This is a genomic window from Streptomyces sp. NPDC058284, from assembly GCF_042881135.1.
In the GTDB taxonomy this organism is placed as follows: Bacteria; Actinomycetota; Actinomycetes; order Streptomycetales; family Streptomycetaceae; genus Streptomyces.
This window is the reverse complement of record NZ_JBHVYE010000003.1, coordinates 169,713-383,176: the sequence shown is the minus strand read 5'-3', so window position 1 is coordinate 383,176 and position 213,464 is coordinate 169,713. Positions and strand designations below refer to the sequence as shown.

Below are 213,464 nucleotides of genomic sequence, written 5' to 3'. Positions count from 1 at the left end.
GAAATCCGCAAACAGAACCCCGCCTTCGGCCTCGGCTCCTACACCGAACTCCCCTCCTCCAACCCCGCCGTCATCGCCTTCCTCCGCGAATACAAGGACGACCTCGTCCTCTGCGTCCACAACTTCTCCCGCTTCGCCCAACCCACCGAACTCGACCTCCAGACCTTCGAGGGGCGCCACCCCGTGGAGCTGATCGGCGGAGTGCGCTTTCCGGCCATCGGTGAGCTGCCCTACCTCCTGACGCTGGCGGGCCACGGGTTCTACTGGTTCCGGCTGCGCAAGGAACCGGCGTAGGCTCCGGCAGCGCGACGCCCTCGCGGGGCGGTTTCCACCGCCCCGCCCTGGGCACTCCTACGCACGACCGGCACCCCCTCCACGCACCACCGGCACTACCGCACCCTGCCTTGTCCGCGACGCGGAAAGGACGCGACGCCATGTCGGAAGCCGCCACCCGTCCCAGTGCGCACGCCACCGCGCTGCTCGCCTCGCTCGACCCGCTGCTGTGCGAATGGCTGCCCCGGCAACGGTGGTTCGCCGGGAAGGGCCGCCCGATCAGCGCCCTGGAAGCGGTGACGGCGACCGAACTCCTGCCGCGCAGCTCGCCGTCGGGCCTGCTCCACCTGCTCCTGCGGGTCCGCCAGCCGGTCGTGTCCGCGCAGGGTGCCGCACTCGACGGACCCGGCGCCGAACGCGCCCCCGACTGCTACCAGTTGCTGCTCGGCGTGCGCCGCGTCCTGCCGCCGCACCTGGCCCCCGCCCTGATCGGCCATGTCACCGAGGGCCCGCTCGCCGGCCAAACGGTGTACGAGGCGCTGCACGATCCGCACCTCGCCGAGCTGCTCCTTGAGCGGCTGCGGATGCCGGGGCGGCACGGCGTGCTCCGCTTCGAGCGCGACATGGGCGTCGAGATCCCCCTGGGACTCCGTCCCCGGCTGCTCGGCGTCGAGCAGTCCAACTCCTCGCTCGTCTATGGAGATACGTTCATCCTCAAGCTGTTCCGCCGCGTCGTGCCCGGTCTCAACCCCGATCTGGAGCTCCCGCTGCAGCTGGCCCGCGCGGGCTGCGCACGGGTGCCCGCGCCCGCCGCCTGGTTCCTCGCCGACCTCGGCGACGGCACGAGCGGTGCGGGCGAGGCCGCCGGCCTCGGGGTGCTCCAGCCGTATCTGGCCGGGGCCGAGGACGGCTGGGAACTGGCGCTGCGGATGCGCGCCAAGGGTGAGTCCTTCACCGGCGAGGCGCGGGCCCTCGGCCGCGCCACGGCCGAGGTGCACGCGTCGCTCGCGTCCGCGCTGGTGACCGTCACCCTGGGCCGGGCGCAGGTCGAGGCGGCCGCCGACGCCATGGCGGACCGCCTCACCGCGGCGGCGCGGGCCGTCCCCGCCCTGCGGCCGTACGCCCCCGGGCTGCTCACCGCCTTCGAGGCGCTGGCCGACCTGGGCGGCGAGGGCCAGTCGTGGACGGCCCAGCGCATCCACGGCGACCTGCACCTCGGGCAGTGCCTGCGCGCCCCGGACGGCGAGTGGTCGCTCATAGACTTCGAGGGCGAACCCGCGCGTCCGCTCTCCGAGCGCCGCCTGCCGCAGCCGCCGGCCCGCGACGTCGCGGGCATGCTGCGCTCCTTCGACTACGCGGCGTCCCACGGCACCCGGGAGCCCGGCTGGGCCGAGGAGTGCCGGGCCGCGTACTGCTCGGGGTACGCGGAGGTCTCGGGCCGCGACCCCCGTATGGATCCCGTACTGCTGCGCGCCCACGAGACCGACAAAGCGGTCTACGAAGTCCTCTACGAGGCCCGCCACCGCCCCGACTGGCTGCCGGTCCCGCTGGCCGCGGTGCGCCGCCTCGCGGAGGACGGCTCCGCCGACGAAGCCCACTGACCACCCCTCCTGAGGAGGCCTCCCCAGTGACCCCGCGCCCCCGCAAACCGTCCGACGAAACCGCCGCCCCGACCGGGAAGAGCCGGAAGGCGGCGAAGCCCGCGAAGAGCACGCGGAGCACCAAGAGCGCGAAGGCCGCCAAGAGCGCGAAACCGGCGGCGCCGCAGACACCGGCGGAGAACTCCGGGGCGGCGGCCGGGGCGGAGACCGGCACCGGCGCCGCCGCCAGGGCCGTGACCGCGCCCGGCGCCACGCCGCCGCCCGTCACCGAGTCCCCCGTCGGCGCCGAGGACCGCGCCCGGCTCCTGAGCGGCACGCACCACGACCCGCACGGCGTCCTCGGCGCCCACCCCGTCCCCGGCGGCGTGGCCTTCCGGGCGCTGCGGCCCTACGCGAAGGCGGTCACCGTCGTCGCCGACGAGCTGCGCGCCGAGCTGCGCGACGACGGCGACGGGTTCTTCTCCGCGGTCGTGGCGCTGCGGGCCGCGCCCGACGACTACCGGCTGCACGTGACGTACGAGGAGACGGAGCTGGAGATCCACGACACGTACTCCTTCCTCCCCTCGCTCGGCGAGTTCGACCTGCACCTGATCGGTGAGGGGCGTCACGAGCAGCTGTGGGAGGCGCTCGGGGCCAGGCCGATGATCCACCAGGGGGCGACCGGCACCCGGTTCACGGTGTGGGCGCCCAACGCCCGGGGCGTGCGGGTGATCGGCGGCTTCAACTTCTGGGACGGCACCGGCTTCCCGATGCGCTCGCTCGGCGGCAGCGGGGTCTGGGAGCTGTTCGTGCCGTCCGTCGGCGAGGGCGAGCTGTACAAGTTCGAGATCACCCGGCCCGACGGCTCCACGACCCTGCGCGCCGACCCGCTCGCGCGCCGCACCGAGATACCGCCCGCCAACTCCTCGGTCGTGCACGAGTCGCACCACGAGTGGCACGACCAGGAGTGGCTCGCGCGCCGCGCGGAGCGGCCGGCCCATGAGGCGCCCTTCTCGGTGTACGAGGTGCATCTCGCTTCCTGGCGACCGGGCCTGACGTACCGTCAGCTCGCCGAGCAGCTCCCCGCGTACGTCGCCGACCTGGGCTTCACCCACGTCGAGCTGATGCCCGTCGCCGAGCACCCCTTCGGCGGCTCCTGGGGCTACCAGGTCACCGGCTTCTATGCGCCGACCGCCCGCCTCGGCACCCCCGACGACTTCAAGTTCCTCGTCGACGCCCTGCACCGGGAGGGCATCGGCGTCCTGATGGACTGGGTGCCCGCGCACTTCCCGCGCGACGACTGGGCGCTCGCCGAGTTCGACGGGCGGCCCCTGTACGAGCACGAGGACCCGGCCCGCTCCGCGCACCCGGACTGGGGAACCCTCGAATTCGACTACGGCCGCAAGGAGGTCCGCAACTTCCTCGTCGCCAACGCGACGTACTGGTGCGAGGAGTTCCACATCGACGGCCTGCGCGTCGACGCCGTCGCCTCGATGCTCTACCTCGACTACTCCCGCGAGCACGGCCAGTGGACCCCGAACGCGCACGGCGGCCGCGAGAACCTCGACGCCGTCGCCTTCCTCCAGGAGATGAACGCCACCGTCTACCGCCGCGTGCCCGGCGTCGTCACCATCGCCGAGGAGTCCACGGCCTGGGACGGCGTGACCCGGGCGACGCACCACCAGGGCCCCGGCGGCCCCAACAGTCCAGCACGCGGCGGCCTCGGCTTCGGCCTGAAGTGGAACATGGGCTGGATGCACGACTCCCTCGACTACGTCGCGAAGGAGCCGGTGCACCGCAAGCACCACCACAACGAGATGACGTTCTCGATGGTGTACGCGTACAGCGAGAACTACGTCCTGCCCATCTCGCACGACGAGGTCGTCCACGGCAAGCGCTCGCTGGTGTCGAAGATGCCGGGCGACTGGTGGCAGCAGCGCGCCAACCACCGCGCCTATCTGGCCTACATGTGGGCCCACCCCGGCAAGCAACTTCTCTTCATGGGGCAGGAGTTCGCGCAGGGCGCCGAGTGGTCGGAGGGGCACGGCCCGGACTGGTGGCTGCTCGACCCGGCGTACGGCGCGGAGGCCGACCACCGGGGCGTGCGCGACCTCGTCCGCGAGCTGAACACCGTCTACCGGCGTGAGGGCGCCCTGTGGCAGCGCGACACCGACCCCGGGGGCTTCGCCTGGGTCGAGGGCGACGCCGCCGAGGACAACGTCTTCGCCTTCCTGCGCTACCCGGCCGAGGACGCCGACGCCGCCCCGCTGCTCGCCGTCTCGCACTTCTCGCCGGTCGTCCGGCACGGCTACCGCCTGGGCGTGCCGGACGAGTTCGCCGCCTGGCAGGAGGTCCTGAACACGGACGAGGCCCGCTACGGCGGCGGCGACGTCACCAACCCCGATCCCCTCAAACCGGAGCCGGTGGCGTCCCACGGCCGTCCCGCTTCCCTGCGCCTGACCCTGCCGCCGCTGGCTACGGTGTGGCTGCGACCTGTTTGAGAGCGACCGGCAGCTCCTCGGCGTACAGCACGCCGAGGCGCTGCGTGGCCCGGGTCAGCGCCACGTACAGGTCGCTCGTGCCGTACCGGGCGGGCTCGACGACCAGGACCGTGTCGAACTCCAGGCCCTTCGCCTGACGCGGGTCGATCAGGACGACCGGCCGCGTCAGGTCCGGGGTCCGCCCGGCCGTCACTCCGGGCAGCTGTGCGGCGAGCTCCGCGTGGAGCTCGCGCGGGGCGATCACCGCGAGGCGGCCCTCGTCGCGGGCCTCGGCGGCCACCGCGCCGGCCACGGCGGCGGCAAGGTCGTCCGTGCGGCGCGCCCAGGGGCGTACACCCGTGGACCGCACCGAGCTCGGCGGCCGGAAGTCCGGGTTCTCCAGGCGTGGCACCTCGGCGGCGACGTCCATGATCTCCACGGGCGTGCGGTAGTTGACGCCGAGCCGGGTGTACTCCCAGCGGTCCTGGACGTACGGCGCGAGGATGCCCTCCCACGTGCCGCAGCCGCCCGCTTCGGCGGTCTGCGCGGGGTCGCCGACGAGCGTCATGGACCGGGTGGGACAGCGCCGCATCAGCAGCCGCCACGCCATCGCGGAGAGCTCCTGCGCCTCGTCGACGATGATGTGCCCGAACGCCCAGGTGCGGTCGGCCGCCGCGCGCTCGGCGGCGCTGCGGTGGTCGCTCTCCTCCTGGCGCTCGGCCATCCGCTCCGCGTCGATGATGTTGTGCGCGAGCAGGACCTCGGCGTCGTCCTCGTCCTTGTCCTCGAACTCGTACGTCCGCGACGCGCGCGAGACGTCGAGCACGCCCTGCGCGTACGCGATCTCCCTGGCCCGCTCGGCCTCGGCCGCCGCCCGCTCGGCGCTGTCGTCGTGACCGAGCAGCTCGGCCGCCTCGTCGAGCAGCGGCACGTCGGCGGCGGTCCAGGGCGCGTCGTACGGACGGCGGACGGCGTCCGCGTCCCGCTCGGACAGGCCCGTCGGCTCCGCGAGGAAGTCGGCGACGAAGCGCTGGGGCGTGAGCGTGGGCCACAGCTCCTCGATGGCGGCGTGCACGTCGGGGCTGGCCGCGATGGCCTTGCCGAGCTGGGCGATGTCGTCGGGGCCGAGGAAGTTCGGGCCGCCGTACGGGTCGTGGCCGATGCGCTCGGCGAGCTGCTCGGTCAGCGCGTCGATGATCCGGAACGCGAAGTGCGGGCGGCCGAGGTTGTGCGGCACGTCGGCGGCGCGGGCCGCCTCCCGCGCCTCGTAGGCGATCGTCCAGTCCAGGATCAGATCGCCGTCGTCGTGCTCGATGATCCGCGGCTCGCCGGGCTCGGGGATCTGCTGGCGGTCGCGTACGGCGGCGGCGAGCACGTCCGCCATCTCCGCGCGGCCCTTCACCTCGGCCGCCTCGGGGCTGTCGACGGCGGTCGCGGTCACGCCGGGGAACAGCTCGCCGACCGTGGAGAGCAGTACGCCGGTCTCGCCGAGGGCGGGCAGCACCTCGCCGATGTAGCCGAGGAAGGCCGGGTTCGGACCGACGATCAGGACGGCGCGCTTGGCGAGCAGCTCGCGGTGGGCGTAGAGGAGGAACGCGGCGCGGTGCAGCGCCACGACCGTCTTGCCCGTCCCCGGGCCGCCCTCGACGACGAGGACGCCGCGATGCGGGGCGCGGATGATGCGGTCCTGCTCGGCCTGGATGGTCTGCACGATGTCGTGCATGCGGCCGGTGCGGGCCGAGTCGAGCGCGGCGAGCAGGACCTCGTCGGCGTCGGCGCCCTCGTGGCCGGTGCGGGTCGTGTCGCCGAGGTCCAGGATCTCGTCGTGCAGGGCGGTGACCTCGCGGGCCTTCGTGGTGATGTGCCGGCGCCTGCGCAGGCCCATCGGCGTATGACCCGTCGCGAGATAGAAGGGGCGCGCGACATCGGCACGCCAGTCGATCACGAGCGGGGTGCGTTCGGTGTCGGACGCGCGGATACCGATGCGTCCGATGTGGTGGTCACGGCCGTCACGGAATTCGAGTCTGCCGAAGCAGAGTCCGTTCTCTCCCCCGTCGAGCGCGGCGAGCAGCCCCGACTGCTCGGCCACCAGTACATCGCGCTCAAGGCGCGCCTGGAGACCCGTGTCCACCTGCGACAACGACGTCTGCACGGCGGTCTCGGCCTCCTCGCGCAGCGCGTCCAGGCGTGCGTACAGCCCGGAGACGAATTGCTGCTCTTCCCGCAATTCCTCGGTTGACAATTCAGCCCCTCGCCAGTTACAGTGCTCTTATTGAACTTCCCGCTGGAGCCACCCGGAACACAAATGGGCAGAGCTTCGCGAAAGAATCCAATATACCAAGGCAAATGCCCCGGACGTCAATTCGTCCGGGGCATTTCTCGTGGCGCGGGCCGCAGCGGGTCCTGCGGCGGCCCGCCCCGCTCAGAGCACGTCGGCCAGCTCGGCCAGGAGCTTCCGCTTGGCCCGCGCGCCCACCATCTGCTTCACCGGCTCCCCGCCCCGGAACACGATCATCGTCGGCGCCGAGAGCACCTTGTACGCGATCGCCGTCTCCGGACTGCGGTCCACGTCCAGCTGCACGATCTTCAGCCGCTCCGACTCCTCGCGCGCCAGCTCGCTCAGCACCGGCGCCAGCTGCCGGCACGGCCCGCACCAGTCCGCCGTGAACTCCACCAGCACGGGCCGGTCCGCCTCACCCAGCACCTCCCCCGCGAAGTCCGCGTCCGTCACCTCGGCCACTCCCGCTGCCTTCATGTGCCCACTCCCCTCATCCCGTGACGTCATCGCGTGACGTCATCCCGTCAGTTCGCACCGCGGCTCGGGGCCGCTCACGAACGCCGCCTCGGCGCGCGCGAGCTGTGCCCCGACCTGCTCGCGCACAGCACCCAACTCGGCTATCAGCGCGTCGAGTTCACCGAGCTTGCGGCGGTACACGGCGAGCGACGCGGGGCAGGAGTCGCCCTCAGGACGGCCGGAGCGCAGACACTCCAGGAACGGCCTGGTCTCCTCCAGGTCGAACCCGAAGTCCTGGAGGACCCTGATCTGCTCCAGGAGCCGCACGTCGTTCTCGTCGTACGTGCGGTAGCCGTTGCCGGTCCGCCGCGCGGGGAGCAGCCCGCGCGACTCGTAGTAGCGCAGCGTCCGCGTGGTCGTCCCCGCGCGCGCCGCGAGCTCGCCGATTCGCATACCCAGACGGTAATCCTTGACGTGGGCGTCAAGGCCAGCGAGTGCGGCCGGGGGCCCGGCCGGGCCGCGTGCGGGAGCGATCGGGTGAACTGCGCGGCGGTGAGGCCTGCCGCGCGAAACGCTCGGGAAGGGCCTCAGTGCCATGACGTCCAGCTCCAGGAGCTTCCTTCCATGCGCGTACGACTTCTCGCCACCGCCGTGCTCTCCACTGTCGCCGCCGGAGTGATCTCGGCGGCCCCCGCCGTCGCCGCCCCGGCGGACGAGGACCCGAGCGTGGGTTCCGTGGCTCCGGCCTTCGTGAACGACGGTCACCTCCACCGCCCCAAGTACGTCATCACGCCCGTGGGCAGCGAGGACCTCCAGGGCCGGCTGCCCACCTGCTACCGCGACTTCTACGCCACCCCGAGCGCGAAGATCTGCAGCTGAGCGAGGCGCCACCGCCGGGCCACGGCTCGGGCCGCCCCGGCGCCCCGCTCAGCCGAAGTCCGGCTCCCCGTAGGCCTGCTTGAACTCGTGGAAGTTCTCCACCCCGGCCATCAGCACCACGCCGTCCCACAGCCGCCCGGCGGCCTCGCCCCTCGGCGCCGGGGAGACGACGGGGCCGAAGAGCGCGCCGGTGCCCTCCACGGAGAGCACCGGTGTGCCGACGTCGTCGCCCACCAGCGCGATGCCCGCCTCGTGCGATGCGCGCACCGCGGCGTCGTACTCCGTGGTCATCGCCACCGCTTCGAGCTCCGCGGGCAGCCCCGCGTCGGCGAGCGCGGCCCCCGTGCCCGCCCAGTCCCGTCGCCGGTGGATCCGCTCCCCGAGCGCGTCGAAGTACCGGCCGAGCGCCGCGTTCCCGTACCGCTCGCGGACCGCCGCGCAGATGCGCACGGGCGCTTTCATGTACTCCCCGCACAGCCCCTCCGGGTCCTCCGGATCGAGGGCGAGGCCTTCGTTGAGTACGGCGAGGCTCATGACCCGCCACCGCACGTCGATGCCCCGCACCTTCTCCACCTCCCGCAGCCAGCGCGAGGTGATCCAGGTGTACGGGCAGACGGGGTCGAACCAGAAGTCGACGCCCACGGCGCGCCGGTCGGGATCGGTGTCGGTGGTCACTCAACCACCGTACGCCGCTGCGGAGTTCAGGCGGGTGTCCGCGCACTCAGGGCCGCGCGGAGCCAGTTGTCGGCGGCGCCGGGTGTCGGCTCCGGTGGGTGCGGCGGTGGGGTCAGGACCTCGGCGGTGAGCTGCCAGTAGCGGTCGATGCGGGGTTCGGCGGCGAGCATGCGGTGCAGGTCGCGGCGGAAGTCCGGGGTGTCGCGGCGGTTCAGTGCGGCGGCGTGGACGGCGACGAAGCAGTCGAGGGCCTCGCCGGGTCGCGGGGCCCGGCCGGATCGCAGCTCCGGCGCCACCAGCTCGTACGCCTCGGGGAGGCCCTCGTAGAGCACGGCGGGGCGGTACCCCTTTCCCGGCGCGTGCGCTTCCGGCCGGCCGTAGTCGGTGCCGGCGCGGGGGCCCGAGACGAAGCAGGGGTCCGTGACGAACTCCTGCAACCGTGCGAAGGCGAGCACCTGGGCCGGGACGGGGGCGTCCGGCGGGACCGGCACCGCCTGGTCGACGACGGCCGCGACAAGCCGGGCCGGAAGGCGCGCCGGCAGCCAGCACCGCCAGAACCGGGCGAGCGCGGCCGTGCCGGGAGGCGTGGACACCGCGCCGATCAGGCGCAGCCGCTCGGCGCGCTCCTCGGCGGAGCAACCGATGAGGAGTTGCAGGGCCGCCTCGCGCCAGCGCAGGGCGGTCAGCCGCGAACCGACCTCCTTCAGCTGTCCCTCGACGATGTCCTCCAGCTGGTCCTCCTCGTCGAGGACGCGGCTCACGTCGGGGACCGGCAGGTCGAGGGTGCGCAGGGAGCGGATGAGGCGGAGCCTGCCGAGCGCCTCGGGGCCGTAGCGCCGGTGGCCGCCGCCGCTGCGGGCGGCTTCGGGCAGCAGGCCCCGGTCGGAGTAGAAGCGCACGGTTTTGACGGAGACGCCCGCACGCTCGGCGAGCTGTCCGATGCTCCACAGGCCGAGCTGCCCGGTGCCCCACGGGCCGTCGGGCGGCGTGCTTTCGGGCCGCAATCCGTCGGGCGACACGGCTTGAACCTCCCTCAGGGGGAGTTCCTACGGTACCGGCGGACGCGGGCGGCCCCTCGGCCGGACCCCGCGGATCGCAGCGTACGAGGAGGACTCATGACGACGTTCGTGCTGGTGTCGGGCGGGTACACGGGCGGCTGGCTCTGGCGGGACGTGGCCGCGGGGCTGCGGTCGGGCGGGGCCGAAGTGCACGCGGTGACGCTCACGGGGCTCGGCGACCGCCGCCACCTGGCGGGTCCCGGGGTCGATCTCGACACCCACATCGAGGACCTCACCCAGCTGATCGACCACATCGACGCGCCCGAGGTGGTGCTCGTCGGCTACTGCTACGGCAGCTACCCGTCCGTGGGCGCCGCCGACCTGCGCCCGGACCGGATCTCCCGGCTCGTGTACCTGGACTCGCCCATGCCCCAGGACGGCTACTCCATGATCGACCAGGTGCGCGAGCAGATGCCGGACGGACCGGCCCGCGAGCGGACCCTGCGCCGGCAGGAGCGGGCCGAGGACGGCTGGCGGATCCCGGCGCCCACCCCGGCGGAGTGGCGGGCCCACGGGAACCTCGCGGGCGTTCCCGAGGAGGCGCTCGACCGGCTTGCGCGCCTCGCCTCGCCGGCCCCGGCAGGACCGTACGCCCAGCAGCTGCGGATCTCGCGGGCGGTCGCCGCACTGCCGACCACCGGCATCTTCTGCACCACCGGCGGGACGATGGACATCGCCGGGCTCGAAGCCCTGGTGGCGTCGGGCCTGCCGCTGGTCCAGCAGCTGGCCGACCCGCGCGCCACCTTCTTCGAACTGGCGACGGGGCACTGGCCGATGCTCTCCACGCCCGGCGAACTGACCGACGTACTGCTGCGGGCGGCGGCGGGCGAGGGACACCGGCTGAACACCGGAGTCACGGCTTAGACCCCCACGTCCCCGGCGGACCGCGCGGCGGCCTTGTCGTAGGTGAGGAAGACGGTGCCGCTGTCGAGGAGGACGGCGTCCGTGCGCTCGTACAGGACCGGGTCGAAGGCGGTCTTGTGCGAGAACAGGGGCGTGCCCGAACCGAGCGTGAGCGGGCCCAGCTTGACCACGAGCCGGTCGATCTCGCCGCGCAGCGCCCCGGCCAGCTCCCCGCCGCCGCACAGCCAGATGTCCTTGCCGTCCTCGCGCTTCAGCTCCCGCACCTTCTCGACGGGGTCGGTGGCGACCAGTTCGATGCCGGGGTCGGGGCTCTCGGCGAGGGTGCGGCTGAAGAGGAGGTGCCGCAGGTGGGGGTAGCAGTTGGTGAATCCGGCGGCGAAGCCGTTCAGATAGGTGCGGCGCCCTTCGAGGACCGTGTCGAAGTGGGTCCCCTCCGCGGTGATGCCGAGGGCGTCCCTGGCCGGGGCGGGGAGGGTCTCGGGGTACGTCTCGGCGAGGTGCTGGACGTAGTCCTGCGCGACGGGCCAGAAGCCGTCGGGGCCCGTGGGGTCGGAGCCGTCGGCCGCCGCGATGAATCCGTCGAGGCTGACGGCGATGAAGTAGACGAGCTTTCGCATAGGGGCTCCTGGCTTCTTGGAAGCGGTGGCAGTGGTCGCACTCATTGATCGCTTGTCGATGCACTCCGGTTGAAGTGGTCTGAACGTAGTACTTCACTTGGAGTGGTGTCAATGGCTTCGAGCACAACGCAGCCGGGCCGCCCCGGAAAGGGGGCGGCCCGGCTGACGGGTGATCACACGCAGGATGCGGCTCAGCTCCGCAGCTGCGACTCCCGGCCCGTCGAGCGATCGTCCGAGGAGCCCGCGCCATCGGCCGACGCGGACCCTTCCGCCTGCTCGTCCCGGCCCTTGCGCGGCAGCAGTACCGCCACGAGCACCGTGCCGACCCCGAGGATCCCCGCGCCGATCAGGCTCGTGTGCGCCACGGCGTCCGAGAACGCGGAACCGACCGCGTCCGCCATCTTGCCCGCGCCCTGGGCGAGTTGGTCGGCCTGGCCCTTGAGCTGCGCCGCCTGCTGCTGCGAGCTCGCGTGGGCCGCCTTCTCGGCCACCGCCTGCGCCTTCTCGCCGATGCCCTGCGCCACCGCGTAACCGGCGCCGACCGAGTCCTGCGCCGTGTCGAGCGTGCCGGCCGGCAGCTTCGTGCCGGAGGCCTCGGCCGCGTCCGCCAGCTTCGAGGAGTACGAACTGGCGAGCACCGAGCCCAGGATGGCGATGCCGAGCGAGCCGCCCAGCTCCAGGGACGTGTCGTTGACCGCGCCGCCGACGCCCAGTTCGGACTCGGGGAACGCGCCCATGATGGCGTCGGTGCAGGGCGAGAGCGCGAGGCCGATCGCCAGGCCGAGGACGATCAGCGGCGCCACGAAGTCCCCGTACGAGGACCCGGCGTCCACCTGCGTGAGCAGCGCGAGCGCCACCGTGCCCGCGACCATGCCCGCCGACACCGTGATCTTCATGCCGACACGCGGGGTCAGGTAGCCGGTCAGCGCCGAGCCGACGAAGACCGCGCCCGCGAGCGGCAGCATGCGCACGCCCGTCTCCAGCGGGTTGTAGCCGAGCACGAACTGCAGGTGCTGCGTCAGGTAGTAGAACGCGCCGAAGACCGCGAGGAAGAAGAGCGCCACCGCCAGGTTCGAGCCCGCGAAGCGGCGGTCGAGGAAGCGGCGGACGTTCAGGATCGGGTGCGGGTGACGCAGCTCCCAGGCGACGAAGGCCAGCAGGCCGACGCCCGCGACGACCGCCGCCGAGATGGCCTTGGCGTCCCAGCCGAAGTGCGGGCCCTGGATGATCATGTAGATCAGCGAGCCGGTCCAGACGACGGAGAGCAGCCCGCCGACGTAGTCGATGCGGTTGCTGTGCCCCGCCTTGGACGGCGGGATGAGCACGAGGGCGCCGACGAGCGCGACGACGACGACCGGCACGTTGATCAGGAAGGTCGAGGCCCAGCCGTGGTTCTGCAGGAGTGCGCCCGCGACCAGCGGTCCGGCCGCGATGGCGAGGCCCGCGGTGGCGGTCCACAGCACGATGGCCTTGGCCCGCTCCGCCCGCGGGAACGTCGCGGCGAGCAGCGACAGCGTGGCCGGCATGATCATCGCCGCGCCGAGGCCCATCACCGCGCGGGCCGCGATGACCGCGCCGGAGCTGTCGACGAGCGAGCCCGCGACCGAGCCCGCGCCGAACACGACGAGGCCGAGGACGAGCGCGCCACGCCGGCTGTACTTGTCGCCGATCGCGCCGAGCAGCAGCATCAGCGCGGCGTACGGGACGGTGTAGCCGTCGATGACCCACTGCAGGTCGGAGCTGGAGAGCCCGAGGTCCTTGGTCATGTCGGGGGCGGCGACGGTCAGCGCCGTGTTGGCCATGACGATGATCAGCAGACTCAGGCACAGCACGCCGAGCGCCCACCAGCGGCGCGCGTACGGCTGCTTCATCTCGTCGACCGGTTGTTTCATGAGGAGAGCCACCGAAGCCTCACCCTTCCCTGCTCCCTGTACGTTTCTGCTTGCCCGGTGACCTTGCACAGCACTGTGCAATTACACACGACTGTGCAACGTACGCCATTGCACACCAATGTGCAAAACGGGGCAGAGAACGCTCCTCGGCGAACCCCCCGGACCCCTCCCGTCAGCGCGTGCACAATGGAGCCCATGAGCCGAGCCGACGCCAACCGCCGCCGCATCCTGGAGGTGGCACTCGCCGAGCTGCTGCGCGATCCGGACGCCTCCATGGACCAGATCGCGCGCGCCGCGGGCGTCGTCCGCAGGACGGTCTACGGGCACTTCCCGAGCCGGGATGCGCTGATCGGCGCGCTCATCGACGGCGCGGTCGAGGCGGTCGCCGCGGCCCACGCGTCCGGGCGTGCGCGGTCGGACGACCCGGCCGAGTCGCTCGCCCACTCGATGGTCGCCGTCTGGGAGATCGCCGACGGCTACCGACTGCTCGTCGCGCTCGCCCAGCGCAGCGTCGCGATGGAGGGCATCAGGCAGCGCCTCGCCCCCGTCCGCGCGGAGTGCGTGAACGTACTGCGGCACGGCCTCGCCCAGGGTTCGTTCTTCTCCCCGCTGCCGCCCGCCGCCCTCGCGTACGTCCACGAACAGCAGCTCTTCGGCCTGATGGAGGCCGTCAACGACGGACTGCTGGACCCGAAGGACGCCGGCCTGGCCGCCGCGTCGACGGCGCTCCTGTCGGCGGGGGTTCCGGCGGAACGAGCACGGGAGATCATTGCGGCTTTGCCGTAGGGGTGGGCCGGGCCGGGTCACTCGTCGGTCGGAGCGGAAGCGGGCGTGAACCGGGGGCTCCGACTGTCCGGATCGTAGCGAGGGGGGGCGGGGTGCCAATGGCGCCCCGCCCCCCCCTCGCGAGTGCGGATACGGATACGGATACGGAGATGGCTACGGTACGGCTACACCTTCACCGGCTCCTGGCCCTCGTCACGCCGCTCCGGCACGGCGTCCGCGTCACTCGCATCCGCGCCGCCCGCCCCCGAGGGCCCCGCGACCTCGTGACCGTCGTCCACCAACGTACGCTCGTCGAACGGCAGTTGACCGGCAAGGACCGCCGTGACGCGCTCCTTGTCGACCTCCTTGGTCCAGGTGCCGATCAGCAGCGTGGCGACCGCGTTGCCCGCGAAGTTGGTGAGGGCGCGCGCCTCGCTCATGAAGCGGTCGACGCCGATGATCAGGCCGACCCCGTCGACCAGCGCGGGCTTGTGCGACTGCAGGCCGCTCGCGAGGACCGCGATGCCCGAACCGGAGACGCCCGCGGCGCCCTTCGACGCGATCATCATGAAGAGCAGCAGCGAGATCTGCTCGCCGACGCCGAGCGGCTGGTGCATGGCGTCGGCGATGAAGAGCGAGGACATCGTCAGGTAGATCATCGTGCCGTCGAGGTTGAAGGAGTAGCCCGTCGGGACCGTGATGCCGACGACCGGGCGGCTGACTCCCAGGTGCTCCATCTTCGCGATGAGCCGCGGCAGCGCGGACTCGGAGGACGAGGTGGAGAGGATGAGCAGGAACTCGCGGCCCAGGTACTTGAGCAGCTTGAAGAGGTTGACCCCGGTCACGACCCGGACCAGCGTGCCGAGCACCACCACGATGAACAGCGCGCAGGTGACGTAGAACCCGATCATGATCGTGGCGAGCGCCTTGAGCGCGTCGACGCCGGTCTCGCCGATGACGGCCGCCATCGCGCCGAACGCGCCGACCGGGGCCGCCCACATGATCATGCCGAGGATCCGGAAGACCAGCTTCTGGATGTGCCCGATGCCGCGCAGGACCGGTTCGCCGGAGCTGCCCATGGCCTGCAGCGCGAAGCCCACGAGCAGCGCGACGAGCAGCGTCTGGAGGACCTCGCCCTGGGTGAAGGCGGAGACGAAGGTCTTGGGAATGATGCCGATCACGAAGTCGACGAGGCCCTTGTCCGCCTGGTCGGCCGCCTCGTGGCCCGCGCCCTTCTCGGACTCGGTGATGTCCATGCCCGAGCCCGGGTGCAGGATGTTGCCGACGACGAGGCCGATGGCGAGCGCGACGACGGACATCGCCATGAAGTAGCCGAGCGCGAGCCCGCCGACCTTGCCGACCTTGGCGGCCTTGCGCACCGAGCCGACGCCGAGCACGATCGTGCAGAAGATGATCGGCGAGATCATCATCTTGATCAGATCGACGAAGCCGGAGCCGACCGGCTTCAGGTCCTTGGCGAAGTCCGGCCAGATGAAGCCGACGGCGATGCCGAGCAGCACGGCGCCGATCACGGCGAGGTAGAGGTAGTGCGTGCGGTCCCGCTTGGCTGCGGGCTGCGCTTGTGGGTCGGCCGTGGTGGTCACGGGGCCCTCCTTGAACGACGACGTCGGCGTTGTGGTGCGTGCCTGCGGTGCGTGCGGCTCACGTCCTGGGCGATCCCGGTGACTATCTCTCGCGCTGTGAGGGCGGTCACCCTTGCGTTCATTTAGTTCGCGCTTACACGATCACCGGCGATCGCCGGTGATCTCTGGTGATCGCTAGTGATCTCTGGCGGTCGTTGGTGATCACTGGCGGTCGTTGGTGATCACTGGCGATGGCCCCGCTCGGGCACTCGACCATGTGTACGAAGAGGCAGACTGTCAGCATGTCCCGCACCCGCCCCGCGCGCCGCCCCCGCAGGCTGCCCCGCAGCCTGGCCGGCCAGCTCTTCGCGATGCAGATCGTGCTGGTCACGGTGGTCGTCGCCGGATGCGCCCTCTTCACGTACCTGAGCGACAAGCACCAGGCGGAGGAGGCCGCGCGCCGCCAGGCGACCGCGGCGGCGCGCGCGGTCGCCGACTCCCCCTCTGTACGGGAGGCCGTCCTCGGCAGCGACCCGACGAAGGAGCTCCAGCCGTACGCGTCCCGGGTGCAGCGGGACACCGGCGTCGACTTCGTCACCATCATGGATCCGGACGGCATCCGCTGGACGCATCCGCACGAGCGGCGCATCGGCGAACGCTTCCTCGGCCACCGGGCGGCCGCGCTGCGCGGCGAGACCTTCACGGAGACGTACACGGGCACGCTGGGCCCTTCGGTGCGGGTGGTCACCCCGGTCCTGGCGGGGCCGGAGGAAGGGCGGGGCCGCGTCGTCGGTCTGGTCAGCGCCGGCATCACCATCGAGGAGATCACCGCGAAGGCCCGCGGCCGGCTCGTCGCGCTGCTCGGCGTCGCGGCGGCGGCGCTCGTCCTGGGCGGCATCGGGACGTACGTCATCAACGCGCGCCTGCGCCGCAGCACCCACGGCATGAACGCCGCCGAGCTGAGCCGCATGCACGACTACCACGAGGCGACGCTGCACGCGGTACGCGAGGGGCTGCTGATGCTGGACGGACAGCGGCGGGTCGCCCTCATCAACGACGGCGGCCGAGAACTGCTCGGCGTCCCCGACGGCCCCGTCATCGGCCGCAACGTCGCCGAACTCGGCCTTCCCGCCCCGCTGACCGGCGCGCTGCTCGCCACGGAGCCGCGGGTCGACGAACTGCATCTGACCGCCGACCGCGTGGTGGTGCTCAACACGTCCCCCGTGACGGGCGGCGAGCGCCGCGGCACGGTGGTCACCCTGCGCGACCACACCGAACTCCAGGCGCTGGCAGGCGAACTGGACTCCGAACGCGGCTTCACGCGGGCCCTGCGCTCGCAGGCCCACGAGGCGGCGAACCGCCTGCACACGGTGGTATCCCTCATCGAACTCGGCCGCGCGGACGAGGCCGTCGACTTCGCCACCGCCGAACTGGAGCTGGCCCAGGCGCTCACCGACCAGGTGGTGGCCGCCGTCAACGAACCCGTCCTCGCGGCGCTGCTGCTCGGCAAGGCGGCGCAGGCCAACGAGCACGGCGTCGAGCTGGTCGTCTCGGCCGACAGCAGCATCGACGACGGCATGCTCCCGGAGGCGCTCTCCGCCCGCGACCTGGTGACGGTCCTCGGCAACCTCATCGACAACGCGGTCGACGCGGCGCAGGGCTCACCGGTGGCCCGCGTCACCGTGACGGCCCGGGCCGACGAGGCGGGCCTCCTCCTCCGCGTCTCGGACACGGGTCCGGGCGTCGACCCCGGCCGCCGCCACTCCGTCTTCGAACGCGGCTGGTCGACGAAGTCCCCGACGGGCCGCGGCCTCGGCCTCGCCCTGGTCCGCCAGACAGTCACCCGCAACACCGGCACCCTGACGGTCCGGGAGTCCCCGCAGGGCGGCGCGGAATTCGAGGTGACGCTGCCGACGAGGACTTGCACGGTTGCGCGGGTCGCCGACGAGGACGAGGCCGGCCCACCCCCCGTGCCGGGTACCGACACACGCGCCCCTGGCCGAAGGCCGCACACCGGCCCGCCGAAGGACGAGAGACCCGACCAGGGAGACGCCCAGTGATCCGCGTACTCGTAGTCGAAGACGACCCCGTCGCGGCCGACGCCCACGTCCTCTACGTGAACCGCGTCCCCGGCTTCGAGGCCGTCCCCCGCCCCGCCCACTCCGCCGCCGAGGCCCGCCGCGTCCTCGACCGCACCCCGGTCGACCTGATCCTCCTGGACCTGCACCTCCCCGACGGCCACGGCCTCCAGCTGGCCCGCTCCCTGCGCGCCGCCGGACACCCCACGGACGTGATCGCTGTGACGTCGGCCCGCGACCTGGCCGTGGTCCGCGAGGGCGTCTCCCTCGGCGTCGTCCAGTACGTCCTGAAGCCCTTCACCTTCGCCACCCTCCGCGACCGCCTCACCCGCTACGCGGAGTTCCGTTCCGCCGCCGCGGAGGGCGAGGCCTCCGGTCAGGACGAGGTCGACCGCGCGCTCGCCACCCTGCGCGCGCCCGGCCCCGCCGACCTGCCGAAGGGCCTCAGCGGCCCCACCCTGGAACGCGTCGTGCGCACCCTGCGCGCCGCCCCCGAAGGACTCACCGCCACCACGGCGGCCCAGTCGGCGGGCCTGTCCCGCATCACCGCCCGCCGCTACCTGGAACACCTGGTCGACACCGCCCGCGCCGCCCGCAGCCCCCAGTACGGCCACGTCGGCCGCCCCGAACTGGTCTACCGCTGGCTCGCCGCGAGCGAATGAGCCCGCCTCCCCGCCCTGGACGCCTCACCGACGTACGCCACACCGCCACACCTCCACACCCGATAATAACGTTGTCACGTTGATGACAAGCATCAATTCAGAGCCCCCGCAGGGGCATTGACCTTGCTCCGAACACGCCCGTACGTTCACCGGGCAACCCGCGTTGCGCCCCGCTGCACCCCGTCGCACCCCACGTGGCGACCCCGCCGCGTCGGCCAGTAGGAGGTCGTGCCCGTGCGCCCCACCACCACCCCCCTGCTCCTCGCCGCCTCCGCCCTGCTCGCCGCCGGCACCCTCACCGCGTGCGGCGGCGGCTCCGGCGACGACCCCGACACCGTGAAGGTCTCCTTCAAGCAGTCCACGGACAACCAGATCAAGGTCATGGACACCTATCTGGGCGAGATCAAGAAGCAGTTCGAGAAGGAGAACCCCGGCAAGAAGGTCAAGCTGGTGCCGATCAAGGCGCCGGACTCCGAGTACTACACCAAGCTGCAGCAGATGATGCGCTCCCCGAAGACCGCGCCCGACCTGGTCTACGAGGACACGTTCCTCATCAACTCGGACATCACCAGCGGCTACCTGAAACCCCTCGATCCCTACCTGAACAAGTGGAAGGACTGGGACCAGTTCATCGGCACGGCGAAGACGGCGGCGAAGGCGGCCGACGGCAAGACGTACGGCGTACCGGACGGTACGGACACCCGCGGCCTCTGGTTCGACAAAGCCGTCTTCAAGAAGGCGGGCCTGCCCGCCGACTGGCAGCCGAAGACCTGGGACGAGGTCCTCGACGCGGCCCGCACGGTCAAGAAGAAGGTTCCGGACGTCACCCCGCTCAACGTCTACACCGGCAAGCCGGCCGGTGAGGCGGCGGCGATGCAGGGCTTCGAGATGCTCGCGTACGGCACGGGCGAGGATCCGCTCTACGACCCGAAGTCGAAGAAGTGGATCACGGGCAGCAAGGGCTTCAAGGACTCCCTGAAGTTCGTGGAGACCGTCTACAAGGAGAAGCTCGGCCCCGACGTCTCGGACGCCCTCGACCCCAACTTCGCCACCCGCGTACGCGGTGAACTTCTTCCCGAGGGCAAGTTGGCGATCAACCTCGACGGCTCGTGGCTCCCGCAGGACTGGGGCAAGGGCGCGGGTCACGAGTGGCCCCAGTGGTCGAAGAGGCTGGGCCTCGCCGCCATGCCGACGCAGACCGGCCGGGCACCCGGCAAGGTGAGCATGTCCGGCGGCTGGACCTGGTCGATCCCGGCCAAGGCGGACAACCCCGACCTGGCCTTCAAGTTCATCGAGACGATGCAGACGACGGCCAACGCCAAGAAGTGGTACATCGCCAACTCGGGTATCGCGGTCCGCAAGGACGTGGCGGCCGACCCCTCGTACGTACAGGCGCAGCCCGGCATCAAGTTCTTCACGGACCTGGTCTCCACCACGCACTACCGGCCCGCCTACCCCGCGTACCCCAAGGTCTCCACGGCGATCCAGGAGGCGATGGAGACGGTGACGACGGGTGACGGCTCGGTAGAGGAAGCGGCGAGGAACTACGACGAGGAGGTCGACTCGGCGACGGACGGCGAGGTGGTCGGCAGGTAGCGGCGCGCGGGCCGTTGCCTGCGGCATTGTCTGTGCCACTGCGTGCGCCATTGTCTGTGCCGCTGCCTATCACGGTCACAGTCACAGCCGCAGTCACGGCCGCAGTCACACCCACAGTCGCAATCGCAGCCGCAGTCGCAGTCACCGCACCGTCGTCGCGACGAGAGAGATGAGTGCCCTACGTGACTTCCGCATCCTCCGCGGGCCCCGGCGGCGTCGCCAAGACGTCGCCGGGCCGCCCGGCCCCCGCACCACCCGGCCCCCGGACCCGCGCCCGGCGCGGCCTGCTCCGGGCGCTGCCCGTCTCCCCCGCCGTCATCCTGCTCGCCCTCTTCCTCGCGGGCCCGATCGGCTACTGCGCGTACATCGCCTTCACCGACCTCCAGCTCACCGGCCAGGCCGAGTCGAGCTTCGTGGGTTTCGACAACTTCCGTGAGGCGTTCGGCGACGAGCGCTTCATCAACGCGGTCTGGCTCACCCTTGTCTTCACGGTCCTCTCCTCCCTCATCGGCCAGAACACCCTGGGCCTGGCGCTCGCCACCCTCATGCAGCGCGCCTCCAAGCCGGTCCGCACGCTCACGGGCGCGATCGTCGTCACGGCATGGGTCCTGCCGGAGGTCGTCGCCGGGTTCCTCCTCTACGCCTTCTTCCGCCGCGAGGGCACCCTGAACGCGGTGCTCGACTTCCTCCATCTGCCGTCCCAGAACTGGATGTTCACCCTGCCGATCCTGGCGGTGTCGTTCGCCAACGTCTGGCGCGGCACGGCCTTCTCGATGCTGGTCTACTCGGCCGCCCTGAACGAGATCCCCAAGGAGATCACCGAGGCCGCGCAGGTCGACGGCGCGAGCGGCTGGCGCCGCATGTGGCACATCACGCTGCCGATGATCCGCCGTTCGATCGGCACGAACCTCATGCTCAACACCCTGCAGACGCTCTCCGTCTTCGGGCTGATCTGGGTGATGACGCGCGGCGGCCCGGGCAACCGCAGCCAGACCCTCCCCCTGTTCATGTACGAACAGGCCTTCCAGAAAAGCATGATCGGCTACGGGACGGCGGTGGCCCTGCTCCTCCTCCTGGTCGGCTCGCTCTTCTCCCTCGTCTACACGCGCCTGCTGCGTACGGAGGTCTGAAAGTGAAGCCGAAGCGGACCGGACTCTCCCGCCGCACGACCCACCGCCTGGCGGCCGACGCGGGACTCCTGATCGTGGCAACGGCGTTCGTGCTCCCCCTCGCCTGGGTGGTCCTCTCCTCCTTCGACCCGAAGGCGGACCTGCGCGTGCGGCTCCCCGACGGCCTCACCCTGGACAACTACGACCAGGTCCTGACCCCCGAGATCACCTTCACCCCGCTCCTCAACAGCCTGCTGCTCTGCGGCGGCGGCACGCTGCTCACGGTGGTCTGCGCGGCGCTGGCGGCCTACCCGCTCTCCCGCTACAAGTCGCGCCTGAACCGCCCCTTCATGCTGACGATCCTCTTCGCGACGAGCCTGCCGATCACGGCGATCATGGTGCCGGTGTACGCGCTCTTCGTACAGGTCGACCTGATCGACACGATGCAGGGCACGATCTTCTTCTTCGCCGCGTCCCAACTCCCCTTCGCCATCTGGCTGATGAAGAACTTCATGGACGGCGTCCCGAAGGAGCTGGAGGAGGCGGCGTGGACGGACGGCGCGTCGTCATTCCAGTCCCTCATCCGCATCGTCCTCCCCCTGATGGGCCCCGGGGTGGCGGTGGTGACGGTCTTCTCCTTCGTCATGATGTGGGGCAACTTCTTCGTCCCCTTCATGCTCCTGCTCACCCCGGAACAGATGCCGGCGTCGGTCAGCATCAACGACTTCTTCGGCAACAAGGGGACGGTGGTGTACGGCCAGCTGGCCGCGTTCTCGATCCTCTACTCGACGCCGGTGATCCTGTTGTACGTCCTGGTCTCCCGGAAGCTGGGCGGGGGCTTCGCGCTGGGCGGAGCGGTGAAGGGGTGAGGCCGTCACTGATGACCGGTGACAGCCCTCTGCGTAATGGCCGTGATCAGGGGACAGTCACCTCGTCGAGTTCCGCCCATACGGCCTTGCCGATCCCGTGCCGTCGTGGGCAGCATCCCCACCGCGCGGCCAGCGCGACGACGAGCGCGAGGCCGCGCCCCCGCTCGTCCTCCGGACCGGCCGACCTGGGAGCGGGCCGACCCGACCCGGCGTCGGCCACCTCCATCCGCACCCGCCCTTCGTAGCGGGCGAGCCGCAGACCGATATGCCGGTCGGCCGGGACGAAGGCGTGCTGAATGGAGTTGGTGACCAGCTCCGACAGCAACAGCTCGGCTGCGTCCGTCACTTCACCGTCGACCTTCCATGCGGCGAACTGCTCGCGCAGGAGGGCGCGGGCACGGTGCGCACTGCGTGGCGTGCGGGGGAGTTGCCAGGTGACTTCGTCGGACACAGACATGGGAGTTCCCTTCGCATTGCCTGAACAGCGGGCAGTGAGCGCGGAGTCGCTCTCCGTAGAGTGCAGTGCACGTAGTGAAAGGTGCAAGCGAAACACCACAACTTCAGCGCACCGTGTACATCGTGACTAACCTGGAGCCGACAACCCGCAAACCAGGGGGCCTGTATGGCTGTTGAGCAGCATCCGAACGTGCGTCGCCGCGTCCTCGGCGCCAATTTGCGTCGGCTCCGGGAACGGAAAGGTCTGCTCCTGGAGGACGCGGCGGAGACCTTGAGTTGCCACGCGGCAAAGGTCAGCCGTATCGAGTCGGGACGCAGCGGCATCCGTCAGCTCGACCTTCGGGTACTCCTCGACCTGTACGGACTCGAGGACCCCGTCGAGCGCGAGGGCTGGCTCTCTCTCGCCCGCGAGGGCAAGCGCCAGCGCTGGTGGCGCTCCCTGGAGGACAAACTCCCGCGCGATTTCCTGGACTTGATCGGCCTGGAGGAAGAGGTCTCGCACTGCCGCGGTTTCCAGCCCAGCATCATCCCTGGGCTCTTCCAGACCGAGTCGTACGCCACAGCTGTGATCCAGGGCGGTTCGGCCGGGCCCCTGTCCGAGGACCAGCGGACCAAAGTCCGCGTCCGACTTGAGCGCCAGAAGGCACTGGCCCGATCCGACCCTCCGGCATTGGACGTCTGGATGGTGCTCGGCGAGGCCGCATTGCGCCAACAGGTCGGCGGGGGCGCGGTACTGCGTGAGCAGCTGGTTCACCTGGCCGAACTGGCACAGCTTCCGAACGTAACCGTGCAGGTACTACCCTTCACCGCAGGGGCGTGCAAGGGCGGGATGCTCCCCTTTCTGCTCTACAGCTTCCCGGCTCCGGCCGAGCTCGAAGTGGTCCTCCTGGAGAATTTCACGAGTCACGCCTACCTGGAGTCGGCCGAGGACACACGGCACTACACCAGCGCCTTCGACCACATCCGGGCGGCCGCACTGAGCGCGCTGGAATCGGAGTCCCTCATCACGAAGGTCGCCAGAGAACTGGCCCGCAGCTAAGGAAGAGAGCCGATGCCGTCGCGTTCGCCCGAGTGGTTCAAGAGCAGCTACAGCCAGCAGAACGGCGAATGCCTGGAGGCCCTCCACACCCCCCGCGGACTCACCCTCCGCGACTCCACCCGCCCCGAAGGCACCCGCATCTCCTTCGCCACGGAGGCCTGGACCACGTTCCTGGCCTCCGTCACCTCCATACGCACCGAGTCCCCGGCGCCGTAACGGCCCGAAACGTGGCGATGAGTCCGGGGCCTGGAAATCGGGGCGGGCACAGAACTGTGACATGAGTTCGCAGGCATACGTCCCGCACACCCCATTCGTCACCCGCCAACCACCTGGTATCGGCCACCGGCTCGGGCTAGCGTGCTGATCTCGCGCCCTCTCCCCACCCGCCAGGAGCCGACAGTGAACCGCCCCTTTCGCCTCGCGACAGCCGCGCTCATCGCGTCCGCAGCCCTGCTTCTGACGTCCTGCGGCAGCGACGACGACACGTCCAAGGACGACGACAAGATCGCCGGGGCGGAGCAGGGTGGCGAGAAGTCGCCGTCGCCGAGTGGGCCCGCGAAGTCCGCGGCCGACCGGCCGAAGATCGAGCTGCCGTCGGACCTGACGTACGAGTTCGAGTGGTCGAAAACGGGCGACAAGAGCAAGGACGCGGTACTGGCCGACACCGAGCAGTACCTGAAGGCGGTCGACCTGGCGATCGCCGAGCAGAAGCCCCTGCACAAGGCCTACCGGTTCTACTCCGAGGGTGAAGCGGCGGCCGGCAGCCAGAAGTTCGTCCAGGAGTACGTCGACTACAAGGACCGGATCACCGGCACCAAGCGCTACTTCCACGCTCGGGTGGACGTCACGGGCGACAAGACCGCAGGGATCGTCTACTGCGAGGACCAGAGCAAGGCGCACAACAAGAGTCTGAAGACGGGGAAGACCGCGAAGGCGTCGGCGCCGTCGAAGGACGACTTCGTGCTCTACAGCAGCCGACTGCACAGGAACGACAAGGGCGTCTGGATCACCGAGACGACCACATCAGACCGGGGGAACGCCACATGCCAGCCATGAGAAGGAAACCGTTCATAGCCGCCGGGGTCCTGGCGATGGCCGCGACCCTGCTCCTCTCCGCGCCCGTGTCCGCGCGGACCGGCCACGGGGGGACCACCAACGGCGACGCCCAGGGCCCGACCGAGGACGGCGGCGACGGCTCGCTGACGGCCACCGCGGGCGGCATCAGCTACGACGAATCCAAGAACGGCTCGGGCCCCAGGACCGGCGCCATCGCCCCGACGGGCGACTACAGCCCGCCGCCCTGCTGGTACGGGCCCGCCTACACCCCCGCGCAGTTCAAGAAGGAGCGCGAGGCGGTCTGGGCGGTGGACTCCACGGGCGCCCAGTGGGACCTGGAGCAGCGCAAGCGCTACGTCGATGGCGAGCCGTACAAGAACTTCAACCTCGACAAGGCCGGCAAGGGCTACTGGTGGACGTCGTTCCCCAACAAGTCGTACCCGCCGGGCTGGGACAAGTGCAACAAGGAGACCTTCTGGGTCGACGAGAACGAGCCGCCGCCGGCCGGTATCCCCACCATCGACGCGGAGCTCCTGGCGAAGCTGGCGTACGCCAGGATCCGCGTCCCCGGCACGAAGGTGTCCCTGGCCCCCAAGGGCGAGACGAAGGTCAACCTGCCGACGTGGGCGTGGCTGGACGGCGCGGAGTTCAAGCCGGTCTCGGTCACGGCCAGGGTCAAGGTCCTGAACATCAAGGCGACGACGACCGCCGAACCGGTCTCCCTGAAGATCGACCCAGGCACCCCGGACGCCGAGACGTACCCCGGATCCGGTGTCTGCGAGATCGTCGACGGCAAGATCGGAGCGCCCTATGCCAAGGGCAAGGCCAAGGAGACCCCACCCTGCGGAGTGAAGTACTTGCGCTCCTCGGGCAACGGCTCGTTCCCCTTGAAGGCGACGGTCACCTGGAAGATCCACTGGACAGGAACCGGCGTGAACGGTGAACGACGCCTCCCCGACGGGGAGTTCGGCGCGGACCAGGACGTGGTGGTCCAGGAAATCCAGTCGATCAACCGCTAGGTCACCGTCGCGGTCGGACTCGTCGGCTTCCGAGGCCCGCTCGCTCTTCGGGGCAGTACGGGCCTGCGTTGAAGGAGGCACCAGAGGCGTATGCGATCCCCTTCACCCACGAAACATCATTCGATAGCTTCGCTCATGCGTACGTCTACTGGCGGTGCAGGTGGGGTGGAGGAAGTCGCATGGGGGGCCATCGGCCGTCGGACTGGCACGTACTGGATCTGGAGAAGGATCCGACGCCGGGTGATCCGCACCGGGTGCGTTCGCTGGCGAAGAACCTGCACGATTTCTCCGATGATGTCGGGCGGGTGTTGCGGGACATCAAGGGGATGGCGGGCGACGAGGCCATCCTGAAGTGGGTGGGCAAGACCGCGGACGCGTTCACGGAGAAGTTCGAGGACGCACCGAGCAAGCTGAAGAAGCTCCAGAAGAGCTACTCGATGGCGGGTGACGCGCTGGCCGCGTACTGGCCGGAGCTGGAGCGCGCCCAGTCCCTGGCCGACAAGGCTTTGGCGAAGGGCCGTGAGGCGCAGGCCGACCTCACCTCGGCCAAGTCCCGGCTCTCCTCGGCCGACTCCTGGGTGGAGAAGGCGGGCAAGGAAGCCGACAAGTACAAGGACGAGGGCGGCCCCAAGGGCAAGGACGTGCCCAAGCCGGACGAGGAGAAGGTGCGCGCCGCCACCCGCAACGCGACCTCCGCGGAGAAGGCGCAGAAGTCCGCGAAGTCGGATGTCTCCGCCGCGCAGAGCGCACTGGACGCGGCGAAGAAGATGGCCGAGGACGCCCGCAAGATGCGTGCGGAGGCCGCGGGGACGGCGAAGAAGAAGATCGACGAGGCGTCCGACGCGGGGATCCGGAACCGGCACTGGTGGGAGGAGATCGGCGACTGGGTCTCCGACAACTGGGACACCATCGTCGCCGTCTGCAAGGTCGTCGTCGCCGTCGTCGGCGTCATCGCGATGATCATCGGCGGGCCAATCCTGGCTGCCATCGTCATCGTCGCCGGCGCCATCGTACTGGCCGATACCCTCAGTAAGTACGCAAAAGGCCAAGCAGGCCTGATGGATGTCGCTTTCGCGGCACTGGACTGCGTACCGGGCATGAAGGGCCTTACCACCGCCGCGAAACTCGGCAAGGGGTTGAAGGGACTCAAGGGCGGGCTCAAGGGATTCAAGTCGGCCCGCACCGCGCTCAAGGACGGGGCGAAGGGTGCCTACAACCGGGTCAAGAGCGTCGTGCGGTCCAAGGGCAGCGATCCGGTGGACATGGCCACTGGAGAGATGTTCCTGCCACAGACCGACATCACTCTGCCGGGCGATCTGCCGCTGCACTTCACGCGACGGCTGGCCTCGCAATATCGTTCAGGATGGTGGTTCGGCCCCACGTGGGCATCCACTATCGACCAGCGTCTTGAAATCGACGAACAAGGCATCCTCTTCGTCACCGAGGACGGCCTGCTTCTCCCTTACCCCTTCCCTGAAGCGCCGAGCGAACCCGTCCTGCCGGATTCCGGCCCCCGCTGGCCACTGACATGCCTCGTCGATGGTGGCTACGAGATCGGCGATCCCGCGACCGGACACATCCGCCACTTCGGTGCCCCCGTTGGCGGGCTGGCCCTGCTGCAACGCATCGCAGACCGCAACGGCAACACCATCGAGGTCGAATACGCTCCCGACGGCGCTCCTCACGCCATTCGTCACTCCGGCGGTTATCGCCTCGTCCTCACCGTGAACGAGGAACGCGTGACGGCCTTGAGCCTCGCAGGCGGGGCCGAGGACGGCTCGGACGTCCCCATCAAGTCGTTCCGGTACACGGACGGCAACCTGACCGAGGTGATCAACTCCTCCGGCCAGCCGCTTCGGTTCACCTATGACGAGCACCTGCGAGTCACGTCGTGGACGGACACGAACGCCCGCCGTTACGACTACACATACGACCGGCATCACCGGTGCGTCGCTGAAGGAGGGGAAGCCGGTCACATCACCATCGCCCTGGAATACGACGGTACGGACCCTGCCTGGCCCGACTGCCGCGTCACCACACTGACCACTGCCGAAGGCGCGGTGTCACGCTTCGTCATCAATGACAGAAGCCAAGTCGTGGCGGAGATCGACGCGTTGGGCGGCATCACTCGCACCGCATACGACGCGCACCATCACATCGTCGCAATAACGGACCAGGCGGGGCACACGACGCACTTCGCCCATGACGGGAACGGCCATCCCACGGAGATCCGGCGGCCTGACGGCGCCGTCCTCCGCTTCGTCTATAACGCCGAAGGCGCACCTGTAATTCTCAGCGGGCCGGACGGCGGCAGTTGGCACCGGGAGTACGACAACCGCGGCAACTGCATCTCCATGACCAACCCCGCGGGAGCCACCACTCGATTCACTTACGACGCCGCCGGCCATGTCACCAGGGTGACGGACGCTCTGGGGAATGCCCGGTCGGTGCGCTGCAACGCGGCGGGACTCCCCGTTTCCATGACTGATCCGCTCGGTGCAGTCACCTCCTGGGAACGTGACACTTTCGGCCGTATCGTCGCTTACACCGATCCTCTGGGGAACACCACACGCCTGGCCTGGACGGTCGAGGGCCGACTCCTCTCGCGCATCACGCCCGACGGAGCCACCGAAAGGTGGACGTACGACGGTGAGGGCAACTGCACAAGCCACACGACACCCACGGGCGCCGTGACCCGCTTCGAGTACACCCACTTCGACCTCCAGTCCGCTCGAATCGGCCCGGACGGTGTGCGGTACGAATTCAGCCACGACCCGGGGCTGCGGCTTGTCCAGGTCACCAATCCCCAAGGGCTGGCCTGGACCTACCGACATGACGCGGCAGGCCGCCTCGTCTCCGAGACGGACTTCGACGGCCGCAATGTGACGTACGCCCACGATGCCGTGGGCCGCCTCGCCTCGCGGACCGACGCCCTTGGACACACCACGCGTTACGAGCATGACGCGGTCGGCAACCTCACCCGCAAGACGACGGGCAGTGGCGTCACGCATTTCACGTACGACCTCAACCAGCGGCTGACCGGTGCTACCGGGCCGGATGCCACGCTCTCCCTGCACCGTGACAGCACCGGATCGCTCACACGTGAGACTGTCAACGGCCGCCATATGCTGTATCAGCACGATGTTCTGGGGCGCCTCGTCCGACGCACCACTCCCTCCGGAGCAGTGACCAGGTGGACCTATGACGCTGCGGGCAACCGGACAGAGCTCAACGCGTCGGGTCGGACGCTCCGATTCGAGCACGACTGGTCCGGGCGGGAAGCTGTCCGGCGCTTCGGCGACGACGTCACGCTGACGCATGTCTTCGACGAGGTAGGCCGCCTGAGCGCCCAGTCGCTGGAGGCAGCCGGCCGCCGCGTGCAACATCGCGCCTTCTCCTATGGCGAGGCCGGCAATCTCCTTGGTGTCGATGACCAACTGCGCGGTAGCCGCAGGTTCGACCTCGATACGGCAGGCCGGGTCACCGCCGTGTGCGCCGACAACTGGAACGAGCAATACGCCTATGACGAGGTGGGCAATCAAACCTTGGCTTCCTGGCCTGACGGCCACCCCGGCGACGACGCCGACGGGACCCGCGTCTACTCGGGCACTCACATCGTTCGTGCAGGCCGTACGCGCTATGAGCACGACGCTCTGGGCCGAACAGTGCTGCGCCAGAAAGCACGGATGTCACGCAAGCCGGACACCTGGCGCTACATATGGGATCCGGAAGACCGACTGTCCTCTGTCACGACACCGGACGGAACGGTCTGGCGCTATCGGTACGACCCCCTCGGCCGCCGCATCGCGAAAGAGCGCCTGGCTGCCGATGGTCAAACCGTCGATGAGGAGGTCCTTTTCACCTGGGACGGTGTGACGCTCTGCGAGCAGACGACACGAGCACGGTCGCTTTCTCATGATGTGACGCTCACCTGGGACCACGACGGATTCCACCCGATCACGCAAACTGAACGCATCACTGCCACGAAACAACCGCAGGACGAGATCGACTCGCGCTTCTTCTGCATCGTCACCGATCTCGTCGGCACCCCTACCGAGCTGGTCGACGAGCACGGCGACATGGCATGGCGCACGCGCGCCACCCTGTGGGGCTCCACCGCTTGGAATTCCGACGCAACTGCCTATACCCCGATCCGCTTCCCGGGGCAGTACTTCGATCCAGAAACCGGGCTGCACTACAATTACTTCCGGCATTACGATCCCGAGACGGGCCGCTACCTCACGCAGGACCCTCTCGGGCTCGCCCCGGCGCCCAACCCGGCCACCTATGTCCACAACCCGCATACCGGGATCGATCCGCTGGGCCTCTCGCCGTACTACAGCGAGATCGCAGCCAACGGTCAAAGAGGCCCTGCCTACGCGGAAGTGACGCCGCAGACCCTGGACGACGCAGCCAACAACCTCATCGGCAGCGAGCCCGGACGTGGGCGCCGGTACGCGCCACCGGGGTTCGTCGCCAATTCCAACCACTCGCGCGGACACCTGATTGGCAAGCAGTTCGGCGGTGACGGCAGAGACATGAGGAACATCGTCACCCAGGACAAGGTGCAGAACAACGACGTCATCAGCAAGGCCGAAGGACAAATCGCCGACCATGTGAGAGCAAGCGGGAACAAAGTCATCATGAGCGTGACACCGGAGTACGCCAACGGAGGAGACATTCCGAGTCACGTCCTCATCGAAGCCGTGGACGATTTCGGCTGGTCCTTCAGGGACAGAATTCCCAATATGTAGTTCCGCATAGTTTCCACAGAACCATCGGCCAAGGAGGGCCATGACCGACAACAACCCCGCCGACCTCATCCTGCTCGCCGACGAGGAGGGCAACAGCGTGCGCGTCACGGTTCTGGGGAGATATCCGGGGCAGTCGGACATGCTCACAGCGGAGATCTCCGTCGAAACGCCCTTTGTCCGCGGCCGTCTCGACCTCGCCCTTTGGTCCGCGAGGCTCAGTCAGTGGAGCCAAGTCCTGGACCGGCTCGAAGCCGGGGAGGATGCCGGGTGGATGACGGCGGAGAGCGGGCCCACGCTCTCTCTGCAGCTGGCAGGCGAGCACGACTGCCCCGAGGTGCTGATCAAGGACACCACGATCTCCATGGTGACCGTCCGCGTGCCCGTCGACCTACCGGACGAATGGGTCTCCCACCACCGGACACGCCTCCGCCAGGTACTCGGCTCGTGGCCACTGGAGTAATCGGCGCCCCGTACCTTCCCACCAATCCGCAACCTCGTAGAAACACACCGTAGTCACCACCCCCACCGGCGCCTACGGTGTGCCCGTGCAATCGAGCCAAGCCAGTCAGCCGCCGCACCGGCCCACGCCGCCTTTCAACTTCCCCGCCGCCCGGCGCCTGCGGGAGGCGCTGGGGATGGCCCACGGGCACGTCGCCTACGGGCTGCGGGCCAGTTACGGACTCACGTACGTCACCGCCGACACCGTCGCCGCCTGGGAGCGCGGGCTCGCCTCGCCCAGTTCCGCCGAGCTCGCCGCGCTGGCGGCGACCCTGTGGTGCTCGCCGGGGGAGCTCATGGGCGCCGCTCGGACCCTGCGCGAGCACCGGGTCGCGCGCGGGCTCGCGCCGGAGGATGTCGCGCGGGAAGCCGGCGTCGAGATCCAGGCGTATCTGCGCATGGAGGAGACCGGCACCTGGCGCGGCAACGAACGACAGTCCGCCGCCCTCGCCCGGGTCCTCGAGCTGGCCCCGCCCGACTTCGTCACCGTCACCGGGCGCGCCGACGCCCTCGCCGAGCTGCTGCGCAGCGCCGTCACCACCCGGTGGCAGGGGTACGTGCGGCCCGTCAGCAAGCTGCTGCCCCTGGAGAAGCGGCAGGTCGAGGACGTGCTGCGGCAGATGCACGACGACTACCAGTCACGGATGACGCGCACGCTGAGCTGGGGCGGCGGGGCCGGTTCCGACGCGTCCGGGGAGGCCGGGCGGGACTTCCTCGAACGGATCCTCGAACATTTCTGGTCGGTCGTCCGCCCCGGCCACTAGAGGACCGATAGCACTAGACGACCAAGTCCACTGGACGACCAAGTCCGCTGGACGACTGATTCCATAAGAAGGCCGAGTCCGCCAGACGTCCGAGTCCGCTAGAAGACCGACTCCGCCTCGTCCATCCGGTCCTTCGGGACCGTCTTCAGCGCCGTCACCGCCTCCGCGAGCGGCACCATCATGATGTCCGTGCCGCGCAGCGCCGTCATCCTGCCGTACTCGCCGCGGTGCACCGCCTCCACCGCGTGCCAGCCGAAGCGGGTCGCGAGCACGCGGTCGTACGCGGTGGGGGTGCCGCCGCGCTGGACGTGACCGAGGATGACCGGCTTGGCCTCCTTGCCGAGGCGGGCCTCCAACTCGTACGCGAGGGCCGTGCCGATGCCCTGGAAGCGCTCGTGGCCGAACTGGTCGATCGCGCCCTTGCCGTAGTTCATCGTGCCGTCCTGCGGGTGCGCGCCCTCGGCGACGCAGATCACCGCGAACTTCTTGCCGCGCGAGAAGCGCTCCTCGACGAGGGCGGCCAGGTCGGCGGGGTCGAAGGGGCGTTCCGGCAGGCAGATGCCGTGCGCGCCGCCCGCCATGCCCGACTCCAGGGCGATCCACCCGGCGTGGCGGCCCATGACCTCGACCACCATCACGCGCTGGTGCGACTCGGCGGTGGTCTTGAGGCGGTCCATCGCCTCCGTGGCAACGCCGACGGCCGTGTCGAAGCCGAAGGTGCGGTCCGTGGAGGAGATGTCGTTGTCGATGGTCTTGGGGACGCCGACCACCGGTACGCCCGCGTCCGACAGCATGCGGGCCGCCGTCAGCGTGCCCTCGCCGCCGATCGGGATGAGCGCGTCGAAGCCGCTGCGCTCGATCAGCTCCTTGGCGTTGTCGCAGGCCGCGCGGAAGCGGGCGCGTTCGAGGCGGGAGGAGCCGAGGATCGTTCCGCCGCGGGCCAGGATGCCGCTGACGGCGTTGAGGTCGAGCGCGCGGTAGCGCCCGTCGAGCAGGCCCGCGTAGCCGTCCTCGAAGCCGATGACCTCGTCGCCGTAGTGCGTCACGGCACGGTGCACGACCGACCGGATCACTGCGTTGAGGCCGGGGCAGTCGCCGCCCGCGGTGAGAATTCCGATACGCATCGCGCTGTGTCTCCTGCTCGCTGCTGGTACTTGTGAGCCGGTCCGATTGTTCCACGGCCACCAGGGGGCTGCCGCTCACGGATGTGCGACGGATGTCTGTGCGATGCGGGGGCAGGGACTGGGCAGGGACCTTGACGGGACCTTCGTACCGGCCTCGCGGGGCCTTTCGTCCGGGGGCGGCTTAGCCAGCCGCAGAGGTATTGTCAAGAGGACACAGCCGCGATATCGGGTACTTTGTCCAGCTCGCCCGGCGCCCACGCCGGGGCTGCGGACGGACAGCGCCGACAGCCAGCAATGCGAAGAAGGCCAGGAATGCAAAGAAGGGGAGACCACGCGTGACGCGCAGCGTGTACGTGACCGGGATCGACCGGGGCGACGGTCGCCAGGTCGTCGAACTGGGAGTCATGGAGCTCCTCACCCGCCAGGTCGACCGGGTCGGCGTCTTCAGGCCGCTCGTCCACGACGGCCCGGACCGCCTCTTCGACCTGCTGCGGGCCCGCTACCGCCTCTCGCAGGACGCCTCGACCGTGTACGGCATGGACTACCACGAGGCGTCGGCGCTCCAGGCCGAGCAGGGCACCGACGAACTGGTCTCGCGGCTCGTCGACCGGTTCCACCGAGTCGCGAGGGACTATGAAGTCGTTCTCGTGCTCGGCACGGACTTCGCCGCCACCCAGCTGCCCGACGAGCTCTCGCTCAACGCCCGCCTCGCCAACGAGTTCGGCGCCTCCGTGCTCCCCGTGGTCGGCGGCAAGAACCAGACCGCCGAGTCGGTGCGCGCCGAGACGCGCAACGCGTACCGCGCGTACGAGTCGCTCGGCTGCGACGTCCTCGCGATGATCACCAACCGGGTCGCCCCGGCCGACCGCGACGAGATCCACGAGCGGCTGAAGGCCGGCCTGCCCGTGCCGTGCCACGTGCTGCCGGACGAGGCCGCGCTCTCCGCGCCCACCGTCGCGCAGATCACGCACGCCCTCGGCGGCCGGGTGCTGCTCGGCGACGACTCGGGGCTCGCGCGCGACGCCCTGGACTTCGTCTTCGGCGGCGCCATGCTGCCGAACTTCCTGAACGCCCTGACGCCGGGCTGTCTCGTGGTCACCCCCGGCGACCGCGCCGACCTCGTGGTGGGCTCGCTCGCCGCACACAGCGCCGGTACGCCGCCCATAGCGGGCGTCCTGCTGACCCTGAACGAGCAGCCGGGCCCGGAGATCCTCACCCTCGCCGACCGCCTCGCGCCCGGCACGCCGGTGATCGCGGTCTCCGGCGGGTCCTTCCCCACGGCGGCCGAGCTCTTCGCCCTCGAAGGGAAGCTGAACGCGGCCACGCCCCGCAAGGCGGAGACCGCCCTCGGCCTCTTCGAGCGGTACGTCGACACCGCGGACCTCAGCAGGCGCGTCTCGGCGCCGAGCAGCGACCGTGTCACGCCGATGATGTTCGAGCACAAGCTCCTGGAGCGGGCCCGCGCCGACCGGCGCCGCGTCGTGCTGCCCGAGGGCACCGAGGAGCGGGTGCTGCGCGCCGCCGACGTACTCCTGCGCCGCGACGTCTGCGACCTGACACTGCTCGGCCCGGTCGAGCAGATCCGCAAGAAGGCCGCCGACCTCAGCGTCGACCTCGCCGACTCCGAGCTCATCGACCCGCAGACCTCCGAACTGCGGGATCGTTTCGCCGCCAAGTACGCGGAGCTGCGCGCCCACAAGGGCGTCACCGTCGAGCTCGCGTACGACGTGGTGGCCGACGTGAACTACTTCGGCACGCTGATGGTCCAGGAGGGACTCGCCGACGGCATGGTGTCGGGCTCCGTGCACTCGACGGCCGCGACCATCCGGCCCGCCTTCGAGATCATCAAGACGAAGCCGGACGCCTCGATCGTCAGCTCCGTCTTCTTCATGTGCCTCGCCGACAAGGTGCTCGTGTACGGCGACTGCGCGGTCAACCCCGACCCGAACGCCGAGCAGCTCGCGGACATCGCCGTCCAGGCGGCCGCCACCGCCCGGCAGTTCGGGGTCGAGCCGCGGATCGCGATGCTCTCGTACTCGACGGGCACGTCCGGTTCGGGCGCCGACGTCGACAAGGTGCGCGAGGCGACCGAGCTGGTACGGGAACACCGCGACGACCTCAAGATCGAGGGGCCGATCCAGTACGACGCCGCCGTGGAGCCCTCCGTCGCGGCCACCAAGCTGCCCGGTTCCGAGGTCGCGGGCCAGGCCAGCGTGCTGATCTTCCCGGACCTGAACACCGGCAACAACACCTACAAGGCCGTGCAGCGCTCGGCCGGCGCGATCGCCGTCGGGCCGGTCCTGCAGGGCCTGCGCAAGCCGGTCAACGATCTGTCCCGGGGCGCGCTCGTCCAGGACATCGTCAACACCGTCGCCATCACGGCCATCCAGGCCCAGGCCCAGACGCCCACCCCGTAACCCCCACAGAAAGCGCCTCATCCAGTGACCGCCACGCGCGTACTCGTCCTCAACTCCGGCTCGTCGTCGGTGAAGTACCAGCTGCTCGACATGCGCGACAGCTCACGCCTCGCCGTCGGCCTGGTCGAGCGGATCGGCGAGGAGACCTCACGGCTCAAGCACACCCCGCTGGCCGGCGGCGGCGCCGAGAGCCGTGAGCGCGAGGAGCCGATCGCCGACCACGAGGCGGCGCTGAAGGCCGTCGCCCGCGAGCTGTCCGCCGACGGGCTCGGCCTCGACTCCCCCGAGCTGGCCGCGATCGGCCACCGGGTGGTGCACGGCGGCCTGAAGTTCACCGCGCCGACGGTCATCACGGACGAGGTGCTCGCGGAGATCGAGCGCCTGGTGCCGGTGGCCCCGCTGCACAACCCGGCCAACATCACCGGCATCCGCACCGCCCAGGCGATGCGCCCGGACCTGCCGCAGGTCGCCGTCTTCGACACCGCCTTCCACACGACGATGCCGGAGTCCGCGGCGCGCTACGCGATCGACGTGAAGACCGCCGACGAGCACCGCGTGCGGCGCTACGGCTTCCACGGCACGTCCCACGCGTACGTCTCGCGGCGCACGGCGAAGCTGCTCGGCAAGGCCCCCGAGGACGTCAACGTCATCGTGCTGCACCTGGGCAACGGCGCCTCGGCGAGCGCGGTGCGGGGCGGGAAGTGCGTCGACACCTCGATGGGGCTCACGCCACTGGAGGGGCTCGTGATGGGTACCCGTTCCGGTGATATGGACCCGGCGGTCATCTTCCATCTGGCCCGGGTCGGTGGAATGTCGATCGACGACATCGATGAGCTGCTCAACAAGAAGAGCGGTCTGATCGGCCTCTGCGGCGACAACGACATGCGGGAAATACGGCGCCGGATCGACGAGGGCGATGAGGAGGCGGCGCTCGCCTTCGACATTTACATCCATCGCCTGAAGAAGTACATCGGCGCCTATTACGCGGTACTAGGCCGGGTCGACGCCGTCGTTTTCACGGCGGGCGTCGGCGAGAACGCGGCGCCGGTGCGCGAGGCGGCGGTGGCGGGCCTCGAGGAGCTGGGCCTCGCGGTCGACGGGGCGCTCAATTCCGTACGTTCCGACGAAGCCCGGCTCATTTCGCCGGAGTACGCGCGCGTCGCCGTCGCCGTGGTACCGACCGACGAAGAATTGGAGATCGCCGCTCAGACGTATGCGTTGGTCGATGACCGCGACGCCGGAGATGAAGAACGCAACGCCTGAGCGGACTTCCGCCCATTTGTAGATTCCGCCAGACGGAATATTCCGTAGCGAAACAAACCGATAGGATCGCCCCATGCGCCGTTCCAAAATCGTCTGTACGCTGGGCCCCGCCGTCGACTCCGAAGAGCAGCTCGTCTCGCTGATCGAGGCCGGCATGAACGTGGCCCGATTCAACTTCAGCCACGGCACGCACGCCGAGCACCAGGGGCGGTACGACCGCGTCCGTGCGGCTGCCGCGAAGACCGGCCGTGCCATCGGCGTCCTCGCCGACCTGCAGGGTCCGAAGATCCGTCTGGAGACCTTCGCCGAGGGCCCCGTCGAGCTGGTGCGCGGTGACGAGTTCACCATCACCACCGAGGACGTCCCCGGCGACAAGTCGATCTGCGGCACGACCTACAAGGGCCTGCCGGGCGACGTCTCCAAGGGTGACCAGGTCCTGATCAACGACGGCAACGTCGAACTGCGCGTCGTCGAGGTGGACGGGCCGCGCGTCAAGACGATCGTCGTCGAGGGCGGTGTCATCTCCGACCACAAGGGCATCAACCTGCCCGGCGCGGCCGTGAACGTGCCCGCGCTCTCCGAGAAGGACGTCGACGACCTGCGCTTCGCCCTGAAGATGGGCTGCGACATGGTCGCCCTCTCCTTCGTGCGCGACGCGAGCGACGTCAAGGACGTCCACAAGGTGATGGACGAGGAGGGCCGCCGGGTCCCCGTCATCGCCAAGGTGGAGAAGCCGCAGGCCGTCGCCAACATGGAGGGCGTCGTCGCGGCGTTCGACGCCGTGATGGTGGCCCGTGGCGACCTGGCCGTCGAGTACCCGCTCGAGAAGGTCCCGATGGTGCAGAAGCGCCTCGTGGAGATGTGCCGCCGCAACGCCAAGCCGGTGATCGTCGCGACCCAGATGATGGAGTCGATGATCACCAACTCGCGCCCCACGCGCGCCGAGGCGTCCGACGTCGCCAACGCGATCCTGGACGGTGCGGACGCGGTCATGCTGTCGGCCGAGTCCAGCGTCGGCGCGTACCCGATCGAGACCGTCAAGACGATGTCGAAGATCGTCACCGCGGCCGAGGAGGAGCTGCTCTCCAAGGGCCTGCAGCCGCTCGTGCCCGGCAAGAAGCCGCGTACGCAGGGCGGTTCGGTGGCCCGTGCCGCCGCCGAGATCGCGGACTTCCTCGGCGGCAAGGCGCTGGTCGCCTTCACCCAGTCCGGCGACACGGCCCGCAGGCTCTCCCGCTACCGCGCGGCCCAGCCGATCCTCGCCTTCACCACGGACGAGGCGACCCGCAACCAGCTCACGCTGAGCTGGGGCGTGGACACCTACGTCGTGCCGCACGTCGACAACACCGACGCGATGGTCGAGCTCGTCGACGCCGAGCTGATCAAGCTGAACCGCTTCAACGACGGCGACACGGTCGTCATCACGGCGGGCTCGCCCCCCGGCGTCCCCGGCACCACCAACATGGTGCGGGTACACCACCTGGGCAACGGCTGCCGCGACTGACGGTCGCGGCCGGGTTCCGTTCCCGTCCGGCGTACGCACTGAGGGCGCCCCCTTCCTGAAGGGGGCGCCCTCGGCGTCTGTCGTGCGCGCGTGCGTGCGAGCGCGCGTGCGTGCGGCTCAGTCCGTGATCGACTGATGCAGTCCGGGGATGGTGAGGTTCCCGCCGAACTGGCCCGCCTGCTGCACCTTCACATCCGTGAAGTAGATCAGCGGGATGTTCAGCGGCGGCGGGTGCTCGGGGTCGAAGGTGATCGGGATCAGACCGAACAGCTTGCCCGAGATCGACTCCGTGTACATCGTCGTCTCCCCGCCCCGGATCGTGGACGTGGAGCCCTTGGCCGCCTCGACGTGGTACTTCTTGCCGGCCGGGCCCTCGACGATCTGGTGCAGGTCACCGATGTCGGTGTTCTGCACGACGTACTTCAGGGCCTGCTTGCTCCGGCCGTTCGGCATCGTCAGGTTCACGACGCCCTGGTAGTCGGCGCCCTTGAGCGTGAGCGAGCTGGCTTCCAGGTTCCACGGCTGGTTCGGGATCGGCGCGGGCGGCTGCTCGGCCTTTCCGTCGACCTTCTTCTCGACGACGCACGGGAACGGCTTCTTGCCGTTCACGTCCGGTGCCGGCGGGTCATCGGCCTCGTCACCGGTCTTGCCTTCGGCCTTGTCCTTCGCCGCGTCCCCGGCCGCCTTGTCGGCCGCCTTACCGGTCTTGTCCTTGAGCTTGTCGACGGTGTCTTCGACCGGCTCGGTGAGCTTGTCCTTCGCGTCCTTGACCGGGTCCTCGGCGTCCTCGGACGAGCCGGAGGACTTGGAGGACCCGCTCTCCTTCGAGGTGGAGGGGTCCGGCTGCGGGCTACCGGACGTCTTCGCGCCCTCGCCCCCGGACTTGTCCTCGTCCTCGGCCCCGGACTTGTCCCCGGCGTCGGCCTCGTCCTCGGCCTTGTCCTTGTCCTTGTCGGGCGTGAAGACATCCTTGAGGGCATCGCCGACACCCAGCGGGTCCCAGGGGTTCCTGGTCTCGGTGGGCTCGGCGGACGTCCCGGACTTCTCGGACTCCTTGCCGTCCCTCTCGCCGGTGGACGGGGCGGTGGTACCGGCCTTGTCGTCCGGGTCCGCCTTCGCGCCCGAGGAGGGCGGGGCAGAGGGAGTCCGCTCCTTGGCGTCGCCCTTCTCGGTCCCGCCCTTGGGCCCGTCCCCGGCGGCCTCCTTGGTCTCGTCCTTGTCGGACGATCCCTTGGCCTTCTCCGCGTCCTTGGCGTCCTTGGCGGCCTTCTCGGCCGCCTTTTCCTTCGCCTTGTCCGCGGCGTCCTTCTCCGCGTCGTGCTCGGCGTCCTTGTCCGGCGCCGTGACACACGGGCCGTCCTGGAAGGGGTTGTCGGGGACACCCGGCTTGGCCTGCGCGAGCGTCGGGGTCAGCCCCATGCCCATGAGCACGGCGGTGGGCATGGCGGCGATGGCGATCGCCTTGCCCGCGGGCACCTGCAACCGGGTGAGCAGCGGCTTCCTGGGTGCCGCGTGGCGCGGCCCGGTTCTCGCACGGGGCTCCCCCGCGAAGCCCTCGTGGTGCACCTCGTCAGCCGGCACGGTGCCTCCCGTTCGTCCCGTTCGTCGGGCTCGTTCCTGACAGATCGTCCTGTACGCCGCTCACCCCACCCGCGCCGGCCGCGGCGGTGGGCCCGGGGACCCCGTCGGAGCCGCCGGGGTCCTTGGCCGTACGTCCCTCGGCAGGCTCACCGGCGGGCTTCGCGGCGGCCCAGGAGACGCCGAGGGCACCGCCGATCAGGGCGAGCAGGAAGCCGATGACGAAGCCGCCGAAGTTGGAGACCACCAGGGAGACCAGGGCGAGCAGAATCGCCGCGACACCCGCGAAGACCCGGGAGTGCGGCTGGAACCACATGGTCAGGCCGAGCACGACCAACAGCACGCCGATGATCAGTGAGCCGGCACCGGCGGTGGTCGCCATCCGGATCGTCATCGTGCCGAGCGTGAGGTTCGCGTACGGGAAGTACATGATCGGGATGCCGCCGAGAAGTGTCAGCAGACCACCCCAGAACGGGCGCTGACCGCGCCACCCTCGGAACGATCGGCGCATCCGGCCGAGCCTGTCGCCCAGTCCCACTTGCGCTTCGGCGCTCATGTCGTACAGCTCCTCGGGAATGGCGTTGGTTCTGTGTGTCGTGCGGTGTCGGGCACGGGGACGGCTCCGTATGTGCCGTCGCGCCCCCGCGCCCGGCCGTTCTCATCGCACGGAGTGCGCGCCGGGCCGCCCGATGCGACCCGCTAGGGCATCAACTGCCCTAGTAGCACTCGTGCTTGCCCTTCTTGACCGACATACCGAGGCCAGAGAGCTTGAAGGTGCCGGCGGTGGTCGCCCACGCACGCTGCTTCACATCGGTGAACTTCACCGATTCCGCCTGCTGCGCGAACGAGTCCGGGGCGTACTTGTCGCCCTTCGCCGGGCCGGGGCCCTTGGTGGTCTGGTCGACCGAGACACCGATGTCGACCTTGTGGAAGGTCGCATTGGCCTTCAGGTCGTCGGCGTCGATGTAGAGCTTCTTGGCCTTGACCTTGGGGCCACCCCCGCCACCGGCCTTGAGGGTCATCGACACATCGCCGAAGACTGGGACCGGCACGACCACGGACTGGCAGAGGTTGGTGATCGTGGCCTCTTCGAGACCGACGACGGCGACCGGGTGGTGACCCGACTTACCGCTGTCCAGGGCTCCGTACTGGACGAATCCCGTACCGTTGAGCTCCTTGGCAGTCACCTTGAACTGCTGCCCTGACACACTGAACGATGCCGCGAGCGCGCCCTGGGACAGGGCGACGCCTATCGCGGCAGTAGCCGCGACGCTCGGCACCATGACCACGGCGAACCGCTTCCATCTGGTTCCGCCACGAGCCACGGATTCCATGACTTTCCTCCTTCTCGGACGTACATCTCCGGCCCTGACTGCTCCCGTTCGGGCGGCTCAGCCGGGCAGGGATGGGAGAAGTGCTACGTCCTCGGGAAGGAGAGCGCCCGCATCGGAGGCGCGCAACCGCACCACTCAGCACCGGCGATCACCCCCGAGCGACAACCACTGGTCGCGCCTGACGCATCACGCACAACCTCGCGGACAGGCCCTGCCGGGACCGGCAGAGACCCCCCTGTCCAGACCGGCGACGGCGTCACCGGCCTACTCGGTGGGGACCCAGAAAGCCCGCTCCCGATTGGCTGTCGGGTTGGCGGGTCATCGGACCGAGCGTCGCCGATCGTGGTGCATTCTCGGCCCCCGCACAAGGGGGTTCGTTACTGGCTAGTAACGGCCGGATAACCGAAGCGCGACCGCGCGGTATCGGTCGGCCACAGACGGTGGCCGGGCGGGTCGGAGCAGAACGGGGCAGGGTCGGGCGAATGCGCCCAGAAGGAAGCGGTTCCCTTACTCCCAGTAACAGCGGCCGCTTTTACCAAGTTTTGGCAAAGTGCGGCCGCTGTTGCGTCCTGGGGACAGACTTTTCACTCCGGCATCACAGGCCCCTGCGTTTAGGGACTGGTCAGCCGAAGGGCCGGTAAACGCCCGGCGTACGCCGGGCGGAAGGCCGGCGTACGGTCAGGAGAACGTCAGAAGAGCACCCGTGCGAGCGCCGTGCGCGCCGCCGTCACCCGCGGGTCGTCCGCGCCCACCACCTCGAAGAGTTCCAGCAGCCGCACGCGCGCGGCGTCCCGGTCGTCACCCGCCGAGCGCTGCACCGTGTCGATGAGCCGCCCGAAGGCGTCCTCGACATGACCGCCCACCAGATCCAGGTCGGCGGCGGCGATCTGCGCCCGCACGTCCGCGGGCCGGTCGGCGGCGTCCTTGCGGACCGCCTGCGCGTCAAGTCCCTGCACGCGCTGGAGCAGTTCGGCCTGGGCGAGGCCGAGCTTCGCCTCCGTATTGGCCGGATCGTCACTGAGTACGTTCTTGTACGCCTGTACGGCACCGGCCAGATCGCCCGCGTCAAGGGCCCGTACGGCCGCTTCGAGCAGGGCGTCGTAAGGGCCGGGCGGCGCCTCGGCCGGGGCGGACACCTGCTGCCCCTCCCCCGCGTCGGCGTCGACCGCGAGGCCGGTCAGGCCGAAGCGCTCCTCGCCGACCTGGATGAGCTGGTCCAGGGTCTGGCGGATCTGCGCCTCGGGGGCGGCGCCCTGGAAGAGGGGCAGGGCCTGTCCGGCCACCACCGCGAAGACAGCCGGGATCCCCTGGACCCCGAACTGCTGCATCAGCATCTGGTTCGCTTCGACATCGATCTTGGCGAGGAGGAAACGGCCGTTGTACTCCTGCGCGAGCCGCTCCAGGACGGGGCTCAGCTGCTTGCACGGCTCGCACCACTCGGCCCAGAAGTCGATGACGACCGGGACCTCGGTGGAGCGCTGCAGGACCTCGCGCTCGAAGCCGGCCTCGTCGACATCGATGACGAGGGAGGCCGGGGAGATCGCGGCGCCCGCCGCGCCCCCGCCCTGCCTGGCCGCTTCGGCGCGCGCCTGCTCCGCCTTCGCCTTGGCCTCCTGGGCCGCCTTCACCGCGGCGAGGTCGACGACTCCGCTCATGGACATGTTCCGTGGCTGCATGAGTACATCCTCCCCCAACCCGTGCGGGAACCGCGCCCGTCCGTGACCCCCCGCCGGATTGCGGGGTCACAGGGGGGCACGGTCCAAGGTCCCGAGGAGGACCGTCGGTTGGCGCGGGGTCCCCACCCCGGGCCGTGGTCGTGCTGCGTGGTTGTCTCTCGTGGCTCTCGCTCATGGGCGTCGGGTGGTGCCGTCCACCGCGCTCATCAGCTTTCGCTACGGGTCGTAGCGTAACTGTCCCGTCCGGGACGCGGTACGCCCCCTCCGGTGATCTCGCTCACTCCGCACCCCGGCCCGCTCCGTACTGGCCGGTATGGTCGCGGGCATGCAGAGCCGCACCACTCCTCCGAACCGCACCGGAGGCCGCCCCCGCAGCGCGACCGCCGACGCCGCGATCCTGGAGGCGACCCGGCAGGTCCTCGTCGAGCTCGGCTGGTCCAAGCTGACGCTCGGCGCCGTCGCGACGCGCGCAGGCGTCGCCAAGACGACCCTCTACCGGCGCTGGGCGGGCAAGAGCGAGCTGGTCGTGGACGCGGTGGCCGAGCTCTTCGACGAACTGGAACTGCCTGACCGGGGCAGCCTCGCGGCCGACATCGAGGGCGTCGTCCTGCAGTTCGCCGTGCTGCTCGGGCGCCCCGAGACGAAGACGGCGCTGATGGCGGTGGTGGCGGAGTCGACGACGGACGAGCCGCTGCGGGACCGCATCCGGGCGTCCATCGTCGACCGCCAGAAGCGGCTCGTCCTCGCGGGGCGCAAGCGGGCGCAGGAGCGGGGCGAACTCCCGCCGGAGCCCGACGCGGTCGCGGCGGGCCGCACCGCCGACCTCATCTTCGACGTGATCGCCGGGGCGGTGGTCCACCGCGCGCTGGTCAGCGCGGAGCCGGTCGACGAGGAGTGGGCCCAGCGGTTCACCTTGCTGCTGCTGGGAGGCTTGGCGGCGGCAGCCGCACAGTCCCCACGGCCCGCGGCTGAAACTCAGACCTGATACCGCTCGGGCGCGAACAGACGCAGGTTCTCGGCGACCCAGGCCGACGTGTGCTTGAGCCCCTCCGCGAGGGAGACCTCAGGAATCCACCCCGCCCACTCCCGCGCCCGGGAGTTGTCCGAAAGGAGCCGCTCCACCTCGCTCCCCGAAGGGCGGAGCCGCGCCGGGTCGACGACCACGGACGCCTCCCGCCCCGACGCCGCGATCAGCGCCTCCGCGAGGTCACCGATGGAGATCTCCCGGCCCACACCGAGGTTGACCGCGTGGCCGAGCGCCCGGTCGGCGACCGCCAGCGCCATGAAGCCGCGCGCCGTGTCCGTCACGTACGTGAAGTCCCGCGTGGGCGTCAGCGACCCCAGCTTGATCTCCCGCGCGCCCGCGTGCAGTTGGGCGAGGATCGTGGGGATGACGGCGCGGGCCGACTGGCGCGGACCGTACGTGTTGAAGGGCCGCACCACCGTCACCGGCAGCTCGAAGGCGTGCCAGTGGGAGAGCGCCATCATGTCGGCGCCGATCTTCGAGGCGGAGTAGGGCGACTGCGGCTGAAGCGGGTGGGACTCGCTGATCGGCGCCGTCAGCGCGGTCCCGTACACCTCGCTCGTGGAGGTGTGGACGAGCCGCCGCACGGAGTGCCTTCGGCAGGCCTCCGCGACGTTCTCCGTGCCGACGACGTTCGTCTGGACGTACGCGCCGGGAGAGTCGTACGAGTACGGGATGCCGATCAGCGCGGCCAGGTGGAAGACCGTGTCGCAGCCGTCGACCGCGTCCATCACGCGCCCGGCGTCCCGTACGTCCCCCGCGATCATCTCGACCCGCGGGTCGCCGATGAGGTGCGCGAGGTGCCCCTTCTCCGCGTACGGCTTGTAGTGGACGAAGGCGCGGACCTTCGCGCCCGCGTCGAGCAGCAGGTCGACGAGTGTCGAGCCGATGAAGCCCTCGGCGCCGGTGACCAGGACCGTGCGGTCCTGCCAGGAGAAGCCGGTGAGGTCGGGGGAAGACGTGGTCATGCGTACTCCAGGTGAGGGGTGACGTGGGCGAGTCGGAGGACCCGCTCGGCGAGCAGGTCGGCGGCGCGGGCGTGCGGCCCGGGGTCCGCGGCGCCGCTCATCGCGGCGAGCCGCACCGGGTCGGCGAGCAGCGGCCCGAGCAGGCCGGCGAGGCGGTCGGCCGTGGTCTCGGCGTCGGGCAGCAGCAGGCCCGCGCCGGCGTCGGAGAGGACGCGGGCGTTGTGGGTCTGGTGGTCGCCGGGGGCGTGCGGGTAGGGCACGAGGACGGCGGGGACGCCGGTGGCGGCCAGTTCGGCGACCGTCGCGGATCCCGCGCGGCAGACGACGAGGTCGGCGGCGGCGTAGGAGAGGTCCATGCGGTCGAGGTAGGGGACGGCGCGGGCGACGGCGTCGCCGCCCTCGGAGACGAGCCGGGCGCGGGTCTCGTCCAGGGCCGCGGGCCCCGTCTTGATGAGGAGGTGTACGTCCGCGCGGTGCCGCCAGCGCGCCGCGAGGCCGACCGCCGCCCCGGTCAGCCTGGCCGCCCCCAGGCTGCCGCCGTTGAAGAGGACGAGCCGGGCCCCGGCAGGTACGCCGAGGTGGCGCCGTGCCTCGCCGCGCAGCGCGGCCCGGTCGAGCGCGGCGAGCGGCGCGGCGATCGGCATCCCGGTGGTGTGCGCGCGCTCGCCGCCCGGCAGGTGGGCGCGGCTGCGGTCGAAGGCGACCGCGATGTTCGGGGTGAGCCGGGCGGCGAACCGGTTGGCGCGGCCCGGCACCGCGTTGGACTCGTGGATGAGGCTCGGCAGGCCCGCCATGCGGGCGCCGACGATGACGGGGGCGCTCGGGTAGCCGCCCATGCCGACGGCGACCTGCGCGCCCTGCTCCCGCAGGATGGTCCTGCACTGGGCGCCGGACTTCACCAGCGCCGCGGGGAGCAGGTAGCGGCGGGCGCCGAGCGACGGATCGAAGGGGATCATGTCGACGGTGTGCAGGCGGTACCCGGCGTCCGGTATCAGCCGGGTCTCCAGGCCCCGTTCGGTGCCGACGAAGGAGATGACCGCGCCCGGCACGGCCCGGCGCAGCGCGTCGGCGAGGGCGAGACCGGGATAGATGTGTCCACCGGTGCCGCCCGCGCCGATCACGACGGAGAGACCGGCACGGCCCGGGGCGGCGGCGCGGCCGGAGTGAGTGGTTCGCATGGCAATGGAGCTTCACGCGGGGGTCTAAGAGGGTTTTAAGAGCCGCGTTTGGCACCTTGGGTCCATGAGCTTCACGAGCGCGACCAGCAAAGGCGGCCCGCCGGGCGCGGGCGACGCCGCGCGGCACCGGATCCTCGTCGTCGACGACGACCCGGAGGTGCGGGCCGCCGTCGAGGACGCCCTGACGGTCGAGGGCCACCAGGTGCGGGGCGCGGCCGACGGCCACCGGGCGCTGACGGCGGTCGCCCGCTGGCAGCCGGACCTGGTGGTCCTCGACGTCCTGATGCCGGTCATGGACGGCCTCGCGGTCTGCCGTCAGCTGCGCGCGGCGGGCGACCGCACGCCGGTCCTCGTCCTGACCGCCCTGGACTCGGTGAGCGAGCGCGTCGACGGTCTTGACGCGGGCGCCGACGACTACCTGGTCAAGCCGTTCGCCCTGGACGAGCTGGTGGCCCGGGTGCGGGCCCTGCTGCGGCGGGCGACGCCGGAGCGGGCCGCGGACGACGGCGACGAGCTCGCGTACGGTGATCTCGTCCTCGATCCCGCGACGCGCACCGGCCGCCGCGGCGGGCGCCGGGTGGAGTTCAGCCGCACGGAGGCCGTCCTGCTCGAACTGCTCCTGCGCAACGCGGGCCAGGTCCTGCCGCGCGAGCTGATCCAGCAGGCGGTGTGGGGCCGGGACTTCGGCCCCGACTCCAACTCCCTCGCCGTGTACGTGGGTTACCTGCGCCGTAAGCTGGAGTCGGGCGGCGAGCCGCGCCTGGTCCACACGGTGCACGGCGTCGGCTACCGGCTCGGCTCCCCGTGAGCGCGCGGCGCAGGCTCGGCGCGCGCTGGCGGCGCCGCAGGCCGCTGCGCACCCGCCTCGCGGTGATGGCCGCGGCGGCCGTCGCGGTGGTGGCGATCGGGGTGTGCGCCGCCGCGTTCTTCGTGATCCGCTTCAAGCTGTACCAGCAGCTGGACCAGAACCTCGCCCAGTCGGCGACGCTCATCGCCCAGCAGCACCGCACCGGTGGCCCGGGTGTCGTGACGGGCGAGTGCCGCTTCCTGGGCGCGCCCGCCTGCTCGCAGGTGGTGCCCGCGGACCCGGCGGACGACCCGGCGAAGCCGTACCTGCTGCCGGTGACGGGGCCGACGCGTGCGGTCGCGGGCGGCCGGCAGGCCCCGTACTACGCGAACTTCACGCTCCCCGGCGGCAAGCCGGGGCGGATGTACACGACCACCTTCGGCAAGGGTGAGGCTGTGCAGGTCGCCCTGCGCGCGGACATCGCGGAGCGCGGCGTGCGTCAGGCCGCGTCGCTCCTCGCGGCGGTCGGCGGCGCGGGCGTGCTGCTCTCCGCGGTCGGCGGCTACTGGGTCTCGCGCACGGGTCTTGCGCCGATCACCCGCCTCACCGCCACGGCCGAGCGCATCGCGGCGACCCGGGACGCCCGCCACCGCATCGAGCTGCCGCCAGGACCGCCGGGGCGCGAGGCCCACGAGGACGAAGTCACCCGGCTCGCCGCGACGTTCAACACGATGCTCGCCGAGCTTGAGGAGTCCGTCGCGGCCCGGCGCCGCCTGGTCGCCGACGCCTCCCACGAGCTGCGCACCCCGCTCACCGCGCTGCGCACCAACGCCGAACTGCTCGCCAAGGCCGAGCTGTTGACCGACGCCCAGCGCGACCGCGCGTCCGGTGCGCTCGGCCGCCAGCTGCGCGAAGTCACGGGCCTAGTCAACGACTTGATCGAACTGGCCAGGGAGGCGGAGCCGCAGCCGCTGCTCGAAGAGGTACGGCTCGCCCCGTTGACCGCCCACGCGGTGGACGCGGCGCGCGGCCACTGGCCCGCGGTCCCCTTCACGCTGCGGGTGGCACCGGAAGCGGCCGGTCTCAGCGTGCCGGGCGTGGCGGCGCGGCTCTCGCGGCTGCTCACCAACCTCCTGGACAACGCGGCGAAGTTCAGCCCGCCGGGCGCCCCGGTCGAGGTCGTGCTGACGGCCGACGCGCTGACCGTGCGCGATCACGGTCCGGGCATCACGGAGGAGGATCTGCCGTACGTCTTCGACCGCTTTTACCGCGCCGAGAAGGCCCGCGCGCTGCCCGGCTCGGGGCTCGGTCTCGCGATGGCCCGCCAGATCGCGCACGCGCATGGCGCGGAGCTGACGGCGGAACGGGCGCCGGGCGGGGGCGCGCTGTTCCGCCTCGTCCTGCCTGCCGCGTAGGCCTGTCGGGCTACTTCTTCGCCCAGGCGCAGCTGCCCAGCTCCGCCTTGCCCTTGGCGACGAGCCGGTCGGCCTCGCGGGCCATCAGGACCCGGGTTTTGCCGCCCTTGCAGACGACCGTGCGGTCCCCGTGGCCGGCCAGGTCGACGAGGATCTGGTCCCAGTGCCGGTACTGCACGTCGTGTCCGGAGTCGGCGTACGTACGCACCCGCTCCTCGCCCGGCAGCGCCTCCTGCCACGTCTTCAGCGTGGCGGGCGGCACGGTGGTGTCCTTCTTGCCGCCATAGAGGTAGACGGGGGCGTCCAGCTCGGAGAGGTCGGGTCCCGGGCGGCCGCAGTACAGCCTCTGCTCGTGGACCTGGGGCGCCGGGTCGGCCTGCTGCCCGCGCTGGTTGTAGGTGCGCGCGCCCTCTTCGTACGCGGTGTCGGCGAAGCCGGGGATCGACTTGACGGGGCTGTCGTCGGGGAAGGCCCACCACTTGCGCGGGTCCTTGATCTGGTCCTCGACCGCGGCGGTGAGCGCGTCGTCGGAGAGGGAGCAGTAGGCGGGCTTCGTGCCGTACGGGGGGAGGGCGGCGGCGAGGTGGAGCTGGGAGACGCGCTCGGGGGCGCGGGCGGCGAGCTCGGCGGCGTAGGGGCCGCCGCCGGATATCGCGACCACGGACACGTCGTCGACGCCGAGCTTGTCGAGGACCTGGAGGGCGTCCTCGGCGAAGTCGGCCTTGCCCAGCCTCTCGTCGAACTCGGTGTCGCCGAAGCCGTTGCGCTCGACGGAGATGAGGCGCAGGCCCAGGTCCTCGCGGGTGGTGCGGAAGAAGTCCGTCATGTGCGAGGCGCGGGCGCTGGTGCCGGTGCCGCCGATGAACAGGACGGGCTTGCCGTCCTTGTCGCCGGTGTCCGAGTAGTGCGCGGTCCGCCCGTCCCTGAGCTTGGCCGCGTGCACCTCGGGGCCGAGCGAGTCGAAGGCGTCCTGCACCTTCGGCTCGGGCGGCGGGCTCGCACTCACCTCACCGGAACCGCCCACGAGCAGCGCGCCGAGGATGGTGGCGGTGGCGGCTCCGATGGCGATGGCGGCGGTGCGGGCGTGGCCGGTCGAGGTCACGGGTTCTCCTGGGGCGGGGGGCGGGGGCCGGCGTGGCGCCTGCCCTGGCCCCTGGGCCTTAAACCTGTGACTTTGGGCGGGGGTGGCGGGGCGGGGGTACGTGTGCTGCCTGCGGGTGGGCGGGGGTTGCTCGCGCAGTTCCCCGCGCCCCTGGAACTCGGGCCGGCCCGTCCCATCTCACCTGCGGGTCGGTGGGGGCTCGCCGCGCAGTTCCCCGCGCCCCTGAAGCAGCCCCCGCACCCTCGCAGACATGAGCCCCCACAGCCCCACGAGCACCCGCAGGCAACCACGCAGGGCCACCCCGAAGGGGCGCGGGGAACTGCGCGAACAACCCCCACCGACCCGCAGAAACCGACGCACGGGCAGCCCCCCTCAAGGGGCGCGGGGAACTGCGCGAGCAACCCCCACCGGCCCGCAGAAACCGACGCACGGACAGACCCCCCAAGGGGCGCGGGGAACTGCGCGAACAACCCCCACCGGCCCGCAGAAACCGACACACGGGCAGGCCCCCCAAGGGGCGCGGGGAACTGCGCGAACAGCCCCCACCGGCCCGCAGGGAGGGAACGGGCTAGAAGCCCGGGGGCTCCACGTAGACCCCCCACTCCTCCCGGAGGACCCCGCAAATCTCCCCGAGCGTCGCCTCCACCCGCACCGCCTCCAGCATGGGAACGATCATGTTGGAGCCGTCGCGCGCGGCCGCCAGCATGGCGTCGAGAGAGGCCCGGACCCGCGCATCGTCACGCCGCCCCTTGCGCCCCGCGAGGTCCCGGACCTGCTCCCGCTCCACCTCATGGCTGACCCGCAGGATCTCCAGGTCACCGGTGACCGAGCCTTCGAGGCAGTTGACGCCGACGACCCGCTTGTCGCCCTTCTCCACGGACCGCTGGTACTGGAAGGCCGACTCGGCGATCTCGCCGGTGAACCAGCCGTCCTCGATGCCCCGCAGGATGCCCGAGGTGATCGGACCGATCGGGTGCTGCCCGTCGGGGCAGGCCCGCCGCCCCCGCTCCCTGATCTGGTCGAAGATCTTCTCCGCGTCGGCCTCGATGCGGTCGGTGAGCTGCTCGATGTACCAGGAGCCGCCGAGCGGGTCGGCGACGTTCGCGACCCCCGTCTCCTCCATCAGCACCTGCTGCGTACGGAGCGCGATCTCCGCGGCCTGCTCGCTGGGCAGCGCGAGGGTCTCGTCCAGCGCGTTGGTGTGCAGGGAGTTCGTGCCGCCGAGCACCGCGGCCAGCGCCTCGACCGCCGTACGTACGACGTTGTTGTACGGCTGCTGCGCCGTCAGCGAGACACCGGCCGTCTGCGTGTGGAAGCGCAGCCACTGCGCCTTGTCGGTCTTCGCCCCGTACTCCTCGCGCAGCCAGCGGGCCCAGATGCGGCGCGCCGCGCGGAACTTGGCGATCTCCTCGAAGAAGTCGACGTGCGCGTCGAAGAAGAAGGAGAGGCCGGGCGCGAAGACGTCCACGTCAAGGCCGCGCGAGAGGCCGAGCTCCACGTACCCGAAGCCGTCCGCGAGCGTGTACGCGAGCTCCTGCGCGGCCGTCGCCCCGGCCTCGCGGATGTGATAGCCGGAGACGGAGAGCGGCTTGTACGCGGGGATGTCGCGCGCGCAGTGCTCCATCAGGTCGCCGATGAGGCGCAGGTGCGGCTCGGGCTGGAAGAGCCACTCCTTCTGCGCGATGTACTCCTTGAAGATGTCGGTCTGGAGCGTGCCGTTGAGGACGGCCGGGTCGACGCCCTGGCGCTCGGCGGCGACCAGGTACATGCAGAAGACGGGCACCGCGGGCCCGCTGATCGTCATGGAGGTCGTCACGTCGCCGAGCGGGATGTCCTTGAAGAGGACCTCCATGTCGGCGGCGGAGTCGATGGCGACACCGCAGTGCCCGACCTCGCCGAGCGAGCGGGGGTCGTCGGAGTCGCGGCCCATGAGGGTCGGCATGTCGAAGGCGACGGAGAGGCCGCCGCCGCCGTTGGCCAGGATCATCTTGTAGCGCTCGTTCGTCTGCTCGGCGTTGCCGAAGCCCGCGAACTGGCGGATGGTCCAGGTCCGGCCGCGGTACCCGGTCGGGTGGAGCCCGCGCGTGAAGGGGTACTCACCGGGCCAGCCGATCCGCTCGAACCCCTCGTAGGTGTCCCCGGGCCGCGGTCCGTACACGGGGTCGACCTCGTCCCCGGAGAGCGTGGTGAAGTCCGCGTCGCGCTTGCGGGCCTTGTCGTAACGGGCCTGCCAGCGTCGGCGGCCTTCCTCGATCGCTTCAGCGTCCATACCGTCGAATTTACTTGGACGTCCTAGTAAATGTCGATGGCCAACCGCCACGGGCTTGCCCGTGGCGGTGTGGGTCGGAAGGGCCCTACGCCTTCGCGGTGACCGGGGAGCCGCTCTCGATCAGCGGCTCGACCTCGCGGACGACCTTGCGCTCGACGAAGAACGCGGCGGTCGGGATAGTGCCGGAGATCAGCACCCACAGCAGCTTGCCGAACGGCCACTTCGCCTTGGAGCCCAGGTCGAAGGCGAAGATCAGGTAGATGATGTAGAGCACGCCGTGGATCTGGGAGACGACGAGCGTCAGATCCTGCCCCTTGTCGAAGCCGTACTTGAACACCATGCAGGTGCACAGGACGAGCAACATGACTGCGGTGACGTAGGCCATCACCCGGTATCGGGTCAGCACGCTCTTCTTCATGCAATCGAGAGTAACGGCCCTTTTGGCGCGATCTTCAGCGCCCCCGCCCCGACCGGAACGGCCGACTCCTACCTCTCCTCGAAATCCTCCGCCGCCACCCGCAACGGCCGCAGCATCGCGAAGATCTCCCCGCACTCCTCCGCGTCGTACACCCCGAGCCCGAAGTCCATCGCCATCAGCTCGCGGGTGGCCGCCTCGACGACCTCGCGGCCCTTGTCCGTGATGGAGGCGAGCGTGCCGCGGCCGTCGTTGGGGTTCGGGCGCTTGTCGACCAGGCCGGATTTGACCAGGCGGTCCACCGTGTTCGTGACCGACGTCGGGTGGACCATCAGCCGCTCGCCGATCTTCGACATCGGCAACTCGCCGGCCTGCGAGAAGGTGAGCAGGACGAGCGCCTCGTACCGCGCGAAGGTCAGTCCGTACGGCTTGACGACCGCGTCGACCTCGGCGAGGAGGATCTGGTGCGCGCGCATGATCGAGGTGATCGCGCCCATCGCCGGGACCGACCCCCAGCGCTGCTTCCAGAGCTCGTCGGCGCGGGCGATGGGATCGAAGGGGAGGCTGAGCGGCTTCGGCACGGCATCGACCTTACCCGTCGGTCACATGCTGGTCAGCCCCGTCTCGCGATTCGGTCGTACGTTCCAGGCCGCCGCCCTCCGCACGTTCCCGCTGCCGCGCCCCGGCGTCCCGCGTGCGCCGCACCTCAAGCACCAGGAGCAGGCAGCAGGCGGTGCCGAGCAGCCCCGCCCCCGCGACGACCGTGCTGACCGCCCAGAACTCCGCGGCAAGGCCCGCGAGCGCCATGCCGAGGCCCTGGACCGTCATCAGCCCCGCCGTGAGCACCGTCATCGCGCGGCCCCGCAGCTCCTCGGGCACGGCGTCGACGAACCAGCGGTCGAGGCCCAGCGTGTACGCCGATCCGGCCCCGGCGAGCGCGAGGGCGGCCAGCGCGGGGACGAGGCCGGGCGTGAACGCGTACACCACGAGCGGGACGAGCACGAGCGAGGCGAGCGGCAGCACGATGCGGGCGCGCGCGGACGCGGAGAGGACCGAGCCCGCGTACAGCTCGCCCGCGACCGTGCCCACCGGCGGGGCGCACATGAGCAGGCCGACGCCCCCGACCCCGATCCCGATCTCGTCCGCGTACGGGGCGGCGAGCACCTCGGGGGCGACCAGGAACATCGGCGGCACCCAGAAGAGCAGCAGCAGGGCCCGCACGCGCCGGTCGCCGAGGACCCGGCGGGCACCGCTCAACGAGTACCGCACGAGCGCCCCGCCCCCGCCATTGCCCTCGCCCTCGCCCTCGCCCTCGCGCGCGGGCCGCCGCCGCGTCCCGCACCGCAGCACCAGCGCCGAGAGCGCGAACGTGCAGACGGTGATGGCGAGGGCGGCGCGCGGCGTCACGAAGGTGAGGAGTACGCCGCCGAGTCCGAACCCGGCCAGGACGGAGCTCTGCGAGACGATGCGCAGCAGGGAGCGGCCGAGGACGAAGAGGTCGCCGTCGCCGAGAATGTCGGTGAGGGTCGCCATCCGGGTGCCGTTGAAGACCGGCGAGACGAGGGCGATGGCGCAGCGCAGCGCCAGCAGTGCGGCGACGGGTGTCGTGGGCAGCGCCATGAGTGCGGCGCACCCGGCGCACGCCATGTCGCACAGGACGAGCACCCGCCGGGGCGGGAAGCGGTCGGCGATGCCGGACAGGAGGGTCCCGCCGATGAGGTAGGGCAGCATGCCGAGCGCGAAGGTGAGCGCGCTGAGCAGCGGTGATCCGGTGAGTCCGTAGACCAGCACGGTCAGGGCGATCTCGCTGACGACGACGCCGAGCAGCGAGAAGGCGTGCGCGACGAAGACGGCACGGAACTCGCGCACGGCGAAGACGCGGGCGTAGCCGGGCGATGCGCCGGCGGGTGTGGACCGGGTTCGGGGCATGTCGGCAGCCTCACGCGGGCGGGCGCCCTGCCCTAGAGTTTCGGGCCAGGGCGAATCTTCGGGCCTCGGCGGGAGGCGTTGGCGTGCCGTTCCATCTGCACTTCGGCCGGGACGATCTGCTGCGCTGCCGGTTCGCGGTGTCGCCGCTGTGGGAGACGCAGGAGGCCGTACGGACGCTCAAGCGGCCCGACCGGCAGACGTACCACCCGCGGTGGCTGCGCCGGATCCGGGCGGCGGGCCGCGGGCTCGACCTCTCCGCGCTGTGGCTCCTGATGCCGCAGCGCGGGCATTTCCCCGACTTCCTCGGGCCGCCGCCGATCGGTCCCGCCGCCCGTTTCGAGGAGGAGATCGCGGGGGTCCGCGCGGCCGATCCGGTGGCCGCCGCGGACGACCTGGCGCGGGCGCTCGCCTGTACACCGGGCGCGGCCGAGACGCCGAAGGGGCGGGCGCTGCTCGCCGACCCGGTGGGCGCCGTGCGGGAGCTGGCGGACGCCATGGAGGCCGCCTGGCACACCCTCGTCGAGCCGGAGTGGCCGCGGCTGCGCACGCTCCTTGAGGCGGATGTCGCCTACCACTCGCGGCGGCTCGCGGAGGTGGGGCTCGGCGGGCTGCTTCCGGAGCTCGACCGGCGCCTGTCGTGGGACGAGGGGACGCTCACCGTGGAGTGGCGGGGCGAGCACGCGCGGGCGCTTTCGGGGCAGGGCCTCGTGCTGATCCCGAGCGTGTTCTCGTGGCCGGACGTGGTCAGCGGTTTCGAGCCGCCGTGGCAGCCGGCGCTGGCCTATCCGGTGCGGGGCATCGCGGCGCTGTGGGCCGAGCCGGACGACCGTACGCCCGAGCCGCTCGTACGGCTCCTGGGCCGGGGCCGGGCCGCGGTGCTCGCCGCGCTCGTCACACCGGACACCACGTCGGGCCTCGCACACCGGCTCGGGCTCGCGCCGTCGTCGGTGTCGGCGCATCTGTCGGCGTTGCGGGGCGCCGGGCTGCTGGTGTCGCGGCGGTACGGGCACCGGGTGTTCTACGAGTGCACGCCGCTCGGCATCGCGCTCTGCACCGGGGGCGGTGTGGCACAAGAGCTTGATTAGTCCTTTATGTAACGATTGCCGGGCTGACTGTCCGTCACGTCACATCGCCCAAAGGGGGCTGGATGCACCGGCTGCTCCGCACGTTCACGGCACTCGCGGCCCTCGCCGCCCTCGGGCTCCCGGCCGGCTGCTCATCGGACTCCGCCGGATCCGGCGCGGACGAGGCCGCCGAACGTGCCGCCGCCACCGGCTCGGCCCCGCGGTCCGCGGGCGCCTTCTGGGTCGACCCCGACAGCGCCGCCGCACGCCAGGTCGAGCAGTGGGAGCGGCAGGGGCGCGCCAAGGACGCCGCGGCGCTCCGGCGCATCTCCGAGCGGCCCGTGGCGCTCTGGCCCGCCGGTGACGATCCCCGGCCCGACATCGAGGAGGCGACGAAGGGCGCGGCGAAGGAGGGCCGCACCGCCGTGCTCGTCGCGTACAACATCCCGCACCGCGACTGCGGCCAGCACTCCGCGGGCGGCGCGGGCGGCGCGGACCAGTACCGGAGCTGGGTGGACACCTTCGCCGACTCGATCGGCCGGGCACCCGCCCTGGTCGTCCTGGAGCCCGACGCGATCCCGCACATCGCCGACGGCTGCACCCCCGCCGAGTACCACGCGGAGCGCTACCAGCTGCTCTCCGAGGCGATCCAGCGGCTCAAGCGGCAGCCGAGGGTGAAGGTCTACCTGGACGCGGGCAACCCCGGCTGGATCAGCGACGCCCACAAGCTCACCGAGCCGCTCCGGAAGGCGGGCGTCGCCCAGGCCGACGGCTTCTCGCTGAACGTCTCCAACTTCCAGGGCGACGAGAAGACCAAGGCGTACGGCCGCACGCTGTCGGCCACCGTCGACGGCAAGCACTTCGTCATGGACACCAGCCGCAACGGCAGGGGGCCGCTGGCCGGCGACCGCCAGGACGCCTGGTGCAACCCGCCAGGCCGGGGCCTCGGCACCCCGCCGACCGACCGCACGGGCGATCCGCTGCTCGACGCCGTCCTGTGGATCAAGCGTCCCGGCGACTCGGACGGCCCGTGCCGGGGCGGCCCGGCCGCCGGGCAGTGGTGGCCGGACTACGCGCTGGGCCTCGCGCGCAACGCCAAGCGGGCCTGAGAGCCGGTGGACTTCGGTACGGGGCGGGCCGGTCAGCCCTCCGTGCCGACATGGATCCACTTCGCCTCGGACGACGTGCCGTCCTTGTCCGTCACGAAGAGCATGTACCAGCCGGGCGGCACCAGCGCCGTGTCGCCCTGCGGCACGGCCACCGTCACCGAGCCCTTGCCCCTGGTGAGTCCCAGCGCGATCGAACGCTGCTCGACGTCCGTCGTGTGCGTCACCGCGCTCGGACGCATCAGCCGGGCCGACGCGATGGTCCCGGGGTGCTCGGTCCTGAACGTCGCGCGGCCGTCCGCCGCCAACTGCTCGGGGCCCTCACCGAGCACCGGGCGGCTCGCGCCGCCCTTGTGCAGCGCGGGCGGCGTGAAGATCTCCATGCGCTGCTCGAAGTGGCCGAGCTTGGTGTTCTGCTGGTTGTCGTAGAGCGGGTCGGAGCCGAAGGTGGCGACCCGGCCGTCGGGCAGCAGCAGCGCCTCGGAGTGGTAGTTGCGGCCCACCTTGGGAGACGCGGCCTCGCGGAACTCGTTCGTCTTCGGGTCGTAGAACTGCGCCTTGAGGACGTTGCTCGCGCTGCGGCCGCGGTAGTCCCGTGAGCCGTTGGACGTGAAGACCGAGTCGTCCGGCATGAGCACGCTGTTGAGGTACCGCGTGCCCTGCGGGAGTTCGGGTCCGGTTTTGAAGGACGGGTTCTCGTCCTTGAGGTCGATCACGGCCGTGCGGCTCGTCGCCTTCTTCGACTCGCCCACTCCCCCGCCGCCCAGGACCATCACCTTCTGGTCCTGCGCGGGCGGAAGGAGCACGGACGCCGAGGTCTCGGTCTGGTCGAGGTCCTCAAGGCCCGGGACCTTCGCGAACGTGTTCGTCCTCAGGTCCCACAGGCCAGGCTCCCGGCCCTTCTCGGCCGGCCCGTAGCCCGCGTTCGACGCCGGGTAGAAGAGCTTGCCGCCCTTGGTGAGGAAGAGCGCGGGGTACGTCGGGAAGTACCGCTTGGGCCCGTCCGACCACTTCTTCGTCCTCGGGTCGTAGATCTCGTTGTCGCCCGGGTCGATGACGCCCACGTCGTCGAGGCCGGAGACCGCGAGCACCTTGCCGTCCGCGAGACCGACCAGGGTCGGGTACCAGCGGGCCTTCTTCATCGGGTCGACGGGCAGGTACTTCTCGGCCTTCGGGTCGAACTCGTACGCCGCCTTGATCCCCTGGAAGTCCTGCTTCTCCATGTCGATCTTCTCGGCGATGCCGTAGGTGTTGTCGGCCTCGTCGCCGGTGAGACCCTCGATCTCGTACTGCGCCGACTTCTCGGCGACCGACTGCTCGCCGCTCTCGACCGCCTCCACGAAGACGCGCGTCTCGCTCGCCTTGATCTTCGTCTTCCAGGGCTGCATCACACCGGACTTGGAGTACGTGATCTCGAAGTTCCGCTTGGCCTTGGGCACTTCGACGTCGAACTTGCTGACGTACTCGACACCGGACGGCGAACGGAACTTGGTGCCCTTCTTCAGGACCACCGGTCTGTCCGGGTTCTCGTTCTTCACCCGCATCCCGCCGCCCGCCCGCTCCACCTCGCCGTCGAGCCGCTCGTAGCGCGCGGTGCCGCCGGCCACCAGCAGGCGCCCGTCGGGGAGCTGGGCGTGCCCGGAGCAGAAGAAGTCCTCGGGCGTGTCGATCTTCTTGAAGGTGTCCTTCTTCGGGTCCCACAGGATCGTGTCAAACGACCCCGCGTCGAATTTCTTCTGCTCGTTCCCCGAGCCGGCGACGATCAGCACCTTGCCCGTGTGCAGCAGCGCGGCGTGGATGGCGTTGGTGCGGAACTCCTCGGGGATGTCGACCTGCTTCCAGGAGCCGTACTTCGCCTTGTAGCCGGGCCGGGAGATCTTGTACTCGTAGTACTGCTCCTCGGCGAAGGAGAGCGCGGCGGGGGCGTTCAGTCCCACCAGGAGTGCGCCCGCGCCGACTCCGAACAGCGTCTTCCTGGTGCGCTTCGAGGGGCGGTAGGCCATAAGTCAGTTCCCTCCTGTCGTCGTGCCGGAGGCGAACGCGGGCTCAGGATCGCCCTCCACATGTACGTCCGCGTCTTCGCCGAGCAGGGCGGCGGGCCGCTCCTGCCGGGCCTCCCTGCGCTCCTTGACCAGCGAGAAGGCCCAGATCGAGACCGGCGCGAGCGAGATGACCGTCGCGAGGACCGCCCAGGTGCGCATCGCCACGTGGGTGTGGCCGAGCACGAAGGAGGCGACGAGCGAACTGATCAGCACCACCGCCCAGAAGAGGTGGATACGGAAGGTGAGCAGCCGGTCCGGGCTGGCGTCGCCGCCCTTGGGGGTGACCACGAAGCGGCTGGGGCGGCGCAGCAGCGCGGCGCCGAGCGACTTGGCGTAGATGGGCGCGGAGAGCGCCGACATCGCCATGCCCGCGAGTCCGCCGGAGCCCTCCGGCTCGTGCGGGGAGACGTTGTGCCGCCGGTTCCAGAGGTAGAGGCCGACCTGGAGGGCCGCCGCGTCGCTGTACAGCATCAGCCAGACCGATGCGGCGACCTGGGTGCCGCTGGCCCCGAACCACAGGAACAGCACACAGCTGAGCACGCCGAGCAGCCAGTTGACGGCCGTCATGGGGTAGTACACGAGCATCAGCGAGTACGAGAAGAGGCGTCCGGGCGGCATGGTGAACGGCGCCTTCCAGTACTGCTTGAACAGCGTCTCGTACGTGCCGCGCGACCAGCGCATCTGCTGGGTGAAGAAGTCCGTCCAGGAGGCCGGGCCCTCGCCGACGGCCAGCACATCGGGGGTGTAGACCGAGCGCCAGTGCCGCCGCGTCGCGGGGTTGCGGTGGCGGTGCAGCTCGAAGCCCGTCGCCATGTCCTCGGTGACCGAGTCGTGCAGGCCGCCCACCTGGGTGAGCGCGCTGATCCGTACGACGTTGTTCGTGCCGACGAACATGGGGGCGCGGTAGCGGTTGCCCGCGCGCTGGATGAGCGCGTGGAAGAGGAACTGCTGGGACTCGGCGGCCTTGGTGACGGGCGTCGTGTAGTTCCCGTAGACCTGGGGTCCGACGACGAACGCGACGTCCGGGTCGCGGAAGTAGCCCATCATCCGCTCCAGGAAGTCGGGGAGCGGGACGTGGTCGGTGTCGACCGAGGCGAAGAAGTCGTACTCGGCGTGGTGGAGCGCCAGCCAGGCGTTGTAGTTGCCGTGCTTGGTGCGGGCCTTGTGCGGCCCCTTCTCGCGGTTCCACTCCGCCACCCCGTAGCGCGTGAAGTGCCGCACGCCGAGCTCCTCGCAGAGGGCCTTGGCCTCGGGGGTGTTCCCCTCATCCAGGAGCCATACGTCGAGGGGGCCGGGGTGGTGGACCCGGACGGCGCCCTCCAGGGTCGCCCTGACCATGGACAGGGGCTCCTTGCCCGGCACGTACGTGGTGAGGAAGGCGACGCGGGTGCCGGGCTCGGGGACCACGGGTATCGGGTCCCTCGCGACCATCGTGGCGTGGGCGATGGATACGACGTTGACCAGCATGAAGAGCTCGATCAGGCCGATCGCCACGAGCATCGTGACGTCCAGGCCAATCAGCCAGCGGTCGCCGCCCTCGCGTTCGGTCCAGTGGGTGGGCCAGACGAGGTAGACCAGCAGGATGCCGGTGAGCACGGGCGCCAGGGTCATCAGGAGCACGGCGCGTATGCGGTGCGGTTCGCTGGACAGGAGCGAGCGGTACCGGACCCGGTACGGTCCAGGCCCCCCGCCCCCTCCGTCGTCGCCGTACGGCTCCGTGAGCGGTCCGGCGAGCGTGCTGTGGGTCTCGTAGTCGTAGCCCTCCGGCTGCCGCACAGCGCCCTCCAGGTTCTGGGTGATCCGGTAACGAATCGAACAGGCCGATGCGACGAAGGCGACTGATACGGCCGTACCCTCACAAAAGTGGAGTTTCCCCGGCGTGTCGAACGGGGTTCGCCCGTGCGAGGGGTTTTAGGTTGGGGGGTTTTGGCGGGGTTGCGGCGGAAGGCGTGCCGCTACGCCCGCTGTGCGTCGCGGGGCAAACGGGTGGGCGAGCGGGACTCGCCCCGGCGCCCCGCGACGCGGACGGGCCTCAGAGCCGGGGATATGACACAGGCTCTCAGCCCCGCGCCCTGCGCAACCCGTGCCGGACCGCCCGCTGCGCCAGCGGCCCCAGTTCCTCGACCGCCGTCACCAGGACGGACAACTGCTCCAGGGAGTCGAGGGCCCGCTCCGTACCCGCCGGGTCGACTCCCTCGTACAGCTCCATGCCCACGAAGGACGCCCCCACCGCCCGCGCGAGTCCCACCGCGTCGACGAACTCGCCGAGCGGCGACGCGGCCAGGACCCGGATCAGGACCTTCTCGATCTCCTCGATCCAGAGCGCGAGGCCCGCCGCCGTCGCCGCCGCGAGCCTCGGCTGCGTCTGCGCGCCGGCGAGGAGCTGGCCGAGGACCGCGACATGCCCCGCCTCGCGCTCCTCCACGTGCATCTCGCGGCCGAAGGCGAGCAGTTCGGAGAGGGAGCCGACCTCCGCGAGCCGCTCCCGGTAGCGGGAGACCCGCTGCTCCGTACCGTGCCTGCAGGCCGCCGCGAGCAGGTCGTCGACGGAGCCGAAGTGGTAGAAGACCAGCGCCTGGTTGACCCCCGCGGCCGTCGCGATGTTCCGCGCCGACGCCTTGGCGATGCCCTGCTCCGTGAGCGTCCGCAGCGCGCCGTCGAGGAGCTTGGTGCGGGTCTCCCGGCTCTTGTCCTGATCCTTGGCGGCGCTCACGCGCGGGCCTCCTCGCGTACCGGACGGAGCCCTGGGCGCACCCCGCACGTACGGACGTCGGTGTACGTCGCCGTGAAGGACCCCTCGTACCCGAAGAGCGGCCCGAAGCGGCGATTGGTGACCCGCACCCGGATGCGGAAGCGCCCCGTCGCGTCGTCGTAGGACTCGCGCACCTCCGCGTCGCCGCCGATCAGTGCGGGCACCCGGCAGTCGACCGGCCCCTCCCGGAAACGGTGCGCCCCGGAGCGGATGAGCAGCGAGCCGTCGGGCTCGGCGCGGAAGTGGAGGTCGCTGGCGAGGTGCTGGTGCGTGCCGAGGTAGTCGAGCACGCGGTCGCCCCGGGGGCCGAGGACCATCTGGGCGTCGAAGCGGCGAGGGCCGCCAGGCAGGTCGAAGGTGCGCACGAAGGTCACCGTCTCACGGCCGTACGTGTCGGCGTACGGCACGTTCTCGATGACGAAGGGGACGTCGCGGCCCTGGCGCGGGACGAGGATGTTGCGGGTGCCGCCGAGGGCGAGGAAGGGGCGCACGAAGCGCCCGCCGTGCCAGATGCGGTCCATCACGCCCCGCCCCGTGCAGGCCTCGCCGCTGGCGAGGCCGACGGAGAAGCGGCGCCGGAGCTGCGGGTGCAGCCGCTCGAAGTCGGCGCCCATCGCGGTGCGGAAGATCGACGCGTGCTGCTTCACGAGGGCTGCTCCTCGGTCGGGGTGAGGGTGGCCGGCGTGAGGGTGGCCGGGGCGAGGGTCGTGAGGATGCGTGGGGTACGGGCGCGTGCCGGTGGGGTGCGCAGGCAGCGGCGGGCCGCCGGGGTGGTGGGCAGGGGCGGCAGGAACAGCATCAGGGCGGACACGGCGATGGCGGTCAGGGGGGCTAGGAGGATCGCGGCCACGACGCAGAGGACGCGGGCGGCGGTGTCGGCGAGCGCGTTGCGCAGGGCGCGTTCGGGGGTGATGCCGCGCTCCAGCCAGAGCCGCAGGCGGTCGAAGGACCAGGCGGTCGCCCAGCCCATCAGGGGGCGGAAGAGCATCCGGTCGACGATTGTGCCGAAGCGGCCCCAACGCGGCCGCTAGTCGTAGCCGGTGAGGAAGCGGATGCCGTCGCCGTCCGGCGCAGGTACGTAGCGCCAGTAGCCGCTGCCCTCCTCCAGGAGGGAGAGCGGGTGCGGGGAGGAGAAGCGCAGGGCGGAGGTCCTGGTGCCGTCGGGGCGCCGCCGCTCGCCCGCGGAGACGCCGGTGCCCGCGACGGTCAGGAAGGGCAGCACGCGCGTGGCGTACCGGAAGTGCTGGGACTCCCCGTCCCGGCTCGGCAGGTAGTCGATCTCGGTGAACCGCAGGTCCCAGCGTTGGTGATGGCCGGGCTCCTGGGTGTGCGCCCAGAGGGCGTCGAGATCGGCCCGTATCCGTGCCTCGATGTACAGACTCACGGCGAACCCCCACGTCAGTGATGTCTTGAGCGTATTGAGCGACTGCTCAAAGTGGACGGTACAGGGATTTGAGCGGTCGCTCAAGGTGAGGGAGCGCGCGGGTGAGCGCAGAGGTGAGCGCACAGAAAAGCCCCCGCCCGAAGGGCGGGGGCTTTCCGGGGACGTCTCGGGGACGTCTCGGGGACTTCTCGCGGACTTCTCGGGAGCCGAGACGGCCGCTTACGCGGAGAGGTGGCGCTCCACCGTGTCGACCTTGGAGGTGAGGCCGTCCGCCACTCCGGGGCGGATGTCCGCCTTCATGACGACGGAGACGCGCGGCGCCCGCGCCTCGACCGCGGCGACGGCGCGCTTGACGACGTCCATGACCTCGTCCCACTCGCCCTCGATGGACGTGAACATGGCGTCGGTCCGGTTGGGAAGGCCCGACTCACGGACGACGCGCACCGCGTCGGCGACGTACTCGCCGACATCCTCACCGACGCCCAGCGGGGTCACGGAGAAGGCGATGATCATGCGTTCACGATCCCTTCCTGGCGGGCGCGCGAGGCGATCACCGCGGCCTCGGCCGCACGCTTCAGCTTGCGCTCCGCCATGAACCCGCCGCCGGGGATGATCGAGAACGCGAAGTACAGGGCACCCGTCTTCGCGTCCCACTTCGTACGGTTCCAGGCGTCGAGCCAGAAGATCACGTACAGGATGAACAGCACGCCGTGGATCGGCCCGAGCACCGGGGCGACGTTGAAGCCCTCGGCGACCGTGTACTTGATGATCGTGCAGACCAACAGCACGATCCAGGAGATGCCCTCGGGCACGGAGACCAGGCGGAGGCGGCGGAGGGCGGAGGCGGTCTTGATGTCCACGGGTCACCTTCGGTGGGTGGGGCGGCGGGAGGGGCGGGCTCGGTCGCGCCGATCTTGTGAACGGACGCACAAGCGACCCCCATTGTGACATCGGGGTCTTCTCGGGGTTCGCTCAGGGCCCTTCACCCTGTTCTGGACGGGTACGCCACGGCTACCGTCGATTCGTGGCTACATTCCGGCTCCAGGGCAGCAGGGTGCTCGCCGTCGACATGACCGGCGACGCCGTGAAGGCGAAGAACGGCTCGATGGTCGCCTATGACGGCCAGATGGCCTTCAAGAAGATGACCGGCGGCGGCGAGGGGATACGCGGGATGGTGACCCGCCGCGTCACCGGCGAGCAGATGACGGTGATGGAGGTGAAGGGGCACGGCACCTGCTGGTTCGCCGACCGCGCGACGGAGATCAACCTGGTGCGGCTGCAGGGCGAGAAGCTCCATGTCGAGGCGAGCAATCTGCTCTGCACCGACGCCGGTCTGCGCACCGGCACCACCTTCACCGGCCTGCGCGGCGCGACCCAGGGGAACGGGCTGTTCACGACGACCGTCGAGGGCACCGGGCAGGCGGCGATCGTCTCCGACGGGCCCGCGGTGGTGCTGCGCGTCTCCCAGCAGTATCCGTTGACGGTGGACCCGGGGGCGTACATCGCGCACCAGGGGGACGTCCGCCAGAGCTTCCAGTCGGGCGCCACCCTGCGCACCTTCATGGGCGAGGGCGGCGGCGAGGCCTTCCAGATCCGCTTCGAGGGCGACGGCCTCGTCTACGTCCAGCCCAGTGAGCGCACCACGATCGCGGGGGACGTCTGAGATGCCGTTCCGAGAGATCAACTCGAAGATGATCGAGGCCACGCTGCAGCCCGGCGCCAAGATCTTCAGCCAGCGCGGCGCCATGCTCGCCTACAAGGGCGACGTCTCCTTCACCCCGAACATCCAGGGCGGCCAGGGCGGACTCGCCTCCATGATCGGCCGCCGCGTCGCCGGTGAGGCCACTCCCCTGATGACGGTCGAGGGCAGCGGCACGGTCCTCTTCGGGCACGGCGGCCACCACATCCAGGTGATCGGCCTCTCCGGAGACACGCTGTACGTCGAGGCCGACCGGCTGCTCGCCTTCGACGGCACGCTCCAGCAGGGCACGATGTTCATGGGCTCGCAGGGCGGCGTCATGGGCATGGTGCGCGGCCAGGTCAGCGGCCAGGGCCTGTTCACGACCACCCTGAAGGGCCACGGCGCGGTCGCCGTCATGGCGCACGGCGGCGTCATCGAGGTGCCGATCACCCCGCAGCGCCCGGTGCACGTCGACCCGCAGGCGTATGTCGCGCACCACGGCGACGTGCGCAACAAGCTCTCCACGGCGCTCGGCTGGCGCGACATGGTGGGCCGCGGCTCCGGAGAGGCCTTCCAGCTGGAGCTTTCGGGGAGCGGCGCGGTGTACGTCCAGGCTTCGGAGGACAAGCTGTGAACCCCAACGTCTCGACCCCCGCGGGAGCCCCCGCCGTCTTCGACCCCATGACGCTGCCGAGCGACGACAACGTCAATCCGTACACCTTCTGCGTGGAGCTCAAGGGAAGCCAGTGGTTCCTGCAGAAGGGGAAGATGATCGCCTACTACGGGCGGATGGAGTTCAACGGCATCGGGCACGGTCGGCTCGACCGCCTGGTCCGGACCAGTTTCCATTCGCCGCTGCACGCAAGCGACTGGGTGGTGGCGGACGGCCAGGGCAAGATGCTCCTCGCCGACCGGGCCTTCGACGTGAATTCGTATGACTTGGAAGAGGGCAACCTGACCATTCGCTCCGGCAACCTCCTCGCTTTTCAGCCAACTCTCGCGTTGAAGCAGTCGATCGTTCCGGGCTTTCTGACGCTCATCGGCACGGGCAAGTTCGTCGCCGCCTCGAACGGCCCGGTGGTCTTCATGGAGCCCCCCGTCCGCGTCGATCCACAGGCGCTCGTGGGGTGGGCCGACTGCCCTTCACCATGTCACCACTACGACCACGGATACCTCACGGGCGTGATCGGAGGCGTGCGAGCACTGACCGGCATCGGCGGCACCTCCGGGGAGGAGCACCAGTTCGAGTTCGTGGGCGCCGGCACGGTGCTGCTCCAGTCCTCGGAGGCGCTGATGCCCGAGCGGGCCGCGGGAGAGGTGCCGAACCAGGCGGGCGTGCCGGGCGGACGGGCCGCTCCGGGGCAACCGGTCCCCCAGTCCGGCACACCGCGCCTTCCCGGACAACTGGGGGACCTCCAGCGTCGCTTCGGGCTGTGAGCGGTAGTCTGCGGAGTGTGACGGCGAACGCCTGTGCCCCTCCGAGAGGCAGGGGTTGCGAGGTGTGTCACAACCCACCATTCGTTCACCTTTCAACTTCTTAGGTAGAATCGATTCCATGGAGACCGAGACGGCCCCGCAGTGGCTGACCGACGAGGAACAGTGCGCCTGGCGCACCCACGTGGAGGTCAACCGGATGCTGACATATCAGCTCGAAAAGGACCTTCAGCCGTTCAACCTGACCATGAACGACTACGACATTCTCGTGTATCTCTCCGAATCGGAAGAGCTGCGGATGCGTATGAGCGATCTTGCCGCCGCCACCCTGCAGTCCAAGAGTCGCCTCTCCCACCAGATCACCCGCATGGAGAACGCGGGCCTGGTGCGTCGCGAGAACTGCGAGTCCGATCGGCGCGGCCTCTACACCGTACTCACCGAGGAGGGCATGGAGACCATGCAGAAGGTGGCTCCGCACCACGTCGCCTCCGTGCGGCGGCACTTCGTCGACCTCATCTCCGCCGAGGCCCTCGACGATCTGCGCAGCGCCCTGGCCCCGATCGCGGAGCATCTGCGCTCCCAGCGCGGCAAGCCCTGACCCACTCCACCGCGGCCGGCCGCGACGCCCCTCACTTCGCCGACGACTGAGGGCCGGGCAGCCGGAGTTCGAAGAGCGCACCACCGGACGGTGCCTCCCGCACCGTGAGCGTGCCGCCGTGGCGCACCGCGACATCCCGCGCGATGGCGAGGCCGAGACCGGCCCCGCCCTCGTCGCGGGTCCGGGCGTCGTCGAGACGTACGAAGCGTTCGAAGATCCGCTCGCGTTCGCCCTCCGGCACGCCGCTTCCGTCGTCGGACACCTCGAGGACCGCCCAGGCACCCTCGCGCCGGGTGGTGACCGTGACGCGGGAGCGGGCGTGCCGCTGGGCGTTGTTCAGGAGATTGCCGAGCACCCGGGCCAGCTGGCCGCGGGAGCCCGCCACGTCGACGCTCTTCAGATCCATGTGCACGTCGAAGCGGTCCCGGATGCGCTGTGGGAGCTCTTCGCGGACGAGGGCCGCAAGGTCGACGGGGGCGCTGCCCGGCTTCTCCCCCGCGTCGAGCCTGGCCAGCAGGAGCAGGTCCGCGGCGAGCTCCTGGAGCCGCACGGTGTCCTCGACGGCGCCGTCCACGTCCAGCAGCTCCGGGTGGGCCGCGCCCACTTCGAGCTGGGTGCGCAGCGAGGCGATGGGGCTGCGCAGCTCGTGCGAGGCGTCCGCCACGAAGCGGCGCTGGCGCTCCACCGAGGTCTGCAGGGCGGTGAGCGTCTCGTTCGTGGTGCGGGCGAGCCAGGCGATCTCGTCGTGCGTGTCCGGCTCGGGCACCCGGCGCGCCAGATCCTCCGAGGCGGTGATCGCGGACATCTCGGCGGTGATCGCGCCCACCGGGCGCAGCGCGCGCCGCGTCACAAGCCAGGTGACACCGGCGACGACCGCGAGGAGCAGCGGGAAGCCGATCAGCATGGTCGTCAGCGCCGTGGAGACCGCGCTCTCGCGGCTGGCCAGGGAGCCGCCCGCGTAGACCGTCAGGTCGCCCTTGGTCTCCGTGCTCACCTCGACGGCGGCGAAGCGGAAGTCGGAGCTCTCGCCGTCGACGGTGGCGGTGCCGTCGGTGAACCTGGTCTCATCCTCGATGTCGCCGGGCTCGGGGTCCTCGTCATCGGCCTCACCCGTCCCGTCCCTCTCGTCCGTCTTCCCCTTGGCACCCGTCTCCCCCTTGTCACCTGTCTCCCCCTTCTCACCGCCCTCAGCAGCCCCGCCGGGAGCCGCGCGGCCGGGCTCGACCGCGTTCACGCCGGTACCGCTGATCTTCTCCAAGTCGTCGCTCGCGGCGACGAGCCTGTTGTCCTCGTCGACGACCTGGACGGGCTCCTCCTCGTCGTCCGGCAGGTCGAGGTCGGCGTAAGGACGGCCCGAGGCGAGCTGGGAGGCGACCTTGCGGGCGGCGGAGTCGGCCCGGGACTCGGCCTGGTCGGTGAGGTTGGCCCGCAGCGAGAGCAGCACGGCGGCGCCCGCGGCGACCAGGGCGAGGGCGACGACCAGGCTCGCGCCGAGCGTGGCCCTGGCCCGCACCGATCCGAAGAGCCTCCTCATCGCGGGGCCTCGAGGCGGTATCCGGCGCCGCGCACGGTCTTGATGAGGGCCGCGCCGAGCTTGCGCCGCAGCGTGCTCACGTACACCTCGACGATGTTGGGGTCGCCCTCGTACGCGAAGTCCCAGACGTGCTCCAGGATGTCGCCCTTGGAGACGACCTCACCGGCGCGCAGGACCAGCTGCTCCAGAACCGCGAACTCCTTTGCCGTGAGCACGACTTCGCTCTCCCCGGCCCCCTCGCCCTCGCCGCGGAAGACGCGGCGCGCGGCCGTGTCGATCTTCAGGTCGCCGATGATGTGGACCGGGGAGGGGCCCGCGTTGCCGCGGCGGCGCAGCAGCGCCTTCACGCGGGCGACCAGGACGACGTACGAGAAGGGCTTGGTGAGGTAGTCGTCCGCGCCGGTGTCGAGGCCCTCGGCCTCGTCGTACTCGCCGTCCTTGGCCGTGAGCATCAGGATCGGCACGTCGTGGCCCGCCGCGCGCAGCGTGGAGCAGACGCAGTAGCCGTTCATGCCGGGCAGCATGATGTCGAGGATCACCAGGTCGTACGTGCCCTCGCTCGCCCGGTGCAGTCCGTCGACACCGTCGTGGACGACGTCGACGGCGTAGCCCTCGGCGGTCAGGCCCTTGGCGAGCGACAGGGCCAGCCTTTTCTCGTCCTCGACGATCAGCAAACGCATGCGCTCAGGGTGGCAGAGCGAACCTGAAGAGTTCTTCAGGCGGCTTCAGCGTGCGTTCAGGATCGCTCCGCCAGATTGGTCCTCGTCGAAAGCGAACGGCGGCGGCCCCGGGCCGCCGCCCGCACCGCCCACTTCCTCGGGAGGACCCTCATGAAGCGCAACATCGTCATCGCCACCGTCGCCGCCGCGGCCCTGATCGGCGGCGGCACCGCCACGGCCTTCGCGCTCGGCGGTGACGACGACGGCGCCGCGAGCAAGTCGAGCGTCCAGCTGAAGGACCACGACCGCCAGGGCGGCGACGGGGACGACGACCGCGCCGAGGCGAAGGCCGCCGAGGTGACCGCCGCCGACGCCATCAAGGCGGCCCTCGCGGACACCAAGGGCACCGCTGTCTCCGCCGAGCTCGACGACGAGGACGGCGGCCTGGTCTGGGATGTCGACATTCTGAACGGCAGGACGTGGCACAGCGTCGAGGTCGACCCGGGCACCGGCAAGGTCCTGGGCTCCTGGACGGAGAACGACGACGGTGACGACGCCGCCGACGCGGCCCGGCTGAACTCCGCCCTGAAGGGCGCCTCCGTCAGCGCCGTGGACGCCGCGAAGGCCGGCGCCGACAAGGGCACGGTGACCTCCGTGGACCTGGACGACGACGGCACGGCGACCGCCTGGAACGTGGAGACGACCGGCGCGAAGGGCGCCGAGTCCGAGTACAACGTCCACCTGAGGACGGGCAAGGTCACCGCGGACCACTCGGACGACCAGGACGACCAGGACGACAACGACGACGGCTCCGACGACTGATACGGAACACCCTCGCAGCACCACGGCCCGGACCTCAGGTCCGGGCCGTTCCCGTATGCCCTAGCCCTCTGTGAGCCCCTCGACCAGTTCGTCCGCGGCCGTGTACGGGTCCAGCTCGCCCGCCACGATTCGCTCCGCGAGCGCGGACAGCCGCAGGTCGCCGTGGAGCGAGCCGATGCGCTCGCGCAGGGCCGTGACGGCGATCGTCTCGACCTCGTGGGAGGCGCGGGCGACCCGGCGCTCGCCGAGGACCCCCCGCTCCTCCATCCACGCCCGGTGCTTCTCCAGCGCCTCGACGACCTCGTCGACGCCCTCGCCGCGCGCCGCGACCGTCTTGACGATGGGCGGGCGCCAGTCGCCGGGCCCGCGGGACTCGCCGAGGCCCAGCATGTGGTTCAGCTCGCGGGCGGTCGCGTCGGCGCCGTCGCGGTCCGCCTTGTTGACGACGTACACGTCACCGATCTCCAGGATTCCGGCCTTCGCCGCCTGGATGCCGTCGCCCATGCCGGGGGCGAGGAGCACGACCGAGGTGTCCGCCTGCGAGGCGATCTCCACCTCGGACTGGCCGACGCCGACGGTCTCGACGAGGATCACGTCGCAGCCCGCGGCGTCGAGGACACGGATGGCCTGCGGCGCGGCCCAGGCGAGCCCGCCGAGGTGGCCGCGGGTGGCCATGGAGCGGATGTAGACGCCGGGGTCGGACGCATGGTCCGACATCCGCACCCGGTCGCCGAGGAGCGCGCCGCCGGAGAAGGGCGAGGAGGGGTCGACGGCGAGCACGCCGACCCGCTTGCCGGTCTTGCGGTAGGCGCTCACGAGCGCGGACGTCGATGTCGATTTGCCGACACCTGGCGATCCGGTGAGGCCGACGACGTACGCGTGGCCGGCCAGCGGCGCCAGCGCGGCCATCACTTCCCGCAGTTGCGGTGACGCCCCCTCGACCAGTGAGATCAGCCGGGCCACGGCCCGCGGCCTGCCCTCGCGAGCTTGCGCCACCAGGGAGGGGACGTCCTGCATCACAGCTCCGTTCACTTGCCTACCGACGTACGGGAGAGGACCGACGTACGGGTCAGGCCTTGGCCACCTTGACGATCAGGGCGTCGCCCTGACCACCGCCACCGCACAGCGCGGCCGCGCCCACGCCGCCGCCGCGCCGCCGCAGTTCCAGGGCGAGGTGGAGCACGACACGCGCGCCGGACATCCCGATCGGGTGACCCAGGGCAATGGCCCCGCCGTTGACGTTCACCTTTTCCGAGGACACCCCGAGGTCCTTCATTGACTGCACCGCGACGGCGGCGAAGGCCTCGTTGATCTCGATCAGATCGAGGTCCGCGACCTGCAGGCCCTCCTTCTTCAGGGCGTGCATGATCGCGTTCGAGGGCTGCGACTGGAGCGAGTTGTCCGGGCCCGCCACATTGCCGTGGGCCCCGATCTCCGCGATCCAGGCCAGGCCGAGCTCCTGGGCCTTGGCCTTGGACATGACCACGACCGCGGCCGCGCCGTCGGAGATCTGCGAGGACGTGCCCGCGGTGATCGTGCCGTCCTTGGTGAAGGCGGGGCGCAGCTTGCCGAGCGAGTCCGCGGTGGTCTCGGGGCGGATGCCCTCGTCCTGGGAGAAGAGGACCGGGTCGCCCTTGCGCTGCGGGATCTCGATCGGGGTGATCTCGGCCTCGAACAGGGCGTTCTTCTGTGCGGCGGCGGCGCGCTGGTGGGAGAGGGCGGCCACCTCGTCCTGCTCGGCGCGGCCGATGCCGAGACGGGTGTTGTGCTTCTCCGTGGACTCGCCCATCGCGACGCCGTCGAAGGAGTCGGTCAGGCCGTCGTACGCCATGGAGTCGAGCATCTCGATCGCGCCGTACTTGTGGCCCTCGCGCGACTTGGGGAGCAGGTGCGGGGCGTTGGTCATCGACTCCTGGCCGCCGGCCACCACGATGTCGAACTCGCCCGCGCGGATCAGCTGGTCGGCGAGGGCGATGGCGTCGAGGCCCGAGAGACAGACCTTGTTCACGGTGAGTGCGGGAACGTTCATGGGGATGCCCGCCTTGACGGCGGCCTGGCGCGCCGGGATCTGCCCTGCCCCGGCCTGGAGCACCTGGCCCATGATCACGTACTGGACCTGGTCGCCTCCGATGCCCGCGCGCTCCAGCGCGGCCTTGATCGCGAAGCCCCCCAGGTCCGCACCCGAGAAGGACTTCAGCGAGCCGAGGAGGCGGCCCATGGGCGTCCGTGCGCCCGAGACGATCACTGAGGTGGTGCCGGTCGTTCCTGCCATCTGCGACGACCCCTTGGGAGGAGAGGAGTTAACGAGGGTTTATCTGAATGTACTGAGCAGTACCCCCGGCGTCATCGGGCGGCGGGTGTGATCGCGCGCACGTTGCGTAATCACTGCATGAAGCGCTGCACTTGAACCATGCTGACGCGAATCGATCACATCGGGATCGCCTGTTTCGACCTCGACAAGACCGTCGAGTTCTACCGCGCGACGTACGGATTCGAGGTGTCCCACACCGAGGTCAACGACGAGCAGGGCGTGCGCGAGGCCATGCTCAAAATCAACGGGACCGACGACGGCGGCGCCTCCTACCTCCAGCTCCTCGAACCGACCCGCGACGACTCCGCGGTCGGCAAGTGGCTGGCCAAGAACGGTGAGGGCGTCCACCACATCGCCTTCGGCACGGCGGACGTGGACGGCGACGCCGCGGCCATCCGGGGCAAGGGCGTACGCGTGCTCTACGACGAGCCCCGGACCGGCTCCATGGGCTCGCGCATCACCTTCCTGCACCCGAAGGACTGCCACGGCGTTCTCACCGAACTTGTCACTTCGGCACCTTCCGAGTCACTGGAGCACTGACCTCCGTATATCTGGGCCGGTAGGGTGAGGGGCGGCCGTCCGAAGTTGCGGGCGGCCACGTGCCGGGGTCCGGGTTTCGGGGGACGAGCGTCGGGGCAGCAGCTCATGCTCCGCTGTTGATCTGACACCATTCCCCCGGGGGCCACGTTCGGCGGATGGACGGGGCCTGTTGGAGAGACTTGCGACCAGGGGACGGATGGGACCGCGCAGTGCGGGGCTACGAACGCCAAGAGAACTCGCGGGCTGAGACCGACAGTCTGTCGCGGTTCGAGGCCGAGATGGACCGGCTGAAGACCGAGCGGGAGAAGGCCGTCCAGCACGCCGAGGACCTCGGCTACCAGGTCGAGGTGTTGCGCGCCAAGCTGCACGAGGCGCGCCGCAACCTCGCGTCCCGGCCTGCCTACGACAGCGCGGACATCGGGTACCAGGCCGAGCAGTTGCTCCGCAACGCCCAGATCCAGGCGGAACAGCTGCGCGCCGACGCCGAGCGCGAGCTGCGCGACAGCCGCGCCCAGACCCAGCGCATCCTCCAGGAGCACGCCGAGCAGCAGGCGCGCCTGCAGTCCGAGCTGCACGCCGAGGCCGTCTCGCGCCGCCAGCAGCTCGACCAGGAGCTGGCCGAGCGGCGCAGGACCGTCGAGTCGCACGTCAACGAGAACGTGGCCTGGGCCGAGCAGCTCAGGGCCCGTACCGAACAGCAGGCCCGCCGTCTTCTGGACGAGTCGCGCGCCGAGGCCGACCAGTCCCTGGCCGCCGCCCGCGCCGAGGCCGCCCGCGTCGCCGAGGAGGCCCGCCGGCGCCTTGCCGACGCCGCGGAGGCCGCCCGCACCGAGGCAGAGGCGATCCTGCGGCGCGCCCGCACGGACGCCGAGCGCCTGCTGAACGCCGCGTCCACGCAGGCCCAGGAGGCCACCGACCACGCCGAGCAGCTGCGCTCGACCACGGCGGCCGAGTCCGAGCAGGCGCGCCGGCAGGCCGCCGAGGCGAGCAGGACCGCCGAGCAGCGCATGAGCGAGGCCGAGGCGGCGCTGCGCGAGGCGCGCGCCGAGGCGGAGAAGGTGCTCGCCGAGGCCAAGGACTCCGCGGCCAAGCAGCTCTCGGCCGCGGAGGCGGCCAACGAACAGCGCACGCGGACGGCCAAGGAGCAGGTCGCCCGGCTGGTCGGCGAGGCCACCAAGGAGGCCGAGTCCACCAGGTCCGAGGCCGAGCAGCTGGTCGCCGACGCCCGCGCCGAGGCCGAGAAGCTGATCGCGGACGCCGCCGAGAAGGCCCGTACGATCACCGCCGAGGAGACCGCGGGCCAGCTCGCGAAGGCCGCGCGGACCGCCGAGGAAGTCCTCGACAAGGCGTCCAAGGACGCCGCGGAGACCACGAAGGCCGCCACCGAGCAGGCCGAGCGGATCCGTTCCGAGGCGGAGGCCGAGGCGGACCGGCTGCGCGCGGAGGCGCACGACATCGCCGAGGAGCTCAAGGGCGCGGCGAAGGACGACACCAAGGAGTACCGCGCCAAGACCGTCGAGCTGCAGGAGGAGGCGCGCAGGCTGCGCGGCGAGGCCGAGCAGCTGCGGGCCGATGCGGTCGCCGAGGGCGAGCGCATCCGGGGCGAGGCGCGGCGCGAGGCGGTCCAGCAGATCGAGGAGGCGGCCAAGTCCGCCGAGGAGCTGCTCGCCAAGGCGAAGGCCGACGCGGACGAGCTGCGGACGGCGGCGACCAGCGAGAGCGAGCGGGTCCGCGCCGAGGCCGTCGAGCGTGCCACGACGCTGCGTACGCAGGCCGAGGAGACCCTGGAGCGCACCCGCGCGGAGGCCGAGCGGCACCGCGAGGAGGCCGCCGAGCAGGCCGAGACCACGAAGGCCGAGGCCGAGGAGGCCGCGCGGGCGCTGCGCGAGGAGACCGAGCAGGCCATAGCGGCCCGCCGGGAGGAGGCCGCCGCCGAGCTGACGCGGCTGCACACGGAGGCCGAGGAACGCCTCGCCACCGCCGAGCAGGCACTGACCGACGCCCGCGCCGAGGCCGAACGCATGCGCAAGGAGGCCGCGGACGAGACGGACCGGTTGCGTACGGAGTCCGCCGAGCGGATCCGCACGCTGCAGGCGCAGGCCGAGAGCGAGGCGGAGCGGCTGCGCGACGAGGCCGCCGCCGACGCGTCCCAGGCCCGCGCGGAGGGCGAGAACATCGCCGTACGCCTGCGTTCGGACGCCGCCGCGGAGGCCGAGCGGCTCAAGACCGAGGCGCAGGAGTCCGCCGACCGCGTCCGCGCGGAGGCCGCCGCCGCCGCCGAGCGGGTCGCCGCGGAGGCCGCCGAGGCGCTGGCCGCCGCCCAGGAGGAGGCCGCGCGCCGGCGCCGCGAGGCCGAGGAGACCCTGACCTCCGCGCGCGCGGAGGCCGACCAGGAGCGCGAGCGCGCCCGCGAGCAGAGCGAGGAACTCCTCGCGTCCGCCCGCAAGCGCGTCGAGGAGGCGCAGGCAGAGGCGGTCCGCCTCGTCGAGGAGGCCGACAGCCGCGCGAGCGAGCTGGTATCGGCCGCCGAGCAGCACGCCCAGTCCGTACGCGACTCCGTGGCCGGCCTGCACGAGGCGGCGCAGGAAGAGGTCACGGGCCTGCGCTCGGCCGCCGAGCACGCCGCGGAGCGCACGCGGACGGAGGCGCAGGAGGAGGCCGACCGCGTCCGCACGGACGCCTACGCCGAGCGGGAGCGCGCCACCGAGGACGCCAACCGCACCCGGCGGGAGGCGGCGGAGGCCGCCGAGGCCGCGAAGTCCCTTGCGGAGCGCACGGTTTCGGAGGCCATCGCGGAGGCCGAACGGATGCGCTCGGACGCCTCGGAGCACGCCCAGCGGGTGCGTACGGAGGCGTCGGACACCATCGCGCAGGCCGAGCAGGACGCGTCCCGTACGCGTGCCGACGCCCGCGAGGACGCCAACCGCATCCGCAACGACGCGGCGGCCCAGGCCGACACGCTGATCGGCGAGGCCCGCAGCGAGGCCGAGAAGCTGCAGAACGACACGGTCGCGGAGGCCGAGCGGGTCCGCACGGAGGCCGCCGAGCAGGCCGAGCGGCTGCGCGCCGAGTCGACCGCGGCGGCCGAGCGGCTCACCGCGGAGACCACCGCCGAGGCCGAGCGGCTGCGCGCGGAGTCCGTGGCGAAGGCCGAGAAGCTCATCTCGGACGCCTCGGGCGACGCGGAGCGGCTCCGTGCCGAGGCCGCAGAGACCGTCAACTCCGCGCAGCAGCACGCCGAGCGGATCCGCACCGAGTCCGAGCGCGTCAAGGCGGACGCGGCCCAGGAGGCCGAGCGGCTCACGTCCGAGGCGCGCGATGAGGCCGAGCGGACCCTCGACGAGGCGCGGCAGGCCGCCAACAAGCGCCGTCAGGAAGCCGCCGAGCAGGTCGACAAGCTCATCACGGAGGCCGCGGCGGAGGCCGAGAAGCTGACCGCCGACGCCCAGGAGAAGGCGCTCAAGGCGACCACGGACGCCGAGGCGCAGGCCGACACGATGGTGGGCGCGGCCCGCAAGGAGGCCGAGCGCCTGATCGCCGAGGCGAGGGTCCAGGGCAACTCCCTGGTGGAGAAGTCCCGTACGGACGCGGACGAGCTGCTGGTCGGCGCCCGCCGCGACGCGACCGCCATAAGGGAGCGCTCCGAGGAGCAGCGCGACCGCGTCACCGCCGAGATCGAGGAGCTGCACGAGCGCGCCCGGCGCGAGTCCGCCGAGGCGATGAAGTCGGCGGGCGAGCGGTGCGACGCGCTGGTCAAGGCCGCCGAGGAGCAGCTCGCCGAGGCCGAGGCGAAGGCCAAGAAGCTGGTCTCGGACGCCGATTCGGAGGCAGGCAAGGTCCGGATCGCCGCCGTGAAGAAGGCCGAGGCGCTCCTGAAGGAGACCGGCACGAAGACGGCCGCGCTGAAGAGCGAGGCCGAGCGGATCAAGGCCGATGCGGAGGCGGAGGCCACGCGGATGGTCGAGGAGGGGAAGCGGGAGCTGGAGGTCCTGGTCCGGCGCCGCGCGGACATCAATGCGGAGATCTCCCGTGTCCAGGACGTGCTGGAGGCGTTGGAGTCTTTCGAGGCCCCGTCGAGCGGGGCGAAGACCGGGTCCGGCGGCGGCTCCGGCGCGGGCGGCGTCAAGGCCGGTGCGGCGGCGGGATCGACTCGTTCGAGTGGCAAGCAGTCGGAGGGGTAGTCAAAAGAGCATCTCTCGTGCTCTGAAAGGACCTTTGGCTCTGTTGCTGGCAAGTGCTCTGGCGGTTAGCCACTCAAAAGGGGTGTCATTCTCCAGATCAAACGGGCATCCGCTCGATGACACGCCGCTCGGACCCCTAGGATTCCCTCTATCACCTCACCGGTCTCATTCGACAGGAACCCCATGAGCGACACTTCCCCCTACGGCTTCGAGCTTGTGCGGCGTGGGTACGACCGCGCTCAGGTGGACGAACGTATCTCCAAGCTCGTCTCCGACCGTGACAGTGCTCTTGCCCGTATCACTGCTCTGGAAAAGCGCATCGAGGAGCTCCACCTCGAGACGCAGAACGCCCAGGCCCAGGTCGCCGACGCCGAGCCGTCGTACGCCGGTCTCGGTGCCCGCGTCGAGAAGATCCTCCGCCTCGCCGAGGAGGAGGCGAAGGACCTGCGCGAGGAGGCCCGGCGCGCGGCCGAGCAGCACCGTGAGCTCGCCGAGTCCGCGGCCCAGCAGGTGCGCAACGACGCCGAGTCGTTCGCCACCGAGCGCAAGGCCAAGGCCGAGGACGAGGGCGTCCGGATCGTCGAGAAGGCCAAGGGCGAGGCGAACGCCCTGCGTGCCGAGGCCCAGAAGGACGCGCAGTCCAAGCGCGAGGAGGCGGACGCCCTCTTCGAGGAGACCCGCGCCAAGGCCGCCCAGGCCGCCGCGGACTTCGAGACGAACCTCGCCAAGCGCCGCGAGCAGTCCGAGCGCGACCTGGCATCGCGTCAGGCCAAGGCGGAGAAGCGCCTCGCGGAGATCGAGCACCGCGCGGAGCAGCTGCGTCTCGAGGCGGAGAAGCTGCGGACCGACGCCGAGCGTCGCGCCCGTCAGACCGTCGAGACCGCTCAGCGCCAGGCCGAGGACATCGTGGCCGACGCGAACGCCAAGGCGGACCGGATCCGTTCGGAGTCCGAGCGTGAGCTCGCCGCCCTGACGAACCGGCGCGACTCCATCAACGCGCAGCTCACCAACGTGCGGGAGATGCTGGCGACGCTCACGGGCGCGGCGGTGGCCGCGGCGGGCACGCCCGCCGACGACGAGCCGGCCTCCCGGGGGGTTCCCGCGCAGCAGACCCGCTGAGGAGATCTTGGCGGACCCGGCGCCAGAGCCCCCTGCTCTCCAGTGGCAGGGGGCTTCGTCCCGTTTTAGCGTTGCCGCATGATCGAGCTCGAGGGGCTGACCAAGCGGTACGGCGAGAAGGTGGCCGTCAACAACCTCACCTTCACCGTGCGCCCCGGCATGGTCACCGGCTTCCTCGGTCCGAACGGCGCGGGGAAGTCCACGACCATGCGCATGCTGCTCGGGCTCGACAACCCCTCGGCCGGCGACGTCCGCATCGACGGCAGGCACTACTCCCGGCTGAAGGACCCGCTCAAGTACATCGGCGCCCTGCTGGACGCCAAGGCGATGCACGGCGGCCGCAGCGCCTTCAACCACCTGCTCTGCCTCGCGCAGAGCAACGGCATCCCGCGCGGGCGCGTCACCGAGGTCCTCGACACGGTCGGCCTGAGCGCCGTCGCCAAGAAGAAGGCCAAGGGCTTCTCGCTCGGCATGGGCCAGCGCCTGGGCATCGCGGGCGCCCTGCTCGGCGACCCCGAGATCCTGATGTTCGACGAGCCGGTCAACGGCCTCGACCCCGAGGGCATCCACTGGATCCGCAACCTGATGAAGTCCCTTGCCGCGCAGGGCCGTACGGTCTTCGTCTCCTCGCACCTGATGAGCGAGATGGCACTCACCACCGACCACCTCGTGGTCATCGGCCAGGGCCGCCTCCTCGCCGATCTGTCGATGTCCGACTTCATCCGGCAGAACTCCCGGTCGTACGTCAGACTGCGCTCCCCGCAGCGCGAACGCCTCCTCGACGTGCTGCACGAGGCGGGCGTCACCGCCGTCGAGGCGGGTGACGGCGCCCTCGAAGTGGACGGGGCCGCCGCCGAGCGGCTCGGCGAGCTGGCCGCGAGCCATCAGCTCGTCCTCCACGAACTGAGCCCCCAGCAGGCCTCGTTGGAGGAAGCCTTCATGCAGCTCACCGCGGAGTCCGTGGAGTACCACGCGCACGCCGACCACGAACGCGCAGGCCCCCCGGCGTCCGCCGTCCCGCCGGCGGACACCACCCAGCCGACGAGCACCGGCTGGGGCGAGGGCTGGCAGCGGCGGAAGGGACGTTGAGCGATGGCCGCGACGCAGGTACTGAGATCGGAGTGGACCAAGATCCGCTCGGTCTCGTCGACCGTCTGGACGCTCGGCCTCGCGCTCGTCGTCACGGTCGCGCTCGGCATGGTGATCAGCATCCTGTCCAAGAACGACTACGACAGCCTGGACGCCAAGGACAGGCTGACGTTCGACCCGACCTACATCAGCTTCGCCGGGATGTCCCTCGGCCAGCTCGCGATGATCGTCTTCGGCGTCCTCGTCGTCTCCAACGAGTACAGCACCGGCATGATCCGCACGTCGCTCGCGGCGGTCCCGCAGCGCGCCACGTTCCTGTTCGGCAAGATCGCCGTCGCGACCCTGCTGGCGTTCGTCGTGGGCCTGGCCACCAGCTTCCTCACCTTCTTCGTGGGGCAGGCGATGCTCGGCCAGTACCGGGCCCAGATCGGTGACCCCGGCGTGCTGCGCGCGGTGATCGGCGGCGCGCTCTACATGGCGCTCATCGCGATGTTCTCCATGGGCGTCGCGGCGATGCTGCGCAGCCCGATGCTCTCCCTCGGCATCCTGATGCCGTTCTTCTTCCTGATCTCCAGCATCCTCGGCAACGTATCGGCGACGAAGAAGATCGGCCGCTTCCTGCCCGACCAGGCCGGCAGCAGGATCATGCAGGTCAAGTCGCCGTTCGACGACGACACCCCGTACGGGCCGTGGGGCGGCCTCGGGATCATGGTGGTGTGGGTGGTGGCGGCGCTGCTCGGTGGGTACGTACTCCTGAAGAAGCGGGACGCGTAGCGGTAGCGGTACTCCAGGGGGGCGTGTGACGACGCAGGACCGCGGACTCGCGGCGCTCGGCCTCGACGGCGTGCCCGCCCTGCAACCCCTCACCTACCCGGGCCTGCCCGTCACCGCCCCCTCCCTGCTGACCGGCGCCGAGCTGCTGCCGCTCCGGGCGCTCCCCGGCGGGCTCGGCGGGCTCGGCGGGCTCGGCGGATGGACCGTCGACGGGACCGGCCGCCGCCTCGACGACGTCGTCGCCGCGCTCGGCCAGACACCCGTGGCCGGGCGCGTACCCGTGATGGCCGTCGGCTCGAACGCCTCCCCCGGACAGCTCTCCCACAAGCTCGCCCGGCTCGGCGTCCCCGGCGCCGTGCCGATGGTCCCCGTGAAGCTGCGCGGCATCGGCGTCGGCTGCTCCGCCCACATCGGCCGCGCCGGGTACGTGGCGGCCGCCCCCTACGGCTCCCCCGAGGCACGCGCCACGCTCGTCGTCTCCTGGCTCGACGCGGCCCAGCTCTCCGCGGTCGACGCCACGGAACTCCCCAACTACCGGCGGGTGCTCCTGCCCGGGGACTCGTACGGGATGACGCTGCCGTCCGGCGAGCGGCTCGACGGGGCGTACGTCTACGTCAGCGCGCGCGGCCTCCTCGCCGACCCGGTCACGGGTCTTCCGCGGCCCGGCGGCGGCGACCAGGCGGCGCTGCTCGACGCCCTGCTCGACGCGTCGCCGCCGCTGCGCGAGCTGCTCGGGCCCGACGCCGCGACGTGGGTGCGGCGGGCTGCCGCCGACCCGGAGCTGCGCGCGCGGGGCACCCTCCTCTTCGCCGAGGAGGGCTGGGTGCTGCCGTGGACGGAGCTTCCGCCACCACCGCATCGGTGAGGCCGCCCCGGTGAGCCCGCCGTTTTACCCGCTCTTGGCTGGAACCGTCAGCATCCCGTTATCCTCCTAACCCTTACGGGGGCGTGTGCCCCGACGTCCTGAACCATTCGATGGGTGCGGAGAATGATCGAGGCAGTCGGCCTGACGAAGCGCTACGGCGCCAAGACAGCCGTGTACAACCTTTCCTTCCAGGTGCGGCCGGGAACCGTCACCGGCTTCCTCGGGCCCAACGGCTCGGGCAAGTCGACGACGATGCGCATGATCCTCGGGCTCGACGCGCCCACCACCGGGCAGGTGACGATCGGCGGCTATCCGTACCGCAAGCTCCCGAACGCCCCGCGCCAGGTCGGCGCGCTGCTCGACGCCAAGGCGGTGCACGGCGGCCGGCACGCCCGCAACCACCTGCTCTGCCTCGCGCAGCTCTCCGGCATCCCGGCCCGCCGGGTCGACGAGGTGCTCGGCGTCGTGGGCCTCCAGGACGTGGCGAAGAAGCGCTCCAAGGGCTTCTCGCTCGGCATGGGCCAGCGCCTCGGCATCGCGGCGGCGCTCCTCGGCGACCCGCAGGTGCTGCTCTTCGACGAGCCGGTCAACGGCCTCGACCCCGAGGGCATCCTCTGGGTGCGCAACCTGATGAAGTCGCTCGCCGCCGAGGGACGCACCGTCTTCGTGTCGTCCCACCTGATGAGCGAGATGGCACTCACCGCCGAGCACCTGATCGTGATCGGCCGCGGCCAGCTGCTCGCCGACATGAGCGTCAAGGACTTCATCTCGCACAACTCCGCGGACTTCGCGCGGGTGCGCACGCCGGAGACGGAGCCCCAGCAGCGCGAGAAGCTGACGGCCGCGCTGACCGAGGCGGGCGGCCAGGTGCTGCCCGAGCAGGACGGCGCGCTGCGCGTCACGGGCCTGCCGCTCCCCCGCATCAGCGACCTCGCGCACGGCGCGGACGTCCGCCTGTGGGAGCTCTCGCCGCACCAGGCCTCCCTCGAAGAGGCGTACATGCGGATGACGCAGGGCGCCGTCGACTACCGCTCGACGGTCGACCAGCGCGCGGGCTTCGAGCAGCAGGCGCCGCCCGGCGCGCTGCCGCAGGGCCCGGGTCAGCCGCCGGTGCCCGGCCAGGGCCAGCCCGGCTGGTACGCCCCGCCGCCGCCCCAGCAGGGCGGGCAGCAGCCCTTCGCGATGCCGCAGCCGCAGGGCGCGCCCGGCACCCCGAACCCGTACGCCACGGCCCCGCAGCAGGCCCCGGCGCCCCAGCAGGCCCCGGCAGCCCCCGCCCCCGCAGCCCCCGCCCCCGACATGACCAAGCGCGACAGCGAGGACCAGCGATGACCACGCCTCCGACTCCGCAGCAGCAGCCGCAGCCGCAGGCGCAGCCCCAGCAGGCGTACGCACAGGCGGGCGCCCCGATGCAGGGCGACCCGGCGCAGGGCGCCCCGATGCAGGGTGTCCCCGCGGCGCCCGCGCCCGCCGCCCCCGCGCCGCCCTCCGCCTGGCAGCAGGCGATGGCCAACGCGTACACCTCGCCGATCCCGGTCACCAAGACCCACCTCGGCAACGCCCTCGCCTCCGAGTGGACGAAGATCAAGTCGGTCCGCTCCACGATGTGGACCCTGGGTATCTTCCTGCTCCTGGTCATCGGCATCGGCCTGCTCGCCGTGGCCAACACGGGCCCGGCGGACTACGCGGACATGCCGTTCACCGTGCCGGCCTTCTTCGGCCTGATGCTCGGCCAGATCTGCCTGATCACGCTCGGCGTGCTCGTCACCTCGTCCGAGTACGGCACGGGCATGATCCGTACGACGTTCACCGCGTCCCCGCAGCGCCACCGCGTCCTCACCGCGAAGATCCTGATCTTCTTCGTGGTCGCCTTCGTCGTCTCGGCCGGCTCCATCCTGCTGGTGGGCCTGGCCGCGTCGGCCGCCAACAGCGGCCCGGAGGCGGGCGACGTGCCGTGGCTGGGCTCGGTCTTCAAGGGCGGTCTGTACGTCTCGCTGCTCGGCGTCCTCGCGCTCTGCGTCGGCTCCATTCTGCGGCACTCCGCGGGCGCCATCACGGCGATGCTCGGCGTGGTGCTGCTGCCCGCGATCCTGGGCGGGTTCCTGATGATCTGGAAGAGCACCCAGCCGCTCGGCGAGAAGATGAACGACTACAACGCCATCACCGCGCTCGCCAAGATCTTCGGCGCGGACGACACGGGCGCGAGCGGCGGCTCACAGCTGGCGCTGCTCGTGGTGGTCACGCTCGTTGCCGTCGCCGGCGCGTTCGCCCTCCTGGAGAAGCGCGACGTCTGACCGGTACGAGCAGCCGCAGGGAACTCAGTACCTCGGCGCGTTACGGGACCGCTGCACCCGCGTGGTGCGGCGGTCCTTCGCGTTCCAGCACGCCTTGTGCCAGTGCCTGCGCTCGTCCACGCCCGAGTGCTCGGGCCAGGCCACCACGTGCGCGAGGGCCGAGGGGATCTCCTGGTCGCAACCGGGGCAGCGGTACCGCTTGCCCGCCGCGCTCGCGCCCGCGACATGGCGCACGTTCCACTCCTCGCCCTGCCAGCTCTCGGTGTTCTGGAAGCCGCCGTAGCGGCCCGACGGCACCGCGCCCGCGGACGCCCTCGGCTCTCCGGCGCCCTTGGGGCGGTTGCGACGCGGGGACACGAAACACCTCACGGGCTGTACGGCGGTCAGGAGGGTGACCAGCCTACGCGCCACGCCGTGGGGTACCCGTCCCCCGCCGACGACCACCGGCCCCCTCCGTCGCGCCCGCGTCGCACGGAAAATCCAACAATCTTCCTTCCAGGCCGTGCCTTTGGCACGTGTCACGCGTTGTTGCCGTAGGGGGAGTGCCTGCGTCGGCGCCAAGGAGGCAGGAGTTCGATGCGTGTAGGTAGTTTTGTTCTGGCCGCCCAGTTCCCCGGTCAGGGGCAGGGGGAGGCGCTGCACCGAGCGGTGCGGTCCGCCGAGGTGGCCGAGGAGGCGGGGCTCGACTCCGTCTGGCTCGCCGAGCACCACTTCGTGCCGTACGGCACGTGCCCGTCGGCGGTGACCCTCGCGGCGCTGCTCCTCGGGCGGACGCGGCGGATCCACGTCGGCACAGCCGTGAGCGTACTCCCGACCGCGCACCCCGTGGCGCTCGGCGAACAGGCCGCGCTGCTGCACGTGACGTCCGGCGGCCGGTTCTCGCTCGGTGTCGGACGCGGCGGCCCGTGGGTGGACCTGGAGGTCTTCGGGGCCGGTCTCGAGGCGTACGAGAAGGGGTTTCCCGACTCCCTCGACCTGCTCCTCAGGTGGCTGAACGAGCCGCGGGTGGAGGGCTACGGCGAGCGGTTCGCCTTCCGCGAGGTGGCCGTCGTACCGCGCCCCCAGGAAGCGCTCAACGGAGTGGGCGACAGCGGCCCCGAGGTGGTCGTCGCCTGCACCTCGCCGTCCAGTGTGCGGCTCGCCGCGCAGCGCTGCCTGCCGATGCTGCTCGGCATGCACGTGGGCGACGACGAGAAGGCCGAAATGGTGGCCTTGTGGAGCCGCCACGCCCGTGCGGCGGGGCACAGCCCCGAGAAGGTCGGTGCGGCCTCCCACGTCTCCGCCGGTGTCGCCCAGATCGCGGACCGTCGCTTGGAGGCGGCCGAGACCTTACAGAAGGCGATGCCGGGCTGGCTGCGGCAGGGCCTGGACGCACATGTGACCGTGGACGGCCGGCACCGCGCCATGCGAGATCCACTGGCCTACACCGAACTGCTCTGCGGGCTGCACCCGGTGGGCACCCCGCAGCTGTGCGCGGACCGGCTCGCGGCCACCTCGGAGCGCACCGGCATCACGCGCTTCGCGCTGCTCGTGGAGGGCTCGGGCGATCTCGCGGCCACCGAGGAGAACGTACGGAGGCTGGGCACCGAGGTACTGCCCCAGCTCGGCTGAGATCCGCCGTCGGCTGCGGAGCTGCCGCTCCGGACTGAACACCTCCCGCGTACGGAGCGGCAGCAACATGCCTCAGCAGTCCCGGAGTTCGGGTGACTGATTGAGCAGCTGGCCCCGTATCGAGGTGAAACGGGCGAGCCGGTCGTCCACCGACGGATCCAGCGGGAAGACCGCTACGCGGTGGCAGTTCTGGAATGCCAGACGCACCCCGAAATGCCGCTGCAGGGCACCGCGAATCGCGTCACTCGCGAGGGCGCGCAGCAGCTGGCCACGCGCCTGCTCGTCCGGCGGCGGCGTCTGGTTGTCGGCGAACTCACCGCCGTCGATCTTGAGCTGTGCCACCAGGGAGCTGATCATCTCCCATGCGTAAGGCAGGGAGGTCCGGACGCAGTCGACGAATTCCGCTTCGTCGACCTCGCCTCGCTCGGCCTGTTCCAACAGCGCCGGTGAGACGTCGAGCGACATGGGTTCTCCTCTCACACCCCCGGGGAGCGGGGGTTTCGGACAGGGATGGAGCCCGCCTATGCAGCGTGCACGGATGACGACCTCTTGCTTCTACGGTAGGCACCGGGCGGTGGCGGCACCAGGAGATTGGGCGCATAACCGGCCAGGATCGAACACGTCCATCGCCGGACAAGTCGTCCGGGCTCCCGGGCGGTGCCCGTGGGACGGCGGGCGAATCGCGTGCACCGCCCCGAGTCGAGTAGCGTTGCGCCCCATGCGTCTCGTCATTGCCCGATGCTCCGTGGACTACGCGGGCCGGCTCACCGCCCATCTCCCCTCGGCCCCCCGCCTGATCCTCGTGAAGGCGGACGGCAGCGTCTCCATCCACGCGGACGACAGGGCCTACAAACCGCTCAACTGGATGTCTCCGCCCTGCACCTTGAAGGAAGGGACAGGTGATGACGCCGGTGTGTGGACCGTCGTGAACAAGGGGGGCGAGAAGCTCATCATCACGATGGAGGAGATCCTGCACGACTCCTCGCACGAACTGGGCGTGGACCCCGGCCTCATCAAGGACGGCGTGGAAGCGCATCTCCAGGAGCTGCTCGCCGACCGGATCGAGACGCTCGGCGAGGGATACTCACTCATTCGTCGCGAGTACATGACGGCGATCGGCCCGGTGGACATCCTCTGCCGCGACGCCGACGGGCAGACCGTGGCCGTCGAGATCAAGCGGCGCGGCGAGATCGACGGTGTCGAGCAACTCACCCGCTACCTGGAGCTGTTGAACCGCGACCCGCACCTGGCGCCGGTGAAGGGCATCTTCGCCGCCCAGGAGATCAAGCCGCAGGCCCGCGTGCTGGCCACGGACCGCGGCATCGGCTGCGCCGTCCTTGACTACAACGCGCTGCGCGGCATCGAGGACGACAAGCTGCGGCTGTTCTGACACCGCGTACGCCTGTAGGGGCGTGCGGGAGGGCCGGGTCCTTGGGGACCCGGCCCTCCTCTTTGCGTAGCGGGGCCGCTCAGGACGCCGACGCGCCGCCACCCGACCCGCTCGGGGAGTCCGCCGGGGAGCTCATCGGGCTGTTCGCCGCGCCGGAGTTGTCGGGCGAGGTGGGCGGGTCCTCGGTCACGGGCGGGGTGACCGGCGGGTCCGTGGGCGGGGTGGTCGGCGGGTCCGTCGGCGGCTTGGTGGGCGGGTGCGTCGGGGGCTTGGTCGGCTTCGTCGGGCTGCCCGTGGGCTTGGTGGGCTTGCCGGTCGGCTCGGTCGGCCTGCCCGTGGGCTTCGTCGGCCTGCCCGACGGCGAGGCGCCGGCGCTCGGCCTGCCGGACGGCGTGCCGCCGACGCTCGGCCTCGGGTCGTCGGCGGTGCCGACGACGCCGTCAAGGCCGGGGCCGCCGGGGCGGCTCGTGGAGTCCTTTTGCGGCTTGTCGGCGGTCGGGCCGTCGTCACTGTGGTCCTCCGTCGCGGACTGCTCCGTCTTGACCTTGTCGCCGTCGGGCGAGTCGTCGCCGGACGTGGCGCCGAGCGTGACGACGGTGCCGAGGACGGCGGCGAGCAGGGCGCCCGCGCCCGCCGCGATGAGGTTGCGCCGGGTGCCGCTGATGATGGAGCGGCGGCTCGGCGCGGGTCCCGCACCGGCGACGGTGGGCGCCACCCTGCTGGTGACCAGCGTGTCCGGCTCGGCGGGCGGTGCGGGCAGCGCGAAGGCGGCGGGGACGCCGCCCGGGGGCGAGGCGGATTCCTCGTGGCGGGCGTCGGGCAGCTCCTCGCCCACGGTGGCCCCGGCGAGGACCGGGGTGCCGCCGGAGCGGTCGTCGACCAGCGCGAGGGCCCGGCGGCCGGAGATCATGCCGCGCTTGTCGGCCAGCACGCCGCGCAGCCCGACGGAGGCCTCCAGCTCGGCGCGGGCCCGGTCGAGCTGCCCGCCGCAGAGCGCGAGGATGCCCAGCTCGTGGTGGAAGTACGCCTCTTCGGCGACCTCGCCCGCGTTGCGCGCCGCTTCCTGGCCGGAGCGCAGGGCGCGCTCCCAGGCGGCCCAGTCGAGCCCGCCGGCGAAGGCGGGCGCGGCGGTGCGGGCGAGCAGGACGGCCGCGCCGCTCTCCGTGGCGACCAGGGCGGTGAGCGCGGCCTGCACGGCGTCGGCCTCGGCGACGACGCGCTCGGGGGTGACGGAGGGGTGTCCGGCCCACCAGGCGTAGTGCTGGGCGGCGGACAGGGCGTGCCCGGCCGCGTCGTCGGCGTACCCGACGCTCTCCAGTTGCGTACGCACCCCGGCGGCGAGGCGGTAGTGCGCGCCGACCGGGGTGACCAGGGCGCAGCCGACGAGTTCGGCGAGGGCCGCGTCGGCGTGGGTGTCGCCCACCAGGGCGGGCAGGTGGGCCTGGTGGGGCAGCTCGCCGCCGAGGGCGACGGCGAACGTCAGGGTGGCGCGGGCGGACGGGCTGAGGCGCGCGGCGAGCAGGGCCGCGGGCGCGGCGCCGTCGGCGAGCGAGGGCAGCGGTACGTCCGGTACGTCGTCGGGGTCGAAGGGCGCGTCGGCGGGGGTGTCGCCCGGGGTGTCGGCGACGTAGCCGTGCTCCTCGAAGGCGTGCGGGTCGGCGCGGAGTTGGTCGCGCTGCCGGAGCAGGGCGCCGGCCTGCACGAAGCGCAGCGGCAGCCCCTCGGACTCGAACCACAGGTCGCCCGCCCAGTCGGCCTCCTCGTCGTCGAGGACCCGGCCGACGGCGCGTTCCAGGAGTTCGAGGCCGCCGCCCCTGCTGAGTCCGCCGAGGAAGACCTCTTCGAGCTGGGAGTCGGCGGAGGGGGCCGCGACGTCGGGTGTCGCGGCGACGAGGAAGGCGCACTCGGGGGTCGCGTCGAGCAGTTCGTCGAGTGCGGCGCCGCCGAACTCCAGGTCGTCGAGGACGACGACCGCGCCGATGTCGTGGACGAGGTCGAGCAGCAGGGCGCGCTCGGGCCGGTGGAGCGCGCCCTTGTAGACGGCGGCGGCGAGGTCGTGGAGCAGTTCCCCGGGCGTCCTGCGGTAGCCGCAGAGGCGGACGACGCCGTCGGGCGCGAGGTCCGCGCAGTCCTCGGCGACGGCGTCGAGGAGCGCCGTGCGTCCCGATCCGGCGGGTCCGGTGAGCCGGACGGAGCGGCCGCGCGCGAGGAGGCGTACGAGGCGTTCGCGCTCCTCCTGGCGCTCCAGGAGCGGCAGCCGCGGCAGTGCGGGGCCGGGCGGCACGGGTGGCATGGCGGCCCGGCGCAGTTCGGCGCGTTCGGCCGCGGTCCGTTTGGCGGGCCGCTCGGGGCGCTCCCCCGGCGGGCAGGGTTCGATCTCGCTGCCGTCGACGGGGTTGACGGTGAGCAGGAAGTCGCCGGAGACGAGCTGGACGGTGCGTGCCGGTGTGGGTGCCGGCTGGCCGAAGTCGGGTGTCGCGGGCTGGCGCGGCGGCTGCCCGGGGCGTGCCTGTTCGTCGTCGTCCATGCCGTCGTGGCCGTACTCTTCGGGTCGCCGGTTCATCGGGTCCATGGTCCTAGCCCCCCAGATGCGTGGTGTGCAGAGCCCCCTCCGGCCTTCGTGCACACTGCGCTGTCGCTTCTGGTCCGGTGCCCCCGTGCGGGTTCGTATATCGGTGGGCGACCGAACCCTAGACCTTCGCTCAGTATCTCCGGGAGGGCGGGGTAGCGCCCCGTCCGAGACGTCACAGGTTCGTGAGGATTGTGCGTTCTCCGTGCGCTCTCAGTCGTTCCGCACGGTGATGTTCAGACTCTGGGGAGTGATTCGACTCCGATGCCGCCCTCGATGGCGAGGATGCGGTGCAGCCGGGTCGCCACGAGGAGGCGCTGCATCTGGGGCGGCACGTGGCGCAGGACGAGTCTGCGTCCGCAGCGTCCCGCGCGGCGGTGCGCGCCCATGATGACGCCGAGTCCCGTGGCGTCCCACGAGTCGAGTTCTGACAGGTCGAGCACCAGGTCGCCGGCGCCGTCGTCGACGGCCGAGTGCAGGACCGTGCGGGCGTCCGCCGCGCTGCGTACGTCGAGGCGTCCCCCGACGACCAGCTGGGCCTGGTCGCCCCTGATGTGCATATGCGCTCCCCGAGAGTGCTGTGTCTGCTGTGACGCCCGATACGTAGGGCGTCTGCGTATGTCACTGCAACTGACTGCCGCTTGGGCGAGGAAGTTGCCGTCTGTAAGCGAACCGATACCGAATTCACTCCGAGGGGTGACCCGCCGGGCGCCGAAGCGTCCGACGGGGCGTCAGACGGCGTACGTCAGTGCTGGTTCAGTGCTTGTAGAACCCCTGCCCGCTCTTGCGCCCGATGTCACCGGCGTCAACCATCCGGCGCATCAGCTCCGGCGGCGCGAACTTCTCGTCCTGGGACTCGGTGTAGATGTTCTCCGTGGCGTGCAGCAGGATGTCGACGCCGGTCAGGTCGGCGGTGGCGAGCGGTCCCATGGCGTGGCCGAAGCCGAGCTTGCAGGCGATGTCGATGTCCTCGGCGGTGGCGACGCCCGACTCGTGGAGCTTCGCCGCCTCGACGACGAGCGCGGAGATCAGACGGGTCGTCACGAAGCCGGCGACGTCGCGGTTGACGACGATGCAGGTCTTGCCGACGGACTCGGCGAACTCACGCGTGCGGGCGAGGGTTTCGTCGCTGGTCTTGTAGCCGCGCACCAGCTCGCAGAGCTGCATCATCGGGACCGGCGAGAAGAAGTGGGCGCCGACGACGCGCTCCGGGCGCTCCGTGACGGCCGCGATCTTGGTGATCGGAATGGCGGAGGTGTTGGAGGCGAGTACGGCGTCGTCGCGCACGAGCTTGTCGAGTGCGCGGAAGATCTCGTGCTTGATCTCCAGCTTCTCGAAGACGGCCTCGACGACGATGTCCGCGTCGGCGACGGCGTCCAGGTCGGTGGTGGTCGTGATGCGCGCGAGCGCTGCCTCGGCGTCGTCGGCGGCGAGCTTGCCCTTGCTCACGAACTTGTCGTACGACGCCTTGATGCCGTCGGTGCCCCGGGTCAGTGCCTCGTCGGTGACGTCGCGCAGGACGACGTCCCAGCCCGCCTGGGCGGAGACCTGAGCGATACCGGACCCCATGAGTCCGGCTCCGATGACGGCGAGCTTCCGTGCCACTGTTCCGACTCCCCTACCGCTTGTCACGCTTGGCGTGCACGCTGTTCACGTATGCCTCTCCGGCGCACGTTAGCGTTCGTGAGGCCGCCTGTGACCCTGAAGAGATGCGCGTCACGTCTCAAATGACGGACATCACACTGATACGTGCCGTCCGGCGGCCCGAGCGTGTCGTCCGGCGGTGCGCCGCGTGTCATCCGGCGGCGCGCCGCGCGTAGTTGAGGACCTTTCCGCTCAGCAGCTCCGCCATCTCGTCGAGCAGTCCCAGCGCTTCACGGGAGACCTCGGCGGGCTCGCGGCGCCTGGACATCTCCTCGCCGATCCAGGCCATGAGCGTGCTGTGCACCCAGGAGAGCTGACCCGCGACGAGGCCGGGCAGCGGGTCGCCCCCGGCCGCCCCGGCCTCCTCGGCGAGGGTCGTCGTGAGCCGGTCGAGGGCTTCCTGCTGGATCGCCCAGAGCCGGGAGCGCAGCGCGTGCGCCTCGGTGATGACCTTCATGAAGTCGGCCCAGCCGGGGAAGAGCCCGATGGTCGGCGAGACGGCCTCCACGTCGGCGTACAGCTCGCGCAGGACGGCTTCGGCGGCGGACTCCCCCGTGCGGCGCCCGCGCACGTAGCGGGGGAGGCGGTCGATCACGTCGCCGCCCCGGTCGAGGAAGAGGTCCTCCTTCGCCGGGAAGTAGTTGTAGACGGTGTTGACGGAGACGTCGGCGGCGTCGGCGATCTCCGCGATGGTCACGGCGTTGAAGCCGTGCTTCAGGAAGAGCCCGGTCGCGATGTCCGAGATCCGCTGCTTCGTCTGCCGCTTCTTGCGCTCTCTGAGCCCTTCAGCCATGCCTTCATCGTAGACATCCTTGGCCCCCCTCAAACTTTGGGCCTCATGAAATTTTGGTGGCGTTGCAAAAATTCATGGACTCTGTTTTTGTTGTCGCCATGGCAATCATCAGCACCACCGGGCTCGCCCGGACCTTCCAGACCAAGGACGGCCCCGTGGAGGCCGTGCGCGGCATCGACCTGCGCGTCGAGCCCGGCGAGATCCTCGGCTTCCTCGGGCCGAACGGCGCGGGCAAGACCACCACGCTGCGCATGCTGACTACGCTGCTCCCGCCCACCGGCGGCGCCGCCACCGTCGCGGGCTGCGACCTGGCCGGGGACCCCGCAGGCGTCCGGAACAAGATCGGGTACGTCGCCCAGTCCGGCGGCGTCGACCTGAGCATCCGTGTCCGCGAGGAACTGATCACCCAGGGCAGGCTCTACCGCCTGACGAAGCGACAGGCGGCCGACCGGGCCGAGGAACTGGCGCGCGACCTCGGTCTGACCGAGCTGATGGAGCGCCCCTGCGCCGCACTCTCCGGCGGCCAGCGCAGACGGCTCGACATCGCCATGGGGCTCACCCACCGGCCCGAGGTGCTCTTCCTCGACGAGCCGACCACCGGCCTCGACCCGGGCAGCCGGGCCGACCTGTGGCGGCTCGTGCGGCGGCTGCGCGACGAGTACGGCACGACGGTCTTCCTCACCACCCACTACCTCGACGAGGCCGACGCGCTCTCCGACCGCCTGATCGTCGTGGACCGGGGCGTCGTGGTCGCCGAGGGCACCCCGAGCGCGCTCAAGCTCCGGTACGGCGGCTCCATCGATGCCACGCTCCAGGACACCTTCCTCGCCATCACCGGGCGCGCCGTCGCACCCAGGGACACCGCCCCCGTCGCCGTCTGACCCTCCACGATCAGGACCCCGCCATGCACGCACTGCTCTCCGACACCGCGCTGATCTTCGGCCGGTACGCCCGGCAGACCCTCCGCTCCAAGTTCCAGATCCTCTTCGGCGTCCTCACGCCCCTGCTCTACCTGCTCTTCTTCGGACCGCTGCTCACCGATCTGCCGCTCGGCTCGCGCGGCGACTCCTGGCAGGTGCTCGTACCGGGCCTGCTGCTCCAACTCGGCCTGTTCGGCGCCACGTTCAGCGGCTTCGCGCTCATCATCGAGAAGCAGTCCGGCGTGGTGGAGCGGCTGCGCGTGACACCCGTCAGCCGTCTCGCGCTGCTCCTCGGCCGGATCCTGCGCGACGCCGCGCTCTTCGTCTTCCAGGCGGTGCTGCTCGTGCTCGCCGCGCTCGTGATGGGGCTCAGGGCGCCGCTCACCGGCGTCCTCATCGGCTTCGCGTTCGTGGCGCTGCTCACCGCGGGGCTCGCCTCCCTCTCGTACGCGCTGGCCATGAAGGTCGGCAAGCCGCACGAGTTCGGCCCGGCGGTGAACGCGGTGAGCATGCCCTCGATGCTGCTCTCGGGGCTGATGCTGCCGATGGCGCTCGCGCCCGCCTGGCTGGACGTGCTCTCCCACTTCATGCCGTTCCGCTACCTGGTCGACGCGGTACGGGCTGCGTACGTCGGCGAGTACGCGACCACGACCATGCTGTACGGCGTCCTGATGGCGCTCGGCTTCGTGTTGCTGTCCGTGACGGTGGGCACACGTGTCTACAAGAAGGCCGGAGCGTAACTACGCTGGCCCCATGGTGAATCTGACGCGCATCTACACCAGGACCGGCGACCAGGGGACGACGGCCCTCGGGGACATGAGCCGCACCGCCAAGACCGATCTGCGGATCTCGGCGTACGCCGACGCCAACGAGGCCAACGCGGCCATCGGCACGGCGATCGCGCTCGGGCAGCTCGACGCGGAGGTCGTCAAGGTCCTGGTCCGGGTCCAGAACGACCTCTTCGACGTGGGCGCCGACCTCTCCACGCCCGTCGTCGAGGACCCCAAGTACCCGCCGCTGCGCGTCGAGCAGTCCTACATCGACAAGCTGGAGGCGGACTGCGACCGCTTCCTCGACGAGCTGGAGAAGCTGCGCAGCTTCATCCTGCCGGGCGGCACGCCGGGGGCCGCGCTGCTGCACCAGGCGTGCACGGTCGTGCGGCGGGCCGAGCGCGCGACGTGGGCGGCGTTCGAGGTCCACGGAGAGGTCATGAACCCGCTGACGGCCACCTACCTCAACCGCCTCTCCGACCTGCTCTTCATCCTGGCCCGCACGGCGAACAAGGCGGTCGGGGACGTGCTGTGGGTGCCGGGCGGGGAGCGGTAGCCGTACGGCGCTCACCGCTTGCTCAGGTAGCCCGGACGCTCCTCGTCGTCCCGCACCGCCGGCGCCTTCTTCGGGAAGACGGTGTACGACACCGCGATGATCAGGTTGATGCCGATCACCCAGAGCATCCGCTGCTGCCAGCCGCGCAGTGAGCTCGTCCCGCCGTCCGGGCCCACGTACCAGACCGCGCCCTGCAGCAGCGCCATGGCGATCAGCGCGGCGAGCACCCAGCGGGCGGCGATCTTCCACTCGTGGACCGCGCGGGCGGTGCCGTACTTCGGGGTGCTCGGCGCCGGGCCGCCCGCGAACCGGTGGGCGACGCGGACGTCCACCCACTTGACCGTGTAGTGGCCGAGGGCGACGGAGTAGCCGATGTAGACGGCGGCCAGGCCGTGCTTCCAGTCCGGCTCGGCGCCGTTCTTCAGGTCGACCGCGGTGACGGCGAAGAGCACGACTTCGAGCAGCGGTTCGCACAGCAGCACGGCGACGCTCGCCCTCGGCATCTTCGCCCAGTAGCGAAGGGCGATCCCCGCGGCGAGCAGCACCCAGAAGCCGACCTCGCAGATGATGATCAATGTGACGATCACGGCTCGTTCCTCCAGGTCGCTCCGCCGGTCATGTCTCAAGGCTCCCGCCCGGACGGCCGCCGTTCGTCGTCGCCAGTGACGAAGTGGGACTGCATCCTTCGATGTAGCGGGCGGTTCCTCCCTCCGGAGCAGGCACGGGCCCGGCGCGCCGTGTTGGATGGACACATGGCCCCGACCCTCCCCCGCCCGCAACGCGTCGACGTACAGATCGCCGTGGGCAGCCTGCTGTGCGGGCTCGTGCTGTGGGCACTGGGAGTGAACGCCCAGAACGACCGGCCGCTGAGCGGCCATTGGGCGCTGGTACCCCTCCTCCTCCTGGCCGGACTCGAACTGCTGCGGAGCAGCAGACCCCAGTTCGCCCTGGTCATCGCCACCCTCGCGCTGGTGGCCGACCAGTTCACGATGGGCAACCTCGCGTCGGTCCTGATGTTCACGGACATCATGTACGCGGCCGTTGTCTACGGGACGCCGGCCGCCGCCCGGCGCATCCCGATCACCACGGGCCTCATCACGGTGGCCCTGACCGTCGTCTTCCTCGCCTGGTGGCGGGACCCGCAGGCCGTCCTCCTCGGCGTGGCGGCCGGCGTCGTGGCCTTCACCCCGGCCGCCACCGGCGCGCTGGTGCGCAACCACCGCGAGGCGACCGCCGCGGCGAAGCTGCGGGCCGAACAGACCGCGCTGCTCGCCGAGATGGACCGCACCCAGGCCGTCTCCGCCGAGCGCGCCCGGATGGCCCGCGAACTGCACGACATGATCGCCAACCACCTCTCGGCGATCGCCATCCACTCCACGGCCGCCCTCTCCCTGGACGAGCCGGCGACGAGCAGGCAGGCCCTGGCCGTCATCCGCGAGAACAGCGTCGAGGGCCTCGCCGAGATGCGCCGCCTCATCGGCATCCTGCGCGACCAGAGCGGCGACCTGGAACCCGCCGCCGCGCCCACCCTGGACGGCCTGGCCGCCCTGCTCGCGAACGCCCGCAGGGACGGCCTCGACGTGACGCTCGACGACGCCCGCACCGCGGAAGGCCCGAAGCTGCCCACGCCGGTGGAGCTCGCGGCGTACCGCATCGTGCAGGAGTCCCTGACGAACGCCCTCAAACACGCATCGCCGGGCCGCGTCACCGTCTCCCTCGCCCAGCGGCCCCACGCCCTGACAGTGCGGGTGACCAGCCCGTACGGTGATCCGGCCGGGCCCCGTGCGCCCGGCTCGGGAGCCGGTCTCGTCGGCATGCGCGAGCGCACCGAACTGCTCGGCGGCACCTTCGCGTCGGGTCCCGAGGCGAGCCCCGACGGCAAGGTCTGGATCGTCTTCGCGACCCTGCCCGTAGACCCCGCAGACGAAGGAGCCAAGGAATGATCCGGGTGCTAGTCGCCGAGGACCAGTCAGCCGTGCGCTCGGGACTCGTCCTGATCCTGCGCAGCGCGTCCGGCATCGAGGTCGTCGGTGAGGCGGCGGACGGCGAGGAGGCCGTCGCGCTCGCCCGTGAACTGCGCCCCGACCTGGTCCTGATGGACGTGCAGATGCCGCGCCTCGACGGGGTCTCCGCGACGCGTCAGGTCGTCGCCGAGGGGCTCGCGGACGTCCTGGTCCTGACCACCTTCGACCTCGACGAGTACGTGTTCGGGGCGCTGCGCGCGGGCGCGTCCGGGTTCCTCCTGAAGAACACCGAGGCGAAGGACCTCATCGAGGCCGTCCGCACGGTCGCGCGCGGCGAGGGCCTGATCGCGCCTGCCGTCACCCGCCGTCTGATCGCCGAGTTCGCCGCCCCTTCGAGGGCCGTACGCGGCGAGAACGCTCCGGATCCCGCGATCCTCGACGGCCTCACCCGGCGCGAGCGCGAGGTGCTCTCCTGCATCGGCGAAGGCCTGTCGAACGCGGAGATCGCCACCCGGCTCACCATGGCGGAGGCGACGGTGAAGACGCACGTCAGCCGGATGCTGGGCAAGCTGGAGCTGCGCAGCCGGGTACAAGCCGCCGTCCTCGCGCAGGAGTTGGGCGTCTGATCCGGACAGCGGGCACAAGCGGTCCTTCGCGGCCCGGCTAATGGTTCAGACCTCTTGACCGCTGGTCCAGACCTTTCTATTCTCACCGCACTGCGGTGAGCACTCCCCCACGTGTCCACGTGCTCACGGGCGGCGCAGGGTCCCAACCCCGTAGACCCCCGGAAACGAGGAGCACCTCGTGCGCTTCACAGACAGCGACACACGCCCGAGACTCAGAGGCAGACACAAAGCCGTGGCGGGTTTCACCACTCTGCTGCTGCCCCTTGCCACCCTGGTCGCCCTCGGCGGCTCAGCCGAGGCGGCCCCCGACGCCGCCCCCGAGGCCACCGCCACGTACGCCAAGACCCAGGACTGGGGCAGCGGCTTCGAGGGCAAGTGGACGATCCGGAACACCGGCACCACCAGCATCAGCTCGTGGAACGTCGCCTGGGACTTCCCCTCCGACACCAAGGTGACCTCGGCCTGGGACGCCACCGTCACCAACTCCGGCAACCGCTGGACCGCCAAGAACCTCGGCTGGAACGGGACGCTCGCCCCCGGCGCCTCGGTCTCCTTCGGCTTCAACGGCAGCGGTTCCGGCGCCCCCGCCAAGTGCGAGCTGAACGGCGCGAGCTGCGACGGCGGCAGCGTCCCCGGCGACAACCCGCCGAGCGCCCCCGGCGCGCCGACCGCCTCCGGCATCACCGACACCTCGGTCAAGCTCGACTGGAAGGCCGCCACCGACGACAAGGGCGTCAAGAACTACGACGTCCTGCGCGACGGCGCCAAGGTCGCCACGGTCACCGGCACCTCGTACGGCGACACCGGCCTGACCGCCGGCACCGACTACTCGTACACCGTCCAGGCCCGCGACACCGCCGACCAGACGGGACCCGCGAGCGCGGCCGTCAAGGTCCACACCACGGGCGGCGGCGGTGACCCGGGCCCCGGCCCCGGCGACAAGGTCAAGCTCGGCTACTTCACCGAGTGGGGCGTCTACGGCCGGAACTACCACGCGAAGAACATCGCGTCCTCCGGCTCGGCCGCCAAGATCACCCACATCAACTACAGCTTCGGCAACGTCCAGGGCGGCAAGTGCACCATGGGCGACTCCTACGCGGCGATCGACAAGGCCTACACCGCCGACCAGAGCGTCGACGGTGTCGCCGACACCTGGGACCAGCCCCTGCGCGGCAACTTCAACCAGCTGCGCAAGCTCAAGGCCAAGTACCCCAACGTCAAGATCCTCTGGTCCTTCGGCGGCTGGACCTGGTCCGGCGGCTTCACCGACGCCATGAAGAACCCGGCGGCCTTCGCCAAGTCCTGCCACGACCTGGTCGAGGACCCGCGCTGGGCCGACATCTTCGACGGCATCGACCTGGACTGGGAGTACCCCAACGCCTGCGGCCTCTCCTGCGACACCAGCGGCCCGGCCGTCTTCAAGAACATGATGCAGGCGTTCCGCAACGAGTTCGGCGCCAACAACCTCGTCACGGCCGCCATCTCCGCCGACGGCTCCGAGGGCGGCAAGCTGGACGCCGCCGACTACGGCGGTGCCTCGCAGTACGCCGACTGGTACAACGTCATGACGTACGACTTCTTCGGCGCCTGGGACGCCAAGGGCCCGACGGCTCCGCACTCCCCGCTCACGGCCTACCCGGGCATCCCGAAGGACGGCTTCAACTCCGCGGCGGCCATCGCCAAGCTGAAGGCCAAGGGCGTCCCCTCGGCCAAGCTCCTGCTCGGCATCGGCTTCTACGGCCGCGGGTGGACCGGCGTCACGCAGAAGGAGCCGGGCGGCACGGCGACGGGGGCCGCGCCCGGCACGTACGAGGCGGGCATCGAGGACTACAAGGTCCTCAAGAACTCCTGTCCCTCGAACGGGACGATCGCCGGCACTGCCTATGCCCACTGCGGCACGAACTGGTGGTCCTACGACACGCCCGCGACCGTCCGCGCGAAGATGACGTGGGCCAAGCAGCAGGGGCTCGGCGGGGCGTTCTTCTGGGAGTTCAGCGGTGACACGGCCAACGGGGAGTTGGTGACTGCAATCAACGACGGCCTGAAGTAGTACGCGCCGTCCCCCAGAACGAAGCCGGGAAGACAAGATCGCCCCTTGTCTTCCCGGCTTCTCATGTTTCGCGGCTCCGGGTCATTCGTGGCTGGTCGCGCCCACGCGGCGGAGCCGCAAATGTCAGAGCCCCGCGCCCCTGGGGAGATACTGCGGCTAGGCCACATTCACCCTCTGGCCCGGCGGCGCCGCCTCCAGCCATGCCAGGAAACCCGTCAAGGCGTCCTCGCTCATCGCCAGCTCCAGGCGGGAGCCGCGGTGGAGGCAGCCGAGGACGATCGCGTCGGAGAGCAGGGCCAGCTCCTCCTCGCCGTCCGGTGCCCGGCGGTCGACGACCTCGATGGCGGAGCGTTCGAGGACCCGGCGCGGCCGGGGGGCGTAGGAGAAGACGCGGTACCACTCGACCCGGTCGCCGTTGTAGCGGGCCACCCCGTACCCCCAGCCCTTGCCGGAGGTGTCGCCCTTGTCCGGGGCGTTCCAGCGCAGGCTGCAGTCGAAGGTGCCGCCGGAACGCTGGATCAGCCGGCGCCGCAGTCCGAAGACGAAGAGCCCCAACAACACCAGCACGATCAAAGCAAGTCCGCACACGAGCAGAGTGAGGATCATCGGCACCGACCTCCTCGCCTCTACTGTCGGTCGAAGGACCGACAACGGACCAACACATTGCACCCGCATCGCCTCAGCCGCGACCCGGTCCGGAGTCTTCCCGGACCTGGCCGCGGCTGAGTCACGTCAACGCCGACGCGCCGGTTTCAGCGCGACGACACCGCCCGCAGTCGGACGTCGGCACGGCGCTCGGCGGAGGCATCGGCCTCCGACTGCGCGCGCTCCAGCGCCCGCTCCGCACGCTGGACGTCGATCTCGTCGGACAGCTCCGCGATCTCGGCCAGCAGCGACAGCTTGTCGTCCGCGAAGGAGATGAATCCTCCGTGGACCGCGGCGACGATCGTGCCGCCGTCACTCGTACGAATGGTCACCGGGCCCGATTCCAGCACACCGAGCAGCGGCTGGTGACCGGGCATGACGCCGATGTCGCCGGACGTGGTACGCGCGACGACCAGGGTGGCCTCACCGGACCAGACACTGCGGTCCGCTGCGACCAGCTCGACATGCAGCTCAGCAGCCAAGGGTGGCTCCTCGGGTCACCACCCGGCGACTCCGCCGGGTGTTGGGTCAAATTCTAGTGGGCGTACGGGGAGGGGCGGGACACGGCCCCCGCGGGGGTGGGCCCGCCCCTCACCGTCAAGAGCTACGAAGCTCAGGAGACGCCGAGCTCCTTGGCGTTCTTCTTGAGGTCCTCAAGACCACCGCACATGAAGAAGGCCTGCTCGGGGAAGTGGTCGTACTCGCCGTCGCAGATCGCGTTGAACGCCGCGATCGACTCCTCGAGGGACACGTCCGAGCCGTCCACGCCGGTGAACTGCTTGGCGGCGTGCGTGTTCTGCGACAGGAAGCGCTCCACGCGACGGGCCCGGGCGACGACGAGCTTGTCCTCTTCGCTGAGCTCGTCGATACCGAGGATCGCGATGATGTCCTGGAGGTCCTTGTACTTCTGGAGGATCCCCTTGACACGCATGGCGCAGTCGTAGTGGTCCTGCGCGATGTAGCGCGGGTCCAGGATGCGGGACGTGGAGTCCAGCGGGTCCACGGCCGGGTAGATGCCCTTCTCGGAGATCGGACGGGAGAGCACCGTCGTCGCGTCGAGGTGGGCGAACGTGGTGGCCGGGGCCGGGTCGGTCAGGTCGTCCGCGGGGACGTAGATCGCCTGCATCGAGGTGATCGAGTGACCGCGGGTCGACGTGATGCGCTCCTGGAGGAGACCCATCTCGTCGGCCAGGTTCGGCTGGTAGCCCACCGCGGAGGGCATGCGGCCGAGCAGGGTCGAGACCTCGGAACCGGCCTGCGTGAAGCGGAAGATGTTGTCGATGAAGAACAGCACGTCCTGCTTCTGCACATCGCGGAAGTACTCCGCCATGGTCAGACCGGCCAGGGCGACGCGCAGACGCGTGCCCGGCGGCTCGTCCATCTGGCCGAAGACCAGCGCGGTCTTGTCCAGAACGCCGGCTTCCTCCATCTCGACCATGAGGTCGTTGCCCTCACGGGTGCGCTCGCCGACACCGGCGAAGACGGAGACACCGTCGTGCAGCTTGGCCACACGGACGATCATTTCCTGGATCAGAACGGTCTTGCCGACACCGGCACCACCGAACAGACCGATCTTTCCACCCTTGACGTACGGGGTGAGAAGGTCGACGACCTTCAGGCCGGTCTCGAACATCTCGGTCTTGGACTCGAGCTGGTCGAAGGCCGGGGCCTTGCGGTGGATCGTCCAGCGCTCGGCGTCCGCGACCGTGGACGGGTCGTCGTTCAGGACCTCGCCGAGGGTGTTGAACACCCGGCCCTTGGTCACGTCGCCGACCGGCACCGAGATGCCCTTGCCGGTGTTGGTGACGGGCGCCTGGCGGACCAGGCCGTCGGTGGGCTGCATCGAGATCGCGCGGACCACGCCGTCACCCAGGTGCTGGGCGACCTCGAGGGTCAGCGTCTTGCGGGCGCCCTCGGTCGACGGGTCGTCGACCTCGACGTGCAGGGCGTTGTAGATCTCCGGCATCGCGTCGACGGGGAACTCCACGTCGACGACCGGGCCGATCACCCGGGCGACGCGGCCCGTGGCAACGGCCGTCTCAACAGTGGTCGTCATTACTTGTCACTCCCCGCGGTCGCGTCGGCCAGCGCTGCTGTGCCGCCGACGATCTCGCTGATTTCCTGGGTGATTTCGGCCTGGCGGGCCGCGTTGGCAAGCCGGGAGAGGCTGTTGATCAGATCCCCGGCGTTGTCGGTGGCCGACTTCATCGCGCGGCGCGTGGCGGCGTGCTTGGAGGCAGCCGACTGGAGCATCGCGTTGTAGATACGGCTCTCGACGTAGCGCGGCAGCAGGGCGTCGAGGACGTCCTCCGCCGACGGCTCGAAGTCGTACAGCGGAAGGATCTCGTCCTTGGTGGACTTCGACTCCTCCGCGACCTCTTCGAGGCTGAGCGGCAGCAGGCGGCCGTCGATGGCCGTCTGCGTCATCATCGAGACGAACTCGGTGTAGACGATGTGGAGTTCATCCACGCCGCCGTCCGCCGTCTCCTTCTCGATCGCCTCGATCAGCGGCACCGCGACCTTCTTGGCATCCGCGTACGTGGGCTCGTCGGTGAAGCCCGACCACGACTCCACGACCTTGCGCTCGCGGAAGTTGTAGTGGGCCAGACCACGGCGGCCGACGATGTACGTGTCGACCTCCTTGCCCTCGGCCTCCAGGCGCGCGGTCAGCTGCTCCGCGGCCTTGATGGCGTTCGAGTTGAAGGCACCGGCCAGTCCGCGGTCGCTCGTGAGGAGCAGCACCGCGGAACGGGTCGCCGTCTCCGCCTCGGTCGTCAGCGGGTGCTTCGTGTTCGAGCCAGTGCCGACCGCCGTGACCGCGCGGGTGAGCTCGGTCGCGTACGGCGTGGAGGCCGCCACCTTGCGCTGCGCCTTGACGACGCGCGAGGCGGCGATCATCTCCATCGCCTTGGTGATCTTCTTGGTCGCGGTGACGGATCGGATGCGACGCTTGTAGACCCGGAGCTGGGCTCCCATGAGTCAGGTCCCTTCCTTACGTCACTTGGCAGCGGCCGGAGCGTCCTCGCCGAGAAGCTTCCCGTCCGAGGTCTCGAACTGCTTCTTGAACTGCGCGATGGCGTCGCCGACGGCCTGCAGGGTGTCGTCCGACATCTTGCCGCCCTCCTTGATGGAGGTCATGAGGCCCTGCTCGTTGCGGTGCAGGTACTCGAGGAGCTCGCGCTCGAAGCGACGGATGTCGCCCACCGGCACCTCGTCCATGCGACCGGTGGTACCGGCCCACACGGAGACGACCTGGTCCTCGGTGGCCATCGGCTCGTACTGCGGCTGCTTGAGCAGCTCGACCATGCGCTGGCCGCGCTCGAGCTGGGCCTTGGACGCGGCGTCCAGGTCGGAACCGAAGGCGGCGAACGCCTCGAGCTCACGGAACTGGGCGAGGTCCACGCGGAGACGACCGGAGACCTGCTTCATCGCCTTGTGCTGCGCGGAACCACCGACTCGGGAGACGGAGATACCGACGTTCAGCGCGGGGCGCTGACCGGCGTTGAAGAGGTCCGACTCCAGGAAGCACTGGCCGTCGGTGATGGAGATGACGTTGGTCGGGATGAACGCCGACACGTCGTTCGCCTTGGTCTCGACGATCGGCAGACCCGTCATCGAACCCTTGCCCAGCTCGTCCGAGAGCTTCGCGCAGCGCTCGAGGAGACGCGAGTGCAGGTAGAAGACGTCACCCGGGTAGGCCTCGCGCCCCGGCGGGCGGCGGAGCAGCAGGGACACGGCGCGGTAGGCGTCGGCCTGCTTCGAGAGGTCGTCGAAGATGATGAGGACGTGCTTGCCCTCGTACATCCACTGCTGGCCGATGGCCGAGCCGGTGTACGGCGCCAGGTACTTGAAGCCGGCCGGGTCGGACGCCGGGGCGGCGACGATGGTCGTGTACTCCAGCGCACCGGCCTCTTCGAGCGCACCACGCACGGAGGCGATGGTGGAACCCTTCTGGCCGATGGCGACGTAGATGCAGCGCACCTGCTTGTTCACGTCGCCCGAGCGCCAGTTGTCGCGCTGGTTGATGATCGTGTCGACGGCCAGGGCGGTCTTGCCGGTCTGGCGGTCACCAATGATCAGCTGACGCTGGCCACGGCCGATCGGGGTCATCGCGTCGACGGCCTTGTAGCCGGTCTCCATCGGCTCGTGCACCGACTTGCGCTGCATGACCGTGGGGGCCTGCAGCTCGAGGGCGCGACGTCCGCTGGTCTCGATCTCGCCGAGGCCGTCGATCGGGGTGCCGAGCGGGTCGACGACGCGGCCGAGGTAGCCCTCGCCCACGGCGACGGAGAGCACCTCACCGGTGCGCTGCACCGGCTGGCCCTCCTCGATACCGCTGAACTCGCCGAGGACGACGGCGCCGATCTCGCGCTCTTCCAGGTTCAGCGCGAGGCCGAGGGTGCCGTCCTCGAACTTCAGCAGCTCGTTCGCCATCGCCGAGGGAAGACCCTCGACCTTGGCAATACCGTCGCCGGCGACGGTGACCGTACCGACCTCCTCGCGCGAGGCCGCGTCCGGCTTGTACGCCTGGACAAAGTTCTCCAGCGCGTCCCGGATCTCCTCCGGCCGGATCGTGAGCTCCGCCATCTGGGTTCCCTGCTCTCCTTGTTGGGCCCGAAGTTTCTTTGGGGGGATGGGGACTCCCCCCAAGAAAGAGGTGAATCCTCTGCACGGCCCAACTAGGGCCGTAGGTCATGCTTGTTGAATTACTGCCCGGCCACGCGGCGGCCGGCTTCCGCGATACGGTCCGCGACGCTGCCGTTGATGACCTCGTCGCCCACCTGGACCGTGATCCCGCCGAGGACCGCGGGGTCCACGTCGAGGTTGAGGTGCATCGGGCGTCCGTACACCTTGGCCAGGACGGCGCCGAGACGCTCCTTCTGCCGGTCCGAGAGCGGAACGGCGGAAGTGACGACGGCGACCATGCGGTTGCGGCGGTCCGCGGCGAGCTTGGAGAGGGACTCGAGTCCCTCTTCCAGGCTACGTCCACGCGGCGCGGTCACCAGGCGCTCGATCAGCCGCTCCGTGACGTCTTCCGCGCGACCGCCGAGCAGGCTGCGCAGCAGCTCGCTCTTGGCCGCACCGGTCGCGGCGCGGTCGGTGAGCGCGGACCGGAGCTCGGTGCTCGACGAGACGATCCGGCCGAACCGGAAGAGCTCGTCCTCGACGTTGTCCAGTGCGCCGGTCTTCTGCGCGCCGGTCAGGTCGGCGAGGTTGGCGAGCTCCTCGATGGCGTCCACCAGGTCGCGCGACGACGACCAGCGCGAGCGCACCATGCCGGCGACCAGGTCGGCGGCCTCGCCGCCCACCTGCCCGGACAGCAGGCGTCCCGCAAGATCGGCCTTGGCCTCACCGGACTGCGCCGGGTCGGTCAGGACCCGACGCAGCGAGACCTCGCGGCCGAGCAGCGCCGTGACGGCGGCCAGCTCGTCCGCGAGCTGCTTCGCGTCGACCGAGGTGCTGTCCGTCAGCGCGTCGAGACGCTCGCGCGCGGCGGCCAGAGCCTCGCGGCTCGCTCCGTGCGCTGTCATCGAGCGGCCTCGGCCTTCTCCTCGAGCTCGTCGAGGAAACGGTCGATCGTGCGGCTCTGCCGGGCGTGGTCCTCGAGGGACTCGCCGACGAGCTTGCCGGCCAGGTCGGTGGCCAGCTGGCCCACGTCCCGACGCAGCGACTGCGCGGCGGCCTTGCGGTCGGCCTCGATCTGCGCGTGACCGGCGGCGACGATCTCCTCGCGCTGACGCTGGCCCTCGGCCCGCATCTCGGCGATGAGCGTGGCGCCCTGCTCCTGCGCCTCCTGGCGCAGACGCGCGGCCTCGTGCCGTGCCTCGGCGAGCTGAGCCTTGTACTGCTCAAGAACGCTCTGGGCCTCGGTCTGAGCGGCCTCGGCCTTCTCGATACCGCCTTCGATCGCCTCCCGGCGCTCTTCCAGAACCTTGTTGATGTTCGGGAGGAGCTTCTTCCAGAAGAAGAAGAAGACGATGGCGAAGGCGATGGCGCCGACGAGCAGCTCGGGGGCCTCCGGGATGAGCGGGTTCTGCTCTTCCTCGGCCGCCAGCTGAACCAGGTTGGCGATCACATCAATGCCTTTCGTCGGAAAGTGTCAGGTAGCTGTTCTTAGCGACCGAACACGAACGGCATAACGATGCCGATGAGGGCGAGCGCCTCACAGAAGGCGAAGCCCAGGATCTGGTTGGCGCGGATCAGACCGGCGGCCTCGGGCTGGCGGGCCAGGGCCTGGGTGCCGTTACCGAAGACGATGCCGACGCCGATGCCGGGGCCGATCGCAGCGAGGCCGTAGCCGATCGAACCGGTGGAGCCGTGCAGGCCCTTCTCGGCGGCGAGGTTGACCATGTCGAGAGCAGCGGACATGCCGTTACTTCCTTCTCTTTCACTGGCCGGTGGGGGTTGGCCACCGGACGCTCTGGGGGCTTGCGGAGGCGGGCTTGCTCAGTGGTGCTCGGCGAGAGCGCCCTGGATGTACGAGCAGGCGAGGAGCACGAAGACGTACGCCTGGACGGCCTGCACGAAAAGCTCGAAGAGGATCATGACCACGGTCATCACGAAGGAGACACCGGCGGCCGGGATCATGTAGCTGTTCAGCAGGTACCAGGAGGCGACGGTGAACATCACCAGCATCAGGTGACCGGCGAACATGTTGGCGAACAGTCGCACTGCGTGCGTGAAGGGACGCACGAGCAGGTTCGAGAAGAGCTCGATGAACGAGACGAGCCACTTGATCGGACCGAGCGAGTTGTCGTAACCGGTGACGTTCTTCCAACCGCCCACGAAGCCATGGCGCTTGAAGGTCAGCGGCAGCCAGATCAGGTAGACGATCAGGGCCAGCACGGCCGGGTAGGCGATGACCGACGAGACCGGGAACTGCGTAAGCGGAACCACGGACCAGATGTTCATGATCCAGATGAAGAAGAACAGCGAGACCATCAGGGGGACGTACTTCTCGCCCTCCTTCTTGCCGAGGGTCTCGTAGACGATCCCGCGTCGTACGAAGTCGTATCCGGCCTCGCCGATCATCTGCAGCTTGCCCGGGACCAGCTTGGCCTTGCCGAACGCCACGTAGAAGAAGGTGATGACGACGAGCGTGGTCAGCAGAGCGAGCAGCATCACCTTGTTGAACTCGAACCCGCCGACGGTGGCAATCGGCTTGAAGAGGAACGAGTGCAGGCCCGGAGCCGGGAAGCCACAGCCGTTGTCGGACATGATCCGACAGCTCCAGTCAAAGGCGAGCTCAGTTTGGTCAGCACTCACCGCGGGCTCCTTCGGCGTGACGCATAGGTACGGCAACCTCGTTGTCGTGTCGGCGCGGCGCGCAGCCGCGGGTCGGCACCGGACTGGTGTTTCGGAAGTGTGAGCGGCATTCAGGCATCGAGCCTCGCGATCGTGCAGGCGTCAGCTCAGATGCCCGCGCCCGCAGTGCCGCAGTTGGCACCGGACGATAGCAGGATCTCGAACGGGCATTTATCCCGCCCCTACCCTTCACTGCGAGGACCCCGACTTCTCCGGCTTGTCACTGTTGTCGGAGTCGGGCTCGACGTAAAGAATCTTGGCCTTCATGTGGGAGCGAGCCTGGCCGATCATCCACACGACGGTCGCGATCACGAGCGCGAGGGCGAACGCCTTGGGGTTGAACAGATCCGTGTCCTTAAACAGGCCCACGAAGATGAGAAGCAGCAGGAGTTGGGCGACATAGAGCATCAAGCCCATCGCCTGGAAAAGCTGCGGAAGCGATTTCGCCGTCCGTTGCAGGACGAACATCCCGAGCCCCATGAACACGATCACGACCAGCGTGCCGACGACGGCCCCGACGGCCCCCTTGCCGCCCGCGACCACACCACTGACCGCGGCGACGATCGCGCCGACGGCAGCTGTGGGTACAGCGGACTGGAGGAGAGTTCGGGTGTCTTGAGACGGCATGGCGGCAGCTCCGCTTACTGATGGGGGCAGGGTGTCGTCATGGACGAGCGTAGACCCGGGTCGAGAAGGTCCCTCGGGCCAATGGACCGTCGCACTACGGTCCTTCGGCTCTATCCCGGGGTTTCGTGAACGGTATCACAAACTATTTGATGAGGTCTTTACCTGCTAAGTGTGCTCGCTGTCACACATGAGAGTTAATCCGCGCGTCTGTGCATCTGGAGCGGCAACTTGTCTGGTATTGGGGCGATTTCGAGCCGGACGTCAACGTGACGTACCGGCTTCCCGCCTCTCCTCGAAGTGCGATCGGTCGCCGATCGCGGTCGCTCCGTTGACGCCCGCGGAGACCGGAGTCTTCCGCTCCGGGTCGCCCGGTCCCTGCGCTTCCTCTTCCGCTTGTGATCCGTACGTCGCCTCGCCGGCCTCCCGCGCGGCTGCCCGGCGGCGCCGGTAGCGGGGCGGTACGAAGGCCTCGGCCCAGCGCGGGGTGCGCGGCGTGAAGCGCGGCAGCAGGAGCAGGACGAGACCGAGCGCGCTGAGCGCGACGATGAGCAGCAGGATCCACATGCTCGTCGAGTGCACCGAGTACGCGACGGTGCCGAAGGCGATGAGGGCCGACCAGAAGTACATGATCAGCACCGCGCGGCTGTGCGAGTGGCCGATCTCCAGGAGCCGGTGGTGGAGGTGGCCGCGGTCCGCCGCGAACGGCGACTTGCCGTTCCAGGTGCGCCGCACGATGGCGAGGACCAGGTCGGCGAAGGGGATCGCGATGATCGTGAGCGGCATGAGGAGCGGGATGAAGACCGGCAGCATCGCATGGGTGGCGTCGCGGCCGCCGCCGAAGTTCAGCTTCATCGCGGCGGGGTCGACCTGTCCGGTGACGGAGATGGCGCCCGCCGCGAGGACGAGACCGATGAGCATCGAGCCGGAGTCGCCCATGAAGATCCGGGCGGGGTGCATGTTGTGCGGCAGGAAGCCCAGGCACATGCCCATGAGGATGGCGGCGAAGAGGGTGGCGGGCGCCGCGGCCTCGATGCCGTAGCCGTACCAGATGCGGTAGGCGTACATGAAGGACGCCGCCGAGGCGATGCAGACCATGCCCGCCGCGAGGCCGTCGAGACCGTCGACGAAGTTGACGGCGTTGATCGTGATGACGACGAGCGCCACGGTGAGCAGCGTGCCCTGCCCGGAGGTGAGCGAGACCGTGCCGACGCCGGGGACGGGGATCCACAGGATCGTCAGACCCTGCATGACCATGACGCCCGCGGCGATCATCTGGCCGCCGAGCTTGATCAGCGCGTCGATCTCGAACTTGTCGTCGAGAACACCGATCAGCCAGATCAGGGCGGCCCCGGAGAGCAGCGCGCGGGGTTCGTTGGAGTTCTCGAAGACGGTGTTCAGGTTCGGCAGGTGGTCGGCGACCAGCAGACCGGCGCAGAGACCGAAGAACATCGCGATACCGCCGAGCCGGGGCGTGGGCTCCCGGTGCACGTCGCGGGCGCGGATCTCCGGCATGGCACCGGCCACGATCGCGAACTTCCGCACCGGGCCGGTCAGCAGGTAGGTCACCGCGGCCGTGATGCAGAGCGTCAGCAGGTATTCACGCACGGGCTTCCCCACAGGTATCGCTGGCCATCTCAGCCCCACACCCTAGCTTTGCGCGCATACGGTTGGGGACTTCCGGGTAGCGACGATGGTTGCACGAGTACCCGCCCGTCTCTTACGCGGCCGTCCCGTCCTGCCCGGGGTACGGCGGAAATCCCCTCACCAGTTCGCGTACCTCTTCTCGTACGTTCGAGTCCTCGCGCACCGCGTCGACCAGCAGGCGCGCGACGCGGGTGAGTTCCGTGCCGGTCATGCCCTGGGTGGTGACGGCGGCTGTTCCCAGGCGTAGGCCGCGGGTGGTGTCGTGGGGCAGGGCGCAGGTGTCGAGGACGATTCCGGCTGCCGCCAGTCTGCCGCGGGCGGTGTGCGCGTCGATTCCCAGAGGGCTCGGGTCGGCCAGGACCATATGGGTGTCCGTGCCGCCGGTGGTGATCGTGAACCCCTCGGCGGCCAGCGCCTGCGCCAGGGTCCGCGCGTTCGCGACCACCTGGTGGGCGTAGGCCGTGAAGGCCGGTGTCGACGCCTCGCCGAACGCCACGGCCTTGGCGGCGATCGTGTGCATCTGGGCGCCGCCCTGGGTGAAGGGGAAGACGGCCCGGTCGATGCGTTCCGCGAGGGCTGTGCCGCACAGCAGGAGGCCGCCGCGCGGGCCGCGCAGGACCTTGTGCGTGGTGGCGCAGACGACGTCGGCGTGCGGCACAGGGCTCGGCGCCGCTCCCCCGGCGATCAGGCCCATGGGATGCGCGGCGTCGGCGATGAGGTAGGCCCCGACGTCGTCGGCGATCTCGCGGAAGGCCGCGTAGTCCAGGTGGCGCGGATACGAGATGGAGCCGCAGACGATCGCCTTGGGGCGGCGGGCGCGGGCCAGGGCGCGTACCTGGTCGTAGTCGACGAGGCCGCTCTCGGCGTCCACGCCGTAGCCGACGAAGTCGAACCACCGGCCGGAGAAGTTCGCCGGTGAGCCGTGCGTGAGGTGGCCGCCGTGGGGCAGGCCCATCGCCAGGACCGTGTCGCCGGGCCGCAGCAGCGCGGCGTACGCGGCGAGGACGGCGGAGGAGCCCGAGTGCGCCTGCACGTTGGCGTGCTCGGCGCCGAACAGGGCCTTGGCGCGGTCGGCGGCGATCCTCTCGGCGATGTCGACCAGCTCGCAGCCGCCGTGGTGGCGGGCGCCGGGGTACCCCTCGGCGTACTTGTTGGCGAGCGGCGAGCCGAGCGCGGTGAGGACGGCGGGCGAGGTGAAGTTCTCGGCGGCGCTCAGCTGGAGCCCGTCGGCCTGCCGGGCGGCCTCACCGGTGAGGACATCGGCCAGCTCGGGGTCCTGCCGGCGCAGCGCGTCGAGATCCGTGTACGCCGCGGGCGCGGTGGGTGCGGTGCTGACCGTCATCGTGGGCTCCGGGGCCTCGCAGGGGGTGACCTCAGATCCAATGTAGGCCCGGGCGGGCGGCTGCGCGCGGGACCGCCGCTACATGTGTGCGGGCACCCCGGTCAGCGCCGTCACCACGGGGTCGAGCGCCTGGTTGATCTCGTCGCCCACCGACCGGAAGAACGGCAGGGGCGCGCCGTACGGGTCGTACACCTCGTCGGCCTCCACGTTCGGCGCGAGCAGCCACCCGCGCAGCGCGGCGGCGGCCCGCACCAGGGCCCGCGCGCGCTCCACCACGCCGTTCCCGTCCGGGTCCGGCAGGGTCGTCGGGTCTATGGCCCGCACGAGCCGCGTGAACTCCTTGAGGGTGAACGTACGCAGGCCCGCCGAGTGCCCCATGGAGATGACCTGCGCCCGGTGGTCGCGGGTCGCGGTGAGGACGAGGTCGGCGCGGATGACGTGGTCGTCGAGGAGCTCGCGGCCCATGAAGCCGGTGGGGTCCGCGCCGAAGTCGGCGAGGACCTGCTCGGCGTTGGTCTCCATCGGGGCACCCTCGTGGCCCCAGGTGCCCGCGCTCTCCACGATCAGACCGCCGGTGAGGGGATCGCCGAGGCGGTCCGCCAGGGCGTGTCTGGTCAGCCGCTCGGTGATGGGCGAGCGGCAGACGTTGCCGGTGCTGACGTGGAGGATGCGGAAGGAGCCCGCGGATCCCGGGAAGCCCGCTATGCCACGCCCCGTCTCAGGGGCTGTCAATTCGCCACCTCGAGGTCGGGTACCACCTTGCGCAGCTCTTCCGCGCTGAGCGCGCCCGCGCGGAGCAGCACCGGCACCTTGCCCGTGACGTCGACGATCGACGACGGGACGATGCCGGGGGTCGGGCCGCCGTCCAGGTACACGGAGACGGAGTCGCCGAGCATCTCCTGCGCGGCGTCGCAGTCCTCGGGTGCGGGGTGCCCGGTGAGGTTGGCCGAGGAGACGGCCATCGGGCCGACCTCGGTGAGCAGCTCGATGGCGACGGGGTGCAGCGGCATGCGGATGGCGACCGTGCCGCGGGTGTCGCCGAGGTCCCACTGCAGGGACGGCTGCTGCTTGGCGACGAGGGTCAGGGCGCCGGGCCAGAAGGCGTCGACGAGCTCCCAGGCCATCTCGGAGAAGTCGGTGACCAGGCCGTGCAGCGTGTTCGGCGAGCCGATCAGGACGGGCGTGGGCATGTTGCGGCCGCGGCCCTTGGCGTCCAGGAGGTCGGCGCACGCCTCCGGGGTGAAGGCGTCGGCACCGATGCCGTAGACGGTGTCGGTGGGCAGCACGACCAGCTCGCCACGGCGGACGGCGGACGCGGCCTCGCGCAGACCGGTCGTACGGTCGGTCGCGTCGTTGGTGTCGTATCGCCGTGCCATTTAGCGGGCCTCCTCGTACACGTACTGCTCGGTTGAAGTCTGGATCACGGCATGGCCCTGCGGGCGGTCGCGAAGCGCGGGCGGTTGTTCAGGTCGGGGTGGTCGGCCGCGTCGGCCCAGCCCCGCTCCTCCGTGAAGATCCACGGGACCTGGCCGCCCTGGGTGTCGGCGTGCTCGATGACGACGACGCCGCCGGGGCGCAGGAGCCGGTGGGCGGTGCGCTCGATGCCGCGGATCAGCTCGAGGCCGTCCTCCCCGGAGAAGAGCGCGAGCTCCGGGTCGTGGTCGCGGGCCTCGGGGGCGACGTACTCCCACTCGGTGAGCGGGATGTACGGGGGGTTGGAGATGACGAGGTCGACCTGGCCGTCGAGCTCCGTGAAGGCGTCCCTGGCGTCGCCCTGGCGGAGCTTGACCCTGGACCCCTCGATGTTCTTCCGCGTCCACTTCAGGGCGTCCTCGGACAGCTCCACGGCGTGCACCCGCGAGCGCGGGACCTCCTGCGCCATGGCGAGGGCGATGGCGCCGGAGCCGGTGCACAGGTCGACGATGAGCGGTTCGACGACGTCCATCGCGCGGACGGCGTCTATGGCCCAGCCGACGACGGACTCGGTCTCCGGGCGCGGCACGAAGACGCCGGGTCCTACCTGCAGCTCCAGGTAGCGGAAGAAGGCCCGCCCCGTGATGTGCTGCAGCGGCTCGCGGGCCTCGCGCCGGGCGACCGTCTCCCAGTAGCGGGCGTCGAAGTCGGCGTCCTTGACGGTGTGCAGCTCACCCCGCTTCACCCCGTGCACGAAGGCGGCGAGCTCCTCCGCGTCGTTGCGCGGCGAGGGCACGCCCGCGTCGGCGAGGCGCTGGGTGGCCTGGGCCACTTCCGCGAGCAGCACGCTGCGGGGGTTCGGGGGTCGCCCCCCAAGATGTTGCTGCACGCTGGTCCTCCGGGACGGTCGTGAAGGGTCGTACGGGGTGCCTTACGCGGCGGCGAGCTTGGCGGCGGAGTCCGCGTCGACGCAGGCCTGGATGACGGCGTCGAGGTCTCCGTCGAGCACCTGGTCCAAGTTGTACGCCTTGAAGCCGACGCGATGGTCCGAGATCCGGTTTTCCGGGAAGTTGTACGTCCGGATCTTCTCGGAGCGGTCGACGGTGCGGACCTGGCTGCGGCGGGCGTCCGCGGCCTTGCTCTCGGCCTCCTCCTGCGCCGCCGCGAGCAGCCTGGAGCGCAGGATGCGCATCGCCTGCTCCTTGTTCTGCAGCTGGCTCTTCTCGTTCTGGCAGGAGGCGACCACTCCGGTGGGCACGTGCGTGATGCGCACCGCGGAGTCGGTGGTGTTGACGGACTGGCCACCGGGCCCGGAGGAGCGGTAGACGTCGATGCGCAGGTCGTTGGCGTGGATCTCGACGTCGATCTCCTCGGCCTCGGGCGTCACCAGGACACCGGCCGCGGAGGTGTGGATGCGGCCCTGGGACTCGGTGGAGGGCACGCGCTGCACGCGGTGCACGCCGCCCTCGTACTTCAGCCGCGCCCAGACGCCCTGGCCGGGCTCGGTCGCGCCCTGGCCGCCCTTGGTCTTCACGGCGACCTGGACGTCCTTGTAGCCGCCGAGCTCGGACTCGGTGGCGTCGATGATCTCGGTCTTCCAGCCCACGCGCTCCGCGTACCGCAGGTACATGCGCAGGAGGTCGCCGGCGAAGAGGGCCGACTCGTCGCCGCCCGCGCCCGCCTTGACCTCAAGGATGACGTCCTTGTCGTCGGACGGGTCCCGGGGCACGAGCAGCAGCCGCAGCTTCTCGGTGAGTTCCTCGCGCTGCCGCTCCAGGTCCTTGACCTCGGCGGCGAAGTCCGGATCGTCGGCGGCGAACTCGCGCGCCGTCCCGATGTCGTCCCCGGTCTGCTTCCAGGAGCGGTACGTCGTGACGATCGGGGTGAGCTCGGCGTAGCGCTTGTTCAGCTTGCGCGCGTTGGCCTGGTCGGCGTGGACCGACGGGTCGGCGAGCTTCTTCTCGAGATCGGCGTGTTCGCCGATCAGTTCCTCGACCGCCTCGAACATTCGGGGGCTCCTGGTTTTCTACGCGGTGGTTCTACGCGAATCGGCTGCGGGACGGCAAAAGCGCCGGTCCCGGCCACCCCCTCGTGAGGGCGGCCGATGACCGGCGCAGCGGCTCGCTACTTCTTGGAGCCGGCAGCCTTGCCGAAGCGGGCCTCGAAGCGGGCCACACGGCCACCGGTGTCGAGGATCTTCTGCTTACCCGTGTAGAAGGGGTGGCACTCGGAGCAGACCTCGGCGCGGACGGTGCCGCTGGAGATCGTGCTGCGGGTGGTGAACTCGGCGCCGCAGGTGCAGCTGACCTGGGTCTCGACGTACTCGGGGTGGATCTCGCGCTTCAAGGTGTCTCCTAGTTTCGGGAGGGCGCCGGGTCGTACGCGCGGATTGCTCGTACGTGAACCGGGGCCGACGTACCAGTCTGCCAGGACCGGCCGTATCTCCCAAAACCGGGGTGGGGGCCGATCTATTCCTGACCGCTCGGCGGCCGCTCGGCGGCCGCTCAGCCGCCGCTCACGACGGAGCCCGCGGAACCCTTGTCGCCCGCCGATTTCTCCGTGGCGGACTTCGGGATGTGCTTGTCGGCCCTGAGCGCGTCCCAGACCTGCTGGTCGGCCTCCTCCAGGGGAAGCACGCGGTTGAGGTCGTCGGGGTCGTACTGGATGGGCAGCGTGACCATCTTCATGCCGCCCGCGCCGATGCCCTTGAGGCCGTTCGCGAAGCTCGCGAGGGACCTGACGTCGTTCAGGTCGGAGTCGGTGGTGATGGCGCTGGTCGCGTCGTTCGCCAGGTCGAACATCTTCTTCGGGTTGCTGAAGAGGCCGATGTCCTTGACCTGGTCGAGCAGGGCCTTGATGAAGGCCTGCTGGAGCTGGATGCGGCCGAGGTCGCTGCCGTCGCCGACGCCGTGCCTGGTGCGGACGAGGCCGAGGGCCTGCTCGCCGCTGAGTGTGTGCGTGCCGGCGTCCAGGTCGAGGTGGCTGTCCTTGTCGTGGATGGCCTTCTTGGTCGTGATGTCGACGCCACCGAGGGTGTCGATGAGCTTCTTGAAGCCCGTGAAGTCGACCTCGATGTAGTGGTCCATCCGGATGCCGGACATCTTCTCGACGGTCTTGACGGCGCAGGCGGGGCCGCCGACCTCGTACGCCGTGTTGAACATCTGCCGACGGCCGCCCGGATCGGTCCTGCCGTCGTCGGTCTTGCACGAGGGCCGGGATATGAGGGTGTCGCGGGGTATGGAGACGACGCTGGCCGTCTTGTGGCCCTTGTGGACGTGCACGATCATCGCGGTGTCGGAGCGGGCGGCGCCCTCGTCCTTGCCGTACTTGGCGTTGTCGCCGGAGCGCGAGTCGGAGCCGAGGACGAGGATGTCCTGGGAGCCGTTGTCGATGTCCTGGGGGCGGTCGCCGTCGAGCGCCGAGTTGATGTCGACGCTGTTGAGGTTGCCGTTGAGCTTGAAGTACAGGAAGCCCGCGCCCACTCCCCCGAGGACGACCACCGAGGCCGCGGACCACGCCGTGACGACGAGTGCCTTGCTGCGCTTGCGGGGCTTGCGGCGCCGGCCGCCGCCACCGCGGGAGCGCTGGGGCTTCGCGTGGGCCATACCCGCGGGCGTGCTCTCGTCGGTCATGCGCTCCCCAGTCCTCGTCGTGCGGTTACCCCCTGCTTTCAGGGTCAGGCGCCGTCTGTCGTCACTTGTCAGACGGCGAAACCGGTTGAAGGGTTGCACAACGCCCTGTGCGCGCCCCGGGACCCACCTGTCACGGAGCGTGCACCTCTGACCCTGCATTGCCGCCCTCACCTGCGACTTTTTCCGCCCCCGGGCTACTGCCCGTGAGCGTGAGAATCTCTTATGCGTGTGGCCAAGGTCTCGCTCCGGCCCCACTGCCCACATAGCGCACCAAAAGGGCCGCCCCGTCACTGCTGTGACGGGGCGGCCCTGAGAACTGCTGAGGACGACTAGTCGTTGCCGTTGCCCGGCGCCGGGGTCGTCTTCTGGATCTGCAGCAGGAACTCGGCGTTCGACTTCGTCTGCTTCATCTTGTCCAGAAGCAGCTCGATCGCCTGCTGCTGGTCGAGCGCGTGCAGCACGCGGCGCAGCTTCCAGGTGATGGCGAGCTCGTCGCTGCCGAGCAGGATCTCTTCCTTACGGGTACCGGACGCGTCCACGTCCACCGCCGGGAAGATGCGCTTGTCGGCGAGCTTGCGGTCGAGCTTCAGCTCGGCGTTGCCGGTGCCCTTGAACTCCTCGAAGATGACCTCGTCCATGCGCGAACCGGTGTCGACGAGCGCGGTCGCGAGGATGGTCAGCGAGCCGCCGTCCTCGATGTTGCGCGCGGCACCGAAGAAGCGCTTCGGCGGGTACAGCGCCGTCGAGTCGACACCACCGGAGAGGATGCGTCCCGAGGCCGGGGCGGCGAGGTTGTACGCGCGGCCCAGGCGGGTGATCGAGTCGAGCAGCACGACGACGTCGTGGCCCAGCTCCACCAGACGCTTGGCGCGCTCGATGGCGAGCTCGGCGACGGTGGTGTGGTCCTCGGCGGGGCGGTCGAAGGTCGAGGAGATGACCTCGCCCTTCACCGACCGCTGCATGTCGGTGACCTCTTCCGGGCGCTCGTCGACCAGGACGACCATCAGGTGGCACTCGGGGTTGTTCACCGTGATCGCGTTGGCGATCGCCTGCATGATCATGGTCTTGCCGGTCTTCGGCGGGGCCACGATCAGACCGCGCTGACCCTTACCGATGGGCGCGACGAGGTCGATGATGCGGGTGGTGAGAATCCCCGGGTCGGTCTCCAGGCGGAGCCGGTCCTGCGGGTAGAGCGGCGTCAGCTTGCTGAACTCCGGCCGCCCGCGCCCGGATTCGGGCGCCATGCCGTTCTGCGAGTCCAGGCGGACGAGCGCGTTGAACTTCTCGCGGCGCTCGCCGTCCTTGGGCTGGCGGACGGCGCCGGTGACGTGGTCACCCTTGCGCAGGCCGTTCTTGCGGACCTGAGCGAGGGAGACGTACACGTCGTTGGGACCGGGGAGGTAGCCCGACGTACGGATGAACGCGTAGTTGTCGAGGATGTCCAGGATGCCCGCGACGGGGATCAGGACGTCGTCGTCGGAGACCTGCGGCTCGTTGCCGAAGCCGCCCTCGTCGCGGCCACGACGGCCGCGGCGGTCGCGGTAGCGGCCCCTACGGCCGCGCCGGCCACCCTCGAAGTCGTCGTCGTCCTGCGGGCCGTTGTCGCGCTGGCGGTCCTGGCGGTCCTGCCGGTCCTGACGGCCGCCGCCACCCTGCTGCTGGCGGTCCTGCCGGTCCTGACGCTCCTGGCGGTCCTGACGGCCGCCGCCCTGCTGGTCCTCGCCCTTGTTGCCGCGGCGGTCGCGGTCACGGCCACGGCCCTGCCGGTCACGGCGCTCGCGGCGGCCCTCGGCGTTGTCGCCGGAGTTGTCGCCGCCCTTGTCGCCCTTGGCCTCGGAGTCGCCCTTGGCCTCGGCCTTCGACTCGCCCTTCGCCTCGGCGGCGGCCGGCTCGGGGCTGCCCGCGTCGGCGGTGGCGCGGCGCCTGCGGCGCTCGCCGGCCGGCTGGTCGTCTCCGCCGCGCTCGGCCTCGCCCGAACGGGCGGGGCCTCCGGCGGGCTGACCGGGGATGTCGATCTGCTGCTGGGCGCCCTTGTCGGCCTTGGCGCCCGCGGACTTGTCGGCCGCGTCCGCCTTGCCGGCGGACTCCGCGGCGTCGTCGCCCGTACGGGCCTTCGAGGTGGCCCGGCGCTTGGGCTTGGTCTCGGTGGTGTCCCCGGCAGCCGGGGCGCTCTTGGCCGGGGCTCCGCCCCCTGCCTGCGCCTCCTTGATGACCTCGATCAGCTGGCTCTTGCGCATGCGCCCGGTGCCCTTGATTCCAAGGCCCGAAGCGACCTGCTGCAGTTCCGCCAGCACCATGCCCTCGAGGCCGGTGCCGCGGCGCCGCCGGGACCCGGCCGAAGCACCGGTGGCAGGCGCCGCAGAGGCGTCCGTGGCGGGCGTGTCGGCAGTCACGCCCATCAGATCGGTGGTGTCGCTCACGAAGGGTCCTTCCCTGGAGCGGACGTCGGCCTGTCTGGCTCGGCGACCGGTTGTGCTGTCCGGCGGTCGGTCCTTGCTTTCCTGTGGACCGTGCCGGGGCGGTGGTCCGCCAACGCGGCGGAAGAATTCATTGGTGATGGCGATTCCCGGTGCGGTGCCACTGACGTGCGGTGTCACTCGGCTCGGTCACGCCGGTTCCGGAGCGTGCTCAGGACCGCCTAGTGCGGGGCACGAGGCAGTTTGGGGGGCTCCCGGAAGAATGGATGTCCCGGACGGGGACACAAAGCACCTCGCCATGGTGAGGTCGGGTGCGGACTTGAGATTAACACTACCGGATCCAACAAACATTCCCCCTCTCGGGATCGGGACACCCCGAATTCCCTTGGGCCGCTCGCGTCAGGGCGCGAGCGGCAGCACGCTCGTTCCCGTGGCGTCGAGGGCCAGCCGGTTGGCGGCCCAGCCCTCCCCCGCCAGGCGTGCGACCTTGTCGGCCGCACTGTCTTCGGCCAGCGCGAGGACCGTGGGGCCCGCGCCGGAGATCACCGCGGGCACGCCGTCGGCGCGCAGCCGCTCGACCAGGGCGGCGCTCTCCGGCATGGCCGGGGCGCGGTACTCCTGGTGCAGCCGGTCCTCGGTGGCGGGCAGCAGCAGCTCGGGGCGCCTGGTCAGGGCCTCGACGAGCAGGGCCGCCCGGCCCGCGTTGGCGGCCGCGTCGACGTGCGGGACGGTGCGCGGGAGCAGGCCGCGGGCCGCCTCGGTGAGGACGGGCTTTCCCGGTACGAAGACCACTGGAACGATGGAATCGACGGGGTCCATCCTGATCGCCCGGCCGGCTCCCCCGTCCATCCAGGCGAGCGTGAAGCCGCCGAGGAGGCAGGCCGCGACGTTGTCGGGGTGACCCTCGATCTCGGTGGCCAGTTCGAGCAGCGCGGCGTCGTCGAGCCTGGCCTCACCGCCTATGGTCACGGCGCGGGCGGCGACGATGCCCGCGCAGATGGCCGCGGACGAGGACCCGAGGCCGCGGCCGTGCGGGATGCGGTTGGCGCAGACGATCTCGAGCCCGCGCGGCTGTCCGCCGAGCAGGTCGAAGGCGGTGCGCAGGGACCGTACGAGGAGATGCGACTCGTCGCGCGGAAGGGTGTCACTGCCCTCCCCCGCGATGTCGATGTGCAAGCCGGAGTCGGCCACCCGGACGACGATGTCGTCGTAAAGACCCAGCGACAGGCCCAGGGCGTCGAAGCCCGGTCCGAGGTTGGCGCTGGTGGCGGGGGTGCGCACCCGGACGGCGGCGGCGCGGAACGCGGGACCGGCCATCGCTCGATGACTCTCCTTGAGCTGCGTGTTTTTGAGGCTCCGTATTTTTCGGTACGTGCCACATGTACGAACACCCGAAGGCCGCTGACAACGGCGGCACCGCGGCATATGCGGCGGGGCGGGTTCGGTACAGCCTATCGAAGGAAGGTTCTGTGGCGACATAGGGCGCACAGGAGGCGCACGATGCGTGTCGTAAGCCCCCTGTGCCACCCCCCTGTACGGAGTTGCGGGGTCTGCCTGCGGTGCTGCGGGCGATGCGGGCTCGGCGGTTGCACCGAGCCCGCGGTTGCGCCGAGCCGCGCGGTTGCGCCGAGCCGCGCGGTTGCGCCGGGCCTCGCGGTTACGCCAGGCCGAGGCGCTCGGCGGCGGCCGCGGCGTCGACCGGGACGGTGACCGGCTGCGGGGCGCCGGCGACGGCCCAGTCCGGGTCCTTGAGACCGTTGCCGGTGACGGTGCAGACGATCTTCTGGCCCTTGTCGACCTTGCCCTGCTCGACGGCCTTCAGCAGACCGGCGACGGACGCGGCCGACGCGGGTTCGACGAAGACGCCCTCCTGGGACGCCAACAGCTTGTAGGCGCGCAGGATCTCACGGTCCGTCACCTCGTCGATGAAGCCGCCGGACTCCTCGCGCGCGGCGAGCGCGTGCTGCCACGACGCGGGGTTGCCGATGCGAATCGCGGTGGCGATCGTCGAGGGGTCCTTGACGACCTCGCCGCGCACGATGGGCGCGGAACCGGAGGCCTGGAAGCCCCACATCCGGGGGGTACGGGACGACACCGAGTCGGCCGCGTACTCCTTGTAGCCCTTCCAGTAGGCGGTGATGTTGCCGGCGTTGCCGACGGGAAGGACGTGGATGTCGGGAGCGTCGCCGAGCGCGTCGACGATCTCGAACGACGCGGTCTTCTGGCCCTCGATGCGGAACGGGTTGACCGAATTGACCAGCGCCACCGGGTAGTTCTCCGACAGGGCCCGAGCGAGGTTCAGGCAGTCGTCGAAGTTGCCGTCGACCTGGAGGATCTTCGAGCCGTAGACGAGCGCCTGGCCCATCTTGCCGAGCGCGATCTTGCCCTGCGGCACGAGGACCGCGCAGACCATTCCGGCGCGTACGGCGTAGGCGGCCGCGGAGGCGGACGTGTTGCCGGTGGAGGCGCAGATGACGGCCTTCGCACCCTCCTCCTTGGCCTTGGTGATCGCCATGGTCATGCCGCGGTCCTTGAAGGACCCGGTGGGGTTGGCACCCTCGACCTTGAGGTGGACCTCGCAGCCCGTGCGCTCGGAGAGCACCTGGGCGGGCACGAGCGGCGTGCCGCCCTCGCGGAGCGTCACGACCGGCGTGGTGTCGGAGACCGGAAGGCGCTCCCGGTACTCCTCGATGATTCCGCGCCACTGGTGGGTCATTGCTGCTTACTCCCCTTCAACCCGCATGATGCTGGCGACACCACGCACGGTGTCGAGATTACGCAACGCCTCGACGGTGCCGCTGAGGGCGGCGTCGGGCGCGCGGTGGGTGACGACGACGAGGGAGGCCTCGCCGTCCTTGCCCGTCTGACGGACCGTATCGATCGATACGCCGTGCTCGGCGAAGACCGTCGCGACCTGGGCGAGCACGCCCGGCTTGTCGGCCACGTCGAGGCTGATGTGGTAGCGCGTGACGACCTCGCCCATGGAGCTCACGGGCAGCTGGGTGTACGCGGAGTCGCCGGGCCCGGTGGCCTCGGCGAGCTTGTTGCGGCAGACGGCGACGAGGTCGCCGAGGACGGCGGACGCGGTGGGCGAGCCACCGGCGCCGGGGCCGTAGAACATGAGCTGTCCGGCGGCCTCGGCCTCGACGAAGACGGCGTTGTAGGCACCCCGCACCGACGCCAGCGGGTGGCTGAGCGGAATCATCGCGGGATGCACGCGCGCGGTGACGGACCCGCCGTCGGCCGCCCGCTCGCAGATGGCGAGCAGCTTGATGGTGCAGCCCATGCGCTTCGCGGAGGCGAAGTCGGCGGCGGTGACCTCCGTCATGCCCTCGCGGTACACGTCGTCGAGGCGCACGCGCGTGTGGAACGCGATCCCGGCGAGGATGGCCGCCTTGGCGGCGGCGTCGAACCCTTCGACATCGGCGGTCGGGTCGGCTTCCGCGTACCCGAGCGCGGTGGCCTCGTCGAGGGCCTCCTGATATCCGGCCCCCGTCGTGTCCATGGCATCGAGGATGAAGTTCGTCGTGCCGTTCACGATGCCGAGGACGCGGTTGACCTTGTCACCGGCGAGGGACTCGCGCAGCGGCCGGATCAGCGGAATGGCTCCGGCGACGGCGGCCTCGTAGTACAGATCCCGCCCGTGCTCGACGGCGGCCTCGTGCAGCGCGGCGCCGTCCTGGGCGATGAGTGCCTTGTTCGCGGAGACGACGGAGGCGCCGTGCTCAAAGGCGGTGGTGATCAGCGTGCGCGCGGGCTCGATGCCGCCGATCACCTCGACGATGACGTCGATGTCCCCGCGCTTGACCAGCGCGGTCGCATCCGTCGTGATGAGCGAGGGATCGATTCCCTCGCGCACCTTGGAGGGGCGGCGGACGGCGACCCCGGCGAGCTCCACCGGGGCGCCGATCCTGGCCGTGAGGTCGTCGGCGTGCGTCGTCATGATGCGCGCCACCTCTGAGCCGACAACCCCACAGCCCAGCAGCGCCACCTTCAGCGGACGCGTACGCATCATCCGACCTCACTTCTTCTACATCTACGGTGGAACCAGTCTCACCCACCGGTACGGACTTTCCGTCCATTGTCCGGATCGTGAGACATGTATTTCATGTTTTCCGTCATCCGACGTCGAGACGCAGGAGATCTTCCTCCGTCTCGCGCCGGACGATCACCCGCGCCTCGCCGTCGCGCACGGCGACGACCGGCGGGCGCAGAGCGTGGTTGTAGTTGCTCGCCATCGAGCGGCAGTACGCACCGGTCGCGGGCACGGCGATCAGGTCGCCGGGCGCGAGGTCGGCCGGCAGGAAAGCGTCCCGTACGACGATGTCACCACTCTCGCAGTGCTTGCCGACCACGCGCACCAGCACGGGCTCGGCGTCGGAGGAGCGGGAGACGAGGGCGACGGTGTACTCGGCGTCGTAGAGCGCGGTGCGGATGTTGTCGGACATGCCGCCGTCCACGGAAACGTACGTGCGCAGCCCTTCGAGGGGCTTGATCGTACCGACCTCGTACAGGGTGAAGGCGGTCGGTCCGACGATGGCGCGGCCCGGCTCGACGGAGATGCGGGGCGTGCGCAGATTCGCCGACGCGCACTCGCGCGCGACGATCTCGCGCAGCGCCCTGGCGATCTCGTGCGGCTCGCTGGGATCGTCGTCGGAGGTGTAGGCGATGCCGAGGCCGCCTCCGAGGTCGATCTCGGGCAGCTCGATGCCGTGCTCGTCGCGCACCTCGGCGAGCAGCTGCACGACGCGCCGGGCGGAGACCTCGAAGCCGGCCATGTCGAAGATCTGCGACCCGATGTGGCTGTGGATCCCGATGAGTTCGAGCCCGTCGAGCTTGAGCGCCCGCCGCACGGCCTCTGCGGCCTGCCCGCCCGCGAGCGCGATCCCGAACTTCTGGTCCTCGTGCGCGGTGGCGATGAACTCGTGGGTGTGCGCCTCAACGCCGACGGTCACGCGGATCTGCACGGGCTGGCGCTTGCCGAGCCGCTCGGCGATGTGCGCGACGCGCACGATCTCCTGGAAGGAGTCGAGCACGATGCGCCCGACACCGGCCTCGATCGCCCGGTGGATCTCGCCCTCGGTCTTGTTGTTGCCGTGGAAGGCGATGCGCTCGGCGGGCATGCCTGCGTCGAGCGCGGTGGTGAGCTCGCCGGCGCTGCACACGTCCAGGTTGAGCCCTTCCTCGTGCAGCCACCGCACGACGGCCCGCGACAGGAACGCCTTGCCGGCATAGAAGACATCGGCTTCGCTGCCGAAGGCATCGCGCCATGCCTGGCACCGGGCGCGGAAGTCGGCCTCGTCGATGAAGTACGCCGGGGTCCCGAACTCCTCGGCGAGCCGCGTCACTTCGATGCCGCCCGTGCTGACGACGCCTTCGGGGGTACGGGTGACGGTGCGGGACCAGACCTTGGGGTCCAGGGCGTTGAGGTCGGCGGGCGGCGCGGAGTAGTGCCCCTCGGGGAATACGTCGGCGTGGCGGGGGCCTGCGGGGTGGGCGGAACGGCTCATGGCTCTGTCGTCTCTCTCACGTATGTCACATCCGTCACATCCATCGCATGCTCTCTCACGGTCACGGATGTCACAGGTATTCGGGTGCGCTGATGCCGAGCAGGGACAGGCCACCGGCGAGCACCGTCCCGGTGGCTTCGGCGAGCGCGAGCCGGGCGCGGTGGGCGGCCGAGGGTTTCTCGTCCCCGCGCGGCAGCACGGAACTCTGGAGGGCGAGCAGCGCGTCGGCGGTGACGACGAGGTACCGGGCGAGGCGGTCCGGCGCCCGGTGCCGGGCTGCGGCGTCGAGAACGCCGGGGTAGGCCTCGACCTGCCGGAGCAGCTCCGGCGCGTCGACCTCGCCGGGCACGGCACCGAAACCGAGGTCGGCGGCGTTGCGCTGCAGGGCGCGGCAGCGGGAGTGGGCGTACCGGACCCGGAAGAGGGGATTGCTCTCGCTCTGCACGAGATGCGCGTCGCCGCCCTGCCCCGGGCTGACGCGCGGGTGGTCGTGGGCGGCGGGGTGGAGCAGGGCCCAGCGCCCGGCGTCGCGGCCGAGCCGGAGGGTGGCTTCCTCCGGGGCGGGGACGGGACGCAGGGTGGGAAGCGGCTGAGGCGGCCGCCCGTGGGCGTCGACGCTGACCCCGAGGAGCCGGGTCCAGTCGGGCTCCGGGGCTTCGTCGCAGGTCACGCGGACGAGGGTGCCCTGCGAGCGCAGGATGCGGCGGACGCTGTCGGCGACGACGACGGCGCGGACCTCGCGGGGCACATGGATCTGGGCGAGCAGGCCGGTGTCGGGGTGGACGTGCCCGTAGCAGCGCCCCCGCCCCAGGACCTCACGGACGAGGGCGCCGCCGCCGGCCTCCGCGAGGGTGATGTTGAGGAACCCGGGCCCGGTGATGTCCACCTTGGCGATCCCGGGCTCGTCGGCGAGCCGCAGGGCCAGCACCTCGGCCACCTGCCGCGGAGGCCGTCCGGCGGCGCGGGCGACCTGAAGGGCGAGATTGCTGGCGTAGTCCCCACACCCCCCGGCCCGCGGCCGCTCGACCCGAACGCTCCCCCCCTCGGGCACGGCCACGCGAAGCTCACCGGCATCAACGGCATGACGCATGGCGCGCAGCACGGTGCGGGAGAGCTCGACGGGGGTCACGGGCCAAGGGTATGGGAGGAGGGGGGTGGGGAGGCCAGTTGGATTGGGGGGTGGTCCGGGATGTGGACGGGGGTGGGGCGGTGGTGCTGTGGGGGGGGCGGTGGTTCTGTGGGGGGGCGGGGCTCTGTCTTTGCCGGGGCGGGGGCCGGGGGTGGTGGGTCGTCGTCCGGGGGCGGCGGTCGGCGCCCTGGGGCGGCGGTCGGCGAGTTCCACGACCCGGCCGCCGGACTTTCGCGACCCTGCCGCTGGGCTTTCGCGACTCAGCCGCCGGACTGCGCGGCGCGCTCGGCCTCGTCGACGCAGCCGCCCATGCCCGAGGCCGAGGCGACGCCGCCGGGGCCCCCAGCGGCTCCACCGGCCCAGCGCTCACTCCCCATGGGCCCACGCTCACGCCCGTGCCCCTGCTGGCCCTGCTGCCCTTGGTGCCCTTGGTGCCCTTGGTGACTCTGATGGCCGCGCCCGAACCCGTTCCCGTCTGCGCCCTGCGCCGACGGCGCTCCCCGCTCCATCAACTGCTGAATGATCCTGACGAGTTCGCTCGGCTCGAAAGGCTTGGCGAGGAAGGCGTCGACGCCGACTTCCAGCCCGTTCTCGACCTCGTACTGGGTGCAGGCGCTGATGACGACGATGGGCAGATGGCGGGTGCGCGGGTCGGACCGCAGGCGCGCGGCGGTGCGCAGTCCGTCGAGCCGGGGCATCACGACGTCGAGGGTGATCACATCGGGCTGCACCTGATGGACGACGTCCAGACATTCGACACCATCGGCCGCGGTCACGACCTCGAAGCCCTCCAGCTCGAGGTTGACCCTGATCAGTTGCCGAATGACCTTGTTGTCGTCCACAACAAGCACGCGGCCGGGCACGCCTGGCACACCTCGAGAGTAGGTCCGCGCCCACCACCGCGTCCCGGTTTTCCCTACTTCCGCCCCGTGCGGGAGGGCCGAGCGGGGCCGCCGAGCCGGAGCACCGAACCCGCTGCGACGCCTCCTCCCGGGACAACGAAATACCTGTTCATGGTGAGCCCCGGAGAGCTGGTAGTGTTCACCCCGTCGCCGCGCAAGCCGCGCCGATACGCCCCCGTAGCTCAGGGGATAGAGCAACGGCCTCCGGAGCCGTGTGCGCAGGTTCGAATCCTGCCGGGGGCACCTTGCAGAAGGTGCCCAAAGACCCCGTCATCAGCGGAAACGCTGAGTGCGGGGTCTTCGCGTGTGTGCAGCCGTATGCCGCCCGAAGCGGCCGTATGTCGAGGTCCGTGGACGAGCTGTGGACGGGATCTTGGAGCATTCCCGCAGGTGATGAGACTCATGGAGCCCAGCGGGCCCAGTCCTCGTTATCGTCGTCCCGGTCTTGGACCGTGCCACGGGTGGGGAGCCTGAGCGTTGCTGGGGGCCGTCGTGCCGTCTTCAGCCGCTGTCCGCGGGCAGATGAATGGACGAGTTGGGGGATCTCGTGGATGTGACCACACTTGCCGTCGCGCTCATCGGCGTCGGTGGAACGCTGGGCGGAACTCTGGGCGGGGCAGTGCTCAGCCAGCGCGTCACCCGGGAGCAAAACCAGCGTGCCGATCGTGAACGGGCGGAAGACCGCCACGACCGAGCGCAGGAAGCCAGACGGGATCTCTATGCCCGTCTGAACACCACAGCTCGCGCTTACCGGGTCGCTGCCCGAGACGCAGTCCGAGCAGCCGAGCGCGGTGAAAGCGTCGAACCAGCAGTCCTCGACACCGCCAAGGAAGCCTGGTCAGAGCAATACTCTTTGGCACAGATGGCACTGCCGAAGGATGTCCATGAGATCGCCTCGACCCTCAACAGGGCGCTCGGAGTCGGGTACTCCGTCGTAAGGCAGTTGCCAAGCAGTCCTGACCCAGACGGGCAGTACAACCGGGCCAAAGCTTGGTTCAGCGGCCCATTGTCCGACGGGGTGTATCTGCTTCGGGTCACTCTGCGCCATGACCTCGGCGTCGAGGTCGAGCCCGACTTCGAACACACTCGCAGGCGGATGCTCGCTGCGCTCGATAGCGAGCGAAGGAGCCTTGAGCACCTGCTCGTCTCTGAACAGGCCCAAGCCACACGGTCTGCTTGACGAGCAGGGCAAACTACGAGGCCCCTGGGCTGATCCCAGGGGCCTCAAACACGATCAGATGCCGTTACTCGTACTCGCGCAGCAGATCCTCGATACGCCGGTTGGCGACGTCCTGCCGTCCGTCGAGGCATTTGGCATACCGAGTCAGCAGGACCTCGACGCTGTTGCCGGCGCGCTCGGCCACCTCCGTCGGGTCGACACCGGCGTTGAGCCATGTCGACAGCGCCGAGTGCCGAAGGTCGTACGGCCGACTCGCGAGCGGCGAGGAGGCGATGGCCGGCGGGAGCGCGAGGAGCCGGGCCTCCTGCCAGACGCGGTAGTAGGTCGAGGACGGGACGACCGAACCTTTCTCGCTGAAGAAGAGGCGCCCGTCGTCCGCAGTCCCGAAGGTGGCCAGGTGCTCGCGGAATATGGCCACGAGGTGGGGCGGGATAGGCACCCGCCGGACATCCTCGGTCGGTCGATTCTTCAGCCCCCGATCGTCGTGGGTCTCCCCTGAATCGGTCCACTGCTTGCCGACCGACGGGCGAGTCCGGTGTAGCAGCGCCGAGCCCCAGCCCTGTTCGAAGAGGATCAGGTCTGTCTCGACGAGGCCCACCGCTTCCGCCGGCCGCAGGCCACCGAAGTACATGGCAGCGAACAGACCCACGAGGCGACGACCACGAGCACGCCGGTACCCGCCCACGTAGGAAACCGCCGCCAGGAGGTTCCGTGCCTGCTCCGGATTGGCGACAACCCGCGGGTCGATCTGGTTGGATACCTTCGGCTTCTGCCAGCGGACAGCCGTGATGGGGTTCTCCCGCAGCTCCCCCAGGTCGACGGCGTAGTGCGCGGCGTTGACGAGCGTCCGGCGCTTGCGCCGCACGGTCTCCGCCGCTGCCGCCGTGCCGTCGAGCTTGAGCTTCAGCGAGTCGAGGACCGTGCGAGCCGTGGCCGCTTCAGCGAGATCGGCGAGCGGCCCGCCGTCGTGGCTGACTGTCGTGGCTCGAGTTCAGACGGGTCGCATTGAGAGCGCGAGCATCAGCCCGAACGCCGAGCTGGGCCGTCTAGGCAACTCACGGCGGCCGTTGACGAAGTACGGCGACCACCAGGGGCACGAGCCAACCGCTCCTGAGCAGGGAGGACGCGGGTCACCAAGGGGCGTCGACAAGATGCAGGGCGAGAAGACTGGTCTTTAATTGCCCATTGAGACCTCGAGGACCGCTCGAAAAACCTAACGTTCGTCCACATCAGCGGCCGAACACGGCAAGCGAACTATTTCGTCATGACATGGGAAGCAGAATCTCATCGATGGGCCGGAAGCCGACTGGATTCTCAACTACCAATCTCCTTCCAGTGCCGTGATTCACCTCTCCATCCACGATTACCACTCGGCGAGCACGATGCCAAATGACGGCCTCTTGGTAAGCTTCATAGGGAAGACGAACCCGGATTTCTGACCTCCTCCCCCTGCGTACTGTTGAAATTGTAGCGAAGCCGAACGGGTCATCCCCCACATGCCTCAACTCCACAATATTTCCTGAGAATGTCGATGTGGAATCGATGCGGTGTTTTTTCAGCTTCTCTGCAGCCTCTTCAATCTTCTCCGAAGCATCTGACTCAATAGAAACTGAATTAGGCATTGTCTCTGGAGCAGGAACAGAAGAGGCCCATTCAAAAATCGTCTCGAACTCGCTAACCGAAGGCTCTGTTAGGATCTTTGCCAGCGCAGAGCAAAACTCCCTACTGACACCGCGTGCAACCACGGCATGCAGATCTCCCACACTGGGCGAGGATTCAGGCTCGACAATAATTTCTTTCACTGCCATAAGCGACTGAGCAAACGTGCGCGTCACTCGACGCTCAAAAGGTTCCGGAGCAGCTTTAAATAGCTCAAGGTCGGCCGATTGCGCAGCTTCTCCGGTGGTCTCCTGTGTATGCGATAGAGGAACTAAGATGGGGATGATAAAAGAGCCTTCTTGGGTGTGATCCATCCGTGCACGTCGCAAGACTGCGTCACCCTGGCGTGCATAGTTGCCCCCGATGTCGCCGCGTTCATTCCACGCGGTGGTGCCGACTGCCCTGAGCAACTTGCGCGCGGAGGCGATCACCGTAGATGCAGCCTCGAATGGAATCGTGTCGGTGATCGCATAGTCATTCGCGGCCCGCAGATATGTCACATCCATCAGACGGTATCGAATACTCAGAGCCACGTCTTTTGGACTTCTGCACTCTTTCCTAGCGATTCTTTCGACGATTCCGACGGAAATCCCCGGGTCGTTTACAGCGGGGACCCCGATCATGACACCATCGCGGACCCAGATCGTACCGGCCGATCCAGGAGGCTGACTTTCCCATCCCTCAGCTCGCAAGTAAGTGCGAATCTGAGAGACAGTCGGAATCCTGACGCCGCGCGATCCTAAGGCATCGTCGGAATGAAGCATGATTTCACCTCCTGCTCCCATAATTCCAACGTTGCCGCTGTAAGTCGCTGCGTCTTTGGGACCACAATCTTGTCAGTGGGAGCCCCTGCGCCGTTTACGCGCACCCAAAATGCGGCCGCCCTCTGGTTGGTTCCTGCATCGTGATGCTGAACCCAATCCACAGGATCCTTGTAATCTAAAATAACTAGCACGAAATAGACCGGCACAGCTGAGGTTGACCAGCTGTGCCGCCAATGCAGCTCTGAGCCCCAAGTGGCACTCTTCCCTGATATTTTGAATTGCGAGCTACACTTGATCTGAACTCGCACTGCCGCTATCGCAAATTCCAAGCTGCCGTCTACTGCGATGGCATCCTCATCCGGTGCCGTCTCGTTGAAGCCGACCGCAGCCTGGCTAAATATCGATTTCACATAGGCGACACCGAATCTACCTTTCGCCGTGTTCGGATCCAGCGTGGCGATCGAATGCAAGTGCGTTGCCCCCTCCCTGCCATGCAGCTTCCCCATCCCGGCCCACGGGTCACACCTGCATGACTGTCCGCTCAGCCTTGGGTTCAACCTGCAACGAAATCCAAATCGTAGCCACGAAGTGACGCCCTGTCACTACTCGTGACCTTCAGCTGCCATCGTGGTCAACTCACGCAACGACCGCGTGCCACAGCCGTGCCAGAAGCAGGGGTCAGTAGCGGTCAACAAGGGTGGCTGGCGGGTGATCAGTCCCCGCTAGCTCGGTCAGCGAAACCCGCAGGTCACGTGTCGTACGGCCCAGCCTTTTTCCTAAAGCGGGTGTCGTAACGGCTGCGTCCAAAGTTGAGGGCTCAGGGCGCCGTCGTCACGGGCTGGCCGTCGTGGCTTGCACTGGCCGACGGCACGGGTAGCGTCGCTGAGGCCGGCGGGGGTGCAGCGAGGCTCACGCGTGCGTGGCCGGGCGGCCGACCCACCGTCGTGGCTGACTGTCGTCGGCTGAGGTTCAGACGGCCGCGCCGAAAGCGCCGCCCCTGACCAGCCAAAACCCAGCTCAACAAGATTCCCGGCACGACCCTTTGGCCAAGGATGCCGCATGGCGCTGCAGCATCAGTAGCGCGGCCTCCGAGTTGTCTTCGAAGGATCCCTCTCCCCGCGCCGCTGCCATTAGGATGTCGATGCTGGTGAACTGAGCGGACAAAGTGGCAACTCGGCCGGTTAGCACCTCATCGGCGTCTTGACGGACGTGTGGACTGTCGAGGTCGCCGCTGAAGTCTAAGAGTTTGAGTGGAGGGGTCTGATGTCTGCGGGTGTCGACCCGGTCGTCAGTGCGCGTATGTCCCGAATCCGAGGGCGCGACACCGCACCCGAGATAAAAGTGCGCCGAGAGTTGCATCGGCGCGGTCTCCGGTACCGGGTGAACTTCAAGCCCGTGTCCACATTGAAGCGGACAGTCGACGTTGCCTTCACAAGGCAGCGAGTCGTTGTCCTGATCGACGGGTGCTTCTGGCATGGCTGTCCGGAGCACTTTCGGCCGGCAAAGGGGGACCGGAAGGAGGTTTGGGCGGCCAAGATCGCTGAGAATCAACGCCGTGATCAGGACTCCACCAGGGAGTTCACGTTGGCGGGATGGAACGTTCTTCGTTTTTGGGAGCACGCTGACCCGGTCGAGGTAGCCGACAAGATCGAGGACGAAGTGATCAGACGGTCCGTGAGTCGGCGGTCGCCTTCCGAGATACCGCGTAGGTGATCTGCTCGCATCGTGCTCTCAAGATGGTGGCTAGCGAGAGCGAGAGGCGCCAATCGTCGTCGGTCAGCGGTGCGGTGTTGGGCTTGGTGACGGCGATGGTGATCAATTGCGACTCGGACTCCGCCCGGCGTAGGCAAGCGTGCCAGACCATGCCCTGCAGGCTGCTCATTGGGCCCCAGGTGATGAAGGCCGACTCACTATCGGGGCCATCGGCGAGGCAACGCATCGGTTTCACGTCCAGTGTCTGCGCGCGGAGGGTCCACCCCGAGCCCATGGCGAGCCGAACGACCGACTGCGGACCGGGGTACTCGCGTGTCGTCATCTGAGCCATCGGCCCGACACCTTCGAGCGCCCGACGGTACTGCTTCGCCGGTCCATCCTTAATCCACGGGCGTATCTTCTCCGTGGGCATGAACCTAGCGAGTCGCCCACCGATCTTGGGATCCTTGACGAACCGGTCGTACATCTCCGTCGCTGCGGGCGAAGAGACCTCCTCCCAACGCATGGCGTCGAAGTGGCGGGCTAGCTCCGCGAAGATCTCCAAGCGGATCGGTTCCGGCAGGGTCGCCATCAGCCCCCCTCGACGGGCGGGAACTCCAAACGGACGCTGTCGTCGGCTCCCCCGAGGTCACCCACGTCGGCCATCCATTGGTCCAGGAGTCCCTTTACCCTCAGGTCCTCGAACTCGAACTGGTTCCGTCCGACTGATACCTGCTCGATCTCGCCCTCGGATACCTGTTCTCGCATGTCGTATACCTCGGCCAACCGTCGGATATCGCTGACGAAGTCCAATACCTCCACGTGGGTCTTTCCCTTGCGAAGGCGGAGTCCGCGGCCGAGCTGCTGCACGAAGATGCGTCGACTGTGGGTCACCCTGGCGAAGCAGAGAATGTTGACGTCGGGCACGTCGACCCCTTCGTTGAGGATGTCCACGGCGACGAGGATGGGCACTTCTCCTGTACGGAAGTTGAGCAGCCGTGCCCGCCGCTCCCGTGTTTTCAGCCTGGCGTGCAGCGTCTCGGACCGCTCCCAGCCGGGCCGTCGGGCGAGCAGGTCGCGCATCCGCTCGGCGTGCTCGATCGTCTGGCAGAAGACGATGGCCCGCGGGTTCGTTGTCTGGTCCCAGACCTTCTCGAGGTGTCCCCGAACCGACTCATCCCGCTCGGGGATGAAGAGACGCTTGTTCAGGTCCTTGATGGAATAGCCGTGCTCGGAGGCGTGGCGAACGAAGTCCCAGTCAATGTTGTCGGCGAACACGCGGTACTTCACGTCAGCGAGGTAGCCCAGTCTCATGCCCTCCGAGATGGACACCCGCTCGACTGGTTCGCCGAAGGTCCGCTCAATGTCGTACCGGTCGCCTCGCCAGGGCGTGGCCGTCACACCCATCCGTTTGGCCTTGGGTAGCAGACCCATCATCGTGGCGTAGTTCCCGGTCTCCCCCACGTGGTGCGCCTCGTCCACGATCACCAGCTCGGGGGCGTAGCCCGCTTGGATGTAGTCACGTGCTGTGTTCGATACGCCGAAGGTGACGCCCGGCAGGGAATCGGGTTTCGAATCGCCGTGCAGCAGACGGGTCGGTACGTCCTTGGGGATGTCCCGCCACATCGCCCGTTCGAGTTGTTCCACGAGGTCGATCATGTGCGCGGTGACCAGCACCTTGGCTCCTGGGTTGGCGAGGAGGAATCGTCGCAGCAACCTGCCGGCGACGACCGTCTTGCCAAGGCCCGTAGCGAGGTAGATGAGTGCCTCGCCGGTGTCCTCTAGGGCGGCCCAGGCCGCTTCCACGGAACGGTCCTGATAGGGGTGGAGGTCGAACGGTGTGACTCTCTCCGGAGCGCGATCGTAGATCGTCGCCAGCCGTTGGCCGTCCCAGAGGGTCACGTTGACTCCGACGTCCCTCAGTGCGTCCGCCCGGTTCTTGGCCTTCTGGGTGAACGCCCGATTGGTGACCACGACCGCTCGGTGTATCGCGTAATGCCGCATCGCCGCGTGGGTTTCGTCCACGGCATCGCGATCCACATTGACCGACTTCTTCCATTTCGACTGGAAGATCCAATCCTCACCGTTGAGTCGGCCAAGGAGGTCAGCACCTTTATCCCCGGGACCATCGATGTTGACCACATCCGTGAACGAGATCAGGCCGAGCAACCGCTCCAGCTGGCGCGTGAAGCCCTTCGGGCCTTCCTCAACGAGGAAGGCCGACTCTAGGAATGATCTGTTCATGCCTGGACGATCTCCGCGTCCAGTAGGTCTGCGGTAAGGAGCAGGCGGGACAGTTCCAAGGTGTTCTGCAGGGGTGGGCCCATCACCATCCGCTCGAGGTCGGTGAGGAAGGCGCTAACACGGGCCACTTGGTCCGCCTGCGTCTCCTCGCCGAGCGCAGCGTAAGTGGTGCGGAACAACCCGCCGTCCAGTACCAGTTCGGGACCGCTCGTAACGAGGTCGAGGACGCCCTCGACTCCCAGGTAGCGCGCGAACTCTCCGTTTTCCACCGCTGCCTTCCAATCGACGTCCGGTGCCACCGCGATGGCATACGACTCGGCGGCCCGCTTCGACTGACCGGACAGGGCGGACCAGAACGTGGCCGCGTCCTTCGAGGTGAGATCGGCGAGCCGATCTCGCAAGCCCTCCAGCAGCATCTCCGCGCGACTACGCACCGCGCTGGAGTCCACCCGTCGGTCCGGGAACTGCTCGAGGATCGAGGTCACCAATCCGTCAATGGAGCCCGATACGGAGTACACGCTCTTCAACTGCGGTGCCGCGCAGACGAGCGCGACGTTCAGTGGGGACCACCCGTACCGCGCGATCAGCGTGGTATCGGAGTCCACGTAAATCTCTACCTCGCCAGCTACGATCCGAACCACGGCCGGCTGCCGGTGGCCGTCCTTGAGCAGTTCGACTCCGGAGGTGACGTAGACGCGAAAGACCGCCTGAGCGGTACCAAGGCGAACTTCGCGGTCAGTGTCGGGAAGCAGCGTCGCGTGCTCCCTGTACCTCGCGAAGCGCTGCTCCTCGGTCTCCGGCCGTGTCCCTGCGGCTGGCTCCGGCTGCTTCTGATCTTGGGACGATGAGTGGCCGTCGGCCGCCCCCGTCCCCAGATGTCCAAGCCCCTCCCCGTTGAGCCAGTCATCCTCGTCGGACGGCGGTGCCGGCTCCGGCGGTGGCCCATTCTTGACCCGATCATGATCGGCCGCAGCCTCGTACCACTTCTCGTCGGTCTGATACTCCGGATCCCCGCTGCGGAACTTCTGTGCCCATCTCTTCGCCTCATTGTGGATGGCGGTACTGCCGTTGCCCGGCATGAGGTACCGGAGACCCGGTTTGTTCTCCCGGAAGGCGTTGAAGAACCTACTCATCGGAGAGTCGTTCTCGCGATTGAACAGGCGCTTGGCGAGCTGTGGACGCAAGGGCAGGTCGCCTCGCACCTTCTCGACCATGTATCGCCACTCCGGCGACGACGTGTCGAAATTGGTCTTGCGGACGTTGACCGGCGCGTGGTCGAGATGGATCTCGCCGACGATGCGGCCCATACCGAGTTCGATCGGATACTCCAGCTCAATGTCTCCGTCTGGCCCCTCCCAGTCGAACAGAGACCTGTCCCTTGTCGTAATCGCGCGCCCGCTCCGAAGAAACGTCAGACCGAAGTCGGACTTATCAGCGAACCTCTGCACGCCCAGCCAGCCCACGATCCGGCGCTCTCGCTCCTGGATGTCAGTGCTCTCACAATCGACGCATCGGTCATACCTTGAGGTGTACCAGCGCCCACAGTTCATACAGGCGAAGGCGTTGGTGAGTGGCACGTGGATTTGTTTCGCAGCAGGCGCCTCCGCAGCCTTGTACATGACCGACCGGGTCGGGTCCCAGATACACGGAACGAGAGGGGGCACCTGGCGAGAGTTGACGTACAGGCGCTGGTTCAAACCGCCCATCAGCTGCGCCCCCGAATGAGGGCCATCGGGATCACGCAGCATGTACGTGTAGATCCGCCCTAGGTTCTTGCTGACCTCCCGGATTGAACTCGCCGACTTCAACTTGACGACTACGTCTTCGCGGAGGTTCGTCACCGAGACGAGAGTGCCGTGCTCGTCGGGATCCTTCCGCTCGTAACGAAGGGGCACCTCATACGACGACCGTCGCTGCATCTCTCTAAGATCGATGGTGGCAGTGATCCATTGGTCGTCGCCACGCCGTCCCGAACGGACCTCCGTTACCGTGCCAAGGCGGGCCGTGGCGATGTTGAAGCCCATGCCGAACAGGCCGAGGCTGCCGAACCGTTGCTTACCCGACGTGCCGGCGCTCAGGGCATACCGCAACTCCGCCGGAGACATCCCCCGGCCGTTGTCGCTCACAACAACCTTGGCAGCCCGGTTCACCTTGCCCGCCGTGGGCAGGGTGATGTCTATTCGAGGTTCCAACGTTTCATCGACACGGGTGGCCTCGACGAGTTCGTCGAGACAGTTGTCGATCAACTCGCATAGGCACTGGTGAAGTTGGAGGTCGACCTCCGCGATCATCTCCAAGATTCGGGGGGAGGGCGTCAAATTGAGGGTGCCGGGTCGCGTCTCCGTCTCCGTCATGCTTCGGATCCCTCCGCGCGCAGGGCGGCGTGGACGCTATCGGCCACGACCCGCGCCAACTCGACTGGGACCGCGTTGCCGAGCTGGCGCATCGCCTTGCCCCAAGGGCCATGCAGCTCGTAGTCATCCGGGAAGGTCTGCAAGCGAGCACTTTCCCTGACCGTGAAGTAGCGGATGGAGCCATCCGCCTCACGCAGCATGTTCTCGCCGCCGGGGACCCCGTGATGCCCTGCTTTCAACGTCTTCGCCGGCCAGTCCATCGGGCTACCAGTGTGACCAGGGTAAGAACGAGCTCCGGGTTGAAAGACGTGGTTGAGGACGCCCGCAGTACCTGTCAGCTTTGGCTCGGGAAGACCGGCCAGCGCGTCGCGTATGGTGCGCCAGCGCTCATGGACCTCGTCCGGCCGCAGTTCCGCAGGTATGGGGACGTTAGGCCGTTCCGGGCGTTTCGCCTTGGGCACTTCATGTTCCTGCCAGTACTCGCCAGTTGTCCACTGAGCATGCAGAAGCGCGCGCCTCGAATGTGTGACATGCGGGAATTCCCAGGTCACGTCCAGATCGTTTCGGAAACCGACCAGGAAGACGCGCTGGCGCTGCTGCGGCACGCCGTAGTCCGCCGCGTTAGCGAAGGCGGGGGTGACCCGATAGGCCAACTCTTGGTTGCTGACGTCCTTGCCTGCCGCCCGGAGCCGCAGCAGGTGATCCCCCCACAGTTCGTCAGGTTTCGCGGCGAGGAGAGGCAGCGAAAGCCTGGCCTGGATGTATTGGAAATAATCGGCGAACCTCGGGCGCGCCAGACCCCTCACGTTCTCGATGATGAACGCACGGGGCCTCAGATGGGCGATCGCCTCCGCCGTGGCCGGGAACATGTCACGCTCATCGTCATCCGCCTTACCGCGGCCGCCAATGGAGAACGGCTGGCACGGCGGGCCAGCGGCGACGAGATCCACCTCGTCAGTGATGCGGGACCAGTTGAAGTCCCGGACGTCGCCCTCCTCGACGTGCCAGTTCGCGACGAGCGCGTTCCCCCGGGCCTGGTTCTGTCGCACCGTGTCACAGGCCCACTTGTCCAACTCCAGGGTCGCCAGCGGGTCGAAACCGGCCTCCTGACAACCCAGCGCGAGCCCGCCAGCGCCAGCGAACAACTCCACGCTCGCGAGCCGGGCGGGCGTGTTCCTCATCAATAAGAGGGAGGGGTGGCGAACGGTAACGCTCGCAGGAACGACCGCAGTCTCAGACATGCACTTCTTTCCAACCATAGCCCTAGTCCGAACATCATGATGCCGCACAATCCGACGACCTCGCCAGGACCTACGGGTCTCCTGATCGCCTTCCGGGCTGTGGCTACCTGGCGCCACGGTTGAGGCGACGTCGCCGAGATAGCCAGCGACTGGATGCGCGCGGTCGCCTCCGCGCCGCCCACCGACCTGGCTGACGCCTGCCGCGCTTGGCGCGAGCAAGTCAACAACCGGGCCAGCATGTTGCCAACGGTGTAGTTCAACGTGCTGCCCAGGAGACAACAAACCTTTGACGCACAGCGTCGGCGACGTCCCGCTGCCCGCCTTCTCGCCGAGCACCGCGTGCGGCCGTGTGGAACCGATGAACCTGAGACGCCTGCTCGACCGTCACCTCTGAACTACGGTCCTCGCGTTTCGCACGACGTCCTCCCGCGACTCTCCGGATAGAGCTTGGGGGCAGCGACATGCTTCCCATCCGCCCCACACGGCACGCCAGTTCAGATGTCATCCGTTCGTGCGGCAGACTCGAACGGGCGGGATATGGCCGCTGGTGCGCGTGCGCTGGACTACTGGGTGGTCAAGACTCAGCGAACACCATCGGACAGCAAAGGCTTCGGCGGAACCGCACTCTGCGCTGTTGACTTCGGCGCCCTTGTGTTCGCGGAGTACAGACGGCCCGTGGACCAAACGTGGACGGAGAGCGCACTGTCTGTCGCTTAAAGACCCGTGAACTGCATGAACGTCGGAACACGCAAGGCCCTCCGGAGCCGTGTGCGCAGGTTCGAGTCCTGCCGGGGGCACCTTGTAGTAGGTGCCCAAAGACCCTGTCACCAGCGCTTTCGCTGAGGACGGGGTCTTGGCGTATGTGCAGGCGGTGCCGCTAGAAGCAGCAGTTTGCCGGTGATCACGCAGTGTCGACGTAATGGTCTTGGTGAGTTATACCCCGGCTCAGACGGGCCAAGAAGCCCCCTCGTAGCGGCGCAACCCACTGAGTGGTCGTCGCGTCAGAAGTGGACACCGTAGATAGCCAGAGGTTCGCGATCGACCATGGCTCTCCGTGCTTTCTCCCGGAGCCACTCATCCAGAGGCCGCTCTTGCTCCAGCGCCATCACGAGTTCACGGAGCTCCCCAAGAACGACGACGCGATGGGCCAGGACGCGACGGCACTCGTCTACGGCTGGCTGCGTGAAGCCTGAGGCAGAGATCATCAGGTCACGCACTTCGGCTCTGCCGTAGACCCGCACGAGGTGCTCAGCAACAGGCCCCTTGCCGAGCACGTTCGCCAGCCCGTCGCCGACCATGCTCCCGTCTGCCGTCAGGCCGGCGAAGTCGGAGTCCAATCCCAGCAGGGCGAGTTGATCGGCTAACGCGTTGACGTCGCGCCGCGCATGGTTCCAACCGCGGACGTAGGACGCGCCCGGCATCAGGTCTTCCGTCCGCCTGGCCACCACTCCACGTCGGTCAGTCATGGCGCTATGGCCCTCCTTTGCCTTCATCGACGGTCGGCAGCGATTGACGGGCCTCCAGGACTGGAGCCGGCCCGAAGCCCTCGGCAAGCGCCAGGCGCAGGAGCTCCGCCACGCGCTCCGCCGTGTCGGGCGATACCCGGCCCAGCTCAACCAAGCCGTGTCCGAAGGCATTCAGCTCCGCACGCAGATACGGGAAGTTCTTCTCCAGACCTGCCCTCACCAAGGCATCGCGCAGCGCTGTCGTCGCGTTTCGGGCCGCGTACCAACCGTCGCCATGCAGAGGGGACCACGCAGCAGCGTCCGGCTCGTCGGGTGGGTCGATCGGCATCAGTCGTCCACCTCGTCGCGGAGAACGGTGGCCGCCACGTACGGAGTCGGGTACCGCTCGTCGAAGCGGTCGATCCTGCCAGGAGTTCCGCGGACGCCACCAAGGCAGTCGCCATGGCGACCGGGCGCAACGGGTTGGCTTCCGGCCGGCGCACCGGCGCGCGGAGCCACTGATAGCGGTCGTCGGCCAGCGGAATGGGGCCGGGTACGACCATCGCGGAGCCCTGGTCGAGGTACCGGTACGGAGGCGGCGAGGTCGTTTCCCGGTCGAGGCAGTTCGTGAAGGTCCCACGACTTCCGGAGCCGAGGAAGAACCCGACTCTCTGCGCCTTGCGGTCGACGACCGTCGGACCGAACGGCATGGCGCTGCGCAGGAGGCGGTCGAACATCTCCATACCGAGACGCTGTTCCAGGCTCACCACGTCGAATAGGCGGCCGGTCGGCAGCAGCGTCGGTGTTCGCGGGTCTTCCACCCAGACCTGTCGGCACTCGGCCGCGTTGTCCGCCGCCGCGGAAAGCCACTCCACGCCTCGCCTTGTCATCCGCTGCACGTCGTCCCACCCTCAACCGGAGTCGAGTGCGGCTCAGTGCCGCTGTGAATCCAGACTCGTGGCCCAGCACCAGGCCGGGACAGATGACGAGAGGTGACGGCGGGAGTGAAGGGTTCACGTCTCCATGAAGCCGACCAGTGTCCGCCTACGTGAGGCTCGCGTCGGTCGTGGTTGGAGCCAGCCGCGACTGGTCAGGGAGTTGCGCCAGACAGCCACCCGGCGTGGGCATCAGCTCCCGTCGGACAGCAGCGTCAAGCGGCGTATCGCCAGTTGGGAGAACGGGCACAGCATCCCCGACAGCTTCTACGGGCCGCTGCTCTGCGATGCGTACGGCGTGAATGCTGGAGAGCTCGGCCTGAATCACAGCGAACCCAAGGACGCGGCCGTAGTAGACGCGGCGTATCCCGCAAGCCCGGACGACGCTATCCAGACCATCGGTCAGTTGTGGCGTGCGGATCTCAACCAGTACGACCCTCTGCTCACCTCAGAGCCTTCCGAGCCCGCGTGGAGCGAGGCATCCCTTCGGTGGTTGGTTGCGCCTGAGCCCAGTACTCCGCGCCCGCGGGACGGCGGAGTACGGGTCGGGCTCGGCGACGTGGCAGCGGTGAGGACCACAGCGGATGTGTTCGCCCGCCTGGACGACCAGTTCGGTGGGGATCACGCGCGGCACTCGGTCATCCAATACCTGAACAACGACGTGGCGCCGCTGCTGCGAGGCCGGTACACGGAACAAGTGGGGCGGGCGCTCTTCTCCACCGTCGCGGAAGCCACGCTCCTGGCCGGCTGGATGTCGTACGACTCATGCCGACACGGGCTGGCGCAGCGCTATTTCCTCCAGGCCCTCCGCCTCGCCCAAGACGCCAACGATCGGCGGCTCGCGGGCAGCATCCTGAGCGCAATGAGTCACCAGGCGACCTTCCTGGGGCGGTACACCCAGGCCGCGACCCTTGCCCGCGCGGCTCTCATGGGTATCTCTCCGGTCGCTACGCCGACGCTTCGGGCCCAATTCCACGCCATGGAGGCCCGCGCCCTTGCCCGTACAGGCGATGTCATCGGATGCGAAGCCGCTCTGAGTGCGGCATCCAAGGCTCTGGAGAGTCGGAACAGCGAGGACGAGCCGGAGTGGATCAGCTACTTCGACGAGATCGAGCTTGCTGCTGAGGCCGCCCATTGCTTCCGGGACGTCAACAGCGCCCGCCGGGCGGTGGCCCATGCCGAGAACGCCATGAGCGGCAGCCACGTGCGAAGTGACTTCTTCGCGACCATGGTCCTTGCCGACGCACACATGCGTGCGGGTGAGGTCGAGGAAGCATGCCGCGTAGCTCTCGATGCTCTTGATCTCGGCGAACAGCTCAAGTCCGCGAGGTGCGTCAGCTATCTCGCGGAGTTCCGTCACAACCTCAGAGCGAGGCGCCCGAGCGCGGCGGCACGACGCCTCGCGGAGGAGGGGCAGGATCACCGGCTGTGGATCGCTGCCGGGACGTTCAGCCAAGGATCGGCCAGCGGCTGACGTACTGACGGAGCTTTAGAGAGCACCCCAGGAGTCGTGGCCCCGGCCTGTTCGTAGCGATCTCATACGGCGTGTGAACTCCGCGGCGTGACGTTCACTCGTACCGGCCTGGTGCCCCACCCACACGACCATCATCAGCTCCCGCAGGTCGGCCAGCGTCTCGTAGCCGGGCCAGTTCATGAGGTCGAAGCCGTAGCGGTGCACGAACTCGTCGTACTCAGCCTTGGTGTGCCAGCCGTAGCGGTCGTAGTAGATCGCGGTCAGGATCAGGTCCCACTCGCGTGGCGCCAGGGTCAGCCCATCGAGGTCGATGAGGACCGCGTGACCCTCGCGGTGACGCAGGACGTTCCCGATGTTGGCGTCACCGTGGATCAGGCCGAAGGGGAGGACGAAGTCCAGGCGACCGTACTCCTTGGACAGCCGGGACGCCCGTTCCTCCAGGAAAGAGCGGTCGCCCTCCGAGACGGCGGTCAGGCTCTCCAGGGAAGACGACAGCTTGGCCAGGGGGTCGAAGTACGGGAGGTCCAGCGATTCGGGCTCTTCGAGCCAGTGGAGCCGACGGAGCAGGTCGGCCAGCTCTCCGACCGTCGCGAACTCCTCCCGCTCCTGGACGCTCTCCCAGAAGGTGACCACGCGGCCGCATACGGCGATGGGTTGACGGACGTCGGCCAGCACGCGCGTCGCAGGGAAGTCGGCTTCCTCAAGCCAACGGGCCACCGCTACCGCCCGCTGCATCTCGGTCAGAACGGACGGGTCGCAAGTGATGCGGATGATGATCGGCGCGGACGCGAGACGGTAGACCGCATTCGATCCGAGTCGGAGGAGTTCCGCTCCCGCGGAGTCCAAGCCGGCCGCTTCGCACGCCTCGCGCAGTACGACCGCCACGTCCTCTGCCGTGTCCTCCCCGCCGCTGTCGCGCGCTTCCTCGCCGCTGCCCGAGATCATGGCTCCGACGATACGGCGCGGCCCAGGCCCCGGACAGGGCACCCACGTAATAGGGACGTGATGACCTGGTCGAGGTCACGTCCTTGCGCCGCTCCCCCGCAGATCAGGGGTGTGGTCGCTCTTGCCTCTCACCATGAGGTGCCCAAAGACCCCGTCACCAGCGGAAACGCTGAGGCCGGGGTCTTCGCGTATGTGCAGGCGGCTGCCGCCGTACGGCGACCCGGGCGGCGAAGGCCTTTGATGTCCGGCTGCGTTGTATTCGGGGCTCGGCTCCTGATCAGACAAGGGGCTCGACGCGTTCGGGGGTGCCTGTGCGGGTGACTTCGGAGAGGGCCTTCTTGGTGATGACCTTGGAGAGGTATCCGGAGCCGAACGCTATGTTCATTACGACGTACCAGAACTTCTCTGCGCCGGTCATCTCGGTGAGGCCGTATTCGCTGAGCGCCTTCTTGGCGGGAACCTTTGCGAAGTAGGAGGCTCCGAACGAGATGCATCCGAGGATGTACCAGAAGCTTTCCGCGCTCGTGGGATGACCACTGCCGAGAGTCTACTGCGTCATGGGAGTACCTCCGAACGCCGGCCGGTCCGACCGGGTCTCCATCCTGCGCCTGCTTGAGGGAAATGCACCCCGGTGGTCAGTTGTCTGTTACGGATGCCGGAGCCGTTTGGGCAGGCTTGAATTCCGGACGCCGCCTGTCGAGGGGTGAGGCGGCGAGACGGCGGGTGCGATCCGGTCCGGTCCGGTCCGATTCGGCGCGGGTCAGCTTCGGTCCCGCTCGGGCCGCACGGCCCCCTCCGGCTTCACCTCGTCCTCCTTGAGTGCCCTTGTCTCGCTCTTGAGGATGCGTAGCGACTTGCCGAGTGAGCGGGCGGTGTCCGGGAGTCGTTTGGACCCGAAGAGGGCGATGACCACGATCGCCACGATCAGTAGGTGCCAGGGCTCCAGGGCGTTGCGGATCACTGTCGGGCCTCCGGCTTCTGTGCGGTGCACGGGGATTTTGGCTGCCTGCCACTTGCTATATTGCGCAACTATACAACTGTTACGGACGGGGCGGCAGTGAGGTGGGCAGATGGGTGGGGTCCGGCGTAGGCGGGGGCGGGCGCAGCGGCGGGGGCGGGGGCGCAAGTGGCGGGTGGGGCTCGCTGTTGTGGGGGCTCTGGTCGTGCTCGGTGTGGGGGGTGGTGGCTGGGTCTATCTGAAGTTGAACGGGAGCATCGAGACGTTCGACGCCGACGGGATCTCCGGGGACCGGCCCGCCGCCGGCGGTTCGGGCGGGCAGAACGTTCTCGTCATCGGGTCCGACGCGCGGACCGGCGGCAATCGCGCGCTCGGGGGCGGGGACTCCGACGACATCGGGCGGTCGGATACCGCCTTCCTGCTGCACGTGTACGCCGATCGGCGACATGCCGTCGCCGTCTCCATTCCTCGCGATGCCCTCGTCGACATACCGTCCTGCAAACTTCCGGACGGGAAGTGGACCGAGCCGCAGCACCACGTCATGTTCAACGCGGCGTACTCCGTCGGGGAGACCGCCAAGGGGAATCCCGCCTGCACGCAGAACACCGTGGAGAAGCTGAGCGGGCTTCGGGTGGATCACACCGTTGTCGTCGATTTCAAAGGGTTCTCCGAACTCACCGACGTGGTGGGTGGCGTTGAGGTCTGCCTGCCCAAGGATCTTTACGAGGGCGACCTCAATCCCCGTCGCGGCAGCCCAGGCAGACGGATATTCCGTAAAGGGGTGCAGGAGGTTTCGGGGCAGCGCGCCCTGGACTACGTACGCATTCGCCACGGCATCGGCGACGGGTCCGACATCGGACGGATCAAGCGGCAGCAGGCTTTCGTCAGCGGCCTGTTGAAGAAGATCAAGAGTGAGGGGTTCAGTCCCGGGAAGTTGTTTCCCCTCGCCGATGCCGCCGTCCATTCCATGACCGTCGATCCCGGTCTCGGGTCCGCCGACAAGCTCATCTCCTTTGCCATGTCCTTGAAGGACATCGATCTGCACAACACCAAGTTCGTGACTCTTCCTTGGCGGTACGACGGCGCTCGTGTCGCTGTTGTCGAGCCCGAGGCCTCACAGTTGTGGGCTGCTCTGAGGGAGGACAAGGGTGTCGACGGTGGCGAAAAGCAATCCCGGCGTGAATCCGAAGAGGTTTCCGGGGGTGGGATCGCCGTCCATGTCCTCAACGGCACCAGCGTCGACGGGCTCGCCGCCAAGGCCGCCCGGTCGCTCACCTCGCACGGGTTCACCGTGACCGGCACCGGTACGGCCGCCGGTCAGGAGCACGTCACCACCGTTGTCGAGTACGGGACAGGGAAGGGGAAAGGGAAGGGGGAGGGGCTGAAAGCGCGGGCCGAGAACGTTGCCCGGCTCTTTCCCGGCGCCGAGGTGCGGGCGCGGGCGGCTGCCGAGGGGGGCGGGGTCAGGGTGGTTCTGGGGCGGTCGTACGCCGAGAGGTCCGGGGCCGAGGCGGGCAGCGCGGACAGCACGGGGAGTGGGGACAGTGCGGGCAGCATGGGCAGTGCGGGCAGCACGAGTGGTGCGGGCAGCATGGGTGGTGCGGGCGGCGGTGACCGTCGCGGCAAGGCTCGGGCCGCCGATGCCGGGCCCTGCTCCGATCTGTCCTACGGCTGAGCGGTGAAGCGGCGCCTCAGGGTGGTCAGGGCCGCCGCGTACAGGGCCAGGACCGCGGCCAGGAGCAGGTAGTAGAGGGGCGGCAGCGGGGTCATGGCCAGCAGCGGGCCCAGCGGGGTCAGCGGGAGCAGCAGGCCCGTGACCGCGAGGGCCGTCGCCGCCCAGGTGATCGGCGCGGGTTTGCCGAGGCGTGCGGTCGGGACGCCGCGCGTTGTACCCCGTGTCGCGCCGCGCGCCGCGCCGGCCGTGCCGCGCGTCGTACGCAGGAGCAGCATCACCAAGGCCTGGGTGAGCAGGTTCTCCGTGAACCAGCCCGAGTGGAACACCGACTCGTCCTCCGTCCCCGTCGGGCCCGGCACCGCGAGCGCGAGGATCGCGAACGTCGCGAGGTCCGCCACGGCGTTGAGGACGCCGAAGCCCGTGATGAAGCGGAGGAAGGCGCGCGGGCGCAGTGCGGTGGGGCGGCGCAGGGCCGTGGGGGCGGGGCGCTCGTAGGCGAAGGCGAGTTGGGCCGCGTCGAAGCAGAGGTTCTGGGTCAGCACCTGGGCCGGGAGCATCGGCAGGAAGGGGAGCAGCAGGCCCGCGGTGAGCATCGCTATGACGTTGCCGAGGTTCGAGGAGAGCGTGATGCGCAGGTAGGTCGCGATGTTCGTGCTGCTGCCCCGCCCCGCGGTGACGGCGTGCACGATGGCCGTCAGGCCCGAGGGGCGGGAGGAGCCCGTGGGAGACGCCGTCGGCTCGGTCGTGGCGCGCTGCGGCAGGATCATGTCCGCCGCCTCCCTCGCCACCGGCACCGCGTCGTGCGGGGCCACGCCCACGTCGGCCGCGCGCAGGGCCGGGAGGTCGTTGACGCCGTCGCCGAGGAAGCCCGTCGTGTGGCCGTGGGCGCGCAGGGCCGCGACGACGCGAGCCTTGTCCTCGGGCGTACAACCGGCGAGGACCGTGGTGCGGTGGGCCAGTTCGGAGAGTGCGGCCGGGGTGAGACCGTCGAGGTCGGCGGCCGTGCGGATGTCCGCCCGGTCGACGTCGAGTCCCAGGTCGCGGCAGGCGCGGGCCGCCGTTCCCGGGTGGTCGCCGGTGAGGATCTTGACCGTGACGCCCCGCTCCGCGAGGGCGCGCAGGGCCGGTCCCGCGGCGGGCGTCAACGCGTCGCGCAGCGTGACGAAGCCGCGGAACGTCAGGCCCCGTACGTCGGCCGGGGTCCAGTCACGGTGCCGTGCGGGACGGTCGGCGGTGGCCACGGCCAGCACGCGCAGGCCCGCCTCGGCGTGGCGCGCCGCGTGCGCGTGGAGACGTACGCGCTCCTCGTCGGGGAGAGCACAGTGCTCCAGTACGTTCTCGACGGCGCCCTTGACCACGAGCGTGTGGACGCCGAGGCCGGCGCCGGGGCACGACACGACGGCCGTGGCGAGACGGCGTACGGGATCGAAGGGGAGAGCCGCGATGCCCTCGCCGTGCGTGAGCGCTTCCTCGTCGGCGGCGTCCAGGATCGCCTCGTCCAGGGCGTCTGGCGCGGGCAGGTCGGCGAGCTGGAGGGTCCACCAGGCGTTGACGGCCGCCCAGTGCAGGACTTCGGGGGCGTCGTGGCCCTCGGTGTCGAGGGCGCGATCGAACACCGGGCGGTCCTGGGTGAGCGTGCCGGTCTTGTCCACGCACAGGACGTCCATGGCGCCGAGATCGTGCAGGGCGGGCAGCCGTCTGACGATCACGCCGTGGGCGCGGGCGAGACGTGCGGCGGCCCGTGCCAGGCAGGTGGTGACGACGACCGGAAGCATCTCGGGGGTGAGCCCGACCGCCACCGCCACGGCGAACGGCAGCGTCTCCAGGCCCCGGCCCCGCAGCGCCGCGTCCGCCATCAGCACGAGCGGCGGCATGAGCAGCATGAAGCGGATGAGGATCCAGGAGATGCCGTGCACGGAGCGGTCGAAGGCGGTGGGGAGGGAGGTAGGGCTGGGGAGGGAGGTGGGGGTGGGGAGGGAGGTGGGGGTGGGGAGGGAGGTGGGGGTGGGGAGGGAGGTGGGGGTGGGGAGGGAGGTGGGGGTGAGGAGGGAGGTTGGGGTGAGGGTGCGGCGGCTGTCTGCTCGGGTGGTTCCGGGAGATCGGGGAGTTCCGGTGGCTCCGCCGGTTCCGGGCGCGGCTGGCTGCTCGGTGTACGCCGTGGCGAAGCGCGTCCCCCCGCCCGTCGCCGTCACCACCGCCGTGCCGCTGCCCGCCGTGACGCTGCTGCCCAGGTAGCAGGCGTCCGGCGCGGGCGCGTGGTGCTTCGGTACCGGTGCCGACTCCCCCGTCAGCGCGGCCTCGTTCACGTACAGGCCGCGCGAGCGGAGCAGGCGGACGTCGGCCGGGACCAGGTCGCCCGGGCCGAGGCGCACGATGTCTCCCGGGACGAGTTGGTCGACCGGGATCTCGCGGCGCGCCGGTGGGGCGTCGTCGGCGGGGCGGCGTACGACCGTGGCCGTCGTGGCCACCAGGTCGCGCAACGCCGTCATCGCACGGTCCGCGCGGTGTTCGCCGGTCGCACGGAGCGCGCAGCTGACCGCCACCAGGAGGGTGATCACGCAGGCGGTGCCCCAGGCCGCGACGGTGGCGGAGACAAGGCCGAGGCAGAGCAGGACGGCGGTGAAGGGGTCGCGCAGACCGCGTACGAAGCGGCCGGGCCAGCGCGGGGTCCGCGGGGTCGGCAAGGTGTTCTCGCCGTGGCGGGCCAGGCGGGCGTCGGCCTCCTCCTCGGTGAGGCCGCGCGGTCCGGTGTCCAGGGAGCGCAGGACTTCCAGCGCCGTCGGGGAGGGCGCCGGGCCGATGCGGTTCTCGGCGATCACCGACGCCCTGGTTCCCCTCAGCGGCACCTCGGGCACGAGACCCTCAGGCACCGGTTCCGCGGAGGCGGCGGGCCGGGGTGGCGGACGCCTCTGCCCGGGACGCGAGTTGGGTGACCATCAGGCGCACCACCGTCACCACGCCGGGATCGGCGACGAAGTACACCACGCGGCGGCCCTCGCGGCGGGAGCCGACGAGGCCGGCGAGCTTCAGCTTGGTCAGGTGCTGGCTGACGGCGGGCAACGCGCCGCCCACCCGTTCCGCGAGGCCGCTGACGTCGCTCTCGCCCTGGGCGAGGGCCCACACGATGTGCAGCCGCGCGGACGAGGCGAGCAGGCCGAAGGCGGCAACGGCCTCGGTGAGCAGTTCGGCGGGCGGATCGTCGTGGCCGTCGGCACCCGTCGTCGCCTGCCGGCCTCCCGCTCCCGCTCCCGCTCCTACTCCCACCACCGTCGTCCTTCTTACCCTCGTCCGCTGCTTGCCGCTCCGGCTTCTTGCCGTACGGCTTCCGGCTTGTCGTACGGCTTCCGGCTTCTTCTCGTCTTCGTGGCCAGTCTAGGTCGACCCGGGTGCCGTGATCTGCGCCGCAGTCCGTGGACATGATCAACGCCGACGTGCCGTCTTCGGGCATGCTGGCGGTCGCACACCCGCCGCCGTGCGCGGCACTTGAGAGGAGGCCCGCTCGTGGGCGACTGGATACGTTGCTTCCACCCCGCACCCGATGCGGGGACCCGCCTGGTCTGCTTCCCGCACGCGGGCGGTTCCGCCAGCGCCTACCGTCCGCTGTCGGCCGCCGTCACCGGCGTCGTCGAGCCGCTGGTCGTGCAGTATCCGGGTCGGCAGGAGCGGATGCGCGAGCCGTTCGCCGAGCGGGCCGACGAGGTCGTCGACGCCGTGCTCGGCGCGCTTCCCGGGTGGGCGGACGGCGCGCCGACAGCGCTTTTCGGACACAGTATGGGCGCGCTCCTCGCGTTCGAGACGGCGCGGCGCATGACCGCGGAGGGGCGGCCGCCCGCGGCCCTGTTCGTCTCCGGCCGGCAGGCACCCTCGCTGCCGCCGCGGCCCGCCTCGGCCCGGCGGCCGGTGAGCGAGATGTCCGACCGTGAACTCGTCGAGGACATGCGGACCCTGTCCGGCACCGCGGACGTGCTCCTGTCCTCCCCCGACCTGCTGGAGATGATCCTGCCGCCGGTACGCGCCGACTACCGGCTCCTGGACGGGCACGTCCACCGGAGCGGGCCCCCGCTCGACTGCCCCGTCGTCGCCATGGCCGGTGACGCCGACCCGCGCGTCGGCGTCGAGAACGTGCGGGCCTGGGAGAGCGAGACCCGGGGCTCCTTCGCCTTCCATGTGCTGGCCGGAGGGCACTTCTTCCTCGACGATCATCTGCCGTACGTCACCGACGTCGTCGCCGGCTCGCTGCGGGGGTCGCGTACGGCCACGCCCTGACGGGTGGTGAGGGGAGCGGCCGGCGAGAGGGTCCGCCTCAGGCGGACGCCCGCCGTCTCGCCGTCGCCGTCGTCTTCTTCGCCGCGGCCGTCTTCTTGCCCGCCGTCGTCGTCTTCTTGGCGGCCGTCTTGGCGGTGCCCGACTTCGCGGGCGCCGCCCGGGTCTGCGAGGCCTTGCTCTCAGATGCCTTGTTCGCTGACGCCTTGTTCGCTGGCGCCTTGCTCTCCGATGCCTTGTCTTCCGGTGCCCTGTTCTCCGACGCCTTCGTCGTCCGCTTCTTGGCGGGGGCGGCCTTCTTCTTCGCCGCGGCCGACGACGCCGCGGTCGACTTCTTGCCGCCCACCTGCTTGGGCGTCGCCCGCGACGACTTCCGCTGGATCGGTGTCACTTCGGCCACCGCGTCGTCCGCCGGCTCCTCGCCGCGTGCCGTGCGGGCGGCACGGACGCTGCTCTCCAGGGCGGCGATCAGGTCGATGACCTTGCCGCCGCCTCCTTCCGCGGCGGGCGTACGCTCCGCCGGCCCCGTTCCCTCGACCTTCGAGGCGATGAGTTCCTCGACGGCGTCGCGGTAGTCGTCGTGGAGGGTGGAGATGTCGACCTCGCCTAGGGTGTCCATCAGGGCGTCCGCCAGGTCGAGTTCCGCGTCCCGGACGGTGACGTGCGTATCGGGGGCCACCCCTTCGGGTGCCCGGATCTCGTCCGGCCACAGCAGGCCGTGCATGGCGATCACGTCGTCGACCACCCGCAGCATGCCGAGCCGTTCCCTGCCCCGCAGGGCGAACTTCGCGATGGCCACCTTCTGGCTCCGCTTGAGCGCCTCGCGCAGCAGCGTGTACGGCTTGGCGGCGGGGACGCCGTTCGCCGAGAGGTAGTACGCGGCGTCCATCTGGAGCGGGTCGATGCGGTCCGCCGGGACGAAGGCGACGATCTCGATCGTCCTGGCCGTCGGGATGGGCAGCGCGGCCAGATCCTGGTCCGTGATCGGGATGATCGAGCCGTCCGCGTCCTGGTACCCCTTGCCGATCTCCGCCGACGGCACCTCGCGCTCCTCCAGCTCGCACACCTTGCGGTAGCGGATCCGGCCGCCGTCCTCGGTGTGGATCTGGCGGAAGGAGACCGAGTGGTTCTCGGTCGCGTTCACGAGTTTGATCGGGATGCTGACCAGGCCGAAGGAGATCGCGCCGTTCCATATGGATCGCACGTCCGACACCTCACGGGGGGGGTGGAAGGGGAGAAAGGCATAGGGGGTGATTGGGCTTTTGCGCTTTGGCGCTTTTGTTGATGTATGGGCGTTTTATGGGACTCTCATCCTATGACGCCTATCACCGAGGTGGAGGGGCGACGGCTCCCGCTGAGCAATCTGGACAAGGTGCTGTACCCCGCGACGGGCTTCACCAAGGGCGAGGTGCTGCACTACTACGCGAGTACGGCCGAGGCCCTCCTCCCCCACCTCCGCGACAGGCCCGCCTCCTTCCTGCGCTATCCGGACGGGCCCGACGGCCAGCAGTTCTTCTCCAAGAACGTGCCGCCGGGGACACCGGCCTGGGTGCAGACGGCCGAGGTGCCCCGCTCCGAGGGGGGTGTGCGGCAGATCCTCGTCCAGGACCTGCCCACCCTTATGTGGGCGGCCAATCTGGTGACGGAGTTCCACGTGCCGCAGTGGCGTGCGGGTGCCCCTGCGCAGGCCGACCGGATGGTGTTCGACCTCGACCCGGGGCCGCCCGCCACCGTCGTGGAGTGCTGCCTGGCGGCGCTCTGGCTGCGGGAGCGGCTGGTGGCCGACGGGCTCCACGTCTACGCCAAGACGTCGGGCAGCAAGGGGCTGCATCTGCTCGTACCGCTGGAGCCGACCCCCTCCGAACGGGTCACCGCGTACGCCAAAGGGCTGGCCGTCGAGGCGGAACGTGCGCTGCCCGGCCTTGTCGTGCACCGGATGACGCGGAGCCTGCGGCCGGGCAAAGTCTTCGTCGACTTCAGCCAGAACGCTGCGGCGAAGACGACCGCGGCGCCGTACACCCTGCGGGCTCGGGCCGAGCCGACCGCTTCCGCGCCGGTGAGGTGGGGGGAGGTCGAGGAGTGCGGGGAGCCGGGGCGGCTGGTCTTCACCGCGGGAGATGTCGCTGCGCGGCTGGAGCGGGACGGGGATCTGCTTGCGCCTCTTCTTGATGTGGGGCGGGCGGGGGTTTTGCCGGGGTGAGGTGGGGTGGGTGGGGTGGTGGCGGCGGCGGTGCGGGGTCGTGGGGGCGGTCTGCGCAGTTCCCCGCGCCCCTTAAGGGGGGTATGGCGTCTCGGGTCTGTGCGGGAGCGTGTGCGGGAGCGTGAGGGCTGAGCGCGCCGTTCCCCACGCCCCCTTCAGGGGCGCCAGCGCGCCGCCCCCGCAGAGCAGGCGCCCCCGCACGGGCCGCTTCGGCAGCCGGTGCCGCTCCGTGGGGGCTTCCCGCGCCCCTGAAGGGGCGCGTGGCGCCTCAGACCTGTTGCCAGGTGTGGCGGTCTCTGGCCAGGGCGTGGAGGGCCTCTACGTCGGCCGGTTTCAGTACGCCGCCGAGGCGGGCCAGGCCCGGTAGGTCGGACTCGCCGAGGACTCGTACATCGCGGGGCGGCGCCGTCACGGTCAGGTCGGCGGCGCCTGTTCCGGCCAGGGCCAGGACGGGGCGGACCTCGGCCGTCAGCGCGAAGGAGGCACGGCCCGCGTCGGAGCGGATCGAGCGCAGCAGCGGGACCGGCTCGGCGCGGCCGACCGTCACCATCGGGTCGGCGATGCGCACCCGCTGCTTGCGGACGGCCAGCGTGCCCACGCAGAACAGGCCACCGGGGCCGATCAGCAGATGGTGGATCCGGGCGCCGCCGGGCAGCGGAACGGAGTGCAGAACCCGCCAGCCCGCGCCTTCGAGGGCCTCCAGGGCCTCACCGACCGCCTGCTCCGCGGCTAGCGCGCGGTGCCGGGCGTCCGCGCGCAGCCTGCGGGCCGGCACCGGGTCGCGTTCGAGGGAGATCCGCAGGGCCTCGCCGGGGCGGTTGGGCGCCAGGTCGTCGTCCGGGTGGAGCGCGAGGCGGGCCAGCTCGACGGGGGTCGGCACGGGCGGCGGGCCCACCGTGAACTGACCGGTCAGGAAGGGCCCGAGGGCCTTGAGGACTTCCTGCTCACGATCCTCGCTGAGCAGGTTCACGCGGGCCGACTCCCGGTCGTACCACGCCACGTTCCTGCCGTCCGCCAGGCACACGTACAGCCGCTCCTGCCCATGCCGCCAAGCCGGTACGACGCGCAGTCCGGTCATGCGTCATCACCCCCTCGACCATGGGAACAGCCCGTGGGCTCCCGCGGCAAGAACCTCGCCACGGCGGGAGGGGAGTTGGGGCTTCTTTGCGCCGGGGTCAGGGCCCCGGGGGGGGGTCGGGTCCCTCGCGCCTCACGTGCCGCCGCTCCCGTGACCGCACCGCCCCCGCAGCTATGGCCCGCTGTTACATAGACGACGAATTGCCGCAATAGCGGACATCTATCGTCGGGCCTGAGCTTCTCCTCAGTACGTCAGGGGCTCCGAACCCGCGCCTCCTCTCCCCCCGTCCTCCTCTCCCCCCTCAGGAGCCCACCGTGACCACCCGCACCCGCACCCACCACCTCGCGGCCGCCGCGGCACTGATCGGCTCCCTCGGCCTCGGCCTCATCGCCTGCGGCCAGGGCGGCGGCGGCAGCGGTGACCCCGCCCCCGACGTCAAGGTGCGCAACGCCGTCGGCGCCCACGCCGAGCGGGCCGTCGCCCCGATGAAGGCGTCCAGGCCGACCGGCCTGCGCATACCCTCCGCGGGCGTCGACGCGACGTCGATGCTCGATCTCGGTGTCGGCGCGGACGGCACGCTCGGCGTGCCGCCGGCGGACAAGGCGGACGAGCCCGGCTGGTGGACCGGCGGGGTCACTCCAGGCGAGAAGGGGGCCGCCGTGATCGTCGCGCACTACGACACGGCGAACGGTCCCGCGCTGCTGAAGAACGTCGCGAAGGTCAAGGTCGGGGACACTGTGCAGGTCCCGCGCGCGGACGGCAGCACGGCGACGTTCGCGGTGCGTGAGATCCAGCAGGTCGACAAGAAGGACTTCCCCACCAATAAGGTGTACGGGGCGACCGGCCGGCCCGAGCTGCGCCTGCTGACCTGCGGCGGGCCCATCGTGGGCGGCCACCGCTCGGACAACATCATTCTCTACGCCGACCTGGTGCCGTGAGCACGGCAGGCCTGGCGACACGACAGGCCGCACCCCGCGGCAGGCAGGAGTGCAGTGAACCGCAGCCGGCTCGCGCCCGCCGCCTTCGCCGTTCTCGCCGTGCTCCTCGCCGCGGGGTGCGGCGACCCGGGCGGGCTGGAGAGTGCGGGCGCGACGCCGACCGCCCAGGGCCCGACCCACCTCTGGCCCGACCTGCCGTCGCCCTCGGTGCCCGCCGAGGACTACGGCGCCATAGAGAGCGTCAGGGTCAAGGGCGTCGAGGTGCCGAAGGGCGACCTGCACAAGGTGGACGCGGTCGACGTCGTCCGCGCGGACTTCACCGAGAACCCGGGGACGTACGAACCCTCCGACCGCACGTACAAGGAGACGGTCGAGCGGCTCAAGGACTGCGCCGAGGACGGCTCGCCGGGGCGCTGTCCGGTCCTCAAGGCGTACTACCGCGATCTGACCGGCGACGGCAAGGACGACCTGATCGTCGGCATCTCGACACCCGACGACAACCTCGACATCCGCGTCTACGCCGAGGAGAAGCGGCAGCTGACACAGATCATGGAGATGAGCGACGCCGTGCTCGGCGTCGAGCTCGCCGGGCGCGATCTGATCATCCGCGCCGTCTCCAGCCTGGCGGGGTACGAGTACCACACCGTCTGGTCGTGGGACTCGCACCAGAAGGCGATGCTGCCGAAGAGCGACGAGATCGTCCGCTCCGGGAACGCGCCCCACCCCAAATCGCACCGGTCCGCGACGGCCAGGCCCGCCACGCCGCCGCCCTCCCCCTCCGCGTCGGCCTCCGGCTCCTCCGCTTCGGTCGGCTCCTCCTCCGGGAGCGGCGGGTGATGAGTGACCGGCAGTCGCGCGGGCCCCGGCTCCCCGCCTGGACGGCGACCCTCACCTGGAAGGCCGCCGTCTTCATCACCGTCATGTGCTGCGCGCTCGCCGCGCTGCTCGGCGCGCTCGTACACGTATCGGTGACCAACCAGACCGTCGGCCAGGCCCGCGAACGGGCCCTCGACCGCCTGAAGGAGGTCACCGAGCGCTACGAGGCCGGTGACCGCCTCGGCCCCGGCGCGGGCGTCGACCCGGCCGGCCTGCCCGGCGGGCTGCGCGACCTCGCGGTGGGCGGGCAGCGCGGCACGATGGTCGCGAACCACGAGTCCCGGCCGACGATGTGGGCCGCGGGACCCGCCGCGGACGACCACGTCATCGCCGTCCGGGTCGACTACGCGCAGGGCGCCCGCACCATCGACGGCCTCGACCGGGCGATCGTCGGCTCCTCGGCGCTCGCCATCGGGGCGACGCTGCTGGTCGGCGCGTTCGCGGTGACCCGCGTGACCCGGCGGTTGCATCTGACGGCGCAGGTGGCGCGGAAGATCAGCGCGGGCGACCTGGACGCGCGCGTCAGGGACCCGCACTCCGGGCCGAGCGCCACCGGGGTGCCGCGCCACCAGGACGAGGTGGCCGCGGTCGCCGGGGCCCTGGACACCATGGCCTCGACGCTTCAGGGCAAGCTCCTGAGCGAGCAGCGGTTCACCGCGGACGTGGCGCACGAGCTGCGTACACCGCTGACCGGGCTGCACGCGGCGGCCGAACTGCTGCCGCCGGGCCGGCCGACGGAGCTGGTGCGGGACCGCGTCGCCGCGCTGCGCACGCTGACCGAGGACCTCCTTGAGATCTCGCGGCTCGACGCGAAGAGCGAGCGGGTGGACTTCGACGCCCATCGGCTCGCTCCACTGGCGGAGCGGGTGGTGCGCTCTTCCGGCGAGGGCACGGAGCTCGTCGTCGTCCGCGATGTCTGCGTGGAGACCGACCGGCGGCGCCTGGAGCGGGTGCTCGGCAACCTCGTCGCCAACGCACACAAACACGGGCGTCCGCCGGTCGTCGTGACCGTCGACGGGCCGGTCGTGACGGTCCGGGACCACGGTGACGGTTTCCCCGACTACCTGGTGGAGCACGGGCCGCAACGTTTCCGCACCGAGGCCACGTCGGCCAAGGGGCACGGTCTCGGTCTGACCATCGCGCTGGGTCAGGCGGCGGTCCTCGGCGCCCGGCTGACGTTCTCCAATGCGGCCGACGGAGCGGGAGGCGGTGGGGCCGTGGCTTCGGTGCGGCTGCCGTTCGAGGAGAGCTCCGAGGGCGACGCCGGGAGCGGGACGGGGTAGGTCCGCTTCCCGGTTGCGGGTGCGTCGTGGCTGAGCGCGCGGTCCCCCGCGCCCCTTGAGGGTGCCTACGGGGACGTCAGGTGAGGTTGGTGAGGTTGCGGGGGTGCAATGTGCCGTGCTTCATGTGAATTGCGGCTTCTGTCTCACCGTCAGAGCCGCCCCCGAACCGCCTTTCCCTCCCAAGGAGGCCCCATGTCCCCGCGGTCCACCGTCACCCGGCTCGGCATCCTCGCCGCCGGCAGCGCCCTCGCCGCGCTCACCGTCACAGGACCGGCCGCCGCCCTCGACGACGCCGGTGGCAAACCGCCCGTCTACAAGGGCCGCGTCACCGCCAAGAACGGACTGCTGCTCCGCACCGCGCCGAACCGCGGCGGCAAGGTGGTCCGCAGCGTGCCCCGCGGCAAGGTCGTCACGATCTTCTGCAAGACGCGCGGCGGACGCGTGGTCAACAACAACATCTGGTACCTGCTCACCGACGGGACCTGGGCCTGGGGCGCCGCGCACTACATCGCCAACATCGGAAAGGTGCCACGCTGGTGCTGAGAGCCTGTCACCGGCGCCCCGCACTCCGCCCGGCCGACATAGTCGACATAAGCGGACTTTAGGCCGATCACTTGCTACGTTCCCGGCATGGCCGGAACGAGCACGGGCTCCGCACCCCCCGCGGTCCCCGCTGTGCGCGTCCCCCGGCGCCGGGGCACCGAACTCGCCCTGCTCGTCGTCGCCGTCCTGCTCCCGGTGTACGGCTACTGCGCCGTCGGCCTCGCCAGACACGGCACCGTCCCGCCCGGCGCCGCCGGTTACGGCGCCGGGCTCGGCGTGCTCGCCCTCCTCGCGCACCTCGCCGTCCGCTTCCGTGCCCCGTACGCCGATCCGCTGCTCCTGCCCATCGCCGTGCTCCTCAACGGCCTGGGCCTGGTGCTCATCTACCGGCTCGACCTGGAGACCCCGAACGACGAGGCCGCGCCCGCCCAGCTGATCTGGTCGACCATCGGCGTCGGCCTGTCCATCGCCGTCGTCGTCCTCCTGCGCGACCACCGCGCCCTGCAGCGCTACGCCTATCTGTTTGTCGTCACCGCGCTCATCCTGATGATCGTGCCGATCTTCTTCCCCGCCGTGAACGGCGCCCGGATCTGGATCAGGGTCGGCATCCTCTCCTTCCAGCCCGGTGAGTTCGCCAAGATCCTGCTCGCCGTCTTCTTCGCCAGCTACCTCGCGGCCAACCGCAACGCCCTCGCGTACACCGGCCGCACGCTGTGGAGGTTCAAGCGACTCCAGCTGCCGACCGGGCGCGTCCTCGGACCCATCGTCGCGATCTGGCTGCTGAGCGTCGGCGTCCTCGTTCTGGAGCGCGATCTCGGCACCTCGCTGCTCTTCTTCGGGCTCTTCGTGATCCTGCTGTACGTCGCCACGGGCCGCACCGGCTGGATCGCCGTCGGCCTGCTGCTCGCGGCGCTCGGCGCGTTCGCGGTCGGTTCGCTGGAGCCGCACGTGCACAGCCGGGTGGAGGACTGGCTGCACCCCTTCGCCTCCATCGACGCGGGGCGCGGGCCCAACCAACTCGCCCAGTCGCTCTTCGCGTTCGCGGCCGGCGGGATGCTCGGCACCGGTCTCGGGCTCGGGCACTCCATCCTCATCGGCTTCGCCGCGAAGTCCGACTTCATCCTGGCGACCGCGGGCGAGGAGCTGGGCCTCTCCGGCCTCTGCGCGATCTTCCTGCTCTACGCCCTGCTCGTGGAGCGCGGATTCCGTGCCGGGCTCGCCCTGCGCGAGCCCTTCGGACGGCTGCTCGCGATCGGGCTCGCGTCGATCGTCGCGCTCCAGGTCTTCGTCATCGCGGGCGGCGTCACGGGCCTCATCCCGCTCACCGGCATGGCGATGCCGTTCCTCGCCCAGGGCGGTTCCTCGGTCGTCACCAACTGGATCATCGTGGCGCTGCTGATCCGGGTCAGCGACTCGGCGCGCAGCCAGCCGGTGGGCGGGGCGGCCGCGTGACCGGACCCATCCGCGGGGAGACCGTGTGACCAGGTACATCCGGCACGCCGCCGCGTTCTGCGCGCTGCTGCTCATCGCCCTGCTCGTCAACGCCACCCGCGTCCAGGTCGTCCAGGCCGGCGACCTCGACGCCAATCCGGCCAACCGCCGCAACGCCATCGTCCGGTTCGGCCAGCCGCGCGGCGACATCCTGGTCGACGGGCGGCCCGTCACCGGCTCCAAGGACACCGGCGAGCAGCTCCGCTACGAACGCACGTACAAGAACGGGCCGTTGTACGCACCGGTGACCGGCTTCGCCTCGCAGGTGTACGGCACGACCTTCCTGGAGCACGCCGAGGACGGCATCCTCTCCGGCACCGACCCGATGCTCGCCCCGCTCCCCCTCTGGAACGACATCACGCGCGCCCGGACCCCCGGCGGCCGGGTGGAGACCACCATCAAGGCGGCGGCGCAGCGGGCGGCGTACGCGGGTCTCGGCGGGAAGCGGGGCGCGGTGGCCGCGCTCGAACCCTCGACGGGCAAGATCCTCGCCCTTGTCAGCACCCCTTCGTACGACCCGGAACGGCTCTCGGGGACCGGCCCGCAGGTCGCGGACGACTGGGCGGAGCTGACCAGGGGCGCGTACAAGCCGATGCTGAACCGCGCGATCCGCCAGACCTATCCGCCCGGGTCGACGTTCAAGGTGGTCACGGCCGCGGCGGCGCTCGAGGCGGGCACGGTGAAGGACCTGGACGCGCCGACGAAGTCGCCGAGCCCGTACACGCTGCCCGGTACCAGTACCCAGCTGACCAACGAGGTGGACGGGTGCGCCGACGCGTCGCTGCGCTACGCCTTCCGGTGGTCCTGCAACACGTTCTTCGCGAAGCTCGGGGTCGACACGGGGCTCGCCCGGATGTCCGGCACGGCACGGGGCTTCGGCTTCAACGACGGCTCTCTGCGGATTCCCTCGGCCGTCTCCGCCAGCAACTTCGACACCTCGATGGACAAGGCGCAGCTCGCGCTCTCCGCCATCGGGCAGTACGACACCAGGGCGACGCCGTTGCAGATGGCGATGGTCTCGGCGGCCGTGGCCAACGGCGGCTCGGTCAAGGCTCCGCGTCTGGTGGACCGTACGACGACCGACGACGGCGACGTGATCGACGCCTCGGGCACCAGGACCCTGCGCCAGGCGATGAGTCCGGCCACGGCGATGCAGCTGCGCGAGATGATGCAGCAAGCCGTCGAGGAGGGCACCGGCACGAACGCGGCGATCCCCGGCGTGATCGTCGGTGGCAAGACGGGCACCGCCCAACACGGCGTCGACAATATCGGTGCCCCGTACGCGTGGTTCATCTCCTGGGCGCAGGCGCCGGGTGACGGGGAGCCCTCGGTGGCCGTCGCGGTGGTCGTCGAGGACGCGGCGGCGGACCGCGGGGACATCAGCGGGGGCGGCAGCGCGGCGCCGATCGCGAAGGCGGTGATGGAGGCGGCGCTCGGCCCCCGCTGAGCGTGGCCCCCTCCTCGCCCTCGGGTCTCAGAGCCTGTGTCATATCCCCGGCCGGGTGGTCGCCGCCTGGCCGGGGATATGACACAGGCTCTCAGTCCGCCTCCCCGGACGCGATCGCGTCCCGCACCTCCGCCACGCGCTCCTGCTCCTCGGCGGCGAAGCGCTCCGCGTCCAGCTTCTCGGCGACCTCCTCGTCCTGGGCCATGAGCTGGTCGAGGTTGGCGTTGCCCATCTCGAAGACGCCCATGTCGACGTAGGCCTGCTGGAGGCGCTTGCCCCACAGGCCGATGTCCTTGACGCACGGCACGATGCGCGAGAAAAGCAACTGCCGGAAGAGCGTCAGGAATTCGGACTCCTCGCTGTACTGCTCGGCCTGCGCCTTGGGGATGCCGAAGTTCTCCAGGACCTCCTCGCCGCGCAGCCGGTCGCGCATCAGGTAGCAGCCCTCGATGACGAATTCCTCGCGTTCGCGCCGTTCCGCGTCGGTGAGCTGGCCGTAGTAGTCGCGCAGCGCCATCCTGCCGAACGCCACGTGCCGGGCCTCGTCCTGCATGACGTAGGCGAGGATCTGCTTGGGCAGCGGCTTGTCCGTGGTGTCGCGGATCATGCCGAACGCGGCGAGCGCGAGGCCTTCGATGAGGACCTGCATGCCGAGGTAGGGCATGTCCCAGCGCGCGTCGCGCAGGGTGTCGCCGAGCAGCGCCTGGAGGCTGTCGTTGATCGGGTAGAGCATCCCGATCTTGTCGTGCAGGAAGCGGCCGTAGACCTCCGCGTGCCGGGCCTCGTCCATGGTCTGGGTCGCGGAGTAGAACTTGGCGTCCAGGTCGGGGACCGACTCGACGATCCGGGCCGCGCAGACCATGGCGCCCTGCTCGCCGTGCAGGAACTGGCTGAACTGCCAGGAGGCGTAGTGCTTGCGCAGTTCGCCCTTGTCGTTGTCGGTCATCTTCGCCCAGTGGGGCGTGCCGTAGAGCGTCATGGACTCGTCGGGGGTGCCGAGGGGGTCGAGCGGGTCGACCTCCAGATCCCAGTCGATGCGCTTGGCGCCGTCCCACTGCTTGTCCTTGCCCTTCTGGTAGAGAGCGAGGAGGCGTTCGCGCCCTTCGTCGTACTCCCAGCTGAAGCGGGCCGAACTGGCGGACGGTACTTGCCAGTTGAGGCCATCGGGTGGACTCGTGTAGAGCTCGTGCGTCGCCATGACGGCAGGCTCACACGGCGCTGGACAAAGGGTCAACAAGTCGCGCGCAAGGGATTGACGACCTTGCTGACAGGCAGTCTCATAAGACGTGACCGCCGGTAACCCCGCGACAAGGCAGGAACAAGTCATGACGACCGTGACGGAAGACGCTTCGCTGGACGGCCTGCGGGACGCGCTCGGACTGCTCAAGGACCGGGAGCAGGTCGCCGTGCGGCTCCTGGAGTCGTCCGCCAAGCACTCCTTCGACCCGGACAGGGAACTCGACTGGGACGCGCCCGTCGAGGAGGGCAAGTGGTTCTGGCCGCCCGAGCTCGTCTCCCTCTACGACACCCCGCTGTGGAAGCGGATGTCCGAGGAGCAGCGGCTCGACCTCGCCCGGCACGAGGCCGCCTCGCTCGCCTCGCTCGGCATCTGGTTCGAGATCATCCTGATGCAGCTGCTCGTCCGGCACATCTACGACAAGTCGGTGACCAGCGCGCATGTGCGGTACGCGCTCACCGAGATAGCCGACGAGTGCCGGCACTCGATGATGTTCGCGCGGATGATCGAGAAGGGCGGCGCCCCGACGTACCCGGTCACGCGCCTCAACCACAACCTCGCCCGCGTCCTCAAGACGGTCTCCACCACCCCCGGCTCGTTCGCCTGCACGCTGCTCGGCGAGGAGATCCTCGACTGGATGCAGCGCCTCACCTTCCCGGACGAGCGCGTCCAGACGCTGGTGCGCGGCGTGACCCGCATCCATGTCGTCGAGGAGGCCCGCCATGTCCGTTACGCCCGTGAGGAGTTGCGGCGCCAGATGGTGACCGCGCCCCGCTGGGAGCGGACGCTGACGCGGGTCAGCTGCGGTGAGGCCGCCCGCGTCTTCTCCATCGCCTTCGTCAACCCCGAGGTGTACACGAACGTCGGCCTGGACCGCGGGGAAGCCGTCGCTCAGGTGCAGGCCAGCGGACACCGCAGGGAGGTCATGCAGACGGGAGCGAAGCGGCTGACGGACTTCCTGGACGACATCGGTGTGATGCGGGGGGTCGGCCGACGGCTCTGGCGGAGTTCGGGGTTGCTGGCCTAGGTTCTTCCGCCGCGGGTGCGCTGTGGCTGGTCGCGCCCGCCCGGTGGAGCCGCGGATGTCACAGTCCCGCGCCTCCGACGGGGCGCATCCCCCGGGTTACGCTGCGGAGCATGACCTCGCCTGCCGCCACCACGCCCGCGTACCGCCGCATGAGCGTCGAGGCGCGGCGGCGGCAGCTCCTGGACTCCGCGCTCACCCTCTTCGCGCACCGCGCGCCCGAGGAGGTCAACCTCGACGACGTGGCGGAGGCGGCCGGGGTCTCCCGGCCGCTCGTGTACCGGTACTTCCCGGGCGGCAAGCAGCAGCTGTACGAGGCCGCGCTGCGCTCCGCGGCGAACGACCTGGAGCAGTGCTTCGCCGAGCCGCAGGACGGACCGCTCACCCGGCGCCTCGCCCGGGCGCTCGACCGGTACCTGGCCTTCGTCGACCAGCACGACACGGGGTTCAGCGCGCTGCTGCAGGGCGGCAGCGTGGTGGAGACGTCGCGGACGACGGCCATAGTGGACGGCGTGCGCAGGGCCGCGGCCGAGCACATCCTCAGCCACCTGGGCGTGCCGAAGCCGGGGCCGCGCCTGCGGATGACCGTACGGATGTGGATCACAGCGGTCGAGGCGGCCTCGCTGATCTGGCTCGACGAGGAGAAGCAGCCGCCGCTCGACGAGTTGCGGGACATGCTCGTGGAGCAGTTCATGGCGGTGCTCGTGACGACGGCGGGGCGCGATCCGCAGACCGCGGACGTCGTGCGGTGGGCGCTGACCCTGGAGACGCCGGACGGCCCTGTCGGCGAGCTCGCGCGGAACGTGCTGCCCGTGGCGGCGGACGCGGCGCACCTGCTCTGACGCCCGGGGCGTGCCGCCGCGAGTGATGTGACACTGGGGGCGTGAAGAGCGAAGACACCCCCTTCGTGGGTGGCCCCCTGGACGGCCGGGTGCTCCCGGTCCTGCTCGGGCCGACCGGGCACCCCCCGAAGGTGTACCGCGTACCGGTCCCGGACGACGCGGGCGGCCCGCCGACCGTCCTGGTCTACCGCCGCACGGCCACGGAGCCGACCCGAAAGCTCTCCCTGACCCCGAAGTGGCGCTACGAGTTCGACCCGACCGGTGACAAGCCCGCAGGCGGCCTGAAATGGCCGTGGTCCAAGCCGACGCCCCCTTAAGGGGCGGGCGGCACGGCTCAAGACGACAGAGCCCCGCCGCACCCAGCCACGCGAGGCGGCACGGCTCAAGGCCACAGAACCCCGTCGCACCCAGGGGCGCGGGGAACTGCGCGACCAGCCACGCGAGGCGGCGCGGCTCAAGGCCACAGAGCCCCGTCGCAGACAGGGGCGCGGGGAACTGCGCGACCAGCCACGCGAGACGGCACGGCTCAAGGCCACAGAGCCCCGTCGCAGACAGGGGCGCGGGGAACTGCGCGACCAGCCACGACGCACCCGCACAAGTACCCGCATCCGCACACCCCCCGCAACCCCCCACGCCGCCCCACCCCGGACGGGTGACCGGATTGCGCCACCCGCCCCCCGCCGAGAGGCGAACCCCCGGCCCACCCCCCACGCTCGCGATGCGCGACGGAAAGCCCGTCCCCGCAATCCCCGCACCGGAGGTGACGCCATGTCAGGACGGCTGCTGCACTGGGTCTGCACGGGTGCCGTGATCGGCACCCTGCTGACGACCACCCCCACCGCACACGCGGAGCCCCGCCCCGAGGGCCGCCCCGTATCCACCCTCCTGACGGACCTTCAGCGCCTGTACCGAGCGGCCGAGGAGGCCACGGAGACGTACAACGCGACCGAGGAGAAGCTCAAGAAGCAGCGGGCCACGACGGCCGGCCTGGAGAAGAGGCTGGCGAAGGCCCGCGCCTCGGTCCGCGACAGCCGCGGCGCCGCCGGCCGCTTCGCCCGCCAGCAGTACCAGGGCACCACCGACCTCTCCCCCTACCTGCGCCTGCTGCTCGCCCGCGACCCCCAGCGCGCCCTCGACCAGGGGCACGTGATCCAGCAGGCGGCAAAGGACCGCGCCGCCACGGTGGACCGCCTCGTCGGCGGCGAGCGGAAGGCGGACCGCCTCGCGAGCGCGGCGAAGAAGGCCCTGGACGCCCAACTCGCCCTGGCCGCACGGCAGAAGAAGCAGCGGGACGCGGTCGAGAAGCAGCTCAGGGAGGTCCAGGAGCTGCTCTCCGCACTCACCCCCGAGCAGCTGGTCGCGCTGCGGCAGGCGGAGGACGCGGGCACGGCCAGGGCGCAACGCCGGTTCATGGGGTCCGGCGCGCTCAGCGGCAGCCCCGCCACCCGGGCCCCCTCGCGGCGGGGCAACACGGCCCTGGACTACGCGGTGCGGCAGATCGGACGGCCCTACAAGTGGGGCGCCGAGGGCCCGAAGGCGTTCGACTGCTCGGGCCTGACCCAGCGGGCCTGGGCGCGCGCGGGTCGGCGGATCCCGCGCACCAGCCAGGAGCAGTGGGCGGAGCTGCGCCGCATCCCGCTGGGGAAGCTGCGCCCCGGTGACCTGGTCGTCTACTTCCCCAAGGCCACCCATGTGGCGATGTACCTGGGCGAGGGCAAGGTCGTCCAGGCACCACGCCCCGGCGCCCGCGTCAAGGTCTCACCGATCGCGGCGAACCCCGTGCTCGGCGCCGTACGGCCCGACCCCAAGGGCCGGGCCTTCCAGGGGTACACCCCGCCGAAGCTGCCCGAGGGCGCCACCTCGGGCAGCGACCTCGGGTACGACGGTGGTCAGGCGCCGGGCGCGACGGACGCCAGGTAGGCGGCGGCCTTGTCCGGGTCGAAGAAGAAGTTCTCCAGATCGGCCGGGTCGTTGAAGCCGTTGACGAACCGGTCGGCGACCGGCTGGAGCTGACCGGCCGCGCCGAGGAGGTTCAGGACGTGCTCCGGCGGGGCGCCCAGCATCGCGTTGGTCCACTTGGTGACGTGCTGCGCCGTCTCCCAGTAGCGGTCGAAGGCCGACTGCATCCACTCGGCGTCGAAGGGCTTGTCGCCGTGCTCGACGATGGAGGAGAGGTACGAGGCTGCGCACTTGGAAGCCGAGTTGGAGCCCTGGCCGGTGATCGGGTCGTTGGCGACGACGACGTCGGCGACGCCGAGGACCAGGCCCCCGCTGGGCAGCCGCCCGATCGGCTTGCGCACGGTGGGGGCGTACCGCCCGGCCAGCGTGCCGCCCGCGTCGGTCAGCTCGACCTTGGTGGCGCGCGCGTACTCCCAGGGCAGGAACTTCTCCAGGAGTTCGAGGGTCAGCGCCAGGTGCTCGCTGGGGTCCTTGACGCCCTGGAAGACGTCGAGCGGGCCGCCGGGGATGCCCTCCCAGAAGAGGATGTCCGCGCGGCCGGACGTGGTGAGCGTCGGCATGACGAAGAGCTCGCCCACACCGGGCACCATGTTGCAGCGCACCGCGTCGAACTCCGGGTGCTCCGGGCGCGGGCCGAGGCCGTGCACGTACGCCACCGCGAGCGCGCGCTGCGGGGTGTCGAACGGCGAGCGGGACGCGTCGCGCTCGAACATCGAGACGAGCTCGCCCTTGCCCGCCGCGACGAGCACCAGGTCGTAGGTGCGCGAGAAGTAGTCGAGGTCGGAGACGGCCGCACCATGGATGACCAGCTGGCCACCGCGCTGCGCGAACGTCTCCATCCAGCCCGCCATCTTCACGCGCTGGTCCACGGACTGGGCGTACCCGTCCAGCTTGCCGACCCAGTCGATGACGCGGGAGGAGTCGGGGCCCGCGACGGAGATGCCGACGCCCTCGATCCTCGGGGCCTGCGACTCCCAGAAGTTCGCCTTGATGTCGCGCTCGTGCTGGAGCGCCGTGTGGAACATGCACTGCGTGGACATGACCCGGCCCGACCGGATCTCGTCCGCCGTGCGGTTGGACATCAGGGTGACCTCGTACCCCTGCGCCTGGAGCCCGAGGGCGATCTGGAGCCCGGCCTGACCTGCTCCGACGACAAGTATCTTTCGCATGCGGTCCTTCTCTAGCTCGAACTCTTAGAGCCTCTGTCATATCCCCGGCCGGGTGGTCGCCGCCTGGCACGCACGCTCGCCGCGTTGCCGAAAAGCCCTAGTAGCTCCTCCCCCAGGCCTGAACGGCCCGGGGGGACCCCCACCGAGGACTTCCCGGCGCCTTGCGATCGCACGCACCAGACGACGCCCACTGATCCGACCGGGGATATGACACAGGCTCTTACTCAGGGGTCGCGTCGAGCGCGTGGCCGACCAGGGCGAGCAGCGACTCGATCACCGAGATCCGCCGGCGCGCGTCCATGATCAGCACCGGGATGTGCGGGGGCACCGTCAGCGCCTCGCGCACGTCGGCCGCCTCGAACTCCTCGCTGCCGTCGAAGTGGTTGACGGCCACGACGTACGGCAGGCCGCAGCTCTCGAAGTAGTCGAGCGCCGGGAAGCAGTCGGGCAGCCGGCGTGTGTCGGCGAGCACGACGGCGCCGATCGCGCCGCGCACCAGGTCGTCCCACATGAACCAGAAGCGCTGCTGACCGGGCGTGCCGAAGAGGTAGAGCACCAGGTCGTCGTCGAGCGTGATGCGGCCGAAGTCCATGGCGACCGTCGTGGTCGTCTTCTCCGGGGTCCCGCTCAGATCGTCGGTGTCGGCGCTCGCCTGCGTCATCAGCGCCTCCGTCTGGAGGGGCGTGATCTCGGACACGGCGGTCACCAGCGTCGTCTTGCCGACGCCGAAACCGCCCGCCACCACTATCTTCGTGGCGATCGGAGCGCGTGACCTGTCCGTCTGCCAGGCCTGCAACTGGCCCTCGTGTTCGAGGAGTTCAGAGACGGCGGAGTCCACTCAGCACCCTTTCCAGCAGTGCGCGGTCGGGCTGTCCCGGGCCGTGGCCCGTTCCGTACACCCGGATCTTTCCCTGGTCGGCGAGGTCGCTGAGCAGTACGCGGACCACGCCGAGCGGCATCTTCAGGAGCGCGGCGATCTCCGCCACCGTGCGCATGCGCCGGCAGATCTCGACGATGGCCCGCATCTCCGGCATGACCTTCGACAGCGTGCCCTTGGGCAGTTCGAGGCGCTCCTCGGGCGCTTCGAGCGCGGCGACGAACGTCTCGACGAGCAGGACGTGCCCGAACCGGGTCCGCCCGCCGGTCAGCGAGTAGGGGCGGACGCGGGCCGGTTTTCGTTCGCCGCCGCGCTGCGGCAGCTTCGGCGGTTTGCGGCTGCCACTGCTGCTGTTGCTGCTCCTGCTGCTCATCGGGCGCTCTCCATCGACTGGCGCAGCTCGCTGCGGAGTTCGGGGGTGAGGACGTGCCCGGCGCGGCCGACGAAGAGCGCCATGTGGTACGCGACGACGCTCATGTCGCAGTCCGGGGTGGCGTGCACGCCGAGCAGCGAGCCGTCGCTGATCGACATGACGAAGAGGCTGCCCTCCTCCATCGCGACCATGGTCTGCTTGACCGCTCCGCCGTCCATCAGCTTGGCGGCGCCGATGGTGAGGGAGCCGAGACCCGACACGATGGTGGCGAGGTCGGCGCTCGATCCCTTGGGTCCCGTGGGGTTCGCCGCGGGGCGCTCCGCGTTCCTGCCGGGGTCGGAGGAGAGCAGCAGGAGCCCGTCGGAGGAGACCACCGCGACGGAGAGGAGTCCGGGCACCTCCTCCACGAGGTTCGTCAGGAGCCAGTGCAGGTTGCGGGCTTCACTGCTGAGCCCGTACGTGCCGGGTGCGGAGCCTGCGGGTGCGGCGGATTCTTCGGGTGCGGCAGATCCTGTGGGTGTGCCAGGTCCTGTGGGTGCGGCAGATCCTGTGGGTGTGGCAGGTCCTGTGGGTGCTGCGGCTTCGGCGGGTGCGGCGGAAGAACTGGGCGTGCGCATGGGCGCAGTCAACTGCTTGCCTCCTCGACTGAGTCCCCCATTACGTCTGCGGCTTGTGCGTTCTTTTCGTTACGTTCCGACGGTTCTGCGGAGCTTTCTGCCGCGAGCTCGGCCTCCACGTCCCGTCGGCCGCTCTGCGCGCCCTGGTGGAATCCGCCGAGGCGCCGGCGGAGCGCGTCGGCGTCGACGGAGCCGCCGCGCGGCTTCGGCGGCGCGGCCGCGGGCGCGGTGATCCTGGGCGTCCGCTTCGGCAGCCCCTTGTCGGTGACCCGCTCCCACTTGGGCGCGGGCTTGGGCTCCTGCGCGGGCTTCTGCTCCTCAGCGGGCTCCTGCTCCTGCGCGGGCGCGGGCTCGGGCTCGGGCTCGGGCTCCGCTTCCCGCTGGGCCGGTTCGGGCGACGGCGGCGCCATGAGCTCCATGGTCGTCTCCGCCGAAGGCGCGGGCCCGGAGTCCGGCAGCGCCGTCTCCAGCGTCCGCTCCGCCGCGGCGATCAGCGGATCCTCCCCCTCGCCGGGGGCGGACGCGGCCCCACCCGTCAGCCGCCCCGGGATCACGTTGGAGTTGGCCTCGGCCTCCGAGCCCGGCAGGTGGACGAGCCCGGTCTCCCCGGCGCGGGGCGGCACACCCACGGCGGCAGGCGCTTGTGCCGGGGACGGGGCCTCCGCGAGGATCGCCGTCGGCAGGACCACGACCGCCGCGACCCCGCCCTGCTTCTGCTCCCGCAGCCGCACCCGCGCCCCGTGCCGCGCCGCGAGCCGCGCCACGACGTAGAGGCCGAGCCCGAGCCCGTCCCCGCTCTCCTGGTCGTACACGTCGTCGGGGTCGAAGTCCGTGAGGCGGGCGTTGAGCTCCCGCATCCGGTCCTGGGAGACGCCGATGCCCTCGTCCTGGACGGAGAGCATGACCTCGCCGTTCTCCAGGAGCCAGCCGGAGACCTCGACGGCGGCGTCCGGCGGCGAGAACGAGGTCGCGTTCTCCAGGAGTTCCGCGGTGAGGTGGCTGATGTCGTCCGCGACGAAGCCCGCCACGTGCGCGTGCGGCGGCAGCGTGGCGATGCGGACGCGTTCGTACCGCTCGATCTCGGAGACGGCCGCGCGCACCACGTCGACGAGCGGGACCGCGCCCGGATGCTGATGGCCGTGTTCGGCGCCGGCGAGGACCAGGAGGTTCTCGCTGTGCCTGCGCATGACCGTGGCCAGGTGGTCGAGTTTGAAGAGGGTGGCGAGCCGGTCGGGGTCCTGCTCGCGGTCCTCCAGGTTCTCGATGACGGCGAGCTGGCGCTCCACCAGGCCGAGGGTGCGCAGGGCGAGGTTGACGAAGGTGCCGTGGATGGACTTGCGCACCCGCTCCAGGTGCGCGGAGGCCTCGGCGAGCTCCTCGCGCAGCGCCGCGCGCTCGTCGGCCATGGACTGCCGCTGCCCGATGAGGTGCTTGCGGTCCGATTCGAGGGTGGCGAGGCGCTCGGCGAGGGCGGCGGCGTGGCCGTGCAGCGCGTTGACCGAGCGGACGACCTGGGCGAACTCGTCGTCACGGCCAGTGAAGCGGATCGGCTCCTGGGGCGCGGGCTCGGTGGCGAGGCGGGCCGATCCCCGGCGCAGGACCGCGAGCGGGCGGGTCAGCGAGCGGGCCGCGCCCATGGCGACGCCGACCGCGACGAGGAGGCAGACACCGACGAGCGCGATCCGGATCTCCAGGGCCGTGACGTCGTCGTCGCGCAGCTGGGCCAGCTGCTTGGTGCGCTCGACGTTGAGCGCGGACTCGGCGCCGCGCATCGTCTCGATGCGTGCGGAGAGCGCGGCGTCGACCTTCTTCCTGTCGTAGCGCCGCTCGGCGTCGGAGAACGTGGGCCGGTCGGTGAGGCGCTCCAGGTACTTCTCCGCGGAGGTGACCTCGGAACCGGTGACGGTCGACTCGTACGTGGCGCGGGCGGGGGCGCTCGCGGCCTCCAGGAAGTCGGCGAGCGAGGCGAGCTCGCGGACGCGGGCCTGCTGGGCGGCGGCGCTGAGCTCGTCGCGGCGCTTGGCCTCGGCCGACGACTCCTCGGCGCCGGTGGCCGGCAGGCCGGTGACCGGGTCGATGGTGGTGGTGCCGGGGTCCGGGGCGGGCAGGGCGAGGGCGGCGAGGAGCAGGCCGCGGGCGGCGGCGGCCTGCTCGACGGCGTGGTCGAGGTCGGCGAGGGCGAGCGCGCCGCCGTTCGCCTCGGGCGGCAGCTGCTCGGCCAGCCGGCGGGTCATCCCGTGCAGCTCGGCGATGACCTTGCTGTACGCCTCATGGGCTTCGAGAGCGGTGCTCCGGCCGGTGAGCGCCTCCCTGCGGACGGCGGCGATGTCGGCGAGGTCGTCGCGCAGCTCGGCGGGCGCGTCGGCGTCGCGGAGCTCGTCGATCTGCCGGTCCACGCGGGCGCTGCGGCTCTGGGAGAGGCCCTTGCCCTGCGGGCGCCCGGAGGCGATGAACGTGGTGACCTCGTCCCGCTCGTCGGCGAGCGAGTGGCCGAGCGAGACCGCCTGCTGGGTCTGTTCGGCGAGCGTCACCAGGCTCTGGGTGTCGTTCAGTCGGCCGGACGCGGCGACGACGGCGGGTGCGCCCGCGCCCGCGACGGCGGCGGCCACCACGGCCACGGCGACGATCAGCCGATTGCGTACGCGCGCGGTGGGCGCCTTGTCGACCGGGGGCGCCGGCACGGGGGACGGCGTGGCGGCCGGCGCCGGGGAGGGCGCGGGCGCCGCGGAGCTGTCAGTCACGGCGGAGGCCGCCGCCGCGTCCGCGCCCGCTCCGGCGTCCGGGCCGGAACCCGCTGACGTGCGCTCCTGCGCACGCTCGGTCGGAGTGGTCGCGCCCGGCGTGGCCCCTTCGGGGGCCGTCTGCTTGCCTTTGCGCCGAGGCCGCATCTTCTGCACCGGTGCTCGCATTCTTGTTTTCGTCTGCTCTGGGCCCGGGTGACGGCCTGTCAACACGAGCGCTCCCCCGGTACGGCTTCTGACCCTTCCAGTGCCGGTGAGTGGCGGTCGTGCATCGCCTGCCTGGCCACCCGAAGGAGTGAACATCGGCGGGGAGTTGGCGAGCAAGTCCCGGTGGGGCGGGTGCGCGGCCCGTGCGGAGCGCCGGTTGGACGTCTCAGGAAGGCTTTGGCAGGATGCGCCGCCACACCCCGCCGGAGGTGATCATTCCGGACAAATTCCGGCGCGCCGCCCGCCGCTGCGGCACGTGCCTTGCCTCCTTCGCCGCTCCCCCTGGCCTCCGCGCGGGCCTCGTGCAGACTGGCCGGATGCGTATCGAACTCGCCACCGAGCCCGGCGACCCCGCTCGCCCCAACGAGGACTACGCCTCGGTCGCGCTTCCCGCGTCCGGACAGGGCGGATCGCTCGTCCTGCTGGACGGCGTGACGCCACCCGAGGGGACGGTGGGCTGTCCGCATTCCGTCCACTGGTTCACCGCGCGGCTCGGCGGCGCGCTGGGCGAACTGTCCGTTTCACAGCGAGATATGACGCTCACTGAGGTTCTGGCGACCGCCATTTCGCGTACGGCCGACGCCCACAGTTCGACCTGTGACCTTTCTCACCCTCGTACGCCTCAGGCAACGGTGGTGCTCGTGCGGTGGGACGAGGAGCGGGTCGAGCATCTGGTCCTTTCCGACTCGGCGCTCCTCGTCGCGGGCCGTGGTGGCGAGGTGACCGCGATCCTCGACCGCCGCCTGGCCGAACTGCCGCCCGCCGTGGGAGCCCTGCGCGACCAGGTGCGCGCCCTGCCGCGCGGCTCGGCCGAGCGGGATGTGGCCGCCCGCGCCTACGGGGCGGCGGTCGAGGCGCTGCGCAACGCGGAGGACGGCTTCTTCACGGCCGCCGCCGATCCATCGGCCGCGCTGCGCGCCGTCACGGGCGAGCTGGCGCGGGAGGACGTGACGGCGGTGGCGGCTCTCACCGACGGGGCCGGACGCTGGGTCGAGACGTTCGGCGAGGGCGACTGGGCCGACTGCCTGGCGCTGCTGCGCAAGCAGGGGCCGCAGCACCTGCTCGACCGGGTCAGGGAGTTGGAGCTGGCGGACCCGGACCGCCTCGCGTTCCCGCGCGGGAAGCGGCATGACGACGCGGCGGCCGTGTACGTGGAGTTGTGAGGCCGGGCGCCCCGCGAGACAGCCGCGGCCGACCGGCACGCGCACCCCTCAGGCGTCCGCGCTCTCGTTCAGGCGGCCGAGCAGGCGGGCCAGTTCGGCGACCTCCGAGCGGTCCCAGCTCGCGAGCCTGCGCACGTACTGGGCGCGGCGCGCGGCGCGCACCGTGCGGAAGCGGGTGCGGCCGTCCGGGGTGAGCCGGATGAGCCAGGCGCGGCCGTCGGCCGGGTCGGGCTCGCGGGCGACCAGGCCGAGCTCCTCCAGCGCCCGCAGCTGGCGGCTTATCGTGGCCTTGCCGACGCCGATGTACGCCGCGAGTTCCGTGGCCCGCCGCGGTCCCGAGTCGTCCAGGCAGACGAGCAGCCCGTACGCCGCGGGCTCCAGTTCGGGGTGGACCTGCCGCGCCATCTCGCCCGACGACGCCCGCGCGCGGCGCATCAGCAGGGACAACTCCCGTTCCAGGGAGAGGAACTCACGGTCCTCCCCCTGCTCCGCGTCGCTCTGCGCGCCGCGCTCCACGCCCTCTTCTGCAGCACCCATGTCCCGCTTTCCCGATTCTGAAAGTTGTCGCCGGAAGACCCTCGCGCCGCGGCCGTGGCGACAGCGGCCTGACCAGTATTTCGCAAGGCCGCGACCGGTCCTTGCCGGTGCCGCCGCCACAGGAGTGGACCAACGGCAGAAGTGTGTCCCCCTTCCCCGGCGGCGGTCTACGTGCGTAGCTTTCAAGTGACATGTTCACACCAGAACCAATCAGGAGCATGTCGACAGGTCCCCACCGAGCACTACTGAGGCCTTCGGAGGCACGCCCATGCCCGTGCACAGACCCGGAACGGCCCGCCGCTCGCGCTTGTCGCCGGCGGGGGTTCTCCTCGCAGCCCTCTCCGCTCTCTCCCTCCTCCTGACGCTCCCCACGGCGGCCACGGCGGACGACGACATCCCCCGGCGCGGCACCGCCCGCCTCGGCCAGGGCGTCATCGAACACGACGGCCAGGGCGGTCTGCCCAGCGGCGGTGACGCCGTGCAGACCGAGGGCGTCGACGTCAGCAGCCACCAGGGCAACGTCGCCTGGTCGACGCTGTGGAACAGCGGAGTGAAGTGGGCCTACGTCAAGGCCACCGAGAGCACGTCCTACAAGAACCCCTACTTCTCCCAGCAGTACACCGGTTCGTACAACGTGGGCATGATCCGCGGTTCGTACCACTTCGCGACGCCCGACACCTCGAGCGGCGCCACCCAGGCCAACTACTTCGCGAGCAACGGCGGCGGCTGGTCGCGGGACGGCAGGACGCTGCCGGGCGCACTGGACATCGAGTGGAACCCGTACGGGACGGCCTGCTTCGGCCTGTCCCAGTCGGGGATGGTCAGCTGGATCCGCGACTTCCTGACCACGTACAAGGCGCGCACCGGGCGCGACGCCGTCATCTACACCGCCACCAGCTGGTGGAAGCAGTGCACGGGCAACTACAGCGGCTTCGGGGCCAGCAACCCGCTGTGGATCGCCCGCTACGACACCGGGCCCGGTGAGCTCCCGGCCGGCTGGGGCTTCCAGACCATGTGGCAGTACACCTCGTCCGGGCCGACGGTCGGCGACCACGACAAGTTCAACGGCGCCTACGACAGGGTGCAGGCGCTCGCCAACGGCTGAGTGCGCGGAATGGCGGCCGCCCCGGTGCCGGGGTGGCCGCCATTCCGCTGTCCGCTACGCCGCGGCCGGGACCCGCACCTCGGCCTCGGTGAGCGCCAGTTCGAGCACCTGGCGGACGTCCGTGACCGCGTGCACGTCGAGCTTCTGAAGGACCTCGGCCGGGACGTCGTCGAGGTCCGCCTCGTTCCGCTTGGGGATGATCACCGTGGTGATCCCGGCGCGGTGCGCGGCCAGCAGCTTCTGCTTGACGCCGCCGATCGGCAGGACCCGGCCGGTCAACGAGACCTCGCCGGTCATCGCCACGTCCGTCCGGACGAGCCGCCCGCTGAGCAGTGAGGCGAGGGCGGTCGTCAGCGTGACGCCCGCGCTCGGCCCGTCCTTGGGCACCGCGCCGGCCGGGAAGTGGACGTGCACGCCCCGCTCCTTCAGGTCGGCGACGGGCAGTTCCAGTTCGGCGCCGTGGGAGCGCAGGAAGCTCAGCGCGATCTGCGCCGACTCCTTCATGACGTCACCGAGCTGGCCGGTGAGCGTGAGCCCCGAGGCCCCGGTCTCCGGGTCGGCGAGCGAGGCCTCCACGAAGAGCACGTCGCCGCCCGCGCCGGTGACCGCGAGCCCGGTGGCCACGCCCGGCACCGCCGTGCGCCGCTCGGCCGGGTCCTGCGCCGACTCGGGCACGTGCCGCGGTCGTCCGATCAGCTCCCGCAGATCGGCGTCCGTGACGGTGAACGGCAGCTCCTTCTCGCCCAGTTCGTGCTGCGCGGCGACCTTGCGGAGCAGCCGGGCCACGGAGCGCTCCAGGTTGCGTACGCCCGCTTCGCGCGTGTACTCGCCTGCGAGCTTGCGCAGCGCGCTCTCGTCCAGCGTCACCTCGTCCTTCTCCAGGCCCGCCCGCTCCAGCTGGCGCGGGAGCAGGTGGTCGCGGGCGATGACGACCTTCTCGTCCTCGGTGTAACCGTCCAGCCTGACCAGCTCCATGCGGTCGAGCAGGGGCTCGGGGATGGCTTCGAGGACGTTCGCCGTCGCGAGGAAGACGACGTCGCTGAGGTCGAGTTCGACCTCCAGGTAGTGGTCGCGGAAGGTGTGGTTCTGCGCCGGGTCGAGGACTTCGAGGAGGGCGGCGGCCGGGTCGCCCCGGAAGTCCGAGCCCACCTTGTCGATCTCGTCGAGGAGCACGACCGGGTTCATGGACCCGGCCTCCTTGACGGCCCGCACGATCCGGCCGGGCAGGGCCCCCACGTACGTACGCCGGTGGCCGCGGATCTCTGCCTCGTCGCGTACGCCGCCGAGCGCGACCCGCACGAACTTGCGGCCCATGGCGTGCGCGACGGACTCGCCCAGCGAGGTCTTGCCGACGCCGGGCGGGCCGACCAGGGCGAGGACCGCGCCGCCACGACGGCCCCCGACGACGCCGAGGCCGCGCTCGGAGCGGCGCTTGCGCACCGCGAGGTACTCGGTGATGCGCTCCTTGACGTCCTGCAGCCCGGAGTGCTCGGCGTCGAGGATCCGCTGGGCGCCCTTGATGTCGTACTGGTCCTCGGTGCGTTCGTTCCAGGGCAGTTCGAGGACGGTGTCCAGCCAGGTGCGGATCCAGGAGCCCTCGGGCGACTGGTCGCTGGCGCGCTCCAGCTTGTCGACTTCCTTGAGGGCGGCCTCGCGCACCTTCTCGGGGAGGTCGGCGGCCTCGACGCGGGCGCGGTAGTCGTCGGACTCCTCGGCCGAGTCCTTGCTGTCGCCGTTCAGCTCGCGCAGCTCCTTGCGGACGGCGTCGAGCTGGCGCCGCAGCAGGAACTCGCGCTGCTGCTTGTCCACGCCCTCCTGGACGTCCTTGGCGATGGACTCGGCGACGTCCTGCTCGGCGAGGTGCTCACGCAGCTGCTCGGTGGCGAGCCTGAGGCGGGCGACCGCGTCGTCGGTCTCCAGGAGCTCGATCTTCTGCTGGGTGGTCAGGAACGGTGAGTAGCCGGAGTTGTCGGCGAGCGCGGAGACGTCGTCGATCTGCGTGACGCGGTCGACGACCTGCCAGGCGCCGCGCTTCTTCAGCCAGCTGGTGGCGAGCGCCTTGTACTCCTTGACGAGCTCGGTGACGGCCCCGGGCAGGGGCTCGGGCACGACGTCGTCGATCTTCAGCCCCTCGACCCAGAGGGCCGCGCCGGGGCCGGTCGTCCCCGCGCCGATCCGCACGCGGTCGCGGCCGCGGATGAGGGCGCCGGGGTCGCCGTCGGAGAGCCGCCCGACCTGCTCGACGGTGCCGAGGACGCCGGTCGCGGCGTACGTCCCGTCGATGCGCGGAACAAGGAGCACCTTCGGCTTGCTGTCGCCCTCGGAGCGGGCGGCGGCCTGCGCGGCCTCCACCGCGGCCCGCACGTCCGCGTCGGACAGATCGAAGGGCACGACCATGCCGGGCAGGACGACCTCGTCGTCGAGCGGCAGCACGGGCAGAGTGAGCGACGTGGACGTGGTGGACTCAGTAGCCATGATCTCCCCTTCGGCATTCAAGTTGAGCTATACCGACTCAATGGTTATGAGCGCCTGGATGTTCCCCCGGCTTGTTCGCTGTGAGCGATCACCCGGAATCGGCCACTGACACGGAATGCGCGGCGAGGGGCGGCGAGGGCCCATTTCCGGTCACGCGGCCCGGGGATGGCCGCCGGACGGCGTTCCCCTGCGGCCGTTCCGTTGGGACCGTGGACACTCCGACTCTCACGGAGGGCATCCATGGTGGACACACCCGGGACCGGCGACCACGGCCTGCAGGACACGGCCGGTCAGCTCGCCGATTACGCGCTGGGGCACCTCTTCTCGGCGGCGCTGCGCACGGCGGCGCGCTGCCGGATCGCCGACCGGCTCGCGGCAGGCCCGCGCACTGCGGGGCAGCTGGCCGAACTCACCGACACGCATGCCGGACATCTGCGCCGGGTCCTGCGCTACCTCGCCACGCGCGACATCTTCCGCGAGGACGGGACGGGTGCGTTCCACCTCACCCCGCTCGCCGACGCCCTGCGCACGGACGTGCCGAATTCCCTGCACGCGGCGGTCCTGATGCTGACCGATCCGGCGTTCCAGCAGACCTCGGCGGGTCTGGAGGAGACGGTGCGTCAGGCAGGACCGTCCTTCGAGCGCCTCTTCGGGAAGCCGTTCTTCGACCACCTGGCCGACGACCCGGCGCTGCGGGACCTCTTCGACAGCGGCATGGCGTCGCTGTCGGGTCCGTTCGACGCGGTGGTCGCCGGGACGTACCCCTTCCCTGACAAGGGCATCGTGGTGGACGTCGGCGGCGGGCGCGGCGGGCTGCTCCGCACGGTCCTGCGCGGGCGCCCCGGCCTGACGGGCGTCCTGTTCGACCAGCCGGCCGCGGTGACCACGCACATGCTGGCCGGGGACGACGCGGTCCGGGGCAGGTGGCGTGCCGAGTCGGGGGACTTCTTCACGCAGGTCCCCGAGGGCGGCGACATCTACGTCCTCAAGCACGTCCTGCACGACTGGCCCGACGACGCCTGTCTGCGGATCCTGCGCAACTGCCGCGCGGCGATGGCGCCGGACGCCCGTCTCCTGATCGTCGACTGCGTCCTGCCCGCCGGCAACGCGCCCCACCTCGGCAAGACCCTGGACGTGGCGATGGCGGCGATCGTGGACGGCCAGGAGCGCACGGAGGACGAGTTCTCGGCGCTGCTCACGGTGGCGGGGCTGCGGCTGACGCGGATCCTGCCGACCGAGATGTTCGCGTCGATCGTGGAGGCGGAGGCGGCGTAGCGCGGCGCGGTGCGGTGTGGCTCGGTCGGCGCGGTGCGGCTCGGCGCCGTGTGGCCGGGCTCCGGCTTCACCGTGCCCTGTGCGGTCCGGCTTCCGCGCGTTGCGGGCGTTGTGGGCGGCGGCGGTCCTGGCCCGTGGCCGCCGCGCCACGCACCGGCCCGGCCGGCTGCCGCCCTCGCCTGAGCAGCGGCCAGGTGGAGACGCCGATCAGGAGCGCGAGCAGATGGCCCCAGTTCGTCATGGGGTCGGCGAACTCGATCAGGTCCTCGACCAGCATCCACCCGAATCCGGCGAGGACGGCCCAGCGCGGCCACGGCGAGAGGAGCCCCGCGAGCGCGCCGACGCTGGCGGCCACGCCGAAGCTGATGCCGTAGTCGAGGCGGTGCAGCGAGCTGCCCGGCAGCTGCCCCGCGAGGACCGAGAAGGCGACCGGGACCTCGGTCACGAGCGTGGCGACGACATGGCCGAGGAGGAAGACCCCGGCGGCGCGGATGCCGCCGATGCGGCGCTCCAGCGCGGTGAGGACGAGCAGGAACCCGATCGCGTACGGGGAGGTGACGCCGCCCGCGATCCACAGCGCGCTGGCGACCAGGACGAGGGCGGGGCTGTGCGCGAGGTGCGCGACATCGGTGCTCGAACCCTGGAGCAGCGAGTAGACGAGGTCGGGGTCGGCGTGCTGCATCACCATCGAGGTGACGGCGAGCACGAGGGCGTACCCGAAGGTGAAGGGCGTACCGGTGGGGGTGGGCAGCAGCCGCCACACCTTGGGCAGGGCGCGGATGCGAGCGAGGCCCGGCGCGGCGAGGGGGCCGGAGACGGGGCCGGTACGGGTGGCGGTACGGGCGGCGGTCCCGGCCGACGGGGGCTCGCATCGGCGGGTGGACTGCTGCGGTATCCCGTCGAGGGTGCGGGGCACCTCGGTGGTCTCGGTGGCAGGGGTGCCGGACGGCTCCGCGCCGGGCGTCGCCGGGCCCGGCGTTCTCGCGTCGGGCGCGGCCCCGGCGGGCTGCACTCTCTGGTTCACGGGTGAGGCGCTCCTTCCGTCCCACCCCACCCTTTGCCCTCCTTTCCGGCGTTGTCTATGACAGGTACTACGTGAGGTACGTCTCACAGGCAACCCGCGCGGCGCGTCCTGCGTCGCGCGGAACCCACCGGAAACCGGGCCCGCCGTGGAAATACGCTGACGCCATGCACACCCACACCACCGCCCCCGTCGTCCTCGACCGGCGCGAGGGTCCGTTCGGCGAGGTCGTCCTGCGGCGCCACGGTGAGCTGCTGCAGATCATCGCCAACGGCTGCTTCCTGATGGACACCTCCGACGGCCGCTCCGAGCGGCTGCTCGTCGACGCGGCCCGCGACGCCCTCGACGACCGCCCCGGACCCAGCGTCCTGATCGGCGGGCTCGGCGTCGGGTTCTCCCTCGCGCACGCCGCCGCTGACCCCCGCTGGGGACGCATCGCCGTCGTCGAGCGCGAGCGGGCGATCATCGACTGGCACCGCGGCGGACCGCTCGCCGGGCTCTCCGCGGCAGCGCTCGCCGACCGTCGTTCGCAGATTCTTCACACCGACCTCGTCACCTACCTCTCGGAGGCCACGGAGACGTATGACGCGCTCTGCCTGGACATCGACAACGGCCCCGACTGGACGGTGACGGAGGGCAACAACTCCCTTTACTCGCCAGCCGGTCTGACGGCGTGCAAAGCACGTCTCAACCCCGGCGGAGTGCTCGCCGTGTGGTCCGCCCAACCCTCGTCCGCTTTCGACGACGCTCTACGGAATGCCGGATTCCAGAGGGTACGGACGGAAGAGATCCCCGTTGCCCGAGGCGTCCCGGACGTGGTCCATCTCGGCGTCAGGGCTGCGTAGCCGAGGTGCCTTCGCGACCCGTACTCTGCTGACCGAACACAAGCGATCAGTGTCAGGGGCGGGCGATGGAGCAGACACACACCTCCCACAACGGCGCCGCGGCGGCGACACCCGGCTCCCAGCGCCGGGTGCTGGTGGTCGAGGACGACCCGACGATCGTCGACGCCATCGCCGCACGGCTGCGTGCCGAGGGTTTTGTTGTGCAAACGGCGGTCGACGGCCCTTCGGCGGTCGACACCGCCCAGGCATGGCAGCCCGACCTGCTGATCCTCGACATCATGCTGCCGGGCTTCGACGGCCTGGAGGTGTGCCGGCGCGTGCAGGCCCAGCGGCCCGTCCCGGTGCTCATGCTCACCGCGCGTGACGACGAGACGGACATGCTGGTCGGGCTCGGGGTCGGCGCGGACGACTACATGACCAAGCCGTTCTCCATGCGGGAGCTCGCGGCCCGGGTGCACGTCCTGCTGCGCCGGGTCGAGCGGGCCGCGCTCGCCGCGACCACGCCCCGCAGCGGCATCCTGCGCCTGGGCGAACTGGAGATCGACCACGCCCAGCGGCGTGTGCGGGTGCGCAGCGAGGACGTCCACCTGACGCCCACCGAGTTCGACCTCCTCGTCTGCCTGGCCAACACCCCGCGCGCCGTCCTCTCCCGCGAGCAGCTGCTCGCGGAGGTGTGGGACTGGGCCGACGCGTCGGGCACCCGTACCGTCGACAGCCACATCAAGGCGCTGCGCCGGAAGATCGGGGCGGAGCGGATCCGTACCGTGCACGGCGTCGGGTACGCGCTGGAGACCCCCACCCCGTGAGGCAGGTCGCGCGATGAGCGGACCCTTCCAGGGACTGCGGCCCTTCTCCATCAAGACCAAGCTCGGCGCCCTCGTGGTCGTCTCGGTGTTCATCACCACGGGTCTGCTCCTCGTGGCCATGAAGACGGAGACCGAGCTGCGCTTCATCACCGTCTTCTCGGTGATCGCCACCCTGCTCATCACGCAGTTCGTGGCGCACAGCCTCACCGCGCCGCTGGACGAGATGAACGCGGTGGCCCGCGCCGTCTCGCACGGCGACTACACGCGCCGGGCGCGCGGTGCCGACCGGCGCGACGAGCTGGGCGACGTGGCCTCCACGATCAACGCCATGGCCGACGACCTGGAGGCGCAGGACACCCAGCGCAAGGAGCTCGTCGCCAACGTCTCGCACGAGCTGCGCACGCCCATCGCGGGCCTGCGCGCGGTCCTGGAGAACGTCGTGGACGGCGTCTCGGCCGCCGACCCCGAGACGATGCGTACGGCCCTGAAGCAGACCGAGCGCCTGGGGCGGCTCGTGGAGACGCTGCTCGACCTGTCCCGTCTGGACAACGGCGTCGTGCCGCTCAAGGCGCGCCGCTTCGAGGTGTGGCCCTACCTTTCGGGCGTCCTGAAGGAGGCCAACATGGTGGCCTCCGCGCGCGCGGGCATCGCTTCGGGCTCCGGCAGCCACACCCGTACGGACGTCCATCTGCACCTCGACGTGTCGCCCCCGGAGCTGACGGCGCACGCGGACGTGGAGCGGCTCCACCAAGTGGTGGCGAACCTCATCGACAACGCGGTCAAGCACAGCCCGCCGCACGGGCGCGTGACGGTACGGGCCCGGCGCGGCCCCTACCCCGAGTCCCTGGAGCTCGAGGTGCTCGACGAGGGCCCCGGCATCCCGGAGTCGGAGTGGCACCGCGTCTTCGAGCGCTTCAACCGCGGCGGCCACGCGGGCGCCCAGGCCAAGGGCTCCGGCAACGACGGCGGCACGGGGCTCGGCCTCGCCATCGCGCGGTGGGCGGTGGATCTGCACGGCGGTCACATCGGGGTGGCCGAATCCTCTCGCGGTTGCCGGATCCAGGTCACTCTTCCGGGCCTGCCCGAAGCGTGAAGTTGACGTAGGGTTCGAAGCGGAAGCGATGAACCGGGCTGCTCAAGGGCGCCCGGGGGCCGCCGCCGCGCGTAGACGTCCGACCGACGTACCCGCGCGGCCATCTGGCGTTGCGGAACCTCGCTTGTTTCCCGCCAATTACCGCGCCGAAACCATTGCTCCGGTGTGACTTACGCGACGGATGCCCGGCCCGGTCTGCACCTCACGCCCTGGGAGGCGTAGCCTTTATTTCCGCTGTCCATCACCTTGTGAAGCGGAAGAGGGCGGTTACCGCCGTGTCGTCACAGTCCCCCAGTAGCTCGAGCATCTCGACCGACCAAGACGGGCAGGGCAAGGACCCTGCCGCTGCCTTCGGTCCCAACGAGTGGCTCGTCGACGAGATCTATCAGCAGTACCTCCAGGACCCGAACTCGGTCGACCGAGCCTGGTGGGACTTCTTCGCCGACTACAAGCCAGGGGCGGGCGCCTCCGCAGCCGCCCCGGCGAAGCCGGCGGGTGACGCGGCCGCGGGGGCCGCGGACACCAGTGCTCCCGCCGCGCCCGCCGCCCCGGCGAAGCCCGCGGCCCAGGCCGCGCCCGCCACCGCGGCTCCGGCAGCTCCCGCGAAGCCCGCGGCAGCCGCTCCGGCCCCCGCGGCAGCCAAGCCCGCGGCGACCAAGCCCGCGGCCGAGAAGCCCGCCGCCAAGGCGGAGCCCGCGACCGAGGCCCCGTCCGGGCCCGAGTACGTGACGCTGCGCGGCCCGAGCGCCGCCGTCGCCAAGAACATGAACGCCTCGATCGAGGTCCCGACGGCGACGTCGGTCCGCGCGGTCCCGGTGAAGCTGCTCTTCGACAACCGCATCGTCATCAACAACCACCTCAAGCGCGCCCGCGGCGGGAAGATCTCCTTCACGCACCTCATCGGGTACGCGATGGTGCAGGCCATCAAGGCCATGCCCTCGATGAACTACTCCTTCGTCGAGAAGGACGGCAAGCCCACCCTGGTCAAGCCGGAGCACATCAACTTCGGCCTCGCCATCGACCTGGTGAAGCCCAACGGCGACCGCCAGCTCGTCGTCGCGGGCATCAAGAAGGCCGAGACCCTGAACTTCTTCGAGTTCTGGCAGGCCTACGAGGACATCGTCCGCCGCGCCCGCGAGGGCAAGCTGGGCATGGACGACTTCACCGGCGTGACGGTCTCCCTGACCAACCCCGGCGGCCTCGGCACCGTCCACTCGGTCCCGCGTCTGATGCCCGGACAGTCGGTCATCATGGGCGTCGGCTCCATGGACTACCCCGCGGAGTTCCAGGGCACCTCCCAGGACACCCTGAACAAGCTCGGCATCTCCAAGGTCATGACGCTCACGTCGACCTACGACCACCGGGTCATCCAGGGCGCCGCCTCCGGCGAGTTCCTGCGGATCGTCGCGAACCTCCTCCTCGGTGAGAACGAGTTCTACGACGAGATCTTCAAGGCGCTGCGCATCCCCTACGAGCCGGTCCGCTGGCTCAAGGACATCGACGCCTCGCACGACGACGACGTCACGAAGGCCGCCCGCGTCTTCGAGCTGATCCACTCCTACCGCGTCCGCGGCCACGTCATGGCCGACACGGACCCGCTGGAGTACAAGCAGCGCAAGCACCCCGACCTGGACATCACCGAGCACGGCCTCACCCTGTGGGACCTGGAGCGGGAGTTCGCGGTCGGCGGCTTCGCCGGCAAGTCGATGATGAAGCTGCGCGACGTCCTCGGCGTGCTTCGCGACTCGTACTGCCGCACCACCGGCGTCGAGTTCATGCACATCCAGGACCCGAAGCAGCGCAAGTGGCTCCAGGACCGCATCGAGCGGACCCACGCCACCAAGCCCGAGCGCGAGGAGCAGCTGCGCATCCTGCGCCGGCTGAACTCCGCGGAGGCCTTCGAGACCTTCCTGCAGACGAAGTACGTCGGCCAGAAGCGCTTCTCCCTGGAGGGCGGCGAGTCCGTCATCCCGCTGCTCGACGCCGTGCTCGACAGCGCCGCCGAGTCGCGCCTGGACGAGGTCGTCATCGGCATGGCCCACCGCGGCCGCCTGAACGTCCTCGCCAACATCGTCGGCAAGTCGTACGCCCAGATCTTCCGCGAGTTCGAGGGCAACATGGACCCCAAGTCCATGCACGGCTCCGGCGACGTGAAGTACCACCTGGGCGCCGAGGGCACCTTCACCGGCCTGGACGGCGAGCAGATCAAGGTCTCGCTGGCCGCGAACCCGTCCCACCTGGAGACGGTCGACCCGGTCATCGAGGGCATCGTCCGCGCCAAGCAGGACATCATCAACAAGGGCGGCACGGACTTCACGGTCCTGCCCGTCGCCCTGCACGGTGACGCGGCCTTCGCGGGCCAGGGTGTGGTCGCCGAGACGCTCAACATGTCGCAGCTGCGCGGCTACCGCACGGGCGGCACGGTCCACATCGTCATCAACAACCAGGTCGGCTTCACCGCCGCCCCGGAGTCCTCGCGCTCCTCCATGTACGCCACCGACGTGGCCCGCATGATCGAGGCGCCGATCTTCCACGTGAACGGCGACGACCCCGAGGCCGTCGTCCGCGTTGCCCGCCTTGCCTTCGAGTTCCGGCAGGCGTTCAACAAGGACGTCGTCATCGACCTCATCTGCTACCGCCGCCGCGGTCACAACGAGTCGGACAACCCGGCGTTCACCCAGCCGCTGATGTACGACCTGATCGACAAGAAGCGCTCGGTGCGCAAGCTCTACACCGAGTCCCTCATCGGTCGCGGCGACATCACCCTGGAAGAGGCCGAGCAGGCGCTGCAGGACTTCCAGGGCCAGCTGGAGAAGGTCTTCACCGAGGTCCGCGAGGCCGTCTCGCAGCCCGCGCAGGCCGACGTGCCCGCGCCGCAGGCCGAGTTCCCGGTGCACGTCGAGACCGCGATCTCCCAGGAGGTCGTCAAGCGGATCGCCGAGTCCCAGGTCAACATCCCCGACCGGGTCACCGTCCACCCGCGTCTGCTGCCGCAGCTGCAGCGCCGCGCGACGATGGTCGAAGAGGGCACGATCGACTGGGGCATGGGCGAGACCCTCGCCATCGGCTCGCTGCTCCTGGAGGGCACCCCGGTCCGCCTGTCGGGCCAGGACTCCCGCCGCGGCACGTTCGGCCAGCGCCACGCGGTCCTCATCGACCGCGCGACGGGCGAGGACTACACGCCGCTGATGTACCTCTCCGAGGACCAGGCGCGCTACAACGTCTACGACTCGCTCCTCTCCGAGTACGCGGTGATGGGCTTCGAGTACGGCTACTCGCTGGCCCGCCCCGAGTCGCTCGTCATGTGGGAAGCGCAGTTCGGTGACTTCGTCAACGGCGCGCAGACGGTGGTGGACGAGTACATCTCCGCCGCCGAGCAGAAGTGGAACCAGCACTCCGGTGTCACCCTGCTCCTGCCGCACGGCTACGAGGGCCAGGGCCCGGACCACTCGTCCGCCCGCATCGAGCGCTTCCTCCAGCTGTGCGCGCAGAACAACATGACGGTCGCGATGCCGACCCTCCCGTCGAACTACTTCCACCTCCTGCGGTGGCAGGTGCACAACCCGCACCACAAGCCGCTGGTGGTCTTCACCCCGAAGTCGATGCTGCGCCTGAAGGCGGCTGCCTCGAAGACGGAGGAGTTCACGACGGGCGGCTTCCGTCCGGTCATCGGTGACAGCCACGTCGACCCGTCGGCGGTCCGCAAGGTCGTCTTCTGCGCGGGCAAGCTGTACTACGACCTGGAGGCCGAGCGGCAGAAGCGCGGCGCCACGGACACGGCCCTCATCCGCATCGAGCGCCTTTACCCGCTGCCGGGTGCGGAGCTCCAGGCGGAGATCGCCAAGTACCCGAACGCCGAGAAATACCTGTGGGCGCAGGAGGAGCCGGCGAACCAGGGCGCATGGCCATTCATCGCCCTCAACCTCATCGACCACCTGGACCTGGCGGTCGGCGCGGACATCCCGCACGGCGAGCGCCTGCGCCGCATCTCGCGGCCGCACGGCTCGTCCCCGGCGGTCGGTTCGGCCAAGCGCCACCAGGCCGAGCAGGAGCAGCTGATCACCGAGGTCTTCGAGGCGTAGTCCCCGACGGTCGTACGCAGGTGGGCCCGGCCCCGAGTTCCATGACTCGGGGCCGGGCCCTCCGGCGTTCCTGGGCCCGCCCGGCGCCGCCTATCCTGAGGTGGAACGATCCGTCCGCATCAGGAGCATGAGTTGTACTTCACCGACCGTGGCATCGAGGAGCTGGAGAAGCGGCGCGGCGAGGAGGAGGTCACCTTCGAGTGGCTCGCCGAGCAGCTCCGCACCTTCGTGGACCTCAACCCCGACTTCGAGGTCCCGGTCGAGCGCCTGGCGACGTGGCTGGCGCGGCTCGACGACGAGGACGAGGACGAGTAGTCCGACGCGTGGTCCACAGTGATGGACTGGGTGTCCGGGTGTCCGGCGTCCGGGTCCCCGGGTCTCCGGTGTCTGGGCCTCCGGGCTTCCGGTGTCTGGGCCTCCGGGCTTCCGGTGTCTGGGCCTCCGGGCTTCCGGTGTCTGGGCCTCCGGGTCTCCGGCGTCCGGGCCTCCGGGCCTCCGGTGTCTGGGCCTCCGGGCCTCCGGGCCTCCGCTGACCTCTCCGTAGGCGTGGTCACGGGGCGGGACGGAGCCTCCTGACCAGCTCGGCCGGCCCCGTCGCTCAGTCCCGGGCCCGCATCCGGTCGTACGCCAGCCCCGCCGCCCCCTGCGCCAGCAGCAGCGCGGCCGCCGCGGTCCACCCGCCACTGTGCCGCCGCAGCGCCCACCCCGCGAGCGGCAGTCCCACCGCGACCTGGGCCGCCGCGACCGTCCGCGCCCTGGGCCCGCGCACCCAGGGGCCGAGCGGGCTCTTCTCGACCGCCCCTAGCTCCGCACGCACCGCGTCCCGCCAGCCGGGCCACTCGACCTGCCGCACTCCCTGTCGGCGCCGCGCGACCTCGCGCAGCCGGTCGGCGGGTTCACCGGGAGCGAGCCCCGGGGGCAGGGTGAGGCCCGTGCGGGTGAGGACGGCGAGGAGTCCGAGCATCCTGGCGCGTGCGTCGGCCGCGGTGTCGGGCCGGGTGAGCGTGTCCAGGGACTGCATGTCCAGTACCGGGTCGAGGCCGAGGCGCGCGGCGAACGTGCGCATCGCCTCGTCCTCCCCGACGGGTGTGCCGTTGGCCAGCCATTCGTATCCGACAGTCCGCCGGAAGCCCGCCGCGAGGGTGTAGCCGGACCGGTCGCCGTCCCACCACAGGGCGAGCACGGGCCAGCCCACGCCGACGGCGAGCGCGGTGGCCCACCCGGTCAGCACCCGGTCGACGGGCTCCTCGCCGTGCAGCCACGGCTTGCCCTCGGGCACCAGCACGCTCCAGCCGGGGCCCGCCTCCGCGAGGAGCATCCGCTCGCGGAGCAGCTGGGCCGCGGGCTCGACGGCGTCGGGCTCGGCCCGGCAGAGCAGCAGTGCGCCGGCGGCCCTGGCGCGCGCGGGAGCGCCGGGGGCGGAAGAGTCGGACGACATGGTTCCACGCTAGGACAGATCGGAGCATTCGGCGCATAGGTGTTGTTCTGGGGCAGGCGGGACGGCGGCGCGGCAGGGCAGCAGCGCGCAGGGCAGCGGGGCAGCGGAGGTTCACTCTTCCGTGTGTCTTGACTCTCCGGATCCGCGATATATCGTGAGTAGCAGAGATTGCGATATGGCGTGTCGTACCGGCCCGCCGAAGCCCGCCAAGGAGGTCAGCTCATGTCGGAGTGGTCCGTCGCCGAGCCCCAGAAGCTCACGTTCGACGCACCCGTGACCGCACTGCACGTGCGCCTCGTCAATGGCGCGGTGAACGTCGTGGGCACGGACGACGACTCCGCCCGCCTGGAGGTCTCCGAGATCGAGGGACCACCCCTGTGCGTGACGGAGGAGGACGGGACCCTCACGGTCGCCTATGAGGATCTGCCCTGGAAGGGGTTCCTCAAGTGGCTGGACCGCAAGGGCTGGCGGCGCAGCGCGGTGGTCTCGCTGGCCGTGCCCGCCGGGGCCCGTGTCGAGGTGGGCGTGGTCGGCGCGGGCGCGGTGATCTCCGGGATCGAGGGGCACACCGCGGTGAAGGGCGTCACCGGCGACACGACCCTGCTCGGCCTCTCCGGCCCGGTCCGCGCGGACACGGTCTCCGGGAGCGTGGAGGCACAGGGTGTCACCGGCGACCTCCGGTACAACTCCGTCTCCGGCAACCTCACCGCGGTCGAGGCCGCGGGCCCCTCCCTCCGGGCCGACTCGGTGAGCGGCTCGATGATCGTGGACCTCGACCCCGCGGACGGCCCGACGAACGTCGCCCTGACCAGCGTCTCGGGCGAGATCGCGATCCGGCTGCCGCATCCGGCGGACGCCGAGGTCGAGGTGGACACGGCGAGCGGATCGGTGTCGAACGCCTTCGAGGATCTGCGGGTGAGCGGCCAGTGGGGCGCCAAGCGCATCGCGGGCCGCCTCGGCGCCGGCCGCGGCCGGCTCAAGGCGACGACCGTGTCCGGGTCCATCGCGCTCCTGCGCAGGCCGCGGAAGGACGAAGATCCATACGACGAGGACGAGGTCCCCCTGGACATCGCCCCGGTGGACTCCTCCCCCACGCCGACGGACAGCCCGAACGACGGCCCGACCGACGGCTCAACCAGCGGCCCGACCGATGGCCCGACCCCCAAGAAGGTGCTCTGACATGCCCCCCGTGTTCGCCCACGGCCGCCTCCGGCTCTACCTGCTCAAGCTGCTCGACGAGGCCCCCCGCCATGGCTACGAGGTGATCCGTCTCCTGGAAGAGCGCTTCCAGGGGCTGTACGCACCGTCGGCAGGCACCGTCTACCCCCGCCTCGCGAAGCTGGAGGCCGAGGGCCTGGTCACCCACACCACCGAGGGCGGCCGGAAGGTCTACGCCATCACCGACGCGGGCCGTGCCGAACTGGCCGACCGCAGCGGCGAGCTGGTCGATCTGGAGCTGGAGATCCGCGAGTCGGTCGCCGAGCTCGCCGCCGAGATCCGCGACGGCGTCCAGGGGGCGGCCGGTGCGCTGCGCCGCGAGATGCGCGCGGCTGCCAAGGAGGCGCGTGCCGCGGGCGGCCCGGAGACCGGTCCCGTGTTCCCCGACCCGGGTGACTTCTTCGACGGGACGCTGGGCGACAAGGAGAGCTGGCGCCAGGCCAAGGAGGAGTTCAAGCGGGCCAAGCAGGAATGGAAGGAGCAGGCCAGGCGGGCGAAGGACGAGAGCCGCCGGGCCCGCGAGGAGGCCCAGCGGGCCCGCCGCCAGGCCAAGGACGCCCAGGACAAGGTCCAGCGCATCGCCAAGCGGGTGCAGGAGCAGGTCCAGGACCACTTCGCGCGCGGAGACTGGCCGACGGGCGTACGAGAGGGCCTGACGGAACTGGCCAAGGAGTTCGGCGACTTCGGCGTGGGCCTGGGCAGGGAGTTCGGCAGGGACTTCGGTGCCGGGGCGGGTGCGGGGACTCGGGGTGCCGCCGCCAAGGAGGCGCCCGCCGGGGCCGGGCCCAAGTTCAGCGCCGCCCGCGAGGACGTCCTGGTGGAGTACAGCCCCGACTGGGCCGGTGAGGACTCCACCGGCGACCCCGGCAGAGACCTCGACCGCCTCCTGGACCGCTTCCGCGACGACATCCGCGACGCGGCCCGCGACCACGGCGTCACGGAGGACCAACTCCGCGAGGCCCGGCGCCACTTGACCCAGGCAGCGGCACACATCGGCGCCACCCTGCGCACGCCGAGCCACTGACACCGACGGCACGCGATGGGTGTGACCCCGACCGGTACGGAGTCACACCCACCGCACCAGGCAGCGCGCCGCAAGCCTGCGCAGGAGGCCCCGCCCGCGAGACCTCGTCCGGTCGCGCCGCGCGGTGGCGATCTGTGCGCGGGCGATCGCGACCCACGGATCGACCTGCGAGCTGCCGCCGCGCTGCGGAAGCTGGTGGAGCAGCTGGAGGCCGTGCAGGTGCGCAGCCCGCGTCTGCGGGTGACGGGCTCAGACCTCCAGGACGATCTTTCCGAACTGCTCGCCGGACGCCAGCCGTTCGAAGCCCTCACGGGCTCGGTCCAGGGGCAGCACCTCGTCGATCACCGGCCGTACCCCCGTGGCCGCGCAGAAGGCCAGCAGGTCCTCCAGCTCGTCCTTGGTGCCCATGGTCGAGCCGACCACCTTCAGTTCGAGGAAGAAGATCCGGGTGAGTTCGGCGTGCGAGGGACGGTCGCCGCTGGTCGCGCCCGAGATGACCAGCGTGCCGCCCGGCTTCAGAGACTTGACCGAATGGGACCAGGTCGCAGCGCCCACCGTCTCGATGACGGCGTCCACCCGCTCCGGGAGCCGCGCGCCCGCCTCGACGGCCTCCACCGCGCCCAGCTCAAGAGCCCTCTTGCGCTTGGCCTCGTCCCGGCTCGTCGCGAAGACCCGCAGGCCGGCCGCCTTGCCGAGCACGATGGCCGCGGTGGCGACTCCGCCGCCCGCGCCCTGCACGAGGACCGAGTCCCCGGGCCGCACCCCGGCGTTGGTGAACAGCATCCGGTACGCGGTCAGCCACGCGGTGGGCAGGCAGGCCGCCTCGGCGAAGGAGAGTTCCTTCGGCTTGGGCAGGACGTTCCAGGTGGGCACGGCGACGCGTTCGGCGAAGGTGCCCTGGTACTTCTCCGTGAGGATGGAGCGGCCCTCGCGAGGGCCGACGCCGTACCCACTCTGTCCGATGACGGAGTGGAGCACCACCTCGTTCCCGTCCTCGTCGACGCCGGCGGCGTCACAGCCGAGGATCATCGGCAACTTGTCCTCGGCCAGGCCGACCCCGCGCAGCGACCACAGGTCGTGGTGGTTGAGGGAAGCGGCCCTGACATTCACGGTCGACCAGCCGGAGCGCGCCTCGGGGGCGGGCCGCTCCCCCAACTCAAGGCCACTGAGCGGCTGGTCACGGTCGATACGAGCAGCGTAGGCAGCGAACATGAGGTGACCCTAGGCGTGCGGGGTGCCCGGACGGAACCTCGTACGGCTGTGACACGCGCCGCGCCCCCTGCCGCACGAGGTGCGCGGCAGGGGGCGCGGTGGATGCCCGGACCCGGTGTCAGCTGCGGGCCACACCCTCGGCACGGGCGGCGGCCGCGACCGCCGCCGTCACGGCCGGGGCGACCCGCTCGTCGAACGGCGAGGGGATCACGTAGTCCGCGGAGAGCTCGTCCCCGACGACGTCCGCGAGGGCGTCGGCCGCGGCGATCTTCATGCCCTCGGTGATCCGGGAGGCGCGCACCTGGAGCGCACCGGCGAAGATGCCGGGGAAGGCCAGGACGTTGTTGATCTGGTTCGGGTAGTCCGAGCGTCCGGTCGCCACCACGGCCGCGTACTTGTGCGCGACGTCGGGGTGGACCTCGGGGTTCGGGTTGGCCATGGCGAACACGAAGGAGTTCGGCGCCATGGAGGCGACGGCCGGCTCGGGGACGGTGCCGCCCGAGACGCCGATGAACACGTCGGCGCCGTTGAGGGCCGCCTCCAGCGAACCGCTGATCCCGGCCTTGTTGGTCAGCTCGGCGAGCTCGCGCTTGACCGGGGTGAGGTCGTCCCGGTCGCGGCTCACGACGCCCTTGCGGTCGGCGACCGCCACGTCGCCGAGCCCCGCCTCAAGGAGGAACTTGGCGATGGCGACCCCGGCCGCGCCCGCGCCGGAGATGACGGCGCGCAGCTCGCCGAGCGTGCGCCCGGTCAGCTTCGCCGCGTTGCGCAGCGCGGCCAGCGTCACGACGGCCGTGCCGTGCTGGTCGTCGTGGAAGACGGGGATGTCCAGGCGCTCCTGCAGCTTGCGCTCGATCTCGAAGCACCGGGGCGCCGAGATGTCCTCCAGGTTGACGCCGCCGAACGACGGGGCGAGGCGCACGACGGTCTCGACGATTTCGTCGGCGTCCGTCGTCGCGAGGGCGATCGGCACCGCGTCCACGCCGCCGAACTGCTTGAAGAGAATGGCCTTGCCCTCCATCACGGGGAGGGAGGCCTCGGCGCCGATGTCGCCGAGACCGAGCACCGCGGTCCCGTCGGTCACCACGGCGACGACATTGGATTTCCACGTGTAGTCGTGGACGAGTTCCGGCCGCTCGGCGATCGCGCTGCACACCTTCGCGACGCCGGGCGTGTAAGCCAGGGACAGGTCGTCCTTGTCGCGGACCGGCACGGTGGCCTGCACGGCCATCTTGCCGCCGCGGTGCAGCGCAAACGCCGGATCGAAGGAATCGACGAGATCGTCGCCTTCGTGATCCGTACTGCTGTCGCTGCGAGGATTGACGATCTCCGCTGCCACTTGTCTGACCCCTTAAGTCTTATTCATCAGTTGAGGGTGTCCACTCCCGGTTGAGAAGTGGGCGGGCACCGCGTCCGTTCCCCGCCTGTCGGCGGAGGGAGGTACGGACACGCGGGCGCGCCGCACACGCGCCCTGGGCCCCGGATGAGGGGTGTAGCCAACCTTTGTACCCGAAGGCGGTGCACACGGGCGAGTGACATTGGTTGCAGCATGCTCCGCGGACGTCCCTCGAGGCCGGGACGAGTGTCACTGGGCCGGGCGGGTGACCTGCGCGACGGCACGCGGTGCCACCGTGGTGCCACCTCCGGCGCGCCCACTCCGCGCCCAAGAGCCCCATGATCAGCCTTTACCGTCCTTTTCCGACATCAGCCCGCCTGCCCGGAAAGGGAGGGCTTTCAGGGGCCGCGATCAGCCAATGTCCGAATTCTCCGAATAGTGCGCTCCAGCGGTCCACATAGCGAGATTCACCGGATATCTCTTGGTTGACGCTGATTCGATACCGCCCCCATACGCCCGCACCGTGCCGGGTTGTTGCGATTCGAAGCCCGCCCGTTATCCGATTTTGACATCTCCGGCACCCAGAATCGGACGGTCCGAATGGCAAGATGCCGTCATCACACGAGGTCGCGACACCCGAAGGTGTGTGCCCGACCCATCGGCAACTCCCTCATCCGCCGGAGGACCCACCATGACCGCACGCTCCATTTGTCGTAGGACCGCAGCCAAGTCCGCAAAGTCACGGATTACGGCGGTCGGTACGCTCGCGGTCGTCGGCACGCTGCTGCTTTCCGGCTGTGGCGACCAGACCAACGACAAGGAGAGCAACTCGGTCAGCAACGCCCCGCTCGCCGACAAGCTCCCCCAGGACATCCGCGACAAGGGTGTCCTCAAGGTCGGGTCCGACATCGCCTACCCGCCGGTCGAATTCAAGGACAAGTCCGGCAACACCGTGGGTATCGACCCCGACCTGGGAGAGGCGCTGGGCAAGCAGCTCGGCGTGAAGGTCGAATTCGAGAACGGCACCTTCGACACCCTCCTCGGCGGCCTGCGCTCCAAGCGCTACCAGATCGCGATGTCGGCCATGACCGACACTAAGAACCGCCAGGAGGGCATCGACGAGGAGACGGGCAAGAAGGTCGGCACCGGCGTCGATTTCGTCGACTACTTCACCGCGGGCGTCTCGATCTACGCCAACAAGGGCGAGGGCCGGTCCATCAAGACCTGGGACGACCTCTGCGGGAAGAAGATCGTCGTCCAGCGCGGCACCGTCTCGCACGACCTGGCCAAGGCCGAGTCGAAGAAGTGCAAGGGCGGCAAGAAGATCGCGATCGAGCAGTTCGACAACGACCAGCAGGCCCAGACCCGGCTGCGCTCCGGCGGCGCCGACGCGGGTTCGTCCGACTTCCCCGTCGCCGCGTACGCGGTGAAGACCTCGGGCGGCGGCAAGGACTTCGAGCTGGTCGGCGAGCAGGTCCAGGCCGCTCCGTACGGCATCGCGGTCGCCAAGAAGAACACCGAGCTGCGGGACGCCGTCAAGGCCGCGCTCGACGCGATCATCAAGAACGGCGAGTACGCAAAGATCATCAAGAAGTGGGGCGTCGAGGACGGCGCGGTCAAGGAAGCCAAGGTCAACGGCGGCAAGTGATCCACCGTCTCCCTCCCTCCCCGTCGCTGAAAGGCCACCTCACGTGACCCCCGACATCTCCAAGAAGGGCCCGGCGGACGACGTCCCCGCGGCCCGCCCGGCGGAGGCCATCAAGGCCATCCCGGTCCGGCACTTCGGCCGCTACATCGCCGCCGTCCTGGCGATCGGCGTGCTCGCCTCGATCGTCTTCGCCTTCGCGCAGGGCGACATCAACTGGGGCGCCATCCCCGACAACTTCTTCGACGAGCGCATCCTCAAGGGCGTCCGCGAGACCCTGATCCTCACCTTCCTGTCGATGCTCATCGGCGTGGTCGGCGGTGTGCTCCTGTCGATCATGCGTCTTTCGAAGAACCCCGTGACCCAGTCGATCGCCTGGTTCTACATCTGGTTCTTCCGCGGTACGCCGGTCCTGGTCCAGCTCTTCGTCTGGTTCAACCTCGGCTTCGTCTTCGACTACATCAACCTCGGTCCGATCTACAAGGACGAGTGGTCGGACTTCATGACGCCGATGCTGACGGCGCTGCTCGGCCTCGGCCTCAACGAGGCCGCGTACATGGCGGAGATCTGCCGCGCCGGCCTGCTCTCGGTCGACGAGGGCCAGACCGAGGCGGCGCAGGCGCTCGGCATGAGCCACAACAAGACGCTGCGCCGCGTCGTGCTGCCGCAGGCGATGCGTGTCGTCGTGCCGCCGACCGGCAATGAGTTCATCAACATGCTGAAGACGACGTCGCTGGTCGCGGCCGTCCAGTACTACGAACTCCTCAAGTACGCCCAGGACATCGGCACCTCGTCGGGCGCGACGGTGGAGACGCTGCTGCTCGCCGCCTGCTGGTACCTCATCATGACGTCGATCCTCAGCATCGGTCAGTTCTACCTGGAGCGGTACTACGCGCGCGGTTCGTCGCGCTCGCTGCCGGCCACGCCCTGGCAGAAGATCAAGGCCAACATGCTGTCCCTCAACAGCCCGCGCGGAGGCACCGCATGACCGCCATGGTGAAGTCCGAAGGCGTCCACAAGTCCTTCGGCAACGTCGAGGTCCTCAAGGGCATCGACCTCGAGGTCAAGTCCGGCGAGGTCTTCTGCCTCATCGGCCCTTCCGGCTCCGGCAAGTCGACGTTCCTGCGCTGCATCAACCACCTGGAGAAGATCAACGCCGGGCGGCTGTACGTCGACGGGAACCTGGTCGGCTACCGCCAGAAGGGCGACAAGCTGTACGAACTCAGGGACCACGAGGTCGCCCTGCAGCGCCGGGATATCGGCATGGTCTTCCAGCGCTTCAACCTCTTCCCGCACATGACGGCGCTGGAGAACGTCATGGAGGCGCCGGTCCAGGTCAAGGGCGTTGCCAAGGCGCAGGCGCGGGAGCGGGCCGCGCAGCTCCTCGAGCGGGTCGGCCTCGGTGACAAGGCGGGCAACTACCCCTCACAGCTCTCCGGCGGCCAGCAGCAGCGGGTGGCGATCGCCCGGGCGCTCGCGATGGACCCGAAGCTGATGCTCTTCGACGAGCCGACGTCGGCGCTCGACCCCGAGCTCGTCGGCGACGTGCTCGACGTGATGCGCGATCTCGCCGAGTCCGGCATGACGATGGTCGTCGTCACCCACGAGATGGGCTTCGCCCGTGAGGTCGGCGACAGCCTCGTCTTCATGGACGAGGGCGTGGTGGTCGAATCCGGCCACCCCCGCGAGGTCCTGACGAACCCGCAGCAGGAACGCACGCAGTCGTTCCTGTCGAAGGTGCTGTAGGAGCGCCCCGTAAGGGGCGCGGGGAACTGCGGCGGGCAACCACGGCGGACCCCCGCGCGAGAACGCACACAAGGGGCGGTACGGATCAGTGATCCGTACCGCCCCTTGTGCTGGCCGGCTACTTGAGACCAAGAACCACCGCGTCCGAGGGCGAGGCCCAGACGGGCCGCGCCTCGGCGAAACCGGCCTCACGAAGGGTGCGGGCATGCCATTCGGCAGAGGGCGTGTCCCCGTCCGCATGCTCCCCGTAGATCTCGAACCGCTTGGCGGTGGGCCCCGCGAGGACCGGATCCTGGGCGGCGAGCTGCCACCACTCCTTCCAGTCCAGGACCCCCTCGGCCTTGACCCGCTCCATCCGCCCGTGGCGATACGCACTCTCGGCGGCGTTCAGCCGCGGCGTCGCCGGATCCGGCATGTGGTCCGCGTTCATGAAGACGCCGCCGTCGCGGACGATCCCGGCGACCTGACCGTAGAGCGCGGCCAGCGGCTCGCTGTAGAGCCAGTGCAGCGCCGTCGCCGTCAGCACGGCGTCGTACGAGTCGTGCGGCAGCGCCGCGGTCCAGTCGGGGTCCTTCAGGTCGGCCGTCACGAACGTGACCCGGTCGTCCCCGGCGAAGGTGCCCTCGGCGATGGTGAGCAGCGCGGGGTCCAGATCGACGCCGACGCTCGTCGCCTCCGGGAACCTCTTGAGGAGCCGGTCCGTAATACTTCCCGTACCGCACGCCAGATCGAGGACGCGCGGCGCGGTGCCGACCACGGCCTCGACCATGTCGAGCATGATCCGGAACCGCTCCTCGCGGTCGGGCAGGTACCACTGCTGCTGCCGGTCCCAGCTGTCCTGCCAGGCACGCCAGTCGGTGCCGGACGCGGCCCCCGCCTCGGTTCCCGTCTCCGTATCCGTCATCAGAACCCCTCCACTCCGTAATACCCTGGTACCGCAATCGGCTATTACCGGCCGACGAGATGAACCCTAGCCCGCCCCCGTAAGGACTACAAGTGGAACTGGCCTATTACTCGGACTACGCCGTACGCCTGGTCAACAGCGAGGAGCCGGGCCGCAACAAGGACACGCTGACGTCCGTCGAGGCGATCAGGGAGCTCTTCGGGCCAAGCACGCAGATGGCCCGCCGCGCGACCGACTCCGACGTCACCCGCTTCCGCTCCGTACGCGGCAGGCTCCGGGCGGTCTTCGAGGCGGCGGACGGCGGTGACGAGACGCTCGCGGTCGACCTGCTGAACTCACTGCTCCTGGAGTTCCCCGTCAGCCCGCAGATCTCGGGCCACGACCACCGGGACGACGACGGCCGCCCGCTGTGGCACATGCACCTGGCGGACCACCCCTCGAACGCGACGGCGGGGTACGCCGCGATCGCCGCCATGGGCCTCGCCTTCCACCTCACCGAGCACGGCGTGGAACGCCTCGGCCTGTGCGAGGCCGCGCCGTGCCGCAACGCCTACCTCGACACGTCGACGAACCGCTCCCGGCGCTACTGCTCGGACCGCTGCGCGACCCGCGCCAACGTCGCCGCCTACCGCGCCCGCAAGCGCCTGGAGACGGAACGATCCGCCGGCACCGGCCGTACGGCACCCAGCGCCCAGCGCACCAGCGCGAACGGCGAGCGGCGGCCCGGCGCGGGCGGGCGGTAGCGGAACTGCACCTTCCCGAGGACGAGCTCCTCGGGGACGACGCCGTAGTCCGTGCTGTCCCCGCCCGCGAAGGCGTTGTCGCCGAGCACCCACCAGCCGCCCTCGCGCCGCTCCGTGGCCCGCTTGACGACCAGCAGGTCCTGCTGGAAGGGATGGCACAGGATCACCACGTCACCCGGACGTACGCGCGCCCCCCAGCGCACGAGCAACCGGTCCCCGTGCCGCAGCGTCGGCACCATCGAAGGACCCGTCACCTCCGCCGCGCCCCACGGCACAAGGGCCTTTCCGCGCTCGCTCTCCTGCGACAGCTCCGGCATCACCGGCACCTCCCCGGTCCTATCCTCCACCAGTCCCAGTCTGACCCTGGACTTTTGTCCTAAGCCCATGGGGGCACCCGCGAAAACCCGCCTCTCACGGAGTAATGTCCCACCTGAGAAGACGATCACGAGGAGGACAGCACATGCTTTCCCGCCTGTTTGCCCCCAAGGTGAAGGTCAGCGCCCACTGCGACCTGCCCTGCGGTGTGTACGACCCGGCCCAGGCCCGCATCGAGGCGGAGTCGGTCAAGGCCGTGCAGGAGAAGATGGCCGGCAACGACGACGCGCACTTCCAGGCGCGCGCCACGGTCATCAAGGAACAGCGCGCCGAGCTCGCCAAGCACCACGTCTCGGTGCTCTGGAGCGACTACTTCAAGCCCCCGCACTTCGAGAAGTACCCGGAGCTGCACCAGCTGGTCAACGACACCCTCAAGGCCCTCTCGGCCGCGAAGGGCTCGACCGACCCGGCCACGGGCCAGAAGGCGCTGGACTACATCGCCCAGATCGACAAGATCTTCTGGGAGACCAAGAAGGCCTGATCGCCGTCCGAGCCGTCGACCTGCTGCTGAGCGGGTCGTCACGCCTCTTCGACCGCACCCGGTCCGCCCACCGCCGAGAGAACGGCGCCCATGGCGGGCCGGGTGCGGTTCTGCGTCGGGCCCCTTGGCGGGCCGCCGCCGAACAGCCGCCGAATGGCTGCCGGACGACCGCCGCATGAGCGCTGGACGGCCGGTGGACGCGGCGAGCCTGTGGGAAGGTAGAGCCACATCACTGGGAGGTGGGTGGGACATGCTGGAGCCGCCACGCGAGGAGCTGTTGGCCTCCGCATTCGTCGACCTCGCCGACACCCTGGTGCAGGATTTCGACGTCATCGGTTTCCTGCACTCGCTCGCCGAGCACTGCGTCGCCCTGCTGGACGTCGCGGCCGCCGGAGTACTGCTCGCCACTCCGGACGGACGGCTGGTGGACGCCGCGGCGTCGGACGAGCGCACGCGTCAGCTCGAGCTCGCCAGCATCGAGTGGGACGAGGGCCCCTGCAGGGACTGCTACCGCACCGGGGTCCAGGTCCCCGACGTACCGCTGGCGTCCGCCGCGGCCCGGATGCGGTGGCCGCGGTTCTCGCCGCGGGCCGTCGAGACGGGATTCACCTCGGTCGTGGCCGCGCCGCTGCGGCTGCACGACCAGGTCATCGGGGCGCTCAACCTCTTCCGGGACCGCTCAGCGACTCCCAGGTGCGGCTCGGCCAGGCGCTGGCCGACACCGCCACCATCGGGGTCCTGCAACAGCGGGCGGTGAGTGAGCAGATGACGGTGTCCGCGCAGCTGCAGGCCGCTCTGGACAGCCGCATCATCATCGAACAGGCCAAGGGCTACCTGGCGCACCGTCGCGACACCGGCGTAGAGGAGGCATTCACCCTCATGCGCCGTTACGCACGCAGCCACCAGATGCGACTCACCGAGATCGCCCGCCAGGTCCTGCAGGGGACAGCCGACGCCTCGCTCCTCAGGCGCGATCCGTGAAGCGTCGGCCCATCGGCGCTGACTGGTGGGCCGGCCCTGGGTCGTGTCCGCCAAGTCACGCCACCGCACCGGGAACGGAGGGTGTCCGGTGACCCATCCGGTGATGGCCGACTACCTGCGTGCCCTCAGCTCGCACAAGGGGCCGGGCCTCGCGCCGCTCCCGCTGGAGGCCTGCGCCGACATGCTGGGCCTGGACGGTCTCGGCCTGCTGCTGTCCCCGGGAGGCGGCCCCGCCGAGCTGGTGCAGTCCTTCGGGGCACGCTCGCTCGCCCTTGAGGACCTCCAGCAGGTCCAGGGCCAGGGCCCCAGCCTGGACGCGGCCCGGCACGGCGCGCTGCTCCTGCTGCCCGACGTGAGCGACGGCTCCACCTTCGCACCCGAACGCTGGCCCGGTCTGCCCGTCGCCATCCAGGGTCTCGGCGTACGCGCGGTGTTCTCCTTCCCGCTGCGTATCGGGGTCATCTCGCTCGGCGCCCTCACCGGTCACCGCACGCGTCCCGGCGCAATGACCACCGAGCAGCTCACCGAGGCGTTCCGGCTGGCCGACACCATCGCGCAGATCGCCATCGCCACCGCCGCCGACGCCGGGCTCCCGCAGGCCCCGCTGCTCGACGATCCCGGCCTGCACTTCGCCGAGGTCCACCAGGCCACCGGCATGCTCGCCGCCCAGCTGGAGACCGACTGCGACCACGCCCTGGTCCGGCTGCGCGGTTACGCCTACAGCCACGACCGCCCGCTCCTCGATGTCGCCCGTGACGTCCTGGCCCGCCGACTGCGTCTGGACGCCAACAACGTCGGCGGGGGCGGCGCGGAGAGCGGCGGCACGGACGGCGGCGGCACGGCGGGCGGCGGCACGGGTCCGTCCTGACCCTCGCCCGCCACGCACGGGCCGTACGCGCGGGCCGTACGCACCTGCCGTACGCGCGGGCTAAACCATTTGCGGCGCCCGGCCGACCCTGCTGCACTGGTCCTGTCGGAGCCTGCGGGGCCCGGCGCAATCAGCGATGTACCTGCGAAGGAGACGAAATGCGGCGTTCGTGCATGTCCCACACGAAAGGAATTCCCACTTCCGCAAAGGACATGACGGTACGTGCATTCATGTGCTCCGCACTTTCTGAACCTGGGCATCCTGGCCCACATCGACGCCGGTAAGACCAGCCTGACCGAGCGGCTCCTGCATGCCGCAGGAGTGATCGACGAGATCGGCCGCGTCGACGACGGAAACACCCGGACCGACTCACTCGCCCTGGAACGGCAACGCGGCATCACCATCAAGTCCGCCGTCGTCTCCTTCGTCATCGAGGCGCCGCGAGGGGGCGCGCGGGACGGTACGCCGGGCGACGGCACGGCGGGCGACGGTATGCCCGGCGACGGCGTCACGGTCAATCTGATCGACACCCCCGGCCACCCGGACTTCATCGCCGAGGTGGAGCGGGTCCTGAGTGTGCTCGACGGCGCCGTGCTCGTGATCTCCGCCGTGGAGGGCGTCCAGGCGCAGACCCGCGTCCTGCTGCGGACGCTGCGGCGGCTGCGCATCCCCACGCTGATCTTCGTCAACAAGGCGGACCGCCGCGGCGCGCGGTACGAGGGCGTCCTGCGGCACATCGCCGAGCGGCTGACCCCGGACATCGTCCCGATGGGCACGGTTTCCGGCCTCGGGACGCGCGAGGCCGACTTCACCGCGTACGCCGCGCATCCCCGTGCGGGAACGGGGCCGAAGAACCACACCGCCCGCCTCACCGACCTGCTCACCAGCCACGACGACGCGCTCCTCGCCGCGTACCTCGACGACGCGACGTCCCTCTCCTACGACCGTCTCCGCACCGAACTGGCCCGTCAGACCCGTCGCGCGCTCGTGCACCCGGTGTTCTTCGGCTCGGCCGTGACGGGGATGGGAGTCGCGGAACTGATGGACGGCATCAGGGAGTTGCTGCCCTCTTCGCCCGGCGATGCCGAAGGGCCGGTCTCCGGGAGCGTCTTCAAGGTCGAGCGCGGCGCGGCCGGGGAGAAGATCGCGTACGTACGGATGTTCTCTGGCACGGTCCGCACGCGTGACCGCCTGGACATCACGACCTACGGGGAGCACGGTCACGCGACCCGCCGCGAGGGCAAGGTCACCGCCGTCAACGTCTTCGACCGGGGCACGGACGTGCGCGGCCCCGAGGTCAGGGCGGGGCGGATCGGCAGGCTCTGGGGGCTCGGCGACATCCGGATCGGGGACGTGATCGGCGTGCCGGGTGAGGGGGTCGGGCCCAGCGCCCACTTCTTCGCGCCGCCGACCCTGGAGACGGTCGTCTCCCCGCTGCGCCCCGCCGACCGCGGCGCCCTGCACCTGGCCCTCACCCAGCTCGCCGAGCAGGACCCGCTGATCGACCTGCGGCAGGACGACATCCGCCAGGAGGTGTCGGTCTCGCTCTACGGCGAAGTCCAGAAGGAGGTCATCCAGGCGACGCTCGCCGAGGACTTCGGGCTCGATGTCGCCTTCCGGGAGACGACGACGATCTGCGTGGAACGGGTCGTCGGCACCGGCTCGGCGTTCGAGCTCATCGACAAGGAGCCCAATCCGTTCCTCGCCACGGTCGGACTGCGGGTGGAGCCCGCGCCGGTCGGCGCCGGTGTGCTGTTCCGGCTCGGCGTCGAGCTCGGTTCGATGCCGTACGCGTTCTTCCGCGCCGTCGAGGAAACCGTCGGGGAGACACTGCGGCAGGGCCTTTACGGCTGGCGCGTCCCCGACTGCGCGGTCACGATGACGCACTGCGGGTACTGGCCGCGGCAGAGCCACGCCCACGGCACCTTCGACAAGAGCATGTCGAGCACAGCGGGAGACTTCCGGAACCTGACGCCGCTCGTGCTGATGGACGCGCTGCGAGCGGCGGGCACGGCGGTGTACGAGCCGATGCACCGCTTCCGGCTCGACGTGCCCGCCGACACGGTCGGGGCGGTCCTGCCCGCCCTCGCGCGGCTGCGGGCCGTCCCGCACACGCCGACGGCGGCCGGGGCGTCGTACCGCCTGGAAGGGGACGTACCCGCGCAGCGCGTGCACGCGCTGGAACAGTTGCTCCCCGGACTGACGCGCGGCGAGGCCGAGTTGGAGACGGCCTTCGACCACTACGAGCCGGTACGCGGCGACACGCCCCCGACGCGCGAGCGGACGGACCACGACCCGCTCAACCGCAAGGAGTACCTGTTGCGAGTGGTGCGCCGGACGAGCGGCGGGGGACGCGAGGGGCAGGGGAGTCGGGCGGCGCGGGGGAGCCGGGAGGGCGCCGTGGGGCATTGACGCCCTCCTTGGATCAGGTCGTGATCAGGCGCCCACCGCAGGAAGGTTGAGCCGCTTCAGCCGCGCGATGTCCGCGATGATGTTGATCTCCGCGATCCTGCCGTCCACCACCGTGAAGGCTCCCAGCGCGACCGCCTCGCCGCCGGGCATCCCGACCATGCCGGGCAGGCCGTTGATCAGCACGAGATGCTGGTCGGCGGCGACCCGCGCGAACATCTTCGCCTGCCCGACCACCGCGGCGGCGCCCCGGACCACCTTCGACAGGCCCGAGGACAGCTCGCCGGTGTCCGCACGCAGCACGACGTCCGGGTCGAGGAGTTCGAGCAGCGCGTCGAAGTCGCCGGCGCGCGTGGCGGCCAGCCAGGCCTCGACGACTTCGCGCTGCTTGGCCACATCGGTCTCGGCGGCCGGTGTGGAACCCTGCACGCGGCGGCGCGCCCGGCTTGCCAGCTGTCGCGTCGCCGCCGTCGAACGCTCCACGATGGGCGCGATCTCGTCGAAGGGCACGGCGAACATGTCGTGCAGCACGAACGCGAGCCGCTCGGCGGGCGCCAGCGTGTCGAGTACGACAAGGAGCGCGAGGCCCACCGAGTCGGCGAGCAGCACCTCCTGCTCGGGGTCGACCGTGTCCAGGCGCCTCACGACCGGGTCCGGAATGTGCGTCTCGCCGAAGGTCTGGAGTGAGGCGTCCAGGGAGTCCTCGCGCCGGGACTGCCGCGAGCGCAACTGGTCGAGGCAGATGCGGCCGACGACGGTGGTCAGCCAGCCACCCAGGTTCTGCACCTCCCCCGGCCCCGGGCCGCCCTCGGTGCGGCTCAGCCGGAACCACGCCTCCTGCACCGCGTCCTCGGAGTCGCTCAGCGAGCCGAGCATGCGGTAGGCGACCGCGTTCAGCCGGGGCCTGTGCTCCTCGAACCTTGCCGCGAGCGCGACTTGCGCGGATCCGTTCTCGTCCATCTGTCACTTTCTCCCCTCGCGGCCCGTCATAGGTATGACGAACCCACCCCACACAAACGTGACAACCGAGGAGAACAGTAATGATCACCCGCGCGTGAGCTCCGCCCAGGGCCCCGCCCACCCAAGCCCGTCCACCACCACAGGAGTTGTACGTGAAGATCGACGCCGACCTCGTCCGCCGCCTGCTCGCCGAGCAGTTCCCGCAGTGGGCCGGACTGCCCGTGGCGTCGGTACCGCTGCCCGGCATGGACAACGCGACGTTCCGGCTCGGTGACGACATGTCCGTACGACTGCCCCGGTATCCCCGATGGACCGGGCAGGTCGAGCGCGAGCAGCGGTGGCTTCCATGGCTGGCCCCACAGCTGCCGCTCACCGTCTCGACACCGATCGCCGCGGGCCGCCCCGGACAGGGTTACCCCTTCCCGTGGTCGGTCTACCGCTGGCTGGACGGCGAGGCCGCGACGACCGAAGGACTCGCCGACCCGGTACGCGCGGCGCATGAGCTGGCCGGGTTCGTCCGGGCGTTGCACAAGATCGACGCCACCGGCGGCCCCGCCCCGGACCTGAGCAACGCCTTCCGCGGCGAGCGCGTGGGCACCGAATGTGACGCACTGGCCGCCGACTCCCTCGTACGGTCCAAGATCACGAAACTGGCCGGCATCGTCGACACGGACGCCGTCACGGCGGTCTGGGAGGCGGCTCTGGCGGCGCCCGCGTGGGACCGCGATCCGGTGTGGCTGCACGGAGACCTCGCGACCGGCAATCTCCTCGCCGTCGACGGCCACCTGAGCGCCGTCATCGACTTCGGCACGCTCGCCGTCGGCGACCCGGCCTGCGACCTGATCCCCACCTGGATGTTCCTGCCCGCCGAGGCGCGCGAGGCGTTCCGCGCGGCGGTCGACATGGATGACGCGACGTGGGCCCGCGCCCGCGGCCTGGCACTCGCCGGATCGTTGCCGGTGCCCGACGACCCGTTCTTCGCCGTCCCCGCGCGGGTGACAGCGGCCCTGCGACACCTGAACGCGGTGCTCGACGACTTCGCGGAGTACGCGCGTACGTAGAGGTGGGCGGGATGGGCGGGATGGGCGGGGTGGGCGGGGTGGGCCGGGCGGGCGGCGTGCGCACCGGTCAGATCAGCGGGGCCAGCGCCGTTCGCAGGTCGGCCGGTTCGCGGTAGAGCAGGCCGGTCATCCCGAGCGCGACGGCGGCCTTCACGTTCTCCTGCCGGTCGTCCACGAAGAGGCACCGGTCCGGGGCGGCACCGGCCCGCTCCGCCGCCTCCTCGTACATGCGGCGGTCCGGTTTGGTGATGCCGATGTCGGCGCTGCTGATCACGTCGTGCAGGAACCCGTCCGGGCCGGTCAGACCCAGCTGAGCGAGGTCGTCGGCGAGCCACGGAGTCGCGTTCGTGACGAGCAGGACGGGCACCCCGGCCGCGCGGACCTGCCTGAGCAATCCCACGACCACCTCATCGGCCCGGAACTTGGCCTGCGCCAGCGTCATCCCGAGCTCATACCCGCGCGCCCACGACACCCGGTCGGCGAGCCCGTCCGCGATCGACTCGACCCACCGCTCCTTGGTGATCTCACCACGCATCAACGGCATGTCGGTCTCGGGCCGGAAGGCCACCTCGGCCGTGCTGCCCCGCACCAGACCGGCCGAGCGCTCCAGCTCCTCCAGCTCCGTCATGTCGTAGAAGCGGATCACCCCGTCGAGATCACTCAGTACGACATCGAACGCCCGTCCGCAGATCGTCATCACACGTGTCTATCACGTGCCCCAGGGTGACCTTGCGGAGCGTCCGGTGCGGTGCTCGGGCGCGGACGGGGGCGCGGCCTGGGCATGGGCGTGAGCCGGGGCTGGGCGTGAGCCGGGGGCCCGGGGGTTCGGGGGCCGGGCGTGAGCCGAGGAGTCTGGGGGGTCTGGGCGTGAGCCGAGGCTTGGGCGCGTGTGTCCGCTCTCAGTCCTCGCCGAGCGCGTCACGAACCTTGGCACGTACGCGCTCCTGCTCCTTGCGCACAGCCGCGTACCGGGACTTGTGGCGACGTAGATCCTCACGCTGCTTCTCGTTGCTGACGGCCCACCACACTCCGGCCGTATTCAGCTTCCGGTTGCGCTCCACATCGGCGACAGCCGTGCCCAGTTCCCGCTTCGTACGACTGGTACTGCCGTCCGTCCGCCCCTTGCGCCAAGCCTTGTCCAGGTAGGCCTGCTTCGGGTTCTCGTACCGTTTGAAGCCCTTGTCCACCACACAGCGCGACCAGTCACCGAAGGCCCCCCGCACCCGCCGGTCCTTGGCGACCGCTTTGCCGATCTCCTGCGTACGCCCCTGCACGTACCCCCAGAGCCGCGCAGACGCGGCCGCGTCCCCCATGATCCGCCTCATGGCCTCAGCGGCGCAGCCACCCTTGGGGACCTTGCGTCCGTTCACCTCGGAATGGCCGCCGCGCCCCTCGCCGAGGTCATACAGCACCTCGTACTCCTCCTGCGTCAGCGCCCGCCCCTTCGGCCGCGTCTGCACCTTCACGTCTCTCACACGATCCGGGTCGACGCCATAGCCCCACCGGCGGACATGGTCGAGATTGAGCATCCCGTACGGGGCCACCGTGGTCATCGCCAACGCGACGGTGCTCCTTCCCCCACTGACCTGCGGTTTGGGGTCGAGCGGGAAGTCTGCGAACCCGAGGGACCGCATACACCGCCGCGCCACCCGCTGCCGCGCCTGCCCGATGCGCCTGTTGTCCCGACTGGTGAACTCGTAGTAATCAAGCGGTAGTTCCGGCAGATCACGGACACTCTTCACGCGCGGCACACCGACTCCCCGCGCATCCCCCGGCACGGATCCGGAGTCACCCGACCCAGCACCTCCACCGACTTCGGAATCGACACCGCCACCGCCACCGGCACCGCCACCCGCTCCGGTGCCACAGCCCGCCAACACCGCGCCCACCACGGCGAGTACACCCCATCGCGCTCTCAACACGCGCTCCCCAAACGGCCGACACCAACGATCCGTGGGACCTTACCGGTCGGGCCACCGGACAGCGGGCGCCCGACTGGAATGTCTCCTCACCCGTCAGCCCGACGCCCCGGCCACCCTCGGCTCACGCCACATGGGCCACATGCGTGGGCCGTCCGGCAGATCGAGCGTCGTGCCCATGAAGCTGAATCCGAGTCGTGCGTACAGGTCGCGGCTACGCGTATTGCTCGCCTCCAGATAGGCGTGTCGCCCCTCGCGATCGCAGCGTTCGAGCACACCGGTTACGAGTGCTGTACCGAGCCCTTCGCCCTGCCGATCCGGATGCACGGCTATGAGGTGCAGGTATTCGTGAGCCCTGTCGTTCGGATGAATCGCTTCCGTCAACCGCCCAACCAGCTCCAGGCGTTCATTACCGGGATCCACGACCTGCCGCAGCCACGCGGGCCCGTCCTCAACACCCCCTCGATCACCTCCATCACCTCCGGCACCTCCATCACCTCCGACGTCCCCCGGTCCTTCTCCATCACCCTCAAGCGCCCCCGCCGACACGGACCACCACAGCGCCACGGCCGAGCCGTCCTCGGTGACGTCGACATATCCCTCGCTGAGCGCGATGTGGAAGAAGGCCCGCATCAGCCCTCTGTGCGTGCGCAGGCGGTGCCCCTCCTCGGGGAAGATCCAGCTGCTCACCGGGTCCTGCATGAACGCCGTATCGAGCAGCCGCACCACGTCCTCCCGGTCGCCCTCCCCGGCTCTCCGTATCGCCACACCCACAGCCCGCCCCCAACCACTCGCCCACTTCCGACCACGCGCACACCAGCCCTCAACTCTCGGCCCGGCCACGCCGGTTGCAGCGTAAGTGAATGCCCCCGTCCACAGGGAAGGCCCCCCGCGACTCCACCTCCTCCCCCCTTTGGTCTCCTCTCACCCGTCTCCAGCCGACGCCTCCTCCCGCCCCTCCCCCCTGCGAACTTCCTCCCTCCCTCGCCTCCCCTCTACAGTCCCCGCCCCGCCCCCGCCCCGTCAGTGCGTACGCCGCGTCACGAACTCGGCGAGTGCCAGCAGACCCCCTGCCGACTCCGGGTCCGGGACCGCCCTGGCGAGCTGGCCCACCGCCCGGGACATCCGGTCGGCCGCGTGCACCTGTGCCCAGTCACGACCGCCCGCGCTCTCCACCGCGCGGGCCGCACGTGCCGCATACTCCAGAACTCCTTCCGCCTTGTCGCCCCCCGATGTGTCGCCCCCCGAGGCGCCGTTTCCCGCCCCTGCCTTGCCGGGCAGCCTCCCGTACAGCTCGGCCAGTTCCGCGGCGGCCGGCGTGCCCGACGCCAGGGCCGCGACGACCGGCAGGGACTTCTTCCGGGCCGCGAGATCGGCGCCCGCGGGCTTGCCGGTGCGGCCGGGGTCACCCCAGATGCCGATGACGTCGTCGATGAGCTGGAAAGCGAGCCCCGCCTCCCGGCCGAACCCGTCCAACGCGTCGGCCTCCTCCGCCCCCGCTCCCGCATACACCGCCCCGACCGCACAGGCGCAGCCGAGCAGTGCCCCGGTCTTGGCCTCGGCCATGGCCAGACACTCCTCCAGCGTGACCTCGTCCGGGCTGCGGTCCTCCAGTGCGCAGTCCGCCAGCTGGCCCGCGCAGAGCTCCTCGACGCAGGCGGCGAGGCGTGCTGCCGCCACCGACGCCCCCGGGTGAGGGTCTTCGGCTATCAGCCGCTGCGCCAGTGCCTGCATGGCGTCGCCGGTGAGGATCGCGCCGGCCTCGCCGAACACGGTCCACACGGTGGGCCGGTGCCTGCGTGTGGTGTCGCGGTCCATCACGTCGTCGTGCAGGAGCGTGAAGTTGTGGATCAACTCCACGGCTGCCGCAGCCCGTACAGCCACGGCGGGCTCCCCGCCGAGCGCCCGTACCGCGGTGAGCACGAGCGCCGGCCTGATCGCCTTGCCCGCGTTCCCCGAGGCCGGTGTGCCGTCCGCGTGCTCCCACCCGAAGTGGTAGAGCGCGATCCGGCGCAACGATTCGGGCAGCGAGTCGATCGCCCTGCGCAGCTCCGGATCGACGTGGGTCCGTGCCGAGGCCAGGATCTCCGCGGCCTCGTTCCCCTCGCAGGGTTCGAGGCCGGTTCCCGGCCCCGGGACCCGTGCCGTCCCACCCGCCGGTGTCACTGCCTTGTCTGCCGCGGTGCCCGTCGCGGTGCCTGACGCGGTGTCCGTCGTCGTGTCCGTCATGGACTCACCCCGTGAAGGATGCGGACGGTGGCGGTTCCTCGACCTGTGGGCGCGTACGGAGGGGGTGTACCCCGCGCCACACCCGCGGACACGGCCGCTGGTTCACTCCCAGCGTCCGATCTGGACGTTCTCCAGGACGCCGAGCGCATCGGGTACGAGCACTGCCGCGGAGTAGTACGTCGACACCAGGTACGAGATGATCGCCTGTTCGTTGATGCCCATGAACCGCACCGAAAGGCTCGGTTCGATCTCGTCCGGGATGCCGGTCTGGCGCAGGCCGACGACACCCTGTTCCTCCTCTCCTGTACGCATGCAGATGATGGAGGTCGTACGGGTGTCGGTGATCGGGATCTTGTTGCACGGGAAGATCGGCACCCCACGCCAGGTGGGAATCCTGTTGCCTCCCACATCGATGGTCTCGGGGACGAGTCCCCTCTTGTTGAGTTCGCGGCCGAACGCGGCGATCGCGCGCGGGTGGGCGAGGAAGAGCTTGGATCCGCGCCTTCGGCTGAGCAGTTCGTCCAGGTCGTCGGGGCCGGGGACGCCGTCGTGGGGCTGGATCCGCTGGTCGTACTCGCAGTTGTTCAGGAGGCCGAACTCGCGGTGGTTGATCAGTTCGTGCTCCTGGCGCTCCTTGAGCGCTTCGACGGTCAGCCGCAGCTGGTGTTCCGTCTGGTTCATGGGCTGGTTGTAGAGGTCGGCCACGCGGGTGTGGATGCGCAGCACGGTCTGCGCGACGCTCAGTTCGTACTCACGCGGCGACGATTCGTAGTCCACGAAGGTGCCCGGGAGGACGGCCTCACCGACGTGGCCCGCCGACAGGTCGATGGACGCCTCACCGAACTCATTGGTGCGCTGGGCCGGGATGGACCGCAGCCGCTGGAGGTGGCCGCGCAGCGATTCGCTTCGCTCCGCGACCTGTTCGAGGTCCTGGCGGGGCAGGGTGAGGACGGTGCACGCGGTGACCGCGCGCACGGTGTATTCCCAGATGGTTTCGGAGTCGGTGAGTGCCTGTTCGCCGAAGTAGGAGCCGTCGGCGAGCGTCTCGAGCACCGTGTCGTCCCCGTACGGCCCCGAGCCGATCTTCTCCACGCGGCCGTGCGCGAGCAGGAACACTTCGTTCGCCGGGCTGCCGAAGGAGGTCAGGACCTCCCCGGCGGCGAACTCCCGCTGCTGACACCGCTGCGCCAGCTCCCCCAGCACCTCCTGGTCGTCGAAGGACCGGAGCACCGGCAGCTCACCGAGCTCGGCCGGGATCACCTGTACGCGGTCGGCCGTCTTCACGAAGGTCACCCGGCCGTCGCCGACCGAGTAGCTCAACCTGCGGTTCACCCGGTACGTGCCGCCCTGCACCTGGACCCAGGGCAACATCCGCAGCAGCCAGCGGGAGCTGATCTCCTGCATCTGTGGCGCGGATTTGGTGGTGGTGGCCAGATTCCGCGCGGCGGATGTGCCGAGACTCTGCTGCGGCTTCTCCGACTCAGTACGGATCTCTTCGCCTACCGACATTGGCTTTGCCCTCCCGGATACCTGCGGTGATCTGGTCACCCCAGCCTTCCAGCACGAAGCGTGCCCGCGCCATTACACAAAAGAGCGGGAATGGATCAGGCTCCGGCGGGGCAGGAAGGGCGTTTCCACCCATTCGGCGCAGCTGGGGGTGTGCCGGGCCGGGCAGCCTGATGGGCTCGGGGGATGACGACCCCCGAGGCCTCCGCCGACGCCGGTGCGCAGGAGCCGGCCCCGGCGGCTCCGCTCGCACCGCCGGGCGAGCACGGTCCGGTGCGCTGGCTGCACGCCGCCGGCCGGGCACTCGAACCGGTACGCCGCGCTCCGGTCACCGTGTTCATGGTCGTGGCGCTGTGGGCCGTGGGCGCTCTCACCGCAAGCCTCGGTTCCGGGCCCTCCACCACCCTCCTGAACGATGTCGGCGTGGGCGTGCCCGCACTCGCCGACGGCCGCTGGTGGACCCCGCTCACCTCGATGCTCTGGTGTCCGGGAATCGGCAACTACATCGGCTCCACGCTGCTGTTGCTCCTCGTGGGCTCCGCGGCCGAGCAGCGTATGGGCTCCGTGCGTACCGCCGTCGTATTGGTCCTCGGCCAGGTGCTCGGCTCACTGCTCGGCATCGGCGTCGTCAAGCTGTGCGCGCTGGCCGGTGAGGACTGGCTGAGCGATCTGTCGCACAAGCTGACGGCAACGCCCGGAATCGGCGCCTGTGCCGTCGGCGCCTTCCTCAGCTTCCGGCTCAACGCCCTGTGGCGGCGCAGGCTCCAGCTGTGCCTGATCGTGTTCCCGCTGATGCTCGCGCTGTACGTCGGTCATCTCCAGGGGGTGCTACGGCTGGGCGGCGTGGTCGTGGGTCTGGGGCTCGGTGTGCTCGCCCACCGGCACACGCACCGCCTGCGGATGCCGCACGCCTCCCACTCCGAGGGCCGGGTCCTGGTGGCCCTCGTGGTGGCCGCCTCCGCCGTCGGCCCGCTCATCGCCACGCTCTACAAGGACTCCTACGGCCCGTTCAACGTCCTCGATCTGTACGTCTCCGGAGGTCCGGGCCCCCAGGAGGTCGCGGACGCCTGCGTCCGGGCGGGCAGTACGGACTGCGCCCGCGTCCACGCCCAGGACCACTTCTACGGGTCCCCCGCGATGCTCATGGGGATCGCCATCCCCTTGCTGCTGCTCGTACTCGCCGAGGGGCTTCGTCGCGGGCTGCGGCCGTCCTGGCGGATCACCGTGGCCTCTCAGGTGGTGTGGCTGGGGCTCATGGCGTATCTGCTGAGCGACGTCGTCTCACATCCGGACCGGTACGTCCTGGAGGGCAGCGACCTGTCCGACCGGAAGGCCGCGATGATCCAGTCGGTCAGCGAGCAGATGATGCTTCCGCTGCTGGTCCTGGTGCTGCTCCTCTTCGCCCGGCACCTCTTCGACCAGCGCCTTTCGCGGACCACCGTGGGGTGGCTCGCGGGGGCCGCGGGCGGCACGTTTCTGCTGTCCTGCCTGGCATACGTGGGTATCGGTTACGCGGTGCGTGACCAGTTCACGCCCACCGCGACGTTCTCGAAGCTGATCGCGGGCATCCCCGCACAGTTCCTGCCGCCCAGCTACGAACCGTTCTTCTTCCGCGGCCGGGCCCCCGTCCCGATCGGCGGCACGGCGCTGTCCCTGTACGAGTACTGCGGAATGCTGTTCTGGGTGGTCACCCTGATCGCTCTCTTCATGGCGTTCCGGCGGCCACTCCTGCACGCCGACCCAGACGCGGCCACGCGCGCGCGTGCGCTGCTCGCCGCGCACGGGGGCTCCACGCTCTCGTATCTGACGACGTGGCCGGGCAACCACTACTGGTTCTCGGCGGACGGCCGGGCCGCTGTGGCCTACCGCGTGCACTCCACGGTCGCACTCACGACGGGTGGCCCCTTCGGGGTGCCGTCCGCGCGCGGGGAGGCGATCGGCGGTTTCGCCGCGTACTGCGACCGGCGCGGCTGGACACCGTGCTTCTACAGCGTGACGGCCGATGTCAGGGCCCGTACGGATGCGCTGGGCTGGAGCTCGGTACAGGTCGCCGAGGACACCGTCGTGCCGTTGCCGCAGCTGGCCTTCACCGGCAAGAAGTGGCAGGACGTCCGCACGGCCATGAACAAGGCCAGGAAGGAGGGCATCACCGCGGAGTGGCACACGTTCCCGGAGGCTCCCCTCGCCCTCACCGACCAGATCCGCTCGATCTCCGAGGAGTGGGTGGCGGACAAGGGCCTTCCGGAGATGGGCTTCACGCTCGGCGGCCTCGACGAGCTCGACGACCCCCATGTGCGCTGCCTGCTCGCGGTCGACGAGGACCGCACGGTGCATGGCATCACGAGCTGGATGCCTGTCTACGGAGACGCCGGAAACACCACAGTCGAGGAAACCGGGGAGGCCGCCGGCAGCCCGTCGGCCCCGCCCGTGGGCTGGACCCTGGACTTCATGCGGCGCCGCTCCGACGGGTTCCGCGGCTCGATGGAGTTCCTGATCGCGTCCGCCGCGCTCGGCTTCAAGGAGGAGGGCGCGCAGTTCCTCAGCCTCTCCGGAGCACCGCTGGCCCGCTCCGACACCGCGAAGCCGCCCGCCGCTCTGCAACGCCTGCTGGACTACGCGGGCCGCACCCTGGAGCCGGTCTACGGTTTCCGTTCCCTGCTCAACTTCAAGGCGAAGTTCCAGCCCGAGTACCGGCCCCTGTACATGTGCTACCGGGACCCGGCGGCCCTGCCCAACATCACACGGGCGATCGGCAAGGCGTACCTGCCGCACATGAAGCCGGCCCAGGGAGTGCGCCTCATGCGCAGACTGACCGCCTAGACGCGGACCACGCGCCCCTGACAAGGCCCGGCGACCAGGTCCGGGAACTCAAGGCTCCGCACGACCGTTGTACCCCTCGCGGGATCCGTACCATCCGCACCCTTCGTACCAACCGGCAGGAGAAGGCAATGGCAGGCTTCCTGGATCGCGCCAAAGAGCAGGCCCAGCGGGGCCTCACCCAGGGCAAGCAGAAGATCGACGAGGTGCAGGAGAAGCGCGCGGGCGACGCCCTCCTGAAGAAGCTCGGCGCCGCGTACTACGCGGAGCGTCGGGGCACCGGCTCGCCCCAGGACACCCAGCAGGCGCTGACCGCCCTGGAGGCCCACATCGCGACGAACGGCGACGGGTTCCTGCGGGGCAACTGACCGGATCGGCTCGCACAGCGCCCGAACAGGCCCCGGGCCGCTACCGAACAGCTGGTGACACCGCCGGAGTTCCGGTACAAGCAGGGCGTACGAGGCGGCCCGCGACAGGCGGCCGTCGCGCCCTGCGAAGAAGGCCGCCATGTCCCCACCCATGTCCGCGGGCAGGTTTCTGGACATCTTGCGAGACGAAGGCGTGACCGTCGTCGAAGTCGGCGACTGGGAGCACCACAACCGCAACCACAAGGGCCCCTGGGGCCCCGTGCACGGCGTGGTGATCCACCACACCGTGACCTCGGGCAGCGAGCGCACCGTGGAGATCTGCCGTGAAGGCTCCCCCGCGCTCCCCGGGCCGCTCTGCCACGGCGTCATCACCAAGGACGGCCGCGTCCACCTCGTCGGCTACGGCCGCGCCAATCACGCGGGCCTCGGCGACGACGACGTGCTCCGCGCCGTCATCGCCGAGAAGCGGCTGCCTCCGGACAACGAGGCGAACACCGACGGCAACCGCCACTTCTACGGCTTCGAGTGCGAAAATCTCGGCGACGGCGAGGACCCCTGGCCCGACGAGCAGCTGGAGGCGATCGAGAAGGTCTCGGCCGCCGTCTGCCGCCACCACGGCTGGACGGAACGCTCGGTGATCGGCCACCTGGAGTGGCAGCCGGGCAAGATCGACCCGCGCGGCTTCACGATGGACTGGATGCGCAAGCGCATCGAAGAACGCCTCAAGTAGTTCCGAGGGACGCCCGGGGAGCCCCGGCACAGGGCTCCCCTGCCGTACGGCACGCCACGGGAGACAATGACGGGGTGTGTCCCGACCCGCCCGCCGGCCTGCGCCCCCGACTGCCGTCCCCGCTGCAGCGCGTGGAGGACGAGCGCTTCGCCCGGCGCGGCGTCCGCCTGCTGCTCAAGCGCGATGACCTGATCCACCCGGACCTGCCGGGCAACAAGTTCCGCAAACTCGTCCTGAACCTGCGCGCGGCGGCCGACGCGGGGCACGACACCCTCCTCACCTTCGGTGGCGCCTACTCCAACCACCTGCGCGCCACCGCCGCCGCGGGCCGCCTCCTGGGCTTCTCGACGATCGGCGTCGTACGCGGCGACGAGCTCGCCGGGCGCCCCCTGAATCCGTCCCTGACGCGCTGCGCGGCCGACGGCATGCGCCTGCACTTCGTCGACCGGACGACGTACCGGCAGAAGACCGAGCCGGACACCCTGGCGGCACTCCTGCGCGCGACACACGCCCAGGACGCGTATGTGATCCCCGAGGGCGGCAGCAACTCCCTTGCCGTACGGGGCTGCACGGCGCTCGGTGAGGAGCTGCGCGAGCACACCGACGTGGCGGCCGTGGCATGCGGCACCGGCGGCACCCTCGCGGGCCTGGCCGCCGGGCTCGGCCCGGACCGGCAGGCCCTGGGCATACCCGTCCTCAAGGGCGGTTTCCTGGATGCCGACATAGCGGCCCTGCAGCGGCGGACCTTCGGCGAGCCGACCGCCAACTGGCGCCTGGACGAACGCTTCCACTGCGGCGGCTACGCCCGCACCCCGCCCGAACTCATCGCCTTCGCCGAGGACTTCGAGGCCCGCCACGGCCACACGACCGGCCTCTCCGTGGAGCGGCTCTACGTCGCCAAGCTCCTGTACGCCCTGACCGCACTCTCCGAAGAGGGCGCCTTCCCGCCCGGCACTCGTCTCACGGCGGTCATCACCGGTACCCCCTGAGAGCCTGTGTCATATCCCCGGGGGACCCCACCCAGGACTTCCCGGCGCCTTGCGATCGCACGCACCAGACGACGCCCACTGATCCGACCGGGGATATGACACAGGCTCCGAAGGCTCCGCGGCGGCGCCCGCCGGAGGCCGCCTCAGTCCTCGACCTCCCGGTGGGCGGCAGCCTCCTCCAGGTCCAGCTTGCGCAGCAGCGTCCGCATCATCTCGTCGTCGATGCGCCGCTCGTCCCGCATCCTCACGAACACCTCGCGCTCCGCGGCGATCGCCTCGCGCGCCAGCCGGCGGTAGGTGTCGTCCGCGGACTCCCCCGTCACCGGGTTGGCTTGGCCGAGCCGCTCCCACACGGAGTTGCGGCGGCGTTCGAGAACGGTGCGCAGGCGGTCCTGGAGGGGCTGTGGCAGCCGATTGCGCTCCTCCCGCATGAGTTCCTCCACCCGTGCCTCCGCGGCCTCTGAGGCGGCGTTCTGCGCCTGCGCCTCCGCGAGCGTCTGGGCCTGCGCGTCACGGCCCGGCAGTTTCAGGACACGGATCAGCCACGGCAGCGACAGGCCTTGCACGACGAGCGTGCCGATCACCGTGGTGAACGTCAGAAACAGGACAAGGTTGCGCGCCGGGAACGGCTCCCCGTCGTCCGTGACGAGCGGGATCGAGAAGGCGATGGCCAGTGAGACCACGCCCCGCATCCCGGCCCAGCTGACGATCAGCGGTCTGCGCCAGTCCAGGTCGTCCTCGTGCTCCCTGATCCGGGCCGACAGCCCGCGCGGCAGATAGGTCGCCGGGTACGACCACACGAAGCGTGCCACCACGACGAAGACGAAGACACCGACCGCGTACCAGGCCGCCTGCGCCACGCTGTACTCGCCGAGCCCCTTGAGCACGACGGGCAGTTGCAGCCCGATGAGCGCGAAGACCGCCGACTCCAGGATGAACGCGACGACCTTCCACACCGCGGCCTCCTGCAGCCGCGTCTCGAAGTCGACCTGCCAGGAGCGGTGCCCCAGGTAGAGGGCGACGACGACCACGGCGAGCACTCCGGAGGCGCCGACCTGTTCCGCGGCGGCGTACGCGACGAAGGGGATGAGCAGCGACAGGGTGTTCTGCAGCATCGCCTCCCTCAAGTGGGTGCGCAGCCAGTGGATCGGCACCATGAGGAGCAGCCCGACACCGACTCCGCCGACGGCCGCGAGCAGGAACTCCCGGACACCGCCCGACCAGCTCGCGCCTTCGCCGACCGCCGCGGCGAGGGCCACCTTGTAGGCCGTGATCGCGGTCGCGTCGTTCACCAGGGATTCGCCCTGCAGGATCGTGGTGATCCGCGAGGGGAGGCCCACCCGGCGCGCGATGGCGGTGGCCGCGACGGCGTCAGGGGGTGCGATCACGGCGCCGAGGACGAGCGCGGCGGTCAGCGGCAGGTCGGGGATGAGCAGATACGCCAGCCAGCCGACGGCGAGCGTGGCGAACAGGACGTACCCGACCGAGAGCAGGGCGACGGGCCTGATGTTGGCGCGCAGGTCCAGATAGGAGCTCTCCAGGGCGGCCGTGTGCAGCAGCGGGGGCAGGATCAGCGGCAGCACGATGTGCGGGTCGAGGTGGTAGTCGGGCACCCCGGGGACGTACGAGGCGATGAGCCCCATCCCGACCAGGAGCAGCGGCGCCGGCACGGGGGTCCTGCGCGCGGCCCCCGCCACCATGGCGCTCGCCGCGATCAGTGCCACAAGGGGCAGTACATCCATGCGCAGACCTCTCCGCCCTACGGGTTCCCGTCGTAACCTGGCAATCATGAACGAGTGCCCGCACGTCGCCGCCCTGCCGCACCCCGAGGTGCCCCCGCTGAGCGGAACGTGTCTCGAGTGCCAGGCGGCCGGCAGCCATCCGGTCCAGCTGCGGCTGTGTCTGGAGTGCGGTCATGTCGGCTGCTGCGACTCCTCGCCCTTCCAGCACGCGACGGCACATTTCAAGGAAACCTCACACCCTGTGATGAGGACCTTCGAGCCGGGCGAGAGCTGGCGCTGGTGTTTCGTGGACGGTTCGATCGTCTGACGACTGGGTACGTCAACCCGGCGCCCGTTCTTTCCAATTGGGCCTGCGCGACCCCTAGCCACTGTCCGTACTCATAGGCTTACTATGAGTGACAGCATCGAGCGGGGTCCCCGGGACACGGAACTGGGGAGCGCGGTAGCGTCACCGCAGAAAGAAGTGGTGCGTTACCCGTGTGACGCAGTCCGGACCGCCGTTGGACGGTGGCCCCGGAGCCCCGAAAGTGCTTGTACCACCTTGGAGGTGAGGGTGTCCCAGATCGCAGGCGAGCCCGGGAATCAGGACTTCGTGGAAGTCCGTCTTCCGGCTGCGGGTGCCTACCTGTCTGTGCTGCGGACGGCGACGGCCGGCCTCGCGGCGCGCTTGGACTTCACTCTCGACGAGATCGAGGACCTCCGCATCGCGGTCGACGAGGCCTGCGCGATCCTGCTCCAGCAGGCCGTGCCGGGCTCCGTGCTCAGCTGCGTCTTCCGCCTCGTCGACGACTCGTTGGAGGTGACGGTCTCGGCACCCACGACCGACGGCCGGGCCCCGGAGCGGGACACCTTCGCCTGGACTGTGCTGTCGGCCCTCGCGGGCCAGGTCGACTCCGCCGTCGCCGAGGACAACACCGTCTCGATCAGCCTCTACAAGAAGCGCGGCGCGGGACCCGGGCCGGCGTGAGGAACGGGGACGGGCCGGTGCGGAACGAAGAGCGCGGCACACAAGGTCTACCCGCCGGCGGCAGGGAGGGGGCGCGCCGCATGACCACCGGAATCCCCGAGCAGCAGGCCAAACCGCACCCGGAGGAACCGGATCAGTTGGTTCCGCTGAAGGTGGCCGATGTGTCGGAGCAGGCAGAGCCGACCGCCAAGGACGAGCTCAAGCAGCTCTCCGGCCGGGGCGGCGGGCGACGGGTGGGAAACATGAGCGAGCACGAGCACAGCCGGCACGATCCACAGGACCGCAGCGGCGCACGCGCGATGTTCATCGAGTTGCGCTCCCTGCAGGACGGCAGTCCGGAGTACGCGGAGCTGCGCAACAAGCTGGTCCGCATGCACCTGCCGCTCGTCGAGCACCTGGCCCGCCGCTTCCGCAACCGCGGCGAGCCCCTCGACGACCTCACCCAGGTCGCCACGATCGGCCTGATCAAGTCCGTGGACCGCTTCGACCCGGAGCGCGGCGTGGAGTTCTCCACGTACGCGACACCGACGGTCGTCGGCGAGATCAAGCGGCACTTCCGCGACAAGGGGTGGGCGGTCCGCGTTCCGCGGCGCCTCCAGGAGCTGCGCCTGTCGTTGACGACGGCGACGGCCGAGCTGTCCCAGCTGCACGGCCGCTCCCCCACCGTGCACG

Annotated in this window: 188 protein-coding genes, 1 tRNA gene and 5 pseudogenes (1 of these 194 only partly in view); 92 read left to right on the top strand and 102 right to left on the bottom strand. The window is 70.3% G+C overall.

Annotation, left to right across the window (positions count from 1 at the left end; translation table 11 throughout):
* The 3 genes from ACFVYR_RS07710 to glgB form a co-directional block, all read left to right on the top strand.
* On the top strand, positions 1-294 hold a 294-nt coding region (locus tag ACFVYR_RS07710), incomplete at its 5' end, for an alpha-glucosidase C-terminal domain-containing protein (protein WP_384248735.1).
* 140 nt (positions 295-434) lie between these two features.
* Entirely contained in the window at positions 435-1,874 is a 1,440-nt protein-coding gene (locus ACFVYR_RS07705; protein ID WP_384248738.1) for a maltokinase, read from the top strand.
* A 26-nt stretch (positions 1,875-1,900) separates the two neighbouring features.
* The gene (glgB, locus tag ACFVYR_RS07700) at positions 1,901-4,354 is read left to right on the top strand and encodes a 1,4-alpha-glucan branching enzyme (RefSeq protein WP_384248741.1); all 2,454 of its coding nucleotides are present in this window, start codon (positions 1,901-1,903) and stop codon (positions 4,352-4,354) included.
* Here glgB and ACFVYR_RS07695 read toward each other — a convergent pair.
* The 3 genes from ACFVYR_RS07695 to ACFVYR_RS07685 all read right to left on the bottom strand — a co-directional run bounded on the left by ACFVYR_RS07695 (position 4,329) and on the right by ACFVYR_RS07685 (position 7,520).
* The gene (locus ACFVYR_RS07695) at positions 4,329-6,575 is read right to left on the bottom strand and encodes a HelD family protein (protein WP_384248743.1); all 2,247 of its coding nucleotides are present in this window, start codon (positions 6,573-6,575) and stop codon (positions 4,329-4,331) included. The genes glgB and ACFVYR_RS07695 overlap by 26 nt on opposite strands.
* A gap of 180 nt (positions 6,576-6,755) precedes the next feature.
* Positions 6,756-7,088 carry a thioredoxin gene (trxA, locus tag ACFVYR_RS07690; RefSeq protein ID WP_384248745.1) on the bottom strand — a complete coding sequence of 111 codons (333 nt, stop codon included), beginning with the start codon at positions 7,086-7,088 and terminating at the stop codon, positions 6,756-6,758.
* A gap of 39 nt (positions 7,089-7,127) precedes the next feature.
* Complete coding sequence (locus ACFVYR_RS07685; RefSeq protein ID WP_384248748.1) at positions 7,128-7,520, bottom strand: MerR family transcriptional regulator; 393 nt, start codon at positions 7,518-7,520, stop codon at positions 7,128-7,130.
* Positions 7,521-7,691: 171 nt separating this feature from the next.
* On the opposite strand from ACFVYR_RS07685, the gene ACFVYR_RS07680 reads away from it, so the two are divergent.
* Positions 7,692-7,946, top strand: coding sequence for a hypothetical protein (locus ACFVYR_RS07680; protein ID WP_384248750.1), 255 nt, complete (start codon positions 7,692-7,694; stop codon positions 7,944-7,946).
* Between the two features lie 48 nt (positions 7,947-7,994).
* Here ACFVYR_RS07680 and ACFVYR_RS07675 read toward each other — a convergent pair whose 3' ends face one another.
* On the bottom strand, positions 7,995-8,621 hold the full coding sequence (locus ACFVYR_RS07675) for a DsbA family protein (RefSeq protein WP_384248752.1): 627 nt from the start codon (positions 8,619-8,621) through the stop codon (positions 7,995-7,997).
* 26 nt (positions 8,622-8,647) lie between these two features.
* Entirely contained in the window at positions 8,648-9,571 is a 924-nt protein-coding gene (locus ACFVYR_RS07670) for a MerR family transcriptional regulator (protein ID WP_384249528.1), read from the bottom strand.
* A 165-nt stretch (positions 9,572-9,736) separates the two neighbouring features.
* Here ACFVYR_RS07670 and ACFVYR_RS07665 point away from each other — a divergent pair, with 165 nt between their 5' ends.
* Positions 9,737-10,543 carry an alpha/beta fold hydrolase gene (locus ACFVYR_RS07665; protein WP_384248755.1) on the top strand — a complete coding sequence of 269 codons (807 nt, stop codon included), beginning with the start codon at positions 9,737-9,739 and terminating at the stop codon, positions 10,541-10,543.
* Here ACFVYR_RS07665 and ACFVYR_RS07660 read toward each other — a convergent pair.
* Complete coding sequence (locus tag ACFVYR_RS07660; RefSeq protein ID WP_384248758.1) at positions 10,540-11,160, bottom strand: dihydrofolate reductase family protein; 621 nt, start codon at positions 11,158-11,160, stop codon at positions 10,540-10,542. The genes ACFVYR_RS07665 and ACFVYR_RS07660 overlap by 4 nt on opposite strands.
* A 191-nt stretch (positions 11,161-11,351) precedes the next feature.
* Complete coding sequence (locus ACFVYR_RS07655; protein ID WP_384249531.1) at positions 11,352-13,052, bottom strand: MFS transporter; 1,701 nt, start codon at positions 13,050-13,052, stop codon at positions 11,352-11,354.
* Positions 13,053-13,238: 186 nt separating this feature from the next.
* Here ACFVYR_RS07655 and ACFVYR_RS07650 point away from each other — a divergent pair, with 186 nt between their 5' ends.
* Positions 13,239-13,838, top strand: a complete 600-nt coding sequence (locus ACFVYR_RS07650; RefSeq protein ID WP_384248760.1) for a TetR/AcrR family transcriptional regulator — start codon at positions 13,239-13,241, stop codon at positions 13,836-13,838.
* Between the two features lie 164 nt (positions 13,839-14,002).
* On the opposite strand, the gene ACFVYR_RS07645 is transcribed toward ACFVYR_RS07650, so the two are convergent.
* The gene (locus ACFVYR_RS07645; protein WP_384248763.1) at positions 14,003-15,421 is read right to left on the bottom strand and encodes a cation:dicarboxylate symporter family transporter; all 1,419 of its coding nucleotides are present in this window, start codon (positions 15,419-15,421) and stop codon (positions 14,003-14,005) included.
* 281 nt (positions 15,422-15,702) lie between these two features.
* On the opposite strand from ACFVYR_RS07645, the gene ACFVYR_RS07640 reads away from it, so the two are divergent.
* The 5 genes from ACFVYR_RS07640 (at position 15,703) to ACFVYR_RS07620 (ending at position 21,714) form a co-directional block, all read left to right on the top strand.
* A complete protein-coding gene (locus ACFVYR_RS07640) occupies positions 15,703-17,460 on the top strand; it encodes an ATP-binding protein (RefSeq protein WP_384248765.1) in 1,758 nt (585 codons plus the stop codon).
* Positions 17,457-18,140 (top strand): response regulator, encoded by a 684-nt coding sequence (locus ACFVYR_RS07635; RefSeq protein WP_384248768.1) that lies wholly within the window; start codon positions 17,457-17,459, stop codon positions 18,138-18,140. Before ACFVYR_RS07640 ends, ACFVYR_RS07635 begins: the two co-directional genes overlap by 4 nt.
* Positions 18,141-18,368: 228 nt before the next feature.
* A complete protein-coding gene (locus tag ACFVYR_RS07630; RefSeq protein ID WP_384248771.1) occupies positions 18,369-19,736 on the top strand; it encodes an extracellular solute-binding protein in 1,368 nt (455 codons plus the stop codon).
* 182 nt (positions 19,737-19,918) lie between these two features.
* Positions 19,919-20,866 carry a carbohydrate ABC transporter permease gene (locus tag ACFVYR_RS07625; protein ID WP_384248774.1) on the top strand — a complete coding sequence of 316 codons (948 nt, stop codon included), beginning with the start codon at positions 19,919-19,921 and terminating at the stop codon, positions 20,864-20,866.
* 2 nt (positions 20,867-20,868) lie between these two features.
* The gene (locus ACFVYR_RS07620) at positions 20,869-21,714 is read left to right on the top strand and encodes a carbohydrate ABC transporter permease (RefSeq protein ID WP_384248777.1); all 846 of its coding nucleotides are present in this window, start codon (positions 20,869-20,871) and stop codon (positions 21,712-21,714) included.
* Positions 21,715-21,760: 46 nt separating this feature from the next.
* On the opposite strand, the gene ACFVYR_RS07615 is transcribed toward ACFVYR_RS07620, so the two are convergent.
* The gene (locus ACFVYR_RS07615) at positions 21,761-22,171 is read right to left on the bottom strand and encodes an ATP-binding protein (RefSeq protein ID WP_384248779.1); all 411 of its coding nucleotides are present in this window, start codon (positions 22,169-22,171) and stop codon (positions 21,761-21,763) included.
* A gap of 165 nt (positions 22,172-22,336) precedes the next feature.
* On the opposite strand from ACFVYR_RS07615, the gene ACFVYR_RS07610 reads away from it, so the two are divergent.
* The 7 genes from ACFVYR_RS07610 to ACFVYR_RS07580 all read left to right on the top strand — a co-directional run bounded on the left by ACFVYR_RS07610 (position 22,337) and on the right by ACFVYR_RS07580 (position 31,300).
* Positions 22,337-23,209 (top strand): helix-turn-helix domain-containing protein, encoded by an 873-nt coding sequence (locus tag ACFVYR_RS07610; RefSeq protein ID WP_384248782.1) that lies wholly within the window; start codon positions 22,337-22,339, stop codon positions 23,207-23,209.
* A gap of 12 nt (positions 23,210-23,221) precedes the next feature.
* Positions 23,222-23,425 (top strand): DUF397 domain-containing protein, encoded by a 204-nt coding sequence (locus tag ACFVYR_RS07605; RefSeq protein ID WP_384248784.1) that lies wholly within the window; start codon positions 23,222-23,224, stop codon positions 23,423-23,425.
* A gap of 183 nt (positions 23,426-23,608) precedes the next feature.
* A complete protein-coding gene (locus tag ACFVYR_RS07600) occupies positions 23,609-24,265 on the top strand; it encodes a hypothetical protein (RefSeq protein ID WP_384248787.1) in 657 nt (218 codons plus the stop codon).
* Positions 24,253-25,284 (top strand): hypothetical protein, encoded by a 1,032-nt coding sequence (locus tag ACFVYR_RS07595; RefSeq protein ID WP_384248789.1) that lies wholly within the window; start codon positions 24,253-24,255, stop codon positions 25,282-25,284. Before ACFVYR_RS07600 ends, ACFVYR_RS07595 begins: the two co-directional genes overlap by 13 nt.
* 179 nt (positions 25,285-25,463) lie before the next feature.
* Positions 25,464-30,038 carry an RHS repeat-associated core domain-containing protein gene (locus ACFVYR_RS07590; protein WP_384248791.1) on the top strand — a complete coding sequence of 1,525 codons (4,575 nt, stop codon included), beginning with the start codon at positions 25,464-25,466 and terminating at the stop codon, positions 30,036-30,038.
* Positions 30,039-30,078: 40 nt separating this feature from the next.
* A complete protein-coding gene (locus tag ACFVYR_RS07585) occupies positions 30,079-30,498 on the top strand; it encodes a DUF5959 family protein (RefSeq protein WP_384248794.1) in 420 nt (139 codons plus the stop codon).
* Between the two features lie 175 nt (positions 30,499-30,673).
* On the top strand, positions 30,674-31,300 hold the full coding sequence (locus ACFVYR_RS07580; protein WP_384249534.1) for a helix-turn-helix domain-containing protein: 627 nt from the start codon (positions 30,674-30,676) through the stop codon (positions 31,298-31,300).
* A 98-nt stretch (positions 31,301-31,398) separates the two neighbouring features.
* Here ACFVYR_RS07580 and ACFVYR_RS07575 read toward each other — a convergent pair whose 3' ends face one another.
* On the bottom strand, positions 31,399-32,424 hold the full coding sequence (locus ACFVYR_RS07575) for a 6-phosphofructokinase (RefSeq protein WP_384248796.1): 1,026 nt from the start codon (positions 32,422-32,424) through the stop codon (positions 31,399-31,401).
* Positions 32,425-32,759: 335 nt separating this feature from the next.
* Here ACFVYR_RS07575 and pta point away from each other — a divergent pair, with 335 nt between their 5' ends.
* From pta to pyk, 3 genes are all read left to right on the top strand, one after another.
* Positions 32,760-34,841: a phosphate acetyltransferase gene (pta, locus tag ACFVYR_RS07570; RefSeq protein ID WP_384248798.1), complete on the top strand. Its 2,082-nt coding sequence runs from the start codon at positions 32,760-32,762 to the stop codon at positions 34,839-34,841.
* A gap of 24 nt (positions 34,842-34,865) precedes the next feature.
* On the top strand, positions 34,866-36,104 hold the full coding sequence (locus ACFVYR_RS07565) for an acetate kinase (RefSeq protein ID WP_384248800.1): 1,239 nt from the start codon (positions 34,866-34,868) through the stop codon (positions 36,102-36,104).
* A gap of 73 nt (positions 36,105-36,177) precedes the next feature.
* Positions 36,178-37,608, top strand: a complete 1,431-nt coding sequence (pyk, locus tag ACFVYR_RS07560; protein ID WP_384248803.1) for a pyruvate kinase — start codon at positions 36,178-36,180, stop codon at positions 37,606-37,608.
* A 117-nt stretch (positions 37,609-37,725) separates the two neighbouring features.
* Here the strand turns inward: pyk and ACFVYR_RS07555 are convergent, their stop codons facing one another.
* From ACFVYR_RS07555 to ACFVYR_RS07540, 4 genes are all read right to left on the bottom strand, one after another.
* A complete protein-coding gene (locus tag ACFVYR_RS07555) occupies positions 37,726-39,189 on the bottom strand; it encodes a hypothetical protein (protein WP_384248805.1) in 1,464 nt (487 codons plus the stop codon).
* On the bottom strand, positions 39,179-39,742 hold the full coding sequence (locus ACFVYR_RS07550) for a DUF6114 domain-containing protein (protein ID WP_384248807.1): 564 nt from the start codon (positions 39,740-39,742) through the stop codon (positions 39,179-39,181). Before ACFVYR_RS07550 ends, ACFVYR_RS07555 begins: the two co-directional genes overlap by 11 nt.
* A gap of 160 nt (positions 39,743-39,902) precedes the next feature.
* A complete protein-coding gene (locus ACFVYR_RS07545; protein ID WP_384248810.1) occupies positions 39,903-40,520 on the bottom strand; it encodes a DUF6230 family protein in 618 nt (205 codons plus the stop codon).
* Between the two features lie 689 nt (positions 40,521-41,209).
* On the bottom strand, positions 41,210-42,196 hold the full coding sequence (locus ACFVYR_RS07540) for a tetratricopeptide repeat protein (RefSeq protein WP_384248812.1): 987 nt from the start codon (positions 42,194-42,196) through the stop codon (positions 41,210-41,212).
* 325 nt (positions 42,197-42,521) lie between these two features.
* On the opposite strand from ACFVYR_RS07540, the gene ACFVYR_RS07535 reads away from it, so the two are divergent.
* Positions 42,522-43,181 carry a TetR/AcrR family transcriptional regulator gene (locus tag ACFVYR_RS07535; RefSeq protein WP_384248814.1) on the top strand — a complete coding sequence of 220 codons (660 nt, stop codon included), beginning with the start codon at positions 42,522-42,524 and terminating at the stop codon, positions 43,179-43,181.
* Here ACFVYR_RS07535 and ACFVYR_RS07530 read toward each other — a convergent pair.
* Both ACFVYR_RS07530 and ACFVYR_RS07525 read right to left on the bottom strand, forming a co-directional pair.
* The gene (locus tag ACFVYR_RS07530; RefSeq protein ID WP_384248817.1) at positions 43,172-44,188 is read right to left on the bottom strand and encodes a GDP-mannose 4,6-dehydratase; all 1,017 of its coding nucleotides are present in this window, start codon (positions 44,186-44,188) and stop codon (positions 43,172-43,174) included. The genes ACFVYR_RS07535 and ACFVYR_RS07530 overlap by 10 nt on opposite strands.
* Positions 44,185-45,366, bottom strand: a complete 1,182-nt coding sequence (locus tag ACFVYR_RS07525; protein WP_384248820.1) for a glycosyltransferase — start codon at positions 45,364-45,366, stop codon at positions 44,185-44,187. The genes ACFVYR_RS07530 and ACFVYR_RS07525 overlap by 4 nt, the downstream gene beginning before the upstream one ends.
* Before the next feature lie 64 nt (positions 45,367-45,430).
* On the opposite strand from ACFVYR_RS07525, the gene ACFVYR_RS07520 reads away from it, so the two are divergent.
* Together ACFVYR_RS07520 and ACFVYR_RS07515 are read left to right on the top strand one after the other, a co-directional pair.
* A complete protein-coding gene (locus ACFVYR_RS07520; protein ID WP_384248822.1) occupies positions 45,431-46,174 on the top strand; it encodes a response regulator transcription factor in 744 nt (247 codons plus the stop codon).
* Positions 46,171-47,568, top strand: coding sequence for a sensor histidine kinase (locus ACFVYR_RS07515; protein ID WP_384248825.1), 1,398 nt, complete (start codon positions 46,171-46,173; stop codon positions 47,566-47,568). Before ACFVYR_RS07520 ends, ACFVYR_RS07515 begins: the two co-directional genes overlap by 4 nt.
* A 10-nt stretch (positions 47,569-47,578) precedes the next feature.
* Here the strand turns inward: ACFVYR_RS07515 and ACFVYR_RS07510 are convergent, their stop codons facing one another.
* The 5 genes from ACFVYR_RS07510 to ACFVYR_RS07490 form a co-directional block, all read right to left on the bottom strand.
* Positions 47,579-48,670, bottom strand: a complete 1,092-nt coding sequence (locus tag ACFVYR_RS07510; RefSeq protein ID WP_384248827.1) for an alpha/beta fold hydrolase — start codon at positions 48,668-48,670, stop codon at positions 47,579-47,581.
* Between the two features lie 568 nt (positions 48,671-49,238).
* Positions 49,239-50,939 carry a methylmalonyl-CoA mutase gene (locus ACFVYR_RS07505; protein WP_384248830.1) on the bottom strand — a complete coding sequence of 567 codons (1,701 nt, stop codon included), beginning with the start codon at positions 50,937-50,939 and terminating at the stop codon, positions 49,239-49,241.
* A gap of 85 nt (positions 50,940-51,024) precedes the next feature.
* The gene (locus tag ACFVYR_RS07500; RefSeq protein WP_384248833.1) at positions 51,025-51,357 is read right to left on the bottom strand and encodes a DUF3817 domain-containing protein; all 333 of its coding nucleotides are present in this window, start codon (positions 51,355-51,357) and stop codon (positions 51,025-51,027) included.
* A 68-nt stretch (positions 51,358-51,425) separates the two neighbouring features.
* Positions 51,426-51,935 carry a MarR family winged helix-turn-helix transcriptional regulator gene (locus tag ACFVYR_RS07495; protein ID WP_384248835.1) on the bottom strand — a complete coding sequence of 170 codons (510 nt, stop codon included), beginning with the start codon at positions 51,933-51,935 and terminating at the stop codon, positions 51,426-51,428.
* A gap of 10 nt (positions 51,936-51,945) precedes the next feature.
* Entirely contained in the window at positions 51,946-53,283 is a 1,338-nt protein-coding gene (locus tag ACFVYR_RS07490) for an MFS transporter (protein WP_384248838.1), read from the bottom strand.
* A gap of 83 nt (positions 53,284-53,366) precedes the next feature.
* On the opposite strand from ACFVYR_RS07490, the gene ACFVYR_RS07485 reads away from it, so the two are divergent.
* Together ACFVYR_RS07485 and ACFVYR_RS07480 are read left to right on the top strand one after the other, a co-directional pair.
* Positions 53,367-54,368, top strand: a complete 1,002-nt coding sequence (locus ACFVYR_RS07485; protein ID WP_384248840.1) for a DUF5937 family protein — start codon at positions 53,367-53,369, stop codon at positions 54,366-54,368.
* A gap of 62 nt (positions 54,369-54,430) precedes the next feature.
* The gene (locus ACFVYR_RS07480) at positions 54,431-55,456 is read left to right on the top strand and encodes a glycoside hydrolase family 6 protein (RefSeq protein ID WP_384248842.1); all 1,026 of its coding nucleotides are present in this window, start codon (positions 54,431-54,433) and stop codon (positions 55,454-55,456) included.
* Between the two features lie 32 nt (positions 55,457-55,488).
* On the opposite strand, the gene ACFVYR_RS07475 is transcribed toward ACFVYR_RS07480, so the two are convergent.
* The 7 genes and pseudogenes from ACFVYR_RS07475 to ACFVYR_RS07445 all read right to left on the bottom strand — a co-directional run bounded on the left by ACFVYR_RS07475 (position 55,489) and on the right by ACFVYR_RS07445 (position 62,491).
* Entirely contained in the window at positions 55,489-57,456 is a 1,968-nt protein-coding gene (locus ACFVYR_RS07475; RefSeq protein ID WP_384248845.1) for a galactose oxidase-like domain-containing protein, read from the bottom strand.
* Between the two features lie 3 nt (positions 57,457-57,459).
* Positions 57,460-59,271, bottom strand: a complete 1,812-nt coding sequence (locus tag ACFVYR_RS07470) for a glycosyltransferase family 2 protein (protein WP_384248848.1) — start codon at positions 59,269-59,271, stop codon at positions 57,460-57,462.
* A 283-nt stretch (positions 59,272-59,554) separates the two neighbouring features.
* Positions 59,555-60,208: a TetR/AcrR family transcriptional regulator gene (locus ACFVYR_RS07465; RefSeq protein ID WP_384248851.1), complete on the bottom strand. Its 654-nt coding sequence runs from the start codon at positions 60,206-60,208 to the stop codon at positions 59,555-59,557.
* Positions 60,205-60,861, bottom strand: coding sequence for a DUF4166 domain-containing protein (locus ACFVYR_RS07460; protein ID WP_384249537.1), 657 nt, complete (start codon positions 60,859-60,861; stop codon positions 60,205-60,207). The genes ACFVYR_RS07465 and ACFVYR_RS07460 overlap by 4 nt, the downstream gene beginning before the upstream one ends.
* A 29-nt stretch (positions 60,862-60,890) precedes the next feature.
* Positions 60,891-61,631, bottom strand: a pseudogene (locus tag ACFVYR_RS07455) (hypothetical protein).
* A gap of 219 nt (positions 61,632-61,850) precedes the next feature.
* On the bottom strand, positions 61,851-62,144 hold the full coding sequence (locus ACFVYR_RS07450; RefSeq protein ID WP_384248854.1) for an MTH1187 family thiamine-binding protein: 294 nt from the start codon (positions 62,142-62,144) through the stop codon (positions 61,851-61,853).
* On the bottom strand, positions 62,141-62,491 hold the full coding sequence (locus ACFVYR_RS07445) for a DUF3817 domain-containing protein (RefSeq protein ID WP_384248857.1): 351 nt from the start codon (positions 62,489-62,491) through the stop codon (positions 62,141-62,143). The genes ACFVYR_RS07450 and ACFVYR_RS07445 overlap by 4 nt, the downstream gene beginning before the upstream one ends.
* 164 nt (positions 62,492-62,655) lie before the next feature.
* On the opposite strand from ACFVYR_RS07445, the gene ACFVYR_RS07440 reads away from it, so the two are divergent.
* From ACFVYR_RS07440 to ACFVYR_RS07425, 4 genes are all read left to right on the top strand, one after another.
* Positions 62,656-63,294 (top strand): AIM24 family protein, encoded by a 639-nt coding sequence (locus tag ACFVYR_RS07440; RefSeq protein WP_384248861.1) that lies wholly within the window; start codon positions 62,656-62,658, stop codon positions 63,292-63,294.
* Between the two features lies 1 nt (position 63,295).
* Entirely contained in the window at positions 63,296-63,946 is a 651-nt protein-coding gene (locus ACFVYR_RS07435; RefSeq protein ID WP_384248864.1) for an AIM24 family protein, read from the top strand.
* A 47-nt stretch (positions 63,947-63,993) separates the two neighbouring features.
* On the top strand, positions 63,994-64,749 hold the full coding sequence (locus ACFVYR_RS07430) for an AIM24 family protein (RefSeq protein ID WP_384249539.1): 756 nt from the start codon (positions 63,994-63,996) through the stop codon (positions 64,747-64,749).
* Between the two features lie 118 nt (positions 64,750-64,867).
* Positions 64,868-65,344, top strand: a complete 477-nt coding sequence (locus tag ACFVYR_RS07425) for a MarR family winged helix-turn-helix transcriptional regulator (RefSeq protein WP_384248866.1) — start codon at positions 64,868-64,870, stop codon at positions 65,342-65,344.
* Positions 65,345-65,375: 31 nt separating this feature from the next.
* Here the strand turns inward: ACFVYR_RS07425 and ACFVYR_RS07420 are convergent, their stop codons facing one another.
* Complete coding sequence (locus ACFVYR_RS07420) at positions 65,376-66,878, bottom strand: sensor histidine kinase (protein WP_384248869.1); 1,503 nt, start codon at positions 66,876-66,878, stop codon at positions 65,376-65,378.
* A complete protein-coding gene (locus ACFVYR_RS07415) occupies positions 66,875-67,558 on the bottom strand; it encodes a response regulator transcription factor (protein WP_384248872.1) in 684 nt (227 codons plus the stop codon). Before ACFVYR_RS07415 ends, ACFVYR_RS07420 begins: the two co-directional genes overlap by 4 nt.
* Positions 67,559-67,708: 150 nt before the next feature.
* Between ACFVYR_RS07415 and ACFVYR_RS07410 the strand changes: the two genes are divergently transcribed.
* Entirely contained in the window at positions 67,709-68,359 is a 651-nt protein-coding gene (locus tag ACFVYR_RS07410) for a PepSY domain-containing protein (RefSeq protein WP_384248874.1), read from the top strand.
* A 60-nt stretch (positions 68,360-68,419) separates the two neighbouring features.
* Here ACFVYR_RS07410 and meaB read toward each other — a convergent pair whose 3' ends face one another.
* Together meaB and ACFVYR_RS07400 are read right to left on the bottom strand one after the other, a co-directional pair.
* Positions 68,420-69,376 carry a methylmalonyl Co-A mutase-associated GTPase MeaB gene (meaB, locus tag ACFVYR_RS07405; protein ID WP_384248876.1) on the bottom strand — a complete coding sequence of 319 codons (957 nt, stop codon included), beginning with the start codon at positions 69,374-69,376 and terminating at the stop codon, positions 68,420-68,422.
* Between the two features lie 52 nt (positions 69,377-69,428).
* Complete coding sequence (locus ACFVYR_RS07400; RefSeq protein ID WP_384248879.1) at positions 69,429-70,631, bottom strand: acetyl-CoA C-acetyltransferase; 1,203 nt, start codon at positions 70,629-70,631, stop codon at positions 69,429-69,431.
* 138 nt (positions 70,632-70,769) lie between these two features.
* On the opposite strand from ACFVYR_RS07400, the gene mce reads away from it, so the two are divergent.
* The 8 genes from mce to ACFVYR_RS07360 all read left to right on the top strand — a co-directional run bounded on the left by mce (position 70,770) and on the right by ACFVYR_RS07360 (position 81,532).
* Positions 70,770-71,210 (top strand): methylmalonyl-CoA epimerase, encoded by a 441-nt coding sequence (gene mce, locus ACFVYR_RS07395; protein ID WP_384248881.1) that lies wholly within the window; start codon positions 70,770-70,772, stop codon positions 71,208-71,210.
* Between the two features lie 209 nt (positions 71,211-71,419).
* Positions 71,420-75,391, top strand: coding sequence for a polarized growth protein Scy (scy, locus tag ACFVYR_RS07390; protein ID WP_384248883.1), 3,972 nt, complete (start codon positions 71,420-71,422; stop codon positions 75,389-75,391).
* 183 nt (positions 75,392-75,574) lie between these two features.
* Positions 75,575-76,510, top strand: coding sequence for a cellulose-binding protein (locus ACFVYR_RS07385; protein ID WP_384248886.1), 936 nt, complete (start codon positions 75,575-75,577; stop codon positions 76,508-76,510).
* Between the two features lie 78 nt (positions 76,511-76,588).
* Positions 76,589-77,599 (top strand): ABC transporter ATP-binding protein, encoded by a 1,011-nt coding sequence (locus ACFVYR_RS07380; RefSeq protein WP_384248888.1) that lies wholly within the window; start codon positions 76,589-76,591, stop codon positions 77,597-77,599.
* 3 nt (positions 77,600-77,602) lie between these two features.
* On the top strand, positions 77,603-78,373 hold the full coding sequence (locus ACFVYR_RS07375) for an ABC transporter permease (protein ID WP_384248891.1): 771 nt from the start codon (positions 77,603-77,605) through the stop codon (positions 78,371-78,373).
* Positions 78,374-78,398: 25 nt separating this feature from the next.
* The gene (locus ACFVYR_RS07370) at positions 78,399-79,238 is read left to right on the top strand and encodes a hypothetical protein (RefSeq protein ID WP_384248893.1); all 840 of its coding nucleotides are present in this window, start codon (positions 78,399-78,401) and stop codon (positions 79,236-79,238) included.
* Positions 79,239-79,361: 123 nt separating this feature from the next.
* Positions 79,362-80,570 carry an ABC transporter ATP-binding protein gene (locus tag ACFVYR_RS07365; RefSeq protein WP_384248895.1) on the top strand — a complete coding sequence of 403 codons (1,209 nt, stop codon included), beginning with the start codon at positions 79,362-79,364 and terminating at the stop codon, positions 80,568-80,570.
* Between the two features lie 107 nt (positions 80,571-80,677).
* Complete coding sequence (locus tag ACFVYR_RS07360) at positions 80,678-81,532, top strand: ABC transporter permease (protein ID WP_384249541.1); 855 nt, start codon at positions 80,678-80,680, stop codon at positions 81,530-81,532.
* 24 nt (positions 81,533-81,556) lie between these two features.
* On the opposite strand, the gene ACFVYR_RS07355 is transcribed toward ACFVYR_RS07360, so the two are convergent.
* Entirely contained in the window at positions 81,557-81,889 is a 333-nt protein-coding gene (locus tag ACFVYR_RS07355) for an ATP/GTP-binding protein (protein ID WP_384248898.1), read from the bottom strand.
* 219 nt (positions 81,890-82,108) lie between these two features.
* Between ACFVYR_RS07355 and ACFVYR_RS07350 the strand changes: the two genes are divergently transcribed.
* A complete protein-coding gene (locus tag ACFVYR_RS07350; protein ID WP_384248900.1) occupies positions 82,109-83,143 on the top strand; it encodes an LLM class flavin-dependent oxidoreductase in 1,035 nt (344 codons plus the stop codon).
* A 72-nt stretch (positions 83,144-83,215) separates the two neighbouring features.
* Here the strand turns inward: ACFVYR_RS07350 and ACFVYR_RS07345 are convergent, their stop codons facing one another.
* A complete protein-coding gene (locus ACFVYR_RS07345; RefSeq protein ID WP_384248902.1) occupies positions 83,216-83,608 on the bottom strand; it encodes an SCO5389 family protein in 393 nt (130 codons plus the stop codon).
* A gap of 253 nt (positions 83,609-83,861) precedes the next feature.
* On the opposite strand from ACFVYR_RS07345, the gene nucS reads away from it, so the two are divergent.
* The gene (gene nucS / locus ACFVYR_RS07340) at positions 83,862-84,533 is read left to right on the top strand and encodes an endonuclease NucS (RefSeq protein WP_362364886.1); all 672 of its coding nucleotides are present in this window, start codon (positions 83,862-83,864) and stop codon (positions 84,531-84,533) included.
* 79 nt (positions 84,534-84,612) lie between these two features.
* Here nucS and ACFVYR_RS07335 read toward each other — a convergent pair whose 3' ends face one another.
* The 4 genes from ACFVYR_RS07335 to ACFVYR_RS07320 form a co-directional block, all read right to left on the bottom strand.
* On the bottom strand, positions 84,613-87,105 hold the full coding sequence (locus ACFVYR_RS07335) for an ATP-binding protein (RefSeq protein WP_384248907.1): 2,493 nt from the start codon (positions 87,103-87,105) through the stop codon (positions 84,613-84,615).
* A gap of 233 nt (positions 87,106-87,338) precedes the next feature.
* On the bottom strand, positions 87,339-87,662 hold the full coding sequence (locus tag ACFVYR_RS07330) for an STAS domain-containing protein (protein ID WP_055696792.1): 324 nt from the start codon (positions 87,660-87,662) through the stop codon (positions 87,339-87,341).
* 196 nt (positions 87,663-87,858) lie between these two features.
* Complete coding sequence (locus ACFVYR_RS07325) at positions 87,859-88,707, bottom strand: 3-hydroxyacyl-CoA dehydrogenase family protein (protein ID WP_384248910.1); 849 nt, start codon at positions 88,705-88,707, stop codon at positions 87,859-87,861.
* Positions 88,708-88,897: 190 nt separating this feature from the next.
* A complete protein-coding gene (locus tag ACFVYR_RS07320; RefSeq protein ID WP_384248912.1) occupies positions 88,898-89,539 on the bottom strand; it encodes a TetR/AcrR family transcriptional regulator in 642 nt (213 codons plus the stop codon).
* Between the two features lie 98 nt (positions 89,540-89,637).
* Between ACFVYR_RS07320 and ACFVYR_RS07315 the strand changes: the two genes are divergently transcribed.
* The 3 genes from ACFVYR_RS07315 to ACFVYR_RS07305 are packed head-to-tail and all read left to right on the top strand — an operon-like array spanning position 89,638 to position 91,785.
* Entirely contained in the window at positions 89,638-90,420 is a 783-nt protein-coding gene (locus ACFVYR_RS07315; RefSeq protein WP_384248915.1) for an ABC transporter ATP-binding protein, read from the top strand.
* Positions 90,421-90,443: 23 nt separating this feature from the next.
* A complete protein-coding gene (locus tag ACFVYR_RS07310) occupies positions 90,444-91,199 on the top strand; it encodes an ABC transporter permease (protein WP_384248918.1) in 756 nt (251 codons plus the stop codon).
* Positions 91,200-91,212: 13 nt separating this feature from the next.
* The gene (locus ACFVYR_RS07305; protein ID WP_384248921.1) at positions 91,213-91,785 is read left to right on the top strand and encodes a cob(I)yrinic acid a,c-diamide adenosyltransferase; all 573 of its coding nucleotides are present in this window, start codon (positions 91,213-91,215) and stop codon (positions 91,783-91,785) included.
* An 11-nt stretch (positions 91,786-91,796) separates the two neighbouring features.
* On the opposite strand, the gene ACFVYR_RS07300 is transcribed toward ACFVYR_RS07305, so the two are convergent.
* Positions 91,797-92,372, bottom strand: coding sequence for a hypothetical protein (locus tag ACFVYR_RS07300; protein WP_384248924.1), 576 nt, complete (start codon positions 92,370-92,372; stop codon positions 91,797-91,799).
* 165 nt (positions 92,373-92,537) lie between these two features.
* Between ACFVYR_RS07300 and ACFVYR_RS07295 the strand changes: the two genes are divergently transcribed.
* The 3 genes from ACFVYR_RS07295 (at position 92,538) to ACFVYR_RS07285 (ending at position 96,425) form a co-directional block, all read left to right on the top strand.
* The gene (locus ACFVYR_RS07295; RefSeq protein WP_384248927.1) at positions 92,538-93,728 is read left to right on the top strand and encodes a sensor histidine kinase; all 1,191 of its coding nucleotides are present in this window, start codon (positions 92,538-92,540) and stop codon (positions 93,726-93,728) included.
* Entirely contained in the window at positions 93,725-94,375 is a 651-nt protein-coding gene (locus tag ACFVYR_RS07290) for a response regulator (protein ID WP_384248929.1), read from the top strand. Before ACFVYR_RS07295 ends, ACFVYR_RS07290 begins: the two co-directional genes overlap by 4 nt.
* A gap of 232 nt (positions 94,376-94,607) precedes the next feature.
* Positions 94,608-96,425 carry a glycosyl hydrolase family 18 protein gene (locus tag ACFVYR_RS07285; RefSeq protein WP_384248932.1) on the top strand — a complete coding sequence of 606 codons (1,818 nt, stop codon included), beginning with the start codon at positions 94,608-94,610 and terminating at the stop codon, positions 96,423-96,425.
* Between the two features lie 156 nt (positions 96,426-96,581).
* On the opposite strand, the gene ACFVYR_RS07280 is transcribed toward ACFVYR_RS07285, so the two are convergent.
* From ACFVYR_RS07280 to ACFVYR_RS07160, 25 genes and pseudogenes are all read right to left on the bottom strand, one after another.
* Positions 96,582-97,031 (bottom strand): DUF2550 domain-containing protein, encoded by a 450-nt coding sequence (locus ACFVYR_RS07280; RefSeq protein ID WP_384248935.1) that lies wholly within the window; start codon positions 97,029-97,031, stop codon positions 96,582-96,584.
* Between the two features lie 146 nt (positions 97,032-97,177).
* A complete protein-coding gene (locus ACFVYR_RS07275; RefSeq protein ID WP_384248938.1) occupies positions 97,178-97,552 on the bottom strand; it encodes a F0F1 ATP synthase subunit epsilon in 375 nt (124 codons plus the stop codon).
* A 131-nt stretch (positions 97,553-97,683) separates the two neighbouring features.
* A complete protein-coding gene (gene atpD / locus ACFVYR_RS07270) occupies positions 97,684-99,126 on the bottom strand; it encodes a F0F1 ATP synthase subunit beta (protein ID WP_384248941.1) in 1,443 nt (480 codons plus the stop codon).
* The gene (locus ACFVYR_RS07265) at positions 99,126-100,046 is read right to left on the bottom strand and encodes a F0F1 ATP synthase subunit gamma (protein ID WP_384248944.1); all 921 of its coding nucleotides are present in this window, start codon (positions 100,044-100,046) and stop codon (positions 99,126-99,128) included. The genes atpD and ACFVYR_RS07265 overlap by 1 nt, the downstream gene beginning before the upstream one ends.
* A gap of 21 nt (positions 100,047-100,067) precedes the next feature.
* A complete protein-coding gene (gene atpA, locus ACFVYR_RS07260) occupies positions 100,068-101,657 on the bottom strand; it encodes a F0F1 ATP synthase subunit alpha (protein ID WP_384248947.1) in 1,590 nt (529 codons plus the stop codon).
* Between the two features lie 119 nt (positions 101,658-101,776).
* Positions 101,777-102,601: a F0F1 ATP synthase subunit delta gene (locus ACFVYR_RS07255; protein WP_384248950.1), complete on the bottom strand. Its 825-nt coding sequence runs from the start codon at positions 102,599-102,601 to the stop codon at positions 101,777-101,779.
* Positions 102,598-103,146 carry a F0F1 ATP synthase subunit B gene (locus ACFVYR_RS07250; protein ID WP_384248953.1) on the bottom strand — a complete coding sequence of 183 codons (549 nt, stop codon included), beginning with the start codon at positions 103,144-103,146 and terminating at the stop codon, positions 102,598-102,600. Before ACFVYR_RS07250 ends, ACFVYR_RS07255 begins: the two co-directional genes overlap by 4 nt.
* Positions 103,147-103,184: 38 nt before the next feature.
* Positions 103,185-103,439 carry an ATP synthase F0 subunit C gene (gene atpE / locus ACFVYR_RS07245; protein WP_384248956.1) on the bottom strand — a complete coding sequence of 85 codons (255 nt, stop codon included), beginning with the start codon at positions 103,437-103,439 and terminating at the stop codon, positions 103,185-103,187.
* Positions 103,440-103,517: 78 nt separating this feature from the next.
* On the bottom strand, positions 103,518-104,288 hold the full coding sequence (atpB, locus tag ACFVYR_RS07240; protein WP_384249544.1) for a F0F1 ATP synthase subunit A: 771 nt from the start codon (positions 104,286-104,288) through the stop codon (positions 103,518-103,520).
* 276 nt (positions 104,289-104,564) lie between these two features.
* The gene (locus tag ACFVYR_RS07235; RefSeq protein WP_384248959.1) at positions 104,565-105,002 is read right to left on the bottom strand and encodes a hypothetical protein; all 438 of its coding nucleotides are present in this window, start codon (positions 105,000-105,002) and stop codon (positions 104,565-104,567) included.
* Positions 105,003-105,263: 261 nt separating this feature from the next.
* Complete coding sequence (locus ACFVYR_RS07230; RefSeq protein ID WP_384248962.1) at positions 105,264-106,607, bottom strand: MraY family glycosyltransferase; 1,344 nt, start codon at positions 106,605-106,607, stop codon at positions 105,264-105,266.
* A gap of 112 nt (positions 106,608-106,719) precedes the next feature.
* On the bottom strand, positions 106,720-107,988 hold the full coding sequence (gene glyA, locus ACFVYR_RS07225; protein ID WP_384248965.1) for a serine hydroxymethyltransferase: 1,269 nt from the start codon (positions 107,986-107,988) through the stop codon (positions 106,720-106,722).
* Positions 107,989-108,066: 78 nt separating this feature from the next.
* A complete protein-coding gene (locus ACFVYR_RS07220; RefSeq protein ID WP_384248968.1) occupies positions 108,067-108,720 on the bottom strand; it encodes a protein-tyrosine-phosphatase in 654 nt (217 codons plus the stop codon).
* A complete protein-coding gene (locus ACFVYR_RS07215; protein WP_384248971.1) occupies positions 108,717-109,364 on the bottom strand; it encodes an L-threonylcarbamoyladenylate synthase in 648 nt (215 codons plus the stop codon). The genes ACFVYR_RS07220 and ACFVYR_RS07215 overlap by 4 nt, the downstream gene beginning before the upstream one ends.
* 44 nt (positions 109,365-109,408) lie before the next feature.
* Positions 109,409-110,248, bottom strand: coding sequence for a peptide chain release factor N(5)-glutamine methyltransferase (gene prmC, locus ACFVYR_RS07210; RefSeq protein WP_384248974.1), 840 nt, complete (start codon positions 110,246-110,248; stop codon positions 109,409-109,411).
* Positions 110,249-110,332: 84 nt separating this feature from the next.
* Positions 110,333-111,409: a peptide chain release factor 1 gene (gene prfA / locus ACFVYR_RS07205; protein WP_384248977.1), complete on the bottom strand. Its 1,077-nt coding sequence runs from the start codon at positions 111,407-111,409 to the stop codon at positions 110,333-110,335.
* Between the two features lie 116 nt (positions 111,410-111,525).
* Positions 111,526-111,747 carry a 50S ribosomal protein L31 gene (gene rpmE / locus ACFVYR_RS07200; RefSeq protein ID WP_384248980.1) on the bottom strand — a complete coding sequence of 74 codons (222 nt, stop codon included), beginning with the start codon at positions 111,745-111,747 and terminating at the stop codon, positions 111,526-111,528.
* 158 nt (positions 111,748-111,905) lie between these two features.
* The gene (locus ACFVYR_RS07195; protein WP_384248983.1) at positions 111,906-113,033 is read right to left on the bottom strand and encodes an LCP family protein; all 1,128 of its coding nucleotides are present in this window, start codon (positions 113,031-113,033) and stop codon (positions 111,906-111,908) included.
* A 329-nt stretch (positions 113,034-113,362) separates the two neighbouring features.
* Complete coding sequence (gene rho / locus ACFVYR_RS07190) at positions 113,363-115,453, bottom strand: transcription termination factor Rho (RefSeq protein WP_384248986.1); 2,091 nt, start codon at positions 115,451-115,453, stop codon at positions 113,363-113,365.
* A 396-nt stretch (positions 115,454-115,849) separates the two neighbouring features.
* Positions 115,850-116,767, bottom strand: a complete 918-nt coding sequence (gene thrB / locus ACFVYR_RS07185; protein ID WP_384248989.1) for a homoserine kinase — start codon at positions 116,765-116,767, stop codon at positions 115,850-115,852.
* 340 nt (positions 116,768-117,107) lie between these two features.
* Complete coding sequence (gene thrC / locus ACFVYR_RS07180) at positions 117,108-118,166, bottom strand: threonine synthase (protein ID WP_384248992.1); 1,059 nt, start codon at positions 118,164-118,166, stop codon at positions 117,108-117,110.
* 6 nt (positions 118,167-118,172) lie between these two features.
* Entirely contained in the window at positions 118,173-119,465 is a 1,293-nt protein-coding gene (locus ACFVYR_RS07175) for a homoserine dehydrogenase (RefSeq protein WP_384248995.1), read from the bottom strand.
* Between the two features lie 103 nt (positions 119,466-119,568).
* The gene (gene lysA / locus ACFVYR_RS07170) at positions 119,569-120,960 is read right to left on the bottom strand and encodes a diaminopimelate decarboxylase (protein WP_384248998.1); all 1,392 of its coding nucleotides are present in this window, start codon (positions 120,958-120,960) and stop codon (positions 119,569-119,571) included.
* Between the two features lie 70 nt (positions 120,961-121,030).
* Entirely contained in the window at positions 121,031-122,089 is a 1,059-nt protein-coding gene (gene nrtL, locus ACFVYR_RS07165) for an ArgS-related anticodon-binding protein NrtL (protein WP_384249001.1), read from the bottom strand.
* A gap of 479 nt (positions 122,090-122,568) precedes the next feature.
* Positions 122,569-122,961, bottom strand: a pseudogene (locus ACFVYR_RS07160) (response regulator); the annotation flags it as partial.
* A gap of 201 nt (positions 122,962-123,162) precedes the next feature.
* Here ACFVYR_RS07160 and ACFVYR_RS07155 point away from each other — a divergent pair.
* Positions 123,163-123,234: transfer RNA gene (locus tag ACFVYR_RS07155), tRNA-Arg, on the top strand.
* 310 nt (positions 123,235-123,544) lie between these two features.
* Complete coding sequence (locus ACFVYR_RS07150; protein WP_389611418.1) at positions 123,545-124,171, top strand: hypothetical protein; 627 nt, start codon at positions 123,545-123,547, stop codon at positions 124,169-124,171.
* Positions 124,172-124,235: 64 nt separating this feature from the next.
* Here ACFVYR_RS07150 and ACFVYR_RS07145 read toward each other — a convergent pair.
* The 3 genes and pseudogenes from ACFVYR_RS07145 to ACFVYR_RS07135 form a co-directional block, all read right to left on the bottom strand.
* Positions 124,236-125,129 (bottom strand): annotated as a pseudogene (locus tag ACFVYR_RS07145) (tyrosine-type recombinase/integrase); the annotation flags it as partial.
* A 304-nt stretch (positions 125,130-125,433) separates the two neighbouring features.
* Positions 125,434-126,336, bottom strand: coding sequence for a hypothetical protein (locus ACFVYR_RS07140; protein ID WP_389611416.1), 903 nt, complete (start codon positions 126,334-126,336; stop codon positions 125,434-125,436).
* Positions 126,337-126,569: 233 nt separating this feature from the next.
* Positions 126,570-127,064, bottom strand: coding sequence for a DUF4365 domain-containing protein (locus tag ACFVYR_RS07135; RefSeq protein WP_384249010.1), 495 nt, complete (start codon positions 127,062-127,064; stop codon positions 126,570-126,572).
* A 793-nt stretch (positions 127,065-127,857) separates the two neighbouring features.
* Between ACFVYR_RS07135 and ACFVYR_RS07130 the strand changes: the two genes are divergently transcribed.
* Complete coding sequence (locus tag ACFVYR_RS07130) at positions 127,858-128,307, top strand: very short patch repair endonuclease (RefSeq protein WP_389611414.1); 450 nt, start codon at positions 127,858-127,860, stop codon at positions 128,305-128,307.
* Here ACFVYR_RS07130 and ACFVYR_RS07125 read toward each other — a convergent pair.
* The 7 genes and pseudogenes from ACFVYR_RS07125 to ACFVYR_RS07095 form a co-directional block, all read right to left on the bottom strand.
* Positions 128,258-128,878 carry a hypothetical protein gene (locus ACFVYR_RS07125; protein ID WP_384249013.1) on the bottom strand — a complete coding sequence of 207 codons (621 nt, stop codon included), beginning with the start codon at positions 128,876-128,878 and terminating at the stop codon, positions 128,258-128,260. The two genes, ACFVYR_RS07130 and ACFVYR_RS07125, sit on opposite strands and share 50 nt — an antisense overlap.
* A complete protein-coding gene (locus ACFVYR_RS07120; protein WP_384249016.1) occupies positions 128,878-130,530 on the bottom strand; it encodes a helicase-related protein in 1,653 nt (550 codons plus the stop codon). Before ACFVYR_RS07120 ends, ACFVYR_RS07125 begins: the two co-directional genes overlap by 1 nt.
* Positions 130,527-132,884, bottom strand: coding sequence for an ATP-binding protein (locus tag ACFVYR_RS07115; RefSeq protein WP_384249018.1), 2,358 nt, complete (start codon positions 132,882-132,884; stop codon positions 130,527-130,529). Before ACFVYR_RS07115 ends, ACFVYR_RS07120 begins: the two co-directional genes overlap by 4 nt.
* Positions 132,881-134,065, bottom strand: a complete 1,185-nt coding sequence (locus ACFVYR_RS07110) for a DNA cytosine methyltransferase (RefSeq protein WP_384249020.1) — start codon at positions 134,063-134,065, stop codon at positions 132,881-132,883. Before ACFVYR_RS07110 ends, ACFVYR_RS07115 begins: the two co-directional genes overlap by 4 nt.
* A gap of 1,061 nt (positions 134,066-135,126) precedes the next feature.
* Positions 135,127-135,591: a hypothetical protein gene (locus ACFVYR_RS07105; protein ID WP_384249022.1), complete on the bottom strand. Its 465-nt coding sequence runs from the start codon at positions 135,589-135,591 to the stop codon at positions 135,127-135,129.
* Between the two features lie 4 nt (positions 135,592-135,595).
* Positions 135,596-135,919, bottom strand: a complete 324-nt coding sequence (locus ACFVYR_RS07100) for a hypothetical protein (RefSeq protein WP_384249024.1) — start codon at positions 135,917-135,919, stop codon at positions 135,596-135,598.
* Positions 135,920-136,115: 196 nt separating this feature from the next.
* Positions 136,116-136,460 (bottom strand): annotated as a pseudogene (locus ACFVYR_RS07095) (hypothetical protein); the annotation flags it as partial.
* 133 nt (positions 136,461-136,593) lie between these two features.
* On the opposite strand from ACFVYR_RS07095, the gene ACFVYR_RS07090 reads away from it, so the two are divergent.
* Entirely contained in the window at positions 136,594-137,979 is a 1,386-nt protein-coding gene (locus tag ACFVYR_RS07090) for a hypothetical protein (RefSeq protein ID WP_384249026.1), read from the top strand.
* Positions 137,980-137,994: 15 nt separating this feature from the next.
* Here the strand turns inward: ACFVYR_RS07090 and ACFVYR_RS07085 are convergent, their stop codons facing one another.
* From ACFVYR_RS07085 to tatA, 3 genes are all read right to left on the bottom strand, one after another.
* Entirely contained in the window at positions 137,995-138,924 is a 930-nt protein-coding gene (locus tag ACFVYR_RS07085; protein ID WP_384249028.1) for a phosphotransferase family protein, read from the bottom strand.
* Between the two features lie 277 nt (positions 138,925-139,201).
* On the bottom strand, positions 139,202-139,342 hold the full coding sequence (locus ACFVYR_RS07080) for a hypothetical protein (RefSeq protein WP_384249031.1): 141 nt from the start codon (positions 139,340-139,342) through the stop codon (positions 139,202-139,204).
* Positions 139,343-139,684: 342 nt separating this feature from the next.
* Entirely contained in the window at positions 139,685-139,915 is a 231-nt protein-coding gene (gene tatA, locus ACFVYR_RS07075; protein ID WP_384249033.1) for a Sec-independent protein translocase subunit TatA, read from the bottom strand.
* Between the two features lie 79 nt (positions 139,916-139,994).
* Here tatA and ACFVYR_RS07070 point away from each other — a divergent pair, with 79 nt between their 5' ends.
* Complete coding sequence (locus ACFVYR_RS07070) at positions 139,995-141,557, top strand: LCP family protein (RefSeq protein ID WP_384249036.1); 1,563 nt, start codon at positions 139,995-139,997, stop codon at positions 141,555-141,557.
* Here the strand turns inward: ACFVYR_RS07070 and ACFVYR_RS07065 are convergent.
* Both ACFVYR_RS07065 and ACFVYR_RS07060 read right to left on the bottom strand, forming a co-directional pair.
* Entirely contained in the window at positions 141,548-144,403 is a 2,856-nt protein-coding gene (locus ACFVYR_RS07065) for an HAD-IC family P-type ATPase (RefSeq protein ID WP_384249549.1), read from the bottom strand. The two genes, ACFVYR_RS07070 and ACFVYR_RS07065, sit on opposite strands and share 10 nt — an antisense overlap.
* A 16-nt stretch (positions 144,404-144,419) precedes the next feature.
* The gene (locus tag ACFVYR_RS07060) at positions 144,420-144,821 is read right to left on the bottom strand and encodes an ArsR/SmtB family transcription factor (RefSeq protein ID WP_384249552.1); all 402 of its coding nucleotides are present in this window, start codon (positions 144,819-144,821) and stop codon (positions 144,420-144,422) included.
* A 237-nt stretch (positions 144,822-145,058) separates the two neighbouring features.
* Here ACFVYR_RS07060 and ACFVYR_RS07055 point away from each other — a divergent pair, with 237 nt between their 5' ends.
* A complete protein-coding gene (locus tag ACFVYR_RS07055; RefSeq protein WP_384249038.1) occupies positions 145,059-145,823 on the top strand; it encodes a thioesterase II family protein in 765 nt (254 codons plus the stop codon).
* Positions 145,824-145,860: 37 nt separating this feature from the next.
* Here the strand turns inward: ACFVYR_RS07055 and ACFVYR_RS07050 are convergent, their stop codons facing one another.
* Positions 145,861-147,024 carry a Ku protein gene (locus ACFVYR_RS07050; protein WP_384249041.1) on the bottom strand — a complete coding sequence of 388 codons (1,164 nt, stop codon included), beginning with the start codon at positions 147,022-147,024 and terminating at the stop codon, positions 145,861-145,863.
* Between the two features lie 111 nt (positions 147,025-147,135).
* Between ACFVYR_RS07050 and ligD the strand changes: the two genes are divergently transcribed.
* Positions 147,136-148,020 carry a non-homologous end-joining DNA ligase gene (gene ligD / locus ACFVYR_RS07045; protein WP_384249043.1) on the top strand — a complete coding sequence of 295 codons (885 nt, stop codon included), beginning with the start codon at positions 147,136-147,138 and terminating at the stop codon, positions 148,018-148,020.
* Positions 148,021-148,288: 268 nt separating this feature from the next.
* On the opposite strand, the gene ACFVYR_RS07040 is transcribed toward ligD, so the two are convergent.
* Complete coding sequence (locus tag ACFVYR_RS07040; RefSeq protein WP_384249046.1) at positions 148,289-149,098, bottom strand: nuclease-related domain-containing protein; 810 nt, start codon at positions 149,096-149,098, stop codon at positions 148,289-148,291.
* A gap of 314 nt (positions 149,099-149,412) precedes the next feature.
* Between ACFVYR_RS07040 and ACFVYR_RS07035 the strand changes: the two genes are divergently transcribed.
* From ACFVYR_RS07035 to ACFVYR_RS07010, 6 genes are all read left to right on the top strand, one after another.
* Entirely contained in the window at positions 149,413-150,036 is a 624-nt protein-coding gene (locus ACFVYR_RS07035; protein ID WP_384249048.1) for a class F sortase, read from the top strand.
* Positions 150,037-150,090: 54 nt separating this feature from the next.
* A complete protein-coding gene (locus ACFVYR_RS07030; protein ID WP_384249050.1) occupies positions 150,091-150,873 on the top strand; it encodes a hypothetical protein in 783 nt (260 codons plus the stop codon).
* Positions 150,873-152,195 carry an ATP-binding protein gene (locus ACFVYR_RS07025; protein WP_384249053.1) on the top strand — a complete coding sequence of 441 codons (1,323 nt, stop codon included), beginning with the start codon at positions 150,873-150,875 and terminating at the stop codon, positions 152,193-152,195. Before ACFVYR_RS07030 ends, ACFVYR_RS07025 begins: the two co-directional genes overlap by 1 nt.
* A gap of 192 nt (positions 152,196-152,387) precedes the next feature.
* Positions 152,388-152,738, top strand: a complete 351-nt coding sequence (locus tag ACFVYR_RS07020; RefSeq protein WP_384249056.1) for an SH3 domain-containing protein — start codon at positions 152,388-152,390, stop codon at positions 152,736-152,738.
* Positions 152,739-152,825: 87 nt separating this feature from the next.
* Positions 152,826-154,190 (top strand): FtsW/RodA/SpoVE family cell cycle protein, encoded by a 1,365-nt coding sequence (locus ACFVYR_RS07015; RefSeq protein ID WP_384249058.1) that lies wholly within the window; start codon positions 152,826-152,828, stop codon positions 154,188-154,190.
* Between the two features lie 25 nt (positions 154,191-154,215).
* A complete protein-coding gene (locus ACFVYR_RS07010) occupies positions 154,216-155,676 on the top strand; it encodes a penicillin-binding transpeptidase domain-containing protein (RefSeq protein WP_384249061.1) in 1,461 nt (486 codons plus the stop codon).
* Between the two features lie 91 nt (positions 155,677-155,767).
* On the opposite strand, the gene ACFVYR_RS07005 is transcribed toward ACFVYR_RS07010, so the two are convergent.
* Positions 155,768-156,874, bottom strand: a complete 1,107-nt coding sequence (locus ACFVYR_RS07005; RefSeq protein ID WP_384249063.1) for a ferritin-like domain-containing protein — start codon at positions 156,872-156,874, stop codon at positions 155,768-155,770.
* 127 nt (positions 156,875-157,001) lie between these two features.
* Between ACFVYR_RS07005 and ACFVYR_RS07000 the strand changes: the two genes are divergently transcribed.
* From ACFVYR_RS07000 to ACFVYR_RS06985, 4 genes are all read left to right on the top strand, one after another.
* A complete protein-coding gene (locus ACFVYR_RS07000) occupies positions 157,002-157,940 on the top strand; it encodes a diiron oxygenase (protein ID WP_384249066.1) in 939 nt (312 codons plus the stop codon).
* A 110-nt stretch (positions 157,941-158,050) separates the two neighbouring features.
* Positions 158,051-158,779 (top strand): TetR/AcrR family transcriptional regulator, encoded by a 729-nt coding sequence (locus ACFVYR_RS06995; RefSeq protein WP_384249069.1) that lies wholly within the window; start codon positions 158,051-158,053, stop codon positions 158,777-158,779.
* Between the two features lie 41 nt (positions 158,780-158,820).
* Complete coding sequence (locus tag ACFVYR_RS06990) at positions 158,821-159,096, top strand: hypothetical protein (protein ID WP_384249071.1); 276 nt, start codon at positions 158,821-158,823, stop codon at positions 159,094-159,096.
* Positions 159,097-159,547: 451 nt separating this feature from the next.
* Positions 159,548-160,699, top strand: a complete 1,152-nt coding sequence (locus ACFVYR_RS06985; RefSeq protein WP_384249074.1) for an NlpC/P60 family protein — start codon at positions 159,548-159,550, stop codon at positions 160,697-160,699.
* Here ACFVYR_RS06985 and ACFVYR_RS06980 read toward each other — a convergent pair.
* The 5 genes from ACFVYR_RS06980 to ACFVYR_RS06960 all read right to left on the bottom strand — a co-directional run bounded on the left by ACFVYR_RS06980 (position 160,669) and on the right by ACFVYR_RS06960 (position 166,683).
* A complete protein-coding gene (locus ACFVYR_RS06980; RefSeq protein WP_384249076.1) occupies positions 160,669-161,907 on the bottom strand; it encodes a styrene monooxygenase/indole monooxygenase family protein in 1,239 nt (412 codons plus the stop codon). The genes ACFVYR_RS06985 and ACFVYR_RS06980 overlap by 31 nt on opposite strands.
* A gap of 220 nt (positions 161,908-162,127) precedes the next feature.
* A complete protein-coding gene (locus tag ACFVYR_RS06975; RefSeq protein ID WP_384249079.1) occupies positions 162,128-162,745 on the bottom strand; it encodes an ATP/GTP-binding protein in 618 nt (205 codons plus the stop codon).
* Positions 162,726-163,157, bottom strand: coding sequence for a DUF742 domain-containing protein (locus tag ACFVYR_RS06970; protein ID WP_384249082.1), 432 nt, complete (start codon positions 163,155-163,157; stop codon positions 162,726-162,728). The genes ACFVYR_RS06975 and ACFVYR_RS06970 overlap by 20 nt, the downstream gene beginning before the upstream one ends.
* On the bottom strand, positions 163,154-163,588 hold the full coding sequence (locus ACFVYR_RS06965) for a roadblock/LC7 domain-containing protein (RefSeq protein ID WP_384249555.1): 435 nt from the start codon (positions 163,586-163,588) through the stop codon (positions 163,154-163,156). Before ACFVYR_RS06965 ends, ACFVYR_RS06970 begins: the two co-directional genes overlap by 4 nt.
* A 194-nt stretch (positions 163,589-163,782) precedes the next feature.
* The gene (locus ACFVYR_RS06960) at positions 163,783-166,683 is read right to left on the bottom strand and encodes a nitrate- and nitrite sensing domain-containing protein (protein ID WP_384249084.1); all 2,901 of its coding nucleotides are present in this window, start codon (positions 166,681-166,683) and stop codon (positions 163,783-163,785) included.
* Positions 166,684-167,039: 356 nt separating this feature from the next.
* Here ACFVYR_RS06960 and ACFVYR_RS06955 point away from each other — a divergent pair, with 356 nt between their 5' ends.
* A complete protein-coding gene (locus tag ACFVYR_RS06955; protein WP_384249086.1) occupies positions 167,040-167,885 on the top strand; it encodes a protein phosphatase 2C domain-containing protein in 846 nt (281 codons plus the stop codon).
* Between the two features lie 48 nt (positions 167,886-167,933).
* Here ACFVYR_RS06955 and ACFVYR_RS06950 read toward each other — a convergent pair whose 3' ends face one another.
* Positions 167,934-168,422: a MarR family winged helix-turn-helix transcriptional regulator gene (locus ACFVYR_RS06950; protein ID WP_384249089.1), complete on the bottom strand. Its 489-nt coding sequence runs from the start codon at positions 168,420-168,422 to the stop codon at positions 167,934-167,936.
* A gap of 268 nt (positions 168,423-168,690) precedes the next feature.
* On the opposite strand from ACFVYR_RS06950, the gene ACFVYR_RS06945 reads away from it, so the two are divergent.
* On the top strand, positions 168,691-169,527 hold the full coding sequence (locus tag ACFVYR_RS06945; RefSeq protein ID WP_384249091.1) for a lysozyme: 837 nt from the start codon (positions 168,691-168,693) through the stop codon (positions 169,525-169,527).
* A 54-nt stretch (positions 169,528-169,581) separates the two neighbouring features.
* Here ACFVYR_RS06945 and lon read toward each other — a convergent pair whose 3' ends face one another.
* The gene (lon, locus tag ACFVYR_RS06940) at positions 169,582-172,002 is read right to left on the bottom strand and encodes an endopeptidase La (RefSeq protein ID WP_384249093.1); all 2,421 of its coding nucleotides are present in this window, start codon (positions 172,000-172,002) and stop codon (positions 169,582-169,584) included.
* 240 nt (positions 172,003-172,242) lie between these two features.
* Here lon and ACFVYR_RS06935 point away from each other — a divergent pair, with 240 nt between their 5' ends.
* On the top strand, positions 172,243-173,277 hold the full coding sequence (locus ACFVYR_RS06935) for a methyltransferase (RefSeq protein ID WP_384249096.1): 1,035 nt from the start codon (positions 172,243-172,245) through the stop codon (positions 173,275-173,277).
* A 67-nt stretch (positions 173,278-173,344) separates the two neighbouring features.
* Here the strand turns inward: ACFVYR_RS06935 and ACFVYR_RS06930 are convergent, their stop codons facing one another.
* Complete coding sequence (locus tag ACFVYR_RS06930) at positions 173,345-174,301, bottom strand: rhomboid-like protein (RefSeq protein WP_384249098.1); 957 nt, start codon at positions 174,299-174,301, stop codon at positions 173,345-173,347.
* Positions 174,302-174,465: 164 nt separating this feature from the next.
* Here ACFVYR_RS06930 and ACFVYR_RS06925 point away from each other — a divergent pair, with 164 nt between their 5' ends.
* The 5 genes from ACFVYR_RS06925 to ACFVYR_RS06905 all read left to right on the top strand — a co-directional run bounded on the left by ACFVYR_RS06925 (position 174,466) and on the right by ACFVYR_RS06905 (position 181,439).
* Complete coding sequence (locus tag ACFVYR_RS06925; RefSeq protein WP_384249101.1) at positions 174,466-175,143, top strand: spermidine synthase; 678 nt, start codon at positions 174,466-174,468, stop codon at positions 175,141-175,143.
* A gap of 65 nt (positions 175,144-175,208) precedes the next feature.
* The gene (locus ACFVYR_RS06920; protein WP_384249103.1) at positions 175,209-175,949 is read left to right on the top strand and encodes a response regulator transcription factor; all 741 of its coding nucleotides are present in this window, start codon (positions 175,209-175,211) and stop codon (positions 175,947-175,949) included.
* A 13-nt stretch (positions 175,950-175,962) separates the two neighbouring features.
* Positions 175,963-177,042 (top strand): ATP-binding protein, encoded by a 1,080-nt coding sequence (locus tag ACFVYR_RS06915; protein WP_384249105.1) that lies wholly within the window; start codon positions 175,963-175,965, stop codon positions 177,040-177,042.
* A gap of 275 nt (positions 177,043-177,317) precedes the next feature.
* Positions 177,318-181,124, top strand: a complete 3,807-nt coding sequence (locus ACFVYR_RS06910; protein WP_384249108.1) for a multifunctional oxoglutarate decarboxylase/oxoglutarate dehydrogenase thiamine pyrophosphate-binding subunit/dihydrolipoyllysine-residue succinyltransferase subunit — start codon at positions 177,318-177,320, stop codon at positions 181,122-181,124.
* 132 nt (positions 181,125-181,256) lie between these two features.
* Complete coding sequence (locus ACFVYR_RS06905; protein ID WP_003961784.1) at positions 181,257-181,439, top strand: DUF6104 family protein; 183 nt, start codon at positions 181,257-181,259, stop codon at positions 181,437-181,439.
* 283 nt (positions 181,440-181,722) lie between these two features.
* On the opposite strand, the gene ACFVYR_RS06900 is transcribed toward ACFVYR_RS06905, so the two are convergent.
* Complete coding sequence (locus ACFVYR_RS06900; protein ID WP_384249110.1) at positions 181,723-182,562, bottom strand: hypothetical protein; 840 nt, start codon at positions 182,560-182,562, stop codon at positions 181,723-181,725.
* A 222-nt stretch (positions 182,563-182,784) separates the two neighbouring features.
* Here ACFVYR_RS06900 and ACFVYR_RS06895 point away from each other — a divergent pair, with 222 nt between their 5' ends.
* From ACFVYR_RS06895 to ACFVYR_RS06885, 3 genes and pseudogenes are all read left to right on the top strand, one after another.
* Positions 182,785-183,741 (top strand): DUF4097 domain-containing protein, encoded by a 957-nt coding sequence (locus ACFVYR_RS06895; protein ID WP_384249112.1) that lies wholly within the window; start codon positions 182,785-182,787, stop codon positions 183,739-183,741.
* Between the two features lies 1 nt (position 183,742).
* Positions 183,743-184,804 carry a helix-turn-helix transcriptional regulator gene (locus tag ACFVYR_RS06890; RefSeq protein ID WP_384249115.1) on the top strand — a complete coding sequence of 354 codons (1,062 nt, stop codon included), beginning with the start codon at positions 183,743-183,745 and terminating at the stop codon, positions 184,802-184,804.
* 132 nt (positions 184,805-184,936) lie between these two features.
* Positions 184,937-185,098: pseudogene (locus ACFVYR_RS06885) on the top strand (helix-turn-helix domain-containing protein); the annotation flags it as partial.
* Here ACFVYR_RS06885 and ACFVYR_RS06880 read toward each other — a convergent pair.
* Together ACFVYR_RS06880 and ACFVYR_RS06875 are read right to left on the bottom strand one after the other, a co-directional pair.
* A complete protein-coding gene (locus tag ACFVYR_RS06880; protein ID WP_384249117.1) occupies positions 185,054-186,016 on the bottom strand; it encodes a zinc-binding dehydrogenase in 963 nt (320 codons plus the stop codon). The pseudogene ACFVYR_RS06885 and the gene ACFVYR_RS06880 sit on opposite strands and share 45 nt — an antisense overlap.
* 118 nt (positions 186,017-186,134) lie before the next feature.
* Positions 186,135-187,355, bottom strand: a complete 1,221-nt coding sequence (locus ACFVYR_RS06875) for an NADP-dependent malic enzyme (protein ID WP_384249120.1) — start codon at positions 187,353-187,355, stop codon at positions 186,135-186,137.
* 688 nt (positions 187,356-188,043) lie between these two features.
* Between ACFVYR_RS06875 and ACFVYR_RS06870 the strand changes: the two genes are divergently transcribed.
* Genes ACFVYR_RS06870 through ACFVYR_RS06860 form a run of 3 tightly spaced genes read left to right on the top strand, consistent with a single transcriptional unit; the run spans position 188,044 to position 190,743 of the window.
* The gene (locus ACFVYR_RS06870) at positions 188,044-189,000 is read left to right on the top strand and encodes an ABC transporter substrate-binding protein (protein WP_384249122.1); all 957 of its coding nucleotides are present in this window, start codon (positions 188,044-188,046) and stop codon (positions 188,998-189,000) included.
* A 43-nt stretch (positions 189,001-189,043) separates the two neighbouring features.
* Positions 189,044-189,985, top strand: coding sequence for an amino acid ABC transporter permease (locus tag ACFVYR_RS06865; RefSeq protein ID WP_384249125.1), 942 nt, complete (start codon positions 189,044-189,046; stop codon positions 189,983-189,985).
* Positions 189,982-190,743, top strand: coding sequence for an amino acid ABC transporter ATP-binding protein (locus tag ACFVYR_RS06860; protein WP_384249127.1), 762 nt, complete (start codon positions 189,982-189,984; stop codon positions 190,741-190,743). The genes ACFVYR_RS06865 and ACFVYR_RS06860 overlap by 4 nt, the downstream gene beginning before the upstream one ends.
* A gap of 118 nt (positions 190,744-190,861) precedes the next feature.
* Here the strand turns inward: ACFVYR_RS06860 and ACFVYR_RS06855 are convergent, their stop codons facing one another.
* Positions 190,862-191,647, bottom strand: a complete 786-nt coding sequence (locus ACFVYR_RS06855; protein WP_384249130.1) for a class I SAM-dependent methyltransferase — start codon at positions 191,645-191,647, stop codon at positions 190,862-190,864.
* 92 nt (positions 191,648-191,739) lie between these two features.
* Between ACFVYR_RS06855 and ACFVYR_RS06850 the strand changes: the two genes are divergently transcribed.
* Positions 191,740-192,390 (top strand): CGNR zinc finger domain-containing protein, encoded by a 651-nt coding sequence (locus ACFVYR_RS06850; protein ID WP_384249132.1) that lies wholly within the window; start codon positions 191,740-191,742, stop codon positions 192,388-192,390.
* Here the strand turns inward: ACFVYR_RS06850 and sodX are convergent.
* Positions 192,273-192,707 (bottom strand): nickel-type superoxide dismutase maturation protease, encoded by a 435-nt coding sequence (gene sodX / locus ACFVYR_RS06845; protein ID WP_384249558.1) that lies wholly within the window; start codon positions 192,705-192,707, stop codon positions 192,273-192,275. The two genes, ACFVYR_RS06850 and sodX, sit on opposite strands and share 118 nt — an antisense overlap.
* Positions 192,708-192,850: 143 nt before the next feature.
* Between sodX and sodN the strand changes: the two genes are divergently transcribed.
* The 5 genes from sodN (at position 192,851) to ACFVYR_RS06820 (ending at position 197,507) form a co-directional block, all read left to right on the top strand.
* Positions 192,851-193,246, top strand: a complete 396-nt coding sequence (sodN, locus tag ACFVYR_RS06840; RefSeq protein WP_164560667.1) for a superoxide dismutase, Ni — start codon at positions 192,851-192,853, stop codon at positions 193,244-193,246.
* Positions 193,247-193,496: 250 nt separating this feature from the next.
* Entirely contained in the window at positions 193,497-194,003 is a 507-nt protein-coding gene (locus tag ACFVYR_RS06835) for a GAF domain-containing protein (protein WP_384249136.1), read from the top strand.
* Positions 194,000-194,227 (top strand): ANTAR domain-containing protein, encoded by a 228-nt coding sequence (locus ACFVYR_RS06830; RefSeq protein WP_384249138.1) that lies wholly within the window; start codon positions 194,000-194,002, stop codon positions 194,225-194,227. Before ACFVYR_RS06835 ends, ACFVYR_RS06830 begins: the two co-directional genes overlap by 4 nt.
* An 88-nt stretch (positions 194,228-194,315) precedes the next feature.
* Entirely contained in the window at positions 194,316-195,095 is a 780-nt protein-coding gene (locus tag ACFVYR_RS06825; RefSeq protein ID WP_384249141.1) for an ANTAR domain-containing protein, read from the top strand.
* Positions 195,096-195,317: 222 nt separating this feature from the next.
* Positions 195,318-197,507 carry a GTP-binding protein gene (locus tag ACFVYR_RS06820; protein WP_384249143.1) on the top strand — a complete coding sequence of 730 codons (2,190 nt, stop codon included), beginning with the start codon at positions 195,318-195,320 and terminating at the stop codon, positions 197,505-197,507.
* Positions 197,508-197,531: 24 nt separating this feature from the next.
* Here ACFVYR_RS06820 and ACFVYR_RS06815 read toward each other — a convergent pair whose 3' ends face one another.
* Positions 197,532-198,464, bottom strand: a complete 933-nt coding sequence (locus ACFVYR_RS06815; protein WP_384249145.1) for a sigma-70 family RNA polymerase sigma factor — start codon at positions 198,462-198,464, stop codon at positions 197,532-197,534.
* A 152-nt stretch (positions 198,465-198,616) separates the two neighbouring features.
* On the opposite strand from ACFVYR_RS06815, the gene ACFVYR_RS06810 reads away from it, so the two are divergent.
* Positions 198,617-199,525: an aminoglycoside phosphotransferase family protein gene (locus tag ACFVYR_RS06810; RefSeq protein WP_384249148.1), complete on the top strand. Its 909-nt coding sequence runs from the start codon at positions 198,617-198,619 to the stop codon at positions 199,523-199,525.
* A gap of 67 nt (positions 199,526-199,592) precedes the next feature.
* Here ACFVYR_RS06810 and ACFVYR_RS06805 read toward each other — a convergent pair whose 3' ends face one another.
* The 5 genes from ACFVYR_RS06805 to ACFVYR_RS06785 form a co-directional block, all read right to left on the bottom strand.
* The gene (locus ACFVYR_RS06805; RefSeq protein ID WP_384249150.1) at positions 199,593-200,222 is read right to left on the bottom strand and encodes an HAD-IA family hydrolase; all 630 of its coding nucleotides are present in this window, start codon (positions 200,220-200,222) and stop codon (positions 199,593-199,595) included.
* A 202-nt stretch (positions 200,223-200,424) separates the two neighbouring features.
* Complete coding sequence (locus tag ACFVYR_RS06800) at positions 200,425-201,084, bottom strand: hypothetical protein (protein WP_384249152.1); 660 nt, start codon at positions 201,082-201,084, stop codon at positions 200,425-200,427.
* A gap of 456 nt (positions 201,085-201,540) precedes the next feature.
* Positions 201,541-202,218: a GNAT family N-acetyltransferase gene (locus tag ACFVYR_RS06795; RefSeq protein WP_384249155.1), complete on the bottom strand. Its 678-nt coding sequence runs from the start codon at positions 202,216-202,218 to the stop codon at positions 201,541-201,543.
* Positions 202,219-202,467: 249 nt separating this feature from the next.
* Positions 202,468-203,673: a family 2 encapsulin nanocompartment cargo protein polyprenyl transferase gene (locus ACFVYR_RS06790; RefSeq protein ID WP_384249157.1), complete on the bottom strand. Its 1,206-nt coding sequence runs from the start codon at positions 203,671-203,673 to the stop codon at positions 202,468-202,470.
* Positions 203,674-203,775: 102 nt separating this feature from the next.
* Positions 203,776-205,182 carry a family 2B encapsulin nanocompartment shell protein gene (locus tag ACFVYR_RS06785; RefSeq protein WP_384249159.1) on the bottom strand — a complete coding sequence of 469 codons (1,407 nt, stop codon included), beginning with the start codon at positions 205,180-205,182 and terminating at the stop codon, positions 203,776-203,778.
* Between the two features lie 183 nt (positions 205,183-205,365).
* On the opposite strand from ACFVYR_RS06785, the gene ACFVYR_RS06780 reads away from it, so the two are divergent.
* The 4 genes from ACFVYR_RS06780 to ACFVYR_RS06765 all read left to right on the top strand — a co-directional run bounded on the left by ACFVYR_RS06780 (position 205,366) and on the right by ACFVYR_RS06765 (position 210,083).
* Entirely contained in the window at positions 205,366-207,999 is a 2,634-nt protein-coding gene (locus ACFVYR_RS06780; RefSeq protein ID WP_384249162.1) for a phosphatidylglycerol lysyltransferase domain-containing protein, read from the top strand.
* 128 nt (positions 208,000-208,127) lie between these two features.
* A complete protein-coding gene (locus ACFVYR_RS06775; protein ID WP_384249164.1) occupies positions 208,128-208,364 on the top strand; it encodes a hypothetical protein in 237 nt (78 codons plus the stop codon).
* Positions 208,365-208,503: 139 nt separating this feature from the next.
* Positions 208,504-209,094: an N-acetylmuramoyl-L-alanine amidase gene (locus ACFVYR_RS06770; RefSeq protein WP_384249167.1), complete on the top strand. Its 591-nt coding sequence runs from the start codon at positions 208,504-208,506 to the stop codon at positions 209,092-209,094.
* A gap of 74 nt (positions 209,095-209,168) precedes the next feature.
* The gene (locus ACFVYR_RS06765) at positions 209,169-210,083 is read left to right on the top strand and encodes a 1-aminocyclopropane-1-carboxylate deaminase/D-cysteine desulfhydrase (protein WP_384249169.1); all 915 of its coding nucleotides are present in this window, start codon (positions 209,169-209,171) and stop codon (positions 210,081-210,083) included.
* A 143-nt stretch (positions 210,084-210,226) separates the two neighbouring features.
* Here ACFVYR_RS06765 and ACFVYR_RS06760 read toward each other — a convergent pair whose 3' ends face one another.
* On the bottom strand, positions 210,227-211,825 hold the full coding sequence (locus ACFVYR_RS06760; protein WP_384249172.1) for a Na+/H+ antiporter: 1,599 nt from the start codon (positions 211,823-211,825) through the stop codon (positions 210,227-210,229).
* 46 nt (positions 211,826-211,871) lie between these two features.
* Here ACFVYR_RS06760 and ACFVYR_RS06755 point away from each other — a divergent pair, with 46 nt between their 5' ends.
* The 3 genes from ACFVYR_RS06755 to ACFVYR_RS06745 all read left to right on the top strand — a co-directional run.
* Positions 211,872-212,132, top strand: coding sequence for a UBP-type zinc finger domain-containing protein (locus ACFVYR_RS06755; protein WP_384249175.1), 261 nt, complete (start codon positions 211,872-211,874; stop codon positions 212,130-212,132).
* 246 nt (positions 212,133-212,378) lie between these two features.
* Positions 212,379-212,792, top strand: a complete 414-nt coding sequence (locus ACFVYR_RS06750) for a hypothetical protein (protein WP_062782207.1) — start codon at positions 212,379-212,381, stop codon at positions 212,790-212,792.
* A protein-coding gene (locus ACFVYR_RS06745; protein WP_384249177.1) for an RNA polymerase sigma factor SigF crosses the window boundary here: on the top strand, positions 212,789-213,464 show its 5' portion. Its footprint extends 356 nt past the window's final position; only the first 676 of its 1,032 coding nucleotides appear in the window; its start codon is at positions 212,789-212,791; the stop codon falls past the right edge of the window. The genes ACFVYR_RS06750 and ACFVYR_RS06745 overlap by 4 nt, the downstream gene beginning before the upstream one ends.

What these genes read in the sequence shown, in the direction of transcription:
- ACFVYR_RS06985 (WP_384249074.1), top strand. Translation starts at nt 159,548, where the DNA reads ATGTCAGGACGGCTGCTGCACTGGGTCTGCACGGGTGCCGTGATCGGC.
- ACFVYR_RS06760 (WP_384249172.1), bottom strand. Translation starts at nt 211,825, where the DNA reads ATGGATGTACTGCCCCTTGTGGCACTGATCGCGGCGAGCGCCATGGTG.
- ACFVYR_RS07310 (WP_384248918.1), top strand. Translation starts at nt 90,444, where the DNA reads ATGCACGCACTGCTCTCCGACACCGCGCTGATCTTCGGCCGGTACGCC.
- ACFVYR_RS07505 (WP_384248830.1), bottom strand. Translation starts at nt 50,939, where the DNA reads ATGGACGCTGAAGCGATCGAGGAAGGCCGCCGACGCTGGCAGGCCCGT.
- ACFVYR_RS07660 (WP_384248758.1), bottom strand. Translation starts at nt 11,160, where the DNA reads ATGCGAAAGCTCGTCTACTTCATCGCCGTCAGCCTCGACGGATTCATC.
- mce (WP_384248881.1), top strand. Translation starts at nt 70,770, where the DNA reads ATGCTGACGCGAATCGATCACATCGGGATCGCCTGTTTCGACCTCGAC.
- ACFVYR_RS07320 (WP_384248912.1), bottom strand. Translation starts at nt 89,539, where the DNA reads ATGGCTGAAGGGCTCAGAGAGCGCAAGAAGCGGCAGACGAAGCAGCGG.
- ACFVYR_RS07610 (WP_384248782.1), top strand. Translation starts at nt 22,337, where the DNA reads ATGGCTGTTGAGCAGCATCCGAACGTGCGTCGCCGCGTCCTCGGCGCC.
- ACFVYR_RS07615 (WP_384248779.1), bottom strand. Translation starts at nt 22,171, where the DNA reads ATGTCTGTGTCCGACGAAGTCACCTGGCAACTCCCCCGCACGCCACGC.
- ACFVYR_RS06935 (WP_384249096.1), top strand. Translation starts at nt 172,243, where the DNA reads ATGGTGGACACACCCGGGACCGGCGACCACGGCCTGCAGGACACGGCC.
- sodX (WP_384249558.1), bottom strand. Translation starts at nt 192,707, where the DNA reads ATGCCGGAGCTGTCGCAGGAGAGCGAGCGCGGAAAGGCCCTTGTGCCG.
- sodN (WP_164560667.1), top strand. Translation starts at nt 192,851, where the DNA reads ATGCTTTCCCGCCTGTTTGCCCCCAAGGTGAAGGTCAGCGCCCACTGC.
- ACFVYR_RS07235 (WP_384248959.1), bottom strand. Translation starts at nt 105,002, where the DNA reads ATGCCGTCTCAAGACACCCGAACTCTCCTCCAGTCCGCTGTACCCACA.
- ACFVYR_RS07475 (WP_384248845.1), bottom strand. Translation starts at nt 57,456, where the DNA reads ATGGCCTACCGCCCCTCGAAGCGCACCAGGAAGACGCTGTTCGGAGTC.
- ACFVYR_RS07410 (WP_384248874.1), top strand. Translation starts at nt 67,709, where the DNA reads ATGAAGCGCAACATCGTCATCGCCACCGTCGCCGCCGCGGCCCTGATC.
- ACFVYR_RS07110 (WP_384249020.1), bottom strand. Translation starts at nt 134,065, where the DNA reads ATGAGGAACACGCCCGCCCGGCTCGCGAGCGTGGAGTTGTTCGCTGGC.
- atpA (WP_384248947.1), bottom strand. Translation starts at nt 101,657, where the DNA reads ATGGCGGAGCTCACGATCCGGCCGGAGGAGATCCGGGACGCGCTGGAG.
- ACFVYR_RS06755 (WP_384249175.1), top strand. Translation starts at nt 211,872, where the DNA reads ATGAACGAGTGCCCGCACGTCGCCGCCCTGCCGCACCCCGAGGTGCCC.
- atpE (WP_384248956.1), bottom strand. Translation starts at nt 103,439, where the DNA reads ATGTCCGCTGCTCTCGACATGGTCAACCTCGCCGCCGAGAAGGGCCTG.
- ACFVYR_RS06995 (WP_384249069.1), top strand. Translation starts at nt 158,051, where the DNA reads ATGACCTCGCCTGCCGCCACCACGCCCGCGTACCGCCGCATGAGCGTC.
- ACFVYR_RS06950 (WP_384249089.1), bottom strand. Translation starts at nt 168,422, where the DNA reads ATGGGTGCTGCAGAAGAGGGCGTGGAGCGCGGCGCGCAGAGCGACGCG.
- ACFVYR_RS07545 (WP_384248810.1), bottom strand. Translation starts at nt 40,520, where the DNA reads ATGGAATCCGTGGCTCGTGGCGGAACCAGATGGAAGCGGTTCGCCGTG.
- ACFVYR_RS07100 (WP_384249024.1), bottom strand. Translation starts at nt 135,919, where the DNA reads ATGCCGATCGACCCACCCGACGAGCCGGACGCTGCTGCGTGGTCCCCT.
- ACFVYR_RS07265 (WP_384248944.1), bottom strand. Translation starts at nt 100,046, where the DNA reads ATGGGAGCCCAGCTCCGGGTCTACAAGCGTCGCATCCGATCCGTCACC.
- ACFVYR_RS07460 (WP_384249537.1), bottom strand. Translation starts at nt 60,861, where the DNA reads ATGGGCGCCGACTTCGAGCGGCTGCACCCGCAGCTCCGGCGCCGCTTC.
- ACFVYR_RS06805 (WP_384249150.1), bottom strand. Translation starts at nt 200,222, where the DNA reads ATGACGATCTGCGGACGGGCGTTCGATGTCGTACTGAGTGATCTCGAC.
- ACFVYR_RS07535 (WP_384248814.1), top strand. Translation starts at nt 42,522, where the DNA reads ATGCAGAGCCGCACCACTCCTCCGAACCGCACCGGAGGCCGCCCCCGC.
- ACFVYR_RS07525 (WP_384248820.1), bottom strand. Translation starts at nt 45,366, where the DNA reads ATGCGAACCACTCACTCCGGCCGCGCCGCCGCCCCGGGCCGTGCCGGT.
- ACFVYR_RS06785 (WP_384249159.1), bottom strand. Translation starts at nt 205,182, where the DNA reads ATGTCGGTAGGCGAAGAGATCCGTACTGAGTCGGAGAAGCCGCAGCAG.
- ACFVYR_RS07595 (WP_384248789.1), top strand. Translation starts at nt 24,253, where the DNA reads ATGCCAGCCATGAGAAGGAAACCGTTCATAGCCGCCGGGGTCCTGGCG.
- ACFVYR_RS07000 (WP_384249066.1), top strand. Translation starts at nt 157,002, where the DNA reads ATGACGACCGTGACGGAAGACGCTTCGCTGGACGGCCTGCGGGACGCG.
- ACFVYR_RS06970 (WP_384249082.1), bottom strand. Translation starts at nt 163,157, where the DNA reads ATGAGCAGCAGGAGCAGCAACAGCAGCAGTGGCAGCCGCAAACCGCCG.
- ACFVYR_RS06915 (WP_384249105.1), top strand. Translation starts at nt 175,963, where the DNA reads ATGAGCGGACCCTTCCAGGGACTGCGGCCCTTCTCCATCAAGACCAAG.
- ACFVYR_RS07330 (WP_055696792.1), bottom strand. Translation starts at nt 87,662, where the DNA reads ATGCACATCAGGGGCGACCAGGCCCAGCTGGTCGTCGGGGGACGCCTC.
- ACFVYR_RS07125 (WP_384249013.1), bottom strand. Translation starts at nt 128,878, where the DNA reads ATGGCGACCCTGCCGGAACCGATCCGCTTGGAGATCTTCGCGGAGCTA.
- ACFVYR_RS07255 (WP_384248950.1), bottom strand. Translation starts at nt 102,601, where the DNA reads ATGACAGCGCACGGAGCGAGCCGCGAGGCTCTGGCCGCCGCGCGCGAG.
- ACFVYR_RS07080 (WP_384249031.1), bottom strand. Translation starts at nt 139,342, where the DNA reads ATGACCGGCGCAGAGAAGTTCTGGTACGTCGTAATGAACATAGCGTTC.
- ACFVYR_RS07365 (WP_384248895.1), top strand. Translation starts at nt 79,362, where the DNA reads ATGATCGAGGCAGTCGGCCTGACGAAGCGCTACGGCGCCAAGACAGCC.
- ACFVYR_RS07350 (WP_384248900.1), top strand. Translation starts at nt 82,109, where the DNA reads ATGCGTGTAGGTAGTTTTGTTCTGGCCGCCCAGTTCCCCGGTCAGGGG.
- ACFVYR_RS07530 (WP_384248817.1), bottom strand. Translation starts at nt 44,188, where the DNA reads ATGACCACGTCTTCCCCCGACCTCACCGGCTTCTCCTGGCAGGACCGC.
- ACFVYR_RS07655 (WP_384249531.1), bottom strand. Translation starts at nt 13,052, where the DNA reads ATGAAACAACCGGTCGACGAGATGAAGCAGCCGTACGCGCGCCGCTGG.
- ACFVYR_RS07290 (WP_384248929.1), top strand. Translation starts at nt 93,725, where the DNA reads ATGATCCGGGTGCTAGTCGCCGAGGACCAGTCAGCCGTGCGCTCGGGA.
- ACFVYR_RS06880 (WP_384249117.1), bottom strand. Translation starts at nt 186,016, where the DNA reads ATGTTCGCTGCCTACGCTGCTCGTATCGACCGTGACCAGCCGCTCAGT.
- ACFVYR_RS07680 (WP_384248750.1), top strand. Translation starts at nt 7,692, where the DNA reads ATGCGCGTACGACTTCTCGCCACCGCCGTGCTCTCCACTGTCGCCGCC.
- ACFVYR_RS06780 (WP_384249162.1), top strand. Translation starts at nt 205,366, where the DNA reads ATGACGACCCCCGAGGCCTCCGCCGACGCCGGTGCGCAGGAGCCGGCC.
- ACFVYR_RS06775 (WP_384249164.1), top strand. Translation starts at nt 208,128, where the DNA reads ATGGCAGGCTTCCTGGATCGCGCCAAAGAGCAGGCCCAGCGGGGCCTC.
- ACFVYR_RS06855 (WP_384249130.1), bottom strand. Translation starts at nt 191,647, where the DNA reads ATGACGGATACGGAGACGGGAACCGAGGCGGGGGCCGCGTCCGGCACC.
- ACFVYR_RS07585 (WP_384248794.1), top strand. Translation starts at nt 30,079, where the DNA reads ATGACCGACAACAACCCCGCCGACCTCATCCTGCTCGCCGACGAGGAG.
- ACFVYR_RS07020 (WP_384249056.1), top strand. Translation starts at nt 152,388, where the DNA reads ATGTCCCCGCGGTCCACCGTCACCCGGCTCGGCATCCTCGCCGCCGGC.
- ACFVYR_RS07490 (WP_384248838.1), bottom strand. Translation starts at nt 53,283, where the DNA reads ATGCCCCGAACCCGGTCCACACCCGCCGGCGCATCGCCCGGCTACGCC.
- ACFVYR_RS07315 (WP_384248915.1), top strand. Translation starts at nt 89,638, where the DNA reads ATGGCAATCATCAGCACCACCGGGCTCGCCCGGACCTTCCAGACCAAG.
- ACFVYR_RS07305 (WP_384248921.1), top strand. Translation starts at nt 91,213, where the DNA reads ATGGTGAATCTGACGCGCATCTACACCAGGACCGGCGACCAGGGGACG.
- ACFVYR_RS07500 (WP_384248833.1), bottom strand. Translation starts at nt 51,357, where the DNA reads ATGAAGAAGAGCGTGCTGACCCGATACCGGGTGATGGCCTACGTCACC.
- atpD (WP_384248941.1), bottom strand. Translation starts at nt 99,126, where the DNA reads ATGACGACCACTGTTGAGACGGCCGTTGCCACGGGCCGCGTCGCCCGG.
- ACFVYR_RS06895 (WP_384249112.1), top strand. Translation starts at nt 182,785, where the DNA reads ATGTCGGAGTGGTCCGTCGCCGAGCCCCAGAAGCTCACGTTCGACGCA.
- ACFVYR_RS06945 (WP_384249091.1), top strand. Translation starts at nt 168,691, where the DNA reads ATGCCCGTGCACAGACCCGGAACGGCCCGCCGCTCGCGCTTGTCGCCG.
- ACFVYR_RS06860 (WP_384249127.1), top strand. Translation starts at nt 189,982, where the DNA reads ATGACCGCCATGGTGAAGTCCGAAGGCGTCCACAAGTCCTTCGGCAAC.
- ACFVYR_RS07140 (WP_389611416.1), bottom strand. Translation starts at nt 126,336, where the DNA reads ATGGATGTGACATATCTGCGGGCCGCGAATGACTATGCGATCACCGAC.
- ACFVYR_RS06870 (WP_384249122.1), top strand. Translation starts at nt 188,044, where the DNA reads ATGACCGCACGCTCCATTTGTCGTAGGACCGCAGCCAAGTCCGCAAAG.
- ACFVYR_RS07400 (WP_384248879.1), bottom strand. Translation starts at nt 70,631, where the DNA reads ATGGCAGGAACGACCGGCACCACCTCAGTGATCGTCTCGGGCGCACGG.
- ACFVYR_RS07380 (WP_384248888.1), top strand. Translation starts at nt 76,589, where the DNA reads ATGATCGAGCTCGAGGGGCTGACCAAGCGGTACGGCGAGAAGGTGGCC.
- ACFVYR_RS07090 (WP_384249026.1), top strand. Translation starts at nt 136,594, where the DNA reads ATGAAGCCGACCAGTGTCCGCCTACGTGAGGCTCGCGTCGGTCGTGGT.
- ACFVYR_RS06980 (WP_384249076.1), bottom strand. Translation starts at nt 161,907, where the DNA reads ATGCGAAAGATACTTGTCGTCGGAGCAGGTCAGGCCGGGCTCCAGATC.
- ACFVYR_RS06955 (WP_384249086.1), top strand. Translation starts at nt 167,040, where the DNA reads ATGCGTATCGAACTCGCCACCGAGCCCGGCGACCCCGCTCGCCCCAAC.
- ACFVYR_RS07015 (WP_384249058.1), top strand. Translation starts at nt 152,826, where the DNA reads ATGGCCGGAACGAGCACGGGCTCCGCACCCCCCGCGGTCCCCGCTGTG.
- ACFVYR_RS07360 (WP_384249541.1), top strand. Translation starts at nt 80,678, where the DNA reads ATGCAGGGTGTCCCCGCGGCGCCCGCGCCCGCCGCCCCCGCGCCGCCC.
- thrB (WP_384248989.1), bottom strand. Translation starts at nt 116,767, where the DNA reads ATGGCCGGTCCCGCGTTCCGCGCCGCCGCCGTCCGGGTGCGCACCCCC.
- ACFVYR_RS07605 (WP_384248784.1), top strand. Translation starts at nt 23,222, where the DNA reads ATGCCGTCGCGTTCGCCCGAGTGGTTCAAGAGCAGCTACAGCCAGCAG.
- ACFVYR_RS07705 (WP_384248738.1), top strand. Translation starts at nt 435, where the DNA reads ATGTCGGAAGCCGCCACCCGTCCCAGTGCGCACGCCACCGCGCTGCTC.
- ACFVYR_RS06890 (WP_384249115.1), top strand. Translation starts at nt 183,743, where the DNA reads ATGCCCCCCGTGTTCGCCCACGGCCGCCTCCGGCTCTACCTGCTCAAG.
- nucS (WP_362364886.1), top strand. Translation starts at nt 83,862, where the DNA reads ATGCGTCTCGTCATTGCCCGATGCTCCGTGGACTACGCGGGCCGGCTC.
- ACFVYR_RS07130 (WP_389611414.1), top strand. Translation starts at nt 127,858, where the DNA reads ATGTCTGCGGGTGTCGACCCGGTCGTCAGTGCGCGTATGTCCCGAATC.
- ACFVYR_RS07520 (WP_384248822.1), top strand. Translation starts at nt 45,431, where the DNA reads ATGAGCTTCACGAGCGCGACCAGCAAAGGCGGCCCGCCGGGCGCGGGC.
- ACFVYR_RS07335 (WP_384248907.1), bottom strand. Translation starts at nt 87,105, where the DNA reads ATGGACCCGATGAACCGGCGACCCGAAGAGTACGGCCACGACGGCATG.
- trxA (WP_384248745.1), bottom strand. Translation starts at nt 7,088, where the DNA reads ATGAAGGCAGCGGGAGTGGCCGAGGTGACGGACGCGGACTTCGCGGGG.
- ACFVYR_RS06925 (WP_384249101.1), top strand. Translation starts at nt 174,466, where the DNA reads ATGCACACCCACACCACCGCCCCCGTCGTCCTCGACCGGCGCGAGGGT.
- ACFVYR_RS07295 (WP_384248927.1), top strand. Translation starts at nt 92,538, where the DNA reads ATGGCCCCGACCCTCCCCCGCCCGCAACGCGTCGACGTACAGATCGCC.
- ACFVYR_RS07215 (WP_384248971.1), bottom strand. Translation starts at nt 109,364, where the DNA reads ATGGCACGGCGATACGACACCAACGACGCGACCGACCGTACGACCGGT.
- ACFVYR_RS07385 (WP_384248886.1), top strand. Translation starts at nt 75,575, where the DNA reads ATGAGCGACACTTCCCCCTACGGCTTCGAGCTTGTGCGGCGTGGGTAC.
- ACFVYR_RS07550 (WP_384248807.1), bottom strand. Translation starts at nt 39,742, where the DNA reads ATGAGCGCCGAAGCGCAAGTGGGACTGGGCGACAGGCTCGGCCGGATG.
- ACFVYR_RS06790 (WP_384249157.1), bottom strand. Translation starts at nt 203,673, where the DNA reads ATGACGGACACGACGACGGACACCGCGTCAGGCACCGCGACGGGCACC.
- ACFVYR_RS07640 (WP_384248765.1), top strand. Translation starts at nt 15,703, where the DNA reads ATGTCCCGCACCCGCCCCGCGCGCCGCCCCCGCAGGCTGCCCCGCAGC.
- ACFVYR_RS07085 (WP_384249028.1), bottom strand. Translation starts at nt 138,924, where the DNA reads ATGATCTCGGGCAGCGGCGAGGAAGCGCGCGACAGCGGCGGGGAGGAC.
- ACFVYR_RS07175 (WP_384248995.1), bottom strand. Translation starts at nt 119,465, where the DNA reads ATGATGCGTACGCGTCCGCTGAAGGTGGCGCTGCTGGGCTGTGGGGTT.
- lon (WP_384249093.1), bottom strand. Translation starts at nt 172,002, where the DNA reads ATGGCTACTGAGTCCACCACGTCCACGTCGCTCACTCTGCCCGTGCTG.
- ACFVYR_RS07435 (WP_384248864.1), top strand. Translation starts at nt 63,296, where the DNA reads ATGCCGTTCCGAGAGATCAACTCGAAGATGATCGAGGCCACGCTGCAG.
- ACFVYR_RS07580 (WP_384249534.1), top strand. Translation starts at nt 30,674, where the DNA reads ATGGCCCACGGGCACGTCGCCTACGGGCTGCGGGCCAGTTACGGACTC.
- ACFVYR_RS07115 (WP_384249018.1), bottom strand. Translation starts at nt 132,884, where the DNA reads ATGACGGAGACGGAGACGCGACCCGGCACCCTCAATTTGACGCCCTCC.
- ACFVYR_RS06960 (WP_384249084.1), bottom strand. Translation starts at nt 166,683, where the DNA reads ATGCGAGCACCGGTGCAGAAGATGCGGCCTCGGCGCAAAGGCAAGCAG.
- ACFVYR_RS06920 (WP_384249103.1), top strand. Translation starts at nt 175,209, where the DNA reads ATGGAGCAGACACACACCTCCCACAACGGCGCCGCGGCGGCGACACCC.
- ACFVYR_RS07480 (WP_384248842.1), top strand. Translation starts at nt 54,431, where the DNA reads ATGCACCGGCTGCTCCGCACGTTCACGGCACTCGCGGCCCTCGCCGCC.
- ACFVYR_RS07430 (WP_384249539.1), top strand. Translation starts at nt 63,994, where the DNA reads ATGACGCTGCCGAGCGACGACAACGTCAATCCGTACACCTTCTGCGTG.
- ACFVYR_RS07005 (WP_384249063.1), bottom strand. Translation starts at nt 156,874, where the DNA reads ATGGCGACGCACGAGCTCTACACGAGTCCACCCGATGGCCTCAACTGG.
- lysA (WP_384248998.1), bottom strand. Translation starts at nt 120,960, where the DNA reads ATGAGCCGTTCCGCCCACCCCGCAGGCCCCCGCCACGCCGACGTATTC.
- ACFVYR_RS07345 (WP_384248902.1), bottom strand. Translation starts at nt 83,608, where the DNA reads ATGTCGCTCGACGTCTCACCGGCGCTGTTGGAACAGGCCGAGCGAGGC.
- ACFVYR_RS07120 (WP_384249016.1), bottom strand. Translation starts at nt 130,530, where the DNA reads ATGAACAGATCATTCCTAGAGTCGGCCTTCCTCGTTGAGGAAGGCCCG.
- atpB (WP_384249544.1), bottom strand. Translation starts at nt 104,288, where the DNA reads ATGTCCGACAACGGCTGTGGCTTCCCGGCTCCGGGCCTGCACTCGTTC.
- ACFVYR_RS07650 (WP_384248760.1), top strand. Translation starts at nt 13,239, where the DNA reads ATGGAGCCCATGAGCCGAGCCGACGCCAACCGCCGCCGCATCCTGGAG.
- ACFVYR_RS07040 (WP_384249046.1), bottom strand. Translation starts at nt 149,098, where the DNA reads ATGACCGGACTGCGCGTCGTACCGGCTTGGCGGCATGGGCAGGAGCGG.
- ACFVYR_RS07450 (WP_384248854.1), bottom strand. Translation starts at nt 62,144, where the DNA reads ATGATCATCGCCTTCTCCGTGACCCCGCTGGGCGTCGGTGAGGATGTC.
- meaB (WP_384248876.1), bottom strand. Translation starts at nt 69,376, where the DNA reads ATGCAGGACGTCCCCTCCCTGGTGGCGCAAGCTCGCGAGGGCAGGCCG.
- ACFVYR_RS06900 (WP_384249110.1), bottom strand. Translation starts at nt 182,562, where the DNA reads ATGTCGTCCGACTCTTCCGCCCCCGGCGCTCCCGCGCGCGCCAGGGCC.
- ACFVYR_RS06835 (WP_384249136.1), top strand. Translation starts at nt 193,497, where the DNA reads ATGCTGGAGCCGCCACGCGAGGAGCTGTTGGCCTCCGCATTCGTCGAC.
- ACFVYR_RS07070 (WP_384249036.1), top strand. Translation starts at nt 139,995, where the DNA reads ATGGGTGGGGTCCGGCGTAGGCGGGGGCGGGCGCAGCGGCGGGGGCGG.
- pyk (WP_384248803.1), top strand. Translation starts at nt 36,178, where the DNA reads ATGCGCCGTTCCAAAATCGTCTGTACGCTGGGCCCCGCCGTCGACTCC.
- ACFVYR_RS07280 (WP_384248935.1), bottom strand. Translation starts at nt 97,031, where the DNA reads ATGATCCTCACTCTGCTCGTGTGCGGACTTGCTTTGATCGTGCTGGTG.
- ACFVYR_RS06770 (WP_384249167.1), top strand. Translation starts at nt 208,504, where the DNA reads ATGTCCCCACCCATGTCCGCGGGCAGGTTTCTGGACATCTTGCGAGAC.
- ACFVYR_RS07425 (WP_384248866.1), top strand. Translation starts at nt 64,868, where the DNA reads ATGGAGACCGAGACGGCCCCGCAGTGGCTGACCGACGAGGAACAGTGC.
- ACFVYR_RS07105 (WP_384249022.1), bottom strand. Translation starts at nt 135,591, where the DNA reads ATGACTGACCGACGTGGAGTGGTGGCCAGGCGGACGGAAGACCTGATG.
- glyA (WP_384248965.1), bottom strand. Translation starts at nt 107,988, where the DNA reads ATGACGGTCAGCACCGCACCCACCGCGCCCGCGGCGTACACGGATCTC.
- prfA (WP_384248977.1), bottom strand. Translation starts at nt 111,409, where the DNA reads ATGTTCGAGGCGGTCGAGGAACTGATCGGCGAACACGCCGATCTCGAG.
- ACFVYR_RS06815 (WP_384249145.1), bottom strand. Translation starts at nt 198,464, where the DNA reads ATGGACGAGAACGGATCCGCGCAAGTCGCGCTCGCGGCAAGGTTCGAG.
- ACFVYR_RS07195 (WP_384248983.1), bottom strand. Translation starts at nt 113,033, where the DNA reads ATGACCGACGAGAGCACGCCCGCGGGTATGGCCCACGCGAAGCCCCAG.
- ACFVYR_RS07415 (WP_384248872.1), bottom strand. Translation starts at nt 67,558, where the DNA reads ATGCGTTTGCTGATCGTCGAGGACGAGAAAAGGCTGGCCCTGTCGCTC.
- ACFVYR_RS07685 (WP_384248748.1), bottom strand. Translation starts at nt 7,520, where the DNA reads ATGCGAATCGGCGAGCTCGCGGCGCGCGCGGGGACGACCACGCGGACG.
- ACFVYR_RS07420 (WP_384248869.1), bottom strand. Translation starts at nt 66,878, where the DNA reads ATGAGGAGGCTCTTCGGATCGGTGCGGGCCAGGGCCACGCTCGGCGCG.
- ACFVYR_RS07025 (WP_384249053.1), top strand. Translation starts at nt 150,873, where the DNA reads ATGAGTGACCGGCAGTCGCGCGGGCCCCGGCTCCCCGCCTGGACGGCG.
- ACFVYR_RS07575 (WP_384248796.1), bottom strand. Translation starts at nt 32,424, where the DNA reads ATGCGTATCGGAATTCTCACCGCGGGCGGCGACTGCCCCGGCCTCAAC.
- ACFVYR_RS07665 (WP_384248755.1), top strand. Translation starts at nt 9,737, where the DNA reads ATGACGACGTTCGTGCTGGTGTCGGGCGGGTACACGGGCGGCTGGCTC.
- ACFVYR_RS07590 (WP_384248791.1), top strand. Translation starts at nt 25,464, where the DNA reads ATGGGGGGCCATCGGCCGTCGGACTGGCACGTACTGGATCTGGAGAAG.
- ACFVYR_RS07375 (WP_384248891.1), top strand. Translation starts at nt 77,603, where the DNA reads ATGGCCGCGACGCAGGTACTGAGATCGGAGTGGACCAAGATCCGCTCG.
- ligD (WP_384249043.1), top strand. Translation starts at nt 147,136, where the DNA reads ATGACGCCTATCACCGAGGTGGAGGGGCGACGGCTCCCGCTGAGCAAT.
- ACFVYR_RS07540 (WP_384248812.1), bottom strand. Translation starts at nt 42,196, where the DNA reads ATGCAGCCACGGAACATGTCCATGAGCGGAGTCGTCGACCTCGCCGCG.
- thrC (WP_384248992.1), bottom strand. Translation starts at nt 118,166, where the DNA reads ATGACCCACCAGTGGCGCGGAATCATCGAGGAGTACCGGGAGCGCCTT.